Origin of the sequence: Ferruginibacter paludis (assembly GCF_030409685.1) — a bacterium.
Lineage (GTDB): Bacteria > Bacteroidota > Bacteroidia > Chitinophagales > Chitinophagaceae > Ferruginibacter > Ferruginibacter paludis.
The window spans coordinates 57,672-288,357 of the sequence record NZ_JAUFQJ010000006.1 but is presented as its reverse complement, the minus strand read 5'-3'; the positions used below and the strand labels follow the sequence as shown (position 1 = coordinate 288,357).

Genomic DNA, 230,686 nt, shown 5'->3' with positions numbered 1-230,686 from the left:
ATTTGTAAGTAAATGGACTTATGGGCCCCGCATTCCCAATACGCCGCTGGCCATGCCTTTTGTACATCATACATTGCCTTTTGGAGAAGCAAAGAGTTATGTGGAGTGGATTCATATTCCTTACACCCGCTGGTTTGCCAGCCCGGTACAGCGCAATGATGCAGTGGTATTTAATTTTCCGGTGAACGATACACTCATCAACGATCCAATGGTAGATGGTCAGCAGCAGTTTGGCTCGCAGGTCACCTATTACCAGGAGATACGGGACGAAATGAACCAGGGGCATCTGACAGAACAAAAGGCAAGAGAAAGCGTATGGAATAAATACGGTGATATGATTATCACAAGGCCGGTGGATAAGAGAGAAAATTTTATAAAACGTTGCGTTGGCATAGCCGGCGATACAATACAGGTGGTTAACGGCGCATTGATGGTAAACGGAAAACCGCAGGAATATTTTCCGCAGTCGCAGCGTTTCTATAAGGTAACAACCCCGCCTAATTCGCCATCGCTGGATAACAAAGAGACGGCCGAAGAAGTACTTTTTCCAATGGGTATACACATCCGTTTTGAACAAAGAGATGTACAACAAATCGGCGCCAATACTTTCCTAGTAAATATTACCAACGAAGAAAAAAGACATTTGAATATTCCTGCCGGTTATACCATTACTGATTTTATGTACCCGGTGGAAAATAAATTATTTCCCTACTACGATACTACCAAACAATGGAGTGCGGACAATTATGGCCCATTATATATTCCAAAAAAAGGAGCTACCATTGAACTAACGCCCGACAATTACATTCGCTACGAAAGATGTATCCGCACGTACGAAGGAAATACACTTGAAAGTAAAGACGGTAAATTTTTTATAAACGGAAAAGAAGCAACCAGCTATACTTTTAAAATGAATTATTACTGGCTGATGGGGGATAACCGTCACAACTCACTGGATAGCCGCTACTGGGGATTTGTACCGGAAGATCATGTGGTGGGCAAAGCTTCATTAATCTGGTTTAGCTGGGAGCATGGTCCAAGATGGAACCGTCTCTTCAAATGGATAAAATAATTTAACAGTTGATAATAATTAATCTGTAATTTCAAAAATGATCCTCCATGCAGCAACGCATGGAGGATTTTTTATCGGCTATCTTATTTGTAACGACACAATAAAAAGACATCAATGGTAAAAAAAATCATTCCACTGGCAGTGGAAATTTATAATTCGGCAGAAGAACTAAACAGGAGTGATGCTGCATTGCTGGCAAAAGCAAGAGCAGTTACAACACAAGCTTATGCGCCCTATTCCAATTTTAATGTAGGAGCGGCTGCATTGCTTACAGATGGCACCATCGTTACCGGTACCAACCAGGAAAATGCTTCTTATCCTGTCGGTATATGCGCTGAAAGAGTTTTGCTTTCTGCAGTGGCATCACAATTTACAGGGATGGGTATTACTACAATGGCCATCACCTATCATAATATTAATGGTGATAGCAGCACACCTATATCGCCCTGTGGTATCTGCAGGCAAAGTCTTACAGAATACGAAGAACGTACACACCAATCTATCCGGTTAATTTTAAGCGGCATGCAGGGCGAAGTGTATATCGTAGAAAAGGCGCAGCAGTTATTGCCGCTTAGTTTTTCGGCCATCAATATGCAGTAGTGTCGTTTTTATCAAAAGAGCGTTTTCACGCCATGCGCAATTTTTGCTTCATGTTCCAGCAACCAGCGCTTGCGCCACAATCCGCCACCATAGCCAGTTAAAGTGCCGTTACTGCCGATAACACGGTGACAGGGAACAACAATACTCAATTGATTTTTACCATTGGTCGTGCCTACCGCACGGATAGCTTTTGGATCCCCGGTGCGTTTCGATAACTCCATATAACTGATAGTTTGGCCGTATGGAATTTGAATTAAGGCTGACCATATTTTTTGTTGAAAAGCTGTGCCATTTTGCTGGAGCGGTAAATCAAATTGTCTCCGTGTTCCCTCAAAATATTCGTTGAGTTGCCGAATGCATTTAACGATGAGTTCATTATCAGAAGCAGCCGTACCATCAAATAATCCGGTATCTTTTTCATCTTTAAAAAGAAGTGCGGTAATGGCATCATCCACAGCCTCAATCAAAATTAATCCAACCGGAGAATCATAATACACACTGATTTTCGTCATAAAAATATATTGATAAATTTAAATGAATTAATATTGCCAAAGAAAAAAATACGATTTCTTTGACAAGGAAATGATTAAGAAAATATGAGTACCGTAAAAGCTGAAACCAGATTTATAGAAAAAGCTATGAATGCAATTGCCGATCCCTGCCGGCTATCTATCCTGCAGGAAATATCCCGCAAAGGTGAGATGTGTTGTGGTGATGTACAGCAACTGACCGGGCTTTCGCAGCCCACTTGTTCTCACCATATCAAGTTGCTGGCAGATAGTGAACTGGTGGCCTGCCGCAAAGATGGTCGCAATCATTATTTTACTTTAAATAAAAGCAACTTTAAAAAAGTAAGTATTTTTTTAGAACGTTTTTGCGAGATTTAACCAATGCGGCAGCCGTTTGTAACCGGTAATGAAGGCTGTAGCAATACTACTGCTCCCTGCTGATTGTATACGCCCAGCACAAGGCATTCGCTGAAAAAATTGCCTATTTGTTTCGGCGAAAAATTGATGACAGCTATTACCTGTTGCCCTTGCAAAACTTCCTTTGTGTACAGATTGGTAATTTGAGCCGATGACTTTTTTATCCCAAATTCTCCAAAATCAATCGTTAGCTGGTAGGCAGGTTTTCTTGCATTTGGAAAATCGGCTACAGCAATAATAGTTCCCGTACGCATATCTATTTTTTCAAAATCATCCCAGGTGATCATTGTATTTTTTTGAGGCAAATGTATTTTGTAATATTGATACCTGAAATGATTTTATATGATACCAACAATAAAAAAAGCAAGCCTGGCCGATGTTGAAATAATAGCTCCGCTGTTTGATGCCTACCGGGTTTTCTATGAACAAGCAACTGATATTACGGCTGCTGCCAATTTTCTATCGGAACGGTTATCAAAAAATGAATCCGTTATTTTTATAGCTTTCATTAATAGTGAAGCCGTGGGCTTTATACAACTCTATCCTATCTTTTCGTCTGTTTCTTTAAGAGCTACCTGGCTGTTGAATGATTTGTACGTGGCCGGAAATGCCCGTCAACAGGGCGTTGCCGCCGCTTTACTTAACCAGGCAAAATTGTTCGGTATAGAAAGCAATGCCAAATGGCTGCTGCTTGAAACGGCTGCAGATAATTTTACTGCACAATCTGTTTATGAAAAAAATGGCTGGATAAAACAAACGGATTTTTTTTACCAGCTTCCGCTCGACATCTGATTGTAAAGATTAAGGGCAAATTAATTTTCTAATAAATTCACCAGTTGCAACAACTCTTCCATTTTATACCTGTTGCGTTCGTCATCAAAACATTTGCTTAACTCTTCCAGTAAAAAACGGATGATGTTTTTATTGTCTCTTTGTTTAAAGTAAGATGTGGTAGGCGGTACACTTATGCGTTTAAAATAATTCTCCACGTCTTTATGAGAATAAATTTGTCCGTTCAGGGGATCAATATAAAAAATTATTTTTTGTGATGCATGCGAAACGGGATTCATAAATTCATACTGCTGATCAAAATAAGCCAGGATAAATTGCCGCGGAATATTGATTGCCCTCACCGGTATATCCAGCAATTCGCATAACACCAGGTAAATAATGCCATTGCTGATGGCATTGCCTTTTTTTGTTTCAAGGGTTTTATTGATGAGAAAATCTTCCGGCTGATTATAGGCAATTTCAACCCCTTTGTGTTTGTAATAATTATATAAAATACTCGTGAGTACATTCACCTGCTCAAGTGGCGTAAGGTAGTTATTCAGTTCCAGCCAAACATTGCGACGCATTTTCTCAATTTCCTGTAAGGCTTGCAGGGACTGCATTTCAGGGTAATAGTATTGTGCCGTCAGCAGGGCACCCTGCAATAATTCGCAGCTCCCATCCTTCCAGTTTATAAAGTCGTTGGTAAGGTCCCGGAAGTGCAATTTATGTATCAGCGATTCAATCCGTTCTTGTATTGGTTCACTCACTGTATTTTCCCACAGGTGTTCCAGGTTTGGTATAATTGCTTTTCCAAAAGAAATTATTTTGTCGCTCACCTGGCTGTACACTTCGGTGTCGGGATCATCTATCAAATGAAAGAGTGCTGATATTTCTTTGTTTTCTACCAAGATATTTTATTTGATATTGAAATTCGTTAAATGCCAGTGAATAAAGAAGTTAAATTTTTCCACAGCAGTTGATATGTCACACCTGGGAATGTCTGATGTCTGATTTTTTGATGACTGATTTTGGGGAGCTAAATAACTTGCAGTTGTTGTCTAATGTGTGATTTCTGATTTAACGATGTCTGATTTTGATGAATAAGCGGGTTGATATTGATCACCCTTTTAAAGAGAATAAACTAACAATTAATAAAGTTTGAGAAAATAAATTCTATGATTTTTTACCCAGCATATTGCATGGATAAAACAAAAAATCTATTGAAAAATAACCAGTTTAGAAATTAATAAACCAGTAAATCAGATATATGTTTTAACTGCAGCTTATCAGCGGCGGTTATCCGACAATTCTCCCTAAACGAAAAAAATCAGCCAATCAGAAATCAAAAAATCAGGCATAGTATTTTATTTCTTTGGCGCTGCTTTCTTTGTTGCTGCTTTCTTTGTTGCTGCTTTCTTTTTCGCTGCTGTCTTTTTATCAAATGCTTTCGGATCCTGTGCTACAATCATTTTCTTTACATCATCCAGCTCAATAGTGGCCAGCTCTTCAGGCGTATATTTTGCATTGTTTTTATTGAGGCCCAACTTCAGCATTTTTTTACCAAAACGGATAAAAGCACCCCACCGCCCATTCTCAATAGCAATTTTTTCTTCCGGCCATTGCCTGATAAAACGGTTGGCTTCCTTTTCCATTTTTTTCTCAATCAGCTCATTGCAGTCCTGTTGAGTCAGCATGTCAAAATTATATGCCCGCGGAATGTTGATGAACAAATCGTTCCATTTAATGAAAGGACCAAAACGGCCTTTGCCTTTGGTGATCGGCTTTTCATTATAGAAGCCAATAGGCGCATCTTCTTTTTGTTTGGCATTGATAATTTCAATGGCACGGTCGAGCGTAACTGACCACAAATCTTCCCCTTTTGGAATAGAAACAAATTGCTCCCCAAATTTTACATAAGGGCCAAAGCGGCCAATGTTTACACTTACTTCCGCATTTTCATATTCACCCAAACTGAGTGGCAGTTTAAACAATTCCTGTGCTTCTTCCAGCGTGATGGTTTCAATACTCTGACCTGCTTTTAATTTTGCAAAACGTGGTTTTTCTTCATCGCCCTGGCTGCCGATTTGTACCATCGGACCATAACGGCCCATGCGTGCAATAATGGGTTTGCCGTCTTCAGCAACACCAAGCATTCTCTCGCCCACAGCACGTTCTGCAGTTTCCAGCGTATGTGCTACACCTGTGTGAAAAGGAGTATAAAAATCGGATACCATCTTGCTCCATTGCATTTTACCGTCTGCAATTTCATCAAATTCTTTTTCGATATTAGCAGTAAAGGAATAGTCCATCACTTTGGTAAAATGCTGGTTTAAAAAATCAGTCACCACCAAACCCAAATCGGTTGGAAATAATTTTGATTTTTCTGCGCCTGTATTTTCCTGCTCTATTAATTTTTCGATGGTATCATTTTTCAGCCTTAGAATCCTGAAATTTCTTTTTACCCCTTCCTTATCTTTCTTCTCTACATAAGTTCTTTTAATGATGGTGGAAATAGTAGGGGCGTACGTGCTCGGGCGACCAATGCCCAGTTCTTCCATCTTCTTTACCAATGAAGCTTCCGTGTACCTTGCTGCATGTTTGGTGAATCTTTCTGTGGCAGTCATTTGATTAAACACCAGCTGCTGGCCCACCGTTAAATTTGGCAGGCGGCTTTCTCCTTCCTTTTCATTGCCGTCTTCTTCGTCGTCATCGGTGCCTTCCATGTATACCTTTAAAAATCCATCAAATTTCAACACTTCACCAGTTGCAGTTAATTCCTCGTTATTGGTGCTGATGTTTATTTTGGCGGTTGTCTTTTCAAGTTCTGCATCGCTCATCTGGCTGGCAATGGTGCGTTTCCAGATCAGTTCATACAACCTGTTTAATTCAGGATCATTCACCGTATGGTTTTCCATGTAAGTAGGGCGAATGGCTTCATGCGCTTCCTGAGCACTTTCATTTTTGTTTTTGTAACGACGTATCTGCAAATATTTATCGCCATAACTTTTGGCGATCTCTGTTTTGATTGCGTCCATGGCGGTTTCACCAAGGTTAACACTGTCAGTACGCATATAGGTAATCTTTCCGCTTTCGTACAATCTTTGCGCCAGTAACATGGTTTTGGAAACACCATAACCCAATTTTCTGCTGGCCTCCTGTTGCAGTGTACTGGTTGTAAAAGGCGCAGCAGGCGTGCGTTTTCCGGGGCGAACCTGGATATCCTTTACGGTATATTTAGCACCGATGCAGCTTTGTAAAAATTTTTCAGCAGCTTCTTCCACGGCATATTTTCCACCTTCTGCTTTAAAAGAAACCGTTTTGTTATTAAGGTCAGTAGCAGCCAGTAAAGCTTCAATTTTAAAACTTCCCACTGCAGCAAACTGATTGATCTCCCTTTCTTTTTCAGCAATTAATTTAACCGCTACGCTTTGTACACGGCCGGCACTTAGGCCGCCGCTCATCCCTATCTTTCTCCATAATACGGGGCTTAATTCAAAACCTACCAGCCTGTCTACAACCCTTCTTGCCTGTTGTGCATCCACCAAATCCATGTTAATTAAACGCGGATTTTTTACGGCTTTTTCAATGGCGGGTTTGGTGATCTCATGAAAAACGATACGCTTGGTAGTTTTTGGATCCAGGTGTAATACTTCCGCAAGGTGCCAGCTGATGCTTTCTCCCTCGCGGTCCTCATCCGATGCCAGCCATACTTCTCCGCTGCTTTTTGCAAGACTTTTTAATTCCTTCACCACTTTTTCCTTATCGGCAGGTACAATATATTTGGGTTTGAAATTGTTGTTCACCTCAATGCCCATATCATTTTTTTCAAGATCCCGGATATGTCCGAAACAGCTTTTTACCTGAAAATCTTTTCCTAAAATTGCTTCGATGGTTTTTGCTTTCGCAGGGGACTCCACTATTAACAGATTCTTCGCCATAATTATTTTTTTGCCCGCTGCTTTATAAAAAGCATGGGTAGATGGGTTTTATTTATCCAGCTGCAATACCTGGGCATGCAGCGAAATGAATGAATTATATTTTTTCCAACTTATGTCGTTAAGCCTTCCTGCAACTATAAATTCAGGTACTGAACCTCCTGGCCGGAATACCCTGCGCAACTGTTGGCTAAAGAAAAACGCACTTCTTTAAGTGAATCATTTCGACATCCACGCTATGCAATACGAAACAAATTGAACTGCAATATTAGTTCAAAATTGAAAAATCAAAATTTTTCTTGCTAAGCATGCTGTTAACAAACAGCCTTAAAGAAAGTCAGTAACTTTTTTCTGTACTGATTTGTTGCGGTAAATATTGCGGTGGCCCAAACCTTTGGTGATGATAAATTCGATGTTATTGAAACCTGCTTCTTTTACTTTTAATGCGTCTGAAAGCGGCGTGATATCATCATCTTCATCGTGAATCCATAAAATATTAGCCGTTATATTTTTCATAGCTCTTTTGATGGAATACCACTTTACAGGATAGCCGCCTTTTTCAAAAATAATCTGGTCAAACTCTGCCCTTATCACTTTGTCATCTATTTGTAATAATTTAAATGCGCTGTCAATGGCGGTTGTTGTTTCAGTAGCTGGAGCAATAAATACAATGCGGGTATTTTCATCATGCGGCATCTTTTCTAAGGCAAGGCTAAGCGCAATGCCGCCAAATGAATGGGCAATGAAACCATTCACAGGCCCGTACAATTCAATCACTTTCTCAATCATCTGGCTATACTCTTTTGCATTGATGGTGCGGCCTTCACTATTGCCATGCGCAGGTGCGTCAAATGCCAGCACCTGGTATCCCTTTTCAAGCATGGCTTCTATATATACATGAAAATTACTTGCGGTTGAACCGAATCCATGCAGTACCAAAATTTTGTGTGAAGCGTCTTTATTCCATTGGTAACCGTTTACTTTTAAACCGTTCAGGGTAAAATGAATGCGGTTGGCCCCGTTAAACACAGTTCTGTTTTTAACTGGCGATTTTATCAAAGGCGTACAAAATAATTCGAAAGCCTCCTCAGCAGTTTTTCTTTTAGAAATATGCGACAGCACTTTAAATTTTGTTCGTATGTAACTAATTGCTAATTTTTCCTTTAATTTCATCGCTACAAAGATAATAACATGAAGGTAGTAATTGTTGGAGCCGGTAATGTGGCTACCGTTTTAGGACGACTGATCAGGGACAACGGCCATACGATTGTGCAGGTTGTTAGCCGGGCCGCTGATAATGCCGCCATTCTGGCGAAAGAATTAAACTGCGCATTTACAGATAACAGTGGTATAATTGACCAATCAGCAGACCTATATCTTATAGCAGTTACCGATACGGCTATGAGCCAGCTGGACGAGCGTTATCACTTAGGCGATAAACTGGTGGTACATACCGCAGGTTCCGTATCAAAAGAAGCGCTGAAAAATATCACCAATAATTATGGTGTGTTGTACCCGCTGCAAAGCCTGCGCAAGCAAAATATGGAATTGCAACAGGATATTCCACTGCTTATAGACGGTAACACGGACGCCGCTTTGCAAACAATCCGGCAGTTTGCGGTTACCATTTCATCGAATGTAACGCCTGCCGATGACGACCAGCGGCTTAAGCTGCATGTGGCGGCGGTATTGGTAAGCAATTTTACCAATCACCTCTACGCATTGGCGGCTGATTATTGCGATAAAGAAGGAGCTGATTTTAAATTGCTGTTACCATTGATAGAAGAAACGGCTTTGCGCCTGCGCCACTACCCCCCACATGAAATGAGAACAGGGCCGGCAGTAAGAAAGGACATCAAGACTCTGCAAAAGCACCTGAACCTGCTTGCCCGGTATCCGGCCATACACAATATATACCTGAAAATTACAGACAGTATTATGAACAACTGATGCCACCGTAAATGATTATAGTTAATCAAAAGTAGCTGGCATAAGTTCCTCACCATCAATCAACGCTGCATTTTAAATAAAATAATACCCGCATCACCGCCAGGTAAAAATAATATCGGTCTGAACCTTGTAGGGATCTTTTAGCTTACCATTTTTGTCCACCGGGTCATCAACATATACTTCATAAGGAGGCAGTATGGATTTTTTCTTATGATCTTTCATCCAGTCCTGCAAAGCGGTGTAAGCCTGATCTGTCAGGTCATAGGGACCATAAAAATGAGCAACGATTACGCTGTCCTGACCTATTTGTTTAATAATCGCATTAGGAGGCAGTTTGGCTGGCTTTCTGTCCACCGGTAAACCTGCTTCGAAAAAGAAAGGCGCTTTAGAGGTTTTATACCAGGCCATTGGCGGGCCTGTAACTTTCAATTTTTCTTTTTTAATAATTGCTGGCAGTTTTACGCCATAAATCTGTCCAAGCTTAAGCGCAATCCGGCCGCTGGTAGCCGCACTATCTTTAATGCAAAGAACGGTTTGTTTTATAGAAAGGGTATCCATTATATTAATTACGGGAGCTTTTTTAACTGCAGCAGGTTCTTCTCTTTTAATAGCCGTTTTTATCACCGTATCTTTTTTTGCCTGTTGATTTTTTTTACTGTCTGCGGAGTTATTGCAGGCACTCACCAACATTAATAATGAAAGAGAAAGAAATATTGAAACCATTATTTTTTGATAATTCATACAGGCTTGTTGTTTTTAAGAAGTGAAAAATAGTGAAATGCTTTTTGATATACAAATATTTTAAGGTGTGGTAACGATACACAATTGCCTGCCTTTTACACTGCAAAATAAACGCCAGACCTGTCATATGGGCGCAGTCTGCATCCTGATCGTTTTTGTTGAAAGACAGTCCTTTCAGTTATAAGTTTTCCTAAATTGGTAATTGTACAGTAGGTTTGCATCCCGAACTTTACAATATGTATACAATAACTTATAATTTTCAACAAAAGGGTCTTGAACCAATAACCTTTTCAGGAGTGGAAGAGGGACAGTCTCTTTTAGAAGTGGCTTTAAAAAATGATATAAATCTTCATCATAATTGTGGTGGTGTTTGCGCTTGCAGTACCTGTCATGTGTACGTAGACCAGGGAGATGAATTTCTGGAAGAGTTAAGCGACAGGGAGGAGGATTTTATTGACAGAGCGGTTAGCCCGCGTATCAACTCCAGGTTAAGCTGTCAATGTGTTTTGCAGGAAGGTGATGGAAACATTGTGGTGACCCTGCCTGACCAGACACAGTTTTTGGGAGAATAAATATTAATAACTCAATTACACAATGACTTAATTTGAAATGAAGGCGATGTTTATCTATTGAATGGTGCTTTTATTTTCAAATTGTTGAATTTTCAATTTTTCAAATTACTATAATGACGTTTGAACCTCCTATACACTGGAACGATTATGAAGATATTGCAATGAAACTGCATGAACGTTTTGGTGACGAATTTAACGAAGGTAGAATATACCGCATACGTTTTACGGACTTGCACAAATGGGTACTGGAGATACCTAATTTTGCCGGCACGCCCGAACAAAGCAATGAGGGACACCTGGAGATGATACAAAGCAGCTGGGTATACGAATGGCGGGATAATCAAAAAAAATAGAGCACCCCTTATTTTTGAATGCGGCCTTCCCGCTCCCAAAGTATTTTTCACTGCAATGAATATTTTAGCACTTTTTAAGCCAATAAAAACTTTTGTATTTGATGTAGACGGTGTACTCTCATCTGGCATTTTACTGCTTTTTGAAAATGAAACTATCAGAACTACGAATATAAAAGATGGTTTTGGCTTACAGCTTGCGATCAAAAAGGGATACCGTGTACTCATCATTTCCGGGGGACAATCGAGGGCTGTAAAGCAACGTTTTGAAGGGCTTGGTATTAAAGATATTTTTCTTGGAGTACACGATAAAAAGGAAATACTGACTGAGTATGTGCAGCAACATCAGTTGAAATGGGAGGAGGTTTTATTTATGGGCGACGATATTCCTGATTACCGGGTCATGCAATTGGTTGGTTTACCCTGTTGCCCTGCAGATGCGGTTAATGAGATCAAGCAAATAGCCCGCTACATTTCTCCTCTTAATGGTGGAGATGGCTGCGGAAGGGATGTAATCGAAAAAGTACTGAAATTAAACGACCACTGGGACCTGGAAACCGGCATCGCTTCAAAATAAATTATTAAGTATTTCATCGTTTGGTTGTTGTACTTAATTTAATAACAGCAATACAACATGAAATTATTATTCGCCTTTTTTCGTTTGATCCGCTGGCCAAATCTTTTTTTTATTGCATTGACCCAATTACTTTTTTATTACTGTATTATAATCCCGATTGCTGCCCGTTTCGAGGTTAGCTTTCATCTTACTCAGCCACTCTTTTTTTTACTGATGACCGCTTCCATTTTAATCGCAGCGGCCGGCTACATTATCAATGACTATTTTGATATCAATATAGACCAGGTAAACAAACCGGAAAAAATGGTGATCGAAAAAATTATTAAACGCCGATGGGCCATTTTCTGGCACTGGACAATCACTACCGTTGGATTAATTATCAGCCTTTATGTTTCTTATCAAACAAGTTTTATAATCATCATTGCAAATGTGATTTGTACATTGCTATTGTGGTTCTATTCTACAACCTTTAAAAAGAAATTATTAACTGGCAATGTCATTATTTCGATGCTGACAGCGTGGACCGTGCTGGTATTGTATTTTGCTGTCGGCAATACGTTTCACCTTTTTTCGGCACCTGACGCTAATTTTTTCGCAGCCACAAATCGCATATTTAAATACGCGGTATTGTACGCAGGCTTTGCCTTTATTATTTCCCTCGTTAGAGAAGTTGTAAAAGATATCGAGGATATGGAAGGTGATGCAAAATATCGTTGTAATACTATGCCCATTGCATGGGGCGTACCAGCGTCAAAGGTATTTGCCGGAGTTTGGCTGGCAGTGCTGATAGGCGCTTTACTGATCTTACAATTTTATGCATTTCAGCAGCGATGGTGGGTTACTGCTGTCTACTGTTTTTTATTAGTGCTATTACCACTGATTTGGATTTTACGTAAATTGTATGTTGCTCAGAATACTGCACAATACCATCAGTTAAGCAGCTTTATAAAAATCATAATGCTTACAGGTATTTTGTCAATACTTTTTTTTAGATGGTATATTTGACCATTAAGCCCCTGGGTCTTTTAAATTCAAAAAAAATGTTAGAATGAGTCTTTCGTTGTCACAAGGATCTCAATCCGGATCTTCAGTAAAAAAAGTTATTCTGGCATCCCAATCGCCCCGCCGCAAGCAGCTGCTTGAATGGGCAGAAGTTCCCTTTGATATCATAATCCAGGCCACAGACGAATCATATCCTGCACATTTACCCCCTGATGAAATTGCCATTCACATTGCAAGAAACAAAGCGCTCGCTGTTGAACAACTGCATCACCCTGTTTTACCAATACTTGCTGCAGATACCATTGTGGTGTTAAAGGATGAAATCATTGGGAAACCCGCCTGCAGGGAAGATGCGATCCAGATTTTAGAAAAACTTTCCGGGCAAAAGCATGCCGTAATTACTGGTGTTGTTATATTAAAGGAAGGTAAGGAGATTGCTTTTGCAGACATCACTGAAGTTGAGTTTCACACCTTGAGTATTGAGCAAATTGAATTTTATGTTGATAAATATAAGCCGTATGATAAAGCCGGTGCGTATGCAATACAGGAATGGATTGGTGTTACCGGAATAAAGTCAATTAACGGCGATTTTTACAACGTTATGGGACTGCCGGTAAGCAGGGTAGTGCAGGCGCTATTGCAATGTTGACTTTGATTTTGTAGCTTGATAGAAATTCTGATCCTGCTCATTTTTAAAATCATTGTCATGACGGAAAAATTGCTGCAATATATCTGGCAGTTTCAACATTTTAATGCCGCGTTGCTAACAACCACAGAAAATGAAAACTTGCGGATCAATTCCCCTGGCGCACTAAACACCAATCAAGGTCCCGATTTTCTGGATGCCAACATAAAAGTAGGCGACACAACCTGGGCCGGCAATATTGAACTGCATCTGAAATCAACAGACTGGACAAGCCATCAGCATAGCAAAGACAAAAATTATAACAATGTTATCCTGCATGTAGTATGGCAGGATGATGGTAATGTTGAAGCCAGTTTTCCTGTTCTTGAACTTCAAAACAGGGTATCCAAAATTTTATTGAACCGCTATGACGAATGGATGAATGCAGCAACATTTATCGCCTGTGAAAAAAACATTCACCAGGTGAATGAACTGGCATGGAAAAGCTGGACTGACCGTTTACTTGCAGAACGGCTGCAAAATAAATCAACCATTATTTTTGATTACCTTAAAGAAAATAACAACCATTGGGAAGAAACATTCTGGTGGTTGCTGGCTTACAATTTTGGCATAAAAGTCAACAGCGAAGCCTTTGAAAAAATTGCCCGGTCGCTGCCGGTTGTATTGTTGGCAAAGCATAAAAACCAGATTCACCAATTGGAAGCGTTATTGTTTGGGCAGGCAGGTTTATTAGATGCTGATTTCAATGAAACATATCCATCCATGCTGCAGAAAGAATACAGGTTTTATAAAAACAAATATAAGCTGCAACGGGTACCAGCTGCTTTATATTTTTTAAGAATGCGGCCTGCAAATTTTCCATCCATCAGGCTGGCTCAACTGGCAATGCTTATTAACAAAAGCCTGCATTTATTTTCTGTAATCCGGGAAGCCACATCATTAAAAGAAATAAAAGATTTGTTAAATGTTACCGCCAACGACTACTGGCATTATCATTATATTTTTGATGAGCCTTCCACTTTTAAAGCAAAACATTTGGGGAGCCAGATGGTGAATAATGTATTAATAAACACTATTATCCCCATTGTATTTGCTTATGGTGTTTATAACCGGGAAGAGCGGTATAAAGAAAAAGCCCTGCAATGGATGGAACAAATTACAGCAGAAAAAAACAATATCACGAACGCATACATGCAGTTGGGTATACAAAATAACAACGCTTTCGATTCGCAGGCACTCATCCAGTTAAAAAATGAATACTGTAACCGGAAGCGTTGCCTGGAATGCGCTGTAGGCAATAGCTTGCTGAAAAGTTACAGCCAGTTATAGCTGGCGTTAATTACCACATCGGGGTGTAAACTTTTTATAACGGGGCAGTTATCGCCTACTCTTTGTAAAATAATCTTTTCTTTTTCTTCCAGTTGTAACGTAGCAGGAAAACTAAGTTCCACATCAATTTTAGCAATTCTCCTTGGATCGCTTGCCATATGTTTTTTTACATTTACAGTGGTATTTTTTAATTCAATACCCATGTCAGTCGCCTTCATAGCCATTGTTGTAATCATACAGGTTGCCAATGCGGTACATACTAAATCAGTAGGAGAAAACCTTTCACCCTTTCCCCTGTTATCTGTCGGAGCGTCTGTTTCTATCAAAGAATTGCTTTGCAAATGGCGGGCGTTGCATCTTAAATTACCTTCATATTGAATCGTTGCTGTCATTGTACTATTTTTGTATAAATTTACTGAAGTAAAAAGTTATCATGCGCAAAATATTTTTCGTTATTCTGTCCGTATTAGCTACCTCTGGTTTACTTGCCCAACAAACTAAAAAAGATAAAAAAGAGGAGCATCGTCAAAAAATTAATGCATTGATACGGCAGGAAGAAGAGGGTGTAATCACCTATACAAAACATACCGCCTTTGGATTTAAACTTACCAATGATGGGTACGGGGGATTTATGGAAATAGGCCGGGCACAGTCCATAACAAAATCGCTGTTATTTCAGCTGGACATTGCTGAACGCAAGCACACAAAGGAAGACAAGCAAACCAACCAGATGTATGCAGGACCTTCACTTATTTTTGGCAAAATAAACTTTTTCTACCCCGTAAAATTGGGCGTACAGCAACAGATATTACTGGGTAATAAAAGCAATAAAAACGGTGTAAGTATAACAGCCAATTTTGGCGGCGGAGCTTCACTTGGTTTATTGAGGCCTTATTATCTCGATATTTTTGATACAACCAGTTCACCTGTTCAACGTAAGTCTATTAGATACGAAAGCGCAGACAGCAATATATTCAGTTCAAGTTCTATGCTTTATTACCTGCAGGCAACAGGACCAAGTTTTACCAAAGGATGGAGCAATTTAAAATTAACGCCGGGGGCATACGCAAAAGCTGCTTTACGGTTCGACTATGGCCGCTACAATGAGGTAGTAAGTGCCATCGAAGTTGGAATAACGGCTGAGCTGTATGCAAGAAAAATTCCACAGATTGTAAATGTGGCACCCAGAAATTTATTTGTGAACCTATACGTTTCCGTATTGTTTGGTAAAAGAAAATAGGAAGTATTTAGCAGGAAAATTAATTTTTTACAATTATAAAATAATTGAATGACAGAGTTGCCCGTGTTAAATGAAGCTGCAGAACCCAAAATAAAAAAGCCTGACTGGCTAAGGGTTAAATTACCCATTGGAGAAGATTACCGGCACGTTAGAAGTTTGGTGGATACCCATAAATTGCATACTATTTGTGAAAGTGGTAATTGCCCTAACATGGGTGAGTGTTGGGGAGAAGGAACTGCTACTTTTATGATTCTCGGAAATATTTGTACAAGAAGCTGCGGCTTTTGTGCGGTGGCTACCGGCAGGCCAGAACCTGTTGACTGGGATGAACCTCAGCGGGTGGCGGAAGCCATCAACCTGATGAAGGTAAAACATGCAGTCGTTACATCGGTTGACAGGGATGAAATTGCCGATGGTGGTTCTATTATCTGGTTCAATACCATCAAAGCAATCAAGGCTCTAAATCCTTCAACGACACTGGAAACACTGATACCTGATTTTAAGGCCGAAGCAGCAAACATCCAGCGAATAATAGATGCAGCGCCCGAGGTTGTTTCCCACAATATAGAAACGGTAGAAAGGTTAACGCGGCAGGTACGTATACAGGCTAAATACTGGCGCAGTATGGAAACCCTGCGTATTTTGAAAAAGGGGGGCATGCGTACCAAAAGTGGTATCATGCTGGGGCTTGGCGAAGCAAAAGAGGAAGTGGTGCAAACCATGCAGGATTTGAGAGACAGCGAGGTAGACGTTATTACAATTGGCCAATACCTGCAGCCAAGTAAGAAACATTTGCAGGTGCAGCGTTTCATACATCCTGATGAGTTTAAAGAGTTGAGAGAAATTGGCTATGAGATGGGCTTTGATTATGTAGAGAGCGGGCCATTAGTGCGTTCGTCTTACCATAGCGATAAACACGTGATAGCTGGATGGGGCAGAAATAAATGGCTCGAAGAAAAAAATGGTAATTAAAATTGAACCTGTAGAAATAAAAAAAATAACAGACCATAAAAAAAGCCAGCGCAATTGCGTTGGCTTTTTTTCAAAAATTTATTTAACAGTAAAGTAGGTATTTTAAAAAGCGCCCTGTTCGTTACGGGTGGTGTCCCACACCAGGGCACTTGCTCCAAGTATAGCTGCATCCGCTTCTTTTAATTCGCTGAACAACAGTTTAACTTTGTTTTGAAAAATAGGCAGCAGGTTTGCTTCCATATGTTTTCTTGTCGGGTTGATCAGCAACGGTCCCGCCTTGGTGAGACCTCCGAACAATACAATTGCTTCTGGTGAAGAGAACATGATAAAATTGGCCAGCGATTCTCCCAGTATTTGCCCTGTAAATTCAAAAATCCGGTTGGCAATTGCATCGCCCTGCATAGCACAGTCGTACACCGTTTCACTGGTTAGTTCGTTAATAGTGTAGTTGCGTAAAAGACTGGCTACTTCCGGGTGTTCCGTCAGCATTTCAATAGCTGTTTCCCTAACCCCGGTTGCAGAAGCATATGCTTCCAGGCTTCCATGCGCACCGGTACTTTTATGCATTCTTCCTCCCGGGCGGATAATAGTATGTCCCAGTTCGCCTGCAAAGCCATCCCAGCCCACTACAATCTTTCCATCAATTACAATACCACTGCCTACGCCTGTGCCCAGTGTGATGGTGATAAAGTGCTTAATATTTTTGGTTACGCCATACATCATTTCGCCAACTGCAGCTGCATTGGCATCATTGGTAAGAATTGTTTTAAGACCAAATTTTTTGTTCATGAGGTCAGCAATTGGTATAATGCCTTTCCATCTTAAATTAGGCGCATACTCAATGGTACCTGTATACAGATTGCCGTTTGGAGCGCCCATACCAATACCTACAAATTGATCAATTCCTCCGGCTCTTTCAACCATCGGTAACAATTTCTCACATAAGTCGTCTATAAAATCTTCCACGATTTCATGTGCAATGCTGGAGATGCGATCCTGTTCTATTATTTCTCCATGGCGGTTAACAATGCCAAATTTTGTGGTGGTACCACCAACATCAATACCTATTGCGTACGGTTTGAGCATAATGAATTTAAAAATTAAAAATCAAAAAATAAAAGTGCATTCTGCTGTTTTTATTAATGTCCGCCTTCTGCATTCAGCGCATCGTAATCAATACCCTGCGATTTTAAAACGGCTTTCGCCCTAACAGCGTAGAATGCAAGATACGCAAAACATGCAATGCCAACAATGTAACTAAATTGAATTCCGGTTTTATCTGCCAACCAGCCCTGCAATGCGCTGATCAGGCCGCCGCCCATGATCATCATGATCAACAGGCTGCTTCCCTGCCCGGTGTTTTTGCCAAGACCGGCAACTGCCAGCGTAAATATACAAGGCCATAACGTGCTGCAAAAAAGACCTACACTAATAAACGCGTAAGCACTTACCATACCTGTGGTGATCATTCCGATTATGAGGGCAACTATACCCAGGCATGCAAACAGCAACAACATTCTTGCAGGATTGCCTTTGCTTAAAATGTCTGCGCCAATCATCACAGCTATCACAAACGCGTACACGAAGAATTGGGTTACATCATGCTGGGCGATTGTATTTACAATTAAAAAAACTCCAAAAGCAAGGTAGGGCATTAAAAAGTTGAGGATTTTTTTCATGCCCATGCTTACATCAAAAGCACCTACAGCACCCGTCCAGCGACCGATCATCAAACTTGCCCAATACAAAGAAATATAAGGTGCAATTTTGTCTGTTGCAACACCCAAATGTTGTTCCATATAAGCGGGCAGGTTACTCGCGGTTGATACTTCCACACCAACATATACAAATATGCCAATCATACCCATCCATAACTGTGGGTATTGAAAAGCAGAGGAACGGTGCACTAATTTATTTGCGCTTACAGCTTCTTCTTCCGCCACATGCTCCAAGTCTATTTTATTGGGAACAGAAGAAAATTTGATAAATAAAGCAACCAACAAAAATGCAACGCCCACGATCAAGTAAGGTGTTTTCACACTTTCAATACTTGCTGTAGTGTTTCCCGCAGCAACACTTCCAAAAATGGCAAAGCTTACCAGCAAAGGCCCGATCGTTGTTCCAAAATTATTTACACCGCCTGCCATAATGAGGCGCTGAGAACCGGTTTTAGGATCACCCATTATGATGGCTAATGGATTCGCTGCAATTTGCTGCAGGGAAAAGCCAAGACCTACGATAAATAAGCCGGTAAGCATTAATGTAAAAGAAGCTGTATTGGCAGCAGGATAAAATAATAGTGTACCAATGGCAGAAATGATTAATCCAAGCGCAATACCATTTTTGTAGCCAATCTTATTCAACAGGTCACTTCCAATTACTTTTGACACGATATAATAAATAATAGAACCAACTGTGTATGCCACGTAAAATGCTACAGATACCAGCTGGCTTTGAAACTGCGATAAATTAAAGGCCTTTCTAAATACCGGTATTAAAATGTCATTGCTTGCTGCTACAAATCCCCAGAAAAAAAACACGGTAACCAGGGTTCCGAATTGTGACCATTTGGTTTTTTGGCTCATAAAATTTTATCGTTAAGTTTTATTAAGAATCTCGAAAGTTATCATTTTTTTTGTTTACCCGAAAAAAAATAAACACATTGTGACAGGATTAAAATGGATAACTGCAAAGCATTCAACAATAAGTTGTTTTGAGACGCTATGCACAAATAACAATAAGCACCCGGTTAAGCTTTTTATTTTTTATCATTGATTGTTCAAAGAAAAAACATTCATAAATTGACTTGTTTTTAAGACAATGTTTAAACGTATGGAAATACTACATGTAAGCGCAGAATGCTATCCCGTAGCAAAAGCAGGCGGGTTGGGAGATGTGGTGGGTGCTTTGCCTAAATACCAAAACCAGCTTGGTCATATCGCTAAAGTGGTTATGCCCATGTACAGAACAAAATTTTTGTACGAAAATGATTTTGATATTGCCCACAAAGGCTCTTTTGGAATGGGGCCTTACTGGTTTAATTATACCATCATAAAAGAAAGAACCAATAAACTTGGTTTTGATCTTTATCTCGTAGACATTAACGGTTTGCTCGATCGGGAAGCGGTGTATGGCTATTATGATGATGCGGAAAGATTTACCGCTTTTCAGATTGCAGTAGTTGACTGGGTTAGCAAATGGAATCATAAACCGGATACAGTACACGTGCATGATCATCATACCGGGCTCATTCCTTTTATGATGCAGTATTGTTACGCTTACCAGCACCTGGCAGCCATTCCCACTGTTCTCACAATTCACAATGCGCAATACCAGGGTTGGATGGGCTGGGATAAGGCATTGTATCTGCCGGAATGGAATTCGTGGGAATGGGGCAAGCTTGACTGGAATAATAATATTAACCCATTGGCAAGCGCCGTTAAATGCGCTTTAAAAGTTACTACTGTAAGTCAGAGTTATCTGGAAGAAATGCGGACCAGTGCCAATGGACTGGAAAGTTTGTTTGAATACGAAAAAGGCAAATGCACCGGCATATTAAATGGCATCGATGCTGCTGTTTGGGATCCTGCTGTAGATACTTATATTGACCATAACTTTAGTGTTGAAAATGTAGATGAAGGTAAGCTGGTCAGTAAACAATTATTATGTGAGCAGTTTAACCTGGACGCAGAAAAGCCGCTCTTTGTTTTTATTGGAAGGCTTGTACATGAGAAAGCTGCCGACTTATTGCCGCAGGTTATTAACGATGCCGTATATCATATGCAGGGCACGATGAATTTTTTGATACTGGGAAGCGGCGAGCCGGGCGTAGAATGGGAACTGGAAAACATGAAAACTCCGCTGGCCGGATATTACAATTCAAAGATTGGATACAACGAAAAGTTAAGTCACCTGATGTATGCGGGGGCCGATTTTTTACTGATGCCCAGCCGTGTGGAGCCCTGCGGGTTAAACCAGATGTACGCCATGCGGTATGGAACAATACCAATTGTTAGAAATACAGGCGGACTGAGGGATACAGTGATCGATTACGGAGAACCTGGCGGATACGGTATTGTGTTCAATGATGCCAAAGTGTGGGATATCACTTACTCCATTCACCGGGCAATGGAACTGTATGGTAAAACCAAACGGCTGCATAAAATACGAACGACTATTATGAAGATTGATAACAGCTGGGAAACGAGTGCGGCAAAGTATATTAATTTATACAGTAGTTTAGGGAAGTAATTTCCCGAATTTTAATATATTTAATAAAGGATTGCAATAAATTAAGTAAACAATTAACCCGCCATATATGGATAGCAAATCAGTTATTTCAATAGTTTTAGGAGGAGGAGCAGGATCAAGATTATACCCCCTTACAGCAAGCCGCAGTAAGCCGGCAGTGCCTATTGCAGGCAAGTATCGCCTGGTAGATATCCCCATTTCAAACTGTATCAATTCCAGCCTCAACCGCATATTGGTACTTACCCAGTTTAACTCTGCCTCGCTTAACAAGCACATCAAAAATACCTACCAGTTTAGTATGTTCAGCAAGGGATTTGTAGATATTCTTGCGGCAGAACAAACGCCGGATAACTCTGGCTGGTTCCAGGGTACGGCAGATGCTGTAAGACAATCATTGCGTCATATCAACGGGTACGATTTTGAATACGTGCTTATATTAAGTGGTGACCAGTTGTACCAGATGGATTTTGAAGAGATGATCGATCACCATGCTTCCAGTGGTGCAGATATTTCGATCGCAACCATTCCGGTGGGTGACAGGGAAGCCCCTGAGTTTGGTATATTAAAAGCCAATGACGAGAATGTAATAACCAGTTTCATCGAAAAACCCAAAGCCTCCTTATTGCCGGAATGGGTGAGTGATACCGGCGATGAGATGAAAAAACAGGGAAGGAATTACCTGGCTTCCATGGGTATTTATGTTTTCAACAGAAAATTATTGTTTGAGTTGCTGGAAGTGGAGAAAAAAGATGCCACCGATTTTGGAAAAGAAATCATTCCTACTTCAATAGAAAAATATAAAGTAATCAGTTATCAGTATGATGGATACTGGACTGATATCGGAAACATTTATTCTTTCTTTGAAGCCAACCTGGCATTAACGCTTGATCTGCCGCCGTTTAATTTATTCGATAACCAGAAGGTGGTGTACAGCCGTGCAAGAATGTTGCCACCGGCAAAAATCAGTGGTACTACTTTAGAGAAAACAATCATTGCAGAAGGTTCTATTATTAACGCCAGCCGCATTGAAAACAGTGTGATAGGTGTCAGAAGCCGGATCGGTCATGGCTCTACCATTGTGAGTTGTTATATTATGGGTAACGATTATTATGAAACGATTAAAGAAATTGACGCCAACCACGAAAAGGGTGTTCCGCAGTGCGGCATAGGTGACAGGTGTTATATTAAAAATACCATTGTTGACAAAAACTGCCGCATAGGTAATGATGTACGCATCAACGGTGGCAGCCACCTGCAGGATGCTGACCATGCTTTGTACACGGTAAAAGATGGAATTGTGGTCATTAAAAAAGGCGCCATCTTACCCGATGGTTATGTTATTTAAAAAATTAAGCATTACAACATCCTGCCACGGCAGGATGTTTTTTATTGTACTTTTACTAATGTGTATTTTTTACACAACTTTTATATTTTAAACGATTGCTCATGTCTCCTGTCATCACCGTTAAAAAGCCAATTTTAAGCCTATCTCAGATTATCAATATGAGTGTAGGTTTTTTGGGAATACAGTTTGGCTTTGGGCTGCAAAACGCCAACGTTAGCCGTATTTTCCAATCGCTCGGCGCCAAGATAGATGACATTCCGATTCTTTGGATAGCTGCCCCTTTAACAGGGCTTATTATGCAGCCTGTTATTGGTCATCTGAGTGATAAAACCTGGTCGCCACGATGGGGCAGAAGACGGCCTTTCTTTTTAATTGGTGCAATTCTCGCTTCACTTGCCCTTATCTTTTTCCCGAATGTATATGCATTGTGGATGGCCGCAATCATGTTATGGCTACTGGATGCGTCGATCAATATTTCGATGGAGCCTTTTCGTGCTTTTGTAGGCGATATGCTGCCAGATGAACAACGCACTGCTGGCTTTGCCATGCAGAGTTTTTTTATTGGTATTGGAGCCGTTGTGTCGTCTGTATTACCTTATCTGCTTACACAAATGGGTGTGGCAAATGAGGCGGCACCAGGCGTGATACCCAACTCAGTAAAAATTTCATTTTATATTGGTGCCGCTGTTTTCTTTTTATCTGTAGCTTATACGGTATTTACAACCAAAGAATATTCCCCTGCCGAATTAAAAAGTTTTGAATCGGCAGAACAACAGGAGGTTGATCATTCTATTATTACCACACCAGTAAAATCATTTTATAATAAAGGATTTATATGGCTGATAACAGGCGCCATTTTAAGTTTTTTACTTTATTACTATAATGTGCAGCACGTGGAAATGCCGTTGGAAAAAGAACTCTATGTATTAACGTTTGGTATTGCAAGTTTCGGCTTAATACAACTGGCAGCTGGTTTTTCCTGGTCGAATAATAGTAAAAACGGACTGGTAGAAGTGGTAAATGATTTATATAAAATGCCCGACACCATGAAGCAGCTGGCAGTAGTACAGTTCTTTACCTGGTTTGCGTTATTCGCTATGTGGATATATGCCACACCCGGACTGGCCCAAAATATCGCCAACACTACAGACACTTCTTCAAAAGCTTATAACGAAATAGGAAACTGGGTGGGTGTTTTATTTGGTTTTTATAACGGCTTCTCCGCTTTTTTTGCTTTTTTGTTACCCGTACTGGCAAAGAAAACCAGCAGGCCAATGACACATTTAATCTGCCTGGTTGCCGGCGGCCTGGGGCTGATTTCATTTTTTATTTTTAAAGATAAATACCTGCTGATACTCAGTATGGCTGGCATCGGCCTTGCATGGTCAAGCATTCTATCCATGCCTTATTCCATGTTGACTGCAGCGTTGCCTTCCAATAAAATGGGTGTTTACATGGGCATTTTTAATTTCTTTATTGTAATACCTCAAATTCTTGCGGCAACATTGCTGGGATTTTTTACAAAGCATTTGTTTAACGGCAATGCCATTTATACGCTTGTATTGGGCGGCGCACTTATGATCGTTGCTGCTCTCTTAACCCTTAGAATAAAAATAAAATGACAACTATGAAAAAGTTTTTTGTGATGAGTGCTTTTGTGTGTTTCGCTTTTATGGCTACGGCACAGCAAAGTAGCTACAAATGTTACCCTACGAATTGGTGGACGGGTATGAAATGGAATAAAGTACAAATCATGATTCATGGCGATAGTATCGCTAATGCAAAGGGCGGTTTCAGCATTGTGTATCCCGGCATAAAGCTGGAAAAAATAAACAAGGTAGAAAATGCCAATTATGTTTTTTTAGATATCAGCATTGCTGCTATTGCAAAACCAGGAATTGTAAAAATTAAAGTAAACAAGGAGAGCACTCCAGTTACAATTGATTTTGAATTAAAGGCCAAACGACAGGGAAGGGGCGTGGACTTTGCGCAGGGAGTTACCTCGGCCGATTTTATGTACCTCATTTTGCCAGACCGTTTCAGCAATGGCGACCCATCAAATGATCGTGTTGCAGGGATGCGGGATCAGTCACTTAACAGGGATACGGTGTATAACCGCCATGGTGGTGATTTAAAGGGAATAACCAACCACCTGGAATATTTACAGCAATTAGGTGTGACCACGCTTTGGCTGAATCCGGTAATAGAAAATGATATGCCCGGCCGAACGGAACATGGCTATGCATTTACTGATCATTACAAAATTGATCCACGACTGGGTGGAGAAAAGGCCTACCAGCAACTGATAGATTCAGCGCACGGGAGGGGCATGAAAATTATACAGGATGCGGTATACAATCATGTAGGTTTATATCATTTTACAGTACAGGATTTGCCAATGAAAGAATGGCTGCATCAATGGCCGGAGTACACCAATACCAACTTTAAAGATCAAACTTTATTTGACCCCTACGCCGCATCCATAGAAAAAAAGAAGATGGCAGATGGCTGGTTTACACAACAAATGCCCGACCTGAATGAAAGCAACGCTTTTGTTGCCAACTTTTTAATTCAGCATGCCCTGTGGACCGTAGAAGAATTTGGCATAGACGGCTGGCGCATTGATACCTACGCTTACAACGATCTCGACTTTATGAACCGTTGCAATAAAGCCCTGATGGATGAATATCCGCATATCACTATGTTTGGTGAAACCTGGGTGCACGGTGTTCCGAACCAGAGCTACTTTGTACAAAACAATTACAATATTCCTTTTAAAAGTAACCTGCAGGCAGCTACAGATTTTCAGGCACTTTGGGGCATACAGGACGCTATGACCAAAGATTTCGGCTGGTCGGATGGCGTAAACAATTTGTACACCACGCTGGCGCAGGATTTTGTTTACAAAGATCCAATGCGCAATGTAATCTTTCTTGACAATCATGATATGTCGCGTTTTTATTCCGTGGTAGGAGAGAATATGGATAAATATAAAACAGCTTTGTCCTGGTTGTTTACCTGCAGGGGAATACCTGAAATATATTATGGTGATGAGCTGGCTACAACCGGTGTAACCTCGCCCAATGATGGTTACGTAAGGCTCGATTTTCCCGGAGGTTTTCCGGGGGATGTGCTCAATAAATTTGAATTGAGCGGCAGAACCGTACAAGACTACGAGATATGGAGACATGTATTTGAACTGGCCAATTTCAGAAAAAAATCTTCAGCCATCCGTTTTGGAAAAATGATGCAATACTATCCGGAAGATGGCGTGTACACTTACTTCAGGTATGATGATAAACAGACGGTGATGGTGGTAATGAATACAGCCAAAACAGATAAAACAATTTCATTTACCAAATATGCAGAAAGAACAAACGGCTTTACAATGGCAACAGATGTGCTTACAAAAGCGAAAATACCACTGAAAGATTTTACACTTGGTTCTTATAAAGCAGCAGTGTTTGAGTTAACAAAATAACAGGCAGTAGTAATACAAAATAAGAATGGCCACAAAGCCATTCTTATTTTTTGCACAGACATTAAAATCGTGATTTAAACACAGCATTAAAATATTTTTTTATCGAAAATTTTAGTCAGGGAAGCAGATAAAAAAAGAATGTTTTAATGTGTTAAATAAACCGGCTAAATTGCCTTCTCTTAATTCTGATAATTTAAAAAGCCTGCCATGTATAAAATTTTATTAAGCAGTATGTTCCTGTTTTTTTCAACTGTCATTGCTGCTCAAACCAACAATTATTTTTCTGTTCAAACTACTATCAAAAATGGTGTAGTAGAAGGCAACTACGATACAAAAACCGGCATGCAGTTTTACCTGGGTATTCCGTTTGCAAAGCCGCCGGTGGGTGAACTGAGATGGAAAGCTCCGCAACCTCTGGATAACTGGAAAGGAGTAAAACAAACAAAGAAATTTGGTCCAAGAGCCGTGCAGGGCATTGTGTTTGGAGATATGAAAAGTCGCTCGGAGGGATTGAGTGAAGATTGCCTTTATCTGAACGTTTGGACAAATGCAAAGAACAATGCCGCCAACCTGCCTGTGCTGGTATATTTTTTTGGCGGAGGATTTGTAGCAGGTGACGGAGCAGAACCACGATATGATGGCGAAAGCATGGCGAAAAAGGGAATTGTAGTTGTTACAGTTAATTACAGGCTGAATATTTTTGGTTTTTTTGCTCACCCCGAATTGAGCGCAGAAGCACCCTACAAAGCTTCCGGCAATTATGGCTTGCTTGACCAGGCAGCTGCATTGAAATGGGTACAGCAAAACATAGCCGCTTTCGGAGGTAACCCTAAAAAAGTAACTATTGCAGGAGAATCTGCAGGATCAATTGCTGTAAGTTACCAGATGGCCTCGCCGCTTGCAAAGAATTTGTTTGCCGGTGCAATTGGTGAAAGTGGTGCTGGCATTAAGCCAACACTTTCGTCCGTTCCTTTAGCTGAAGCTGAAAAAGAAGGAGTGGCGTTTGCAAAAAAAGCAGGTTATACATCCCTGGCCCAGCTGCGTAAACTTAGTACCAAAGAAGTGTTTGAAATGTACCAGGAATCAAAACGATTTGGTTTTCCGGTGGTGATTGATGGTTACTTTTTAACGGCGACAGTGCCCGAAATTTTTGCCGCGAAAAAACAGGCCTTAGTACCTTTACTTGCCGGATGGAATTCGGCTGAAGTACCTGCCGGTGCGTTTATGTACAGTGCCCCTCCTTTTACTAAAGAAGTTTATATCTCCCGGTTAAAAAAGGAATATCCCAATGATTATGAAACCGTATTAAAATTATATCCGGGTGATTCTGAAAGGCAAATTGAACTTTCTGCCACTGCATTGGCTTCTGACAGATTTATAGCTTATAGTACGTGGAAGTGGTGCGACTTACAAATTGCCAACAGCAACCAGGCGGTGTATCGCTATATGTTCAGTAAAATTCATCCTCCGTTAACTGACGAGCAATCAACGCCGGGCCTTGCCGGAGGTACGGTAAAAAAAGATGCGAATGCTCCAAAGCAGCCAGCACCGGTAGGTGCATCGCACGCCAGTGAAATTGAATACTGCATGGGCAATCTGCCACTAATGACAGATTTTATTTTTAGTGAAAGCGATTTTGCGGCATCAGCAACCATGCAAAATTATTTTGCCAACTTTATCATTTCCGGTAATCCCAATGGAGAAAAATTGCCTGTATGGCAGGCAGCAAAACCCGGCGATAATACGCCTGATATAATGATAATTGATGCGGTGTCAAAGCCGGAAAAAGCCTTAAATGATGACAGGTATCGCTTTTTGGACAAGGCCTATGGCAACATAAAATAAGCGCATGAAACATTTTATAATCTTCTCACTACTGTTACTACCATCGTTGATCCATGCTCAAAAAACAGATAAAAAATTACAGCATCAGGTAGAAAGTTTAGTAAAGGGATTTAATGGCGACATCGGCATTTATATACATAACCTGAAACACAATTCAATAATCTCCATCAATGCGGATACGGTTTTTCCAACTGCCAGTATTGTAAAGATTTCCATTCTTACAGGCATTATGGATAAAATCAGGAAGAATGAACTGGAGTACCATCAGCAATTAGTGTATAAAGATTCGTTGTTGTATGCAGGCGAGGATATTTTAGGATCGTTTAAAGATGGCGAAAAGGTTAAGCTAAGCAAAGTCATGATGCTGATGCTAACCACCAGTGATAACACCGCAAGTCTCTGGCTGCAATCACTGGCTGGAGGTGGTGCAAGGATCAATGAAATACTGGACAGTCTTGGGTTCAAAGCTACCAGGGTAAACAGCAGAACGCCCGGGAGGGAAGCAAACAGGAACCTGTATGGATGGGGACAAACCAGCCCCCGCGAGATGGAAAATTTTATGAACCGGATTGTTCAGAAAAATATTTTAGATACTGCTGCGAGCGACAAAATGCTCCGCCTGCTTTCGCGGCAATATTGGGACGAGCAGGCTATAAGCCAGGTGCCGCCGGGCATTTTTATTGCAGATAAAAATGGCGCAGTTGACGAAAGCCGCAGCGAAGTCATGTATGTAAACAATGGTAAAAATCCTTATATCCTCAGCATCTTTACAAAAAATAATAAAGATCAAAGCTGGCAGGATTCAAACGAGGCCTGGGTGCTTACACGCAAATTATCTGCCTTGCTGTGGAAATATTTTAATTGATGATCGCTTTGAATTTGTTTGTAAAAACTGGCAATCTCAGGGAAAGATCTTTATCAATGACCATCATAGTTAAACATCAGTTTTGACAGATCAGGTTCAATTTTCTTTTGGCGGTTTAGTTCAAGCTGGTATATCACTTCTCCCAGGTGTTTCATAAAGGGGAAGCCGGTATTTTCATAATCATACTTATCATCATTCAAAATACCATCGCTGTTGCAATACATGGTGGCTGATAAAAAGAATTCAATCTTTTTATCAAAATCAACAATATAAGCCACGTCGGTAAGCTGTCCGTATGCATCACCCACTTTATTAAAAATGCGGATGTTTTTTGGAATTGCTCCTGCTTCGGAACCAAATAGTAAAAATTTACAATAGGCTGGCCAATAAGTTACCGTGTCAGCGGCATATGGCGGATACTGACTTTCGGTAGGTAATTCACTCATGTACTTTAGCAAAAAAATCCTGTCATCAGCGGTAATATTAAATCTTTGAGAAGCCGGCACTTTCTCAGGGAATACAACACTTAATAAAATATTGTGGAGGTCTTGCAGGCTTATCCTGTTTTTGTCAGAAAAATCCATTGAAGAATTGATCAAAGCTCCGTCTTTCAAATACCCCGAACCTAACGAATCGGTTCTTTTTACAGAAATCGATGAATCGTATTGCGCAGGCTGACTAAAAATAATCCGGTTATCAGGCCCAAAGAAATTGACGGGATTGGTAGACCGGTTTTGCTGTGCTGTTAACTGAATATCCAGCCGGTGTAAAATCTGTATATCCGTGTATCCTTTTTGGTGTAGCTGTTCGTTGATATATTTTCTGCCCAAAAATTCATATAACCTGTTAAAGGCGTCATTATCACTTACAAGCAATATCTTTTTGATGTATTGGGCAATGCTTGGCTTGCCATCCGGCGTGGAAGGATCGTTATACACACGCGTTTGTCCATCCCCTTTTGCCTCAGTAATCATCGTGCTGTTTTTGTCAATACCCTGTTGTTTCAGTTCATTCAGGCGTTGGAGCGCCAGCAGACAGACAGGCAATTTTACAGTAGAAGCGGGGTAGAAATAATTGGCCGGATTAACATTAAAATAATAATTTTTCAGGGCTGGAATGCCATTAGCGCCTTTATCAATGCGGGTGTATATGAACTGCACATTCCATCTTTTTGTATTCTTTAAAACAGTATCAAAATATTCCGGATATTGTTTTAACAGTTGCACCAGCACACTATCTGTTTTACTGCTATCTGTAAGTGGCGCAAATACAGTTGATTTTAAAGAATCGGGATGCAGTAGACCGACAGGCTTTGGTACCTGTGCAGACAGGTGGCAGCAACACAGTAAAAACACAATAAAACCAGCTGACAACAGGTTGCGGACTTTTAAAAGCATATGGATAATTTCAGTGCAATTTGACGAAAAATCTAAAATAAACCACTAACATCCTTCAAACAGTTTTTCCCCTATCTTTGCAAACTTCTAAAAAATTAACAAAGTAGCTACTAAAAGTAACCAATTATGAAATTGAAAGGCTTAGTCTGGTTTTTTGCGATTGCATTGATTTTAATTTCCATCTGGGAATTATCTTATACCGTAGTAGTACGCAATTATGAAGCGAAGATAAAAACGCAGGCGGAAAAACTGGTAAAATCCCAATACCCGGATTTAACAGGTGAAGACAAAAATGCATTGGTAAAAACAAGGATGAGACGCATCCTTGACAGCACCAAGGAAAAAAGTATTTATCCTATAGTTGGAACGAGTTACCAGAAATGCAAGGAGAATGAATTGAACCTTGGTTTGGATTTACAGGGTGGTATGAGTGTTACGATGGAAGTAAGCCTGGAAGGGTTGCTTAAATCAATCAGCAACAACCCTAAAGACCCTGCTTTGGTAAAAGCAATACAAACAGCCACGGCGCAAAAAGTTGCTGCTAATTCTGACTATATTACCCTATTTGCAAAAGCCTTTGCACAGCAAAATCCGGGCACGCCGCTGGCCTCCAAATTTGCAGGCGCCGGCAAATCAATAAAAGTTACAGACAGCGATGACAAAGTGGCGTCAGATATCCGTACGATGGGTAAAAGCGCCATCAACGAAACCTACAAAATATTATTGAAGCGTATCGACAAATTTGGTGTTGCGCAGCCTAACATCAATTTGGATGAAAATAAAGGCATTATACAAGTAGAACTGGCTGGTGTAACAGATAAGGAAAGGGTAAGAAAATATTTACAGGCAAGTGCTAATCTTGAATTTTGGTCTGTGTACAGTTTGGAAGAAATCGGAAAGGGATATGAAAATGCAGCTGCATCTTTAGCGTCTTTTTTAAGTGGAACTTCCGACACCAGCGGCATTGCTGATTCTGCAAAAAAGGCTAAATATGCAGGTGCTTTGTACCAGGTAATGTCGCCTTTGGATTATACACAACAAAAAATTCCTGCTAACAGGCAGTTTAGTTTTGTAACCCGTCCACAGGATACAGCCATGTTAAACTATTATCTTTCGCTGGATGTTGTAAGAAATAATTTCCCGACTGATTCAAAAATTTTATTGGGCAACGAAGAAGTAGGCGACAAAGGGGCTAAATACATGTATGTGTATGTGGTAAAGACTTTGCCTGGTGGCGAAAAAGCGCCGATGGACGGAGAAAGCGTAGAAAAAGCTTTCCAGGGGTATGATGAAAAGGGGGCGCCATCTATCAAGATGAATATGACCAGTACAGGTGCAAAGAAGTGGTTCGATCTTACCAAGAACAACGTCAATCGCCCTGTAGCAATTGCATTGGATGACATTGTGTATACCGCTCCAAATGTAGTTGGCCCTATTGAAGGTGGACAAACTGAAATATCAGGTAAATTCACCACAGAAGAAGCATTGGATCTTGCCAACATACTGGAATCAGGAAGGGCGAATGCACCCGCTAAAATTGTGGCAGAGCAAATTGTGGGACCCACATTGGGAGAAGCGTCAGTTAACGGTGGTATGATGGCTTTCGGTATCAGCTTCCTGGTAATATTCAGCTTAATGATTGTGTACTACAATACAGGTGGCTGGGTGGCTAATATTTCATTGATATTAAACCTGCTGTTTACAATTGGTGTATTGAGTGCAATGGGCTTTACTTTAACAGCTGCCGGTATTGCCGGTTTGGTGTTAACGGTAGGTCTTGCTGTAGATACCAATGTAATTATTTTTGAAAGAATTAAAGAGGAGCTTACAAAAGGTAAATCCTACCCGCAGGCAGTCAACGACGGCTACAGGCGTTCACTGGCACCTGTAATTGATGCGCACGTTACTACTTTTTTAACCGCAGCTATCTTATTTATATTCGGGCTGGGACCGGTATTAGGTTTTGCAACCACGCAAATGCTGGGTATCGTACTCTCTTTGTTCTGCGGAATTTTAGTGTCAAGATTAATCACTGATTTCTGGACTAACAAGAACCGTCACTTCAATTATTTTACCGGCATTTCTAAAAGAATTTTTAAGCATGCTAGCTTTAAATTTATTGAATACAGAAAGGTAGCATACGGTATTTCAATTGTTGTTTTGTTATTGGGAGTAGGTTCTTATTTTAATGGATTTCATGAAGGCGTTGAATTTAAAGGGGGCCGTAGTTACACTGTGGCATTTCCGCAGGCTGTGAAAAATGACGCTGTTAGAGACGATCTGAAAACTGCTTTTGAAGGAGACTTTCCTGTAATTAAAACGGTGGGAGACAGCAAACATTTGAATATTACTACGTCTTATAAAAAGGGAGTAGATAACGCGGATAGTCTTGTGCAGACCAAGTTATACCAGGGGTTGCAGAAAGTGTTGCCAGGCATTTCTTATGCTGATTTTGCAAAAAACAATATCCTGAGTTCACAAACTGTTCAGCCAACAATTTCTGAAGAGTTGAAAAAAGGAGCGATTAAGGCAACCATTTTTGCCATGCTGATTATCTTCCTGTATATATTCGTTCGTTTCCGTGACTGGAGATACTCTGTAGGAACAATCGTGGCTCTTTTGCATGACGTATTTGTTACGCTGGCTGTTTTTTCTTTTCTTAAAAACATAGTGCCATTCCCGCTTGAAATTGATCAGCACTTTATTGCTGCCGTATTAACGGTAATTGGTTTTAGTATGAATGATACCGTAATTGTATTTGACCGTATCAGGGAATACAGTGGCATTGCCAAAAAGGGAGAGACAAAGGGTTCAATCATTAACCGTGCAATTAATGATACACTAAGCCGTACAATCATGACTTCACTGACGGTGTTCCTTACCATTTTGATTTTATTCATCTTTGGTGGCGAAGTAACAAGAGGTTTTGCATTCGCAATGCTGATAGGTGTTATCACAGGTACGTATTCTTCTATTTTTGTGGCCGCACCAATTTTGGTTGATTTAAAAGCAGACAAGGCATTAGCTGAACCTGTTGTTGTTACCCCTGAAAAAGCAGTGGTTACTAAGAAAGCGTAATAATTTAAATTTTTCAATAATCCCGTTCCTGTTATGTGCGAACGGGATTATTTTTAATAAAAGCTGCGTTTCCCAATAACTATCCCCGACCCCTAAAAAATGTTTCGTAGCTAAAATTATTTAAATCCTTGGGTCGATCTATTAGAAAAGCCATTCGGAACTTAATAAGTCTTACCCGTTAACAATTTTAGTTTCAAACACATCAGGGCAACGGGGTTACAAAAATACCCTGACAAATGAGAGTCATTAATAACATTCCATTTGACAGGGAAACTGACAACGGAATTGATATGGTTAACTGCATTGTAAATGACAACGAAACAACGCAAAAAATAATAGTAAACAAATAAATTAAACACGCTGATTTAAAAAGAAAGACACATCTTAACCAGATGTGCCTCTCTTTTTTCAAGCCAATATTTCTTATAATTTACAGCCCCATTCCGCCATCCTGCTTTGTACGCAAACCTGATAAAGAAGGGTCCATTTTAATAGCCGCATCACACATATTTTGTCCTTTTTCTTTTGACCCTTTTTTGATAAAACATAAACCTGCCTGGTACAAGGCCTTGCCATCCTTATCATCCAACGTGATTAGTTGCTGACAATAATCGAGTGATTTGTCATACATTTTTTGTTTGTACGATGCTTCCGCAATATCGCGGAGGATATCCTTGTTACCCGGCTTCTTTGCTAAAATATCCAGTAACATTTTTTCACCTTTTTCAAATTCACCGCTGAAGATGTAAGCGTACCCCAGATTTTCATTGAAGTCGTTATTAACCGGATAGCCACTTTCAACAGCTTTCAAAAAATACGTTTTGGCGTGCGCAAAATCGTTGAGGTTATAAAACAGTAAACCCAGTTCATTCATCCAGTGATATTTTGTTGCATCCAGTTCTACTGCCTTTGTATAAAACGGAACAGCTTTTTGATATTCTTCCATATCAAGGTAGCTGCGGCCGATTGTATAAGTCGCTTCAGCATCCGAAGGGTTTTTTGCTATCACATTTGTCAAGCCTTTAATGGCAGTAGCATAGTCTTCCTGTTTGTAGCTGGCCATTGCAATGATCTTTTCCGAATTGGGGCAGTCAGTACATTTTTTAGCCAACTCAACTGCTTTACTATATTGGTGATAACTGAAATAAAGATCTGTCAGTTCTTTGATGGCCGCTTTATTGGATGGTTCCAACTCATACAATTTTGAGAAATTGCGGATGGCTGCATCCTGTTTATTCATCGACAGGCTGGCATAACCGTTTGCCTGGTAAGCAGCAGCATAATTTGGATCGAACTTAATGGCTTTATCAAAATAGTTTGCTGCAACTAAAAAATGTTTGGCCTCATTTTCAACCAAGCCTTTCTGATAAAATAATTTTGCACTGTCAGCTGTTTGTGCAAATGAAGCTTGGGCAATAGCCACAACTGTAACTAGAAGTGTATACTGTTTCATTAGGGTGGATTTAACAAAAATTGTTCCGGTTACCGGAAAACTAATCCTGATAACGCAGGGAGATGGACATTTATTTCATACAAGTCCGTGTCTTTATCTAATAGTTTGGTTTTTACGGCCGGGTTGTATACATCCCCTGTTCCCCAGAATGCAGTTTGATCGCTGTTAAAAATTTCTTCCCATGCAGCTTTACCGCTTACTTTTATTTTCCAGTCCCTGCGAACCACAGGTGTCATATTCAATACTACCAGGACGTCCTCTTCTTGTTGCTTTCCCTTTCTCTTAAAAACAATAACCCCTTCCTGCCGGTGGTTCAAATCAATCCATTCAAATCCGTGTATATCAAACTGTAGTTCATGCAGGGCCGGTTGGTCGCAATACAGGTGGTTCAATGCTTTCACGCAATCCTGCATTTTTTTATGCGAATCGTATTGAAGCAATTCCCAGCTGAGTTCTGTTTTATAATTCCACTCCGTTGTTTGCGCAAATTCATTACCCATAAATAACAATTTGGCACCGGGGTGGGTGTACATGTAAGTGTACATCAATCGCAGGTTGGCAAATTTTTGCCATTCGTCGCCGGGCATTTTGTAAACCATCGGGCTTTTGCCATGTACAATTTCATCATGACTGAGAGGAAGCATAAAATTTTCATCATAAAAGTACATCATGCTGAATGTAAACTTGTCCTGGTGAAACTGGCGAAAGTAAGGATCCATTTTAAAATAATCCAGTGTGTCGTGCATCCAGCCCATCATCCATTTCATTCCGAAACCAAGACCATCCGTAAATGTAGGCCGGCTTACTTTTGGCCAGTCCGTTGCTTCCTCGGCAATCATCTGCACATCCGGGAAATCGCGGTAAATGGTTTCGTTCAGTTCTTTGATAAAAGCGATGGCTTCAATGTTCCCGTTGCCGCCAAATTCGTTGGGTTCCCATTCGCCCTCTTTCCTGGAATAATCCAATTGCAAAATAGAACTTACAGCGTCCACACGTATGCCGTCGATATGAAACTTGTCGAACCAAAACCGGGCGCTACTGATGAGGAATGATTTTACTTCGCCGCGTTTATAATTGAAAATATAACTGTTCCAGTCGGGGTGAAATCCTTTACGCATATCTGCGTACTCGTAGGTGTGTGTGCCATCAAACATAAAGAGGCCATGTGCATCATACGGGAAATGGGAGGGCACCCAGTCTAATATAATGCCTACGCCCGCTTTGTGAAAAGCATCCACCATGGCCATAAAATCTTCAGGTTCACCAAACCGGGACGTTGGTGCAAAGAAACCTGTACCCTGGTAACCCCAGCTTCCATCAAACGGATGTTCCATCACGGGCATAAACTCTACATGTGTAAAGCCCATCTCACTTACATAGGGAACCAGACGATCTGTAATTTGCTGATAGGTATTGTAACTTTCCTCATCAAATTTATCGGGGCGCATCCAACTGGCCAGGTGCACTTCATATACACTCCAGGCTGCGTCAAGGGCATTGTTTTTTTTTCTGTTGCTCATCCAGTCCTTGTCAGCCCAGTTATACTGCATGTTCCAGCTTACGGACGCTGTTTCGGGCCGCATTTCCCAATAGTTGGCGTAGGGATCTCCTTTGTCAATCGCGGCGCCTTTATAACCTTTAATATGATATTTATAAGCTTCTCCTTTTTTTAGATTGGGGATGAACCCTTCCCAGATACCACTACTGTCGAGCCGTACAAACAAAATATGTTTTCCTTTTTCCCAGTCATTAAAATGTCCTACCACGGAAACCTCAGTAGCGTTGGGCGCCCATACGGCAAAATAAAACCCTTTGGTATTTAATACCTCTATCTCGTGGTTACCAAATAATTCATAGCCATTGTATAAATTACCCTGCTGATAATTGTTGATGTCTGTGTCAGAAAACAAAGAATAATTCCAGACAAGTTTGGTACTGTCAACAAAATGTTCTTCTTCGTATTTTTTTTTATGGAAAGATGGTTCGTGTTGCATCATTGATTTTTTTTACCACCTGTGCATCCTCTGCACCACTGATGGAATAAGTTTTATATTATAAAAAATAACTTTAAGATTTGCTTAACGTAAATTTAAGCATACCCTTACAGAATGTGAATATATTTAAACTGTTTTAATAACCCCTTTTTTTTTACCATTACTAATACCTTCATGATGCATCCCTTCCGCCCCGTTTTATTAATTATTTTTTTGTGCCTTTCATGTTTTATTGCCAACGCCCAGAACATAACCGGATCTGTTACTGATACAACAGACAAAAAGCAGGTCAGTAATGTGGTAATAGCCATTTTAAAACCTGTCGATTCAACCCTTATCAAGTTTACCCGAACCGACAAAGAGGGAAAGTTTACGCTAAAAAATCTTCCCGAAGGAAAGTATATTTTGATGATGACGCATCCTGCCTATGCAGACTTGCTGGACGATATAACCCTTACAGATAAAGGACTTGAGCTGAATAACCTGGCAATCCTACCCAAAATTAAACTGATGCAGGATCTTATTATTAAAAGCGGTGGTTCAATGCGTATACATGGCGATACCACCATTTTTACGGCAGACAGTTTTAAGGTGAGCGCCAATGCTAATGTGGAAGAGTTGTTGAAAAAGTTACCAGGTATACAGGTAGATAAAGATGGTAAAATAAAAGCTATGGGCGAAACGGTAGAAAAGGTATTGGTAGATGGGGAAGAATTTTTTGGAGATGACCCCGGAATGGCAGTTAAAAATCTAAGGGCGGATGCGGTAAAAGAAGTGCAGGTATTTGACAAGAAAAGCGACCAGGCGGAGTTTACAGGCATTGATGATGGTAAAACAAAAAAAACAATCAACCTTAAATTAAAGGATGACCGGAAGAAGGGATATTTCGGAAAGATAGATTTGTCAGGAGGATTGAATAAAGATTTTGGTGACCGGTACAACAATAATATCTTGCTTAGTTCCTTTAAAGGCAAACGAAAAATTTCGGGGTATTTCTTAAGCGGCAATACAGGGCAGGATGGTTTGAACTGGCAGGACAATGATAAGTTTGGCGGAGACAACGATAATTTTTCAGTTAGTGCCGATGAAGACGGAGGCATAAATTTTAACTGGCAGGGAAGCTCCGACGATGAGCCTTATGTGGACACCCAAAACGGATTTTTTAAAAATAATAATGTCGGTCTCCAGTATAGCAATAAATGGCATGACGACAAGCAAGGGCTTTCCTTTTCACCAAAATACAATTACCAGGATTACATTAATACAAAAAAGACTTTTACACAAACGCAGCTGGCCGATTCTTTTTTTAATGTAAATGGTACTGAAAATATGCACGTTAAAAAGGAAACATTTAAACTAAAAGGTGTCTATGATTTTAAAATTGACTCTGCAAATTCGCTTAAACTTACAGCAAAATTAAATGCCTATAATACAGAAAGTGAATCGTACGCTACCTCAATTAATACCAACCAGTTCGGTAAAACAAACAATACCAGCCAGCGTGATTTGACCACAAATTCCGATAAACTTGCATTTAACGGAACGTTGCTTTTTAAACATAAATTTAAGAAGTTGCGCAGAACGTTTTCGTTAACCACAGACTGGAATACATTGAATACAAATGGCACCAATTTCTTAAAATCGGATAATGAAATTTACTCAGGGGGAGTTGTATCCTTCAGCCAAAAGTTTGACCAGCAGAAAGACTTTGACCGAAGCACCGATCAGTTTTTAGCAAAAGCGGTTTATACCGAACCGCTTGGTAAAAAGTATGCTTTGGAACTGGATTATGAAACAAGTATTGGTACAGGAAAAAATAACCAAACAACTCATTCCTATTCTCCATTGTCTGGTAAATACGACGATGAAGTGGATTCCTTAACCAATTTATTTGATCAGCGCATCACAGTTAATAAACCTGGATTTAAGATTAATTACAACTATAAAAAATTAAAATTTAATATTGGCTCCGGTGTAGGATTTACCAGGTTTGATTTGAAAGATAAAACATTCAACAAAGAGTATGCACGCAGCTATACTAACTTTTTCCCTAACGCAAATCTTACATACGCTTATAAATCTGGTCATAACCTGCGATTTTATTATAATGGAAATACGACGCAGCCGCGGATTGATCAGTTGCAACTATTGAGAAATAATAACGACTATTTTAACCAGGTTTTGGGAAACCCTTTACTAAAACCGTCATTCAGCAATAACTTCAATATTTCTCATCAAAGCTTTGATTTTATTAAAGATTTTTTTCTCTATCAGAATCTTAATTTTACTCAAACAAGCAATGCCATTACTGATAGCCGTGTAATTGATGCATCTACCGGTAAAACCACGAGTACGCCTGTAAATACCAACGGCAATTTTAATTTTAACTTGTATGCCGGTGCCGGTTTTAAAATGAAAAAACTCAATATACGGGTAGATGTTGGTCCAAATGCAGGGTATAACCACAGTACGGAAATTATTAACGGATTAAATAATGTTACCAAGAATTTGAATGCAGGTGTAAGGCTTTATTTAAACAAAGCAAAGGACAAGGCTTACGATGTTACTGTCAGCAACGAATTTAATTATAACAGTAATAATACTCAACAGTACAATAGCAAAATAAATTACTACACAAATGAAACCGGTCTGTACGCTACGTACTATTTAAAAAAGGTTTGGTCGTTGCAAAGTGATTTTAATTATTTTGTAAGGCAAAAAACACCGCAGTTTCAAAATAATTTAAGCAACCAACTTTGGAATGCTAAACTACAACGCACTTTTAAAAAGGATGAATATACACTCTACTTCAGTATCAGGGATATTCTGAATCAAAACACGGGCATTCAAAGAAATTTTTACAGCAATACTTTATCTGAAGTTAGACAGGACAGGCTAAAAAGATACTGGATGCTGGGCTTTACGTGGAATTTTAAAAATAAGGCGGCAGCACCCGCTCCAACAAAATAATCAACTTTAAAAATACTATATGAAATATATAATAGCTTGTCTTTTTATCTTACTGCTCAGCACCGGGAGCTTAAAGGCCCAACAGTTTATCAATAAGGGTACTATAGAATTTGAGGTGATTACCAACGTTAAAAAAACTATGGGGAATGATCCATTTTGGGAGCAGTTAAAAGACCAGATACCCACTTTTAAAACGGCATATTATACTTTTACATTTGCAGATAATAAGAGCATTTACAAGTTTGATCGTTATGACGAAAAGAAAGCAAAAGTGCCGGAATTTTTACGCAGAGGGGAAGAACAAAAAGATTGGTATAATGACTTTAATACCGGCCTGAATATTGTTCAAAAAACGCAATGGGGAAGTCTTTTTAATTTAAAAGACAGCATACAACCCATCCAATGGAAGCTTAGTAATGAAAGCCGCATTATTGCCGGATTTAATTGTCGTAAAGCCGTTGGCAAAATTCTGGATAGTGTGTATGTATTTGCTTTTTATACTGATGAAATCACTATCAGCGGAGGCCCCTGCAGCGTCAATGGGTTACCCGGAATGATTCTGGGCGTTACCATTCCCCGTATGTATGTTTCTATGCTGGCTACCAAACTTTCAGTAAACAATGTTGACGTTAACAGTATAAAGCCTACCAACGCTAAAAAATATTATTCCTCCAAAGAGTTGAAATCGATTTTAACCACAAAAATTAAAGATTTTACAGCTAATTCTGAGGACAATGAGGATAATAAAAATTGGATCAATCAGTTGATGTGGGGCATTTTATTATAGCAAGCAGCATAAGTAATTTTTATAAAGCAGGCATATAAAAGCAAAAGGAGAAATTAATTTCTCCTTTTGCTTTTAACCTACTTGTCAGACATTTCGTTAAAAAGTTAGCTTTCTCCTACAACCTGATATTCACTCCCAGCATACAGTTAAAAGGTGCCATTGGAAAATAATAATTTTCTGTTGTAAGGCCACCGCTGTAGTAGCTGAACGTATAGCCATTGGCTTCATATTTTTTGTTGAACACGTTGTTCAATTGTAAAATGAAAGTGGTTGTTTTTAAAAAATCAATGGATGATAATGTATAAGTCAGTCGCACATCCTGAACGTAGTACGGATTCAGGCTCCGGCTTTGTTGAGACGTATTGTCCATGTACTGACGGCTTACATATTTGCTCAGCAAACTGATTTCACCGTGTTTTACCGGGATAAAATTAATGCTGCCACCGGCAATAACTGCGGGCGAAAAAGAAATGTTGGTTTGATTATACTTGTTGGTTACAGTGCCACCATTGTCATAGTCATCTATCAGTTCAGTAAAGTGGCTGATTTTGTTTTTGCTTATTGTTAAGTTGGCTGCTAAGTTTAAAAAATTGCTGATTACCGCGGTTCCCTGTAACTCAATCCCTGCCCGGTAACTGCTGGCAATATTTGTCCTGGTGTATGATCCAACATCATTGATATTTCCTATCAGCACCAGCTGATTGTGGTATTGCATGTAATAAAGATTTGCGCCAACTGAAAAAAGCTTGTTCTTCTTTTCAACTCCCAGCTCAACATCATTTAACTCTTCCTGTTTTGGCTGTTGCGTTTTACCGGCTTCAAAGTCGTCGCGGTTAGGTTCCTTACCAGCCCGGGCATAAGACGCATATACCTGCCAGTTATTATTATTATAAGTGATACCCGCCTTCGGATTGAAAAAGGTATAGTTGTTCTTAACCTTGAGTGTTGGATTATCCCTGAAACCATTGATGGTATAATTTACATTTCGTACCTGCATATCAGCAAACAACTGCCAGTGTTCGTTCAACTGTTGCGCAAATTTTGCATAAAGGGAAAGGTCTTTTTTGTGGGCGGGCAAATCACCATACCACTTATAATTTTGCGGTACCGCAGCTTGCACAACCGCATGCGTAATATTGCCAAAATGCTTGCCGTCGTATTGGTTCCAGCCTCCGCCAAAAGTAAACTGTGTTTTTTCTTTTTTATACTGCAAAGAAAAAATGCTTCCGTAAAAATTATTGTCTAACCATTCCTGTCTCACCATATCGGTGCTGCTGGTTGTATCGCCATTAGCAATATAATCGGGTAACCCGTAATTGGATAAGGATTGGTCTGCACGGTACTCCTCATAATAGCCTTTCCCTTTTGTAAGAAAAACTGCTGCATTGGCCTTCCAGTATTGATTAAACTGGTGATTGTAAAATAACTGGTAGTGTGTTTGCGTATAGTTATCCGTTTCATTCGGATAGGGTTTTCCGGGTTGTTCCTGGCCCGAAATATTATATGTTCGGTCTGTCTTTAACAATGCTTCCGCAACACCGTTCCATGCCTGGTAAGTTTTTTCTTTACCAGAAAAAATATTGAGCCGCAGCGAATTTTTTGCATCCACCCATGCTGTACTGAAATAAAATGATTTAAGGTTACTTGCAGCACGGTCAATATAGCCGTTGCTGCTGATGCGGCTGAGGCGACCATCAATGGTAAAATGTTTGCCTAAAATACCACTTCCAAATTTGAGGGTGTTTTTCCAGGTATTGTAACTGCCGTAACTGTTGTTTAATTCGGTGTAAAATTTTTCATTTACTTCATTGGTAGATAAATTGATATTACCGCCAAAAGAACCTGCTCCGTTACTGCTGGTACCCACGCCCCGTTGTATCTGAATGCTGTTGGCAGATGATGCAATGTCCGGCAGGTCTACAAAATAAGTACCCTGACTTTCTGCGTCATTATAGGGTATGCCATTTAGTGTTACGTTAATGCGGCTTGCATCGGTGCCGCGGATGCGGATGCCGGTGTACCCAACCCCATTACCGGCGTCAGAATTGATAACAACTGAAGGTGTTTGATTCAGCAGAAAAGGGAGGTCTTGCCCCACGTTATTTTTTTCGATGTCTTTTCTTGCCAGGTTTGTTTTGGCAAATGGCGCTTTTTCGCCAGCCCGGATAGCGGCTACTTCAACCGGCTGCATAAACGAGGTGTCGTTGAATTTTTTTGTTTCCTGTGCAATTGTTGTTATTCCCATTGCACACAGCATACCACTTAACAGTAGTTTTTTCATTTTCAATAAAATTTAATGCTGAACATCCGGATGAGTATCCGATGTGAATGATTGCTCCCTTCGCAGGCATTATCCTGGGCAGGTTAACGGGTATAATCTCAGCCTCCAATTTGAAGCACCCCGGAAATTCAGACGATGAATAAGAACAGTTTTGAAACACGAAGGTAAAGCAGTTTTGAATTATTTTTATTTTTTTTTGTAACAAACTGTTTGGAGCAAGCGTATCAATAAAAAAAATAAAATATGAAACAACTATTTATTGTACTGGTTACACTAATCAGTTTAAACAGTTTTGCACAGGACAGGGTAGAGGTAAATGATGCCAACGCTCAAAAGCGTATATTAACATCCGGTTTTACAGCCATTACAGTATCGGATGGCATCAGTTTGTATCTTACACAAGGCAAAGAGGAGTCAATCGCCGTAAGTGCTTCAGAAGAAAAATATATGGAACGTTTTAAAACCATTGTAGAAAACGGTACTTTAAAAATTTATTATGATAACAGCGGTATGAACTGGATCAGCAGCGGAAAAAGGAAACTGAAAGCCTATGTTTCTTTTAAAGCGCTTGATAAACTTCATGCCTCATCCGGAGCTGATGTTATTTTAAAAAGTACCGTAACAGTTAATAAATTACAATGTACCCTAACCAGTGGATCCAGGTTTACGGGGCAGGTAGATATTGGGGAAATGGAAATATCGCAAAACAGCGGTTCAGAGATCGAAATATCCGGTAAAACAGACAGGCTACAGGTAGAAGTAAGCAGCGGTGCTATCTTTAAAGGATACGATATGGCAGTTGATTTTTGCGAGGCAAAAGCAAGTAGTGGTGGTGGCGTAAGAATCACAGTGAATAAGGAATTGAATGCGAGAGCAAACAGTGGTGGCGGAATTAGGTATAAAGGCAATGCTGTTATTAAGGATTTGAATGTTGACAGTGGTGGAGTTGTAAAAAAAGCATCTATTTAAACTTATAAAAACCTAACACATGAAAAAGATAATCTTATTTCTGACAGTTATAGCTTTCGTCGTCTTCGCCCAGGCACAGAATAAAGCGTTTGTAAACGATGCCAATGCAGAGCAAAGAACATTAAACGGAAGTTTTAATTCCATCAAAGTGTCGGGAGGCATCGATTTATACCTTTCCCAGTTTGACACAGAATCTATTGCTGTCAGTGCCTCGGAAGATAAATACAGGGAGCACATTAAGACAGTAGTAGAAAATAATACACTGAAAATATATTATGACGGAGATCGTTTGTGGAACAGCGGTAATAAGAAACTGAAGGCTTATGTTTCTTTTAAAAATTTGGAAAAATTACAGGCATCCGGCGCCAGCGATGTACAGGTAGCAGGCACCATTAATGTACCTGCCCTGCAACTGGATATGAGCGGGGCAAGCGATTTTAAGGGCGCTGTAAAAACTGAAAGCCTAAAACTGGAATTAAGCGGCGCATCCGATGCAACCATCAGTGGCGTTACCAACTCATTAGCTATTCATTCCAGCGGCGCCAGCGATTTCAAAGGGTATGATTTGGTGACAGATATTTGTAGTGCCAAAGCGTCCGGAGCATCTGATATCCATATCACAGTGAACAAGGAATTGTCGGCCGACGCCAGCGGCGCCAGCGATATTTCTTACAAGGGCAATGCTGTAATTAAAGGTCAGCATAGCAGCGGCGCCAGCAGTATTGGTAAAAAGGGGTGATGCGGTAATTCATTTTCTTTTGATCCAAATGCTGCAGAAAGGAAGCTGGTTAACAGAGTCTAGGCGATAACAAAGAAAGCGTTTTTATACCTGCAAGATCGTTTTACAAAGATTTAAAATAGCATTTACTTAACAAGGTTAGCATAGGAAACAGGCTGTATCAGTCAAGATGCAGCCTGTTTTTTATTTAGTTCCTTCCGCTTAGCAATTAGCGATGCAGATGCGTTCATTTCTGTAAAGAAGAATTAGCAAACATAGTGGCTGAATAGTAATGACAATTCAGCTTTTTTACTCAGGAAGCGTTGCGAATATCATTTGACGAATGGTCAGATAGTTTGTTGTTGATTCGATGACAGGTTGGGACCTGGTAAATAAAAAAGAGGCTGTATCATATTTATACGATACAGCCTCTTTTTTTATGTAGTAAATGTTGCTATTAATATTTAACGAAAGGCAAATTGGTTGTTACTTTATCCGCTGTTTCGATTCGGACAATATAACGGCCTGCGGATAATTTTTTTACATCCAGGTTAACGATGCTTTGGCTCGCCAGGGTGTAATTTGATTTGTAAACAATTTGTCCGGCTTCGGAAATAATTGAAACCGAGGCCTTACCTGTCTGACCAGCCTTTGTCTGGATATTCAGGTAATTAACTGCAGGGTTTGGAAATATGCTCATTGATGCTTTAGCATCTTTTCCATTGTTAACTACAGCGACAGTGCTGAAAGTAGTAGCACCTGATTTTTCTGTAATTTTTAAACGGTAAAAATTCAATTTTTGGAAAGGGGCAGCATCTGAGTATGCGTAGTTGGAACTGGTTGAAACATTAAGCGCTTTTACAGAACCGCCTGCTATGTTTTTAAAGCTGGCGCCATCGCTGCTATGTTGAACCTCGTAGCTTACGATATCAGTTTCTCCTGCAGTTGCCCATTTCAACAAGTTTCCGCCTGATGATTTCTCAGCAGTAAATGATACCAATCTCACTGGTAATGGCCCAGGTTCTGTAATCGTTAAAGTATAATCGCCCGCTAATGGTGGCTTATACGTAGTCACAACTATAGTGTAGTTGCCGGCAACAGTGAAATTGTACGTCAGGGCAAAATTTAAAGTGCCGGGACCAGAATCGTCGTCACCCAGCAGAACATTGCTTAAAGGACTTAATGGATTAAATCCTCCAGGGCCATATAAAAAACCAACCATGTCAAAATTGACAGTTGAAGTAAGGCTGGTAATGGTATAAAGCCCCGGTGTGGTGATTACTAAAGGAACAACATCGTAGTATACACCTATTCCCTGGGATGACAGTGTTGTTGGAGGGTTACCGGCATCTGGACGGTTAAATGTTGGATCTGTGGTGGAGATCGTTCCGCTGTAAGGGAACTGGGCCTGAGCTAATAAAGAGCATACGGCAAAAGAACAAAGAAGTAAAGCTTTTTTCATGTTAAATGTATTAAAGTTAGAGATAATAAACCAACCTCATTTATACAGGTATGTAATACATTAGTAACCGGTACAAATCAAGTAAAACGGCTTTAACAGGCAGGGACTAAGGAAAGCAATATTGAAACGCAGGATGAATACGATGATTAATTATTCAAGTGAGTTAAAATAAGCTAAGTCTTTGTGGAGGAATTGTGATTTTGCAGGTGTGACAGGCCATAAAATTAGCTTAAAAATTGGCATTACCAAATTATTTTTTTTCAGGGGTACTCCAGGAGGAAAAGTATTGGCCTGATTTATTTATATTTTGCAGAGTTGATTATGTTTGCTAGTGGAATACAAACTAATCAATTTATCAGTTCATTTTAAAAACAGGTAAAGAGCCATTTAGCTTTTTAGCCTCATTAATAATTAACCTGCCATTTCTTTATATTATATAACATGACAGTAAAATTCAAAGCATATAACCTTTTGTTTAATCACGCTTTTACAATTTCAAAAGGAACCAAAACTCACCAGCCAACGCTTATTGTAGAGCTGGAATACTTTGGCATAAAGGGATATGGCGAAGCACCTGCTATCAGCTATTATAATATCCCGGTAGAAAAGATGATTGAAGATTTGGAGCGAAAAAAGATTTTTGTTGAGAAGTTCGCCTTTTCAGATCCCGAAAGGTACTGGCATTACCTGCATCATTTATTTCCCGCCAATTCATTTTTAGTTTGTGCGCTGGATATGGCTGGCTGGGATTTATTTGGCAAACTGAAGGGAAAGCAGCTGCATGAATTATGGGGATTGGATACAGCAAAGGCACCGCTGACAGACTATACCATTGGCATTGATACCATCGATAAAATGGTGGAAAAAATGAAAGAAAAACCATGGCCAATTTATAAAATAAAGGTAGGGGTGCCAGATGATATTGCTATGGTTACGGAATTACGTAAGCATACTGATGCGATATTCAGGGTGGATGCCAACGCCGGCTGGAGCCTGGAGGATGCGCTTGAAAAAATCCCGTTGTTAAAAGACCTTGGAGTGGATATGATAGAACAACCTTTGGCAAAGGATAACCTGGATGGGATGAAAATATTATTTGAAAAATCACCCTTACCACTTTTTGCTGATGAAAGCTGTGTTGCGGAAGCGGATGTGGAAAAGTGTTATAAACACTTTCATGGCATCAATATTAAATTAACAAAATGCAGTGGGATAACGCCGGCCAGGAGAATGATTGCTAGAGCCAGGGAAATGAACCTGCAAATAATGATCGGCTGTATGAATGAAAGTTCGGTCGGCACAGCCGCAATTGCACAACTGGCGCCATTGGTAGATCATATTGATATGGATGGCCCGCTGTTATTGGCGGAAGATACTGCCAGCGGTATCAGTTATGATTTTGGCCGGGTTGTGTACAGCGATTTGCCCGGCCTGGGAATTAAAATTGACCCATTGTAGAAATTTTATTTGGTAAAATAATTTATCAGTCTTTACTTTGCGTCATCAATGAAAAAAATCAATCACATACACCATCATCATACTTTACCACAGGGTAAGCAATGCTGATTTGTATGTAATCAAAACATATTTTCAAAAAGGGCTTACTCGAAAAGTAAGCCCTTTTTCATTTGTTTTTGATTATAAAAAAGGTAGCTGGTTGAATACTTGCTACACAATGGTTTGTGGTATAAGTGAGTGACACAACGATGTTAAATAGAATTACTAAAGTCTGGACATTAAAAAAAATACAATGCTAAAAATTGCGGTTCAAAAATCAGGAAGACTGTACGAAGATTCCATTAAATTATTGAAGGAATGTGGTATAGAGTTAAACAACGGAAATAAACAGCTGAAAGCAGTAGCTTTTAATTTCCCTATAGAAGTGTTTTTTTTAAGGGATGATGATATCCCGCAGTATGTGTATGATGGAGTTGCTGATATTGGCATTGTAGGAGAAAATGTTTTGCTGGAAACAGCAAAGGATATTGACCTGGTTTACCGGCTTGGTTTTGGCAAATGCCGTTTAAGTGTAGCAGTACCAAAGGCCATGCATTATAATGGTGCCGGTGACTTGAACGGATTAAAAATCGCCACCACTTATTCAACCATCTTACAAAAATATTTAACCGGCAATAATATCAATGCCGAGATCCATGAAATCAGCGGATCGGTGGAAATAGCGCCTGGTATTGGTTTAGCGGATGCAATTTGTGATTTGGTTAGCAGCGGCAGTACGCTTTTTACCAACGGGTTAAAAGAAGTGGAGGTAATATTGAAATCGGAAGCGGTGCTGACAGCCAACAAAAAATTATCTGTGGAAAACAAAGCCATTCTCGATAAATTGTTGTTGCGCATTAACGCGGTTAAAACAGCGAAAAATAACAAGTACATTTTATTAAATGCCCCCAATGATCAGCTGAAAAATATTGCTGCTTTATTGCCGGGTATGAAAAGCCCTACGATTGTTCCTTTGGCAGAAGATGGATGGAGCAGCGTACAAAGTGTAGTGAATGAAAATGATTTTTGGGAAGTGATTGAGAAATTAAAATCGTTTGGTGCGGAAGGAATTATTGTTTTGCCAATAGAAAAGATGATTGTATAAAAAAGAATGCGTATGGAAAATGTTTTTATAAATCCGGGCAAAGGGGAATGGAAAGAGTTACTGCGCAGGCCGGCCTTTGATAATGCTTCATTGGAAAATATTGTTGCTCCCATTTTACGGGATGTGAAACAACATGGTGATGAAACCATTCGAAGATTGGCTGAAAAATTTGACGGCGTTATTTTGAACGATCTGCGAGTAAGCGCATCGGAGATAGATGAAGCTGCCCTATTGGTGAGCGACGATTTGAAAGCTGCAATTGCGTTGGCAAAAAATAACATAGCTGTTTTTCACCATGCTCAGCAAGAAAATGGTAAACCTATTGAAACTACGGACGGCGTGGTGTGCTGGAGAAAATCCATCGCTGTACAAAAAGTAGGATTGTATATCCCCGGGGGAACAGCTCCTTTATTTTCTACTTTGCTGATGTTGGGTATACCGGCCGTACTGGCGGGTTGCAGCGATATAGTCGTTTGTACGCCGGCGGATAAAAGTGGTAAAGTAAATCCTGTTATTTTGTATGTTGCCCGGTTGATAGGCATAAAAAATATTTACAAAACAGGCGGTGCCCAGGCCATTGCTGCAATGGCTTATGGCACGGAAACCATCCCGCAGGTCTATAAAATTTTTGGCCCAGGTAACCAATATGTTACCTGCGCCAAGCAACTGGTTAACAAAGAAGGTACGGCAATTGATATGCCTGCAGGCCCCAGCGAGGTGGCGGTGTATGCAGATGAAACAGCTAACCCAATTTTTGTGGCTGCAGATCTGTTGAGCCAGGCAGAACATGGTGCCGATAGCCAGGTAGTGCTGGTAGCAACATCAGCTGATATAATAGCAAAAGTTAAAGCTGAAATTTCCATCCAACTGTCCGCCTTGCCTAGGAAAGAAATTGCAACAAAGGCATTGAAAAACACGCGTTTTATAATCATGGAAGAAGTGAATGCAGCCTTTGATTTATTGAATGAATATGCTGCAGAACATTTGATCCTCGCTTCTGACAATGCGGTGGAACTTTCAGAAAAGGTCATCAATGCCGGCAGTGTTTTCCTGGGGCACTATTCGCCTGAAAGTGTTGGTGATTATGCATCCGGCACCAATCACACTTTGCCAACCAATGGCTATGCAAAAGCGTATAGCGGCGTATCGCTGGATAGTTTTGTAAAGAAGGTTACTTTTCAGCAATTGAATAAACAGGGCATAAAAAACATAGGAAACGCAGTGGAGCTAATGGCAGAAGCAGAAGGGTTGGACGCACACAAAAATGCAGTAAGTGTCCGGTTGAAACATGTTGGTGATAAAGAAAATTAAAATTTTAAATATGATTTCTTTTAGATTATTAACGGAATCAAATAAGCCAGACATTATCCCATTTCTCCGGTTATTGAATGAAAAAATTGCGGAGGATATTTTACAGAGCAGGCTTACTGAAATGTTTCTACAGGGATATCAATGCGTTGGAATTTATAAAGATGAAAAATTGATAGGTCTGTCAGGGTTATGGATCATAACAAAATATTATGTGGGAAGACACATTGAGCCGGACAACGTGATCATTCATCCGGATCACCGCGGGGAAGGAATCGGAGAAGCCTTGATGCAATGGATTTATGATTATGCGATTGCCCAAAATTGCATTGCTTCAGAATTAAATTGTTATGTAACAAATCACGGCGGGCAAAAATTTTGGATCAACCAGGGATATAAAGTAATTGGATTTCATTATCAAAAAACGCTTAGCCCATCTTCTTAACTTCTATTTTAATAAACTATGTTTGATTTAGATACACTCATTCGAAAAAATATAAAAGCATTAAAACCTTATTCATCGGCCAGGCATGAATTTACAGGCAAGGCCTCTGTTTTTTTAGATGCAAATGAAAACCCCTTTGGCTCTCCATTGCCGGAAAAATTTAACCGTTATCCTGATCCTTATCAATGGCAACTGAAGTTTCAGCTCACCCGTATCAAGGGCGTTCCGGCAGAAAATATTTTTGTAGGCAATGGCAGTGATGAAGTGATTGACCTGGCATACCGCATCTTTTGCACGCCTGGTGTAGACAATGTAATTGTTTGTCCGCCTACCTACGGAATGTACGAAGTGAGTGGCGATATCAATGATGTGGAAATTAAAAAAGTAAATCTTATTGATGGCTTTCAGTTAGACGTGGAAGGCGTTTTATCTTCAGTTGATGCCAATACCAAACTGATTTTTATTTGCTCACCCAATAACCCGACAGGCAATAATATGCGGCGGGAAGATATTGAAGTGATTCTGAATAATTTTTCCGGCATTGTAATTATTGATGAGGCATATATTAATTTTTCAAAACAAAAAACATTCATCCAGGAATTAACGGAATATCCCAACCTGGTTGTGATGCAGACCTTATCGAAGGCCTGGGGCCTGGCGGCATTGAGGCTGGGCTTGTGTTATGCCTCCATGGACATCATCGACCTTTTTAACAAAGTAAAGCCACCTTATAACATCAATGATGCTTCCCAGCAACTTGGCGTAGAAGCACTGCAAAATACCGATCTTGTAAATGAATGGACAACCACCGTGGTACAGCAAAAGGAATGGCTTATAAAAGAAATGGGTAATTTTACTTTTGTAGAAACAATTTATCCGAGTGATGCTAACTTTTTTTTAATGAAAGTAAAAGACGCTGCTGCATTATACACTTACTTATCCGACAATGAAGTAGTGGTGAGAAACAGAAGTAAAGATCCGGGTTGTAGTAATTGTTTACGGGTAACCATTGGGACGCCTGAGGAAAATCAACAACTTATTGAATTATTAAAAAATTATAACCAGTAAACGAATATGCCCACAACCGAAGCAAAAAAAGTTTTATTTATTGACCGCGACGGAACGCTTATAAAAGAAGCACCGCCTACTTACCAGTTGGATTCTTTTTCTAAGCTGGAATTTTACCCGGATATGTTTTATTATATGCGCAAAATTGCGGCAGAGCTGGATTATGAACTGGTGATGGTAACAAACCAGGATGGCCTCGGTACGGCGTCTTTTCCGGAGGATACTTTTTGGCCGGTACAAAATTTTGTGATGACAAATCTTATGAATGAAGCCATTCATTTTTCGGAGGTATTCATCGACAAAACCTATCCTTCAGAAAATGCACCCACGCGAAAACCCGGTACAGGCATGCTTACAAAGTACATCAATAATCCTGCATACGACCTCACCAATTCATTTGTTATCGGAGATAGAATTACAGATATGCAGCTGGCTAAAAACCTGCAGTGCAAAGGCATTTGGTTAAATATTGATGCCAGCCTGGGTGCCGCTGAAATTAATGATACCATTGATGATTTGAAAAAGGAAACGATCGTTTTGGAAACACCGGACTGGGCGCTGATATATGATTATTTAAAATTGCCGCCCCGCAAAGTATTGCATCAGCGCAATACCAATGAAACAAAAATTGCAATTGAAATAAACCTTGACGGAACGGGGAAAGCGGCTAACAATACAGGTCTTGCTTTTTTTGATCACATGCTGGATCAATTGGCAAGGCATGGCAATATGGATTTGTCTGTTACATGCAATGGCGATATACACATTGATGAACACCATAGCATTGAAGACACGGGTATTGCATTAGGAGAAGCCATGGCTATGGCTTTGGGAAATAAGCGGGGTATTGAAAGATACGGTTTTTTATTACCAATGGATGATTGCCTGGCACAGGTGGCCATTGATTTTGGCGGTCGCAACTGGATAGTTTGGGAGGCTGAATTTAAAAGAGAAAAGATAGGCGAGATGCCAACAGAAATGTTTTTTCATTTCTTTAAATCATTCAGTGATGCGGCAAAATGCAATTTAAATATAAAGGCAGAAGGTGAAAATGAACATCATAAAATTGAAGCCATATTTAAAGGTTTTGCAAAAGCAATCAAAATGGCGGTAAAAAGAGACATCAATAATAATGCGCTTCCAACAACAAAAGGATTGTTGTAAAAATCATTTATTCAAAAAAATATTACCTCTTTAAGGTGGCTATGATAGCAATAATAAAATACAATGCGGGCAATGTGCAGAGTGTGCAATATGCGTTGCAAAGGATCGGCGCCACGGCAGTAGTTACCGATGATTTTGATATTATCAGAAAGGCGGATAAAGTAATTTTTCCAGGTGTTGGTCATGCGCAATCAGCTATGCAGTACCTTAGAGAAAAGGGGCTCGACCAGCTGTTGCTTTCTTTACAGCAGCCCGTGCTGGGGATTTGCCTGGGTCTTCAGTTGATGTGCAAACACTCAGAAGAAGGAAATACAGATTGCCTTGGTATTTTTGATACAGATGTGAAATTGTTTTCTTCGGCAGAATTAAAAGTGCCGCAGATTGGCTGGAACAATATCTACAGTTATAAATCGGTATTGTTTAACGGTTTGTCTGAACAAGCCTTTATGTATACCGTGCACAGTTATTATGCAGCACTTTGTAACGAAACAGTTGCCATGACTGACTATATAGTGCCGTTTAGTGCGGCATTACAAAAGGACAATTTTTATGCAGTGCAGTTTCATCCGGAAAAATCAGGCACTGCCGGCGAAACAATTTTGAAAAATTTTATACAGATACCATGACCATTATTCCTGCCATTGATATCATTAACGGTAAATGTGTGCGACTAACCAAAGGCGATTACGCTCAACAAAAAATATACAATGAAAACCCGGTAGAAGTAGCCAAACAGTTTGCTGATGCCGGTTTGGAACGACTGCATATAGTTGACCTGGACGGAGCCAAGGCCGGCAAGATCATAAATTTGTCAGTATTGGAAGCTATTGCATCGGCGACAGGACTGGTGATTGATTTTGGCGGCGGCATAAAAAACATCAATGATGTTGCCAGTATTTTTAATGCGGGCGCTTCCATGGCTACGATTGGAAGCCTTGCAGTAAAACATCCTGAATTGCTGGAAGAGTGGTTGATGGAATTCGGCGCAGGCAGATTTTTAATTGGTGCAGATGTCCTGGATGGAAAGATAAAAATAAGTGGCTGGCTGGAAGATGGCGGCATTGATATTTTTAGTTTTATTGGTAAGATGATTGGCCTGGGGGTAACCAATATTTTTTGCACGGACATTTCAAAAGACGGCGCCATGGAAGGTCCATCAGTCGATCTGTATAAACAAATCATGGAACAGCATCCGGAAATAAACCTGATAGCAAGCGGCGGCGTTACCACCATGGATGATGTAAAAGAACTGAAAGCAATTGGCTGCAGTGGCGCCATCATCGGCAAAGCAATTTATGAGGGCAACATTACTTTAGAACAATTACTAGATATCAATTAATGCTTACAAAAAGAATTATACCCTGTTTGGATATCAGAGATGGCCGCACCGTAAAGGGTGTGAATTTTGAGAATATCCGTGATGCAGGAGATCCTGTGGAGTTGGCTTTATTATATTCCCAGCAGGGTGCGGATGAGTTGGTTTTTCTAGATATTACAGCAACAGTAGAAAAAAGGAAAACCCTGGTGGAACTGGTGAAAAGAATTGCTGCCAACATCAATATTCCATTTACGGTTGGAGGCGGTATCAGCACGGTGGAAGATGTAGCGATACTGCTGCAACATGGTGCGGACAAAGTTTCGGTTAATACCGCAGCCTTTAAAAATCCGGAGCTGATTGCAGATTTGAGTAATCGTTTCGGGAGCCAATGTGTAGTGCTGGCCATTGATACAAAAAAAGAAGCCGACGGCGAGTGGTATGTTTATTTAAATGGTGGTCGTACAAAAACGGATACAAAAACAATTGACTGGGCCAGGCAGGCTGTAGCCCTGGGTGCGGGAGAAATATTATTGACTTCAATGAACAATGATGGTACCAAGGCTGGCTTTGCAGTGGATATAACCTTACTGTTATCAACAGCCTTACCAGTCCCTGTCATAGCTTCAGGTGGCGCAGGTACAATGGAACATTTTAAAGAAATATTTTTGGAGGGAAGTGCAGATGCTGCATTGGCAGCCAGTATTTTTCATTATAAGGAAATAGGGATACCGGAATTAAAGCAATATTTATCAGCACAAGATATCAGCATCAGGTTATGAAAGCATTTTTCTTCATCATTGCATTGAGTTCTATCGGGGCGATCATCCTTTTTGCCTACATGCGCAACAGGCTCGCTCACCGAAACGTGCACAAAAGGCAACGAATGGAAGAAAAGATAGCAGAAATAATTGAACATTTACAACAGTATAATTCTATATAAATAATATTTACAGATGACAATTGATTTTTCCAAATATGCAGATGGCCTTGTGCCGGCAATTATCCAGGATGCAGAAACGGCCAAAGTATTGATGCTGGGCTTTATGAACGAAGAAGCAATTGCAAAGACAAACGAATTAAAAAAAGTAACTTTCTTTAGCCGAACAAAAAATAGGTTATGGACGAAAGGAGAGGAGAGCGGAAACTTTTTGCTATTGCACTCAATTGCTATTGATTGCGACAATGATACCCTGCTTATAAAAGCCAATCCTGTCGGGCCTGTATGCCATACCGGTGCAGATACCTGTTTCAATGAAAAAAATAAAGGCATTCATTTTTTGTCAGATCTGGAAGAGGTTATCAAAGACAGAAAAAACAATCCAACAGATCAATCCTATACAGCTTCTCTATTTAAAAAAGGAATTAATAAGGTTGCCCAAAAAGTGGGCGAAGAAGCCGTAGAGTTGGTGATTGAAGCCAAAGATGACAATGCCCATTTATTTAAGGAAGAAGCCGCAGACCTGTTATTTCATTACCTTATTTTATTGCAGGCAAAAGGATTTTGTTTAGAGGATGTTGTTGATGTCTTGAAAGGGAGACATGCCGCCAAGTCTTAATCCCCATCCATTGAAAGGGAGTTATTTGTAGCGTATAAACTTTTTAAGAAGAAATCAGTAAACGAATTTTGGAATAGTTTTGGATTCGAAAGAAATCAGACATCAAAAAATCAGACTTCAGACATAAGGAGTCTAATTCATCATCAGCACATTCACGCTGCGCTGTAAAATATTGAAAGCAATTTCTGCCATCAGGTTTTCTTTGTCAAGGGTAGGGTTTACTTCTGTTATTTCAAAGCAGCAGATTTTCCTGTTCTGCATAAATTTGCTGATCAGGTCTTCCGCTTCTCTTTCCCTTAAACCATTGCTCACAGGTGTTCCTGTTCCTCTGGAGATCGAAGAGTCCAGGCTGTCTACATCAAAACTTACATAAATATCGGTACAATCCGAAAGATAACGCAGCACTTTCCTGCTCACGCTTTCAGCTCCGTTTCGTCTTACTTCACTGGTGGTAATTACTTTGATAGCATGCTTTTCTATCAATGCCTTTTCTTCCTTCTCAAAGTCACGAAGCGAAATGAATACTACATCTTCCGGTAATACTTTTGGAAAAATACCGCCAAGGTTTTTTAATTGTTCCCAGAATTTTTTGGTCTTATCATCCAACGGATGTGTTTTACATTCTTCGTTGTCTTCCCCAATAGCAACTGCAAGCGGCATACCATGCATATTGCCGGTTGGCGTGGTATAGGGCGTATGAAGGTCAGCATGAGCATCTATCCAGATAACACCCAGTTTACTTTTTGGTTTGGCAATTTTAATACCGGTAATAGTACCACCGGCACTACTGTGATCGCCACTTAATACAACAGGAAAAAAATGACCTTTGATAGATTCACTTACTGCCTGGCTTAGCTTTTCATAAATGTTTAAAACCCCATGAATTCTTTTAGCGTAGGGAGATTGTATCGGTTCAAACAAAAGGTTATTTTCTTCTTCTATTTTCTCCGAAGGAAAGTGCACAAAGAAATTGCTCATAAAATCCAGGGCGGCAATTTTAATAGCAGCCACACCCAGGCTTGCGCCACGTGTACCGGCGCCTATTTCGCTTGGAACTTCAATCAGTTTAATATTCTTCATACAATTTTTTATTTAGACAATTAAACAGATCAGGTAATGATGATGCTGAAAATGATTAATGGCGCTGCAACGGGTGCATAACAAATTTATAACTTTCCTTTCAAAGGATCGCTTCCGTTGAGCGTACCAAATGTTTTAACTGGCTTAAAGCGAACAAACATGTCTTCGCTGTACCATTTTTCTTTTCGTGTTTTCTGTATGATTTTTTTGTGGTTATGCGTGTTGTAGGCGAAGGCTTTCATATCGGCCGTGTTATTCCAGATACTAAAGGTAGCCTGCTTTACATAGGGCAGTTCGCCAATACCGACCGATGTAATAAAGCCAGGTGCGGATGCCATATCATTAGCGGCAGCCGCTACATTTTGCCAGAAGGCTTTTAATTTGGATAAGCGTATTGTTGCCCGCGTGAGCACGGCAATAAGTCCATTGTATTCCGGTTGTTTTACAGGCTGACCGAAAGGTTCTTTATTGTCCCATTTGCCATGTCCTTCCAGCGGTTGGAGCAAGATGGTCCAGGTTTCACATTTAAAAAAGCGGAACCATTTATTGATGAATGCCCCATACAAAAGAGCAATTACTGTTTGCTGATGAATACTATTTGCTTCTTTATCCTGCACCGTTAATATGCCCCATTGCTGCCAGTCGGGGTGTTTGTCAAAGCTGCCGCTTTTGCCGCAGCCCAGTAATTTATAAAAAGAAATATTTTCATTTAACCACAGCGGAAACCGGTGTATGGCCATAGCTACCAACGCAAACCAGGTGTAGCGCTTCGGATATCTTATAATGGTTAAGGTTACGAGCATGCTGCAACATAACAAGAATATGTAAACAAAGTTGAAAACATACAAAGAGATTGTAACCAACATACCTCGCTTAACCATTGTATTGGAACGTTATTGGGTCATTACTTTACCGTTATTATTTTGGAATTGCTGCGCACAACAGAAGTTAATTAATTTAGCCGGATGAAAGCTGCGAGCATCAATGATATTAAACAAGAGTTGACTAATATTCCGCCGGCGAAGTTGCTTGAATTGTGCGTCAGGCTGGCCAAGTATAAAAAAGACAATAAAGAATTGCTGAACTACCTGTTGTTTGAGGCCAATGATGAACAGGCCTACATCAGCAATGTAAAAAGCGAAATTGAGACAGAGTTTAAAGCAATCAATACAGGCAATTTATATTTTGCCAAGAAAAGCCTGCGTAAAATTTTACGGAATACAGCTAAGCATATCCGTTATACAGCATCGAAACAGGCCGAGGTAGAATTGTTGCTGCACTTTTGCCACACGCTGAGGCATTCGTCAATTCCAATACAAAATAGCCAGGTACTGATAAACCTATACCAGTCACAAATAAAAAAAGTGGCCAAAATAATAGCCACTTTACATGAAGATCTTCAATATGATTATTTAAAAGAGCTTGAAAAACTATACATATAATATGGGTTAGGGCTTAAATTTTCCTTCCTTAAAAGTTGCCTTGAAATGTAAAAATTCTGGTACAGAAACATTGGCCACATAAGGATTGTCTGTATTATGGCTGATATATTCCTGGTGATAATCTTCTGCAGGATAAAACTTTGTTAGCGGTACAACCTGTGTTACAATCTTATTACTGTACACTTTAGCAGCAGTCAAATTTTTTATGGTGGCGTCAATTATTGCCTTTTCTTTTTCATTGTTATAAAAGGCAATGGACCTGTATTCAGTTCCGGCATCATTGCCCTGCCTGTTCATTGTCGTTGGATCCTGGCTGGCAAAAAATGCTTTCACCAATGTTTCGTAGCTTATTACAGCTGGATCATAATGCACCTGCACAGATTCAGCATGACCAGTTTGGCCGGAAGCTACCTTTTCGTAATCAGGGTCAGTAGTAGTGCCGCCGGCATAACCACTTACCGCATCTCTCACCCCGGCAAGGCTTTGAAACACTATTTCCGCGTGCCAGAAACAACCTTCGGCGAATGTAGCCACGGCCTCGTTTGCGCTGGCAGATTTCTTTTCTGCCAAAGGTATTTTTAGTGATTTTTGGTTGGTTTGTGCGCAGGAGCAAATAGCGGTACCTGCAATGATTAGTGTAAGAAATAATTTCATGTAAATAGTTTGTATACAATAACGTTACAAAAATGCGCCCGGTTTTGTTGACTTGTTAAAATTAGCAAAAAGAATTTTCAATACATCAGTTGCATAATTTTACAACTATATAAACCATTTAATGACTGTTTTGTAATGTAAGAAGATAAAAATTATTTTATGACCAAGAGAGAAGAATTTGACCAGGCCGTAGTAGATAGTAAAGCGTTGCCCAAAGCGCCATCCAATGATATATTGCTTCAGTTATACGCGTTATATAAACAAGCGACTGAAGGCGACATTAACGTAGAGCCTCCTGCCAACGTATTCGACTTTGTAGCAAGGGCTAAATATGAAGCCTGGAATGAAATGAAGGGCAAAACAAAGGACAGTGCTATGCAAGAATACACCGCTCTTGTTGAAAAATTAAAGGCATAACATTGTCCACGGTGCTGCATAAAAAAAATAAAATCGTATTAATCAATCAATACTCATATATTTGCAGTGTGATAATAGCTCTATGAGCACAATGTTTTAGTTAGATTCAATTTTTTACTTCTCCAACGTATTAGTTATTCTTCTTAAAAATTTTGTCTTTAGTATCAGTTACCGTCACAGGTATTTTAATTTATTTATTTTTAATTTTTAAGAAAATGAACATTTACGTTTCAAACTTAAGCTTCAACACAACAGATGTTGAATTGAACGAACTTTTTGCACAATTTGGTAATGTAACTTCTGCCAAAGTAATTATGGACAGAGAAAGCGGCCGCTCACGTGGTTTCGGTTTCGTAGAAATGTCTAACGACGACGAAGGAAAAGATGCAATGTTAGGCCTTAACAACAAAGAAGTTGAAGGTCGTGCAATGTCTGTTTCTGTAGCAAAGGAAAGAGAAGAAAGAACAGGTGGCGGTGGAAGCCGTGGTGGATATTCAAATAACCGCGGTGGCGGTGGTGGATATTCAAACAGCCGTAACAGCGGTGGTGGTGGTAGCAGATGGTAATATTATAATCAGCATATCATTAAAAAGAGCGTTCAGTAATGAGCGCTCTTTTTGTATTCTGCCAGTTTAGCCGGGTGGCGTTCAATTAAAGTAACGTATTGGTAATTTTTGTCCAGTAAGTCAGTCTTTCGTTGAATAATATCCTTGCTTCATTAATAATATCGCTGTAGTTACTGATCACATACCGGTGAGTAGTATTATTCGTTGTTCCGCTGATATTTTGCGAAAAGAGCAGATCTAATGCAGAAGTGTTGCCGAATATATCTTTCAGATCCTGTAGTCTTATTTTATCACTTTCTTCATTCGATGATTTCAATGGCTCAATATGCTTATGGAAAATTTTGATGGCGATATCGTTAATGGCCAATCCCTTTTCCATGGTCAAATCGTCTTTGATATTATTCTCAAAGTTGGAAAAAGTTCCGTCGAAAATTGTAGAAAGCGTATTACTGCTGTTGTAACAGCAATAAAAAAAATATTTATCTGGCAGTAAAAAACTGTATTTGCTTTGATCGCTGTTTCCAATGGCGGCGAACCACTCTTGCAACAACATCGGCCGGTGGTTGTTGATAGAAGGATCTAGTACCATGGTCTCAATACGGTCATCTATTTGTACCTGCACCGCAGGCGCAACATGGTAGTTCCATTCAATCCTGTTGTCAGGAGTAAGGTGATTGATGTCTTCTATATACAATGTTCTATAGTCTCCTATGTACAAAGCAACTGGCGGAAACAGCCAGACTTTACAATGATCTGTGTTGAATTTCTTAGACAAAAGCATGGACATAATTTGTGCCCGTTGCTGGCAACCACCCTGCGGATAATTAAATTCTATTTCAAAATCTTTCGTAATGCTGTCGAATGCTTGCTGAATAGCTGCAATACTGTATACGGTTAAATACGCTAAATCTGCATTCGGAAAGTAAACAGGCCCCATGGCTGCATAATACGGCTTTTTAGCGACAAACTGTGGCCCGTTTAGAATAACATAATACAAATCAACTGGAGGTTGCATATGAATCGAAAAAACGGACAACGAATTTGCTGTCCGCTTGTAATGCAGTTGCACATGATCGGTTTTTGCAAGGTCCGCAATCCCTGGCGAGGGCCAGCGCCCTTGGTACATTATAGAAATTCGATTCATTTTATATCGAATCGGAAACTGTAATCACGAAGCCTCCACATAATTCTGTGAACATTATTTGGTAAAAGGAAATAATCGCAGTATTTGCTGTAGTCAATTTCACCATCTCCCTAGATAATATTCACCAATCACGCCGTAACATGTCTTTCTTGTTGTACTCGTACCCAGGTAATTTTACCATTGAAGAGTTCCTGACAGGGTAATTTTTGCTAAAAAAGCAAAAAAAAAATCGACCAGATAGTAAATTTACCGGGTAAAATGCCGCAGATTTTCGCAACTTTTTACTTTTTTTTAAAAAAAATATTTTTTTTACAAATTCAGGATTGCTGAATCCGGATAATTATCTCAATTGAAATGACAGTGTAATCTGTTGATAATTAATAAGAAAAATAGTAGTTCTTTAGAACTATTATAATCGTTTAATTTATGAGGTAGCGAAACTACTATATCAATTTTCGTACTTCTACTAACCTTTTCGACGAAAAGTTTTGGTAGTATAAATACCCGCAGTATGTTTGTATCGCAATCGTAGCAATCATTACCCCTGATTAAAACGATTTTAACCCTAACTCAAGAAAACATGAAACAGATTATTACTCTCCTCATTGCCATCGTAATTAGCCATTCGTCTTTTGCTACACTAAAACCTGTGAAATTGGTATCAGCTTCTAAAGCGGTTATCTCTTTTAAAAGCAGCAACGCCTTGAAGGTTACCTTAAAAAATGCCGGTAAAATCAGTCTGGGCTGGAATGCAGGTTATGAAACTACAGGTACTTCTTACCTGATTGAAAAAAGCATCAATGGCGGCGAATTTAAAACAGTAGCAATTTTAATGGGTGAAAGCAGTGAAGCTTACCATTTTGCAGATAACATTAAAACAACTTCAGGCGTAGTTAACTACCGCATTGTAACAATGGACAACAGTTCTGCTATCAATGCACTTGGTCAGAATGTGGTGATTTTTTAATTGCTTACCGGACAAATCAGTACTTAGGGAGTTAAAAATCTAATTTTTTTTTGTAACTATTTTTCTACCTGCAACTGCAGCCTGGCAAACTATTGTCCTTAAAAAATTTAAAAGCAGAACAAGTTATAATAACAATTGTATCAGTTTTAATACTAACAACACAACTTTAAACAACTAAAACCTAAGAAAATGGAACAAATTTACAACGCCATCACAAAACAAGAAGTTGCAATCAGAAGATTTGGATTAGCGCTAACAGCTGCATCTTCAGTATATTTTGCTTTATACCTTATGCTGGCCAATTAAAAATATCTGCTCAGCAACGATAAAATTTTAAGATGCCAAAAAGCATTTAACACAACAAAATTTAATACCACAACAACAAAAACTCAACTCATCTTTTAAAACTCGGAAAAATGGAACAAATTTACAATGCTATCACAAAACAGGAAGTTGCAATCAGAAGATTTGGATTAGCACTTACAGCAGCAGCATCAGTATACTTTGCTTTATATATCATGTTGGCAAACTAATACTCGGGGTGACTATAAAAATAAGGTCTGGAAGTAATTGGTGACCTTAACTAAGCATTTCAACAACACACCATTAAAACTCAGTAAAATGGAACATATTTACAATGCTATTGCACTCAGGAAGCTAACATAAGAAAATTTGGATTAACTCTTACCGCTATTTCTTCTGTGTATTTGGTTTTATACATTCTATTTGCAAACTAATTAAAACTGTTTGCAGACGACAAGAATAAAAAATATTAAACAAAAAAAGTAAGGTTGAACACAGGATGACAAAATATGTCTTTCTGTGTTCAACCTTTTGCATTTACAAACGATACTGCGTTATTGCCTTGGCTCATCTGGGTTAGCAGCCTTGATTGCTTACTATATTATCAATAATTTTAACAGCGTGTTCCCTTGAATTTTCGATAAACAAGCTATGCGTATTCATACCACCGCATATTACACCTGCCAGGTAAATTCCTTTAATATTGCTTTCATGCGTATCGGCATTATAGTTGGGTTTTCTTATTGTATCATCGGATAATTCAACACCTATGCGCTCAAGAAAAGCAAGGTTCGGCTGGTAGCCGGTCATGGCAATCACCCAGTCATTGTCAATAGTTACCAATCCTTCCGGTGTATTAATGTCCACTGTTTTTCCGTGTATGGAAGCCACTGTTGAATTGAAAAAGGCTTTAATTGATCCCTCGGTGATACGGTTGACAATATCGGGCCTTACCCAGTATTTTACCCTTTCACCAATTTCTTTTTCTCTTACCACCATCGTAACGTCTGCACCTTTCCGGAAAGTCTCCAAAGCCGCATCTACGGCAGAATTGCTGGCACCAACAACAAGTACTTTCTGAAATGCATAAAAGTGCGGGTCTTTATAATAGTGAGTTACTTTGGGTAAATCTTCACCAGGAACATTCAGTAAAAAAGGCAGATCATAAAATCCGGTGGCCATTATAATGTTGCGGGTAGTATAATTTGCCTTGGTGGTTTGAATATTGAAATGGCCATTTTCTTTAACAAGCGTTTTTACTTCTTCAAAAAGATGGAGTTTTAATTCGTTTGCAACGGTGACGCGACGGTAGTATTCCAGTGATTCATTGCGGGTAGGTTTTATGTTGTTACTCACAAAAGGTACACCACCAATTTCCAGTTTTTCAGAGGTAGAAAAAAAGGTCATATTATCCGGGTAATTATAAAGGGAATTGACCAGTGTGCCTTTTTCGATAACCAGGTAATGCAGTTTGTTGCGCTTTGCTTCCAGCGCACATGCCAGTCCTATAGGTCCTCCGCCAATAATTATTACATCCATTACAGGGTTCATAGGTATCATCAATTGAGTTGAGCATCTGGTATTGCAGCAGCTGCATCCAGCGAATAATCTTTTACTACATTGTATAAAGTATCTCTTTCAACAGGTTTTCTTTTTACCTGTTTTATCAGTGTCACCAGCTGGGCCGTGCTCATCGCAGGGGTTTGTTCTTCGCTACCTGCCATGGAATATATTTTGGTAGAGTCATCAATGGTACCGTCAATATCATTTACACCAAACGACAAACTGAGCTGTGCATTTTCTCTGCCCAGCATCGGCCAGTATGCTTTCAGGTGGGGGAAGTTGTCCAGGTAAATTCTGGCAATGGCGTATAGCCGCATATCTTCTGTAATGGTTGATTCTGTAACATAACTCATGTCGTTATCCTGGTTACGGAATTTTAAAGGAATGAAGGTATTAAAGCCGCCGGTTTTATCCTGCAGTTCCCGCAGTCTGCGCATATGATCAATACGATGTTTATATTTTTCAATGTGGCCATACAACATAGTCGCGTTGGTATGCATACCTAACTGGTGTGCCGTTTCGTGTATCTTCAGCCAACCTTCACCATCCACTTTATCAGCACAAATTTGTTCCCTTATTTCCGGTGCAAAAATTTCTGCACCGCCACCGGGCAAACTATCCAGGCCTGCATCATGCAACCGTTTCATTCCTTCCTCAACGGAAAGTTTTGCCTTGCGGAACATATAATCCAGTTCTACTGCAGTGAATGCTTTAACGTGCAGATCAGGTCTATGCGCTTTGATTTTCTGCATCAGTTCAATAAAATAATCCATATTCATTTTCGGATGCACGCCGCCGACAATATGTACTTCCGTTATTGGTTTGCCATCGTAGGTTTTTACAATGTCCAGCATCTGGTCAATACTCAGTTCCCATCCTTCTTCTTTTTTAGCATATAAACGGGAATAGGAGCAAAACTTACAGCTAAACACGCAAACATTCGTAGGCTCAATATGAAAATTCCGGTTGAAGTAGGTTGTGTCACCATGCAATCTTTCCCGGATGAAATTAGCCAATGCGCCGGCAAAAGGCAGGCTGGCTCTTTCAAATAAAATGATGCCTTCTTCGTCTGTTATCCTGATTTGTTGTTTTACTTTTTCGGCTATTGTTTTCAGGGCAGTATCGCTGGTTGAGGTAATTAAGGTGTCAATAGAAGTGCTCATGTGTGCTGTTTTGTGCAAAGTTACTGGAGGCATGGCTTTAAAACAAAAGAGGATGCCTTTTGTTGGCACCCTTCATAATATAGGCTGTTATTTCCAAGAGCGGTTATTGACCCGTCATCGCTTAACAATTTTTTGCACAACTGTTTTATTGTTATACACCAGTTTAAGGATGTATACGCCTGCCGCACTGCCAGGCAGGTTAACCGTTATTTCTGTGTTGGCGTTGCCATTGTACCACTTATCATACACCAGCTGCCCGGAGGAACTCAGTACCTGTATTGCTTTTAAATTGACCGGAGCTCCAAAGTGGTGAATTAAAAAGCTATTGTCGAAAGGATTGGGATAAATAAGATAGCCCTGCGATTTTAATTTTTGCGGCAATTGTTTTGCATAAATATTTATATCATCTAACCAGATATTATTTTGTTTGTTGCCCCTCGCGATAAAATAGAGTTGAAAATTATTGCTGCCTGCAAACGGTGTCAGGTAACAATTAATATTTTTCCAATTTGTTTTTGTTGGTACAAAAGCATGGAAAGATGGGTAATTGGGATCACCTGTAGTTTGTAAATCACTGCCCCATTTTTTCCAGACAGTTTTTGAAGTAGTTCCGCAATCGGTCGATAATTTTACTTCCAGGGTATCGAGCGGCAGGAGCGTAGAGCCGGGATAATTAGCACCCTGTTCATAAGCAAGGGCAAAAGATAAAAATACAGAATCATTATTGTTACCGTTGAATATAACCGGAGATATCAGCCTGCTCTCAGTTTTGTTTGCGGAATCTTTAAAATTGTTGATTACAATGGCAGAATTGCCCGAGTTAGCCGCAGTGATAGTGTGTATCCACCTGGTAGTGTCATTGCTGTTGACTATACCCCAGTTGACCGGTGGAAAAATAGCACTTTCAAAACTCTCGGTAACAGGTAGCGTTGGTTGTGTGCCGATAATTACAAAGGTTCGTTTTAATGTATCGTCTAAGTGGTCATAATCTCCGGTGCCGGTTGAAGTAACAGGGTTCACGCAATAGGCAGTAAACAGATGTTCGCCAATAGTCGTGGTAAATGCGTCCTGCTGTACATTCATTTGTTGCCCTGCCGGCAGGGAGATTCCCGTAACAGACTTTGCAACCGGTGCTTCATTGTCAACTGCATACATCAATGTAAAACTTGTGATGGTGTCGATGCCTGTATTGGTAACAGTAATATCAGGGGCAATAGGACCTGTAACGCAGGCGGCCGCAAGAGGCGCATTGATTTTTGTAACTGCCAGGTTTCTTTTATACAATGCGGATATATGTATATTATCAATAAAAATATTATTGCCGTAATCTGAGGTGTTTTCAAAAGCAACAATAATATTTGAAGTTGCAAATGAGTTGTCCAGCACTATCCGCTGTGTTTTCCAGTCATCTTCAACAGGGTTGATATAAGCGCTGGCAGATGAGCCTGCGGTTGCCAAACCAGAGCCACTTTTATCAAATACAGTGACGAAGCTGCTGCCGCAATCTCTTGATACTTTCACTTTTAGTTGATCGTTTGCGCCGTCGTAATTTTTATGCGCCAGGTCAAAAGAAATAATGACAGAATCTGCACCAGTTACATTGATCGTCGGGCTTTGCAGAATATCTGTTGCACCAGTAAGGTTATTAGAAAAATTATCCATAAATGCAGAAAAACCGCTTTTATAACCCGGCGATTTTCTTGACCAGGTCGCGGCGCTGTCCGGATTAATCACTTGCCAGTTGAACGGCGCAAACGCTTTTTTTTCAAAATCTTCAGCCAGTGGAGAAGCTACAATTGCATTGATGGTAAATTTTTTACTGATGGTATCGTTCAGGGTATTTTCATCTCCTGAGGCACTTGCACTTATTGGGTTTGCAGTAAATACTTTAATGTTATTCAATCCAATTGCTGCCGTCAATGGATTTAGAGTAACTGTTGCAGAAGTTCCAGGCAAAATTGTTTGAGTAAAGCTTTGGTAAACAGGTGCTGCATTATTTAAACTATAGCCTACTTTAAATCCCGTTACAGCCTGAACACCATTGTTGCTTACTTCTGCCTGCGGGGATGCTACTGTGAAAGAACATTCAGGGTCTGCAGGGGAGAGGATGGCGGAGGCTGTAATATCCAGTTTCTTTTGTTTGTAAATTAATATATTGTCAATAAAAATATTATTGCCATAATCCCCTTTGTTTTGAAAAGCAATGATAATATTACCGGTGGATAAAAGTGCTCCGCCGATGGTAATCTTTTGTGCTTTCCAGTCGGATGCAATAGGTGTGCTGTAACGCAACGTAGTTGATCCCGCGGTCGACAAATTATCGCCGGATTTTGAATATACCGTTGTCCAGCTGGTTCCGCAATTATTGGAAACCAGTACGCTCAACTGATCTTTTGTACCAGGGTAATTTTTATGCGCCAGGTCAAAAGAAATAATCACAGAATCCGTCGTTGATACTAAAAATTTCGGCGTACGCAATTCGTCTTTTAAACCAATATTATTTTTGCTGAAATTATCAATGAACATGGCGCCCGCACTGTTGTTCCCGGGCGAGAACCGGGTCCAGCTGGCATCGCCATCCGGATTATACAACGACCAGGTTGCGGCCGGAAAAGGCAATACCTCAAAGTCTTCTGAAGCCGGTAATGTAACACCATTTGATACCTGCAAGGCGGTGGTAACTGTATCATTGGAAGGCACCTGGTCAGCTGCAAGTCCGTTAACATTAAAAGTGTAAAATTTCAATACATAATTTCCTGTGGTTACGGCAAGAGAAGGAAAGGTTACAATGGTAGTGGCGCCAAAAGCAAGTCCTGGTGAAGGTATTGTAACTGTGACGGATGGTTTTGCAACACCATTTACCAGCAAGCCGACTTTTAAGGATGTAATTGAATCACTGCCGTTATTGAGGATTCTTACTTTAGGGATAATAGACCCAGGGCAATTTAAAAAGGATGGATTGACAATGGTACTGCAGCCTGAAGTTTCAACGCCAGGGTTCACCGTTTCTGTTGGCATAGCATCGCGTTTGTTAATTCCGGTTGGCGCAATGCCACCTGAAGACGTCGTCAAACCCCCGCGGGCATTCAGTAATACCCACTCCATCCGTTCTACCTGTTTTTGGGTAAACATACTGTAACAGTTATCATACGTGTAGTCCATGTAATTCTGATACATTTTGCCGGTTGTGGGGCTGGTACATATATCAGCCTGGATGCCCGTTAAACAACCCGATGTACTTGTACCTTGGTTAGGCGTATCGCCAATATCATTGGTGGTATTGGCCTGTTCTGTTGTATTAAATAAATCTGCTGGCAATACCGTTACGGAACCTGCTGTTTCCAGCGATCTGAAATCATCGCCACTGCACCCGTTTTCGTCGCCCCAGATATGAAAAAGTCCAAGGTAATGTCCAATTTCATGACACAACGTTCGCCCCTTGTTGTATACATTAATATTGCAGCTACTCACGCCAAAGCTCCTGGCATTGCAAAAAACACCATCATCCAGGGCACTGCCGGATTCGGGAAACTGGGCGTATCCCAAAATATTTTTTCCACTCACATCACTGCCAATCCAGATGTTCAGGTAGCTGGCAACATCCCAGGCATCTGCTCCTCCAAGTGCGCTTCTTTTAATTGGATCGGTCAAAAGGGTCGCGTTGGACGCAGTATTACTTTTTACTCTGTCTATACCATTGCTCAGTCCCCCGTTGGGAGTTTGCCTGGCCAATACAAACCGTATGATGGAGGAATGCCCACGCACGGGGTAAAAATTGGTGGCATTGGAACTGTCGGCATTTATGCCTGCATAGTCTCTGTTTAATTCGGCTATTTGAGATTGGATAACACCATCTGTAACCTTGTAAGGATCTGGCAACACCACATGGAAAATCACGGGAATATTGATAGCGCCATTAATACCCGTGGGACGAAATGTGGAAGCGCGGGGTAGGGTTGATTTCTTTGTTTTGGATGTATATTGCTCCAGTCCTGACTTTGCAGTGGGATTTTCTTCAAAATATCGCCGCACCCTTTCCATAGTAAAACACCGGGCTGTTGCCTCACCCGCCTGTTTTTTCTGTGCTGTTGCAATAAAGCAAACACAAATTGCTACAACCAGCAGCATGTTTTTTTTCAAAATGGAAAAGTTTTGGATGGTCAAATATAAAAGATATTTGTTTTAGGCTGTGCAATCAGCTGATTAATGCTATTAAACGACAGCATGCCGGTTTTATGATGTACAATTTCTATTAATTACCCACAGTATCATTAAGGAGGCAAAATGGAATGTGAAAAGAGGACGAGCCTTATTTTTTAAGGGCAATTTTTCAACTGTTTAGGCAGTTTTTAAATTACCTGCAAAGCGGCTGATTTAGCAATAATTGTATATCTTCCACATTATAAAAATTGATTGATAAAATAGCTATTTTATCGAAACTGTTTGTATACCTGGCAGGTATTGTACGGTTATATTTTAAACCACATAATTTATGAATATCAAGCTGCGACTTATTGTGATGAATTTCTTTCAGTTTTTTATTTGGGGGTCGTGGCTGCTTACTATTGGCGCTTACTGGTTTCAAACTTTACCCACTGTTTATCCTGCCATTGACCCTGTAACGCATGCAAGCGTGTGGACCAATTCGGCTTTTGGTGCGCTTTTTTCTACAATGGGCATAGCTTCACTTTTTGCTCCGTCTTTGCTGGGGATCATTGCAGACAGGTGGATCAATGCAGAAAAATTATATGGTATTTGTCACATTTTAGGAGCAGCTGTACTTTTTGCATTGCCAATGGTGAAAGATCCAACAGTAATGTTTTGGGTTTTGTTACTGAATATGATTTTTTATATGCCAACACTATCTCTGTCTATTACGGTTGCTTATACCGCTTTAAAGAACAGGGGTGCCAATGTGGTGATTGATTATCCGCCGATAAGAGTGTTTGGTACAATAGGTTTTATTGTTGCATTGTGGACGGTAAGTTTATTGGGAATTGAGACTTCAGCCGGCCAGTTTTATGTGGCGTCGGCGGCTTCATTATTTTTAGGATTATATGCCTTTACATTACCCAAATGCCCGCCGCTGCTGAGCCTCAAACAGAATAAATCGCTGATGGATGCATTGGGCCTTACCTCTTTTTCTTTGTTTAAAGACAGAAAAATGGCGGTGTTTTTTATTTTCTGTTTGTTGTTGGGGGCAGCCCTGCAACTGACCAATGCATATGGGGACACTTTTCTGCATGACTTTGGAAAAGTTGAAAAGTACCAGCATCTCACAGCCGTAAAATATCCGGCAATCATTATGTCAATTTCTCAAATTTCTGAAACGCTTTTTATTTTGGCGATCCCATTTTTTCTAAGAAAGTTCGGTATCAAATACGTAATGTTTTTTAGTATGGTGGCCTGGGTATTGCGTTTTGGATTGTTTGCATATGGTAACCCCGGCGATGGATTATGGATGATTATCCTGTCATGCATAGTGTACGGAATGGCATTTGATTTTTTCAATATTTCAGGTTCACTATTTGTTGAAACCCAAAGTGATCCTGCAATAAGAGCCAGTGCACAGGGGCTTTTCATGATGATGACCAATGGCTTTGGAGCAGTAATCGGCAGCTCAGTGAGCGGGCTGGTAATACAAAAATATTTTACATATGCAGATGGCGAGAAAGACTGGTTTGGTATATGGATGGCTTTTGCCGGTTATGCATTGGTAATTGCCACTTTGTTCCTGTTTGTTTTTAAACACAAGCACGATCCCGATACTATTAAAAATATACACGAAGAGCCATTACTGGCGACTGAATAAACAACTCCAGTGCATATTGAAATAAAAAATCCCCGGCATAACCAGGGATTTTTTATTGAACCAGAACTTACTGGATCATGGTATTTTAAAAGCAATTATTTATGCTGATCTATCTTTTTTACAAAATTTGCTTTTGGCTGTGCGCCCACTAATTTATCAACAACCTGTCCGCCTTTTACAAAAAGAATTGCAGGGATACTTGTAATGCCATAGTTCATAGAAATCTGTGGGTTGTGATCAACATTTACTTTTCCTACGTTTACCTTACCATCATATTCCTTTGAAAGTTCTTCAATTACCGGACCTATTGCACGGCATGGACCGCACCATTCTGCCCAAAAATCTATCACGGATAATTTATCTGAATCTAAAACTTCTGTCTGAAAGTTTGCGTCTGTGAATTCATGTGCCATAATGTATATATTTTTTTGATTATTGTTGTTTAAGAAGTCAAATTTACATCCAAAAATTTAAATGTGTTGTTATGACATATTCACAATCCAATTGGCAGTGTTGATATTATTTTGTTGCCACAAAGACACTTTATTCATAAATATTAACGTCAAACTATGCAGCAGTTTTTATCCCCTTTTAGCGGATAAGGACAGCTAACCCGTTACCACAGTCACTTCCACATCTTTGTTTTCCAATAAAAATACCGCCATATCATCATTCATTGTAAAGCCCTTATCTAAAGAATACATGCCCACTTTGTAATTATTTCTAACATCTGCAATGTTAAATTTAATGGAAGCCTTACCCGGGTTTGTCTTTACGTTGTTTTCTACAAAGTCAATAAAATGTTGGTTTACAAACTGGGGTTGTATCTCTACTACCACTTGTTTGGTCAATACCGGTTTAACCGTTTCCAGTAAGTGAATTTTGTTGATTTTAAATTCATACTGCTCGCTGTTGTACCTGGTTTTAAATCCACCTTCCACCACAATGATCAATCCTTTTTCCAGGTAAGCGGTGTACTTCACATAATCTTCACTCCATAGCATAAATTCAGTTTTGCCACTGTAATCTTCTATGGTGAGGATACCAAAGTTTTTGCCCGTTTTGGTTAACCTGTGCTGGGAATCTACCACCAGGCCGGCAACCCGAAACTGCCTGCCAGGGTTGGGGTGCGTATTTACAGCCAGTTTAAACTCATTGTAGTCGATAAGGGGAGTAATATTATAATGCCGCATCTCGAATTTGAAATTATCGAGCGGGTGGCCGCTCATATACATACCCGTAACTTCTTTTTCATAGTCCAGTTGCGTAGCCAGTGGCCATGGTTCACAGGGAGACAATTTGGGCGGTACAATATCCGGCATTTGCAAATCGCCAAACAGGGTATTGCTTGCGCTTGCATTTTGAGATTGATAGATGCTGCCAAACTTGATGATCTTTTCCAGTCCCTGTACATCGCCGGGCGCCTGGTAAAAATATTGTGCCCTGGTGATATCTTTAAAACAATCAAATGCACCTGAGTAAATCAAGCTTTCCAGCGATTTTTTGTTGGCGGCTCTTGGATTTACCCTTTTTGCCAGGTCATAAATAGAGGTGTAAAAGCCATGTTTGGTGCGTTCTTCAATAATGTGCTCAATGGCATTTTCGCCAACACCTTTCAGTCCGCTGAAACCGAACCGTATTTCACCTTTTTGATTGACCGCAAAACCATTCTGTGATTCATTGATATCCGGACCAAGCACTGTTAATCCCATGCGCTTGCACTCCTCCATAAAGAAGGTAATTTTTTCAATGCTGCCCGCATGGTTCAGCACCGCAGCCATGTATTCGCTGGGGTAATGGGCTTTTAAATAGGCGGTTTGATAGGCAACAAATGCATAACAGGTAGAATGCGATTTATTAAATGCGTATTGCGCAAATGCTTCCCAATCGGTCCATATTTTTTCCAGCTTATCCTTCGGATGACCTTTTGCTATGGCGCCATCTACGAACTGTACTTTCATTTTATCCAGTACCGCTTTTTGCTTTTTACCCATTGCTTTACGCAAAACATCCGCATCCCCTTTACTAAAGCCCGCCAACTTTTGCGATAGCAACATTACCTGTTCCTGGTACACGGTGATACCGTAGGTTTCTTTCAGGTGTTCTTCCATATCAGGCAAATCATATTCCACCTGTTTTTTGCCATGTTTACGGTCAATGTAATCTGGTATATATGCCATTGGGCCTGGGCGGTACAGGGCGTTCATGGCGATGAGATCATCAAATTTATCAGGCTTTAGTTCCCGTAAATGTTTTTGCATACCCGGACTTTCAAACTGGAATGTTCCGTTGGTATCACCCTGCTGGTAAAGCTTGTAAGCCAGTTCGTCATCCAGCGGGATATCATCTATCTCTATATGAATACCGTGGTTTTGTTTAATCAGGCCAAGAGCGGTTTTTAAAATACTCAGCGTTTTCAAGCCAAGAAAATCCATTTTAATTACACCGGCTTCTTCAATGGAACCGCCTTCAATCTGCGTCAGCCAAAGCTCGGATTCTTTGGAAGTGGCAACAGGTAACAGATCTGTTAAATCTTTCGGCGCAATGATGATGGCCGAAGCGTGGATGCCGGTATTTCTTACTGAGCCTTCCAGGATTTCAGCTTCGTGTAATATTTTACTGGGCAGATCGGTTCCAGCATATAACTCTCTTAACTTTTTTACATTTTCAATGTCATCTCCCTGCAATGATTCTTTTTCTTCCAGGGATTTTTCGCCGTTTTTGGCTTCTTTGGCGGTGAAGGGCGCATGCAGTAGCCGTTTTAAATTGATACCCGGACGCTCCGGCACCAGCTTGGAAATAGCCCGGCTTTCGGCAATGGGTAAATCCATTACCCTGGCCACATCCGCAATGCTGGATTTGGCCGCCATGGTACCATAGGTAATGATTTGTGCTACCTGGTTTTTACCATATTTCTGTACCACATAATTCAACACTTTTTGCCTTCCTTCATCATCAAAATCCGTGTCAATATCCGGCATGGATTTACGTTCCGGGTTCAGAAACCTTTCAAACAGTAAATTGTATTTTATGGGATCGATATTGGTAATTCCTATGCAATAGGCCACTGCGCTACCTGCGGCGGAACCACGACCGGGACCAATAAACACACCAAGGTCGCGGCCGGCCTTAATAAAATCGCTTACAATTAAAAAGTAACCGGCAAATCCCATTTTACGGATGATGCCCAGTTCAAACTGCAGGCGTTCTTCCTGCAGGGGCGTGATAATTTTATAGCGTTCTTTTGCGCCGCTCCAGGTTAAATGTTCCAGGTACTCATCCTGGCTTTTAAAGTTGACGGGTACTTCAAAAAAGGGCAATAGAATATCCCGTTTTAAATTCAGCAAATCGACCTTGCTTACAATTTCGTTGGTGTTGTCAATGGCTTCAGGGATATCTTCAAAAACCTTTGCCATTTCTTCGCCTGTCTTTAAATAAAACTGATCGTTCGGAAAGGCAAAGCGTTTGTTCTTGGTCATTACATCATCATCACTAAACTCACGCAGGGCGGGGGTGGACTGCTTTTCGCCGGTATTGATACAAAGCAAAATATCATGTGCATTAAAATCCTGCTGATCTACATAATGCGAATCGTTGCTGGCGATTACTTTTACATTGTACTTTTTTGCAAACTTTAATAACACCAGGTTTACTTTGTCCTGGTCCGGTATGCCGTGGCGTTGTAACTCTACATAATAATCTTCCTGGAAAATATTGAGCCACCATTTAAATTCATTTTCACCTTCTGCTTCTCCTTTTCTCAGAATAGTTTGCGGTACCAGTGCACCCAGGCAACAAGTAGTTGCAATCAATCCCTCGTGGTATTTATGAATGAGTTGTTTGTCTATTCTTGGGTATTTGGAGTACATCCCTTCTATATAACCCAGTGATGTAAGCTTTACCAGATTTTTATACCCGAGTTCGTTTTTCGCCAACAGTATCTGGTGATGCCGTGGATCCTTTTCATCCTTGCTGAATGTTTTGCGGGTGCGGTCGGTAGTAATGTAAAACTCGCAGCCCACAATGGGTTTTACTTTTAAACTGCCGTCCGCATTTTTATGGTTGTATGCTTCCTTTACAAATTCAAAAGCGCCAAACATGTTGCCATGATCGCTGATGGCGAGGGCAGGCATATTATTGGCAATGGCTTTTTTATATAAATTTTTGATAGAGGCGGCTCCGTCGAGTAATGAAAACTGTGTATGTACGTGTAAGTGAGAAAATTGCATGTTGGAACTTAAGAATGATTGTACAAAATAAACTTCATAAAGCGCCGGACGGTTAAAATTATAAAGGGTTCAGCAATGGTATGACGTACAAGTGTGCGACGCAACAGTGCTGCCTGTAAATCAACAGCCCGGACAATAAAAAGTTTGATAACGTGGTCACAAATATCGGTCACAATAAAACGCGGTTCTAATTCGTTTTTCCACAGAACTAACAGTTCGCTTGCAGGATTGGGTATAAAGCTTGCATTTACAGTATTTTGGCTTTATATTTGCAATCCAGTGAAAAATTATTAATAATCAGTTTGTAGGACAGGACTCATAGAAAAGTAAAGCTAAGCAGCGTATTTAAAAGAAACAACAGAGGATTAAATAACACAAGATTAAGTCGTGCATACGCCAAACCAAAAGTTTACGTATGAAAAACTTATTTTTTGTTGCTGTTGCCATTGGCATAGTTTCAGGAACATCTACCTCAGTTACAGCCCAGACCAGTGTTAACCTGGAGAGTGTGGCTGCTAAGACAAGTCTTAAATCTTCACCCCATTTTATTGAGAGCATTGAAATTACACCGGAAAAAATTTCGGATAATTTGCCTGCTGATGAATTAATTGAACGCAGGGAAGCACCTGTTGAAGTAGTATCTGTGAACAGGAATAGTACATCCGGCAGCAATATTGAAGACTGCACGAAGATGCAGTTTAAATATGCCACGATGATGAACACAGAAGTGGAAAATATCTCCAATACTGCGTTGTATAACTTTATAGATGAATGGTGGGCTACCCGCTATCATTACGGCGGCAGCGATAAAAATGGTATCGATTGCAGTGCTTTTACCGGCAAACTGGTATCCAACATATATGGTGTTACTTTACCAAGAACGGCAGCAGATCAGTATAAAGAAACGCAACGGGTTAGTATGGCCGATTTAACGGAAGGCGATCTTGTTTTTTTTAATACAAGAGGTGGTGTTAGCCATGCTGGCTTATACCTGGGCAATGGTTATTTCGTTCACAGCAGTGTTAACTATGGAGTAACTATCAGCAGTTTGACAGATGGATATTACAACAAGAAATTTATCAGTGGTGGAAGGCTTAGCAAGTAATGGATAATTGATAGTTTTTAATTGATAATGACAATTTGAAGGGCCTCTTTTTCGGGCATACATATAAATTATTCGGGAGCATTTATGCTCCTTTTTTTATGCCCACTTTTTTGACTAATGTATTCCAGATGGGCAGCACATCGGAGGATAGTTTAAGACTTACAGTCCCTGCCGCATACAATGCAATGAACCCAATGCTGCGGGCAAACAGACCTGCAAAACCATGGATAGAATTAAATAACAAATGGCAGATGTAAAAAGAACCCAAACCTAGCAGGATAGTATACAAGGTTTGTTTTGTAAAGGGTTGGAGGTTAAACTTTTTTTGTAAAAACCAATACCGGATGGTATTGTACAGGGTGAAGGAAAAAAGATTGGCAATGGCTGGGCCAATTATACCGAAATAATACTTTGTTAAGATATAGTTGAGCGGCAGCGTTACCAATAACAAAATGATGCCGGTAAAAAATTCAAAACGCCAACGGGTCGACGTAGCGATAATCTGGCTGTTAACCCCAGTTCCCATATCCACTATGCGCATTAAGCCTATAAAAAAGAAAACCCATTGGGCGTCGATATATCCTTTCTGCATGTGAAATGTAAAAACAGCGTCAGTGAAATTTAACCAGATTAGAGAAAACATGCCGACTGCAAATATTAGCTGGTTGATGGAAGATTGTTTGTATATGCGGTTAATTCTCACCATGTCTTTATCCTTCCATGCCTCAGATAAAGCTCCGATTGAAGAAGAAATAATACCTCGTTGTGGTGCCTGGATTAAGCTGGCAATATTCTGTGCCAGCGTATACACGGCTACTTCTGCAAGACCATTTTTAACCACCGATGCAATCAGGATAGAGTCAAATACGGAGGCGATGGCAAATACAAGCGAACCGCCAAATACGAAGGAAACAAGCGTGAGAATCTTTTTAAAAAATTTTTTAGAAATGATACTTACGGTAAAGGTTAAATGAATGTATCCCTTTGCTATCAGGTAGATCAACAGGATCAGTGCGATACCCAGGTAAGTGAAGGAATATACCTTGATGAACATATCAAATTTTGCCAGCAGGCCTGCAAAAGTGAGTATAATCAGGATGGTTGTAAATAAGCGGAACTGCACTTCGCGTAGAAAATTGGTAAGCACAGATTTTTTCAATTGCCAGGCATAGCTTTCTAAAATGGAATATAATGTGAGACCTAAACCGAACGGAAAAATCCAGTAATAATATGCAACGAGTTCAGGAGAATTTTGACCAAATTTCCGGATAATGGTGCCTTTAAAATATACACCGCTGATGGCAACAAGGCAAAAACCAACTAAAGAAATTAACAGGGCCCAGGTAAGAATATCGTTTCTTTTTTTATCCAGGTTGGCATTATAATACGGATAAAATTTGGCGATATAAGACGGCATGCCCAGGTTGGCAAAGGAATACATCAGTGTGGCGATGGCAATAAAAATTCCGGTGAGGCCATATTGCTCTTTGGTGAAACCGCCATCTCTTGTAAACAAATAAGTATTTAAAAAGCCAAGTGAAAAGCCAAAGTAAACCATCAATGACGAAATAATACTTTGCCTCCTTATCTGACTCATACAACTATTTGTGTGCTAAATTAATCTACCTTTTTTGTATTGATATAAAAATTTGGATCAACATAAAACTGGTTGTCACCCTCAGGATAAAGCCTTAGAGTTTGCCAGTTGGCAGTTGGCTTTATCCATCGCTGCCCCTTGAAGTTGATTTTGAGCGGCATTTTAAATCCTGGAAGGCTGTTGGTATAACGATATTGCAGCGTATACCCGTTCTGTTTATATTCCAGTACCGGAACCTGTGTAGTTCTTAAATATTGATCGAATACTTTACTGAAATCTATCTTAGATTGAGCGCTGATATAATTTTCAACCTGTTTGCCAGTGACCGTTTGATGGTAAAAAGTTTTGTTTAAACCGCGTAAGATTTGGCTGAATAAACTGTCGTTGTTAATCACCTGGCGGATGGTATGCAGCATGTTGCCACCTTTGTAATACATGTCGCCGCTGCCTTCTTTATTTACACCGTAAGGGCCAATTATAGGAATGTCGTTGGCAATTTTTTTCCTGGTGCCGGTAACATAAGCGGTAGCAGCTTCTTTGCCATAATAATATTCTGTAAACAGGGTTTCACTGTAATTGGTGAAACTCTCGTGCACCCACATGTCCGCAATATCTTTGCTGGTGATATTGTTGGCAAACCATTCGTGGCCACTTTCATGTACAATAATAAAATCCCATTTTAAGCCCCAGCCGCTACCACTTAAATCGATGCCATGATAGCCGTTGATATAACCATTGCCGTATGCCGTGGCGCTTTGATGTTCCATTCCGAGGTGTGGTGCATCTACCAACTTATATCCATCTTCATAAAAAGGGTAAGGGCCAAACCAGTATTCAAAAGCCTTCATCATACGTGGGGCATCTTTAAATTGTTTTTTTGCTTTTTCCAGGTTGGAATCCAGCACCCAATAATCCATTGTAAGATCACCTTTTTCGCCTTTAAAAATTTCTCCAAAATGAACATACTTGCCAATGTATGGAATAAGACAATAGTTATTGATGGGGTTTACCACGGCCCAGTCATAGGTCGCTGTACCATCGTCATTTTTTACCTGTTCACGAAGATGCCCGTTGCCTACGCAGACCAAAGTATCGGGAATGGTGATGTGCATTTCTGCGCTATCTGGTTCATCGCTTTGAATATCTTTACAGGGATACCATACGCTGGCACCAAGGCCCTGGCATGCAATACTAACCCATGGACTTTTGCTTTTATCTTTTGACCAAATCAAACCACCGTCCCATGGTGGACGTCGGGCTATTGTTGGTTTGCCGTGGTAGTAAATAGTTAATTGCTGAGTGGTTGCATAGTTACTATTATAAAAAAAATAAGCATTCCCATTTTTTTTGAATTCTATAACTTTTCTATGGTACTTTCTAGTTGTTTTTGTTTGATAGCCGGATTCATTTATTTTATTTTCATTACTTGATAGTATGATGCTGTCTAGTAACAACGGTTCTTGTAAATCAAACTGCATCAAACTTCCTTTTTTCAAAGTCTTGAACGATATTTCATTCCATCCACTAATCGTACTATCCTTAATATTAAATTTTACATGCAGATCATACTTGGTTACATCCCACCAGTTCCTGCCCGGGCCATTGCTGCCACGCAGGGTATCAGCGTGGGTGAAGATTGTCTTTTTGCTTAAGGGTTGTGCCAGCAACTGGCTAAAGCTGAGCAATACTAAACATACAAATACACAACAGGTGGTTTTCAGTTTCATTGCATAAATTTATGCAGAATTAAATAATCACATGCAGCTAAAAAAATATCCGCTATCAATTATAACATTTGCTTTATTTTTTTTCGTCTCCTGTAAATCTCATCTGCATCCCGATAAAAAAATATTTCATTACAACGAACAAACGGGCATCGCTTCGCTGGATCCGGCTTTTGCAAAGAACCAGTCCATCATGTGGGCTATTCATCAACTGTATAATACGCTGATAGAAGTAGATGCAGACATGCACCTGAAACCTTCGCTGGCGAAGAGTTGGGATATCTCTGAGGATAACATAACTTTTACTTTTCATCTGCGTACCGATGTTTATTTTAATGACGATACTGCATTTGCAAACGGCAAAGGAAGGCTGATAACAGCCCGGGATGTGGTATATAGTTTTAACCGCATCATTGATAAAAACGTAGCCAGTCCTGGTGCATGGATATTTAACAGCCGAATTGATACCGCCAATGCTTTTACAGCCATCAATGATTCCACATTTCAGTTAAAACTCGCCAGGCCATTTCAGCCGATACTCGGTATTCTAAGTATGCAATATTGTTCAGTTGTTGCACCGGAAGCCGTGGAGAAATACGGCAATGAATTTCGCCGCCATCCTGTTGGCAGCGGGCCTTTTGCCATGGTGGCCTGGGAAGAAGGACAGGCAATGGTACTGAAAAAAAATAGTCGCTATTTTGAAAAGGACAGTAACGGGATCGCCTTGCCGTACCTTGATGGAATTAAGGTGTCGTTTTACGATAGCAAGGCCACGGAATTCCTGGAATTTCAACAGCACCGGCTTGATTTTATCAATGATATTGAAGCCTCTTTTAAAGATGAGATATTAACCAAAACTGGTAACCTGAAAAAAGAATGGCAAGGCAAATTATTGTTGCAAAAACATCCTTATCTCAACACAGAATACCTGGGAATTTTGGTTGATAGCAGTAATGAGCTGGTGAAAAATTCACCACTTCGTTTACAAAAAATACGGCAGGCCATCAACTATGGTTTCGACCGGCGGAAGATGATGCTGTACCTGCGTAATTCAATCGGTACGGCTGCTGAAAGTGGGTTTGTGCCTGCAGGCTTACCGTCTTTTGATTCAGTAAAAGTGAAGGGCTATCATTACGATGTAAACAAGGCCAAACAATTATTGTCTGAAGCGGGCTTCCCCGACGGCAAGGGCCTGCCCGTTATAAAATTACTGACTATACCAGTATATGCAGATCTGGCCGCTTATATTGCCAACGAATTGCAGCAGACAGGCATCAGGGTGCAGGTAGAAGCCATTCAAAAAAGTTTACTGCTGGAGCAAACATCCAAATCGCAGGCATTGTTTTTTAGGGCCAGCTGGATTGCGGATTATCCGGATGCAGAAAATTACCTTAGTGTTTTTTATGGAAAGAATCCAGCGCCGCCAAATTATACCCGGTATAAAAATCCTTTGTATGATGCGCTTTATGAGAAAGCAATGGCGGAAAAAAATGATGCCGCCCGGTATACACTGTACCAGCAAATGGACCAGTTTATTGTGAATGATGCGCCTGTGGTGCCTTTATGGTACGATATGGCCATCCATTTAGTGCACACCAACATTATTAATTTTGAGCCAACCGGTTTAAATTTACTGGAATTGCGAAGAACAGACATTAAAAAATAGGTGAACAAAATCTGAAATTTGTTGGACAAATGTCTAAATTTGTGCAAAGAAATTATATGAATAATTCACTCAGCGAAAATTCAGCATTAAAAAAAATTTATAAACAATACGCAGGTTATATTCAGCACGAAGAACAAAATACGCTTTCTGAGCCGGAAACTATTTATGCTTCGGCATTCAATGATATGATTGCTGTAGCCAACTATGATAAAGATTTTGCCGCCGAACTTTTAGATGTTTCTTACAAAACAATAACCCGTTATCAAAAGGAAGATAAAAAATTCAGTCCGTTACAAAGCGAGTATGTTTTAAAAACGATTGTATTATTTCACAAAGGAGCGAAAGTGTTTGGCACTGCGGATAGCTTCAATCGTTGGCTGGATAAACCTGCTTACGGTCTTGGTAACCTTATTCCACGCAATATTATTACAACCGTTACCGGTATTAATTTTGTAATGGATGAATTAAACCGCATTGAGCACGGAGATCTTGCATGACAGTATACCGCATTACTACAGAACAATGGAGCAGATCTTTGCGAGCCAGTGGCTATCCTGCAAGATGGAACGCGAAGGGACGATTCGTAATTTATACAGCAGGCAGCCGGTCGCTGGCATATCTTGAAAACCTGGTCCACAGAAGCGGTGAGTGGCAGGATAAAATATATAAAGTGATGTTGATTGAAATTCCTGATAAAATACAGATGGATAGCATTGAACCAGGAACACTTAAAAAAGGCTGGGAGCAGGTTAGCAACTTTTCCTATTGCCAGTCAATGGCTGCAGACTGGCTTAACGGTGCCACCACGGCTGTTTTGAAAGTTCCTTCCGCAATTATAAAAAAGGAATATAGTTATCTGATTAATCCCCAGCATCCCGAATTTAAATTAATAAGACTGTCAGGCACCGAAGATTTTAGTTTTGATATACGGTTTTAGTTTTTGCGTTTCACATAAAATTCATTGCTAATGAAAGATATTACGGCTCATGTATTCGGGCTTAAACCCCGTGAAGACCTGAAAAAACGTATTCAGCCAATAGCAAATGAAGAGCAGATACAGGCAGGATGGATTGGCACCTGTGTGGGCAGTCTAACTCAATACCATATTCGTTTCGCCAATGCATCTGCGATAACTTCGGGCAATGGCTATTTTGAAATTGTGGGCCTTACCGGAACCGTTTGCTGTAACGGATCGCACCTGCAAATGGCTGTAAGCGATGAAAACCGAACTACAATTGGTGGCCATTTAAGTGATGGCTGTATTATTTATACCAATGCAGAAACTGTTGTTTTAAGCAGCAGTGCATTTGTTTTTACAAGGGAGAAAGATCATATAACCCCGTGGGCAGAATTGCATGTTAATTATATTAAATGATGATCTAATCAAAAGCTGGGGAATTTTTTCCCTGTTTCAACATTTAATAAACGCAGGTATTTAATTACTGAAATTATTTTTTTGTGGAACCCAGTAATTTCTCTTAAAAAAATCCAGCGCCTGTTTGAATATCAGGGTAACCAAATACAAGTAATAACCTGTATTTAAATAGACAGGAAAGGCCAGGGTGTTTGCAGGCACCATTATTGATACCAGTTGAAATTTGCCAATCTCTTTAAATGAGATACTGACCACAAGCGGGTACAAATTAAAAGCACAAATTAGAAAACCCAATATGATTCTTATTGTTGATGACAGGCCGGAAAATATATTTGCGCTGAAATCCATCCTTGAACTGCATTCCTTTCCTGTAGATACGGCATTGAGCGGTGAAGAAGCGTTGAGAAAGTCGCTCAAAAATCATTATTCATTGATTATACTGGATGTGCAAATGCCGGGCATGGATGGCTTTGAAGTGGCTGATTTTTTGGCTGGTAATAAAAACACAATGGATATTCCGCTGATATTTTTATCTGCAGTAAATACAGAGAAAAAATTTATCACCAAAGGATATTCTTCTGGCGCTATTGATTATATCACCAAACCGATCGATCAGGATATACTGTTGCTGAAGGTAAAAACATTCCACCGTTTGTATGAGCAAAACAGGGAATTAACACTTGCAAAACAGCAACTGCAGTCAGAAATAGAAGTACGTAAGAAAGCGCAGCAGCAGGCACAGGAAAAAGCCAATGAACTCAATAGTATCCTTGCTTCCATCCCGCAGGTAGCGTTTACGGCGACAGCCGATGGTAACATTGATTTTGTGAATGAGCACTGGTATAACTATTCGTCATCTGTTGATACTTTTCCGGAGGTTCATTCGGATGATCCCTGCATTATCGCAGAATGGCGCAAAATTCTTCAATCAAAACAACCGAAGCAGCTTGAAATACGCATGGCTAAGCTGCAATCCAAAGAATACAAATATCACCTGCTGAGCGTTGTGCCTGTTATAGAAAATGGTATGATTGTTAAGTGGGTAGGCACATTCACAGATATAGAAGAACAAAAGCAGGCGCTTAAAACAAAGGATGATTTTTTATCAATGGCCAGCCATGAATTAAAAACACCGTTGACGAGTATCAAAGGTTATGTGCAGTTATTGGAGAGTATGCAGCACGACGAAAGCACAACCACATTTTTGAAACGTACGATCACCCAGGTACATAAACTGGAAGGGCTGATCAACGACTTGCTGGATATTTCAAAAATTGATAATGGGGAACTTAAATTTGAACTGGCGCCAGTTGATTTTGAGAAATTACTTCTTTCGACACTGGAGATGCTACGGCACATACATCCAGAGATAAAAATCATTCATAAAGGAAACGCTGCCGCAACAATCATGGCAAATGATATCCGGCTGGAGCAGGTCATTATCAATTTTATAAGTAATGCGATAAAGTACTCGCCGCAAAGCAAATATATCGAGGTAACAACAGAGCTTACCCCGGCCAATCATTTATACTTTGCTGTAAAGGATTGGGGAATTGGGATTTCACCAGAAAATCAAAAAAATATTTTCAGTAAATTTTACCGGGTTTCTGAAGCAGCGACCTGTGCGCAGGGTTTGGGTATTGGGCTTTACATTTGTGCCGAAATATTAAAAAGGCACGGGGCTGATTTTGGTGTGATAAGTGAACCTGGTGACGGAGCTCTTTTTTACTTCAATGTGCCCGCCATCAATAAAGTATAATTATTCATTTTTTTTAAACGGTATTATAGTATGCAACTTTCGTTGAAGCGAAATCTTATGATTGGTTTTGGTATTTCATTATTGATACTTATTGGTAGTTCTGTGGCCTCTTACATAAGCATCACCAACCTGCTTAAAAGCGCTGACATGGTTAATCATACCAACACCGTAGTTGCAAAACTGGAGCAGACCATATCTGTAATGAAAGATGCGGAAACGGGACAGCGGGGTTTTTTACTCACTGGCAAAGATGAATTCCTGCAGCCTTACAGCGGCTCTTATGAAAAGGTACTGGAATTGATAAAGGATATTAAAGGCCTTACTGCTGACAATGCTGCCCAGCAGGAAAAAATTAGTGTGCTGGACCAGGTAATTAAAAAGCGGTTCTACAGATTGCAGGCGCTCATTGATGAAAAAAAAGCAAACAAACCGTTAGCGTTAGACGATTTGCAAGCTGGTAGATTTTTTATGGACAGTGTAAGAGGAATGATAAAAAATATGACTACTGAAGAGAATAAGTTGCTAAAGTCTAGAACAGAGAATCTTGTTAAATTTTCTTCCAACACTCCAGTAATGATTACGGTCGCCGCAATGCTGGCGATTATCATCACTATCCTTTTTTATTTAAAAACAAACAAGGATATCACCATCCGGACTAAACTGCAGGATGAGCTGGTTAAAAAAGATGCAGCTATCAGCCACCGGATTAATATGATACAGCGTGTGTCGGAAAAAATATCGGGCGGGGATTATAGCATACGGGTAAATGATGTGGAGGTAGACGAGCTGGGAAATCTTTCGGGCGCATTAAATAAAATGGCTGCATCACTTGAAAGATCTTTTAATGAACTGGCGGATAAAGAATGGTTACAGACTGGTATCGCATCGTTAAATGAGGCTGTTATTGGAGACGACAACATGCAGAGTATTGCACAGAAAATAATGGCATGCATAGCCGAATATACCAACAGCCAGGTAGGTGCATTCTATATCCGTGAAAGCGAGCAGCAGCTTAGTCTTGAAAATAGTTATGCATTGCAGGAAAACGCTGCAAAACAAAAAATTAAAACAGGAGAAGGATTGGCAGGCCAATGTGCTTTATCTAAAAAGCAGTTGATGGTAACCAATATCGCTGACGACAATTTTCATATTTCTTTTGCCGCGGCAAAAGTGAAGCCGGTTTGCCTGGTTGTATTTCCTGCACTGTTTGAAAACAATGTCAATGCCGTAATTGAATTGGGAGCACTGCATACCTACACAAGTAGAGAACTCGATTTTTTTAAACAGATAAGCGGGAATATTGGCATTGCAATTAACACCGTGCAAAACCGCCAGCGCCTGCAGGAGTTGCTGGAAGAGACACAATCACAGTCAGAAGAACTGATGTCTCAGCAGTCGGAACTGGAACAGATTAACAGCGAACTGGAACTGCAAACGCAGCAGCTGCAGACTTCAGAAGAAGAACTGAAAGTTCAATCGGAAGAACTGATTGAAACCAATACCTTACTTGAAGAAAGATCAGCCGCACTGGAACAACGCAACCAGCTGATTATGCAAAAGAATGCAGAGATTGAAAAGAAAGCTGCTGACCTTGCCCTGTCTACAAAATACAAATCAGAATTCCTGGCCAACATGTCGCACGAGTTGCGTACACCATTGAATTCGATTTTATTATTATCCAGGCTGATGTCTGAAAACAATGAACAAAATCTTACTGCAGACCAGGTGCAATACGCTCATGTAATTGAAAGTTCCGGAAAAGGCTTGTTGCAGCTGATAGACGAAATACTGGATTTGTCCAAAATAGAATCGGGCAAAATGACCATTGAATACCTGCCTGTAAAAATAAACGAGGTAACCGATGGTTTAAATGCCTTGTTTTCACCACTTGCAAAAGAGCATCAGCTGGAGTGGGAAATTAAAGTAGGTGCCGAAGTACCGGCCATCATTGAAACTGATAAAATGCGGCTGGAGCAGGTATTAAAAAATCTGCTGTCCAATGCATTTAAATTTACTTCCAAAGGTGCTGTTCATTTGAATGTAAGTATGGATACGCACCGGCCGGGTTTTATCTGCTTTGTTGTAAAAGATACGGGCATCGGCATCAGCCCGGAAAAACAGGAACTTATTTTTGAAGCCTTTCAGCAGGAAGATGGTTCTACCCGCCGAAAGTATGGTGGAACAGGACTGGGCCTATCTATCAGCAGGGAACTTTCCAGGTTGCTGGGTGGCGAAATCACCGTCAGCAGTACACCCGGATCAGGCAGCGAATTTGTTTGCTGTATACCTGTGGAAAAGGGCAAAAATTTTACAGATATCATAAACGCAGAACAACCCGTGGCAACCCGCCCGGAGATTCAACCATTTGCGTCGGAGAAAAAAAAATCGGCAGATGACAGATACAACACCAATGTTATTCCCGAAGAAATTCCTGATGACAGAAACAATATTACATCGTCGGATAAGGTTATTCTGATTATTGAAGATGACGTAACATTTGCGGAGGCTTTGCTGGGTTATGCAAGAAAAAAAGGGTATAAAGGACTGGTGGCGGTAAGGGGAGACGTTGGAATAGCAATGGCGGAGCAATATCTGCCGTCCGGTATATTACTGGACATCCAGTTACCGGTAAAAAATGGCTGGGAAGTGATGGACACATTAAAACATAACATACACACCCGCCATATCCCGGTGCACATTATGTCTTCTTACGAAGTAAGAAAAGAAAGCCTGCTCAAAGGAGCCGTTAATTTTATCAATAAGCCGGTGGCATTTGAACAACTGAATACCATATTTGAAAAAATTGAATTTATTTTAAGTAAAAAGGAAAACAAAGTATTAATTATTGAAGAAAACAACAAGCATGCGAAAGCACTGGCATATTATCTGGGTACTTACAATGTTAACACCACAATCAACCAATCGGTAAATGAAAGTATTGTTTCGCTTCATAAAAAAGAAGTGGATTGCGTGATCCTTGACATGAGCATTACAGATAATAACACAGATGCCCTGCTGGAGAAGATCAGGGAAAATGACGGGTTGGAGGATTTGCCGATTATATTGTTTACGGGAAAAAGCCTTTCGCAGCCGGAAGAGTTTAAAATAAAAAAATACGCGGATGCCATTGTGCTGAAAACAGCCAATTCCTACCAGCGCATACTGGATGAGGTAACGCTGTTTCTTCATCAGGTGCAGGAACAGCAAAACAAACCGGCAACCGCCAATTTTGAGCGATCTGTGCTGAAAGAAAATGTACTGAAAGGAAAAAAAGTATTGCTGGCCGACGATGATGTGCGCAATATTTATTCTATGACGAAGGCGCTGGAAAAATACCAGATGAATGTGATACCAGCCATGGATGGTAAAGAAGCATTGCACTTGTCAAAAATAAACGAAGTGGATGTAATACTGATGGACATGATGATGCCGGAAATGGATGGTTATGATAGTATCAGGGCCATTCGGAAAAACCCGGTATATAAAAATACACCCATTATTGCGGTTACTGCCAAAGCCATGGGTGGCGACCGTGAAAAATGTATAGCGGCAGGCGCTTCCGATTATATATCTAAACCGGTAGATACAGATCAGCTGGTATCCCTGCTACGGATATGGTTATACGAAAAAGGGTATTGATATAATATAGATTATGGAGGAACAAAAAATATTGATTGTTGATGATGATGATCGCAACATTTTTGCATTAAAAGCTGTTTTAACGTCAAGACGGTTTCGTTGCGTTGTTGCTTCCGGTGGCTTGCAGGCATTGCAGCTGCTAAAACAGGATTTGGAAGTTACAATTGCGTTGATAGATATGATGATGCCCGATATGGATGGTTATGAACTGATAGGAATAGTAAAAAAAATTCCTTCCTTAAATCATGTACGGCTGATAGCTGTTACAGCCCAGGCGATGGCGGGAGACAAGGAAAAATGCCTGGCTGCAGGGGCGGATGATTATATAGTGAAACCTGTGGATGTTGATTTGCTGCTGGAAATTTTAAATGGTCAGGTAAAACAACAACCATGATTGCAACCGGGCAACTGGAGGAATTGCTGGAGAATATACTGAGCCGGTATGGATATGATTTTACCGGGTATTCCAGGGCATCTTTAAAGCGCAGAATTGATGGCTTTTACGTCAAAGGCCGCTTTACTTCCTTTGCAGATATGCAGCGCAGGCTAATGGATAGCACTGCTTATTTTATGTACTTTGTTGAGGAGGTAACGGTGAATGTAACCGAGATGTTCAGGGACCCGGCTTTTTATCAAACCCTGCGGGAAAAGATATTACCGGTGCTTGCTACCTATCCTTTTATCCGCATCTGGCATGCAGGGTGTTCAACCGGGGAAGAAGTATATTCGATGGCCATTCTGTTAAAAGAAGCCAACCTGTTGCATAAGTCAATTTTATATGCCACTGACCTTAACCAGGCGGTGATTGAAAAAGCAAAGACCGGAATTTATCCAATCAACACTATGCAGCAGAACTCTGTAAATTATATCAGGAGTGGCGGAAAGGAAGATTTTTCGGGATACTATCATGCAAATTATAATCTTGCAAAGTTTGACGAAGGACTGGCGGAGAAAATGATTTTCTCTACACACAATTTGGTGAGCGATTCTTCCTTCAATCTGTTTCAGTTGATTTTATGCCGAAACGTATTGATCTATTTTGAGCGGGATCTGCAGAAGAGGGTACTGGAATTGTTTGATCAAAGCCTGGATTCACTGGGCTTTTTGGCAATGGGCAGTAAGGAATCGCTGCGTTTTTCTTCTATTGCCAGTCACTATCAGCAAATTGAAAATAAAGAAAAGATATGGCGGAAAAGCAGGTAATTAAAACAAGGCGGCTTATTATCATAGGGGGCTCTTCGGGCAGCCTGGAAGCCTTGCTGAAACTATTGCCTAAACTGCATAAAAAATTTGCCATCCCCATTATTGTCGTATTGCACAGGAGCGGCCAGGCTGATAACGGCCTTACAGAATTGCTGGCGGCAAAAACGTACCTGCAGTTAAAGGAAGCCGATGAAAAAGATCTGCTCCAGCCCGGCTGGATTTACCTGGCACCGCCCGATTATCATTTATTACTGGAAGAGGATGGTTCGGTTTCACTCGATGCCTCCCAAAAAGTAAACTATTCCCGGCCAAGTATCGACGTAAGTTTTATCAGTGCCGCACCGGTTTATAAAGAGAGGCTGACTGGCGTGTTGTTATCCGGCGCCAATGCGGACGGCGCTCTCGGAATGCAGGCTATCAGTCAGTGTGGTGGCAGAAACATCGTGCAGGATCCTGAAGAGGCAGCTGTAAGCTATATGCCTGAACAGGCCATTCTGCTATGCAAAACCGCAGACGTACTAAATGTAGCTAAAATAGCCGCATTGCTGAACAGCATTGCAATGGATTAATACCCGTATTCAACGTGCGCTACGCATTTATTGCAAGGATCGCCAGCAAATAAATATTATATTTATAACGGTCATTCTTTTAAGATGGCTTCGCAAAATTTCCTTTCTTTTTTTAATTGAATTATTATGGCACCCGTTAATGTAACACCCGGCGCTTATATTCAGGAGCAAAACGATTTTCCCAAATCAGTGGTGGCTGTTGAAACTGCTGTGCCCGTATTCATCGGTTATACTGAAAAAGCGGTTCGTGATGGCAAATCATTAAAAGGAAAACCGGTGCGCATTGACTCTATTCAGGAGTACATGGAATTTTTCGGTGAAGGTTATCCGCACCAATTTAAGTTGGCGTCCGGCTCGTTAACACCTTTTAATGCATCCCTGATCATAGATCCAATTCAGCAATTTTATTTTTATAACAGTATCCGTCTTTTTTATCAAAATGGCGGCAACATATGCTATATCATGAGCATCGGAACATATGGCGGTGAAGATGAGGGACCGGCAATGAACGAAATTAAATCAGCCGATTTTTCAGATGATGTATTTGCTGTTCTTGTAAATGAACCTGAACCTTCAATTGTTGTTTTGCCTGATATTATTTCCGCATGTAAGCATGATCCTGCGGGCTGTTACGAAGTGTATGACAGGCTATTAAAACACTGTCATGATACGCAAAGCCGGTTTGCTATACTGGACGTCAATTATGATGACCCGCAAACAGATGTGAATAATTTCAGGGAACACATCGGAACTGATTATCTGGGTTACGGAGCTGCTTATTATCCCTGGCTGAATACGTTAGTAGCAGCCGCCGGTGAAATAACGCTGGCCAATTTGGATTGTCCGCTGGATCAGTTAAAAACACAATTGCCGGAGCCTGCAGCAGGGAATGTTTTTGCTCATTGGAATGCAGTTACTTATACTGATACTGCGGAGCAAAAACAAAGTAAGCTTTTACTGCTGCATAAAAATTTGCTCGCCGCCAGCCCGGTGTATGTTCAGATAATAAATGAAATAAAAATAAGGTTAAACCTCTTGCCACCCTCTGCTGTAATGGCCGGTGTGTATACAATGGTGGATCAGTCCCGTGGAGTCTGGAAAGCACCCGCCAATATCTCGCTGTCTAGTGTAACAAGCCCCTCTGTCAACCTTTCTCACGAGCAACAGGAGACCTTGAACGTTGACGCGGTTACAGGTAAATCAGTCAATGCTATCCGTCCATTTCCGGGCATTGGAACACTGGTATGGGGAGCAAGAACCCTCGATGGCAATAGCCAGGACTGGAGATACATCAACGTTCGGAGAACGATGATCATGATTGAACAATCGTTGAAGCTTGCTTTGAAAGTGTATGTTTTTGAACCGAATGAACCGGCAACCTGGCTAACCATAAAAAGCATGATGGAAAATTTCCTGATTAACTTATGGAAGCAGGGTGCACTTTCCGGGGCAAAGCCGGAGCAAGCATTTTCAGTGATGGCTGGATTAGGAACAACGATGACGCCCACCGATATTCTGGAGGGTATTTTACGCGTTACAGTATTGGTCGCCATTGTGCGTCCGGCAGAATTTATTGAAATCACATTCCAGCAGCAACAGCAGTCTGCCTCCTGACGGAACGGTTACTTTTCTTAAGGCGACTTTTATTTGCTGTTCAAAATACTTCCAAGGTTAGCCGGGGAGTAGTTAACTGACTTCAATGTTTTATGATCATTTTCCCGAAACACCAGGTATAAAGATGCTTCTTCTTTCCAGTACGCTTCACTTTGTTCTTTTGTTTTGTAATGGGCAATGGTTTGATGCGCTTCTTCCAGCGAAGTGCATGCCTTGCTCATGTTGGAACGGTGTACTTCATCAAATAGGGCTTTGAATTTGTCTCCCAATCCAAATTCCAGGATGGCGCCTGCAAGCACATATTGTATATCGCATAAAGCATCCGCAACTTCCACCAGGTCATTATCCTGAATGGCCTGCTGCAGTTCTTTCATTTCTTCCAGCAGCAGGGATACGCGTAAATCGCATCGTTGTTTGGATGGTATGGCCGGAGCGTTTACTACCGGGTGTTTGAATGTGCGGTGAAATTCGGCTACCTGGTTTAATGGAGCTGCTTCGTTCATGAGTGTTGTATTTTAATGAAAATTATCCGGCTGAAATTACTTTATTTTTTGTTTCAGCAAATGATTTTATTGGATTGCCTTTATGTTGAGGATGATAATATTGTCTTATACTTTGATAAGTTTAATGTACACAAAAAGCAGGATGAACTTATTTTTTAGCCTGAATGAATTACAGTAATGCCAGTTGTTTTCACATCAGTAGAATAAGTTACATTTAAATAAAATTACTGCATGAAAGCGGCTTACTATGAGTCTTTTAAAGGGCCTGTTGCAATCGTTCAACTTCCGGATCCTTCACCGGCTGCTAATGAAGTAATCATTCGTGTAAAAGCAAGCGGACTTTGCCGCAGCGACTGGCATGGCTGGCAGGGGCATGACTCAGACATTCATCTGCCACATGTGCCCGGTCACGAGCTCGCAGGTATCATCGTTGCCACCGGCAGCGCCATCCGCAACTGGAAAACAGGCGACCGCGTTACAGTACCTTTCTGCGTTGGCTGTGGTACCTGCGTTCAATGCAGTAACGGGCAACAACAAATATGTGATCATTACTACCAGCCCGGCTTCACAGGTTGGGGATCATTTGCTGAATTCGTGCGCATACCTTTTGCCGATGATAACCTGGTTCGTTTGCCTGACGCAATGGATTTTGTAACTGCCGCTGTATTGGGTTGCCGTTTTATAACTGCATGGCGCGGCGTAACGACACAAGGTGCTTTAAAAGCAGGCGATTTTATTGCCATTCACGGCTGTGGCGGTGTAGGACTTTCCGCCATTATGATTGCCGCTACGGTGGGAGCCGTTCCCATCGCAGTTGATATAGATGATACCAAACTTGCATTTGCAAAAAGTATAGGCGCCGCCTTTGCAATCAATGCAAGGGAAACTGTGTCAGTACCTGATGAAATTTTAGCATTCACCAAAGGCGGCGCCCATGTTTCTGCAGATGCCCTGGGCAGCAGGCAAACATGCGGCAATTCGATACGTTGCCTTCGCAAACAGGACAAACATATCCAGCTGGGATTAATGGCCGGCTCCGAAGCAAATCCTCCGATACCAATGGGTGAAGTAATAGCCAGAGAGCTGCAGCTGATCGGCAGTCATGGTATGCAGGCGCACCAGTATCCGGGCATGCTGGAATGGATCAGCTCGGGGAAAATGCAACCTGAAAAATTATTAGGTAAGATCATTACACTGGAAGAAAGTTGTCTTGAACTAACTGATTTAAACAGCTTTAGGAATACCGGTGTTACCGTGATACAATTTGATTGATTGTATTTTTATTATTGCATCTTTCTGCTACTTTACTTTTGGCATTTGTATCTGCCAGTCCTTGCCTTTTTGCCCGGGCAACATGTTGTCTTGCCCGCTGTATCAACCTCACTGAACTATATTTTATGGACTTTAAAATTCTACGTTCCTGCCGCTGCAATAATCTGGTACGCAATATGTATATCCTCGATCTGGAATAGAGTATTAAATTGATCCTTCACTTTTAAATATTTATGTATGCAATGGCTCGGAAGAAGAGGCAGTACCAATGTTGAAGATCGCCGCGGTTTATCCGGTGGTGGAATTGCTGCCGGTGGCGGTATTATTGGTGTAATAATTTATGTGCTGTACACCCTGTTGGGCGGCGAAGCAGATCCTTCGCAAATGCCCATTTCACCAGGTGTGCAGCAGGCGCCCATGTCAACCGAAGAAAAAAAGGCGGATGACCAAAGAGCGGATTTTGTGAAAGTGGTATTGGCAGATACCGAAGACGTGTGGAATAAAATATTTGCTGACAATGGTAAAAAATATACAGAACCCACCCTGGTATTATACAGGGATGCCGTGGCGTCGGCCTGTGGTAATACGAGTTCTGCATCGGGTCCATTCTATTGTCCTGAAGACAGCAAGTTATATATCGATCTCTCTTTTTACCAGGAGATGCAGGACAAGCTGCATGCTCCCGGGGATTTTGCTATGGCATATGTTGTGGCGCATGAAGTAGGGCATCATATACAGAAGTTAAATGGCGTTACACAAAAGATCGCAAGGATCCGGCAGCAGGCTTCAGAAGCAGAAGCCAATAAATATTCGGTGATGCTGGAATTACAGGCCGATTTTTATGCCGGTGTATGGGCGCATTACGATCAGAAAATGAAAAACGTACTGGATGCGGGTGATATTGATGAAGCATTAAATGCCGCCAATGCAATTGGTGATGACCGGCTGCAAAAGCAGGCAACCGGCACGGTAGTTCCGGATGCTTTTACCCATGGAACTTCGCAGCAAAGAATGTATTGGTTTAAGAAGGGGTACGACACAGGCGATATCAGCCAGGGCGATACTTTTAAGGAAAACTGATACCGTAATTTTCGATACTGCGAAAAAAAATCCCCAGCCAGTGTTATTGCCTGGTCAAAATTAAGTTACCTGAATTTTTTTATCAAATCTCTTTAAATAAACAATCTAAATTTTAATGTATGGATAAGATGGAATTAAAAGGCAAATGGAATGAGTGGAAAGGTAAACTCAAACAACAGTACGCCGAATTATCAGATGATGATTTGCAGTACGAAGAAGGAAAGGATGACGAATTTTGGGGAAGGGTTCAACAGAAAACCGGTAAGGCGAAAGATGACCTTATCAAATGGTTGAGAGATCTTGGATAACACAATTGAAAGTTTCCCGAAACAACAATTAACAAAAAGGAGAGTAGCAATGCTCTCTTTTTTTATTGCCTGCATACATGTTACCTCTTGTTGTTGCATGTTATAAAAATGGAGCATGCGCCGTCCCATTCAGTAAAGTAAATTGCTGCGTCAAAAACATAGATAAAAAGCAGATCATTTTTTTTCGAAATAATGTTGCCCTTAATTTCCCTATTTTTAAAAGCTTGTAGATACTGCTTGTGTTTAATTATTGTATGAAAAAAATCTCATTATTTATAGTTTGTTGCCTCTTCATTTCTTCCAGGATCAGGGCGCAAAACAGTCCCACGCCTGCAATTAGAAAAAATGTGCCAATGGATTCCATTGTGTTAAGCGATCCCTTTATACTGGCAGATGCCAAAGCGAAGTTGTACTACATGACAGGAACAGGTGGCCTGTTATGGAAAAGTAAGAATCTGCATTTCTGGGACGGACCTTACACGGTAGTAAAAACAGATTCCACTTCCTGGATGGGACGTCATCCGATGATATGGGCTGCTGAACTTCATCCTTATAAAAACAAGTATTATTATTTTGCCACTTTTACAAACAGAGCGGTAAAAATAGATACGGTAAAGGGAAATATAATAGAACGCCGTGCATCCCATATATTGGTAAGTGATCAGCCGGACGGACCCTATGTGCCTATGAAAGACTCCATTTATTTGCCGGCCAATAAACCAACACTGGATGGAACTTTTTGGATTGACACCGATGGAAAACCTTATATGGTGTATTGCTACGAATGGCTGCAGAACCTGAACGGTACAATTGAAAAAATAGAACTGAAGCCAGATTTAAGTGGAAGCATTGGTGAAGGAAAAGTTCTATTCCGTGCAAGTGATGCGCCCTGGAGCCGGGAAAAAGATGAGCAGGGTAATGATCGTCCCAATAAGGTAACCGATGGTCCGTATCTGTTTCGCACGGCAACCGGCCGGCTGGGAATGATATGGACCAGCTGGATTTATGATGTATATACTCAGGGCGTTGCTTATTCATCAAGCGGCACATTGGACGGTGCCTGGGCGCAGGAAAAAGATCCGGTTACGCCACCCAATTATGGTCACGGTATGTTGTTCCGTTCACTCGATGGCAAGTTGTTAATGTCTTTACACAGCCATAAAAAAATCGGCGATCGTACTGTACGGGTACCGCATTTATTTGAAGTGGATTTATCAGGTGATAAATTAATTGTAGGCAAGCCTTTCATTCCTTAATCACAAAGCAGGCTCTGCAATGTAACCGTTAATAAAGCTCAATAACCGCGAAAAGAAAAACGTATTAAATATTGCTGTCTGCCCTGCTCATCCTTCCTGCTATGATACTTACAATAAACAACTGCACTGCATGAAACAACATCAGAGGAAGCAATATCAACCCTAGATTGGCTGAACTGGCAAACAAAACTTTGGTCATAACAGAACCATGCACGAGTGATTTTTTTGAACCACAAAAAGTAGCTGTGATACGATCCTGCCGGCTAAAATGCAGACCGTTTGAAACGATCGTTATAATGCCATACACAAGAAAAAATAAAACAGTCACCATCACCAATAGCAATGCCAAAGCATACATGGAAAAATTTTTAAAGGCGCCTGTATAAAACGATTCACTGAACGAACAATATACAATCAGCAATATCACCGACTGGTCAAATAACTTCAATCGTTTTTTGTGCTGTGCCGCCCATGCGCCCAATCTTTTATGCAGCAGTAAACCTGCCACAACAGGCAGCAACACCTGTAGCAATAATTTTCCAATCACATGGCCAAGCCCCACATCACCTGTTTGATGATTGATAAAAAAGCTCATCCAGATGGGTGTAACAAATATGCCCAGTAAACTTGAAATACTGGCATTGAAAATAGCTGCGGGAATATTGCCGCCTGCAATTGATACCATCACCACCGAAGAGGAAACCGTGGAAGGCAATGCAGCAAGAAAGAAAAAAGGTACCCATACCTGTGCTAAAAATGCCGTAGCAAATAACGGCTTGCAAAGAAGAATGACTAATGGGAAAAGTATAAACGTAGCAATATGAATCACCAGGTGCAGGCGGGTATTCACCAGGCCCGCTCTTAACTTTTCAGGCCCCAGTTGAAGGCCGTAAAATAAAAAGATCACGGATACCCCGATATCGGCAATCGTATCCAGGTGAAAATGACTTTCTTTGGTACCGGGGTAAGGCAAAACATAAGCGATCGATACAACCGTAAATAATGCTATTATAAAATTGTCAACCAGTTTACCCTTCATACATACTGTTCAAATGAACGCTCTTGAAAATGCAAATAAAAGTGCAAGATAATTTAAGTGTCTTGATTTGCATGGTCAACGCAAAAATGCCCCTGTGACCGATTTGCAAGCAGGACTGAACGCACCCAAAGTGTATGCTGCACCTGCAGTTGTTTTAACTCGTTTTACTACTTCAATCAACACTCATAGTTTTAATTAAAGAACTGAATCTTAAAAAAAATATTTTCCAGGCCAACTGCAAGAATTATATTGCTTACTGATGCACGCCAAATAAATATGGATATCAATAATATACTATTATGAAAATTGCAACAACGATTTTACGCATCCTGCTGGGGTTTATTTACCTGGTTTTCGGACTGGATTATTTCCTGCACTTTATCCCTTATCAACCCATGCATACGGGCAGGGTAGAGGCTTTTAAAGAAGGGCTAAAAGGTGTAGGATATTTTTACCCGATGATTAAGTCTATACAGATAGCGGGCGGCATTTCTTTGCTCATTAACCGCTACGCCGCATTTTCAGCAGTGGCGCTTTTTCCCATCAGTTTAAATGTATTGTTGTTTCACACCATTCTTGTGCCATCCGGATGGCTGATGGGTGTTTTTTTGATAGTACCCAACGTGTTTTTAGGATTTGCCTACTGGAAATATTATAAGCCCATGTTTGTAAAAAAGCCGGTCGTTTGAAGTATCCGATATCATGTTAAAAATAAAACCGGCAATCCTGTTCCGATAGTTCTTTGCCTCTGCATCTTTAGCATGCCTGCCCTATTTGTTATTATTACCCAGTGCATCAACATATGTTATGTTAACCATACGGTGAAGATTCATTCCTGGATAGTGAACCATTGACAATTCACCATTAACAATTCACCACTCACCACTGACCACTCACCAGTTTCAGTCTGTAAGCTTTTGTGTTTCTTCCTGGCTGGCGTATTCACCTTCGGTTTTGGGCAATGTTTTTACTGTTGACCTCTGCAGACAAATAAAGGACGAAGCCGAGTACAAGCCGATCAGATTACCAGAGAATGTATAGTCCATTAACGTAAGTTTTACGACCCCATCGATCGACAATTCGATATAATTGCCATAGCGGATGAGGGCGAAATGGAAGGACTTCTTTTCATTGGTTTTAAAAACGCCCGACTGTATATCGTGAAAAATAAAATTTTCTCTTGTATTCAGCGGATTGAATCCCCACGTACGTATTTTAACCAGGCCGTTCGTCATATCAAACGAAATGAAATAACCGTTGCCATCGGCATCAATATCACTCACAAGACCAAACTTACCCATACCTTCTACGGTCAATATGCCTTCCCAGATAAAATTTTCAACCGGCTTTTCAAAGCAGAAGATTTCATACCCGCTGCGGGCACCACAAAACCATTTTTCCGCTTCAATAATGCAGGTGGCGGTGAGGTTACCCAGTATTTTTTTAACCGTTGTAAAGTCAGGCTGAGCAATTGTTTGTTGTACCATTTGTTGCCAGCGGTAATAACTTTTTAACAGCAGCCGCCCCTCTGCATCCGTGCCTAATTCCTTGGGTGGGGGCAACACCCGCAATGCATTGATCTTGCCATAGGCGTAAAAGAAATTGAATACCAGTAAATGCGTTCCATCCTGCACTGTACGGGCAGCATAGTTTCCCTGGGGCAGTATTACATCGGCGTTAAAAGAATGGTACTCTCCAAAAAAATCCGTGGCAAACCAGTAGCGCACTTTTATATCTTCACGGATAGATCCCAGTAAATAAAATCGTCCGTTCAATTCAAAAACACAGGGGCATTCTATATCATCATACATCATGGGGTATAATAATGGCGGCATCAGTTCAAAAACATCGTTCGTAATTTTTACCATCCCTACACAACCTCTTCTTGACACAGGCCCGGCAATGGTCCGCGTTGCAACCAGCAGGTAAACTTCTCCTTTATATTTAAACCGGAAAGGATCACGGAAACTTAGCCATGTGCGGGGATTGGTCTTACTGGTTTCATAAAAAATGCCTTTGGGTTCAATGGGGAAAATGCTTTTACGATTCTTTGTCCAGTTGATAAGGTCATTGGATTCTGCAAAGCCAATTCTTGAAACTACCCCACGGTCTTTTCGTTGCAGGCCTGTATAATACATCTCAAATGTATCATTCACTTCCACTACGTGCATGGTCCACAACATATCGTCATCCCATTCACCGGGATGTCCCACAAACAAGGCGTTGTTTACCCTTCTCCAGGATATACCATCTGTTGATACCGCATGGGCAATATAATCGTGGTTGGGGATAATGAGGTGAAATAAATGATATATCCCTTTATGAAGTATCACCGTAATATCCCCAATTTCCCAATCACTAAAACCTGAGCCTGAATACATAACCCTTTTTTACGTTTAAAAAAAATGTAAAAATCCTCCTTTGGACTGATTTTGGTGAGTAGGAACAATTGTTAAGCCAATGTTAACCGCCTATAATTATGAAAGAATATTATATACAGTTATACAGCCCTCACGGGCTCATCCGTTTCAACGATCCGGAGATCGGTAGAGATAAAGATACAGGTGGCCAGGTGAAATATGTGCTCGAAATGCTTGAGCATCTTTCGCTTCATCCGCAGGTACGAAAGGTAGATTTATTCACCCGCAAAATCATTGATAAGCGGGTGTCTTCCTCCTATGAAAAAGAGGTGGAGGTGGTGAATGAAAAAGCCCGTATCATCAGAATGGCCTGTGGTGGCAACATGTACAGGCCAAAGGAAACGCTGTGGGATTACCTGGATGAATTTATTGATAAAACAATCCGTTTTATTGATGAAGAAGCAGACTTTCCTGATATCGTACATGGGCACTATGCGGATGGTAATTACCTCGCCGGGCAAATAAGCGAAATATTCGGTATCCCCTTTTTGGCAACCGGTCATTCACTGGGGCGCAACAAAAAAAATATCCTGTTGCAGGAAGGTATGACGGAAGAAAAAATTGAGGAAAAGTTTAACATGGCGAAGCGAATTGCTGTGGAGGAGAACCTGCTTAAAGCAGCGGATGTTATGGTAGTAAGTACACAGCATATCATCGATACGCAATATGCTTTATACGATAATGTGAATGCCGCGAAATTTAAGGTAATTGCCCCGGGAGTGAATGATGAATTGTTCTATCCATTTTACCGGCTGGACATGCCTTCATTTAAAATGTCGATGGAACAGGAGCAGGCTCTGTACCGCATCAATTCTGATATTGAACGATTTTTATTTAATCCTGCCAAGCCTTTGATATTGTCTATCGGCCGTGCAGACAAGCGCAAAAATTTCGAAGCCATTATACAATCCTATGGCCAGGATAAGGAGTTGCAGGCAATGGCGAACCTGGCCATTTTTGCCGGTGTACGAAAAGATATTTCGCAGATGCCGGATGATGAAAGAGATATACTGACCAACCTGTTATTGTTGCTGGATAAGTACGACCTGTACGGCAAAATGGCCATTCCAAAAAAGAATGATCCCAAGCTGGAAGTACCCGAAATATACCGGGTGGCTGCCCGCAAAAAGGGCGTATTTGTGAACGCAACACCTGGCGAAAATTTCGGACTTACCATCGTGGAAGCCGCCGCTTGCGGTTTGCCCATTATCGCTTCGCCCACCGGCGGCCCGAAAGAAATACTGGAACAATGTGATAATGGTTTGCTGGTAGATGTGGAAGACCCGAAGGCCATCGCCGAGGCACTCAAAAAAATTATTTCTGATAGCCAGGTATGGGAAAAATATTCTACGAACGGCATTGCCGGTGCCAACCAATTGTATTCATGGACATCTTATGCCAACAAATACATCGAACTCATCAATGAACTTTTTCAAAGGAAAAGTTTGGAAGAAGGCAGCCTGCCCCACACAACGGCCTATGGAAAAAAGCTGGCGAATGCGGAATTGTTCATCATTTCTGACCTGGATGGAACATTGGTTGAAGGCAATGATTCACGGGGGCTGAAAGAATTTACACAATGGATTGCCGACAATAAAGGAAAGGTAGTATTCGGCATCGCCAGTGGAAGAAACAGGTATATCACAGAACAGGCCTTTGCGCAATACGATTTGCCAAAACCCGATATATTGATCTGCTCAGCCGGCTCGGAAATTTTTTATACCGATAAATTCATTCCCGACAAGGGTTGGGAAAGCCATATCAATTACCAATGGAAAAGAAAAGAACTGCAAGCGGCGCTGGAAAAATTCCCCGGTATTTATTTGCAGGAAGAAGCGGCGCAATGGCGGTTTAAATTAAGCTATTATGTAGACGCTCATTTTGACGAAGATGCCATGGCCGACTTGTATAAATTTTTAGATGATCATAAGCTGCGTGCAAGGGTATTGCTAACGGATAATAAATACCTCGACCTGCTGCCATTTCGTGCCAGTAAAGGCAGCGCCGTACGCTACCTGAGTTACAAATGGAAAATGCCGCTGGAACATTTTATAACCGCCGGTAACAGCGGTAACGATAAAGACATGCTGAAGGGCAAAGCCAAAGGCATTGTAGTATCCAATTACAGTGCAGAGATGGAAGACCTTAAAAAATACCATTCCATTTATTTTACAAAAAATCCAATGGGCACAGGCGTGCTCGAGGGCATTCATCATCACATTGCCAAAGAGCAATTGCTGGGGAGTAAAAACTAATCAGCCTTGCACCAATAAAAATTCTCGGTTAAAATATTCATTCAGTCTGGCTGTAATAAGTTGCGCTGTGTACGCAATTTTTTGTAGTTTGTATTCAGTAGCTTCCCCAATACTTCATACAACATCAACTCAACTTTATGAAATGCTTATTTACACTGGTGATTTTGCCGTTCAGTTTATTTGCACAACAATCAAGCCTTGATAAATACATGCAGGGTCAGGCTGATCTGTATGGCTTTAATGGAAATGTATTGGTTGCAAAAAATGGTGTTATTCTTTATCAAAAATCCTTTGGTTATGCGGATTATAATACGCTTAGCAATCTCAACGAAAACAGCATTTTTGACTGTGGTTCTATTGCAAAAGAATTCACATCAATGGCAATACTGCTATTGAAGGATAAGGGCAAGATCAGCTATGCAGATACGCTTCGGAAATTCTTTCCGGAACTTCCTTATACGAATGTAACTATCGGGCAATTGCTTTCGCACAGTGCAGGCATACCCGATGGGTTTGAATTGGTAGCGAAATATTTTGATCATAATAAAATAGCGACAAATGATGATCTTGTAAAACTGCTGGCGCTCAAAAAACCAGCTGCTTTATTTAAACCTGGAGAGAACGTAATGTATTCAGGAACGGGCTTTAACCTGCTGGCCTCCATTGTCGAAAAAGTATCGGGACAATCCTTTAAAACATATTTGGATAAGCAGGTGTTTAAGCCGTTGGGAATGACGCATACCTCGGTTGCCAATGGCCCGCGTCCAAAGAAAGATTTCTTGGATTATAGTAATGGCTTTGTTTATTCTGCCGGTCTGAAAAAATATGTGCCGGCCAGCAGTGAGGACTCTGCGTGGACCACTTACTTTTCCGGCATTGCAGGCGAGGGAATGATTTTAACTACAACGGGAGATCTTTTAAAGTGGGACCGTGCACTTAAAAATCACAGCTTACTTACGGCGGCAACACAGCAGGAAATGCTTTCTCCCCATGCTCAAAAAGTATTTCCAAAAGTTACCTTTGGGTACGGGATGATCATGGGGCAAAGCAACTTTGGCAATTTAATTTTTCACAATGGTTACTTCCCGGGGTTTGTCAGCATGCACATGCGCTATACAAACGATGATGTCACGGTAATAGTTCTGTCCAACAATGAATCCAATGCGCCTTTTATAGCAAATGGTTTGGCTGGTATTACGCTTAATAAAGAAGTGCTGTTACCTTACCTGCATAAAGAAGTCTCACCACCACATGCGTCAGTTAATTATACCGGTAAGTACCAGATGCAGCTTACCAGGCCGCCATTTATGGCCATGTTCCCGGTAGAAATTATTAACAGGAACGACAGCCTGTTAATAATTTCCAAATTCGGAGCAGATGTTAATCTGAAGCCGGAGTCAGATAAAAAGTTCTTTTTTGACAATGGTACCGACCAACAAATAGAATTTGAAACGAAGAACGATGGAAGCATTTTGCATGCCTGGCATGTTGCGTGGGGCGTTAAAAAAGAACTTAAGAAGGTTGAATAAATTCTGTCCAATTTATTGCAGCGCAAATTTAGCTTGCCCATGATTGCGGGCACGGCAATTCAAATTATCAATACATTTACAGCAGGCAATTTCAATCAATCATTATCTATTTCATTTATTTTATGAAACTCACCCGCCAGCTATTTTTAGCCGTTTTTATTTTAGCAGCAAGCATGATCAGTGGTCAATGTGCGCAGGCTCAGCACCAGGAATATTATCCCGATCCAGATACGGCTATACAGCACCGCCTGGACGAATGGAAAGATTTAAAGTTTGGACTGCTGATGCATTGGGGGCCTTACAGCCAATGGGGTGTGGTGGAAAGCTGGAGCATTTGCCCGGAAGATTTAAGCTGGGCAACGGGAGGCAGAAAACCAGGCGTAGCGGACAATTACAACGACTATGTTAAGGCATATGAAAATTTGCAAACTACTTTTAATCCCATAAAATTTAACCCGGAAAAATGGGCTGCTGCTGCCAAAGATGCCGGAATGAAATACATGGTATTCACCACCAAACACCATGATGGTTTTTCGATGTTTGATACGAAGTACACCGATTATAAAATCACCGATCCTAAAACACCGTTTGCTGCCAACCCGAGAAGCAATGTTACCAAAGAAATATTTTCGGCTTTCAGGAAAGAGCATTTCTGGATCGGCGCCTATTTCTCCAAGCCTGACTGGCACAGCGACTTTTACTGGTGGAAAAAATTTCCGGCAGCGGATCGTAACCCGAATTATTCAATCAAAAAATATCCTGAACAATGGAAAAAGTTTACTGACTTTACGCACAACCAAATCAATGAACTGATGAGTGATTATGGCAAGGTGGATATTCTTTGGCTGGATGGCGGACAGGTGAGGAAAACATCAGATGAAGAAATTAAACGCTACCTCTCTGATACATCTGAAGGCTCCAGGTGGGCCCGCAATCCGCAGAGCCAGGATATTGATATGCCACGCCTGGTAAAGGAGGCAAGGGCCAAACAACCAAAGTTAATTGTGGTAGACAGGGCCGTACCCGGCGAACAACAAAACTATCTTACACCGGAACAGCACATACCGGAAAACGGCCTGCCTTATCCATGGGAAACCTGCATGACGATGGGCAACAGCTGGAGTTATGTGCCCAACGACACCTATAAAACTGCCAATGAAATCATTGAAAAGCTCGTAGATATTGTAAGCAAGGGTGGCAACTATTTATTAAATATCGGCCCCGGTCCGGATGGTGAGTTAGATCCCAATGCCTACCAGCGATTAAAAGAAATTGGTGCCTGGATGAAGGTAAACGGAGAAGCCATTTATGGCAGCCGCATCTTTTCCAGTTTTAATGAAGGAGAGTCTATCCGGTATACACAATCAAAGGATGGTAAAACGCAATACATCTTCTTTTTTAATTTCCCTGAAACAAAGCAGTTGCTTACTAAAATTCAGTTTTCTAAAAAAGTCAGGCTGCAACTGCTGGGAAGTAAATCCAGGTTGTCATGGAAGCAACAACAAAATGGAGTGGAGATTAGTTTACCTGCTTCGTTAAAGTCCGTCACAGATTATGTATGGGTTGTAAAAGTGAGTAACTGATCATGTAAGATATTTTTAGAGCTTAAAAAAGTGGCGTTTCGCTTTAGTCAATCGCACCTTCACTTTTCCTTTTTTGCTGAAACCACCAGTACAATGGAACACCAGTTAACATCAGCACCATCCCGATTACGGCTTCTCTCGGGCGGGCAATAATGGTATTGATAAAAAGGGCAGCGCAAAACAATATAACAATGGCCGGCACAACCGGGTAGCCCCATACTTTATAAGGCCGGTGGGCATTTGGCATCTTTTTTCTTAAGATAAAAACGCCGAGCGTAGTGGCGCCATAATAAATAAAAACAGCAAAAATAATCATGTCTGTCAGCTGGTCAAATGTACCGGAAAAAATCAACAGGATGGCCCATACGCATTGATATAATAAGGAGTTGCCGGGTACTTGCGCTTTATTCAGTTTGGCAACTGATTTAAAAAACACTCCTTCCCGGGCCATGGCAAAATAGGGGCGGCAACTTACCAAAATGGTTGCATTAGTACAGCCCAGCGTAGTAACACAAATCAGCAGGGAAATCAGCAGTACGCCGGTATTACCACCGAATACACGTACCGCTTCAACGGCTGCAATTTTATTGCCTGCATCATGAATTTGCTCCAGGTTTTGAACGGGAAGCAAGGATAGATACGCTGCGTTTACCAGCAGGTAAATCACAATCACAATTAAAACACCAATGGCAATGCCGACCGGCAGGTTACGGTTTACATTTTTTATTTCGCCCCCTACAAATCCCGTGGAAGCCCAGCCTTGGTACGCCCAGAATGCTGCCAGCATAGCCGTAAATACGGCGCTGAAAGTTACCGTAGAACCATCGGTCGTTTTTAAATCAAACACACTGCTGATGCTGGAGTGCGGACTGGCAAAACCAAAGACGATTATCAGGAGTATACCCGCCAGTATCAGGATCATTAAGGCTGTGCTAAATCCGGCACCGGCCTTAATGCCGGCGCTGTTGATCCAGGTTAATAAAACAATCAGCACAATGGCGGTCAGCTTTACATTCAAATCTGTAAACGGATGAAACACGCCACCAATGCTAATACTAGCCCATTTCGGCAATACATCCGGCAACGCAATAATACTGTTTAATGATTCTGCGAACACATAGGCCAGCGAAGAGATCGCCGCCGTTTGAATGATGGTAAACAAAGACCAGCCAAAAAGGAAGGCGAAAAACTTGTTGTAGATTTTTTTATAGTACACATATTCGCCGCCGGTGCCGGCCAGTAAACCTGCCACTTCCGCATTGCTCAATGCACCCATTAAACTGATGATGCCACCTAGTACCCAGCAAATAAGCACCCAGCCCGGTGAATGTAATTCAGCCGCCATGGGAGCCACTTTTTTATATACACCTGAACCTATTATATTCCCCGCTACCAGTACAATAACAAAGGGTAATCCAAGCGAGCGCTTTAACTGGTCAGGTGATTGCATGCAGTATGATTTTAGTTAACGGAAGATAACAATATTGCACGTGATTTTTTTACAACAACCTCATTTCTTTTATAGCACCAGAAGCAGTGATATGATCTTTTGGCAAACCGTTTTGCAATAGGTGCTCCCCTCAACACCCGATGCAGCTACCGCAACAGCTTACACATTTATTCGCAATTTTCTAATTAGCTTCAGCATGGTGTTCAACCGATTCCGGCAAAATATTTTATTGCTCAAACCAACATTAGATGTGACAACGATTTCACCCATTGCAATTGTTCTTACCACCAATCATCCTTGCTACATTTTTTTCCTGCAGTTATACTACCGGCGACACGCAAAAAGCAACCTTCGCTGATTCAGTAGCAGCGAATATAAAAATGTACACGCACGTTTGGGACGAGATTATCAATAAAAGGAAGCTGGATCAATTCAACGACTCCAATTTTGCCAAGGGTGTGGTCATGCACGCCAGCCTGGCTGATGTTATTGGTATTCACAGTGCACGTGCTTATTACAATAACTATTTAACGGGATTCTCAGATATTACATTTACCATTAAAAACGTATTTGGAATGGGCAACAAACTGGTAAAGCACTGGGACTTCCGGGTAACACATACCGGCTTGTTCTTCGGCATTCCGGCAACACGTAAAAAAGTTGATATAGATGGCGTAACCCTTGTTTGCATGGCTGGTGGAAAGATTGCAGAAAAAAGAGACTTTCTTGATAACTTAGCATTTATGCAACAACTGGGATTGATTCCGCGGCAATAGAATTGGGTGGAATTATAATTTTACGGCAGACTTATTTCAACAGATATCCATATACATTTTGCATTCAGCAGTTAATGAATTGAACAAAATAAAAAAAGAGCAATTGCATCAACGCAATTGCTCTTTCAAATTATTATATCGGAGCTAATTTTATTTTTTCAACTCTGCTATCAATTCAACTGCTGGTTTGTCGGTTGTAACACGATCCGCAGGCTGGTCAACTGTTGCGGGAGATGGAGCTGTAGTTGTTTTAACCGCTACATCATTCAACGAAGCCAGGTACTTATTTCGTTCTTTTTTTGTTAATGTTACCTCACTTCCATTTTGTTCGTAATAAAAATGCGTAGCTATAAAATGTTTTACATGGGCGCTTGTTTCAGCTGGCAAAAAACGTTGCATTTTCCAAAACTCACGGCTGCCGGATTGCTTGATTGCCTTGTGTACCTTTCCTGCACCGCAGTTGTATGCCGCCACTACCAATAACCAGTCATCAAATTGTTTGTATAACTCATTAAAGTAGCCAGTTACCGCTACAGAACTTTTATATACGTCCCTTCGCTGGTCTGTTTTGCCATTCACCTTTAAACCAAATGTCCGTGCAGTTTCAGGCATCAGTTGCCAGATGCCCGCAGCACCGGCGTTGGAAGTAGCACTGTTTTTTAGTTCAGATTCTACGATTGCAAGGTATAATAAACCAGCAGGCAGGCCGCTTTTAAGCAAGACCTTGCGAATGGTTTTAAAATTGGCAGGGTTCTGCTTCTTAACGATGTCGAGCATCTCCGCATTTTCATCAAGATACTGATCAACAGATTTTCGTACCGCAGGTTGCAAAGGAATAGCTGCAAGCTGATTGTTTACGGTCGTTTTAATTGTTACAGAATCGTGCGGCAAATAAGCTAACAGCAATTCGGTTTGCGGTTGAGTATGGGCCTGGAATAACAAAAGCACCAGCATACTCAGCAGACCAATTTCTCTGCGTATTGTCGTTGTCTTCATTGTACTGTTTTTAGTAAAGAAATACTCATAGGAAACCGGGTTTCTCTTTAAACAGTTTTTCGGTAAAGTGTTGGAGGATATTAAATATTGGTGTTCGGGTTAATCAGTGCCATTATGAATATGGCAGTTTTGTAAGCATTTTTTGTACGGCTGATGCAAGGCAAAAATAGGGCTAGTTTGTTCGAAAACAGGCATAAATGGCTTGGTAAGGATTAAACTAATATATAAATACATTGCTTTCAGCTTATTAACTTTTCCACACCGAAAAATTGTCAGTAAAACGGCCAAATGATGTAAAATTTGGCTCTATTCTTTGTAATTTATTGTAAAACAATCAATTACTCTCAATAAGCCTCGGAAACCCGAAATGATATATAAATTTGTTTGTTTGTAAGTTTCAGGATTACCGTGACAGGACTGGAAAATTAAAGTCTTTTTTGACCTGCGGGTTCGTACTTCGTACAAAAGCTGCTGATTTAAGAATGCCGGGAAAACAGCTATCATAAACCGTTAGCTATTATATATAGATATAATTTTAAAATAGCATTATTGTGACATTTTTAATTGTTTTCAATAGATAATACTCCTGGCTCCACGCCTGCAGAATCCAATAAAAAACGCAACTATTTCACTTTACTTTTGTAATATGCGTTCACTTAAAACGAAACAAACTTTTTTATTTATGATTACAACAAAAGGATATGCAGCACAATCACCGGAAACAGAACTTGCGCCATGGAGTTTTGAGCGCCGCGATGTAGGTGAACATGATGTTCAGTTTGATATTATGTATTGCGGCGTTTGCCACAGCGACCTTCACCAGATAAAAAATGATTGGTTCCCCGGTATTTTTCCGATGGTTCCGGGGCATGAAATAGTGGGTAAGGTGGCAGCAGTGGGAGCCCATGTAAAAAAATACAAAGTGGGCGACCTGGTAGGGGTAGGTTGTCTTGTTGACAGCTGCCGTACCTGCGAAAATTGCCAGGAAGGCCTGGAGCAATACTGCTTAAATGGCAACTCACAAACCTACAATGGCCTTGAGCAGGATAAAAAAACACCTACTTATGGAGGCTATTCCAATACCATCGTGGTGCACGAAGATTTTGTACTAAGCATCAGCGATAAATTACACCTTGCCGCCGTAGCTCCTTTGTTATGTGCAGGCATTACTACGTACTCTCCCTTGAAATACTGGAAGGTAGGCAAGGGGCACAAACTAGCCGTAGCGGGGCTGGGCGGACTGGGACACATGGCCGTAAAATTTGGGGTGGCTTTTGGTGCTGAAGTAACGGTGTTGAGTACTTCACCAGAAAAAGAACAGGATGCAAAAAAATTGGGGGCGCATAAGTTTGTGGTAACAAAAGATGAGCAACAATTTAAGGCTGCAATGGGTAGTTTTGACTTTATCCTGGATACCGTTTCTGCCAAACACAATATCAATGATTATTTAGGGTTGCTAAAAACCAACGGGGTGATGATCTGCGTGGGTGCACCTTCCGAACCTTCCCCCATTTCGGCTTTCGCTATTATTGGCGGCAGAAAAAGCCTGGCAGGGTCGGGTATTGGTGGTTTGCCCGAAACACAGGAGATGCTTGATTATTGTGCCGAACACAACATCGTTTCCGACATAGAAATGATTGATATAAAAGATATCTCGTCAGCCTATGAACGTATGCTAAAAGGAGATGTGAAATATCGCTTTGTAATTGACATGGCAACCTTATAACATTCAAAAAAGCTGTTACTTATTGTGGCCGGCCCTTCGCCGGCCACAATAGTTTTGCGTTGGCCCGGTGCCATAGGAGCTTTCCTGATGCAAAGCTTTTGCAGGGCTGTTATTATCTGCTCTGCAATACTTGCTTAAATTTGTCCAAACAAAAAGAATAAAGAATGTTTGATTTGAAAGAAATTAAAGAGGCACATGCGAAAGTTAAAACTGGTGCAGATTTTCCAAAGTATATACAGGAGCTGATTAAGCTCGACGTTAAAAAATATAACACGTACGTCAGCAATGGTCGTACCGTATATTTTGGAGATGACAAGTACGAAATTAAATCTGAACGCAAATATGCTACACTAACCATCGCAAATATCAGCGATAAAGAAAGGTTCAGACATTTCTTAAAAAGCCACCAGCGAGGACAAACCGATTACCCAACCTTCTGCAATAACGCAGCAGCAACCGGCGTGGAAAAATGGACGGTTGATATGAGCCTGATGACTTGTACCTACTACGATAAATTAAACAGTAAAATGCTGGAAGAAAAAATTCCAACTCCCTGAGTTTTTATAAGCAGGTAGGGTTACGGGTTACTAACATTCCTGCCTTAAGGAGGATATATCCGGGGAATGCTGATTGATGGGAGCTTATTAAAGAATATATATTGGGTCAATCAAATCAGATGGCGTAAATATATAAATTCCCTTTATTTTTAGTATCCATATGGCCTGTTATAAACGCTACATCATTGTTATACCCCTGATTTTTTGCTCATTTATAAGCGACCATTATCCTGGTGATCTTCAATCTGCAGTACTTGACTATTACAACAAATATCCCGGCGAAAAAATTTACCTGCAAACAGATGGTACTGTTTATGCAACAGGCGAAGCCATTTGGTATAAAGTGTTTTGTACGGCATATGATATGCCTTCGGGCATTAGCAAGATTGCCTATGTACAACTTGTAAATGACAAAGGCCATATTGTGTTATTGAATAAATTGCCACTGCAGTTTAGCAATGGTAACGGCGATATCCAATTGCCGGATTCACTTGAAACCGGCAATTATACCTTACGGGCATTTACAGCATGGATGCTGAACTTTGAAGCGCCCCTTTTTGAAAAAACCATCTTCATAAAAAATAGCAACGATGCGGAGGAAGAAGTAAAATACAAGAATCAATCGCCGGAATATACCATCCACTTTTTTCCGGAAGGAGGTGACATTGTTGACAGTAATTTATGTCACATCGCTTTTAAAACAATAGACCAGTTTGGTATGCCTGCCGCTGTGTACGGAGAAATAAAAGACGATAATCAAAAAGTAGTTGCGTTGCTTAAAACATTTCATGATGGAATGGGAGAGTTTGATATAACAGCATTCCCTGGTTTGCATTACAGCGCTTACGTACATTTCCCCGACAGCAGCATGAAGCGTCTGGAATTGCCCGCATCCAGCAAAGAAGGCATTTCAATACATGTAAGTAACCAGGCAGATTCTTTTGATTTGTCTGTAAACTATAAAGGAAATGAGTTTGCCAATTATAAAAAACTTATGCTTGCTGTCTGCCAAAATAATGGCAGGGTGGCAACTTTTCCGTTAGAGATCCATCGCAGAAAGAACGTATTTACTATTTCGAAGACAGGTTTTGGTACCGGTATTCTTCGCCTTACAATTTTTGACAGCAGCGAAAAAAAGCCTTTGGTGGAAAGACTTTTTTTCAACAATAATAAAGATGCGCTAAGCGCAATATTACAAAAGGATAGTGTTGCTGCAAATGCAAAAAACAAATTATGCTATACTGTAAAACTTTTAGCCGCAGATGGAGGGCAGGTAAAAAAAGGCAGCTATGCTGTTGCCGTTACCGATGCAGACAAAGATGCGCAGGATGATTTGCAGGGAAATAGTTATTCCAACTTTTTTCTTAGTTCAGAACTTAAAGGGTATATCCACAATCCTGCTTACTATTTTAATAATACCAGCGACAGCACGTTAAAAGCACTTGACCTCATTATGCAAACAAATGGATGGAGGCGTTTTAAATGGCAACAGGTACTGAATCATGAGCCTGTTGCATTGCGTTATAAAGCAGAGCAGGATTTGTATGCAGCAGGAGAAATAACAAACTATTCAAAAATAAAAGATAAGGACCTTTTTGCTTTAAACATACTTGTTGAAACACCAGATTCATCAAGCTATGCAGGCTATGTAAGGCCGGACAGCAGCGGCAAATTTGTATTAGAGAATTACAATTTTTCCGGAAAGTCTTCTGTATATTTTAATTGGGCATCGTCAGATAAAAGTATTGACACTACAGGGATCAGGGTGAAATTTTACACGTCTTCAGTTGACAGTATTATACAGATTGCAACTTTAAACCGACCACTGCACAACCAGGAATTGCTTACTTCAAACGAATGGAAGAGCCGGACCAAAAAAGAACAAAATGAGCAGAGGCAACCTGTAAAACAAACAGCACGCAACTATAACCCGGTTGATACGATCTCAACAACCGATCTTATAAAAAAATATACCAGCGGATATTTTAAAACAAAAGATACTTACACTGTTGATATGATCAACGATTCTTTTCCAACCATTCCCGGGTTTTATAGTTTTTTAAAAAAATATATGCCGGCATTGGGTGTTGGTGGAAATGAAAAAAATCCCCGGTTCTTTTCCCGTTCGGTAAACACTGAAAAAACTCCTTCTGTCACCCCGGATGAACAGCAGGCGGGACCCTTTTTTTATATAAATGAAGTGCTTGTTTCTTACGAAGCTTTAAGAAAAATTCCGTTGGAAAGCATTGCCCTGGTTAGATACATCCCCCCGCCTTTTGCAATGGCCCCAAACAACGGGGGAAGTTTGGGTACAATTGCTGTGTATTTAAAAAAAGGTAAGGTTATTCCCTATAGAAGCTTCTCTATAAAGGGAAAAACAGCTGTTATGTATAATGGCTATTCCATCACCCGCGAATTTTATGAACCCAGCTACGGCAACACATCAACCAATATCAAAAACACCGCAAGAACGTTGTACTGGAACCCGGATATAGCTACTGATACCAATGGCAACTTACATTTTTCTTTCTCCAACTTTACCAATGCAAAAAATTTCAGGATAACAATAGAAGGAATAGATGACAAAGGAAAACTATTGCATTACGCTGCTGTCGTACAATAATCTAATGGTATCGTACATCAATTGTCCGGTTGCTGCTTCCGTGGTTGGTGTAAACGCTTCCATCCGGGGTTCGGTTGACCGCCCTGTAACAAAATGGACTGCCTTACAAATAAATAAAAACAGCTGTATTAATTAGGCGCAACATCAATGTCGCCTTTTAAGGGCCCGGTGCCATAAGCAACACGGTTACCATTCCTGTCGTGTATACAAAACCCCACTATATCAGGCGTGCCTTTATTTTCTCTTGAATTATTGGCTACCATTACCCAATACCTGCAACCACGTAAGGGTGCGGCGGCGGCTGCGTCCGATTTACATTGGCCGGTAAGGTAAATGGTAGGATTAAGTTTGCCGTACGAGTTGATTAACTCAATTGAAGAAGCAATAAAAACACCCTTTGCACCATCATTCATGTCCGTTTTAATTAACAGCGAACCGGCGGGATAATTATCTGCACCCGCAGGATCAAAATGAACATCTATCTCAATATGAAAAATGCCGGATGATGCCGCATCTTTCCGGCTGTCAATAAATACATCGCCTTTGCCTTTCGCCCTGGAAAATCCGGAAGCATGAAAGGCCGGAATTGTTGTGCTCATAAAAAAAGTTTTTTTGTGAATGATTTTTTTGAATTGCAGGCCTGGCCGGTTATCAAAAAATATGACCTAACGAAATTACCCTGCCTCCCAACCATTGTCAATACCCCAAAGTGATACTTTTATTGATGGTCAAAAGCAAACAAATCACTTCTGCTGACAAACAACAGCCCAATGCAGACAAACAAATGGCTGAACGAATGGCTTTTGCTGCAACGACCCATTATTGCCGAACCGGAGGTTTTAAATACAATATTGGCCGAACTTCTTTGCAATGTGCAGCTTCATTGGCGTCGCACACTTGTACTGAATACCGTTGAGGGGCTTTTATAATAGCGGTGGTACGTTTACCAAAATAAAAGGCACGTTTACGTAAAGTTTTATTTTGGTGTTTATTTTTAGTGTACATTGTTTGCCACTTACTTCTTATATCCCGGCAATCAATTTTTAACCCTAAACAACCTTTCCATGATAATAAATACTACTGTTCGTTTGTGGCCTGCACGCACTTTTTATGTGCATCAGCCACATAAAATCTGAATGGGCAAACCCGGACAATTTATAAAAACGTATTGTACTAACAACAATACAAAATGTATAACATTCATCCATCGATTTATAATTCGGATTTTTTGAATTGGTAAAATGTTATATCATCTATTTACGTGTTAGCGGCAAGTGTAAAAAACACGACCCATCAAACGACAATTTTTAAATGATAACAATCGACAAAGATACCTTTCTAAGAAGTTTCAAAGTTCTTTCAAATCAATCTTTTGATTTGTTCCTGGGGGCAGGTGCATCTATTTCTTCGGGCATTCATTCGGGAAGCGATTTGATTTGGCTTTTCAAACGGGAGTTGCTTAGTGTAAGTGGAAAAATAAACGGTAAAAAGTTTCAGGACTTAAAAGTTGAAGCAAATAAAAAGGTTATTCAAAGCTACTTTGAAGAGGAAGATGCAAAAGCCACAAATGCTTATTCTTACTATTTTGAAAAGTGCTATCCCGACCCTTTGGTAAGGCAAGAGTTCTTAACCAATTTAGTGAGAGACAAGAAACCATCCATTGGCTTTATGTGTCTTTCCGCATTGGTTGGTCAACAAAAACTAAACACCGTTTGGACAACCAATTTTGACGACCTGATTGAAAGAGCTATCAACAAATTGGATATAAGTTGTCAAGTGGTTTCACCTGAAAATGCCAAATCGGTTCAAAATTTCGGAAATGACATTCCCACCGTTGTTAAACTTCACGGAGATTTTCGATATGATGCTTTGCAAAACACAGACGAGGAATTGCAGAAATTGGAAGAAAACCTGCACCACTATTTTTTAGATGCAGCTACACAAAGAGGGTTATTGGTAGTGGGTTATTCGGGCAGTGATGAATCTGTTTTGCAAACACTTGAAACAGCATTGGAGAAACCGAATGCGTTTCCAAAAGGATTGATTTGGTGTATTCCAAAAGAAATAACTCCAAGCGAAAGACTATCAAAACTAATTTTCAGAGCCAATGAACAAAATCAGCGTTCGGGCTTTATGGTCATAGATAGCTTCGATTATTTTCTTCACGAACTCTATACCATATGTGAGTTGAAAAACGAGCAAATAGATTCTATCGCCAACGAACGATTTGAGCAAAGACGATTTTTTAGGCTTACACAAAATCAATCGAATACTACACCAATCCTGTTAAACGCTATAAAGGCAACTCATTTTCCGAAAACCATTTTTTCAACCAAAACTCAAATTAACGGAGAAGGTAAATGGAAAAAGTTAAGAGATGTATTACAAGGCTCAAATATAGTGGCGGCATTCAGCAAGGGCGAAACCCTTTCACTTTTTGGAAATGAAAACGAAATAAAAGGACTATTCAAAGATTATTTTACCGATGAAATGAAGCCGATTGATATTCCTGAGCATCTTTTTCACCAACCTGATTCATTCTACATTGGAATGTTGTATGAGCTAATTAAAAAATCTTTAGTGAATGATTTTGATTTAGCAATACACAGCAAAGGCAGACAATTCAGAAAGGTATTTTCAATCAATCATCCCTTAAGTCAAGAGGAAATCGAGAGCATCCCGAAATGGTTAAATCTTCACATTCCAAAAGGTATTCAGGTCTTTGAAGCATTTGAATATAAAGTAGAATTTGTAAACAAGGATTTATTTCTGCTGATTTGTCCGACAATCCATATTCAGACAACTACAGGAGAAGAACCAGACAAATTAACCGTTCAGAATGTTGCCAACATCATTACTTCAAACCGGTGGAATAAAAAATATGGCGAGAAAGTGAACTTTTGGTTTAACGAATTGAAACGAAGAAAACCAGATTTATCTTTCCGCTTGGGCGACTTTGAAATTAAACTATCAGCATACTATTCAACAGCAGCTAAAAAAATGGGCAATTTCTTTTGCTTCGACAGCTATGCAAAAGCGCAAGAGCCTCTTATTTACTTCCATCATCAGGATGACACCAAGCAATCTATTCACCCAATTAACGGCTTAAAAATATTAGGCCCTTTGGAAGAAAGTTTTGGAACCAATGGCGTTACTTCAAAAATTCAATTGGCTATTATTACTCCTGATACAGGATTTGAAAAAGTAAAAAAACATTTAGAATCATTACTAAATCCAGTAAGCCCGACAACCGAAAAAGAATATTTGAAAGAATATCCTGGTTTTGATGCAGTGTTTAAAAAGCATTTGGTAATTCCAACTTCCAGTCAAAACGAATTTGTAGTTGCAATAAACAGTCAGGAAATAAGGCAATATTCAGCCATTCAGTTTTATGAATTGATTAAGAGTAAGATTGACAAACTTGCTCTAAAGAATTCTGAAATTGATTGCGTGGTAATCTACATACCAAATGCTTGGAAAAATTTCAGAGAATTAAAAAATGAACAAACTTACTTTGACCTGCACGATTCACTTAAACTTTATGCCGTTAAGAAAGGATTGAGACTTCAGTTTATTGAAGATAAATCAATCACTTATGGAGACCAAGCAAAAGTAAAATGGTGGCTTTCATTGGGCATCTATGTAAAATCAAACGGTACACCTTGGAAAGTAAAAACTGATAACACAGAAACCGCCTTTGTTGGTTTGGGGTATGCAGTTCGGCAAAATGCAAAAAATAAAGTTGTTTTAGGAAGCAGTCAGATTTTTGATGGGAATGGAAACGGTCTACGGTTTTTACTTCAACCCATTGAAAAGCCAGTATTGATTGGCAAAAATCCATTTATGAGCAAGGACGATGCTTTTCGTTTGGTGACAAACATCCGAAACACATATCACAAAATAGACCCAGTAATTGGACTTAAAAAGTTGGTGCTTCACAAAACGACTCACTATACCAGAGATGAGATTAGCGGAATATGTAATGCACTTGAAGGAATTGATAATATCGAACTTCTACAAATCCAACAGTTCAGCAATTGGAGAGCAATAAAACTGAAAAAGAATCAAGCAACAGGCAAACATGAATTTGACGGCTTCCCAATTGACAGAGGAACAATCATACAATTAGACGAATTTAGTTTTTTACTATGGACACACGGTTTAGTTCAAAGCAACGAATTGTTAAAACCATATTATCAAGGAAAAAGAGGAATACCGACGCCATTACTGATAAAACGATTTAGAGGAACTGACCCTATTGAAACAGTAGCTAATGACATTTTAAAACTGACAAAAATGAATTGGAACGGAGCAGAACTATACAAAACAATGCCTGTAACTATAGACTTCTCAAAAAGACTTTCGGTAATGGGGAAACAATTAGAAGAACTTGGAAACAAAGCCTATGATTTTAGATACTTTATTTAGACAGGAAAGAACACCAGCTGCTAACATTGCATTGGCGCAAGTGGGGGCAGGACGTTGTAACTTCGGCTACAACTCAATATCAGATTTGGTTTGGGGCATGACTCTTTCTAAGAAACTTTTCGATAATTTTATAATCTCGTTCCAAATCATCATTACCACCGGGCAGACGTTTTTCAAAACCCCCCACTTGCGGCAATTCGGAACGTTGTAGGTAACCTTTTTTGACACACACTAACTATGCAAGTTTTTAAGACAGACAAGAAACTCTTTTGGACTAACGAGCTGAAGAGTTGGTTATGGACATTTGCTTTTGCGGCTTTGCTATATTTTATTTTAAAGTATTTTTCCTCAATGACCAATGAAAATATTATCGTTCAAGTCGTTGTTGTTTTACTTCTTAAACTTGCAGACACACTTTTTGTCCCGGCGGGGTTTTTGCCTCAAACTCGATAGTGTATAATACTTTACCGCAAAACCCCGACGCCGAAAAGACGTTAATTTTTCTTAATCCCAATCTAACTACAATACTAACTTCTTTATTGCTGCAAGCTCCAGCGTTGCGGTACAACTGACGATAGATTATATAAATCGAAATTAGAGAGCGGAAACCAGGCAGTAAAGCTGATATTAGGAGTTACTGATTATAGCATTTATATTTGAGCTGCCTGTAAGACTTAGCAACACTCTAATTATTGAACTAATGCTTAAAAAACTCTTTGCAAATTTATTCAGTAAAAATCGTGGCCTCATTGGTTCAATTGGAAATTTAATCGTTGCTCAGATAAATGATAAAGTTGGTCCAATAGATAGATCGATAACATATGAAGAGCCTCTTGATGAGTTTCTTAAGTTGAGGTACTATGGAGAAATAACGGGGGTGGTACCGCACAAGAAAAGACAGGAGAAATCGCATTTTGTGATCTGGAGATAGAACTTAATTCAAAAGAATTAAACGATGCTACCTTTACTGACATAATCCAAAAACTTGAAAATTTACAAGCTCCAAAAGGTTCAAAACTTATTATCAAAAGCATAGGTAAAAAAATTTCTTTTGGCAAAAAAGAAGGCCTGGGGCTATATATGCCTAACTGCAACTTTCCTAAAAAACCTTCTGATGGTTACGATATTAATTTTGTTTATTCAGAAATGTTGCGATTAATGAATATTGAACCAAATGTTGACAGGAGTTGGGGAGGAAAAGAAGAAACCGCTTTATACTTTTATGGGGAATCATTTGAAACAATGAACAATGCGATAGCTGAATTTATAAAGTCTTATCCATTATGTAAAAATGTAAGAATTGTTCAAATTGCATAACATGTTTTGTTGTGCTTTGACAACCTTCAACGTTGGCTCTTTACAGGCAAACAATTTTAAAATTAATTGCAGAAAAGATAAATCCCCGGCATTAATAAAACCCTTCCACAAATAAAAAGAGAGCCACCCATTACAGGCGACTCCTTCCATCTTCATGCCGGAAGAACGACTATTGTATAACCCTGCTGATGATATCGCTTACCGCTTCCTGCTGGTAGCTGCCCACAGCAGTAACCCTGAACCAGTATTTTTGAGCCGGCTGCAGGTTTTTAAACGTAACAGGGTGCGCTACCTGCCCAGCGAGAGTTGTTAATAAGCCACCCTTTTTTGAAAAATTTATTAACTTTAATATCGTCTTCCTGCCCCAATTAAAACAGTGCCGTGCTGCATTGAATGCTACCAAAACCTTTATCATGAAACAGCAATTTAACTGGACATTGGTTGTAGCGGCGTTCATATTTTTACCGGCTGTTGTTAACGTATATGCGCAAACCGGTACAAAAAATCAAGTGAGCATTGCTGTTGCGGGTATTGAATACGATGATGCCGGTTTCGCAAAACTGAAAGAGGGCATCCGGAACAATAAAAAAGTACAGGAGCTTAAGCAAAGTTTTTCGCAAAACACTGCCCGGCTTTCTCTTACCTACCCGGGGGATGCTACTGCGCTATGGGATGAACTGCCTGCAGATGTAAAAAAGCCATTTAAAATAACCACCATCGAAAGCAACCGCATTGAGTTGCAGTTAAAAAATGCAACGGGTACAAATGCGGCGGCAGGTACGGCTGCCACTGCTGCTTCCAACCCAATGGCCAATAAGGATGATTGTGCAAATTGTTACTGGAACATGTGTAAGTACGATGTTTTAAAAAGTTTTGGCGGAGCCGTTTATAAAGGCATTAATCTTGACAACGGCACTTTTTATTACAACTGTGATAACGGAATAGTTACCCAGAAAGTAATTATGGTAAACGGTTATGGCGTTACAACCGGTATTACTACGGACACTGTTTTGATAAGCAGCGGACCTGTAGGGACTAAATGGGGTGTAGTGAACGCGGATAATAAAAATGAATTACTGGGCTTGATGGCAGGCGCTGACCTGTCTATGAAAACTGTTGGGGGCTATACTTTAGTAGCAAAAAATATCAGTACAGATGCCGGGGGCAAAAGTTATAAAGATGTGATTGTAGTCAATTACAAGGGATACTCCAAAGACCCTTTTTTTGGATCCAATTTTTACTCTACCAATTTCTATTACGCAAAAGGAGTGGGGCTTGTAAGAACGGATACCTTAAATTTTGACAGCGACCCCGTTGCTGCCATCAATAAGGTAAATGACACTAAAACCGTTTACAGGGGAGGCTCAGTTGTAAAAGATGGGATGGATGAAACGCTGGTTGGGCTTTGGAAATACCATGATGCCAAAGCAAATACCGATGCGTACTATCATTTTCTTGCAGACGGAACTTTTGAATATTATGCAGGTACTGTTACAGAGGCAACTAAAAGCAAGGGCACCAACCATTGGAAAATAGAAGCAGGCGGTTATGATAAAAACGGTGTTGCTATCATTGACCTGACCTGGGCGGGTGGGGGATTTACCCAGCGTGAGGAACTTGAAAAAAAGAATGATGCTGCAACCGGTAAGCCGGCTTTTACTTTAAATACAACAATCCTGTTTATATCGGCAGATAATAAAGCACCCTGGAAATAACATTCGTTAACAGAGAATCTGCTTGTTTAAATACAAAAACGGATACTTGCTGTCTGACGTTCCGGACCTACCGCGGGGTAAGGCGTGCATAAACGGTCTGACTTTTGGTGCCGACCGTTTGTGCCTGAGGCCAATAAAATAGCCAACGTTACAAATTCAAGGTTTCGAAGTTGTTGATAAATTAGCCGTTAATTTTTTATTCATTCAGATACAGTTGGTACGCCTTTAAAATAGCCAACTGCCACGGAGGCAGTTGTTGATCTTATTAACCAAGCCGAAGCGAACACCAGCAAGCTGCATAAAGTTCATCCGCAACGTTGGGTGTTGCTGATGATTGATTTTGTGAATTAAAAGAGGAGCGTCTAAAACTGGCAGTATTTATGAAATTGGAAGGTTGCTGATTATAACGGAAATATTTGAGCAGAGCGCAATCATAAAGGGGCATTTTAACTAATTTTAGACATTAACAGTAAATCTATGATTGATAATGGAGCTTCAGTAGTTATTACACATCATATAAAAAAAGGTAAAGAGAACGAGTACGAGCAATGGCTCATTGAAATCAGTGAAATTTGTAAAAGTTCAACAGGGTTTGTTGACTGGCAAATCATCCGGCCGATTCATGATTTAACGTATGTATATACGGTTATTATTCGCTTCAATACAATTGCAAACCTCAAAAGCTGGATGGAATCTCCGGCACGAAAAGAACTGATTCAAAAGGCCAGCCTTCTTTTTGCAAAAGATGACAATTATATTATCAGGAGCGGTTTAGACTTTCTTTTTAATGCTTGCAATGAACAGCCCAAAGTACCTGTTCGCTGGAAACAATATCTCGTAACCTGGTCTGCCATTTACCCGTTATCCCTGCTTATTCCATTGGTTATTTTGCCCATTTTAAGGAGTTTTAATTTGCCCCAGCACCGTTATCTGGATGCCTTCTTTATTTCAGGCGCTATAGTTTTATTGATGGTGTATGTGATAATGCCTTATTACACAAAACTTATAAAAGCCTGGCTTTATAAATAGTTGGTGTTTTGCCTGGCTAGTTGCACCCAATTGCAGGATAGTCGCAAGTGCCCTGAAAAGGCCCTGCAGTAAAAGCTGTTGGCAGATGCGTTCGGTTATTGTTGCCGGATAGATGCTTACAGTTGAGTAAAGCATATTGACATAAAAAGCCTGTAAATATCAACGATCTTAGAACCACAAAGTAAAATAAATAATGGTCAATTTTTCAGTAATCAGCTCAATAATTTCTCCGGCAGATATTACAGATTTTGTTAAGCAAAACTATGCACGGGCACCAGCAGTTACTTGCAAACTTTTAAAGACAGGTATTAATCATACATACCGCGTTGACAGCGAAAAGGAAAGTTTTATTTTTAGAATTTATAGCTACAACTGGAGAACAGAGGAAGAAATAATTGAAGAATTGAAATTGCTGCAGCTGCTGCAGCAAAATAACATTCGGATTTCATATCCCATTGCAGACGATTCGGGAGCTTTCATTCAAACCATACAAGCACCTGAAGGAGCCCGTTTTGCTGTTTTGTTTTCGTTTGCCAAAGGACATAAAATATTAAATTTCAATAAAGAAACTCATTTTGAAGCAGGTAAGTTAATGGCTCAAATGCACCGTGTTACAAATGGGCTGGAACAGAGGCGCACCAACTACAATACGGAGACTTTACTACATAAGCCACTTAAAAAGATTGCAGCATTTCTTGCTGAAGAAACAACCGAGATGCAATTTCTGAGAATAACCCAATCACTGCTGAAACAGGAGTTATTCAATGCCAGCACCCGGTATATGAGAAAAGGCATTGTGCATTTAGATATTTGGTTTGATAACCTGAACATTTCAAACCATAACGAAATAACCCTGTTTGATTTTGACTTTTGCGGAAACGGCTGGCTTTGCCTGGATATAGCATACTACATTTTACAATTGCATAGCACCGAAAAAGATGAAAAACAACTCACCGAAAAGCTGGCGGCCTTTTACAAGGGGTATGAAGCGGTAGAAATGATCAGTGATGAAGAAAGAAGACTGATTCCGTATTTGGGGGTTTGCCTGTATTATTTCTACCTGGGTGTTCAGTGCAGCCGGTTTGATAACTGGTCCAACACATTTTTGAATGAAGTTTATTTAAAACGATTTGTTACTATATTGATAAAAGGGTATTGGGAAAAGATTAAATAATAAGGTTGTGAATGGTGAGGTGAAAGGGACGTTAACGAAGCTGATACCAGGAGTAGTCGTCATTAAGTGTGAACTCTGCATCGGTTAGTGTATTGACAAAGGAAATGTTATTTTCCTTGCCGATTGTTTCATTCATATACTGTTCCGCAATGCTTGTTTTGTTTTTGCTGAACCAGGCATCCATGGAATAAGAATCGTCGTTGCTGGTGTAACTGAAGCTTATGTTTTCTCCACCCTAATCTACGGTTCGGTAAAAGTTCAACAATGGTAAGCGGTACAAGAGAGTGACACAACGATGATCACCAAAGCTTCCCCTGTACACCCAATCATTTATATAAATTACCGATGGCTTTACTTATACGATAATCCCTTTTGATCTTCTGCATTGCTGATATAAAGCGGTTTAAATGCAGGGTCGTTGCACTCGCATTTGACAGTGATGGATTTGCAGAATACATTGCCGAAGATGCTGGCTACTGCTGCATCTGCGGCGTCCCTGCCGTTGGCGATTTTCACCAGCCCGTTAACGGGCACCAGTCTGGTTGGATCAAAGAAGATCCATTCACCACCGATATAAGCTTCGAAGCAGGCATGGAAATCGGGCGGGTTTAAATTGTAGGCATAGCCGGTAAAATAACGGGCGGGGATAGAAAGTGCCCTGCACAGGGCAATGCCCAGGTGCGCAAAGTCGCGGCAAACCCCCACACGTTGTGTAAGCGTATCGTAGGCGGAAGTACTGGAATTGGTTGCGCCACTGGTGTATTCTACGTTATTAAAGATCCACTCAGTAATAGCGGCCACCTTGCCATAGGCCGTATCAATATTGCCAAACTCTTTACCGGCCAGCTTCTGCAGCTTATCGCTCTGGCAATACCTGCTTGGAAAAAGGTAGGGCATAACCTCTGCATCCAGCTTGTTTACCGGTACGGTGTTTTGCAGCTTACGCTGGTGAATCATATCGTAGTCAATGTCTGCCGTTGCCTGGTAGCGGATGGTGAAATCCGTATTGGCTGCAGCCTTCAGCCGGATAAACCTTGACTCGCCTTCGGCAACTGTAATTTCTTCATGTTCGATAAACGGTTCAGTTACCAGGCTTTCTTCAACAATTACCTGGCTGCTGGAACGGGATGCCTGTATGCTAAAAATAAATGTGGTGGGTGAGTACACCTGGTAATGCAGTTCACTAAATACCTGGAATTTCATGCTGGTTGTTGTTTTATAATGATTGTTATTGATGGTATATTTTTTCTATCCAGTCTTCCGGCATTTCATCCAGGTAGTGTTTTAATTTTTCGTTCCATTCGCTGGATACCTGTTGCAGCTCCTGTTGCTGGAACCTTGTTTCGGTAATGTGAAAGCTGTTTTTTAAATAAGTGACAATATCTATGGGAAACTCCACATCGTTGGAACTTACCCTTACCGAATCGAAGGACAGATAGCCGGCTTTCAAAGCCTGCCGCATGGTGGTGCCGGGATGAATGATCCTGTTGAGTATGCCCTTGCCCTGGCCTGAATTGCCAATGATGGCAAAGGGACTTCCTTCATCCAGCTCAACCCAGTTGCCTTCAGTATACAGCAGGAACAATTTGTGTTCGGTATCATTTTGCAGCTGTCCGCCAACAATGGCATTTAAGTTAAACTTGTAGCCGGAAGCCAGCAGCGCCTCTTTATCTTCATACCCCACTCTTTTTATCTGCTCGCCAAAGGCATTCACAGCCTTGTACATTTTGTCGTACACAATTCCGTTGCTGATCAGTTCCTGGAAATAATGCACCGCTTTGTCTCTTACAGAACGCAGTCCGCTGGTCATGATGAAAAGGCTTGCTTTGCCATCCTGCAGTACCAACACTTTTTTCTTGACAGTGGTACTGGTGCCTGCGGATATCCGCGTATCAGCAATGCCCACCAGTCCGTCTTTTAATTTGATGCCTAAACAATATGTCATGCTATAAATTGTTATTCCCCGGCTGAATTGTCGAAGATTGTGCCAACTATTTTGAATTAAATACAATTAAAAGAGGAGTTGCTTTTACCGTTGTAAAACAAGGGGAGTGGTTTTAAAAGCAGTATTATGGCGGCTTTAATGGTACGATGGTACTTTGTTGATGCCTTCAATATTGCAGGGCGACTGGTTTATCATTCCCACTATTGGGGAAACAGTTCCACTGAAAATATTTTACTTTCAAATACAACAAGGGCCACCCCCCTGGAGCGATATAAAAAGACACACTGTTTAAACCCTGGCAGCTGCAGCAAGTGTAAAAAGCTTTGTTGATGTAAAAAAATAGACCTATCATTACGCCAGCCAATCTTAATTAAACCTGATGAAAAAATACACCCTGTGCTATGCTGCAATTGTATGCTGCATTTGCCTACTCCTTGCTGGTTGCCGTAAAGAAGATTCAACAACTACGGCCGACCCAAAAGCGATATTACAATTGTGCCGTTAGCCGGTTGTACTGACATCATCACACATCGCTTTTTTACAGGCGAAGCAATAACCGGCGCTGATAGTATCCGGGTAAAAGTGAATGTTACAGCAACGGGTGCATGGAATTATCAAACTGACACGATCAACGGTATTTCGTTTTCGGGTGGCGGTGCAGTCAGTGAAACAGGTCTGCAATATATTGCTGTTGCGCCAAAGGGTACACCCGCTTTACCCGGCAACTTTGTGCATCATTTTACATCAGATACGTCACAGGCGAATGTGTTTGTTTCAGTAACAGACAAGAATGTTACAACAGAAGCTGTGCCGGCCGATACGCCTTATTTTAATCTAACGATTGACAGCACCATTTATACTATAACCAATGACAACAACGATCCTTCCCACCAGGTTGGCGGGTGGTCTCCTTCGGCAGACTCGGGGTCGGTGATGTGTGGGATCGGCCCGGGTATCTATCCCAATCCACCGGGCACAGGTACCCTCTCCATCCAAAAAAATTATATCGGTACAACCAATCCAGCGCTCACAGACAATGATTTCAAGACTTTTTTTAAGCCCGGCGCTTACCGGTTTGCAATCAATACCTGTGATAGAATGACTGACGGATTCCTCGTCTTCTGGAGCGATACGAATGGCCAGCTTTGGGACACCTTTCATGGAAACGGGCAGGAGGGAAGCTATTTTAAAATAACCGGCCTTACGGACGGATATAATTCTGACGGCAGGTATTATGTAAAGGTAAAAATGAGGTTCAGCTGTAAATTATATTCACAGCCTTCAGGGCAAATGAAACAACTGACAACTGGTGAAATGGTGGCTTATTTTGTGAGGTACAAGGAGTAGTGGGCAGGCAGTTTTAGTAAAGGGTTTTACCGGCGTGTTTTGCTGCTGCTGATTTGTATAATTTAAGATTGGGAATTAAAAATGTATGCGGTATATAAATAGTGGTTGCTTAAATGTGGTGGGCGAAGTGAAAACGCCGCTTGCAAATTGGCATTATGCGTTGCTGATTATAGCCTAGATATTTGTGTTAGCGGCAATTTTTGATAACACACTTTAATTTTTGAAATGCCAGACAAAGTAGTTCTATCAAAGTCGGAATGGTTCCAAATGTATTTGTTCCCGGCCTTTTGGTTATCTCTTCTTGATATTCTTTATAAAAAGGCTTCTAAAGCATATTTAACAGATAAAGAAACATTTATCCAAATATGCGTGTGTGCTATGTTTGCGGGAATACTACTATTTTATAATTTATTCAACATAAGTAAAATCAGAAAGTTTGTATCTGTTTTATCTACCCTCCCAAAGAATAAAAAAATTGAAATTATCAGTAACCTTAACCCAACTTATACCTGGTTTAAATTCGATAGTAAGACCGAAGATGAATATAGATTTTATTGTTATGGCAAATTCATAACAATAATATTAGATGTTGCTATAATAATAGATGAAAATGGATTTTATCTAAATGTAATGGATGCAGGTAGATGCTTCCCCATGGATTTTGGATATTATCAATTTATGACTAAAAAGATTAAGAAAATTATAGAAGAGAATATAAATGAAGCAAGGTTCGACATTAAGTAAACATTTTGCTACTTCAAAACAACATCCTTCATTCCCTTGCACATTTCCTGTATTTTGTGATAATGTTCATACGAATTATCAAGTTTATTCATTTTTATCAGGATGTGGCCGGGTGATTTTTGCATGTAAAATTTAGAACCATCATTAAGCGTGAACTCTGCATCCGTTAGTGTGTTGACAAAGGAAATGTTATTTTCCTTGCCTATCTTCTCATTCATATACTGTTCCGCAATGCTTGTTTTGTTTCTGCTGAACCAGGCATCCATGGAATAAGAATCGTCGTTGCTGGTGTAACTAAAGCTTATGTTTTTGTGGTTGTGCCAGCAGGAAGTCAGCACTATGCACTGAAATGCAAAAAATACCATAATCAACTTTTTCATACAATTTTTTAAAAGGTAAATGAATCAATAACCGCTATACGGATAATGGTTTCGAATAAAGTTGAGTGGATGGTAATACCTGTTGAAGTGGTACAAATCTAAGAACAGAAAAACCGGTACCTGCCTTTATTATATGAGTGGCCTTACTGTTACAGGAGTGGAAGGAGACAACTTGTTTTACCAAACATAACGTAGTCATTCATTAATGCAAAAACCATATTCATCCTTTTGCTTTTTTCTCAGCCAGCATTCCGCTCACTTTGTACATTATTCCGGGGCGCCAGTTTTTTCACTCTAAGCAAAGCCCTCCCTGGCATAAAGCATTATTTAACCACCCATGACTTGCTGTTTACAGCGTTTATAATTAAATTAGCTGCCGGCTTTGCGGCACTACAAAACTGAAATGAAAGTGCAGGATACCAACCTGACCGTTGACCGGAGCCACCAATTTAAAACTTTGATGGCTGGTAATTTCAGGCTGTACCAATTCAATAAAACAACCATGACAGTTCAAACGAATCACCATATTGAAACGAAGCCGGAGGCAACAAGCGGCTATGCCGCTGTGAACGGCCTGAAAATGTATTTTGAAATACACGGTGCAGGCACACCGCTGGTGTTGATTCATGGCGGCGGCTCAACCATTCATACAACTTTCGGGCGGGTATTACAGGCGTTGGCAAAAAGCCACCAGGTAATTGCGGTGGAGATGCAGGCACACGGCCACACTGCAGACATTGACAGGCCTTTAAGTTTTCAGCAGGATGCAGACGACATCGCTGCCTTGTTAAAGCAACTCCGCATCGGCAAAGCCGACATATTCGGTTTCAGCAATGGCGCAAGCACTACACTTGAGTTCGCTATCCGGCATCCTGAAATGACGAACAAAATAATTGTGGCTTCCATTTTCTACAACAAGGCAGGCGCTCCGGACTGGTTCTGGCCTATGATGTCGAAGCCGACATTTGAAGACATGCCCCAGCCTTACAAGGATGCTTTTTTAAAAATTAATCCTGATACCAATGCGCTTCACCGGATGTATGAAAGGGATGTTGCAAGAATGCTGGCCTTCCCCGATATATCAGATGATGACATCAAATCCATTAAGGCCCCTGCACTGATTATTGCCGGGGACAGGGATGTTGTAACGCCGGAACATGCTGTACAAATGCACAGCTATATTTCCAATTCACGGCTTGCCATTTTTCCCGGCGGCCACGGAGATTATATCGGAGAATTAACGACACCACAAAACAACACTTTAATTGCAGCCACCATTTCGATGATCAATCAATTCCTGGACGGGCCGGAGGTGAAAGATGCGGGGTACATGGAAGTCTAAATAACTTCCGGATGAATTTGTATCAAACAGAAAAAATGAACGGGATAAAAGGTACTTATTATTCAAATGCAAAACAGATCGGGACATTTATGAGGATTAGAAGTTTTATTGAAGATAACTTTACAAAGGAACTGAATATTAAGTTGTTATATCATATAAATCATACTTCAAAATTCCGTTAATCAAGTTCCCGGAGAGGGCGTGGTGCGGGAGGAGGTGCATGTGGAAGTAATAAAATAAACCATCAGATGAATTTTTATCAAAAAGAAATGAACAGGATTAAACGCAGCTGTTATTCAAACAAGGAACAGATCGGGATAGTTATCGGAATTAGAATTTTTATTGAAGACAACTTTGCAAATGATCTGAACCTGAGTTTGTTATCCCGTTTAAATTATACGTCAAAATTTCATTTGCTGCGACTTTTTAAAAGGTATTACGGGCTTACACCGAAACAATATTTGATAAACAAACGAATAGCAGCGTCAAAACACCATCTTGCAACAGGAATGGCGGTAACCGAAACTTGTTATACAGTTGGGTTTGAAAGTCCCTGCTCTTTTAGTACTTTATTCAAAAACAAAACCGGGCTTACTCCGGCTGAGTTTAAAAAAAAGAGCAACTTTTGCAAAGTGAATGTTAAGCTGGTGCAGGAACTTTGAGCACTCATCCTAAAATTGACAACATGAAAGTAAGTGTTACAGGCATCCCGGTTAAAGACCAGGACAAGGCATTGGAATTTTACACCAGTAAGCTGGGTTTTGTAAAAAAGTTAGATGTGCCACTAGGCGGGGGCAACCGCTGGCTGACTGTAGTAGCCAAAGAAGAACAGGACGGAACTGAAGTTTTATTAGAGCCATCGCCCAATAATTTTGAGCCGGCTAAAATTTACCAGCAGGCACTTTTTGATGCGGGCATTCCCTACACCCAATTCAGTGTGGATGATCTTCAGCAGGAATATGAACGACTGTTAAATTTGGGCGTAGCGTTTAGCCTGACGCCGACAGCCATGGGCACAGTAAAACTGGCTGTTTTCAACGATACTTGTGGAAATAATATCCAGCTGGTACAAATGCTTTAAATTGAAAATACACAATGCACGCACCAGTTAAAATAATGCAACCAATCTGTGAGCATCGTTGCGGCTCGTAATTAACAACGGAAAACAACCATGGAAAGAAATACCTTATTCGAAATTCCCCATATCAGGCTCATTGAATCTGACTCCGGGCTGTACTGCCTGGTGGTTGAAGACACTGAACTGAATGATTATGTAGAGGATTTTTTGTGGGATGAATTTGAATACCAATCGACTTCAGTTTCCCGGCACGATAGAAAGACGCCGGCGATTTATTGCAATTATTTCGATGCCAACTTTTCTAAAGAGCGGCTACTTGAATTACTGAACCAATTAGATCCGGGTGAAGTGGCAAGAATATATAAGCTAAACAATTAGCGGTAAACAGCTACAGATGCATCCAAACATTTTTCGCTACCGCATAAAAGGCCGTCATTGCCAATTTTATTTGCCTGCAATTCATTAACTTCCTTCAACAAAAATTTACGCTATGGAGGAGAAAGAAAAATTGGACCGCATTGTGGATGCCCGGATGAAATTGAAAGCAAGGTTTGAGGAAAAGATAAAGCTAACGCCATCCATTGCTGACGATAAACCCATGGGAAAAGGAAAGCTGAACCGGCACGGCATGCCCGAATTGCCTGTAGGGCAGACTATCACCAAAAAATGGCCGGTGCTCGACCTGGGCATTCAGCCAGAAATTCCCCTGAGTAAATGGAAACTGGTTATAGATGGCGAAGTGGAACACCCGGTGGAATTGACATGGGAACAGTTTATAGCTTTGCCACAAACAGAAGATACTTCCGATTTTCATTGTGTTACTACCTGGTCAAAGCTGGGCATTAACTGGAAGGGTGTACGTTTACTTGACCTGGCCGCACTGGTACAACCAAAAGAAATGGCTACCCATATTTTATGTTACGGCTATGATGATTACACCACCAATATGGCTATGGAAGAAGCGTTAAAGCCTGACGTACTGTTGGTACATACGGTGGAAGGCAAACCCTTGCCAAAAGAGCATGGCGGCCCCGTACGCATGATCACGCCCCAGCTGTACGCATGGAAGGGGTCCAAATGGATCAGCAGAATTGAATTTTTAACTGAAAACAAACCGGGCTTCTGGGAAGAAAGAGGTTACTCTAATACAGCCTACCCATGGAGAAATGACCGGTATAACCGTTGAGAAAAGTATGATGCAGCAGGGAGGAACTCCCTTGTATGTCACTGCATTTTTTGAAGCCTGGTATTAAAACTGTTTTTTGTTTTAATACGCAGGTCCTTTTTTCTGCACCTTATTTTTAGAAGCTTTCTCCAAATTAATTCTGTACTGTTTGATTTTTTGTAAACTGTTGTAATGGGCACTGCTATATTTTTTGTTTTGTTTAAAAGCAGCATAGATAAGAATGCATAGTAATAAAATGCTTCCGGAAAGTAACAGCATTTTCCGCTGATGCGTGGACATAGACAAACCGGATGCAACGCTGGTTAAAATAAAAGAATGGCTCATAGCAAGGTATTTATTTCAGGAGTTAAAATACTGTGCCAAAGAACAGGTTAGTATGCACTTTAACTAAATCATTTTAATATGGCTTAAGGCGACGTATGTCCTGCTGCAGGAAACGTGTAACGGTTGGTCAAAGTAATGTGCAGATACATTCATTAATTGCGCTTTCAGAATTGCTACAACATACTGAATGAAATGAAGATTCGGATCTGTATTTCGCTATTTGCTGTTTCCAGCTAAGTGGTTGTACAATAAGCACGTGGCAGCTATTTATTGTTATTTTAATACAGGTAAAATAATTTTTGACGCATGTTGTGCGTCATGATAAATTTTAATGTTGCTTTTTATAAAATCCTTTTCAGCACAACGGTAAATATCAACAAACTGTTGCGGGTTTCTGTCAACTAAAGGAAACCAGCTGCTTTGTACCTGTACCATAACGCGATGCCCTTTTTTAAAAGTATGTGCAATAGAAGGCAATTCAAATTTTACTTCCTCTATTTTGCCGGGAACAAATGGTGCAGGGTTTTCATAACTCTTCCTGTACCGGCCCCTGAAAATTTCTGCCCTTACCAGCATCTGGTAACCGCCCATCGGGTAGGGATTAACAGGATCTGTTTCTGCATAAATGTCTACATCGTTGTAACCGGAATATTCAGGAAACACATCAATTACTTTTACCACAAAATCTGCATCTGTTGTAGAAATGCTTGTCATAATATCCGCTATTACATTGCCTGTAACAGTAACCTCATTCAGTAAAGTATCCGTTTTAAATACAAGCACGTCAGGCCTCCTGGCAGCAAAGCGTTGGTCCGCTGACATATAAGTTCTCGTTCTGTTGAAATGCACGGCTTCTTCATAGGGAACCGGTTTTGCAGGATCACTTATATATTCGCTGAAGCCATTGGTGGCAGCGGGTTGGGTGGTACCTAATTTTCCGTTTGGCTGCAGGTACATCACTTCGTCTGCTTTACCTGCAGGTGGCCATTGTTCAAATGCTTTCCATTGGTTGGCACCGGTAATATAAATATTGGCTTCGGCAATTTGTGCTGCATCCCCTTTACCTTTTAAAAAATAATTAAAGAAGGGTACTTCAAAATGCTGCTGATAGTATTCACTTGTGTTGGAACCAAACTGAATATTGCCATGGTGTGTTCCGTCGTTGTTTGCCCATTGCCCATGGTACCAGGGACCTTCCACAATTTTATTAAATGCCTTGCCGGGATTGTTTTCTTCTGCCGCTTTATAAGCGTTCCATGCTCCCCAGCAATCTTCTGCATCAAACAAACCGCCTACCCATAACATGGCAGGTTGCAGGTTTTTAGTTGCCACCCGTGCGTCTCTTGCTTTCCACCAGGCGTCATAATTGGGATGGTTCATCAGGTCTTTCCAGAAAGCGATGCTGTCTCCTGTATATTTTGTAAGATTTTTTAAGCTGCCTGCATCCAGGAAAAATTGATAGTTATCATGATCCGGATACCCCACTGAAGTAGCGGCGACTGATACTGGTTTGGGATGCGGAACGCCAAAAGCAGATCCCTGTGCGGAGTAAAAACCAAATGCATCCATCTGAAAAAAAGCGCCATTGTGATGAAAGTCATCACCAATAAACCAGTTGGTAACTGGTGCCTGCGGACTCACTGCCTTCAACGCAGGATGGTTGCTTGCTGCAGCCATGGTGCTGTAGAAACCCGGATAAGAAATGCCGAATACACCTACATTGCCATTGCTGCCGGCAAGGTTTTTTATAAGCCAGTCAATGGTGTCATACGTATCACTGGACTCATCAATTTCCTTCCCTTTTTTGTTGGCGTTAAATGGCCTGATATTGACCATTTCTCCTTCGCTCATCCACCTGCCCCGTACATCCTGCTTCACCATAATGTACCCTTCTTTTAAATATTCCTTTTGATAACTGTCCCAGAAAGGTAAAAAAGATCCTTCGCCATATGGCTGACAGGAATAAGGTGTTCTTGATAATAAGATGGGATGCTTCTCGGTATTGCTTTTCGGCAGGTATATAGAAGTAAATAACCGCACGCCGTCCCGCATGGTAATATATACTTCCTTTTTTGTGTAGTTATTTACAATCCGGGCTGAATCTGTATCCTGCGCATTTGACACAACAGCAACCAATGTAAATAAACAAACCAGTATTTTTTTCATAAACAGTTATTTTATTGAGCTAGAATTTAAGGTACTAACTTTTTTAATAGCAGCTGCTCAACACAGTTAACCATTTAGGCATTAGCAAAAGATAATTTACCCGGCTGACGAATTGAGATGACTATAAAAGACTGTTTCTGATACGATGCGGGATGAGAAAAGCCAGCTTACTCATGCTGCCAAAAATACTACGGCAGTGTAATTTCCATTCCTTCCCTTGCCAGTTCGTTTTTGAAAGTGTAGTTGTTGTTTTGAAAAGCAGCATACAAATCATTTAGCGCTTCATCAGACCGGGCCGGATCATGATGTGCAAACAAAAGGTGTTTTACCCCTGCAACAGATGCAAAAAGCGCTGCATCATCAATGGAAGAATGTCCCCAGCCTTTTTTGTTCAGATATTCTGCGGCGGTGTACTGGGCATCGTGCAATAGTAAATCGGCACCTCTCGCAAGATCTATTCCTGACATCCATTGCTCATCTTCAATCATCCCGTTGCGGCCCAGCGCTGGCTCATGATCAGGGATATAGGTAAACACCGAATGGTTCCCGGTAACACGGAAGCCAACCGTTGGTCCGGGATGGATGATGTAATTGGACTGAAGGCTAAAGGGACCTATTTGAAAAGTACTGTTACCAATTTCATGCAGGGTAAGACTGCAGGGCAAATCACGGATAAGTACAGGAAATAATGGGGGTGACAGGTAACGGCTTAGCCTGGAATGCAGCGTTCTTGTGCTGCTTGCCGGTCCCCAGATATGTATCTCCATTGATGCGTCAAAGAGCGGTTTAAAAAAGCCCAGCCCCTGTATGTGATCAAGGTGAAGATGGGTTAGTAAAACGTCAATCCTTTTATTTGCCAGTTGATTGTCCACTACCAGTTTTTGTATGCCCGATCCGCCATCCAGTACCAGCAGCCAGCCATCTTCCCATACATCAGCGCAGGAAGTATTGCCGCCGTAATAAGCTGTTTCAGGACCCGTTGTGGTTATTGAACCACGAACGCCCCACAATTTAATTTTCATACATCAGTTGATTTCCAGAAAATAGCAACGGCCCCCGACATCTTTCCTGTTCTGCCAATGATGGGGTAGGCTGTAACTGAAATTTTTTGATTTTTACCCTGCAGGCTTTCGATCCAAAAAGTTTTGTGATGGGGCAGCGCATCCTGCAGCGTATTTACAAGTGGCAGTTCCTCCGGAGATAGCTGCTTGCCATTTTCATCAAAAGGTTTAAAATCTGTTGCCCATTGTTCTACCGGCATTTCTCCCGTGTCTTCAAAGCGTTTGCCTAAAATTGTTTCTGCAGGCTCGTTGTAAAAAATCAGATTTCCTTTTGTATCTGTAATAAAGGCTGGTATAGAAAGGCAATCTGCCAGTTGGCGGTTTAAAATAATTTCTATTTCGTATGCAGGCATTCAAAAAAATTTAAGTATTCTGTAGGGTTGTTACCTGGCCGGTAAAAGAACCAACACCATATGGATGAACAAAATGCGAATTCTTTATTAAACATCCAAGTAAAGTGGCAAGAATATCCCAAAAGAAAAGCCTTACCCGCAATAAATAATCAAAACAAGAGCGCAATTGCTTCTACAAAGCTTGACGGGGATAAACGAAACGATTAAATTTGAATGATCAAATCTGATTCAATCATGAAAAATATTGTAAAAATACTGGATGTTAAACAAGTAACACATGATGTAAAATATTTTAGAATAGAAAAACCTGCAGGCTATCATTTTACGCCAGGTCAGGCAACGGATGTTGCTATCAATAAAGCAGGGATGGAGGGAGAGAAGAGACCATTTACTTTTACTGGCCTTACCGATGACGCCTGTTTGGAATTTACAATTAAGCGCTACCCGGATCATCATGGTGTTACAGACCAGCTCCATCAACTTGTGCCAGGCGATGAACTTATTATTGAAGATGCATGGGGTGCCATCGAATACAAGGGGCCTGGCTATTTTATTGCCGGCGGCGCAGGCATTACACCTTTTATTGCAATACTAAGGATGTTGTATAAAGACAATGAAATAACAAACAATAAGCTGTTTTTTTCTAACAAAACTTCAGCTGATATTATTTATGAAAAGGAGCTGTCAGCTATACTGAATAAAGAAGCAGTTTATATTTTGTCGCGGGAAAACAATACCGGATATCTATCCGGGAAAATTGACCGGGAATTTATTAAACAGCATGTGAGCGATTTTAGTAAACATTTTTATGTATGCGGACCAGATTCAATGGTAAAGGAAATTGTGGAAATCCTCCAAACCCTGGGAGCGAATGCAGATACCGTATTATTTGAAAAGTAGGTACAGTGAGATGTCATTTTTCGAATCCTTCAAGCAGATACCCGTCAACATTTTTTTGTTCTTCTTCATCAACCGGTGTTGTAATTAAAATTCTGTCAATTGCATAAAATAGAGAAGTTGACACGCTCAGGTTTAACAAAGCTTCAACGAGTGGTTTCATGAAAAAATGACCCGCAGCAATGCTGTGCCATAAACCAGCAGGTATGCAAAATAAAAATCCCCGCAAAACGGGCGGGGATTCGTATCAATCTTAATCTAAAAAAAATGATTTCAGCGAAGAGTCATGGAAATCAGGTAAGCTTATAGATTGAATGCCGGAGAGTTTAACTTTTAGTTTTCAACTCTGTTTTCGACCATTTGGAACGTACAGTTAAAATGTCAGGAAATTATAGAACATAACATATTCGTAATGTTTGGGTAACACAAAATTAACACGCGGTTGGTTTCTTTGTTGTCATATGCACTTCTCAGCAAACTATGGGTTCGATCCGGCCGGTGGTGGCATCTACAAACTTACTTATGAATATGGCATTTTGTTTCCGGCGGTGCTCTGTCAGCGGATTGATTTTTTTTGCGTGCATGATGGTGAATTATGCCTGTAAAAAAGAAATACATCCGGCCATCAACTTCAACAACAGTTTTGATAAAGGAATTGCATTCCAGGAAGATTTTGAACCAATTGCAGCAGATTGGTTGTATTATAACACAGATACGGTTTCTTCTGCGATCGTAAAATTTATTGCGCTTGATTCATCAGCACTTTCCTACACCTGGACCATTGAAGCAACCACATATAATGCACAGGAAATCAGGCTGAATTTCCCCCGGAAGTATTTGCTTACCAACAAACAAATACCGGTAAAATTAGCTGTCCGGTACACGACCGTTTCCAAAGCCGATACCATAAAAATCTTTTCAAAATTGTTAACCTTTGCCAACCCTTGCGCAAGTAAGTGCAATGGTGTTTTTAAGGGATCAACTGACAACAGGAGCAATCCGGACAGTTTTCAAATCGGGACATGTGCAAATGATTTGCTGCATCCGGCTACTGGTTTGTATCTCGAAAATTTTCAGCTGGGTTGCGGCCGTTTTTTTGATGAGCTTCCCGACAGTTATAATATCGGGTACAAACAAATTTTGTTTTCTGCAACAGGCGAATTTTTATGTAATTCCCCTTCAGGTATCATTGCAATCTACGGAGACAGCATTTGTATCAATTACCGCTCCTTCGATAATGGTAAGCTCGAAGCGCCGGTGGATCATGTATTCAAAGGAGTCAAAAAGTAACTTTTTATTTTAAGCGTCTGGAAATCATTCCTACTTCCTGCTACTGCGCAGTTGTGATTTTGGTACGCTCAAAACAATTTGAAAATTTGGGATTATTTTTAGTTGCACTTCCAATCATCCCTCGCATCGAGATAATTTATTTTCAATTTCATCCTATCCTTGCTCACTTTTAAAACCAAAATCGTCGCATAATGTTGCGTTGTTCTTAAATTGGTGTTGCCTGACATTTTTGACACTGTTTCAATAGGAACGTCGTTATTCATGGATATGGTTTGTTGCAAAAGTGTGACGGGCAATTGGAACGTTAAGTTTTTATCAATACCACAAGTATCCGCTATTATGTGGGATAAAAAAAATGCCCACGGCATATTTTAAGGCTCATTTTTAAGTAGTAATATTTGACAATTATTTACAGGATATGCATCACCAGGTATTTGTTTAAAAGCGCCAATACTTCATTCTATGTATGAAGTAAATACTGCCATCTCCTTATTCATCTGGTTTAAAGAGTTGTTTTACCTCTTAGGTAAAATATGATATAATCTCTTGGCTAAACGGTTCGTTGTTGTTGATAATCTTCGACTTTCGCAAGCTAACGGGGGGGGGGTGATTTAAATATTATTAAATGTCATAGTTTTTAATTCACTGCGTAATTTTCCAGTATAAAAAAACCGCTATAAGGATAACTTAATTACACTACAGGCTGGTTCCGGTATGCGGAAAATTCATCCGTATTTTGGAAAAGCGGCCAAACGAAAATTACGGAACCGTTGACACAACTGAATTGTACAGACTGGTACAGTTCTGGCGGCGAAGAATTACTATCAAACCTTACTCAATGAAAACTGTATTTCAATTCGGCCATACTATCTTTCCCTTTGTATTTTTTGCAACAGGAAATTTAACCACACCGAACAGCATACAGCCGCTCAGCCTGACATCCATAACCACTCAGTTCCGTTTATGAAAATCAATGATAAAGCAAAAGTGCATCGGTATAACAACGCAGTAAAAAGAAAACTTAGAAACAACCACATTACCCTCTGCGCTGGTGACGACGGGAGTTATCACCTGGAAATCATTCATTATGATAACAAATACGCAGGAGAACCAGTGATTCTGCATACAGTACAAAGAAATGTTTTGCGCATAAGCCTGTTAAGAATGAGCCGGGACACCCTTGAAGCCTTTGTTCTGAATGCAGTTGAATTACTGAATATACAGGAGATCACAAAACCCGCCGTCCTCAGAAAAATACGCCAGGAGGCCGACAATACTTTTACAATCTAAATCTTACCATATGCAATTCTTACTTTACAAATTTCAGTGGACAGAATGGGACAGAATTTCTATCACTGATCAGGGAACCGGTTTTTATTTCGCCAAGCATCCCTGCGATATCAGTGAAATCGAACAAATGGTTACCCATTTAATCAACAAACCGGCAACCGCAGACATCAGCCTGGATGAAATCGAAGTTATTACTTCAACCGAATATGAAAGGACGACAGACGAGCCATTTCACCTGTGAGAAGCGCAATGCTCCGGCTTTCGGCCGCCAAGAGATATTGTTTCATAACTTTAATTAGCGTATTCCAGCCGGTAAACGGCTCCACCGGCTACAGTAGCTGTTTTTACTAAACGATCTTGCGAATGGCGGAAAATATTAGGAAAGGTAATTTTGGAAATTAGCCATGCGCACGATTTAGACTTACTGAATATAATTAGCAGTAAAGTTTACTGTTTTATAAATTTGTTGCATCCTTACTTGCATATGGTCCAAATACTTTTTTAACATGCAGCTCTTGCTGGTTATCATCGAGGATAATGATGTAATACTCTTTTCCGCCGGGTATAACACGTACAACAATATGCCCATGCATACTTTGGTACGACTGATCTACCAACGGGCCGATCACGTCTTTATTCGCCTGCATCATATTGGTAGCGAATAAGTCTCTTTTGGCAGGGTAGAGGAGTGGAGAAGTGGCCCGGATCAATGTTTCATGCCCGGGATGGTCCGCCGTCCATACCTGTTCGATCCACACGTTGGATTTAAAGGTCTGTACCTGAAAGGCATTCACTGCATCGCGGTTGCCATGGTGATCCATGGTGGCTACATCCACTTCCCCAACGGCTTTTGCAACTGGTGTTTCTACATCCCGCCATTGGGCATCCCCCAAAAATACATTGCCGGGGCAATCGCCGCCGGTATAATAACTAAAGGGGCCGTAATGTATCACCAGCACATTACTCAATGCATTTTCATCCGGCCAGGTTTTATTGTTGGCAGTATCAATTGGCGGAAAGTGCTGAACTGTCTGACTGTCTTTACCTGTCCAGATATCGCCGTTCGATTTTACGTTCTGTACATAAAAGGAAGGATAATTTTCTGCATGGTGGCGAAGAGTAAACTGCGACCGGCTGCCTGCTTTTAAAAACTGCGTCAGCATTCCTTTGGCTTTGCGGCTTTGTATAAATGCCTGGTAATTATCCCATGATTTGGCATAGGATGAACCAGCCATTTTTTGCAGTACTGTTGTTAACGGAACAGGATAATTATAATCTCTTGTTACCAACAAACTGATGGGAAAAAGCGTGCCAATACCCGTGATGCCGCTCAATACATACCTTCCATCAGCTGATGCAGGAGCACCCGCATACCATCCGCCAAAATGATCGTCGTGAAAATGAGAAATTACAGCGTAATCAATGATCGCTTTTTCTTTTAACGGATCGGCTTGCTGTATGTATTGCCCAATCCATTCATACGGACGTTTTGAATTGTCTGGCCTGATCGGTGTATTGCGGCGGGACAGCGTTCTCGGGTTGGTCGGGTCTAATTCTCCGGCATCAAAGAGCATCGTAGTGCCATCAGGGAAAATATAAAACGCCGCATTGCCTCTGCCGGTATTGATATGGTGCAGGTCAAGATAACCTTCTTTCCAGGGTGGTAATGGCTGGCCCGGCACAGCTGTTTGTGCCGGGCAGTTCAATGCCATCAATAAAATGAAAACAATCAATAAGCCATTTCTCATTTATATGTTTTTATCAGAAAGAATAACGGGCACCCAGTTGAACTGAATAATAGGTAGCCGTTTTTATCTTGGTGCCTGCATTGGTGTTCACACTGTATTTGTACGAACTGGTTTCAGCATCAAAGCCGGTAACATTATACAAGTTCGTATTGATGATCTGGCTGTAACCGCCCCATTTGTAATTGATCAGGTTGAGCACATTGAAAAAGTCTGCTCTTAAAGTAATTTTATGAGTCTTTACCAGTTTGATATCATAAGCCACACTTAAATTCCATTGGGTGCGCCAGGGCATTAAACCGCCATTGTAAGGAGCAAACTTACCCATATTTTTCAGCAGGAATTTTTTATATTCAGGGCTTGTTTTAGCCAGCAGGTTATTCATGCCGGAAGCGATATCCGAAGGTGTAGAAGCACTGTTGGGATCATATATAAATGCCAGGTTGGTACCATCATTGCCTTCTCCAATCACATCTTTATTTACATACGCAGAATACCTTGCATTCTGATAAGCCTGGAAAGATGAACTGATGCTGAATCCATGAATGGTAGGGCTTAAGAATAACGCAACGATCTTATTGGCCTGGTCTCCATCGCTGTACCAGTTTTTACCATAGTCCGCATAACCGGAATAAGAAGAGGCTACACTGAAATTGGAATTGCGTGGATCGCCGTTATCATAAGGTGGCGTGCCGGTAGCTTTACCCCTGGCATATGATACACTAACGTATCCGTCTTTACGTAACTGCGCAGCTACTTCGACTACGGCACCTAAATATTGTGAAGCCCATTTGGTGTTGGTGAAATAGCGAACCTGGTTAAAGTTGGATGATATCCTGGAGTTAGCCAGTACCGGCAGGTAACTGGTGGAACTTGATCCGGTAAGAGAAGCAGCAGGTACATACACTTCCCTGCCTTCATTGGTTACAAACTGTGGCGTTTTGCGCAGGTTCAGGTCGTACAAATAAAAGTTATCCCAGGTGCGGTCGTAATACACGTTGGCACCAGCCCTTAACCAGTTATTGAAAAAGTGATAATAACTAAGACTGGTTTTGAACGTGAGCGGGTTCTTTAAATTTTTATCCAGCACCAGCACTGTTGCAGGTTGTTTGGTTGGTAAAGAATTATAATAATCTACGCCTGGCACTTTGCTAAAATCCTGCTGGTAAGCTGCCCAGTCAGGTACCGGTACATTTTGTCGGATATCCACCTGGCGAAAATCAACGCCGTTGTCAATGTGCGAAAAAGTAATTGGTTGCGTGGTTAACTCAGAAGCAAAAAGACCACTACCAAATTTCACTAAATCTTTTCCATTGCCATGCACATCCCAGATCAGGTTCACACGGGGCTGCACATTCTTGGCGTCAAATGGAACTACATCGCTTCTTACGCCCAGGTCTTTATACAATTGTTCGTTGTAGGTTGGCTTGCTGCCAATGATGTTGGCGTCCCATCTTAAGCCTACTGTTAGATTCAGGTTGGGCTTTAAGTTGGTTTCCATTTGTGCAAACAAACCCAGCTCAATAATGGGGACACTTATTTTTGGGTTGATGCCATCCAGTGGTATCTTCCGGTTAAAGCGATAGGGCTTATTATTAGCCATGTCTGCAATGCTGGCATAATAAAACTGTCCCTGCTGGTCATGCGACAAACGGTCTGTTACGTGATTGATATTGTTATCTGTACCAAAGACAAAATTGAGGTTACCGGTTTTGTAACGCAGGTTATCCACCAGCTGTATTACATCCGATGCATCTCTTTCAGGTACCCAGTTTTGTACGCCAAAAGCTACAGTAGTATTGCCGGTGCTGCCATCGGCGAAAGTAGAATTCACATTCACAAACCCTTCCGGCACGTGGTTGTTGACGAACTTCAAAAACTTGCGGTAAGTGCTGAAATTTACTTTCAGGTCATTCACCAAATTGCTGCTTAACTCTGTACGCAAGCCCAGCATCACGGCATTGTCTATTTCCACGCCGGTGTATTGTGTGGTTAATAATCCTGACCCTTTTAATTTGTTGGGATCTACAAAATGCAGGTAATTGTATTTTAAAGTAAGCAGGTTTTTCTTATTGATGTTCCAGTCAAATTTGGCGAAGGCATTTTTTGTTTCCTGTACAATGTTGATGGTACCGTATTGCTGGTTTGCAGGGAAACCGAACTGGTTTTGCATAATGCCAACAATCTGGTCAAGGTTGGCTTTGGTGATATTCAGGTTCTTTTCTGCCTGTGCCTGTGTGGCGCCGGCGAAAGTAAAATCGTATGCCCTGAATGGAATGGTGTTTTGGTACTGGTCATACGAAATAAGGAAGTGTATTTTGTCTTTGATGATTGGTCCGCTCAGTAAAGCACCTCCTTGTTTAATTTGGTATTTGCTGGTAAGGTGATTGCCGTTTACATCCTTGGTAGCCGCCAGTGAGTTGGCGCCATAATAGCCCCAGGCCGCACCTGACAATGTGTTGGTACCCGACTTGGTGATGGCTTTTACCACGCCACCTGATCCACGTCCGTTGGTAACATCGTACGAGTTGGTAGAGACTTCAAACTCCCGGATGGTTTCTGAAGAGATAGAAAATGCCGCATCTGTGGTACCGCCAAATGTTGCCCGGCGATTGCTTACACCATCCAGCATATACCCAGTGCCGCCTGCTTTGGCACCTGCAAGGGAAGCGCCGCTTGCCAGTGGTGATAGCACCATCAGGTCGGTGTAGTTACGGGAAGCCAGTGGTATTTTTTGAATGGCCCGGCCGCTCACAGCTGTACCCGTACCCAACCTGTCCACACTGTTTGTAAAACTGTTAGAGCGTACCGTTACCTGCGAAAGGGTTGCGGCATTTTTGCTCAATACTATTTTATTCAGCACGAGGCGGTCACCCAGGTTCAGGGCGTTGTCTTTTAAAAAGGTGGGTTGTGCACCTGCTGCAGATACCTGTATATTATAATTACCCACCGGTAGATCCCGCAGTGTAAAATATCCTTTTTTGTTGGTGGAAGTGGCCGTAGTAAAACCAGTAGCGGGGTTGCTTACGGTAACCGTGGCGCTTTCAAAAGGCTGGTTGTCGTCGGTATACACAAAGCCGCTGATTCCGGAGCCGCTGGACTGGGCGAATGCACTGCATACCAGCAGTAAAAAGCAAAGCCCGAGGATTATTTTTTTGTTCAGAAAAACTTGCATCATAGCATCTAATTTTAGAGGGGCAAAACTATTTTAAAAGAAAGAGAGTGTTCCGCCGTTTGTACATTAATAACGTTTACATGAAGTTTTCTTAACGCAAATTTCACACAAAAAAACGTGGCTGGCATGCCTTATAAGTCATGGCCTATTTCGCAACATACCGGACAGTTAGGAGGATACGGTGAAGAAAAAGGGGCCTGCCTTTTGGCTATTCTTTTTGAACGAATGCTGTTCAACCCGAATTACGAATATCATCCTGCTTTTACATTAAACGGGTAAAAGAGACTACTTGCTTTCCGGTACGCTATAGTCGTTTGCGACTTTGCAAATACAGCTTACCTGAAATAATTTTAAATTTAAAGTAGATATTTTGGTTTTTCTCTTCTATACCAAGCAACAGGTTTTTAATGTTGGCTGCAGTGACTGGTTTGCTCAGTTCAATCAGCTGCTTTTTTGCTTCATATACTTTGTGTGGTAAAACGTCCAGGTAAGCGTTATAGGCCTTAACGCCATCCGTCTTGCTTACTGAGATTGAACAAATATTGTTAACGGTCATCTTGCTAAATCATACTTTGATGTTACAAGAAATATGCCTTCTATGACTTATTGAATGCGGCTTGCAGGACACACTAAGAAATTGTGAAGGTCCGTTAAGAGCCCCTGCAATGACCTCTTTGCATTTTCCGGCTTTTCGGTAAATAGAATTTGGCTGAAACAGTTGGTGGTATTGTTTTTTAATGTCAGCCGATTCTGAAACAATCGCCATTTTGTGCCATTTTGTAAAGTGCTTTAATCCCACTGCCAGGTCATCTATGATGGCGCCAATTGTGAAATCGGCCAGGGTAGTATCCAATACCAGCATGAAATTGATTTTGCCTTCTTTTTTAACTGTTTCATTAATCCTCGGAATTACTGTGTGATCATAGTCTGCTTTGGTTACTTTTCCAAGTGCACGAAATCCTGCAACATTTCCAGGTACATCATTCAATAATTGTATCATAACTGCCCTTTTAAAGTGTTAATAATTTGTATCTACACAACTAGTATAGCGTGACAGCAACAGCAAACGGGGGAAATACCTTGGTTTATAGTCCCAGCCATGGCCCGGGAGCCCAATTAAAAAGCTGTAACTTTATTCCATGAAACGATCTGGCACAGCTGATCTTCCTCTTCATTACGGTTACGTTCCTCAATGGCTTGCAGAACGAATGGCTAAACTGGGCCTTGGCATTACAGAATCTGTCATACTAGAATATGGCAAACAGGAAATGCTCCGGAGACTATCCGACCCATTTTGGTTTCAAAGCCTTGGCGCGGTGATGGGCATGGACTGGCATTCCTCAGGGATTACCACTTCTGTGATGGGCGCATTAAAAAAAGCGATCAATCCGCTTTCAAGGGAACTGGGCATTTTTATTTGCGGAGGTAAAGGAAAATATTCTAAACGAACACCGGATGAATTGTTTAGGCTGGCCGATGCTACAGGAATGAATGGGGATGAACTGATACAGGCCAGTAAACTTACTGCAAAGGTTGATAGTTCGGCCATCCAGGACGGCTTTCAATTGTATACGCACAATTTTATAGTCAGCAATACCGGCCAGTGGACTGTTGTACAGCAGGGAATGAACACGGAAGATAAAACTGCACGACGTTACCACTGGCATTCAGCAGGCCTTGATTCGTTTGTTGATGCACCGCATACAGGCATCTGTGGCAAAAACCAGGGCGAAATTTTAAATCTGGTATCTTCAGATGCCGGGCCAGCCAGGGAAGCCATCGTTCAACTGACGATGGAAAAGCCGGACCTCGTGTTGAAGGAATTCAGCAAATTAATTATGCCAAACCATCATGAAGTGACATCCAAAAATGTAAATTTAAAAAGACTCGGTGCCGCACTTTGGATAGCTCATGAACAGCAGGTTGCAAATTTTGAATCCTTGCTATCCCTGAAAGGAGTTGGCGGCCGTACATTGCAATCACTGGCGTTGGTAAGTGAAGTGATACATGGCACACCGTCACGGTTTAAAGACCCGGCACGTTTTTCATTTGCACATGGCGGTAAAGACGGTCATCCCTTTCCGGTTCCAACTAAAGTGTATGATGAAACCCTTCATATTTTGCGAACCGGCATTGAAAAATCTAAACTGGGTTTTAACGACAAAACAGAAGCGGTGAAAAAGCTGCATGAAATAGCAATAAAAGCTGAAAAAGATTTTATTGCCGAAGAAGCAAATTTTGATAAGCTGCTGCAAAAAGAAAATAATGAATCCTGGCAATACGGAGGTAAAACGGTTTTCGGTGATGCAAAGCCAGGGAAAGAAAAGCCCGGCAATATTCAATTAAAGCTATTTTGAAATCATCAGTAATTACTTCACCAACCCTCGTTGGTCGATATTTGCTGCGGTTATTAAAACGTAACAGAATGGAATATAAATTTACAATTTCTCCCCGCCACTACACCTAATTTGAATTTAATTTTTTGGCTAAAATAAGTTTGCTTTAATGTCTCAATATCAGATAGTAAATCCTGCGCCAATTCTATTTCTTTTCAGCAGGGTGTACCCAACCATTGATCCGGCACCACGCCGCTTTTCAATTTAGATAACGAAACAAAAAATTTGCACACGCTTTGTATCATCATAATTGAAAGATGATGTAATTACTTTTTAAAATATAGATCTATGAATAAATTACAATTAGCATGCGACTGGGAAAAAATGAAACAAATGCTATTGGAAGCGGAGCCACAACTTTCGAATGAGGATGTAGATTTTGCAGAAGGGCAGGATGAAGACTTAATAGACAGTCTCATGCGAAAACTTAGCCGCAGCCGTGAGCAAGTAGTGGGATGGGTTGAAAGTGTGTCGTCGACTACTACAAAAGCATCGTAGGTTATCCGCGGTTTAATCAAATAACAAATGGTAAATAGCTGCTCAGAAGCGAGTCTTAAGAATATCAGCAAGTTAAGACGAGCCTTAAGGTGTATCAATTCTATTTTTACTAATCAGCCTATTGTGGGACACTTTATTTCAAACCAATCCTTAAAAGTGGCCGGAAAATAAAGACAATCTTAATAACAGGGAAACTGAAGAACAAGGTAACCGCGGACAAACTCCAACGCATAATAACGACTTTTTTATTGAATTGGTGCTGCGGTTCCACAAAAGGAACTGGGCGTGTATTTTACTACCCGGCCGTGGGTATCTGCACGGTGGGGATGCAATCCAAATAGTCCCTGCAAATGGAATTGGCAAGTGGTAGCCAGCCCAATTGAATAGATTTATAGTCCAGGGAAATTAACTCAAAAATGTTCAGGGCCCTTATTGCCAATTTTATCACAATGTAAAAGATCAACTTTAATCTGGCCAGTAGGTAATTCAATCAATGCAACGGTCGACCTTTACTATACCTGGAAGAAACCTCTGTCGGCAATAGTTCATTACACCTTGCAACTAATTCAAACCAAAACTGGATTGAGAGATGCATACACTTGCTTGAATACACAGCTATCAATAAGGTAAAAGTACTGAAAGCGATTCGTGGATAAGGACAAACACTGCTGTGGAAATTATTAACCGATAAAAAAAATACGCAAAGTTAGAACCTGACGCCCCAGCAAACAGGATATTGTTCCACCCTTATTCGACAATATATTATTGGCACATTATATGACTCTCTTAAACAAAAACGGATATGAATAAGCACCTTGTAGTTATTGCTTCAGTTACTGGAATTATAGCAGCCCTTTTCTATTTTATAAAAACAAAGCAGAAAAAAGATAGAGTTCAAATTCAACTTCCCACACATCGTTCCCAACATCGAACCGAAGTTTTTGCGAATGCGAAGACCGGCTTGTAAAGTGCAAGCCTTTTAATGGGGCTGCTGTATTCGAGGCAATGCATGCCACAATGTTTGACAGAAGGTTGTATGAATCTGATGCTGTCAAACTTACTTATAGAATAGGGCTTCAACCCGACTATAAAGAACTTACAGTTACCGCTGTAATGCTTATGATTTGCTTGTTTGGACGCTGTAGCTAAAGTAATCATGTGTTCAAAAGCAGTGGACAAAAAAATTGCAGAATCAGTTGTCAGAGCCAAATAGCCGAACTAATGCCAGCCTTACAAAACAGAGCGTTACCCAGCATTAACCATCTTATTGCTAAAGCATTTTCTTCAATCATAGCTGAAATTCCTTCCTCAAATCAGGCACGGTTTTTTTATGTAATTATTGAACCTCAAAAATAAAAAAACATGGATAATAAGAAAATGCAGAATGGCCGGGACAAGAGCCGCATCGATGTAAACGATCCAGCTGAGGCTGAATATGTACATCAGCAGTTCCCCAATTTATCACATGAACAGATTATTCAGGCCATCAAAGAAAAAGGCCCTTCGCGCCAAGCCGTGATGAACTATTTAAGTACAAAAGGAAATAGAAGTCACGCTAACTAGAATTAATCAGCCGTCATATAAAGGCGGCTGTTTAATTTACTGGAGCGACATTTTTCACAGTCAGTTGCAGATATAGCCTCTTCTGGTCAAAAACATTTCTAATTAAATTTTATTCTTGCATGGCATGCAAGAGGTCACCGGTTCGAATCCGGTATTCTCCTCCTGAAAGATGAAGGTGGCTATTGATTAGTCACCTTTTTTATTTCGTATAAGTGCAGTAACTAGTGGATGATATTGAGTGCAATCCCTTCTAATTTCATTGATAAATTTCCTTCAGTTTCCTGCATAGAACAGTGTGATTTAGATCAATCATCAATTGAAATGATTTAAGTTGAGTACTTCACCTAAGAATAGGTGGTAAAACAATTACCTAAAACATAATAGTTTAAAGTATTCCTTTTGTTGACAGTTAATTTTGATTTTATAAAAAATTAGCTATGGGATTTAAAACAACAACAGTGTTAGTAGAAGGCATTATCGGAGTAAACCTTCTGCCAAAAATCAATCTTTCACTATTGAAAAGTATATTAGTTTGCTTAGGATATGCTGTGCAGTTAGTTGAAAACAAAGAAACGCTTTTACGCTTTAGTCATCCTGAGGTTCCTTGCCCTGGAGAATATTCATTATATCAATACGGGTGGAATGATAAACTGGAACGTCACATAATTTCATCTACAACAAAAGGGGCTTACTGTAAAAACAGCTGCCCCGTCTTTTGTCCAATATCCTTTGAAAACCAAGATAAAATTATTACCCTTTTAAAATAAAAACAAGTTGATAAACCTTCTTAGCGAATTGATAACAATAATAAAAAAGGACTACCAGTAAAACCAGTGCCCTTATATTATAACCGAACCCCTATGAAAACTAATGCTTTGATTTTATTTAATACCAATATTTGAAGGATAAAGAAGGGCTGATGTTGAAACACCGCACTGAATTAGTCCGATTGTTTTTCTATGAAAACATATAACTAAAATACTACTAGCATTTTTAATATGCAATAGTTGTTATAAATACTTCCAGCCATACTTTACTGGTTAGAAAAATAGTTCTGCTATCATCATACCTTAACTAACTCCTTTCTATGATTGTTGAAGAAGGCATGCTTCAAAGTTCATTCTGCCGGGTCGAAGTAGTGGAAAATTTCTTACGATTTTACCTGTGTCCATTTAGATATTTTATCCATTAGATTATTTACATCAAATGGTTTAGCAACATAATCATCAGCACCACAGGCAATATACTTATCCTTAAGATTTAAACTTGCAGATACCATAATTATTGGAATAGAGCTGTGTGTTTGTTTTAATTCTTTACATATGTCCCTACCATCTTCACGGGTTAAATAAATGTCAAGCAGGATAAGATCAGGCTTAAACTCTTCTATAACTGCTTCTAAATTTTTCCCTGTACGTACTACGGTTACATAATGGCGATACGCAGCAAACAACTGTACGTACATATGTGTCAGATCAATTGAATCTTCAACAATTAGGATATTAGACATGGACAAATTTTGAACGAAATAAAAGATTTTTAATCTATCTAAAACGACTTAAAAACTCATTAGCGTATGATTTGCATCTTTTTTATTTTTGCCCGGACCATAATCATTCAAACATACAGGAAGGATTTAATTGATGGGGAAGTATAGATGGTTACCAAGTTGTGTAAGGCAGTCCAGGAATTTGAAAAGAAGATTACTGATAAGAATATTTAGATAACATAAACCATGCGCTGTTGAGACGTGAAGATGTATCCATCCTGTGTACTGTAAATTATTTTAGAAGAACATGGGAACTTGTGCCCATACAATTCCATCCCTGGTTAGATTTATCTTCCACCTTTAGCGCCAAGTCTTTTTCACTATAAGCCTTTATCAAAATAAACAGCCTTTCTACTTGCATAAAATAAATTATTATTATAAAAAAACTTCCACAAACTATAAAGTCATAGGCTGTGGAAGCAACAAATTTTTGCGGTCAATGAGTTATTGACCGTTCAGGATTTAATTTTTGCTGGGTAAGCGCACCAGGAAAATTTGAAAAACGGTTTTACTGGTTCATCTTGTTGTTTAGTGTCATCATCGCCGGTTAGAGCATAGACAAGGATACTGGGTAAAGGTTTTGGATCATCGTCGCTTTTTACAGCATAGTTCCGGGATATTGCATTATGGGGTTTTCAGTAGGAATTCGATTGTTGTTCTTCATTGATTGCTGGATGTAGATCGTATTCATTTTAATCAGTCACTTTCTGATACAAAGATGCAACAGTCACGGCTCATTTGCAAGAGCAGCAATACTCAATTTCGTGTCGGAAGTAAATACTGCTGGCCGCGTATTTATCCCGGGTTATAACAGGTAGTTTTACCAAGAGGGTACATACAAGGCGTATCCATTAATTGGCTGCCGCTTGCTGATAATTAGATTATCATACATTAGCGTGGTAGTTTACCTTACTTGCCTGTTTGGTGAAACATATTGATTATCTTTTGTCGGCATGCAAAGCAGTAGTTCTTCAAGTGATGCTCTTTTCTTCAATAATATAATTTTAATTTGGTTAGATAGCCGGAGCCAGTGAAGTCCTCTGATTGTCTAACGAACACGTTATCCTGTTTTGGCTATCATTCTGTTTCTGCTACTTGACCGCAGTTCGCATCAAAAATGACGATACAGTTATGTACCAATGGTGTAAACATTTTTTGTGCAGGCGTTTCGGCCAAATTTAAAACTGGCTCCTTAAAATCAACCTAAGAAATAGGAAAGGAATGATATCACCACAGTAACTAAACTTTTATCCGGTGACAAAAAAAGCATAGCATAGTCTTGTATGTAAAGCTGGTGACGTAAAATCAGAAAACTAAAAAAAATAAATTAAGAGTGCCCGGATATCTAACTGCTTTATAACTTTAGTAAAATAACAAACCAGCCTGCAAGTGCAAATCCTACAATTAAAACTAAGTACCCCCATGGATAATTTTGCCTGATTTTATACCACATAATCCAACTGCTGACAGATAAAAAAATAAGTCCTACTGCAATTGCATCCATTGAAAACCGCCAGACACGGGTAAGCAGCCAGTTTGGCTCAACATCCGCATTGCCCCTGTTGGCACCGTTGAAAGTATGAAGTGTTCTTAGCTTCCCCCAGACATTGTAGGAGAGTTCTTTCTGAATGCCAGTTCCCGTCTTAAAATCTGCATGAATGTTACTGACATGCCCCGGATAAGCAACACTGAAATCAACGCTGTCCGTTGTCATCTTTACATTATTTACTTCGCCAGCAATTTTCAACTGTGAGAAGATAGTTTTCATTATCTGTATACTATCCAGGCCAGCAGGAATGCTAACGACTATTTCTGTTGTCTTCTCCTTTCTCTCGTCCCAAAAGCTGGCAAACTTCCAGTTCCCATGATTTAATAGCAGACCGGAAAATGAAAATAACCATATAAACAGCACCAGAAATAATCCAATATGGATGTGCAGGCGGCGGTTTGAATAAGTAAGTTTTTTAATCAGCGTTTGATAAGTCATCCGAGAATAAATAATAAAAGTCCTGTAAAAATAATTGCTCCGGATATAATGGCCAGCCATCCTAACTTTCTTTCTGCTTTTAGAAAATACCATAAAAAAATTCCACTGGCAGAAAGAAACAGCAGTAAGTAAACTACCGTATCAGCCAGCACCCGCCAGATCTTCATGAATGTGGCATTGCCACGAATTGTTGTATTGTGTGGCCCGGGCATTTTATGCAGGTAGTTGGTGGCCCTGAAAACCCCGTCCTCATCTCTTGTAATTAGCACGTCATTGGTGTGTTTATTTACTTCAATCTTTGTTATTTCTCCGGGTAAGGTTACGGGAAAAGAAATGTGATCGTCATTTTGTGAAATAAAATCTATTTCACCTTTAATCTCCAGTTTTTGTATAATCGCTTTAGCTGTTTGCAGGTCAGACGTATCATAGGGGATTTTATCCAGGTGAGTTTTAATAACCGGTAAAACTTTTACAGGCATAACACTGTTTAGGTAACCCGCGTGATTTAACACGAGCACACTGACACTGAAGATAAGCACAAACGGACTGACGAATAAACCAATGTATAAATGAAGGGTACGAACAGGAGGATAGTATTTTTTCATTGTTCTTAAACGGCAGGTGAAATATTTTCTTATGGTGCTGTAAACAAAAGTAGGTAAATCATGGCAAGGGATTGCTTAGAGTATATCCATTATGTCAAAAAAACAATTCAGGATAGTTATATAAAAGCAAGGAAACCTACAAATTTTTAGTTAAGGAACGGTTCATCATAGAGGTATTACATGAAATCAGGAAACGCAGATCGAATTTTCTGCCATATTGATTTCGGTAAGTTATCAGAAAGGAATTATATCAATGATGCTTTGCTGCACTTAAGTTCCGCGCATCCGGGAGCAATTAATGCAAAAAAGAAAAGCGGATTACGTTTCGGGTGTCTTTGCGCATTAACCTATTTATAATTTGCTGTTTAGACCTGCCAAACTTATCGCTGGATCCGGAATAGGAAAAGAATTTCGGAAAGGTATTGACGAATGGTCTTCAGAAATATTTCCGTTCTGTGTTGAGTTATTTTTCATGGATGTTCGTTTTAATTGCACATCCTGATACAATAGTTGGTCAGTTTGCCGGTGACCTGTTGTATTAAACCCTTATTTCATTCCTTTGAGTGCCGTGTCTCTTCGTTTTTTTAATTTGGCTACTTCCGGGAGGATGAGCAAACTGTTTCCCTTTCTGTCGGTATGGCCCAACATTAAATTGAGTTTTTTACTTAATCCTGTAACGTTCGCATTGTGTTGGTGCCCCGCTGTATACTTAGCCTCATAAATTTGGATTGCCTTATCAATACAAAGCAGCTCTTTTTTAAAGTTCTTCAATTTCCGGTAAAGAATCATCAGCCTTTCGATAATATACATATCGGAAGGGGCAGATTTTAACAACAACTCATACATTTTCACCGCCTGTTGCAAATGGTTTTCCTTTTCCAGCATACGGGCATTGTCCGTGTTGATTTCAAGATGATGAACATTTACTTCTTCCATACGATTTTTGTAGGCTACAAAAAAACATGTTATTTTAAGCTAGAATGCTGTGAAGCAGGCAATATGTATACGATACTTCCTTGGACGTTACACTTTATACAGCGAAAGCCTCTTTCCACTGATTCGGTGTCCTTAACGTCTCCCTTTAGAATATTTCCCGGTGATGTATTGGTATACCAAACTCATCTACTTAGCCCTTGTAAATAGGCCGATGAAAAATGGTAATCTGCAAGAATACTACACAATAACCAATGTAGTTGAATTGAATTCAAATGCATACAGACTCACTTTTGTACGGCCATTTTGGTCTCTCTCCGTACCTGCGAAGCACAGACCGGGACCTTGTGCCGGTTTGTGTATTGTTCATTACTTCGTTGTACGCAACGTTCGTGGCTAATGCACCAGTGCACTGACCCTGCTGTGAATCGTACAAAGCCTGCTGCAAAGCCTGGGCGGGCTGATGCAAGTTTATTTTGGTTTCCTTAAATAATAATATGTCTAAGGATGTGCAACAATTAATGTCTGCGGTGCGGCTGATTTCATACGGGTCATCAGCCAGGATGATTGCCTGGTTGTCTGCCGCTCAATTTCTTCGCATACAGTAACGAGTTCTTCATCGGCCAGGGCAGTACCTCCCTGTTTTAAAATTGTACAACATACCAGCACTTCATTCACTATTAAATATAAATCATGCAAATCACGCAGCATGGCCATACTGCCCTTGCGTGCTTTCTTTAATAATGTTTTTGTAAGTCTGTCTGGTTCCCTGTCTGTTTCTTTTTTATACCGGTTTGCCACCGGCTTCATTGTATCTGCAAGCTGCAGTGACCATGAGGAGAGCAGTAAACAAGTTTGCTCAATATCAACTTCATCCCTGTGCGCTTTCGCTACCATTTTAAAAGCATCCGCCAGGTCCTTCTCCGTCCGGTGAACCAAATCTATGTATTTTCCTATATGCATATTATACCTCCTGTGGTTTAAGTTTTTCAGTAAGCGTCTCAATTGATTTGCCTATTTTTTTAAACGTTCCATCTTCTTCTTTTTTAATGATACTAACAGCGGCATATTTGAAATGTGGTTGCTTACTCACAGGATCCCATTCTGTGAGGGTAAGCTCGTTGGCAGCACGGGACCTTTTATTGTTATCCCAGTAACCATAATGGAAGGGAATAAAAACAAGGCCTGGTTCTATGCCGCCTATTTTTGCCGGTTCTGTTACTTTGCCGCGGCGGGAAGCGACGGTTATCATATCACCCTCCCGGATGCCATACTTTGCAGCGTCCTCCTCTGAGATCTGCACATAGCCGTCCGGGGCGGCATCCTGCAACTGCTGAGACCTGCCCGTTTTTGTACGCGTATGAAAGTGATACACAATTCTTCCGGTAGTAAGCCACAACGGGTATTCCAGATCGGGCACTTCATGGGGAGGAAGATAATCACTGCCTTTCAGAAAAGCCTTACCGGCAGGATTTTTTGCCTTGTATTCCTGTTCTGTTACAGCTGCGCCGGTGTCAAGATCATGGCCATAGGTCTCACACTGGTTGATGTCAGTATTAAAGACTCCGTTGGTATAAAGGTGCCGGGCCCCATCCGGGTAGGTTTCATTGCACGGCCATTGAATTCCGCTACCACCTGTGAGCTTTGCATAACTCATACCTGTGTAATCGCAGGGTCTTCCTTTTGTGCATTTTTTCCAGGCTTCAAAAGCTTCTTCTGCTGTAGTCCATTGTATAAGAGGGTTGCCATCTTTGTCGCGGAAGTCCATCCTGCGGCTATAATCGAGAAAGATATCCAAATCTGATTTTGCTTCGCCCGGAGGATCCACTGCTTTATGCGAGAGATGAACAGTACGGTCAACATTTGTAAAACAACCTGTCTTTTCTCCCCATATAGCGGCCGGCAACACTACATCTGCGTATTGGGTTGTCTCCGTCATGAACGCATCCTGCACCACTACAAATAAATTTTTCTTCTTTAAGATCTGTCTTATCCGCGAGAGTTCGGGCATGGATACCGCCGGGTTGGTACCGCTGATCCATAACATTTTGATGGTACCACTTTCTGCAAATCTCCAAATTTGCATCGCATGCGTGGGCGGCGACCAATGGGGTATTTTATCCAGCTGCACATTCCATAATGCTGCGAGTTCTTTTACGTGCTCTTTATTACTCCAGTTCCTAAAGCCTGGCAAATCTCCATCTGCACCACATTCCCTTGTGTTTTGCGCAGTAGGCTGCCCGTTCATTTGGTAAATGCCGCATCCGTCTCGGCCTATCAATCCACGTATCAGATGGAGGTTGTTCACCTGCACCGCAGCTGCGGTGCCCTGCATGGATTGGTATACCCCTTGCAATACGGTTGATACCACTGATTTGGCGGTACCCAGTATCTCCGCGGCTTGTCTTAACCTGGATGCGGGTACGTTACTCACTTCTTCCACACGCTCCGGCGCCCATGCGGAAACAATTTTTTTCAGTTCTTCAAAGCCGGTAGTGTGTGCATCAATATACGCCTTATCAATATTCCCAGCTTGTATAATTAAGTTCAAAATCCCGTTCATAACGGGCACGTTTGTCCCGGGCTTTAGTGCAAGATGAACGGTGGCCTTTTGTGCCGTATCAGTGTACCTCGGGTCAATAACAACCAGCTTAGGTGGATTCGGTCCTGCAAGCCTGTCTAATATTCTCATCCAGAGCACAGTCTGCTGCGAAGCAATGTTATGCCCAAAATGCAGAATGGCATCTGTTGTATGAAGATCGGTATAGGAACCCGGCTGACCATCGGAACCGAAAGAAACCTTTAACGCGGCTGCTGCCGTAGCGGTGCAGAGACGTGTGTTCCCATCCATATGGGGTGTGCCCAGCCCCGCTTTCCCAAGAACACCCAGTGTATAATATTCTTCCAGGAAAAGTTGCCCTGAAGTATAAAAACCGATTCCAAGGCTCGTGTTTTTTTCAATGATATCTTTGGATTGTTGTACAATCAGATCCATGGCTTCATCCCAGGTTGCTTCCCTTAATTTCCCATTCGTTCTTATAAGAGGTTTGGTTATCCGGTCTTTGCTGTTATTGGCCACCCATGCATGCAACCCTTTTGGTCCAAGCCTGCCGTGGTTTACCCTGTCACCCTCTCTTCCCCGTACCCCAACAATACGTCCATTTTTCACCCCAATATCCATCCCACATCCATTAGAACAGAGCACGCAAGCCGATTGTACCCAATGGTCTGGCTCCTCAATTGTACGTTGGTCCACTCTTGCTGGCCAGTCCCCTTTATAAGGGGTTCGCATACCCCAGATATCTTTTATGCTATCCCTTGATTCGTTCATACTGTTGACATTTAGATCGTTTAAAAAAAATCCTGTAGCTCATTGTGATAACCATCCGGCAGAAAATAGCGTCATGGTGACCCGTATAAATATTTTTTTTGATTTCCAGTAAGCCGCATCACCAATAACTACAAATAATGTGCTTATCTAAATGTTGGCATCGCTTTTTCTTCATTGCTGGTATTATCAAAAGCAATTAAGTATGAAGATCAGGATTTCAGGAAACAGCATTCGCTTCCGTTTAAAACAAACGGAAGTAAAACAATTCGGGGAAGAGGGTGAGATAAAGGAGGAACTATCATTTGGTATGCTCCCTGCAGATAAGCTTTCATTTATGCTGAAGGCCGGCAATACCAGCAGCTTTGCAATTAGCTGGGAATCGAATCAGATAATGTTACAAGTGCCAGCCGCTTTACAGGCTGAATGGACCAATACGGATTTAGTGGGCTTTGAAAAAGACATAGCTACCGGTCAGGGACAATTGATAAGGATATTGGTTGAAAAAGATTTTAAATGCCTTGATGGGTCCGGTGTTGAAAATGAGGATACTTATTCCAATCCCAATCAAGTTTGCTGATGAATACCTTTATTAAATATACCATGGCTATTATAACAGGGTTTATATCTCCTGCCTGACCGCCCGAAATTTTATGGATCGATTTTTATCGTATTTATATGATATGTCGATGTAATAAATCGGCCGACCATGTTCAAAATTTTTTTCCAACTAAATTATATATTTTGAATTTTTAATGGCGATAATCCCAAATCTTGAAACGATACCTTAAATCATTCTAAATGCTCCCTTTAACCTGGCGGAAGGCTGGCGTAATATCCTCCGGATCTAATCTGGTATCGATGTTCCATCGCAGAGAATTCGGAGTAGTAGAATTTGCTGTTTTTCAAACAAAGGTCACTTACCGTGCAGACAGCGTAACAGGAGTTTACAAAGCATCTGACGGAGTAATTACTGGTACAATAGCTGAACGAAGCTGATACAGCCTGTCGCTATCAAAGGTTGGCTGATGGTGTAGGAAACAACTCTTCAAGCAGTGACCTAAAACCAACCCTGGCAGACCAGCAAATAACTGCCAAGATTTAAGATTTTAGATATACCAATGTCACTGCTAATACCTATTATTTATTATTCCCTGGCAGGTGAGGGCCTTTGTAGCTCCCTTTTTTATTGAGAAAATGATAGTTAAATCAAATTAAAAACGGTGTAGTACAAGGCCGTCAAAATTTCTTTAAAATCTCGCCTTAGCTTAGCACAAAATTAGCAATATGAAGCTACTGATAATAGAAGATGAAGATAGCCTGTTACGGAGCATAATAAACGATAGAAATGTTTTTTCATTAATTCACACAAACAGAACTAAACAAAACAGAGGAAACAATTTGATAATTATGTGCTGACATGCAGATTTGTAACTAGCTTAAAATAATTTTCTTATGCAACCGAAATTTGATATTGGACTTTTTGTCAAAGGTATTACTGAGGAACAGGAAATGATGATTATTACGTTAAAATGAAAGTGGCAATTTGGGTAATCCAATTCTACGGCCCTCCAATTTTACTGGTAAATATAAATGTGCCTGGATAAAGGAACACAAAGTTATTTTAAAGGTATTTGATGAATCGGAATTAACACTGGCTTAATATTTACCAATGCAATGTCTTTTAACACAATCGTAGTAGGAAGTACTGCACGATTTGGTACACCAAAACTAGTTGTTTTACAATATCAATGTTTTTGATGATGGATCTTATCCTTTTGAAATAATGATTGGGTTTTTATATAATAGGGATAATAGTATCTTAACCCTGTTACTTTAGTGTCATGTTTAGACCACTTTTACCCCTTCCGGATAAAGCCTCTGCAATGGAAGGTGAAATAATAAACTAATAACAGGCAACCGATATTTTTAGACAAATTATTATCCTTCTCTATCATATCAACCAGACGTTATTTCAATGCAGTATTACGAATATCAAAGAATCGGATGAGCAAAATTTTAGCCGTTGATGCAGGCTCTTTGTCATTCCCTTTTTAATATTTATCTGCACACCTCAAGCAAATGACTTACATAAGATTTTATACAAAATGTATTGTGAAGACTTGCTTTGTAAGTTTAGAAAGTCGACCCCGATAAAACTGCTACATTGTTATTGTCGTTTTGTATCTGGTAAACATTGGCAGCACCACAAAAAGGCATTCCTATACTCTTGAAGCAAAGGTCGTAGTTCTTATCTTAAACATAGTGCAGACTAACATGGTGCAACATGCCGGGCCATGCTGACAAAGTCTAGTGGCCGATGTTGTCCAAAAAAGGATTGCCATAAAAGCATTTATAGCAATCCCTTGCCCGCTTTATTTTTCGACCTTAGCTTGAAAGCCGAGACTGCTCAAAATGGTTGCTGCCACCTTGCGGCCCTGCACCAAACCTGTGTCAACAGATGGTTGGTAGTGGATGCCTGCAAAAACCCTTGAATTACCCGCGTCTTCTCCAATTGCCCGGAACGATGAAAATGTTCTTGGCGTAAAACCCAGGTAATCATAGGTATGATCAGTAATGCTTCCGATGTCCCCGAACAGTGCTGTGAACGCATCTGCTGCGGCCGCGGAAATTACTGCATGTGCTGATGAATATTCGGGGTGTGCAGGTGTAGTGAGCAAAGGACTCCAGGAACCCAGTCCCATCACATTTCTGATGTAGGTTACCGGCCTGATAAGGTTGTAGTGATATTTTGATTGCCAGCAACCAATGCTGGGATCACTGCTGCAAATACCAGTAATGGCATAGGCCACGGCTGCCTTATCCAGCCGTGTATTGGTTTGTTTCAGCACCTGCTGTAAAATACTTTCCCAATGGCCCGCCGTTGTAACCCCCGGTACATCCCTCCAAAATAAACCCTGTGCCGTTTGTGCCGGAGTTAAGTTTTGTGACACGGTATATACATTTAGCACCATTTTATAAAAGGCCGAATTAGGATCTTCGGAATAAGCTATCGGGGCACCGGGTTGTGAGTTATTGGTACTGCCTGTTACAATAGTACGCAGGTTTCCCAAATAAGGCGTGCTTGCAGCGCCGAAGGCGGGAGGTGTGGGCACCCATAAGCCAGGACCAACAGGCGGAGTATACGCTGCCCCTACATTGGCAATGCCATCGGTGGAAGACCAGTTAAATACAGCAACAGCAATGCTTTTGCCAAACTCATTTGACCGTACGAGCACATCGCCATGTGCCTGGGAACTGTAACCCGTGTTCAATGCATTTTCAAGAGAATCAATGGCGGCTTTATCTGCGGTGCTTGCATTCACAAAAATACTTCTGTTCACAGCTGCCAACGCTGCATTCACGCTGGCGGGCCAGTAATACAATTTAAAACGGTTGGCTACAGGCAGATCCGTAAGACCGTTTAATTTACTATTTATTCCTTCACCGAGCCATGTGCCCGGAGCAATTGCTTCGTAGGCTGTTAACCCTGTATAAGCGTAATACCTGCAAAAAAGTACATTGGGAATGCCGGTAGCATTTTTCATTAACCGAATCTGCATCGTAAGCCATTTGTCGATCACTTCGGATGAATATTTTCCGGCATCATTTGGTCCGGCAGCCGGCAAATGGTCTGACTTATTACAACTTGCCAGGAGGCTGAAAAAAGTAACCGCAAAAACAGGTAATTGCTTAACGTAGCCTGTTGATAAATTAAATAAACGTTTCATGATCTATTGATTTTTATTGATTACTGTGTACCGAAAATTTATTCGAAAAGTTTTTATGAAAAAGAGGGCTATCCTTTTTTGGGGTGTTGTTGCCAGTGTTTAATACAATAGTGAATGCAATTTTCCACGATCGATTATTGTTTAGGTTCGGTTCCATATTAGCCGGCCAGCGACGGGCATTATGAAAGCATAAAACCTTTGTGCCAATCTACCCTTTGCAATTTTTAATAGTTTCTTTTATTTGCTCCAGGTTTAATTTAAACCAGGCTTGAAACCGTACTTGTAAAGTAATCCTAGCGGTGACTAACTGCAGATGTTTGTGAGTGAAACTTTCATATTGTTAACTTCAATTTACTTCCATGAAATTATGGTTACAGCCAGTATATAAAAAGTCCCGGTGATTACTTAACAGCCCTGAAAGGCAATCTGCTGAAACTGGTTAGCAATTCACAAAACGCGAGACAGAAAACTGATGAAATTTAAATGTGTTGTTAAGAGCGTAATTTATGCGCTTGTGAACTACTCATTGAAACCCGCAGCCCGTCATGAATTATGTGCAGGTATTCATTTGTCGGTTTTATGTAGCTAATAAAATACTACATTTGAGCAGCAGGGAATCCAGATACAACTTTACCATCAGCAATAACCCAGAGTTTATTTATCTGAACAATTTTTGATCACTAATACCATGTTAGTGTTAAAAAAAACAGGCATTTTCATACTGCAGATATGCTGCATTTTATACCTGGCTGCCCAGCATCCGGCCCGGCAAAAGATTGATAGCTTAAAAAAGCTTTTGCCCTTAAAACAGGGTACACAATACATCGACTGCCTTAATGATTTGAGTGAAGAATACTGGTGGCCACCAAGGGTATATCCTGACTCGATTTCTATGTGGGCTGACATAGCTTACAAAGAAGCCGAAAATAATAATTATCCATCCGGTTTAGCTAAGGCAGGTATGCACCTGGGTGTATCAGCCATCTACCGGAAAAATTTTGTAACGGCCGAAAATTATTTAAGAACAGCCCTGCCGGTTTTTGACAGCGTTCACGATGAAAACGGAGAAGGATGGTGCAACTTATGGCTTGGTCAGACGCTGTATTCTGAAAACAGGTTTACCGAGGCTGCTTCCTGCATCAGGAAATCATTAAGCTACCTTACCAGACACAATAATAATGAAGGGATAGGCAAAGCCTGGGCATGGCTAAGCTTTCTCTACGCGGCTACCGGTAACTATGACAGCAGCTTTGAATATTGCACAAAAAGTTTATTGCTTCGTGAAACAATGAGCGACCATGTATGTGTGGCGGCTTCACTTGCAAATATGGGCTACCTGTACAGGTCTGCCGGCGATTACGAGGATGCCCTGAGTTATTACAGGCAAGGTCAGCAATATGGAACGTTGCACGGAATAAACTACTATACAGCAAACTGGAATTATTTTGAGGAGCCGATAGGCGCTACTTATCAACTGATGCATAACATTGACTCTTCCCTATACTATTTGCAACGTGCCATGCAGATTGACCCTGCCAATCAAATGACAAAAATAAGTTTTGGCGAAGCTTTGTTACTGAAACATCAGTATGATTCTGCGTTAGCTATTTTTTTAAAACCGCTCGGCAATTACAGGAAAGAAAATGATGCCTGGGATTTGATGCGTATTTTACTGGATGCAGGAAAAGCTTTCGAGCAAACTAACCAGCCCGCCAAAGCGTTGCCATATGCACAGGAAGGATTTTTAATTGCACAGAAAGCAAATGTAAAGCCTTACATGGTACAGTTAAGCCTGTTGCTGGCTAGAATTTATAAAGACCTTAATAAAGCTGACAGCGCCTATGATTTTATGCGGCAATATGTAGCTGTAAACGATTCAGTAAAAAACCAGCAGTTTTTCTGGCGCCTGACCAATTATAAAAAACAAGATGATTTTAAGAAACAACTTGCTGCAGTGTCACTGTTGGAAAAAGATAATAAAATAAAAGATGACGCCATTCAGAGAAATATTTTGCTGCGTAATATTCTTACAGCTGGTGTTGTATTTTTTATCCTGTTAGCATTTATCGTTTATCGGGTAATAGACCTGAGACGTGAAAATGAGCGCCTGGAAAAAACGAAACTGCAATATGCTTTAGACAAAGAGCTTGCTAAAAATGAACAAAAACAATCAGCTTTACAAAAGAAGGCGGCCGAACTGGAAATGCAGGCGCTCCGTTCACAGATGAATCCGCATTTTATTTTTAATTGTCTCAGTTCCATTAACAGTTTTATATTGAAAAATAAAACAGAAGACGCTTCCCACTATCTTACAAAATTTTCCAGACTGATAAGAATGGTGCTGAATAATTCACAGCAGTCATATATCTCACTGGACGATGAACTGGAAACCTTACAGCTGTACCTTGATATGGAAAAACTGCGCTTCAAAAACTCCTTTGAGTATGCGCTTAATTTATCCGGCAATATAGAGGTTCAGGCTATTTTTATTCCGCCATTGTTGATACAACCTTTTGCCGAAAACGCCATCTGGCATGGCTTAATGCACAAGCAGGAAAAAGGCTTGCTGATGCTGGATTTTAGTATAGAAGATAGAGTATTAAACTGCGTTATTACAGATAATGGAATCGGCAGAGAGGAGGCTGCATTGGTAAAAAGCAAATCTTCAGAAAAGCAAAAATCGATGGGATTAAAAATTACTACCGAACGATTAAATTTATTAAACAATGATGGCGGATGTGAAGCTTCTTTTACGATAGAAGATTTAAAGGATGAAAGCGGAAATGCCTCAGGTACACGGGTGCGTTTAAGGATCGGTTACAAAACACTGAATCAAATTTTATAATTAAATGGATAGAAATTGATCACTGCAATTATTATAGATGATGAGCCCTACAGTTGCGAAAGTTTGGTTTCGTTGCTCGAAAGATATTGTCCCGAAGTGAAGATTTTGGATATCTGTTACTCAGGCGCCGATGCGTTAAAAGCCATCGCTGAACAAACACCTACACTCATCTTTCTTGACATAGAAATGCCGCACATGAATGGCTTTGAAATGTTGCAGCAGTTAACGGCGATCAACTTCTCCATTATCTTTACAACAAGCTATGACCAGTATGCCATAAAGGCCTTTAAGTTTAGCGCATTGGATTATTTATTGAAACCGGTTGACAGTGATGAATTACAGGCTGCCGTAAAAAAAGTATTGCACAACGCTAATGATGCGGTTCCCCAGCAGATAGAAATGCTGCTGCATAAGCTGACGCACCCAACCATTACGGTTAATAAAATAGCCATTCCTACAATAGAAGGATTAAATATGGTATTAATTGAGTCCATCATTAGTTGCTCTTCGGAAAGTAATTATACAGAGTTCCATTTTAAAAATAAAAAGAAAATAATTGCTTCCCGTACTTTAAAGGAGATAGAAGAAATGCTGGATGATTATTCTTTTTTAAGAGTGCATCATTCACACCTCGTAAACCTGAATGAGGTGGAAAAATATGTAAGAGGAGATGGTGGCTATCTTATTATGAGCGATGGTTCGCATATTGATGTATCAAGAAGCCGGAAAGAATTGTTGCTGAAAAAGTTGCATCATTAGTTGTTAAACATCCGGTGGAAAAATTACTACTACTACAGCCAATAAAAGTTCATTCTTGTTGAAATGGTTATCTAAGTTGTATTTACAATCAATCTCCGAACCTGGCTAAGCATCGGCAACAAGCAGGGGCAATATGTCAATCAAAAGATCAAGCAATTGGATCGGCGGGTAGGGTCATTTAATTGGTGAAAAGGCCACAAGCCTTTTTGTAAAAGCGGAATGAGCTGTCAAAAAGGGTCCTAAGAAAATGGCAAAGAAAGTTACGTAAAGTGTTTAAGCAGGCAGACGAAAAGTGGCCAACTCTGTTGGGACACAAAACCACCACGACAACCTCTCAAATCTCCCGGCGATCTAAACGTACCCAGGTATCGCCATTTCCCTATTTAAAATTTAATAGACACCCTCTATTACGGGGACGCTGCCTGCTCTGCCCATGCAGGAGAGTGGAGAGTCATAGGGGGTAGATGAAAGCCTTGTAATCAATTCCGCACAGTTTGAAAAGTGAAGCACAGGCAAGTGGTTGGAGCAGTACGCAGGATTTGTAACCCGCACTCGAGTCCTTGCCGAAGCCTAGCCGCCAGATCCGGGATCGGCCGCTTCCTGATTGCACCCTTCAGGAACTAAATAAACAACGCCTCCATAGTCACTTCCTGTTCTACCAATTGTTCTTTATAAATGTTGTCTGCCAAACCATAAGTTGTAATAAAAGTGAGGACAAGCTGCCTGGTAGTTTTTGTTTCCTGCCGGAAGCTCATTATTTTATTGCGCAATTCTGCAGCATACTTTTTAGTGATCGTGTAGGGGTGGGCGCTAAATTTAATTTCACAAATATTGATCATATGATCAGCCCGGTCGATCAGCAGATCTATTTGGGCACCTGAAACACTTCCTGTGCCAGTTTTCAGCCACGAGACCCCCTTAGTCTGCAAGCCGCCAATTTGCATCGCCATTTTTATCTGCTGCACATGTTTCAGGCAGATGCTCTCAAAGGCATACCCACACCAGCTGACATAGGATGGAGTCGACTGTCTTGCCAGCCACTGGCCCTTTTCAACAGCTGGCTGTTTATACATAAACTTAAAATAGAACAGGGAGAATTCGTCGCTTAGCCGGTAAAGGCTTTCTTTTTCTTTTTTAGCGAAGGGATAAGTTTTTTCTATAAAGCCACTTTCAGTCAGTTCGGTGAGTACAGTTGTAATTCTGCCGCCGGTTACAAGTCTGGCTGCCAGCAGCAGTTCACTTCTCGTTAAACCTTTATGCTTTTTTGCCAGTGCCTGGATCACCTGGACATGTTTTTCCGCACTATTGAATAAAGCCGCATACAAATTGTCGAATTCATTTGTTAGCACACCATCTTTCGAAAAACAAATCGTTTCAATATTTTGTGCCGCGCTTTTTCCTCGTTGTATACCATTTAAATACGCAGGGATACCGCCCATTACCATATACAATTGCAGTAACTGGTAATGCTCCAGGTGTATATTGCGGTGTTGCAGGTAGGCCTGCGTTTCTTTGAGCGTGAAAGGCAGCAACCGAATGCGTTGTGTGATCCTGTTATGCAACCCTCCCTTGTTATTTACTACCTTATCAATTATCCAGGAGGCTGCTGAACCGCAGATAACTACAATTATATCGGGGCGGCTGACTGCGAAGTTATTCCAGAAATAACCAAAAAAAGAAAGGAAATTAGATTTGTGACTTTCCAGCCAGGGAAGCTCATCAAAAAAAATAACTTTTTTATTGTTGTGTTTTACAGATACAATACAGTCTTTCAATTGCAGAAATGCCTCCTGCCAGGTAGCAGGTGCAAAAGCTATTTTTTTGTCCGGAAACCAGCTTTCCAGTTGGCGGGAAAAGTTGAATAATTGCGCTTTGGTAGTGCCATTTAAGAGCCCGGTGCAACTGAAGATCATTTGAGGGCCGTAAAAGTTTTTGATCAGAAAGGTTTTGCCTACCCGCCGCCGGCCATAAATAGCCAGCAGTTCCGCTTCCTTTGCATGAAGTAAATTTTCCAGGATCTGAAGTTCGTTTTCACGGCCAGTGATTTTTTGAGCAGCCATTGAAGTAAATATTAGTGGCCAAAAGTACATAAAATATGGTACATTTGGCCATTAATAAAATTATTGCTGGCCAAATATGCCTTACAAATCATACTTATGGCTACCAATACTTCACCTGCCAGGAGCCAAAAAGCAAGAGTTATTATAAATAGAAGAGAATTCGACTTTATCTTTTTTTTCCGGCAAAAATTCTTTTAACAGCAAACCTTTCAATGCCTGCCATTTGACCCGTTTTTAATCATAACATAATATTGCCGGCATATTTTTATATAACAATGCCTATACATTTGCTCTGGATTTTCTCAAAACAATAGTTAGGTTAAAGAGGGCTGGATTTCTATCTGGCCTTATTTATTTTCCATAGACAAATATGGTACTACCTCTTTTCCATTTAAGTAAACAGGTCATAACAATCAAGAAGACTTAAAACGCACCGTAAAAAATATTTAATTTTTTGTAAAAAAAATATCTAACTTTAAAGTCTCCCGCTAAATCTTTGCTTAATTACGTTCCCCAAAAATCTTTTGTTACCCTACGAATTTTCTTATCATTTTTAAAAAGAAATGTATGAACAAAAATCAGTTCACAACTACTGTTGTGCTCAGCCTTCTATTTTTGTCATGTAACCTGTTTGGCCAAACACCCGGTGGTATTGGACGACACACGTTATGGTTACAAGGAAATTTTTTCGCAGATACTGCAGGACTACGAACGCTGAATTTTAACCCGGTAACTGCTATAGATGATAGTAAAACCAGGGTCAAAATGTTAGGCAATATAAAAGATGTCCGGAGGGCAACCATTTTTACGGTGTACCAGAATGCAGAGCCGGATCGGGAAACGCCGATATGGCAAGTAATCAGTAATGCGGAGAATTTTTCGCTTTCTACCCGGCAGGTCTCCAGTAAAGTTGGTGAAACGGATATGGTTTTCGCAAAAAATAACGCTGGGACTTATAAAGCAGGAAAACCCGAAACCATTATTCATACCTATACTTATATAAGGAGTAAAGGAACATTATCAACTCAGGAAAAAACTCAAAACAAGGGAGCTGCGATGCAGTTTGGTCCACCAAAATCCTCCAAATTGGGTAATACCGCACCCGGACTAATTGCTGAATTTATTCTTTATGAAAAGATTTTAAAGGAAGACGAAACCACCAAAATAGAAACGTATCTGGCGTTGAAATATGGGATAACGCTGAAAAAAAATTATGTCAATAGCCTTGGTCAAACGCTGTGGAATTGGGAAAATGAAAAGCTTTATTCAAACAATATTGCAGGTATTGGAAGAGACAATCAATCCGCTCTTTACCAAAAGCAAAGTACAAGTTGTAGCACACCGGATGATTTGGTAATCGGCATTAATAAAATTGAAAATTACAACAGTCAAAATACCGGTCTGTTAAACGACAAAGACTATTTGATTTGGGGCGACAATGGCCAGGCTTTCACGCTTAACACGAATGTAGAACCTGGCATCTCTAATATACTTTTATCAGAAAAAAAATGGGTGATGAAAGCTGCCGGAAGAACTGTCAAAACGATTTCGACCGAATTAAAAATCGATACCAAAACATTGCTTTCTGAAGAGGGTGAGAAGGAAAGGTTTTGTTTAGCGATTGACCGCTCAGGAACTGGTGATTTTGCTGCGAAAAACTGTGTGTACATTATGCCGGATAGTATTTCCAAAGACGGAATTGCCAGTTTTAGCCGGATATTCTGGGATACGGATGGCTCGGGAAAAGACCTTTTTGCTTTTGGTATAAAACCGGCACTGTCTCCGGATGCCCAGATGCTGAAAAATAAGGATGCAGCCAGTCTGATATCATTTAAGGTTTATCCCAATCCGGTTACCGATGGTCATTATAAAGTGGCCCTTACACTGGATAAACCTGCGGACATAAAAATAGAGGTATATGATATTCAGCAAAATCTGATAGATAGTAAGTGGGGAAAAGGCCATGCGGTTTACCTGCTTTCCGGATATATTAATTCGGTACCAGGGATCTATACCGTAAGAGTAACCACTAGCGAAAAAGAATTTTCCCAAATCATCATACTGCAATAAAATAATTCACTAACTGGCTTCGGTAAGGCCGGTCAAATCATAAACTGTTATGAAAAGTTTTCCGCTTCGCCTGCTCGCATTGGTGACTGTCTCTTTGTTGTCACTGGGCTTTCTAAATCCTTCGTTCACTAACATTTTTTTTAATGGTCCCGGCAAACAGGCTACAAAAAATGCTGACCGGGCAAAACCAAATGATGGTGTCTACGGTGTTGCTAAAGTAATGCCGGCTAGATACCAGGAAGATGTTAGTTCGGGTTTAAATTTTAAAGGATTAAAGATTGAAAAATGGGCTGGCACCAGTATCACCAATATCAGTCTGCCCGGGGCAAAGCTCCATATTCCCGCAGGAGCTATGACATCTCCACGGTTAGTTTCTGTTACGGCTCTTCAACAGGCAGATATCCCCGCGCTCGACAAGGGAATGGTGAATGTAACAGGAGGAAGTGGCGGATATCGTTTTTTGCCGCATGGCAGCCACTTCGCCAAACCCGTGGCGCTCAGTATGGCGTATGACGAAACAAAGATACCAGTTGGACATACTGCTAAAGATATATCCACTTTTTTCTTTGATGACAAAGCAAAACATTGGGTACCACTTCAAAGGGATTCTGTAGATAGCGACAACAAAATAATTCTCTCCACAACAACGCATTTTACTGACATGATTAACGGGATAATTGAAGTTCCCGGGTCACCGGCAACGCTGGCCAATACGCCAAACTCCATGTCTGGTATTCAGTATCCGGATGCCACTTCTCAAATTGTGACGATAGCCCCGCCCGTTGCCAACTCATCCGGAAATGCGGTTTTGGACTACCCGATTACGTTGCCAGCGGGCAGAAAAGGTATGCAGCCTGATTTGAGCGTAGAATATAATAACAGTGGTTCTGATGGATGGCTTGGGCTTGGCTGGGACCTAAGCACACCGGCGTTTTCGATCGAGACCCGGTGGGGAGTACCAAGGTATGATGCGAACCTGGAAACAGAAACCTACACTATGGAAGGCGCACAGCTCAGCCCTGTTGCGCACCGTTCAGCAGCGGTTGCCCGTGATAAAAATGCCAGCGAAAAACAGTTTTATCCGAGGGTGAATAATGACTTCCAGAAGATCATCCGGCATGGTAACAGTCCTTCCGGCTATTGGTGGGAAGTAACGGATAAAAATGGTACGCGGCGATTTTTTGGAGGTGATCCCGTGAGAAATAGTGTTGACCCCGCAGCCATATTAACTGATTCCAGGGGAAACGTTGCGTATTGGGCTTTATCTGAAACACGTGATGCAAATGATAATTTTGTAAAATATCGCTACGTTAAGGTGACGGATTCAGCAACAGCGGGAGGAAATCCGGGTTATAATTTGTACCTCGACTCCATCAGCTACACAGGTAATGGAAATACGGAAGGAAAATATTCCGTAGTGTTTAAACGTGACCGCGATTTGAAAGAATCGAAAAGAACGGATATATCCATCAGTGCGAAGCTGGGATTTAAGGAGGTAACTGCAGATTTGCTAAGAAAAATAAATGTCAGGTATAAAGGTCAGGACATACGGTCTTACGAATTAAATTATGTACAGGGCGCCTTTTATAAAACGCTTTTGCAGAACATTAAACAATTTGATGCCGCCGGTAAACTTTTTACTACACATAACTTCGATTATTACAATGATGTGCAAACAAATGGTGTGTTCCAGCCATTGACAGGGACCGAAGAATGGAATCCGCAGGCTGATACTGTGAAAGGAACTTTTTTAAATCCTATTCCTGGCTTCCAGGATCATGCATCTGCGCTGAGCGGTAACAAATCCATCGGCGGAGGTTTTGGTTTGGCGGTTACGATCGGTCCGGATGATGAAGATCTTGCTACTAAATCCAATACTGCAGGCATTGCTTTTGGATTCAACATTTCCACTAACGAAGGCATGCTGGCCCTCGTTGACATCAATGGAGACGGGCTGGTGGATAAAGTCTTTAAGAATAAGAAAGACCAAAAATTATATTACCGTGCGAATCAATCTGCGGTAGACAGCAATGTGGCCTTTGGCCCCCGGTTGCCTATAAACGGCATCAACGACTTCAGTCAGGGCCTCAACTGGGGCGTAAATGTGGGACTGGAATCCAATTTTTTCATTTATGCAGGGTTGGGCTATGCGCATTCCGAAGATATTTCCAATGTGTACCTCACTGACGTGAATGCCGACGGATTGGTGGATATAGTCAACAATGGAACAGTGTATTTTAACCACCTCGATCCAGACCGGAATCCGATGTTTACTCTTTCAAGCGGGGATACTCCCAGCCCTATCCGTTCATCCTCCGGAATCGACACCACCCTGGTAGTAAATGATCCGGCGGTATTGCAAAAAGCGATTGATGACAACCCTTTGCACGATGTGATCAGGGTGTGGGTGGCTCCCTTCACTGGTACAGTAAATATCAATGCGCCTGTAGTACTGATACAGGATACCACCTCTAAGTCGTATCCGGCTGCAGATGGTGTGCGGGTGGCTATTCAACAAAAAGGAACAGAACTTTGGTCTGTTAAAATTGACGCAAACGACTTTACGCCTAAAACACCTACTGGAGTAAGTGCAGTTCCTGTTCAAAAAGGAGACCACATTTATTTCAGGGTACAATCTATATTTAACGGTGCGTATGACCAGGTGCACTGGACACCGCAAATAACTTATAGCAGCCATGTTGCCGGGTTGAACGACGCCAATGGCCAGCCAATTTACCAGTTTCAGTCAGACAAAGACTTTCTGATGTCTGCCCCCCTTTCGGTGGGTATGCCAATTGACGGAACAATTCATATCGGGGGTAATTTTACTAAACCGGTAACTTCCGACAGCATCGTTGTTACCATAGTCAAGAAAAATAAGGAAGTGTATACCACGCTCCTGGAACAACATATCAACTGGAACCAGGCAGTAACAGTTCCTGTGTCCATTGACCAGAAAGTGGTTAAAGGTGAAAACCTGTTTTTTCGTGTTTCTTCACAATCGAATATTGACTGGACATCGCTAAACTGGAATCCCAATGTCTCTTATACTGCAGCAGATGATCCTAAGCTCCACGTTGTTGATGGTAGTGGCAATCCGTTGATCCAAATTTCTCCTACGGTCGATTTCCAGGCTTATACGAAAGACGTAATCCCAAGTCTGCCATGGACCGCTCCCTCCACCGATACTTTTTCTATAGAGGCCAAACCGACACTGAATCCGAATTTTCAAAACGGCCAGATCTATTTTTCTGTAAAAAAAGAAAATGAGCTGATTGCCAAAGAAACCATACCGGTAACGAATGGTAAGATCGGCGCCCATCCGGCGCTAACAGCCATCCTCAACAGTGGCGACAAGGTGTTTTTCGAATATCATACGGCTGACACGCTTGTTGCCAATGCACTTGACGCTGACACAGTGATCGTGCACCCGAAGCACAGCAAGCCGGATACGTTGCAGGGCGGGTTTCATACTTTCGATAACTCTTTTATTTTCGGACCGCTCTACCATCATTGGGGGCAATTTGCCTACAACGGTAACCGGGATCGTGCCGGTCAGCCCATCCTTGAAAGCGACCTGCATCTTAATGCAGCGCTGATGACAAAACCTGATACTATCAACCTGAGTCCATTGGTGGATACAAGTAACATCATGGGATCGATGAACAATATGCAACAAACTTACGATGGTAAAGGAGGTTATCAACCCAAGGATGATAAATTCATTTACCTGGTTCCCAATAATCAGAGAAAGGCCTGGATAGGTTATGATAACCTGACTTTTGTTACCCGGGATACGATCAGCTCATCCCGCATGGGCAGAGACGACTTACTGCCGGTGAACCCGGTTGTTGCATCTGCCGCAGGTTCAGCCTCTGGCGCCGTAGGTATTAAAAAGGTGGCACAAACAGATGATTTTAGCGTGGGTGTCGCCACGCCCGGTGGGGAGGCCGGAGTAGGCGCAAGTACTGGTACGACCAAGTTCGTTTATGATTTTACAGACATGAACGGTGACGGTTACCCGGATATCCTTTCCAATAGCAAGATTCAATACACAAACCCGAACGGTAGCCTCGAACCAACTGCCAGGCCTTTAGGCTTTGGAGATGTAACTTTTTCGAATCATACCTCTGTGGGGGGAACTGCGGGTGGTTCCCTGGCATTTTCCACTTCGCCCAATGCTTCTAAAACATCGGGCGGGGCCAAAGCGGATGCTGCAGAGGCAAAATCAAAAGGTTCGGCTGGTATTTCCGGCAGTTTTGGCGCTAATTTCGATAATGAGACTGTTGCCTTTATGGATGTAAACGGCGACGGCCTGCCGGACCGGGTGCATTCTGATGGCACCGTAGAACTCAACATCGGGTATTCGTTCCTGAAAGCTGAACAATGGGGCTATAGCGGCTTAAGCGGCGGAAGAGCTATAAGCGAGGGCGGTGGTATCAGTATAAATATCGAAAATCATAGCATCACAGCGGGAATTTCTCTTACACGAAGTGACAACGTCACCAACAACACGCTCCTGGATGTAAATGGTGACGGACTGCTGGATTATATCCAGGAAGTCAATCCACTTAAAGTACGCCTGAATACGGGCAATGGCTTCGGCCCGCCTATCCAATGGACCGGTGCCAGCTTTGTCAACAATGGCGCTTCCAGCGGCGAATCTGTTAATATTGGCTTTACGATAAGTATTTCCATTTTACCGATTCTGCCTGTCGTAAAGCTGAGTATTAATCCCCAGATAACTATTTCACAGGGTGCCGACAGGACCCAGAAACAGTTTGACGATATTGATGGCGATGGTTTTCCCGATTATCTCGAATCTGATGAAGACAGTAAACTTACCGTTTCCCGATCGACGATACGAAGAACCAACCTGCTTAAAAAAGTAACCCGTCCGCTGGGCGGAAGCTTTGTAATGGACTATACAAGGGTGGGGAACACTTATGATTTGCCAAACAGCGTATGGGCACTATCCCGGGTTGATTTATATGATGGCCGCTCGGGCGATGGGCCTGACTCCACAAGCACTGCCTATGAATACGAAGCCGGAAAGTATAACCGGGACGAAAGAGAATTTTATGGATTTGGAAAGGTAATTACCAAAGAACTCGATACCGACCATGGGAATGCCGTTTACCGTACAACCCAGGATGATTACTTCACCGATAATTATTATAATAAGGGTATTTTAAAATCTACGGTATTAAAAGACGCTCACGGTAACAAGTTCACGGAGGTTGTTAACACCATTGAACTGAAAAATATTTCTTCCGGGGTTGCTCTTCAGGATAGCCTGGTTCAAAGGAACGATGGCACCGCTTTTCCGGCATTGGTAAAAACGTTCAAACTATTTTACCAGGGACAGGCTGAGGCAGGCAAAACAGACAGCATCACCTATTCATACGACCTGTTGGGAAATCTCTCCCGGTCTACCGACTTTGGTGATCCCGGCACTGATGATGACTTGTCAACAGCCATCAGTTATCATTCGGTTACCGGCAAATATATTATGAACGTACCCAGCTCTGTGACGATATCGGGTAGCGGCAAGACCTACAGGCAGCGTGCAACCGATATAGATAACAATACGGGCAACATCACACAAACGCGGCTTTATCTTACATCTGTTGATGCAGCTAAGTACGACATGACCTATGACACGTACGGCAACCTGGCAACCATTACCCATCCGCAAAATGCCAATGGCCAAAGCCTGATGTACACTTACGAGTATGACGGAGATGTTAAAACGTACGTCACCAAAACATCTGATTCATACAAATATTCTTCCAGTGCCACCTACGATGTGAGGTTTGGACAACAACTTACCAGCACCGATCTGAACGGACAACAGACACAATATACGCTTGATGCGGCCGGGAGGATACTGACGATTCGCGAGCCTTTGGAAATTGCTTCCGGCCAGCCATTCACAATTGCCTTTGAATACCACCCTGATGATCCAACTGCATGGGCGATGGCGAAACATTATGATCCGGCCCATCCCGGAAACTACCTGGAAACTGCCTCGTTCCGTGACGGTATAGGAAGGGAAGTGCAGACCAAAAAAGATATTGGCCTGTTCACCGGGGCAAAAACTGCCGACCAGGAAGTAATGGTAGTTTCAGGCTCTACAGTATTCGATGCATTTTTCAGGCCGGTAAAACAGTGGTACCCGCTCACCGAAGCAAAAGGAACCATTGGCATATATAATACCGGCAGTGACGAAGTAACACCACAAGGCATGAGTTATGATGTAATGGATAGAATGCTTACCGATACTTTACCCGACCTCGTTGTCAGAAAAATGACATACGGATTTGGCAACGATCAAAACGGCATCATGCAATTTAAAACTACGTCATCTGATGCCAACGGAATCAGCACAGAAAGCTTCCTCAACGTAAGGGAACTGTTGAAAGCCACAAAACAACAGTACAGCCAGGGTAATGGTGTTTGGACTAGTTATAGCTATAATCCGGTGAATGAATTAACAAACGTGACTGACGATCTCGGCAACGTTATTACCATGACATATGACCAGTTGGGCAGAAAAATTTCAGATAAGCATCCTGACGCAGGCACAACCAATTACAAATATGATCTCGCAGGAAACCTATCTGGAAAAATAACTGCGAATCTGCAAGGTGCCGGTGCAGGGATCAAGTACACCTACGACTTTGAACGGCTTACCAATATCACGTATCCCCAAAATCCGCAAAGCAATGTTGCCATTACTTACGGGGCACCAGGCGCTTCTTTTTTCAGAGCTGGCAGAATAGTTACCCAGCAGGATGGATCGGGAACACAGCAATTTTTTTATAACCCGCATGGAGCAACCGTAAAAAATATAAGGGTGATCAATGTGCCTGATACAACTGCTTTAACCTTTACCACGCAATGGACCTACGATACATGGAACCGCGTTACCGGTATGATTTATCCTGATGGCGAGACGCTGACTTATAATTATAATGTTGGAGGATCGCTGCAAAGTATGACAGGTGTGAATGGTGGAACATCCTACAACTATCTGACGCAATCGGGGTATGACAAATTCGAAACGCGGGTGTTCATGCAGTACGGCAATGGTACGCAAATGACCTACACCTTCGGCGCTCAACGTCGTGAGCTTGCAAAGATGACGGCGAAAACAAAAGCCAGCCGTTTCATGATGGACAACACCTATACCTGGGATAATGAAAATGAAATTCTGAATATCGTGAACGCAGCACCCGTTCCGCCCAATAATTTGATGGGAGGAGGCGCCGCGTATAATTATACTTATGATGATCTATATAGATTGACCAGTGCAAACGGCAGTTTCAGCGGAAGCAGCCATGTAGACAGCTTTAACCTGGCTATGACTTATAATACTGTTTCAAGTATCACCGGTAAAACACAAACACATCAAAGCCGGGCAAATGATAACAATAACTGGGTTTTGCAAAACCAATCTTCTTATAATTATAACTACGCTTATAATGCAGGGAGTCAGCCGCATTCGCCCATTCACATCGGTACTGATGCCTACACCTATGACCAAAATGGCAACCAGTTGGGTTCGCAGGATGATGTAAGCGCCCAAAACAGGCAAATTATATGGGATGAAGAAAACAGGGTTAAAACCCTTTCGGACAATGGACAGCAATTCAATTATACCTATGATGCCGGTGGAACGAGGGTATTAAAAAGTGTTGGAAACGGTCAAACAGTTTCGGTGAATGGAAAACTAGCTGCCAAAACCACGGGCATAGGAAATTACACCATCTACGTAAATCCTTATGAAGATGTAACCAGTGGAGGCTATACGAAACATTTCTATATAGAAGGGCAACGCATCGTGAGTAAACTTGGTGCCAGCGGTAATGGTGGCAGTATAAAAGATGGACAGCAGTTTTATTATCATCCTGATCACCTCGGCAATTCAGCCTACATTACTGATGCAGGCGGAGAAGTATACCAACATGTGGAATACTACCCTTTTGGAGAAACATTTATTGATGAACATGGCAACCAGCAAAACACTCCGTATTTATACAACGCCAAAGAACTGGATGACGAAACCGGGTTATATTATTACGGGGGCCGGTACTATGATCCTGTAACCAGTGTATGGCCAAGTGTAGATCCTTCATGGGATCTGCCGACCGAAATCAGTACTTCACCTTATGCTTACGTGCAAAACAACCCGATAACTTTCATTGATCCGGACGGTAATGCCAGATGGTTTAGTGACCTGACAGCAAAACAAAAGACTGACTTAATACACACGCTAGTCGAAAACAAGAAAAACCAAATGGCCACACGTGCCGCTTCACAACAAAATAGTAACTCCAATGCCATACAGCCGTCAACGGCTGCCGGCAATAGTGCTTCCACGACTTCTTCCAATACGCACACCGGTGTGAATGACGGAAAGGGTGCGGGAAAACAATATCATCTTACGTTAAGTGTTTTGGGTGTGAATGTGTTAACATCCGATCCGCACAAAAAAACCTGGTTGGCAGGTCAGAAGGAGAAGATTGCGATTATGAAGAAGAACTGGCAAAATGGTAAGAACTTAGGTGCCCGCAATTTCGCCAAGGCGGTATTTGACCGGCAGATGTGGAAAAAGAAGAGCTCAAAGTAAGCAAACGGTCCGCCGTAATGAACCAATGGCAAGGAAGGTATTGGTACTCCGGTAAAATAAACGTGAATTAACACTAAACGACTATTCCCCAAGGTTGTCAATCGTCGCCGATTGACAACCTTTTTTATGCTTCGTATAACCTTTGACGTTAGATTAACTCAAGGCAATTTCCTGCTCAGCTTTTTTATTGAACACTGCAATTGAATATGTTCTGTAGGTATTTGTTTTAAAAAATAGTATGGATGCTCTTTTCACTTCTTTAGTGCTGGCATCAATAGTGCCTGTGCAAACAAAATGCGTTTTCCTCAGTCGATGTTTTATCACAGCCCTTAAACCTTTTAACGATTATAAATTTGCTTACGACCACTTTACCGTCCGATAAATTAGCTTCAAACAAATGTGGCACACGAATAATGCAGTCGTTAACTTTTTTATGACTGTGGATACACATAAGCAACTTTCCATCCATACTACGAAATAATATTCCATGTCCATAGTTGGGTGGTGTAACAGGCTTATTACGGCGCCAGGTGTTATGACCCGGTAGGTTTTTCTGGTCCCTGAATGAAAAAATACATGTATGGACCGCCGATAATCCGGATCAACATATTTTCGATGGGTATCAATCTATAGCCGCTCTTGCTCATTAAGCACCTGCTTAATCCTGATGATTATTTTTTAATTTGGAATATCCTTCACGGGGTTTATTACAATTGCATCTTGCTGCCCCTTCCGACTTTAACTGTAAATGTTCTAATGGACATATGAAGATCACTGCTACGCTTGATTTTTTCCACTTGAAGCCTTCCTCACCGCCGAATACTGCTTGCCTGGTTCGTTCACAATTCCCTCCATCAAAGACTCAACGATGTCTTTCTCATCCTGCTCGATCATTTTGTAGTTCGCATAAATTCCTTTTGAATCAACCGGCGAATCAGAGGCAAGGAAAAGTATTTTTTTTGTCAAGTTTCAAAGCATTATGGTCGTTCACCAGCATAAAATGAAAAGTTTTCCGCTCAATAATTACATCTGCATTATCAGCAATACTTGCTGCAGTTTGTAGCGCTACGTTTACCGTTGATATTATGGGTTCATAAGTGACTGGCAAATAATATTTACAAACCTTTTGGCTTCGTCTTGCCATGTAAAAAATGCCCGACTTCATCAGCATAAAATATACAGGATAAAAAACTAATGTTGAAATTGACCGGGCCTTACAATTTAAAACGTACAATATTGCTGTAGAATAGGGCCATCTTTCATCTTAATTTCCCAATAACTCTTTCCGTATAATCCATACTGATTTGTCAGACATAAATATTCCCTTATTGCCCTGGGTGACTGGATTAGTTTTTAAGTCGCTTTGATGGATTTGTCTTATGCCCGAATGATATAATAGTAGAGCCGGAGGTATTCATCACACCAAGCATTGATATTGGTCAGTTCTTTTACACTTGCACTGCTTGTAAACCAAAGCTTAATAAAGATGGAGTAAAAATTGAACGTTGAATGTTTATGTCGGTTTGATTTTACAAATTTAAACCGATCTATTTAGCAGCTGCCAAAAGAATCACAGGTGTTAAATATTATCAACAATTGAATGGTTAGGATTTCATTTATTTGAAGTTGCCCACTCACGATTAAAACCTAGCCTTTCTTGGGCTGGATCTTGTTCGATAGAACAAAAAGTTATTTCCATATGCAGATATAAAAGCCGAACCGTTTGATAATATGATTTAATTAAGTGCGCTTCGACACTGGATAAATTAATAAAATTTAATTTCCATATTTACATTAATCGGGCGTTGCTTCGCATTGATTCTAAGTCACAAGTTGGCAAATCGGGCGACATGGCAGCCCTTCCACCTCTTAAATCTTTGGGTTCGTCTTCTTGTACCCAAGCTTAATCTTGTGCATTGTGAGTATCAAAAATATTTTTCAATTCTTAACTACTAGGTTTGTTAATTGCAGTTCCTACTGCAATTATTTACCTCACCTGATATCAACTGCAAGGGAAACTAATTTCTTATGCACCTTGCTTCCGTCATGACCTTGCTCATCATCTGGACATCAATTAACAAATAACTGCCTTAAAACTAATTAAAGCAGTTCTACAAAAAGTGAAGCTGCGTGCTGTTAACGATCCGCGGGTTTTTCTGATAATTTTTTTTCAAGGTCATCATATCCTTGCTAACTTTTAAATCCAAAATCTTTGCATAGTGTTGCGTCGTTCTTAAATTGGTGTGACCTAACATTTTTGACACGGTTTCAATAGGAATATCATTATTTAGTGTAACGGTTGTGGCAAAAGTGTGACGGGCAATATGAAATGTGAGGTTTTTGTCGATACCGCAGGTATCCGCGATTTCTTTCAGGTAGGCGTTCATTTTTTGGTTACTCAGAACCGGCAGTAAACGGTCCTTCATACCACATTGGGGATGATTCTTGTACTTGTCTAACAATTTTGCGGCAACCGGGAGAACAGGTATTTTTGCGGGCGTACCTGTTTTCTGCCTGTCTATAGAAATCCAACGTTCCGCCTGGTTAGCATCTTTTGATGCACAGCTTACAGATCAAGGCGCAAGGTATGCATCCGGTCAAATTATGACTCGTCAGGCGGAGCTGTAAGCCATAAAAGCAGAGACATTAGTTTATGATTAATATTGCTGTAATTAACAGGCTATCTTTTTTATATTCTTCCTGTTAAACTTTATCAGGTAGGCAACTTCTTTTTTGTCGTAAGGTTCGCCATTGGTTCTTAGTACATCGTGAAACCAGATGGGCGGCTCAGTAGTGTACGGTTGTTGCCACGAATCCCATGGGCAAAAAGTTTGGGATTTTCCGGCAACGAACCCCCAATTATAAGCACCGATATTGTGCTTTTTTAACAGTGGTAGTATTTGCTGAAATGTACTGTTGAATGGCCTCGCCATATATTCGGTACACATCATTGGCCGGTTATATCTTTTTAAACTGTTGATTCGTTTTTCCATTCCTTTTTTATCCTCATAACAATGAAATGAAATAACATCGGAGTGCGTAAACATATAATTATCCAGTGCAGTTAATTTGGCCGGGTCGCTCCAGTCAAATTGCCACGGTGCCATTGTGATGGGTTGAATTGGATTGATTGCCCTCACCCACAAAATGCATTTTGTCAACAGGCTCATGGAAAGTTCTGCTTTGTGCAGCGCATAGTTATCATCTTTATAACTGGCTGTATTCATATTGTCCGGCTCATTGAATAAATCCCAGATTAAAATCCTTTCATCGTTTTTAAAATGGTTTACAACTCCAGCCACATAATCTTGCAGCCGGTCATATTTACTAACGTCATTTAATACATCGTACCCCGGGCATTGTACCCAGCCCGAATTATGTACATAGTGTCTGGGATCGGGTTGTATGCCAAGCTTCGGAAACGGATTCCATACTGCATCAAAAAATACAAACATGGTTTTTATATTATACCGGGAGGCTATGGATAAAAATGAATCGATTCTTTTTAAAAAGCCATTACTATCCTGTTCCCATAAAAGATGATGCAGAAACACACGGATGGTGTTAAATCCCAGTCCAGATGCCCAACTTAATTCCTTATCTATCACGTTTGCATCGAAACTTTCTTCCTGCCACATTTCAAGCTGGTTAATGGCATATTGAGGAATGTAATTGCATCCAATGGGCCATGGATTTTTATTGTACCAGGCGTTTATTTTCTCTTCGGGCCAGCGAAGCATTGCCGCAGTATCTGCAGATGATTCAATCGGAGCGCTACAGGTTTTCATAAAGTTTGTTTATTAATAGTTGTTAGACTAAAAACAAACGCGGAAGATTAAAAACTATTTTATGGTATTTGTTAATGGGGATAAAAAGGGATTGCCTTTCTCAAAACGGGTAAAAATTGGACGGCTTATTAGTAAAAATATTGTATACACATCGTAAAAATTGCTGGCATATTTTTTTAGTTAAAGTAATCGCCTGCATCTAACCACTTGTAAGTATTTAATAATTAAAATCCGAAAAAATGCCAACAAATCAACTTTTAGAAATCAATAAAAATACCTGCACAGATCTTGTTTGTTTTTCTCACCTCCGGTGGGATTTTGTCTATCAGCGTCCCCAGCATTTGATGAGTCGTTTTGCAAAACAGTATAGAACATTTTTTGTAGAGGAACCACTATTTCATGATTCGGGAGACCGTCTCCAGATAAGACTCACAGAGGAAAATGTCTGGATTGTTACGCCTTATCTTAGCTCGGCAGCTACAGATAAGCAATCTATTGTTACAAGACAAAAACAACTGATCAATACCTTGTTCGCCGATAAGAAAATAGAAAAATTTATCGCCTGGTATTATACACCCATGGCCTTAAAAATCAGCAGTCATTTGAATGCCCAGGTGGTCGTATATGATTGCATGGATGAATTAGCCGCTTTCAAATTTGCCCCGGCGGAACTAAAGATCATGGAGGCTGAACTTTTTAGTAAAGCCCATGTGGTTTTCACCGGAGGGTACAGTTTATTTGAGGCAAAAAAGCATGCACATCGGAATATTTTTCCCTTTCCCAGCAGTATAGACAAAACTCATTTTTCTAAAGGCCGTAACAAACTTAACGAGCCATACGATCAGCAGCAAATAACCCGTCTGCGTTTCGGTTTTTATGGTGTGATAGATGAGCGGTTTAACATACAAATGATAAAAGAGGTGGCAGAAAAAAGACCTGAATGGCAATTGGTATTGTTGGGACCGGTGGTAAAGATCAATCCGGAAGATCTGCCGAAATTGCCTAATATTCACTATCTCGGCTCCAAGTCTTACAGTGAGTTACCAGTTTATCTTTCCGGCTGGGATTTTGCAATAATTCCGTTCGAAAAAAACGAATCTACAAAATATATAAGTCCCACCAAGACGCCCGAATACCTCGCAGCCGGGAAGCCGGTAATTTCCACTTCTATTACCGACGTAGTTAACCCTTATGGAGATAAGAAACTGGTATACATCGCAGACAATGCGGACGAATTTATTAAATCTGCTGAGACAGAACTGGCGAAAAGTAATAAACAAATCAAACAATGGCTATCCAAAGTAGATGCCTTTCTGAAAGACATTTCCTGGGATTGCACAACAGCCGAAATGATGGATAAAATAAATGATTGCCTGGCGGAACAAAATACAACCGGACAAGCTAGTAAGCTTAAATCTGTAGCCTAATCTTTTCAAAACTGAATAATGGATAAACCGGTAGTACCCGAAATATGGGGTGGCATTGAATGTACGATAAACAGGGTGCAGAATAGCTATTTAGACCAGCTTGAAGTTGCCGGGTATTATAGTAATACTAATTATACAGACGCTGTAATTTCACTGGGAATACAAAACATCCGGTTCCCGGTTTTGTGGGAAAAACATCAACCTTTACAGGATACAAAAATAGATTGGTCTTACACCGAAAACCTTTTACAACAATTCAGGGAGCATAATATAGAACCCATTGCAGGCTTACTTCATCATGGAAGCGGTCCGGCTTTTACAAATTTGTTGGAGGACAATTTTCCTGAGCTATTTGCGCAATACGCAGCAGAGGTAGCTGCCCGTTTTCCCTGGATAGGATATTACACGCCAGTGAATGAGCCCCTTACCACAGCCCGGTTTTCCGGCTTGTATGGCCTCTGGTATCCCCATAAAAAAAATGATGCAAGTTTTTTAAGAATCCTGCTCAATGAATTAATGGGTACTGTGCTCGCAATGCAGGAAATAAGGAAGGTAAATCCGGACGCGAAGCTTGTTCAAACGGAAGATTTAGGAAAAACATATAGTACCCCATTATTATCCTACCAGGCAAATTTTGAAAACGAAAGGCGTTGGCTAACATGGGATATTTTATGCGGTAGAGTTACACCAAGTCATCCGTTATGGAACTATATAATCCGTTTGGGAATCCCTGAACAGAAGTTGCAGTTTTTTATTGATAATCCTTGCCCGCCGGATGTCATCGGTGTCAATCATTACCTTACTTCAGAAAGATTTTTAGATGAAGAGATTGAACATTATCCGATTGAAACCTGGGGCGGAAACAGCCGGCACCGTTACGCTGATACAGAGGCTGTGAGGGTAGATTTTGACGAACCTCATGGATTAGAATATTTGTTAAAAGAATTGTGGAAGCGCTACGAAATACCTGTTGCAATAACGGAAGTGCACTTGAATTGCACAAGAGAAGAGCAACTGAAGTGGTTTCACCAGGTGCATACTATAGCGGTTAAATTGGGGGAAGACGGGGTAAACATTAGAGCCGTAACTGCCTGGGCTTTGCTTGGATCTTATGGCTGGAATAAATTACTCACCAGCCCGCCTGGCGACTATGAAACCGGTGTATTTGATATCAGCGCCGGCTATCCGCGACCCACTGCACTGGCTGCGTATATCACTGCGGTTGCCAGCCAGCAAAAAGTAGATAACCCGGTGATAAATCAAATTGCATGGTGGCAGCGAGACTGTCGCTACTATAAAAGGAACAGGGCCCGGGAAGAAAGCACGCACCATACAGTACAACCGGTCGTTATTATCGGCAGAACAGGTCAGCTGGGAACAGCCTTCGCCAAAATATGCGGCGAAAGAAATCTGCATTGTGTTTTATTGGGAAGAGAAGAAGCAGATATCTGCAATGAAGATAAATTAATAGAAGTTATAAAAAAGTATCGGCCGTGGGCGATAATAAACGCAGCGGGAAAGGTAAATATTGATGAGGCCGAAAGCGATAACGGCGGCTGCTACAAAGTCAATTACCTGGGTGTTGAACTGTTGTCGGCAATATGCAGCAAACTTGGAATTAAGTTACTGTCGTTTTCATCGGACTTTGTTTTCGATGGTGACAAAGAACATCCTTATATAGAAACCGATACGCCTAACCCATTAAACAGGTATGGTAAGAGTAAGCAACTGGGAGAGAGGTCCATTTGTAAAGAAAACAAAGACGCATTGGTTATCAGGACAGCGGCTTTTTTCGGGTCTCCACGCAGACAAAATTTTGTCCATCATTTACTGACCGAATTAAAATCCGGAAAAAGTTTTGTTGCTGCAAATGATGTATTTGTTTCGCCCACATACATACCTCACCTGGTACATGCCAGCCTTGATTTACTGATTGACAATGCTGCAGGCATTTGGCATCTCACAAACAAAGGAAGCATCACCTGGTATGAATTCGCAAAAAAAATTGCAGCGTATACTCCATTTAATACTGAATTAATTACACCGGGGTATGATATTAAAACGGCAGCAAAACTACCTGCCATGTCCGCATTGCAAAGTATTAAGTACAGCTTGATGCCCTCGCTTGATGAGGCGTTGGAAGAATATTTTTTAACAGACAGGGAAGTAAACCAAATTATAAAAACTAAAATTACTGCAGATGAAATCATATGATTTTTTAATAGTAGGGGCGGGTTTGTTTGGTGCAACTTTCGCGTATAAGGCAAAACAAAGGGGACTGCGTTGCCTTGTTATTGATAAAAGAAATCATGCAGGCGGAAACGTCTATTGTAAAAATGAACATGGTATAAATATTCATTATTATGGCGCTCATATTTTTCATACCAACGACAAACCCGTTTGGGATTTTGTGAATAGATTTGCCAGTTTCAACAGGTATACCAATTCGCCAGTTGCCAATTATAAAGGAGAATTATATAACCTGCCATTTAACATGAATACTTTTTACAAGTTGTGGAAAGTTACCACTCCGCAGCAGGCGCAGGATAAAATAAATGAACAGATTGAATCACTGAAGATTAGTCATCCCCGCAACCTGGAAGAACAGGCCTTAAAGCTGGTGGGCACAGATATTTATGAGAAATTAATTAAAGGGTATACGGAAAAGCAATGGGGACGAAAGGCCTGTGATCTTCCGTCGTTTATCATAAAGCGGTTACCCGTAAGGTTTACTTTTGATAATAATTACTTTAATGATTTATACCAGGGCATTCCTATAGGGGGATATAATAAAATTATTGATGGCTTACTTGATGGTGTTGAAGTAAAACTCAACACCAACTATCTGGCCGACAGGGATTACTTTAATTCGCTAGCGGATAAAATTGTGTACACCGGACCGATAGACGAATATTTTGAGTACCGTTTTGGAACGCTGGAATATCGCAGTCTCCGGTTTGAACATGAGCATCTGGACGTGCCTAATTTTCAGGGTAATGCCGTAGTAAATTATACCGACGCTGCAGTGCCTTATACCCGGATTATTGAACACAAGCATTTTGAATTTGGTACACAGCCTACTACTATCATTTCAAGGGAATACTCTGCAGAATGGAAGCCCGGAATGGAACAATATTACCCGGTAAACAATGAAGAAAATAATAATCGTTTTATCAGGTACCAGCAGCTTTCTTCCTTGACAAACAACGTTATTTTCGGCGGACGATTGGCAGAGTATAAATATTATGATATGCACCAGGTTATAGCATCCGCCTTGATGAAAACAAAAAAATTATTTGGGGCAATGGCGCAAGCGTAACAGCACCGGCACATCTTTAATTATCAACAATACAGCTAACAATTAAAATTTAGATTATGCAAACACAATCAAATAATTCAGGCAGCACTTATCAAACAGATGCTGCAGTTGAAAACGACAGCAATGAGCTTTCCCGGGAAGAGAACATCACTAATTCCGATGATCAGGATCAGACGACAAATGAAGGGGACAAAACAGAAGACCCTTCAAACGATGATGACTTGGATGAAAATTCAGTTGATGAAGAAGATGAACTGGAGGACGAAGATTTTGATGTAGATGACGACGATGTTGACACTACCGAAGAGGAAGATACAGAAGGTGACGATTCAGGAGAAGACAAATCAACCAGGAGTGGCTTGTAACTTTTAAAAAACCGGTTTTTATAACTCGGTTTTTTAATGAATCAGAGGCGTCCCGAATATTCCAGTTCAAAAAATATCCAGGTATTTAATGAATGTTTGTAAATAAGAAATCATAAAAATTTTACGAAGGATGTCAACTTTTACATTGTAAATAACTGACTCATCGTTGTGGCTATCTATCTTCATACAAAGAATTTTACTGCTATGGTGGAGTGTTTCTGGTAAGTCTTTCAAATAAGGGGATGATATCTGGATGGATATAGAAAATATCCAGTCAGTGAAAAAGCAATTAGTTTTATCGTCGGCCTCTCTCAGAATATCGCTGGCCTCACCATTTATTGTGGCGAGGTGTCAACACTGCAATCTTTATACAAAAGCGGTAAGCTTGCCTTGCACTAGGCGCTTATCTCAAAGGAGCATCCCGCATTTAATTATTATCCTGGTTTAAAAGACAGCAGAGACTGGATATATCCCGAGGTAACTGGTTACTTTCCTTCTTTTTTTAGTTTTTGGAAACAATGTCAGCGACGCCATTAAGGTCAGCAGTCAATAGTGTGTAGTGATTAGTGATAGCCAGTAGTTGATAATAAATCAAGGATTGAATAGTAAACAGGCAATAATTTAAAACTGCTACTCACTATAACCAATTGACCTGCCGGTAATTTTTTACATGACATTTGTACTATAAGTCCTGTCATTTTTATTCAACAGCTTGTTAGGACACCAAGCTGTTTTAGAAAAATAAATTCATAACATTGTATATCCGCAGCAATAAAAATGTAGGGGATGTGTTGGGTTTTATTGACAGGCAAAAAACATTACATTATTCAATTTAGCTTAATCCTTTTTATATGAAACGACGTTCATTTGTTAAAGCGACTTTATTAACCGGCACGCTCAGCCAACTTGCATCTTCAACTACTATGGCTGTTCAAACGGAACTTCCGGCGGATGCGTCGCACCAGGAATTTTATGAATTGAGGGTTTATATCCTGAAGAATGAAGCGCAGCAAAAACTGGTGGAAGACTATTTTAAAAATGCAGCTATCCCGGCCTATAAAAGGTTGGGCATAAGCAACATTGGGGTGTTTACGGAATTAAAGCCAACCGGCCAAACCAAAATATATGCACTCATTCCATTTAAATCACTGCAACAGTTTTTATCTGCGGGCGATAAGTTAGCAAATGATACAACCTACAATGAAGCTGCACAACCTTACTTAACCGCATCAGCCACAGAGCCGGCCTACGAAAGAATTGAAAGCTCTTTATTGCAGGCATTTGAACACATGCCGGTACTTGAAGTGCCTGCAAAAACAGCCAGGATATTTGAGTTGAGGCGCTACGAAAGTGCAGGTGAAAATGCAGGCAAAAAGAAAATAGACATGTTTAATACGCAGGGCGAGATTGATATTTTTAAAAGAACGGGTTTAACCCCTGTTTTTTTTGGCGAAACTATCATAGGTGGCTTAAGACCCAATTTAACCTATATGCTTACGTTTGATGACATGGCTGAACATGACCGTAACTGGAAATTATTTAGCAGCGATCCGGAATGGAAAAAAATCAGCAGTATGCCTGATTATGCTGACGCAAAAATCGTTTCAAGAATCACCTCCACCTTTCTTTCGCCAACGCCATTTTCACAAATTTAAACGTATGGCGTTTTGGCTATACTAATAGTTCTGCCCATTCAATACTGCGACGACCCCTGCAAGACAATGTTGCATCCAAACGATTGGCTTTGTGATGCGCGGGTTTATAAACCTCGTTGCTCATCAACTGATGAAAACTTCCCGTTTAGCTGATTTTTTTGTACAACTTCTGCCTGTCATTTATACAATTACTTACGGCATCATCCTTGTATGAAATTTATGGATAGTGAAAGGTCAACGGTGAAGTAGCGCCTGTTGCTCAATGAGAGGAATAGTATGGGGAATCACCAGGCAACAATGAGTGGTCAATTGTGAATTAATACATATTGACCATCCTTGTTCCATGTATTTAACGTTTGTGCCTGTTAACTATTTCGTATTCACTATTGTTTATTGCTCTTTAACTTAAAACAACTATAATGAGAGATGTTACAATTGATGCCGAACTTACTTCCGATTTAAGAGACTTTTTACAACGCCGGGGCTTCTCGCACATAATTACTTTGGGCATAGACCCTAAAGAAATAAATGATGCAAGTGAGCCTGAAACGGCGGGAGAAAATTATTGGCTGGAACCCATTAAGAAAGGTGATGAAAGATTGCAGCACATGAACGAGCACAACATCCTCGAGATTACGGATACAGAAATAGAAGGCATGGTGGCCGGCCGTGATGATATTCAGTACATGATGAAAGTACCAATGGTAGACTATAATGACTATTTATCAAAAAGGTAAGATGCATTATTAAAGTACAAAATCAGAACATGAAGAATGGCGTCCAATCTTGTACATATTAGCTAACGAAGGCTGAATATTATTGCCTGTTGCTTATTGCCTCCTCACTAAAACTTAGCTGTGATAAATTCTACCAGTTTTTCGTCGCTCATTTTGTTTGAGGTTGATTCTTCAGTCTTGCAATTTTAAATTTAGGTGTGTCTGCTAAATAGAGTGAATCAACTGTTCCTGTGCCTGCCCGGTTCGCGTAATATGCATATGAGTTGCATTCACCAAATATGATGGGATTTCTTTGAGAAATTTTGCCTGCACTTTTTTTCGTGATTGTTTGATTTTTTTCACTGGGATTTGGAAGCGTCTTCCCCTTTATTTTTGCAAGTACAGTAACGGCCCATCTTCCACCGTTTCTTTACCTACTACTACTGCCTGGTGACTGTCGATCTAAACTCCGAATTGTTTTTGATTGTTCATGATTTATATTTATCTGTTTTTATCTGTGCCGATAAAATTAAAAGGGGCGGGATAAATATCCAGCCCCGAGTGTAGTTTTTGTTCTATTCTTTAAGATGAAAGATAGTTGTAAGCTTAGGGAGAGGGTTGTAGAATTATATCTGAAAGTTGTATAATTCACAGTTGACTTTATGTTTAACCTTTTTTAATTTATTGACTAATGGGCTGTTGCGAAAGGAGCAGCTTTTCAAGTGTCAGCATCAGCTGAAACCACTGTCAGCAGAGGTTTACAGCTGGGAGACGTCTTTTATATTATGATTATTGTCATTAAACCAAATGATTATTATTGTATTATTGATATCTAAATAGCATTCCCTTTAAGACACTTCGTAAGATGCTAGTTGGTTATATCTTTCTTGGCAGTTCTTTCCACGTTATTTTTTTTATTCATCGTTTAAATTTTATTTATGTCCACTGTTCAACCACACCATATTATTGCGATTGGTGCTTCTGCAGGCGGTTTAGATGAGATAAACGCCCTTTTTGATCATACGCCGATGGATGGCGTTTCCTATGTAATCGTGCAGCATTTGTCACCCGATTTTAAAAGCAGGATGAGTGAATTACTTGCCCGTCATAGTAAGCTGGTAGTAAAAGAAGCAGGCAATGATATGCCTGTTGAGAGCAACCAGGTGTACCTGATTCCCAACGATAAATTCATGACGATTCATGATAATAAATTGTATTTGACTAATAAGGAAAATGTAAAGGGGCCACATCTTACAGTCAATGCGTTTTTTAATTCACTGGCGGCAGATTATGGGAAAAAAGCCATTGCGGTTGTACTTTCCGGCCTGGGTTCTGATGGAACAGAAGCAATAAAAGCGATTAAGAAAGCAGGGGGAATGGTGATTGCCCGCAATCCGGAAACAGCGGAATTTGGCAGCATGCCCTCCAATGCCATTGCTACCGGTTTGGTCGATTTTATTTTGGAACCTGCATTGATGCCTGCCACTATTGAAGATTATGTAAAACAGGAAGGGGAGCTATTGGCTTATGATAAAGATGATGAAAAATATCTGGTAGCCATTATCAGTTTGATAAATGAAAAATTACCGCTCGATTTTTCTGAATACAAGCAACCCACCATCCTGCGGCGCATAAAAAGAAGGGCAGCCTATAATAATTTTGGCAGTCTTGAAAAGTACCATGAATTTTTAAAAGTGACACCTGAAGAGATAAAAACATTGGCGCATGATTTCCTGATAAGCGTCACCACATTTTTCCGCGATCCCAAGGCTTTTGAATTTATACAAACGGATATTTTGCCGGTTATGCTAAAGAGTCTTGCGAAGGGGGAGGAATTAAAATTATGGGTAGCAGGCTGCGCCACCGGCGAGGAAGCTTATTCGCTGGCCATATTGGTGCACGAGCAATTAAAAGATGATTTAAAAGATGTGGTGGTGAAAATATTTGCCACTGATATTGATACCGTAGCATTGGTACATGCCGGGAAAGGAATTTATAACGCCACCATTGCAAAAGACATTTCGCCGGAACGGCTTGAAAAATATTTTAGTAAGGAAGGAGATAGTTATAAAGTAAAACCTGAAATACGCAATATGCTGATTTTCGCCCAGCATAACATCGTAAAAAATCCACCTTACTGCAATATGCATTTCATCAGCTGCCGCAACCTGCTGATTTATATGATGCCGGTTTTACAAAAGAAAATTAGAAATGCAGAGGCAGAAACAAAGCATGGGTATGGAATGGAGGCAGAAGCAATTAGGGTTATTACAAAAGGACCTCATTGGGTTCCTGCACTTCAAAATGGAAGAAAGGTAACTGCGTATCGTAGACAGCCAATAACTTTTGTTGTTCAGTAACCTTGGTTCGCTTTTAAAAGGAAAATTTAAAATCTGCATTGAAATCTTTGAAATCCAGTGCTTTAAATATACCAAATGCGCATTAGCTGCAATAAATATCAGGTCTATGGAAAATTAGCAGTAATAATAATACTTGTTCCAATAACTAATCAAGGCAGTTCTTGAAAAAGTGAATCTATGTGCTATAAATAATCCGCTGGGTTTCCTGATAATTTCCTTTTCAAGGTCATCATATCCTTGCTCACTTTTAAATCCAAAATCTTCGCATAATGTTGCGTCGTTCTTAAATTGGTATGGCCTAACATTTTTGAAACGGTTTCAATAGGAACATCATTATTTAAGGTTACGGTTGTGGCAAAAGTGTGACGGGCAATATGAAATGTGAAGTTTTTGTCGATACCGCAGGTATCCGCGATTTCTTTCAGGTAGGCGTTCATTTTTAAACGGTCCTTCATACCACATTGGGGATGATTCTTGTACTTGTCTAACAATTTTGCGGCAATCGGGAGAACAGGTATTTTTGAGGGCGTACCTGTTTTCTGCCTGTCTATAGAAATCCAACGTTCCCCATCAATGCCAATAATAATTTCCGACCGCTTTAATTCCTTAACATCTGCATAGGGAAGCCCTGTATAGCAGCTAAAAAATAAATATATCCTTTGCCAGAGTAAGGCGATCTGCAGCAAATTTTCTGGATATTATTTCCTGCAATTCAATTTCTGTCAAAATGGGCCTTTTAACTTCCTGCTGGTAATTTTAAACCCAAAGAAAGGATCTTTACTGATCCAACCATTTTTAAGGCAGAGCAAAACAATTTTCTTGAAATTGGCCAGGTATTCATTGTGCTGTTATGATTACACTGCCGCACAGTTTTTAGCCATAAAGCATAGCCACTGATAAAACCATAATCCAGTTTGGTAATATCGAGGTCAGGCATCTTGTATTTCCATTTTATGAAGTTGAGTGTATGATCAAGGGAAGTTTTGTAGCGTTGCTAAGTGCCTGCAGCAAAATCCTTTCCCACCAGTTTACTCACCTGTTCATTGTGTTCGCGGAATATTTCTATGATCATATGCTTTTTCTCCGCAACACCTAACCATTTCTCTTTAAATGTTTAAAAATTGATTTCACTTCCGTCCAGTATCATTTCTCTTTCGAAAGTGTATACCTTATTTCTGAGTGCATTTAAATAATTATTCAGCATTTTGGCGTCAGCTGAATTTCCTTTCATTTGTCCGGGACTTGCATACCGTTTTGATCGATCAATATATTTGTTGGTGGATTGTTCCAGGCGTTTGCCATTGATGTAAATTCTAAGGTAAACCGGAACGGTCCCATCCTTTTGAGTGCGCGTAATTCGCGTATAAATAAAGCATGGATAGTGTGTGTCATTTTATGCCTCCTTTTTTTAGTTAATTATCAATTAATTTCTATCAGTTTTTTGCATATTTTAAAAACGGAATCCTTTGCTGGTAAAGGGATAGCTCCGATTCTGGTGACCAAGATAAAAAATGTTATGGCCCCCTGAATGGTCACCAGCAGATTGATATTATATGATATAAATTGAGGTGGAAAGCATAAAAAAAGCCAGTAAAATGTACATTTTACTGGCTTTTTTGCTATTTGAAGTGAGTTTCAGCGGAGAGTTAGGGATTCGAACCTGCCAACTTTCCTATTGATATTCAGTAAATTATTAAAATTAAAATCCAAGAACTCACCTTTTTACACACCGATATTCAATTTGATTTTAAGAACTATCAATTTCGGTAAAGGTAAATAAATCTTAAGAAAATCTAAATGATTCCACTTGATATTATCTTATGTTAATTCGGTTACTTTAAAAATCAAATTTTAATCGTCCACGGATTCCCCATATACTAACAATAGGATTATTAAGGTAAGTCAACCGCTTGATAATATCGACTCTCAGTAATTTAAATATATTAGCTAATCCAACGCTTACTTCCATGTATGGTTCGCTATTTAAGGCGAATGTAGTTGACTCGCCGGTGGTATTATTCTTTGGAAAATCGAGGTAAGATTGCATGGTCGAAGGATTGTTCTCATCCCTTACACCACCGTATAGAATTTTTGCACTTGCCACTTCCCGCAGCTTTAATTTTTTTACCAGCGGAATTTTATTTAAGATAAAACCGTTGAAATAATAATCCATGTTTGCGGAGGCATAATGATCGCTGATAAACTCCAGCGCATTCATCAGGTTAAACGAATTAAGTTGGTAGGCATAGGTTTGGTTGGCCCTGTGAATGGTAAGCAGCGGGTAAGGCAGCTTGCCAAAAATATACCCGCCTTCTGCAGAAAAATCAGCATAACCTAATTGTGAAAAATACACCCTTTTAAAAATATTCAGGTTCAGGTTATGGTAATTGTACTCGCTGTTGAACAAGCCTTTTACACCGGCGATATAACGCAATTTAAAAATGGGGTACTTATTAAAAATCGGGATGCGGTAAACCTTACCCTGGTAAAATTGTTCATGCGGCGCCCAGCGTATTTCTGCAGATAATTCGGTGGTGGTGATGTCTTTTACAGTCACCAGTTCATTGTTCACCGTTTTATCAAAAGTAATGGCGCCGGCGGGTGATTGTTTCCAGTTTTTAAATCCAAACGTGTAGGAAATATTTTTACCAAACTCCCGCACATACTCTGCTTTAAAAATATTGTTGTATAAAAATTTATCATTGTCGCCTCTTTTAAAAGAGAGCAAAAAATTATCTTCCTGTACAAACTGTAATTCCTGTCCCGGTATTTTTGTATCGTACTGGTAACTCAGTTTTACATAGTTCATCGGGAAAGTATAAATCGATTTTTTGTTCAGCGAATATGCTGTTGACAAAAAATATTTTATTTGCTGGTCTTTAAATCCGTAAGCGAGGTAATTTTCCAGATAGATGCGTTTGCTGAACTTCGGTGTTGTTCTGCCACCTGCTCGTATCCGGAAACCTTCTACCGGGTTAAAACTGTAAAAAGCATTTACCGGACCTACTTCATAGCCACCAAAGGATTTATAGCCGGCAAGCACCAACGTTGCGATATCCATAAAACGGCGATACGATTTCATGTTTTGCAGGCTATCGATATTGCTGTACACTTTTGCTTCGATTGCCGTAAGCGGCTGGTGCCGGTTGGTTATCCAGAAACTATCGCTTGCTGCTGGTGGTTCATCACCCAAAGCCAGTTCTTTTCTTTTATAAATGCTGTCTGGGGCAGGTTGATTAACCACGAAGTTTTTGAATGAAACGGTACGTTCGCCCATAATACCACCATCTGAATTTTTGCTGAAGGCAAATTCTGCCAGCATATTGCTTATGGCAAGATGATACCTGCCATCAATACCTTTTTCAAAGTCCTGTTTAATACGCAGGCCTCTTGTCCAGTTGAGGTTAGCGTTCTTACTTACGCTCATGTTGAGCTTTTGCACGGCAAAATTTCCATCCAGCGTAACGTATAACGTACCCTTAAATAAAAGGTCGCTGGTATTGCGGGGCATAAAGTTTAAGCGCACCAGTTGAATGCCATCTTCCTGTACCGTATCACGGATATAAAACCGGTAAAAGGTAGGTGCAGAACCTGCGACCGGGCTTAAAAACTGGTTGGTTAAAATGGTAATATTATTTTCATACACATCAATATCTGCGTACAATTTATTTACATAACTGCTGATGCCATTGTTATCTACAAACTCACCAAAATTTACCTTTTTCTGGCCGGTGATAAAGGTCTTTTGCATGTCAGGATTTTTACGGAAATATTTATCTGACAAAGTTTCTTCCAGGTAAACAGGTACCAGTGCTTTGCCCGCAACCTTGTCTGTATCCTGGTTATCTAAAATAAAAACATAGTTTTTCAGCAGCTTATTTTTCATCAGTTTTTCCGGCTTGTTGGTGAGCGACAATTCCATTTTTTCATACTGCCGGTACTGCACAAAATCATATGCGCTGATCCTGTTCCTGTCTTTATTATCGATCACTTTTCTGATGAGTTCCACAGCCGGGTTATCTTTATTGCTGTACTTGCCTCGTTTGGTTTTAATCACCACAGCGTTCATCACCGGTTGTTCCATTTCAATATCCAGCACCGTTTCTTTGCCTGCTTCTACCTGCCGTACTATTTTTTTATAGCCGCCGTAAGAAAACTCCACCTGTGTTAATTTGCTGTTGATGGTACTCAATTTGTAACTACCATCTTCCGCGCTGGAGATACCCTTACCACCTTTAAAATACACGCTCACAAACGGCATAGGTTGATGTGTGGCACTGTTAGAGATAGTACCTTTTATGACGGTTTGTGCAGTCGATAAATTACTGCATATAACTGATCCTGTAATCAAAAAGTATTGAAATATTTTGCTTATCCTGCTCATTCAATTTTAAATAAAGCTGCTGAAAAGTCTGAGGTTTTACGATAGTATTTCTTACACCTTAACTACCATTTGTTGGATACAAATTGGCATATGTAAAATTGAATGTTTCAGGCCTTATAAAAATTGTCCCGTTACGGGTAGTGTATGTATAAATGGCGGTAAAAAAAATCCCATTCATTCACACAGAAGAGTAAATCATACACAGTTTGCCGTGAATTGTCCAACATTTAATGATTCGTATCATCATTTCAACCAATAGCATATTTTGATGAAATCCCATTATTTTATTCATTAAATGACGAAATAGCGTTAGCGAATCGAAGCCTTTTTATTGGTAGAGAAATTGTTTTCAACGTGTTGTATTCCGGTATTTAAGTTGGCTGAATAGTGGATAAAGATTCAGCACCAAAACTTACTATTATGAGTTACATCACCAAAAATTCAACTGAGCCCAAGTCGATTTTTGAATCTAACTAGAGAAAGGAAACTGAAAAATCAATGGCGATGCCTTTTGAAATATATAACCTTGCTATGATGCAGGCAGACTGCGCATTTGAATTTGAGCGCACGATGCAGTTGTTACAATACGTTATTCTTTGGATAACAAAGGGCGTTTGCTAACTTAAAGTTGACCTGGATCATTTTTAAAGGCAACAGCATCTTGTGTCTATCGCCCGGTCAATTAATTTTATTTAATATTGATGAACCCCCTTGAAGGTTATCTTTATCTTTCTCTGCGGAATTGGTCTTGTTTCCATTGGCAGTTCATTCCCCTATACTTTGGTACAAATTGAAAGATGCAGGAGCAATTGTCAACGAACTGTGGTCTCTTAAAATATTTTTTTTAATAATTACAGACTGTCCCAACAAACCGTCATAATAAATCGTACCAGTAAGTGTACAAACATCCCGGGACATTATTTCATTTTTATAACAACAAAAAACATGATAAAAAACAGCATATTCAAATCTGCCATAATTATTTTAATTGCCACTGTAGTCTTCGCTGCGTGTAAAAAAGATGATTCACCGGCAGTTCCCGACAAAGTAAGCAAACTAATGATTCCCTGGAAAATTAAGGCCATTACGACTCCCAAAGCAGGGCAACCTTCAGCTGACAGTTCCATTTACAAAGACTGTATGAGCGATGATATTATTCAGTTTTCCAATAATGGTTATGATTTCCAGGACGGTGCAGTTAAGTGCGATTCTACTGCATTCCGTTACTCAAAAGGAAGCTGGGCTTACCAACTTGCAGCTGATTCTATCCAGCTTTCATCCACTGCACCAGTTAAGTATGCTTCATGGAAAGTAGTTACTTTAAATGATAGCTCTCTTGTAGTGCGCTACACAGATAGTACAAATCCTGCCACCAAAATAGTTAAGACGATTTCTTTTAAACATTAATTAACACACACTGCAGCTTTTCATCAACGGAAAGTTGCAGTGTTTTCATACCATTGAAACCGGTCAAAAATATTGGTGAGTCAGGACGAATTATACATACATATTGAAGGATGCAGGTTGAATGACCGCTATTCGCAGGAAACTATTTACAAATGTTTTTATAGGGATATGTTTGTAACATGTAAGCGGTATACCGAAGATCCCCACGATGCCCTCACTATTTTAAATGACGGATTTCTAAAAGCATTTACCAATATTATAAGGTACAGCTGCGAACTGGGCGACTTTAAGCCCTGGCTTAAAACCATCATTATCAATACTGCAATTGATCACACCCGCAACCGTAAAAAAGGCACACAGCTAGTTCACATCGATAATATTCAGGAACAGGGTAATGAAGACTTCCAGCTCAACTTTAATTATAGTATGGAAGAAGTGGCGGTACATCTGAATGGACTGCCTTCTATGACAAGGATTGTCATCAATCTTTTTGCTTTTGACGGCTATGATTATAAAGAGATCGCGGAGAAGCTGGGTATTTCGGAGTCAACCAGCAGATGGCATGTATCAGAAGCCAGGAAAAGATTAAAGCAGTCCATGCAATTTAAACTTTCTAAAGATCGCAGCATATGAGTAGACGTTTACATAATAGTGATGAATTATTTGACTCCCCGGAGTACGGCTGGGGCGAATTGAAATTTTTGCTGGATAAGAACCTGCCTGTAAAAAAAACAAACAGATTTTCAATTGTCTGGATAGGAATTGTTGCTTCCCTGACAGGATTATTATTAATGAGTTCATTGGTCATTCATGACAATATTTTTCAGCTTGCATCGCGAAATAACTACATGGCAAATTCAACCCAAACCATAGCCCTCAATGCTTTTCAAAAGGAACAACAAGTAGTACAACCTGGTCGCAAATCAAAATTTGAAGAACACTTACATCAAACTGGTGCAGGCAAAGAACTAGATGTGCGGGTAAATGTAAACACTACAGAACAGCCATTGCTACCGGGAGAAACGGCAGATGAGTTGATAAGAATTGAGCATGCTGATTTAATGCATGAGGAAGGTGTCATTGTTCAAAATTCACCCTTCAGATCAATACCTCATATCATTCGCCCCTTTATTGCGGAGGCGGGAGCCATGCGGCCTTCAGGCGAAGAAAGCAATAAGGTACAGAGCAAAAATAGACTGCAATTTTCTGTTGGTGCTGCTGTAAATGCAACACCCGGCCAGCGGCAAAGCCTGCAGCCATTTCCTGCTACAGAAGTTCTCTATAAAGCTTCTTCTAATTTTTACATAAGCATTGGTTTAACGGCAGGCTCTGTGGTAACAACTAGTGGTCAAGGCGTAAGCAAAACGGTTTACCTGAATGATACTGCCAACAATATTCAGTTTTACAACAAGGTCACCAGGTACACCGGTTTATATTATGCAGACATACCTTTGCTGGCCGGCCTTAAAATGGGAAAACGATGGTCGGTTGAGGGCGGCCTCCAGGCATCGGTATTATTAAATTCAAACAGTAAAGAATCCATTGATAAATATGATTTTCAGATGAGGCAGGCCAATGTGCCGCAAAATACTTTTATGGGAGCTGTGGCTGCTGCATCTGAAAATATCTACCATGTGACCCCGTTGAAGATGGATTACAGGTTTGTCGGGGGATTTAGATATTCGACGCATAAAACGACTTTTGACCTAACCTATCAATATGCCTTCAAGCCTGCATTTGAAGGCAAGCAGGTAACTGCTGACAGAAATCAATTGCTGACTTTAAGGGTGCTTTATAAATTAAAATGACATTTGTATTATACATATTGGCTTTGAGCGAATTCATTGGACTGCACTGTACAAGTCAGTTATTCCTGTGAATTCCATTTATAAAAAACTCGTTTTTTTGGCCGCCTTTGGGTGGCTTTTTTATCATATTACAATTACAAAATATAGTGTTACGGATTGGCGAAAAAGATGTGTTGTTAAAAATTGGGTGAGCTATTTTGTCTGTGCAATGTGATATTGCGGCAATATTTTTTTTACGATACGGACAATTATCGCAATTAAGCCAAGACAGTTATTTACGAATATCTTTATATCAATATCCTATCTATTATTTATGATTAACCATAACGGAAAAATATTTTCGCCCCATAATAATAACGCAAGTGGCGACTTCAGTGAAGAAACTTTTTTTGTATTCAGGCAAACAGGCAACATACTTTCTTCAAATTATTCTGGGGACAGAATTGTAAGGGGGCAGATCCTAGCGCTTGTTGAGCAGGAAGGGAGTGTGCAAATGGGTTTTCACCACGGCACTACCAAGCCGGTTTTGATTACAGGGACTGGGAAGTTTGTGCCGGAAATATTACCAGGTGGGAACATCCAACTTCGTATCAAATGGAAATCACTTAATGACGATATAAAGGAAGGGAATTTGTCTCTTGTCGAGCATTGAATACGGTGATTAACCTGATCTAATATTATTTACAGAATGCAACGCCTGTTGGCAAAAGTGAAAATACTCTGACGAATTAACTCCAAATGTTAATTGAAGACTTGTATTTCAGTTATGAAACTGATAAAGATAATCGTATTCCTCGTTTAAATATTTGACATCCATTTCCAATAACTTTCGGTTAATCACCGGCGGTATTTTATCTTTATTTCTTTTGTAATGATTGATCAAAATACCTTTGACTGAATTTCCTCTTGCCTTTATCGCGAATACTACCAATTCACTTTTATATGACAGCAGGAAGCGATGGGCCTCGACAATGTAAAATTCCCATGGCCGTAAAAAAATGTTCCTTTGTTTCCAAAGCAAATCGGTCCCGAATAATTCAAAATCTTCTTTAAACCCTCTTTTTTGCAGGTGATTAGTTGCTTCTCCTTTGCTTAAATATGGTTTCATAAGTGATTTTTTTACTTTTTTTGAACGGTAGTTATAAAACAGTTGTCTTGTAACCGCGGAATACGAACACCAAAAATTTGAAAAAGAAATTAGGCAAATCTATTTCCAAACGGCATCTGTAAGAATAGATAAATAAGGGATTTTGATGTATAAATAGAACTGTAGTGAGCTAATAATTTGCCCCGGGAAAACATTCTGTAATCTATTTCATTCACAGTGTATCATTAATCAAAAATATAACGTCAGCCCTTCACTCCTGTAAAATCACAATCGTACACTATGCAATCCGTAAGTCTGAAGCTTATTCTCAGAAACAATGAAGTGTTTTGGATTGGAGAAAAAAACTGACAGTAATTTTAATCTGGGTTATTGCAGCATAGAATATTTAATGAATTTCTTTTAGCAAGTGGATTATTGCCAGAATTGAATCCTGATTGCGGTTGTTAGGGTGAAAGTGAATAATTGGTTTGACGCTGGATTGTTAAAAATTTGGAAGGCACTGACTCACTTAAATAGCATAGTTGTTTGAGTAATTATGGGATCCAAACAATTAGCCAAAAATTGGAAATATAAAATCAATGAAAGTGACATCACTTAAAGTAAAGTGAGGGCTGGTGATTTGGGGTTAGCATAAGCGGGCCCCATCTAAAACTGAATTTTAAAAACATGCGGGTTACGTAGACTAAAAAAGATATCGGGAATCAGGCAGGAAAAACTGTAATTGTTACCGGAGCAAATTCATGAATTGGTTTTGACCACCGGGCTACATTTATTGCGCCAATTGTTTAAGGAGAGTTTATGAATATGGTGTACTTTGCAAAAAGACGTGACGGAAAGGTTCTTTGCCTGCTGGTGATCCAACAACACCGGATTTGTTTTTCTGAACGGCGCAGGTGCTTTACAGATTGATTTATCATAATGACGTTTTAAAATTGAAAAGCCAAATGTAATGGTACAGATTTTTAAAAACAATCCGTAGCCATCTCGGGTGTTTACAATGGGTGGTAAAATTGAAAGTGATAACGGAGTAGCGATACAAGTCGAATTTAGTGAATCCAAAAAGATCAAGCTGGTGAGAAATATACCATCTAGAATCCTTGACGAAACTGTATAAACACATTGTTCTTCACAACATAGTTTCCACCTTAACTCTAAACTCAATTGGCCGAAGAATGGAGAAGCTTAAACGTTCTATATGAGTTATATAAATTTTCTGCTGATATTACCAATTGGGTAGTTTAAGTAAATCTATTTTATTTGATGGCTTGAAGCGCTAACTGCAGGTTCACTTAACGCCTGTAGTATTTCGGTAGTCAATAATCCGCTGCCGCCTCCATAATGCTGTACAATGTTAACTGTTGGCCTTTTATCTGTGAAATACAAACGCAGGCTATTTTCACAATGTTCTGAAATACCATTGGTTAGCAATATCAGGTCGAAGCTGAACCTGTCAAATATCCTTATGGCTTCCGCGTCCTCTAAAGTACCTTTGGCTTCCCATTGCTCATTGGCATTGATAAGTCTTAAAACAGTCTGTAAAATTTCTCCATGCCTGCCGATTACCAATATTTGTTTTTTCATTTAACTCTGTTTATGGTAGTTGTGGCTCAAGTAAAATTTCATTGATATCTTTTCGTGATCTGGGGGAAAGTTCTCTGGTTTTAAATGGTTCATCCAATTTTTCCGCTACATCCGGGTAACCTAATGCAATCATTACAACGGGTTTTATTTCATCTCCCTGATTTAGTAATTTTTGGGCATGTTCTTTTGAAAAGCCTTCCATTAAATGTGTATAAATTCCCATGCTGTTTGCCTGTAGGGTAAGCAACATGTTTGCGGCTCCCGTATCGTGCATAGCATACGTATTTACGGTGCCGTCATTGGAATAAATGTTCGACAGGACGCTAAGCACTAATACTGAAGTGTTGTTGTTCCAGTTCTTATTTCCTGCGTTCAACAAGTCAAAGAAGGAATCAAAAAGAGATGTCCCTCTGAACGCAGCGACATACCGCCAGGGTTGCTCGTTCAGGGCACTGAAACTCCAGGAGGCTGCTTCAATGATTGTCTTTACATCAGTTTCACTTATAGCTTTATCCGAAAAACTTCTTGGGCTCCACCTCTTTTTTATTATATCCAAAACCGGATATTTGGTTATGGCTTTTTTAATAGTATGCATAAAATATCTTATTGTTTAATTAATTGTACTTCTGACATGATCCTATTTCATCGCTTACCAAACTCTCCACTTAATAAGCGTTACCTGTTGGTGCTTTTGATTTTCACCTGAGCAAAAATTGACAGAATAACATCAGCCCAGTGTCATAGGAACTTCCATTAATAATACTTCAGCATCGGCGGAATTTGCTTTTAGTGATATTTTTTTTGTATTCGATATGCCCAATCCATCCCGTTGGTTAAGTTCGATACCGGCAATGCTGAAGTTGCCTTTTATTACAAAAGCATATACTCCGTTAGTAGATTTTTTTAAGTTATAATCAATTTTAAAATCGTTATCAAATTGTCCGATATGAAACCATGCATCCTGGTTGATCCACACACCTGCATCATTGCTATCCGGGGAAAGTATCTGCTGCAGGTTATTGCGACGGTCATTGATATTTAAGGATGCCTGATCATATCGGGGTGCTACGTTTTTTGTTCTTGGGAACAACCATATCTGTAAAAATTTGGCCTGCTGGTCCTCGTTTTTGTTGTATTCACTGTGGAAAATTCCGGTGCCAGCACTCATCACTTGTATATCGCCATGTTTTATAATGGCTATGTTTCCCATATTATCTTCATGCTTAAGGTCTCCTTCCAGTGGAATTGAAATAATTTCCATATTATCGTGCGGATGTCTTCCAAATCCCTTACCAGGATCCACACGGTCATCGTTCAACACACGTAACACACCAAAGTGCATTCTTTCAGGATTGTAATAATTGGCAAAACTGAAAGTATGGTAGCTTTCTAACCAGCCATGGTCAACATGTCCTCTCGAATTTGCTTTGTGTAATAAAAAATTTACCTCAGGAGTAGTAACCCCTTCCATGTTAGGAATATGCCTCATTGCTTCTATCTTCTTTAATTCATCATTATTATTAAGTAAGTTATTGGATTCTGAAGTGGCGGATAAGATTCCTGTTCCTGTCGTGTCTTTTTTTAGACTATGCTTTATTTTCATCTGCGATCATTATTTTTTATAAAGAAGTGTAAAAAATATTATTTTCCTGGGCTATATTTTATCTAATCTGACTCCGCATAAAATTGTTAAACTGTTTGTAAGACAATAGTTTTTGAGGAACAATAACATACCCACCATATATCCTTTTTCTTGCAGCATAGGTTATATAATAATGCTCATACAAAAAAAATAACAGGCTCTTCACCCATAACCCTGGATGTTCCGGTAATTGATGGTATTTTATTATCCATTTAATTCCAGTTTTTTTATTCTTTGCAAAAATATAATGGTAAGCATGTTTGTGTTTTGTCCATAAGCTCCAAAATTATTTATTTATTAAGTCAAGGCAGGTAACGGGAATGATATGAAATCTTTTTTTCGAAAATTTTTAAATTAACTCAATGCATTTAAATATGGGAAGGCTACAAAAACGGGGAAGCTTACAATAAGACCGATGGTTTATTTAGTCAAAATAAATGAACGGATTAGCGTAATGAATTTCGTCTTTAATCTTCAATTTTAGAAAATATTTAAAATGAAAACATGTAAGGTATAAATAATGATTCAGTACTTGATATCCGGGCAGCGATTGCTCTGACAACAAAAAAATCTGGCAGAATAATAATTCTGACAGCAGATAGCGTTGAGGGTATAGAATTTTTCTATCCATGAGAGGCACTTGAAATTATTGATGCAGGCGGAACGTACATTGATGAACCTAGGGTTGAGGATGGACAGTTTCTAACATAAATGAAACCAGGAGATTTACCAGTTCATTTATCCAGTTTGTTTAAAAGATTGAGAGCGGTTGGCGAATTAGAATATGAAAAGGTGAGCAGGTTTGGCTTGCTGTAGTTTATGTCAAAAAATAAAGTTTTATGTGGACAAAAAAAGATATCGGGAATCAGGCAGGAAAGACGGTAATCGTTACCGGTGCAAATTCAGGAATTGGATTTGATACTGCATTGGCACTTTATCAGGTAGGAGCTTCAGTTACAGTTGTTGCCAGGGATCAGATTAAAGCAAATTATGCAATTATTGAAATGTTAAAATCCAGGGGTAATGGAATATTGGAAGCTGGTGTGGCGGATTTATCTAAACCGGAGTCTATAAAAGAATTCGTTGAAAGTTTTTCTAAGAATCATCATTCTCTTGACTTGCTGATTAATAATGCAGGTATAATGGTACCACCGGCAACAAAAACAGAAATGGGGTATGAATTACAGTTTGCCGTAAATTTTTTGGGACATTTCTCTCTTACAGCATACCTCTATCCTTTGTTAAAAGCTACCGCAGGGTCGAGGGTAATTACCGTAACTAGTCTTGCTTATCTAAGTGGCCAGATTGATTTCGAAAATCTCAAAATGGAAAAAGGTTATAGAGCAAATCGTGAATATGCTCAAAGTAAATTGGCTGACTTATTATTTAGTATTGAGTTACAACGCCGGATTGATAAATGGGGTGATAAAGTTTTGTCTGTCGCATCACATCCAGGTTTAACAAACACTAACTTATCGAGGTACATGAGTGAGGAAATTTACATTGCTACAATCGAACGGCTCGGAGTCATAATGCCAAGTGATCAGGGTGCATTATCTACCTTGTATGCTGCAGTGTTTGAAGATGTTAAAAAAGGCGGTCTGTACGGACCTGATGGGGAAAATGGACTTAGCGGTTATCCGGCCTATACAGCTACCAGCGCTCTGGCAAATGATCGCATTTTAGCAAACAAATTATGGAAAAAGGCTGAAGAAATTACCGGGCAAAATTTTTCATAAAACTTATTTTGCTTTTCTGTATTTTTTTATAAGCTAAAATGTCTTCTGCGGCAATATTTCTTTTAATACCTGTAACGTTCTTCAGATATTGGATTTGGATAATTAAAATTTATATAGAACTTCAAGAATACCTACTTAGATATTTTCGCAAAAACACTCTGCGATATTCAGTATAGGCTGAGTTTTTCTTTCCCACTCTGCATTAAAAGCTGAATTTATTTCTTCTAAATCAGTTGAGCCTTTTCCCTGTTCTAAGATTACTTAATAAATGAACTAAACAATCAAAGAAAATGAGTTCAATAGACAATTGCATAGCAGATGTCTGTGTGATCTTTGTATAAAAAGAACCGAAAATTTATAACGCACTTTTCTTACTCATAATAATTTTGAAAATAAAAAATAAATCAATGAAAACAAAAATCTATTCCTTAAAATTAAAAGTTGGTGTAGCCTTATTGAGTTTAATTGTTTTTTGCACGTCGTGGTTGCTGCAACCTGCACAGGCACAGACAAAGGAAAAAATAAACAACATTGTAATTGTTCACGGAGCCTTTGCAGATGGTTCTGGTTGGGAGGAAGTTTACAATATACTTACAAGAAAAGGATACCATGTAACGATTGTGCAAAACCCTTTGAGTTCTTTGGAAGATGATGTGGCCGCTACAAATTATGCATTGGAAAGGCAACAGGGGCCGGCCATTCTTGTAGGGCATTCCTGGGGGGGAACTGTTATTACACAAGCAGGTGTTTCTCCAAAAGTTATACGATTAGTTTACATAGCAGCCTTTCAACCTGAAGTAGGTGAAACTACCGGACAGTTGGCTTCATCAGAACCGGCTGCACCAGAGAATGGAATTATGCTACCCGATGAAAATGGTTTGATTTATTATTCCAAAGAAAAATTTCATAAAGGTTTTGCTGGTGATTTAAGTAAAGAAAAAGCAGACTTTATGTACGATTCACAAGGTGCAATTGCAGTAAAATGTTTTACGACTCCTGTAACAGTGGCCGCATGGAAAACCAAACCCACTTACGCTGTAGTGGCAACTGAAGATAAAAGTATCAATCCAACTATAGAAAGAAAAATGTACAAGCGTGCAGGGTCAATTGTTACAGAAATTAATGGCAGCCATGCAGTTTTTATGTCTCAATCAAAAAAGGTAGCAGCAGTAATTGAAGCTGCAGTTTTGGGGACTGGACTGTAGAAAATCATTGAGACTGATAATAACAAATTTGTTTTCAAGAGTATTATTGTTTTATAATGAAGACTGAAAATTTAAAGTAAAGTATGACTATATCGGGATTTTAATCTCGGTTGATTTTGTATGTAAGCGGAAAGTGTTTAGTTGCTGATTATATTAAATCTGGCATAGTTTAATAAAATAATAGAGTAAAGATGAGGGATGGTAATACGTCGGCTTTTTTATTATAAATGATTGGATATAAATGACAAATTTATTCACTTTTCCACTTTGGTTTATGGCTGCTTTTTGGGGTATGGTAGCTGGTACTGCGCTGTTGATTGGTGCATTAATAGGTTATTATATTCCAATCCAACAAAAGATAATAGGTTCTATTATGGCATTTGGAGCCGGTGTATTAATTTCTACTATTGCCTTTGAATTAATGGACAAGGCTCGCAAACAAGGTGGATTTTATGCAGTTGCTATAGGTTTCCTTATGGGGTCTTTGATATATACCGTTGCAAATAATTTATTGACTGGTAACGGGGCAAAAAACAGGAAACGATCAGGTGATCAGCAGGTAACAGAATTACCACAAGACCAACGGGGTGTGTTATTGGCAATGGGTGCATTATTGGATGGAGTGCCGGAATCTATTGCTATTGGTATTGGTATGATAAAAGGGGGAGCTGTTGAGATAGTGACTGTATTAGCAATATTCCTGTCCAATATTCCGGAAGGTTTGTCAAGTTCAGCTGGTATGAAAAAGGCAGGCCGTAGTAAATTTTTCATTTTTTCAATCTGGACAATCATAGCAGTCTTATCTAGCATTTCTTCCTGGGCGGGATATACTTTTTTCTTTAATTTTCCAGATGCTGTTAATGCAACAATTACTGCTTTTGCTGCTGGCGCTATATTGTCTATGCTTTCTATTACCATGATGCCAGAAGCGTATGAAGATACACAAACTTATACTGGTTTAATAACAGTATCGGGATTTTTAACTGCTTTTATTTTATCTAAATCTATATAAAATGGCAAACAAAACATTACTAAATCCACTCAATATTTTTGCTCTTGTTAAAGGTCCGGGAGCCGTGGAAGCCGATTTAGTCATTGCTGGGTTTTTTGAATATGAACCTGGTGAGCCGGAACTTATTGGTGGTGCTAAGCAATTGAATGATGGCTTGAAGGGTCTTGTAATGAGGTTTAGAACGGATGGCAGTTTCGATGGTAAAACGGGTAACGTGTTTTTATTTAAAACCCCAGAAAACACCATTCCGGCAAAAAATGTAATGCTGATTGGCCTGGGTGAAAAACAGTCTTTTAATTTAGATAAAGTGAAGATTGTTGGAGGTATAGCCCTGCATAAGGCGATGATTTCTTCCTTTTATGATATTGCTTTTGCACCAGAAGTAAGAGATGCTGGTGTATTAATTTTTAGTGCAGCAGAAGTTGCAACAGCTTTTACAGAAGGAGTAATGGATGAGTACAAAGCCCTGTTGTCAAGTAATGTTAAAGCCATAAAAATGAATTCGTTTAAAATATTGGCAGGCGCAACACACGAGCCGGATGCAATAGCAGGGATAGATATTGCACTGTCAAAATATCAAGCTTAAAATTAATTATATGCAGCCCACAGAGACTACTACCACCTTTGCCGACATGATCCTGGTAAATGGTAAATTTTATACAATGGATGATAGTCAACCAATTGCTACCAGTGTAGCAATTGGTAAAGGAAAGTTCATTGCAGTTGGTTCGGCAAAAGAAACTGAAGCCTACAAGGGCGTAAATACAAAAATTATTGATCTTAATAATCAAGTTACCATACCGGGTTTATATGATAGTCATATTCATTTAATAAGGGGGGGATTAAATTATAACATGGAATTGCGTTGGGATGGTGTTACATCTTTATCAGATGCACTGAATATGGTAAAGCTTCAGGCAGAAAAAACCCCACCACCGCAGTGGGTTCGTGTAATAGGCGGATGGAGTGAGTACCAGTTTAAAGAAAAACGGATGCCCACATTAAAAGAGTTGAATGATGTAGCAGCGGATACGCCTGTTTTTATCATGCATTTATACGACCGTGCTTTATTAAATGCTGCTGCTTTAAGGGCCATTGGTTACGATAAAAATACACCTGATAATTTTAAAGGTGGATGTATTGAAAGGGATAAGGCAGGTAATCCTACAGGATTGTTTTTGGCTAAACCCAATGCATTTATTTTATATAATGCCTTGAACAAAGGCCCTAAATTATCTTATCAGGATCAGTTAAATTCTACCCGTCAGTTCATGTCAGAATTAAACAGGCTTGGTCTTACCAGTGTAAGCGATGCAGGTGGTGGTTTTCAAAATTACCCCGAAGATTATGAAGTAATAAAGCAACTTGCAGATAATGATTTGATGACGGTCAGAATCGCATATAATTTATTTACTCAAAAAAATGGTGAAGAATACAATGATTATAAAACATGGGTTGATGAGAATGATGTAAATAAAGAGCATGATTTTTTAAGACTGGATGGTGCAGGAGAAACATTGGTTTATTCTGCTTCGGATTTTGAAGATTTTTTGCAGGAGCGGCCCGGGTTTGAACCAATTATGGAATCTGAGTTAGAAACAGTTGTTGAACTTTTAGTGGCACATAGTTGGCCATTCAGGCTTCACGCCACTTACAATGAAAGTATCTCCCGGTTTTTAAATGTGTTTGAAAAAGTAAACAGCTACCAGTCTTTTAAAGGATTGCGCTGGAATTTTGATCATGCTGAAACTATTTCAGAGGCTAACCTGGAAAGGGTTAAAAAATTAAATGGTGGTATTGCGATTCAGAACAGAATGGCTTTTCAGGGTGAGTATTTTATAAACAGGTATGGAAGTGATGCTGTTAAACAAACGCCACCTGTAAGAAAAATAATTGACTTAGGAATTCCAATGGGAAATGGCACCGATGCAACCCGTGTATCAAGTTATAATCCCTGGGTTTCTCTTTATTGGACGATAACAGGCAAAACAGTGGGTGGCACTGCAATGTATGATGAAAATAATTTGCTAAACCGAACAGAAGCATTAAAGCTTTACACTGTCGGAAGTGCAACACTAACAGGTGAGGAAACAAAAAAAGGAATGATTAAACTAGGCATGTTGGCAGACTTGACGGTTCTTTCGCATGATTATTTTAATATCCCTGAAACAGAAATAAAGACAATCACAGCTACGCTTACAATAGTGGGAGGTAAAATAGTTTATGCAGATGGTGAATTTAGTAAGGAGTCGCCACCTGCTTTGCCAGTAAGTCCGGGGTGGTCGCCTGTAAAACTCTTTGGTGGTTATTATAATATTCCGGGAACTACGCAGGAAGCAAAACCATTGGAAACAAAGCAAGCTTACACTTCTCATACTCATAGTCACAGCGGTCACTTACCCGGGCACATGCATTGGGTGCAGGGTTGGGATAAACTATGGGGTTTTGGTTGTGATTGTTTTGCTATTTAAAATGGTAAGATAGTTTACGAGCCATAACAAAATATTTTACAATCCAGTTAGAAAGAGTATAGGTCGGCATCGTTTAGTCTTCACTTGCCTCAAATGTGTAAGAGGATATTTGATTAGCAGATGTATCTCAATGTCATATTTTAATAAGTATGCTAACAATATGAAACGATAAATACGTATAATAAAATCTGAATTTTAAATTAGAGGCAAGTGTAAAAAATCCCCAAAATGTCAACAGCTACCACCGCTAATGTAACCTCGCCAACGGCTAATTCATTCTGGAGTCCTTTTAAATCTAAAATATTCCTGGTTATATGGCTGGCAGCTTTTTTTTCAGATCTTGGAATGTGGATGCAAGGGGTTGGTGCAAGTTGGATAATCACCCGGCAAACTGCTTCCCCTCTTTACATTTCATTAATGGTAACAGCAACTAGTCTACCTATGTTTTTGCTGGGGATTCCTGCGGGTGCTTTAGCAGATATTTTTAATAAAAGAAAAATCCTGCTGCTTACCCAATCCTGGATGTTTATTATGGCGTTGATACTGGCTGTATTTGGTTTTCTTAATTATACACCTCCTCTTTTAATGCTTGTATTATCATTTTTACTGGCATTGGGGCCTGCAATAAACGAAACCGTGTGGCAAGCCATTGTGCCGGGTTTAGTGCCACCAGCACGCCTTTCGTCCGCTATTACTTTAAATGGTGTCAGTATTAATCTTTCACGGGCAATAGGACCGGCATTAGGCGGTTTGATCATCAGTTTTTATGCTCCCGAATATATTTTTATCGTAAATGCAGTATGCTTTTTGGGTACACTTTTAGCGGTTTATTTTTGGAGTGGAATGCCTGCAAATGAAACGCTGCAAACAGAGCGTTTTGTAAGTGCGATGCGTATTGGATTAAATTATGTTCGTTATGCTACTCAATTGCATCCCGTGCTTATCAGGTCGGTAACTTTTGCAATTGGTGCAAGTGCTTTATGGGGTTTATTGCCGTTGATAATAATTCAAAAATTACATCAGACTGCCGGCATATATGGCGCAATGCTATTTAGCCTTGGCGGGGGAGCTATAATTTCGGCAATAATACTTCCGTCAATCAATAGTGTTTTAAATATTGATCAAAAATTATTAATTGCCGTTTTATTGGTTGGGGCAAACCTGTTAATACTTCATTTTTTTTCTAATAACTATTTACTTTTTGCAGGACTTTTTTTTGCTGGTATCGGTTGGTTAATGGCGATGTCCAGTTTTAATGTAGCCATACAGACCAATGTTCCTGCATGGGTATTATCCCGGGCAATAAGTGTTTACCTGTTATTATTTCAGGGTGGTATGGCATTGGGAGGTATTATTTGGGGTACAATTGCTTCTAGAATGGGCATACAGTATGCTATTTTTTTAGCATTTGGATGGATGGCAGCAAGTTTATTATTAGCAATTCCTTATGCACTTAAAAATATATCCATTGGTAGTTTTACACCTGCAGCAAAAATAAATACACTGGTTCCGGCTTTGGAAATTACGGAGAGCGATGGCCCTGTGCTGGTTTGGATTGACTACGAAGTGTCTCAAGAAAATATTCAGCAATTTACTACTGCAGCATTATTATTAAAAAATCTGCGAATGAGAAATGGCGCAATGCAGGTTGGCGTTTTTCAAAACATTACGTCGCCAACAATTATTACTGAATTCTTTATTGTGGAATCCTGGTCGCAATACCTGTTACAGATACAGCGCTACACTACGGATGATATCGCTATTGAAGAGGCGGTATTAAAATATCATTCGGGTAATACACAACCGGCAAAAAGAGTTATGATCTCACAAATATAAATATGGGAAGTGATTTTTTAAAGTCTTTTTTCACAATTTTTTACATCCAGGTTGCTGCTTCATTCACTACTGAATTAAAATATCCGCAAACAAATTCAATGAAAAATTGAACTGAACAATCAAACAATATGAATTAATTAAGCAATCCTTTTTATAGTCTGTAAATGAACTTTGAGAAAAGAAAACCATAATAATTTACCACAACTCATGATACTGTTTTCAATTGTTCTTAAAAGTTTTTTTGATGAATTTGTTGAAAGTATAAACAGGAGTTTTTTAATTGATAACGTAATAAAAGATCCACAATGGTATGTGGTACACGGGAGTAACACAACGATGTTGAGCATTGATAAAATGCTTGTTACATAACTGTATTTGCGAAATGCCTATTTTTTCGGGAATGACCAATGCTTCTTAGTCCGGGCAATAAATAAAACATTCATTTTAAAACAAATTTTATGTCATCCACAAACAATGTTAACACCAATCCAAAGGCGGGGCTTGATGCTTTGCTAACACCTGATAATTGCGCCTTGCTGATAATTGACCATCAACCATTTCAGTTTGCCGGAGTAAAGAGCCACGATACCCAAACCATTATAAATAATGTAGCGGCATTAACAAAAACCGCAAAGGGGTTTGGTATCCCTACGCTCTTTTCAACCGTTCGGCAGGAACGTGGCGGGTATTTGATTAAACAACTCCAGGAAATATATCCTGATCAAAAACCGATTGACCGCACCTGGATAAATGCCTGGCAGGATGAACGTGTGGTAGACTGGGTGAAACAGACTGGCAGAAAAAAGTTAGTGATTGCAGCACTGTGGACAGAAGCGTGCCTGTCTATGTGTTCTATACATGCGGCAGGTGAAGGCTATGAGGTTTACATTGTTACTGATGCTTCTGGCGGCGTTAGCCTTGAAGCACATGAAATGGCTATACAAAGAATGATACTTGCAGGCTGTATGCCTATAACATGGGGAGTGTTTATAATGGAACTGCAACGGGATTGGGCACGTACAGAAACAGGCCCTGTTGTTGGAGAAAATCTGGTTGATTACTGGGGCGTAGTTGGTAGCGTGCTTACGTGGGAACATCAATTTCTTGCAACACCGGCAATGGGATTTGAGGGTGTTAGCGCTTAGTATTTACAGAATATAGGGGGGTAAATAAAGTTTCTATTAAATGTACATCCACTCAATTTACAAACACCCATTTTTTTATAAAAAGTAATTTTTTAAAATGAAGCGATCATTAACTATAAACCGCTTGCTATCGGGTATTCAGCAAAATTTTAAAAATATTTTTTTTATTCTGTTTACGGTTTTTATTCAAAACATTGCTGTCGCCCAAAAGGATTATGCCACTGATCCAAATCTTTCGGTTGAGGTAAAAGCTTTTTTAAAAGTAATTAATAGCGGTGGACAACCAGTAGAGAGTTTACCTGTATTAGCAGCACGAAAGGTGTTGGTGGATGCCCAGGCATCGGTGAATGTAGATTTATCAGGGATTGATGTTTCTGAGAAAACAATCACGAGTGATGGTTTTAAAATTAAACTCAATATAGTGAGGCCTGCAGGAGTGAAGGGAGTGCTTCCTGTATTCATTTTCATTCATGGCGGAGGATGGGTCTTAGGAGATTTCCCAACCCATAAACGCATGGTACATGACCTGGTAGTACTCTCCGGTGCAGTAGGAGTGTTCGTAAATTATACGCCAACGCCGGATGCCGTGTATCCAAGAGCTATCAATGAAATTTATGCGGCAACTAAATGGGGAGCTGATCATGGATCAGAATTAAATGTAGATGGCAAACGACTTGCTGTGGTGGGAAATAGTGTGGGTGGTAATATGACTGCTGTAACGGCTTTAATGGCAGAGGCTAAACACGGACCGGAGATTAAATTACAGATAATGATGTGGCCGATTGTGGATGCTGATTTTAATACAGAATCTTATCGTCTTTTTGGCAGAGATCGTTTTTTATCGACATCATTAATGAAGTGGATGTATGATATGTACATCAAGACCCAGGAAAACGATCTGATATTTATGCATCTCCCTTACGGGCAACCGTTGATCAATTAAGGGGACTGCCGCCGACTTTGATACAGGTGGCAGAAAATGATATTCTTAGAGACGAGGGAGAAGCGTATGGCAGGAAGTTAGATGAAGCTGGTGTTAAAGTAACAACAATCCGTTACAATGGTGTAATCCACGATTTCGGTTTACTGAATGGGCTTGCTGAAATTCCACAAACCCGTTCATTATTTGTACAGGCTGCTGCCGAATTGAAAAAATATCTTAAATAAAACTACTCCTTTAGCAATCATCCCATGTTATAAACCTTAAAGAATAAATCCAGTTAGATAAAGAAATTATAAATCATTTAAACATACAATTATCATGAGTACAGCAACAATGGAAAAGCCTTCAAAAGTTGTCGACTTTGCAACTGATCCCCATCTTGACAGTCGTGTAAAAGCCTTTTTAAAAATTTTAAATGGAGGAGGTGGCCCACCTCTTGAAACCCTTACACCGCTGGAAGCCCGGCAGGTGTTGGTAGATGCTCAGGCATCTGTAAAGGTTGATTTGTCCGGTATAGAGGTTGATGAAAAAATTATTTCAAGTGATGGTTACAAAGTAAAATTAAACATCGTAAGGCCGGCGGCTGTAAAGGAAATATTGCCTGTATTTATTTTTATACATGGCGGTGGCTGGGTGCTGGGCGACTTTCCAACGCATCAGCGAATGGTAAGGGACCTTGTAGTGCTTTCCGGTGCTGTAGCAGTGTTTGTAAATTATACACCAACACCAGATGCAGTATATCCCCAGGCAATTAATGAAATTTATGCGGCTACAAAATGGGTGGCTGAACATGGGAATGAAATAAACGTGGATGGAAAAAGGTTGGCAGTGGTGGGTAATAGTGTGGGAGGTAATATGACAGCTGTTACTACCCTTAAGGCCAAAGAGAATGCTGGCCCCGAAATAAAATTTCAGATTCTGTTGTGGCCTATTGTTGACGCCAATTTTGAAACAGAATCTTACCAACTTTTTGGTCAGGATCGGTTTCTTACTACCTCGATGATGAAGTGGATGTACGATATGTATATCAAAGATCCGGCATCAAGAAAAACAATTTATGCCTCTCCATTACATGCCGGTATTGAACAATTGAATGGATTACCTCCGGCGCTAATTCAGGTAGCTGAAAATGATGTATTACGTGATGAAGGAGAAGCTTATGGCCGCAAACTGGATGAAGCCGGAGTTAAAGTGACAACCATACGTTACAACGGAATGATCCACGACTTTGGATTGTTAAATGGATTGGCTGAGGTACCTGCTGTAAAATCTTTATTTGTACATGCGGCAGCAGAACTTAAAAAGTACCTGGCATAAATGCCGTAAATACTACAATACATTTTGGCTAATTAAAAGAAAGCAAAAATATCAGCAATTATCTAACAGATAGGTTGGCACATATAAATAGATGAGTGTAAGAACAAAAGCAGATAAAAAAATGATAGTGAGGTATAATGGTGAAAAGCCCCAATTTGATTGCAGCGCTTTGTTGCAACAAGGGGCTTTTTTACTATTTGATTATTTGGAAAAAAATTTAAATTAAAACACAATGAAAAAATATTTCTTTAATGTAATTTATATTGGAGGGCCTACAGCTATATTGGAAATAGGGGGGCTTCGTTTTATGACAGATCCATCACTTGATCCTGCAGGTGGAATATATCATTCAGGTGTGTTGGTACATGAAAAAATAATGGGGCCGGCTAATGTGGATATTGGAAAGATTGACATAGTGCTTTTAAGCCATGATCAGCATTTTGATAATTTAGATAATGCAGGGAGGGAGCTATTACAAAGTGTGCCGAAAACCTACACCACTAAGGTTGGAGCACAACGCCTTAAAGGGACGGCTATTGGTTTGCATCCGTGGCAAACTGATACCGTTACTACACCAGATGGTACTGAAATCGTAATAACAGCAACGCCTGCACGGCACGGTCCTGCGGGGATAGAGGGTTTACAGGGTGACGTAACGGGATTTGTATTGACTGTAAAAAGTGATCCGCAACTGGAAATTTATATTACCGGCGATACTACTTATTATGAAGGTGTTGCAGAAGTAGCCAAACGTTTTCATCCTCAGTATGTTTTTATATTTGCAGGAGCCGCCCAGGTAAGGGGACCATTTAATGTAACCATGAGTACCAATGATGCGATGGATACGGCGCTTGCCTTTCCGGATGCTACTATCATTCCTTTGCATTATGAAGGATGGAAACATTATACACAAAATGAAAAAGACATAAAAATTTCTTACCAGGTTTTAGGTATTGACAAACGGTTGAAAATATTGGAAGGCGGTATAACTACAAACCTGGAAATGACGAATTAAATTAGCTGAACAAAGAATAAAAAACGTCGACAATTTTTTTGTTTGTACAGAGAACAACCCATCGCTACCATCGTTGTTGTCGTTATCTTGTATTGCATAGGGACGTAGATATTTAATTACATTGTACATTAAATGTGTTTTCTTTTTATTAAAATAAATATTGGTAATTTTTTCTAGTGCAATGTGTTTTCATCCGTTTCTATTATTTTTTTTAAAATTAAAATTAAGCCAATGGAACAAAAACTTCCACTTCCACCATTCACTGCAGATACGGCAAAGCAAAAAATTCAAATGGCAGAAGATTCCTGGAACAGTAAAGATCCTGTAAGGGTTTCAAAAAGTTATACTGTTAACAGCGAATGGAGAAACCGAAATATTTTTTTAAAAGGACGGGAAGCAATTGTTACCTTTCTAACAGAAAAATGGAAAAAGGAATTAGACTATAAACTGGTTAAGGAATATTGGGCACATACTGATAACAGAATTGCTGTGCGATTTGAATATGAATATCATAATGCTGACGGCGAATGGTTCAGGGCTTATGGTAATGAGAACTGGGAGTTTGATGAAAACGGATTAATGCAGAAACGTTTTGCAAGTATCAATGATTTAGCCATTAAAGAATCGGAAAGGAAATTGTAATCTTAAAAATTAATTTATGAAAAGCACTTTAGACAATGTCCCTTTTTTAAAATCTGAGTCGCACACAATAAATGAAAAATTAAATGATACCAACGGTTCTGAAAAGGAGAAAGTTGTGTTACCTGATGAGTCTGGAGATACCTTGTGGGATGAGGTTTTAAATCAGGATAAAAAAAATCTACCTGCAAAAGAAACTGAAAAAAATGAACGCAGGCCTGATGATATAGACGATCCAATAAAATAGGAAAATATTACATTGTTGAATTGTAGCTATTACATTTTTAAATTGTTTATGGTGTTGCTTTTTTTAAAGCCATATAATTAGTTTTATCAAATAATAAATAAGTAATCAATATGACTAAGGTAATTTTTATTACAGGTGCTTCAACAGGTTTGGGCAGAGCAACGGCAAAACTATTTGCCGATAAAGGTTGGAAAGTTATCGCTACCATGCGAAACCCGGAAAAAGAAACCGAGCTTACACTTATAGATAATATTGTGTTGCTGCCTTTGGATGTAACCAATGTCGATCAAATAAAAACAACAACGCAAAAAGCAATTTCATTAGCAAATATTGACGTTGTTTTTAACAATGCAGGTTACGGACTTGCAGGGCCATTTGAAGGCGCAACAGAAGAACAAATTGTAAAGGAAATAGACACCAATTTATTGGGTGTTATGAGGGTAACCCAGGCATTTATCCCGTATTTTAGAGAAAAGAAAGGAGGTTTATTTATCACCACAACTTCTGTAGGAGGATTACTAGCTTTACCTTTTAATTCTGTTTATCACGCCACAAAATGGGCATTAGAAGGTTGGAGCGAAAGTTTAGCTTTTGAACTAAAACAATTTGGCATTGGAATTAAAACGGTTTCGCCGGGAGGTATAAGAACAGATTTTGTAAGTCGTTCACTGGTATTAACGCAACACCCGGCTTATGATCAACAAATGACGCAGGTAATGGCAAAGTTTATGGAACCGGAAAGAGCCCAAAGCTACTCCAGTGCAGAACAAATTGCTGATGTTGTTTATGAAGCGGCGACCGATGGAAAAACTAAGCTACGATATCTGGCAGGAGCTGATGCACAAGCAATGTATGCAAGGCGTTTGGAAATTGGTGCAGAAGAATCAAGCAAAGAGATTGAACAATTGTTTTATGGAAGCTAAAACCAACAGTCTTAAGAAAAATATTTTTTATTAAAAGTAACGATGAAATAGATGCATAAATTAAAGGAGGATTATGTATCGGAGTAACAATAATACGAATGCGACTTTTTTTAATCTTAACTATCCTTAAAACTTCAATAAAATAATAAGTCAATTATTTAGCTTTAAAGGTTTGCAATTTGAAATTATTTGTATGGCTAAAAATTATCCTGAAATAGCATTCACTTCACCTGTAAAAGAATTTCAGGAAAAGTTGGGCAGCAGAACCAATTATGCAAGGATGGAAATAGATACTTATGTTGATGGACTAACAGAAAATGAAATTGAATTTATTGCCAGGCGGGATAGTTTTTATATGGCGAGTTTTGGCGAAAACGAATTCCCTTATATACAGCACAGGGGAGGACCAAAAGGATTTTTAAAAGTATTGGATTCAAAGCGAATAGGGTGTATGGATTTTCGTGGTAATATGCAATATATTTCTGTTGGCAATATCGCTACCAACAATAATGTTTCGCTGATAATGGTTGATTATCCAGCGGGGGCCAGGTTGAAAATATATGCCAAAGCCACTATTATAGAACTCAAAGATGATCCTGAATTATACCAGTTGCTTGATTTGTATGAATATAAATTCAGACCTGAAAGGATGATGCTATTTGATATTCAGGCTTACGACTGGAACTGTCCACAGCATATAATACAACGCTATACTTTAGAAGATATTGAAGAAGCTTTTGCTGCACAGCGGGATCAGATAACAAAATTAGAAACAGAAATAAAAAGGTTGAAGGCAAAAATTAATGACCAGGTAAAATAGCCATTGGATTTTCAGCCAAATGAAATTTTAAAAAAAATTTCATTACAACTAAAAACTTTTTTATTACACTTTGTACAATATCAAAATACTTATATCCCCAATGCCATTTTAATAATATTATCTAATACTAAAGGTGAATTAGGTATATCGGGTAGCGAATATCTGTCCTTTATATAACCTGATTTATTATATGCCAGCCAAACATCTTTTTTATCATCTTCCCATGCAATCACTTTTAATGGAAGATCGAGGGCCACTAAAGGATTGTCAATCATTAGCAACCCACCGGCTGCAGGATTTCCAAACAGAATAAATTCAAGTGGTAATAAATGCAGACCGCTTTTATTTGCTTCGGCTTGTTGATTAATTCTTACATAGATGGTAGCCCCATGTTGCTGTAGAAATGACTGTAATTTGTCGATAGTTTCTTTTACACCAAATTTACTCTTATGAATAGTAACCCCTTTAGCTTCCATTGTATTTAAATGTGTTAATGGTGAAAATTTGAAAAAACAGCAAGCTATTATCTGGTATGAAAAGTGACGCCTGCTATACTTATGATCAAATAACATACTCCAAGTTTTGAATTTTAATTGAATGAAAATATATAATCAGTCAATGAACTCTTCTCCCATAATGTTAGCGGTAATTATTTTACATTAATAACTATTTTCCCTTTGGCCCTGCCTGTATGCTGGAAAATTAAAGCTTCGATTGCTTCACCAAATTTGAAGACTTTGTTCACCACCGGTTTTATCTTACCTTGTTCTATTAGTTGTTTAATAAGTGTTAGATGTTTTCCATTAGGTTGCATCATTGTAAATTTGTAAACTGCTTTTTTATTTGTGATCGCCATAACTAAATCTTCTGGCATGTTGTAGTTTGAGTTTCCAAATGCTGTGGCAGTTTCTTCATCAAATGGCCCTACTATACTTGTAACTTTTCCAACTTCTTTTATAACATCAAATGACTCAACTGTATAATTCTTACCTAAAGTGTCAAAAACAATATCAATATTTTCAACGATGTCCTTGTAATTTTCCGTTTTATAATCAATTACCCTGTCTGCACCAAGAGCCTTTACCCAATTTACATTGTCGGTGCTTGTTGTGGTATAAACATACGCTCCTTTTGACTTTGCTATTGAATAGCAAAAGTGCCAACACCTCCCGAACCTGCATGAATTAAAACCCTGTCTCCTTCTTTTATGCTAACTTTTTCTAAAGACTGCAAAGTAGTAAGCCCTACTAAAGGAATTCCAGCTGCTTTTTCGTAAGTAACGTTATTGGGCATGTGAGCAACCACAGCACTATCAACGGCAATAAACTCAGCAAAACTTCCAGGACGGTTGCCAGGTACTCTTGAAAATACTTTATCTCCAATTTCAAAATCCATTACATTATTTCCCTTTTTTACAACGATACCGCTAACATCAAAACCAATTGGAGCAGGAAATTGTAGCGGATTAATATTTTTTAGAAATCCTGCAATAATTAAATGATCTATTGGATTAGTTGCCGCAGCAAATATTTCAATCAAAATATCATTTGCTAACAATTCAGGCATTTCAACGTCCTGAAAATCCAGGGAATTTATTATTTCTCCATATTGTATAATTTTTAGTGCTTTCATTGATTTTCATTTTAGATTAATACTAAAGACAGCATCAAACCCACTTCAATTGGTTGTGAAGATATTCGCCACGCTATTTCGTTATCCATTGATATGCCAGGTTATGGTTTTACTCTCTGTTTCTTGCCCAAAGGCGAAGTTCGCGGGCCGCTCAATAATGACAGTTAACGAATAACTTTTCCTAATTCAATTCGGTTTATTATATTCCATAAGCTTTTAGCGAAAAATGCAAAATATGACGGAGGCATTAACCTAGTAATCATTAGTGGTTGCTGATAACTGAATATTAACATTGCCTCTTGTGGCATTAGAGTAAGCACAAACCTGGTGTGCTTTTTCCATTAGCGATGTAGCTACTTCCTTTGTAACACCCGGAATATTAGCTGTTAAAATTACTGTAAGTCCATAACGTTTGGCATCAGTTTTACCGATACTGACGGCTGCAGTAACTGAGGTATTTCTTGCTTTGATTTTTTCTTCATGTATAACCTTGTTTAATGCATTATCGAAACATGCTGAAAAACCTGCAGCAAATAATTGCTCAGGGTTGGTGAAGTCATCGTTAGCACCCCCTAATGCTTTTGGATAGCGCACTTCTAATTCAAGTACACCATTTGTACTTTTTATTTGCCCGTTTCTGCCACCGGCTGCTGTTACAGTAGCCGTATATAATGGTTCCATAATTTATTTATGTTTATGCATGAAAAAATTTAAACAAAATTATCTTATTGAAAAAAATATCCAATGTATATGTACTGGCAACCGGTGTATATAATCAGTTCTTAAAAAGATATTAATGCTGAGCATTTTGAAATGTATACAAAGACTAAATCGCTGCTTTAAAGCATTTTAATAATTACTATTTTAAATGGATTTAGTAATCAAAAAAAATGATTGGTTCTGCCAAACCCGGATTAAATAAAATTGTCACTTTTGATGTTTGTTAAAATGCAGTATGAATAAAACGATTTTAATTACCGGATCATCATCAGGAATAGGAAAGGCAACTGCTAAAATGTTTTCGGTTAAAGGCTGGAATGTAATTGCAACGATGCGTCAACCAAAAAAGGAAACAGAGTTAACAAAATTTGACAATGTTTTTGTTACTGAACTGGATGTACAAGACCCGGAAACCATCGCAGCGGCCGTCGTGAGCGGCATTGATAGATTTGGGAAAATTGATGTTGTAGTAAATAATGCCGGGTATGGAGAATTTGGATTGTTTGAGGCAGCAAGTTTTGAAGAAGTTATTATACAGTTTGATGTAAATGTTTTTGGAGTGATGAATACCATACGTACCATCCTTCCTCATTTCCGGGAAAATAAAAATGGTATGATCATAAATATCAGTTCCGGTGCCGGACGTTTTACCCTACCATTAATTTCGTTGTATGCGGCTTCTAAATTTGCGTTAGAAGGGTTTTCAGAAGCGCTGTCATTTGAATTGGCTGCTTTAAACATTGGAGTAAAAATTATTGAACCAGGTGGAACCGCTACCAATTTCAGCAAGGTGAGCAACGAAAAAGCCGCCAATAAAATATTGCTTGATGATTATGGCAATTTTGTTACGGCTGCAGGCAGACTATTTGAAAGTATGAGCGCTATGCAATTGGCTACTGCCGAAGAAGTAGCTGCTGTAATTTACGAAGCTGCTACTGACGGAACAAATACATTGCGCTATGTAGTAGGAAATGAAGATTTTAAAACACGCCTAACATCAAGAATAACCATGCCTGATCAGGATTACATTGAGTCGGTTAAAGATGGGTACTTAAAATTTATGGGAGTAGGTTAATTCCATTTAATTGAATACTCCAATACAACTTTGTAAGACCTTTTTCGAAAAAAATTAAGCCTGGTCTTCTTCCAGATTTTCATGGTTATCTCCCCCAAGACTATAATAATTATTTTCTTCGTCCTCTTCGCCAATATTTTCCATTTCATTGTCAAGTTCTGTTCCCGGAATATCAAGATCTTGTGCCAGGCTGCCTTCGTCCATTGCAATGTTGTCATTGCCCGGATCGTCTTCATCAATAAATTTTTCTTCCTTAGCCTTATTATAAATGTCTTTATTTGAAGCGTAAATATTTTCTGTATAGGGCGTATTATTTTTGTCGCCGTTTTTGGTTTTATTTTTTAATTTTTTTGCCATCATAATTTTTTTAGCGGTTGCAAATAAATTTTATTTTTAAAGTTAATACCGAAAGTCCAGCACTTCTAATAAGTCTTCATAATTATAACTCCCTTTATACCTTTTGCCATTTATAAAGAATGCAGGAGTTCCGTTAACACCGCTCTTCTCGCCGCTATCTATATCAGCTTCCACTTTATCAATCACTTTGTAGGAGTGAACATCCTTAATAAGCTTGTTGATATCTGCTCCGGCCTTTCTTGTATATTCCAATATCTTCATGGGGCATACGCTATGCTGGTTCTCAAAAATAAAATCGTGTAGCATCCAGAATTTTCCCTGCAAACCTGCTGCTTCTGCTATGTGGGCAGTGGATATTGCAGTTGGGTGTATTTCGGTTAACGGAAAATTTCTGAATACAAAGAGCATCCGGTTTCCAAAATATTGCTGTAATTTTTTTATATTCTGATGAGCCAAACTACAATGAGAACATTCGTAATCTCCATATTCTACTAAGATTAATTGTGCGAATGTATTTCCACAAGTCCTGTCATTTTCATTTATTTTCCTCGTTAAGATCGTTTGTGCAAGAAAGTTTAAAGGTGAAATAGCTGAATAAATTTTGGGGGCGTAAATAATTTAATTACATCACATTTAAATGTAGTTTGCTTAAATAAAAAATATTCTTTATAAACCATGATATAGTTGAAGGTTTTGTAAAAATGTACAACTATTAATTGTGTTGTAGCTTTTATAATGAATTAACTCTTCATACCTCTGTATAATAATATTTACGGACGATGCTTTCATTGAAATCAGTTGAACTGATAAAAAACGAACAGATACTGTGCATTAGTCCCATATTCAGCTGTTACCGGCAAATTATAAAATGGTATGATTTTAAAATATGGCTGACTCACGGAATTTGTTGTATAAATCGACTCGGCTTTTCTTTCAAATAAAATTTTATAAGATTGATTAAGGCCTCAATATGAATTATACATTTACATTGAAAGTAAAAGAGAAATGACGTATTTAATCAAAAAAAATGGATTAATACGATTGCAGAAAATTATTTATAATAACGAATTTTGTTAGTTGTTTTGCTGAATATTAGTAATGGCTGCAATTAAGCGTAAAGTAGTTGGCAATGGGGTTGTTATAGTAAAAATAAATTGCTCAAAGGCTGGGCGTATTAAATGGTGATAATCAGTTTGGGTTCTTACTGGCCCAATGAAAGCTGGTGAGTTATCTACAACTTTTGCAGTTTTGATTCAGGTATAAAAGAATGAAGAAAATTTACTTTCAATAAGGGGCTATTTATACAATTTAAAATTGAGTTGTGGTGAAAAAAATATCCCATGCCCGGTCATACAATTTCAAAATTTTAAAAGTTAATTCTGAAGAGCATAAAAATATTGCTTATAACCGGAGGGATTATTATAAGATTTCTTTTATAATAACCGGCAGTTGTAAATTGAGTTTTGATGATAATGCAATTTCAGTAAAGGGACCGTGCCTTATGTTTTTTGGTCCTTTACTGTCTTATACATGGCAACCAGCATCTTCGGAATATGCCGGTTATGATTGTCTTTTTACAAAAGATTTTTTGTCTGGTCAGATGCAGCAGTATAATTTATTAAAGTCACCCCTTTTCAGGGTTGGAGGAATGCCGGCTTTTAAAGTACCTGCTTCTGAATTTAAAGATTTGAAATATCTTTTTAAAAAAATGCTGGAAGAGTATCATGATACCTACCGGAATAAGAACGATTTGATGTGCAGTTATGTAAATATTATACTGCATATGGGGACAAAGATGCTTGATGAAAAGAAGCTGGAGTTAAATTATAACGCAGCAGAAAGGATTACAGAGGATTTTTTTAATTTATTACACAGGCAATTTCCGCTTGCAGACAGTACCGATAAAATATTATTGAAAACGCCTTCGGATTTTGCAAAAAGTATGCACTTACACGTAAATCATCTTAACCAGGTATTGAAATCAGCAACCGGAAGAAATACCAACTGGCATTTGCAACAGCAAATTATGAATGAAGCTAAATTACTTTTAAAACATACTGATTGGCCAGTGGCATCCGTAGGTTATTCTCTTGGGTTTGAACATCCTTCTTACTTTAATAATTATTTTAAAAGACACACCGGCAACACGCCTTTATCTTACCGGCGGAGATATATTTGAAATACTAAATTTTTTCTTTGATTATCTAAATTTAATTTTTTTAATAAAGGTGACTTTTGCAAAAAAATTATTAATCAAAATTCTATTTATGTGGACCAAAAAAGATATTGGTAGCCAGGCGGGGAAAATAGTTATTGTAACGGGAGCAAACTCCGGAATTGGTTTTGAAACAGCGCTTGCATTGTACAAAGCAGGAGCAATAGTTATTATAGCCGCCAGAGATTTGGAAAAAGCAAATACTGCAATCGCTAAAATGAAAAAAAGAAGCAGCTATGGGCAGTTAAAGGCCGCTATGCTTGATTTGTCAAAAAAGGAATCAGTTAATAATTTTGTAAATGAGTTTAATGAAAACTATAGCACGCTAAATATCCTGATTAATAATGCCGGAGTAATGGTTCCTCCGCCATCAAAAACTGAAGCAGGGTATGAATTGCAATTTGGAGTCAATTTCGCTGGACATTTTCTTCTTACTGCTTATTTGTACCCGTTACTAAAAGCTACGCCAAATTCAAGAGTTGTTACAGTTACCAGCCTGGCCTATCTCAGTGGGCAGATTGATTTTGAAAATCTTAAGATGGAGAAAGGGTATGACCCGGCAAGGGAGTATGCCCAAAGTAAACTTGCCAATTTATTATTCACTATAGAATTGCAACGCCGAATAGATGAATCCGGCGATAGTGTTCTGTCACTGGCTTCTCATCCCGGCGTTACAAATACTAATCTATCCCGCCACATGAGTAAGGAACAATACAATGCGGCAATTGATATGCTGGGTGTTTTGATGCCTACCGCACAGGGGGCTTTATCAACATTATTCGCAGCAGTTTCATCCTGTGTGCAAAAGGGCTCTCTTTATGGGCCTGATGGGGAGAGGGGCCTTAGTGGTTATCCTGCTTATACAATTATCAATGAACTTGCCAATAATGCTGTATTGGCAAAAAAGCTTTGGGATAAGGCAGAAGAAATTATCGGCAAAAAATTTCTTTAAATTTTTACCTGATAATTTAAATAATTTATTTTTAGACCAAACAAATCTGAACCTTAGAATCAAATAATCATTGGGCATTAGAGATAACTTTATTTGAAAAGTAAAAATGGTTGTTTTATGGAAGAAGATATTAATGTTACAAATAATAAGGAACAAAAGCGTTTTGAAGTAGACTTAGAAGGTGAGGTTGCGTTTATTGAATACAAGTTTTATAAAGGAGATATTGCATTTATGCACTCTCTTGTTCCAGAAAGTTTCAGGGGAAAAGGAGTGGGAACAACGTTAGCCCGTGCGGCCCTTGAATACGCAAATTCAGAAAAATTAAAAGTTATGCTTTACTGTCCATTCGTTTCAAAATTTGTAAAAGAGCATGAAGAATACCAACATTTAGTTGATGTGAATTTTAATCCTTCATTTAAAAAATAAAATTTCCTAGCCATAGAAAACGAACCATCAAAACAGAAAGAAATTCATCCCTGGAAGTGGTATGTTCCGGCAAAAAGCAACACATTAATTATTGGTACATTTCCCCCTGTGAAAAGAAATTGGTCATATCATTTCTTTTATCCCAATAAACAAAATCTATTTTGGCCGGTGATGTCAACACTGGTAAATAAAGAATTGAAATATCTATCAGGTGAAGCTGCAGTTGATGAGAGAAAACAAATCCTGGAATTATTAAAAGTAGGTATTACTGATATGGGATTCGAAATTGAAAGGAAAGGTAATAATTCGTTGGATGAAAGTCTTACTGCAGTTAAGTACATGGATATTTTTAAAATTTTAAAGTAAAACCGCTCAATAAACAAAATAATTTTTACAAGCAGTAGCGGCGCTGTAAGCGCATCCCGATGGTTTGTGGACTACCTTATTGGTAAGAATATATATCTTAAATTTCCAAAGGGGCTAAAGCCATTGAAAAGTCAATTTCAATTTGAAGAACGGATAATTCAACTGTTGATTCTTTATTCTCCATCAAGGAGAGCCGCTAATAGGGTATCATTTGAAAAGCTGGTAGAGATGTATGCCAATGAAATAAAGCCACTTTGAAAAATAACTTTTAATTAATGATAAATAAAGAAAATAGCGGTCACGAATTTTATATGGCCAAATGTATTGAACTTGCAAAAGTTGCAAAGATCCGTGGAGATAGTCCAGTAGGATCATTGATAGTTCGAAATGAAAAAATTATTGGCGAAGGGATAGAGGGAGGGAAATTCCACAAAGACATTACTTTTCATGCAGAAATTGAAGCAATCAGACAAGCAGGTAAAAATACTGGTATATCCGATTTTTCTGATTGTATTTTATATACTACCCACGAGCCTTGCATTATGTGTTCTTACATTATAAGGCATCATAAAGTTGGCAAAATAATAGTAGGGATTACAACCGGTGAATTTGGTGGATACAGTTCAAAATATCCGTTGTTATTAGACACAAGCATAGACAAATGGGGGAGTGCGCCAGTAATTGTTCAGGGCGTTTTAGGGAAAGAATGCAGAGAGCTTCATAAATAAAAACGGAAGTTTATCAGTTTAAAGGAAATTGTTAAATCGTAGTTTATTGTCGGAGAAAGTTTATTAAAAGCCAACAATTTTAATTTGCATATTTCCAAAGGATTATTATAGAGTAGATAATTCCTTAAATAATATTTTTTGCTTTTCTGTAAGGTTAACTGGTATTTTAATTTCGTAAGTAACATACAGGTCTCCCGCTTCTCCCTCTTTTTTATAAACAGGGAAGCCTTTTCCTTTTAATCGTATCTTGGTACCATATTGTGTTTCGGGGTTCACTTTTAATTTTACTTTTCCTTTCAGCGTTTCAATAGTCGTTTCTCCGCCCAGCAAAGCGGTATATAAATCTATCGTGGCTTTTGTATATAAGTCGTTGCCAATCCGCTTAAAATCCGCGTTTATTGAAATCATAAAAGTGATGTATAAATCACCGGCCGGGCCACCATTTGCGCCTGCTGCACCATAACCTTTTAATTTTATTATCTGTCCGTTTTCAATACCGGCAGGAATAGTGATTCGGATATTTTTGCCATTGACTGTAAGCGTTTGCTGATGTGTTTCCGTAGCATCAATCAAACTGAGTGTAAGCGTTGCATTATAATCCTGTCCCCTGTATTTTGTTTGCCTGCTGTGTTGGCCGCCACCAAACATAGATTCAAAAAAACTGGAAAAATCCTGTTCGTTATTACCTGAATAATGTTGGGTGTTCTGATTGGATTGACGCTGTTGGCGTTGTTCCTCGAACTGGTCTGCATGTTGCCAGTCTTTCCCATATAAGTCATATTTCTTTCTTTTTTCAGTGTCACTCAATACTTCATTAGCTTCATTTATTGCCTGGAATTTTTTATGTGCTTCTTTATCATTGGGGTTAAGGTCGGGATGCAGCTTTCTTGCTAATCTGCGATATGCCTTTTTAATATCTGCTTCTGTTGCTGTTTTATTAACCTCCAAAATTTTGTAGTAATCAATAAATTCCATGCAAATTATTTTCTTAATATTATTAAGAGCTATTTATCCGCTTTCATAAGATTTTTAAATCCAAAATAATAACTGAAGCTAAATTTTGCAGCGAATTTTGTACCCGGTGTAAAGCTAATACCATCGACCGCGGCCTGCTCGTTCTTTAGCCTTGTAACCGTTGCAAATTGTGTCTCTTTCCATTTAATATTAAAGAGGTTATCTATTACCATTCCATATTCATATCTCTGTGCCTTGTATTTGATCACGAGGTCATTTACAAAATAGCCTTCGCAGGTGAAGCTGTAGTATTCATTGGCAGGTCTGTTAGAAAGGTATCTGTAACGCAGGCTTGCATTCCATCCCGTTTTATTTATGTAACTGATTCCTGCCGTACTGCTCCAAACAGGTGCCAGTGGTATGTAATTATTTCCTTTTACTTCATTTAATGAACGCCCATTTGCATAATTCAAATCAAGGTCGAAAAACATACTTTTAACAGGCTGAAAACGAATGGATAAATCAGCACCCAACCGGCGAGTACTTCCACTAAAATCTACTGTGCCACCGTCACCTGCGTAAACATATTCTTTTTGCAGGTAACTATACCATACCGCAGTTTGTATCAATAAGTTTTTTAAAGGTTTATACAGTACTCCTACATCACTTCCATAAGCTGCAGGTAATGTTTGTTTGCCATTTCCTGAAACTACCACCCGTGCATCATTGGTATGAAAACCCTTGCCAAATGAAAGATATAATTGTGTGTTAGTGCTTGCCTGATAATTGATATTTATTTTAGGGCTGATAATGTAATTGGATGCTCTATAAATACCGCTTCCTTTTAAGGTAGGATCATTGTTAAACTTATTATTGTACCGGTAATGAAAATGATCAAAACGCATTCCTCCTTTTATAGTCCATCTTCCGCTTAGCTTAATCGTTTCATTCATGTACATACTGCTTCCAAGTTCAGTTATAGCACCCAGTTTTTGCAGGTTTAAAAATACGTAACGATCATGGGTGTGAGACAATTCGGTATTGTTCGTGATGTCTAATCGTATATTAACACCATAAAGGATTGTAGATTTCAAATTTCCAATCCGGCCATCGTGTAGATAACTTCCATTATATCCAACAAGGTTTCTTTTTTCTCTTTGTCTTATCTCATCTCCATTAACGGGATCATCTAAATAAAATGTAAAGTTTGAATGCAAATCGAATTTATAGAAGGAATAATACAATTGATTTTTTACCAGGCCTCCATTTTTTAAAGAGCTTTTTAATTGAATATTAAAATTTGTTCTTGAAGTCACTCCTCCTTCGTTAGGATCCAAGGCGCCATAATAGTTTACAAGTCCTGAATCAATAGCCCTTTCAGGTATCTGGCCACTGGCAAACCAACCGCTCCAGAAGCTAGATGCCGATATTGAAATTAATTGCCTTTCGGAAATTTTGTAATTGAATTTTGTAAAGAAATTGAACCTTTTAAAATGCTGGTGGTTTTCAAAATAGCTGTTGCTGTAACTATACTCTGTGGCAGCATACCAGGAAGCTTTGCATGGCCTTATGCCGCTATTTAACAAATCTATCATGGCCAGTGCCCTGAAGGTGCTAAACTGTCCGGCTTCTAATTTAATTGTGTTGTTGCTAAGCTTATTTACCGTATTGAAATCCAGCCAACCTGCGGTGGCCTGATCCCCTTTTTCAACATCGTAAGGTCCTTTATTAAAAGTAGCCCGCTCAATTGTTTCAGGAATAATAAAGTGACTATCTGCATAACCTTTGGAGTGAGCATGCGACACCAGGTTTACAGGAATTCCGTCCATGTGAATACTGATATCTGAACCATGATCTGCATCAAACCCACGTAAAAAAATTTGTTCTGCTTTTCCACCTCCTTGGTGCTGGCCAATAAAAAGACCTGGCACCATACGAAGCACTTCCTGTGAATTGGCAACACCTCTCATTCCAATATCTGTTTCTGCCAATACTTTATATGGATTGCCCGAATACGATGTTACTAAGACATCTGACAATTTTGTTTGCTGCCGTTTCATTTTTATTATTTGTTCCGGAGAGTTAGCAACTATTGTAAAATATCTTTGCTCATAACCAATTGCAGAAATAGTGAGATGAATTATTGTAGCTGAGATATTGTTCAATATAAACTTTCCCATCTCATCAGCAGAAACTGATTTGCCTCCCGGATTCAGTAATATCGTTGCACCGAACACCGGTTGTTTTGTTGTACTGTCAATAATAACTCCAGATAGCTTATTATGTTGAGCTGGTAAAAAATAACTGATGAATAAAGCATTTATTAAAAATATACTTTTCTTCATCTTATTTTATTTTTTATGTTACATCAACTTTAAAGAATAAATTCATGCAGATGATTTTTCTGTCTTGGTAAATCGCCACTGAATTATAGTCAACCAATATGGATTGAATCCGCACCGTATTTATACAATACTATATCCTTTGGTAGTTGCTCATCGACAAGAAACTCTTTTACAAAAGCATCTGCTTTTTCTTTCCCCATCATTTTAAACCAAATTCCATCAGGTTGAGCGATTACAATGGGGCCATCTTTGCAACGCCCGTTGCATAATGTTTTAGTAGTGTGTATTTCGTCAGATAATCCATATTCAGCAATGGCGAAACGTATTGCTGCAGTGCTTTCTTCTGCTCCCAACATTTTGCAACTTCCCCCATTGCACAGGAATAAATGTTTTTTAACCAGGGTAAGATCTTTAATTGCCATGGGTGTTTTTATTTAATCGTTGGGAACCAGCATACAAAACAAAAATGTAAAAGCCAATCATCAAAACAAAAAAGAGAATACCTATCATCGTGAGTATTGACTCTTCTAATTCTATTGAAGGAACTAAACGGCTCAAAATTTTGTAGCCACCAATGATGAAAGAAATATAAACGATTATCCAGCCAAGCTTTCTGCGATAATTTAAGACCGTATTATTATTGACGGACCTGATCATCAGTGTGTGTAATATTGTGCTATCCAATGTATCTGTTGTAATCATACCAATTGAAAAAAAGCCTCCCAGCAACAGCGCATTTGTTGTACTTAACTGACTGGTTGCAGTATAAGCCCAGGCAGCAGCCTGTGTATTTGTATCAAACACCATTGCAAACAAAACACCTGTTAGTACTATTGCCATTGGATTAGAACTTTTTTTTAATTTGTCTGGTAAAAAAAATGTCTTCCATCCTTTAGGACTGTACTTTTCTTTTGTCCTCAACATGCGAAGGTTTAAAAAGCCTACAAAAATCAGCAATATACCCGGCATCCAATCCAGCACATTCCATACCGCTGGTGGAAAATTCCAGGAATGACTAAACCGGCTGATCATAACAGCAATAATTGTAACTACGGTGCCATGTCCAACAGCAAAAAAAGTACCTGTCCATTTTGCAAGCCATGGTTTGGTGGTGGCATATCTAACACTCACCCCGTCAATGATTGCAATATGATCCGGATCAAAGCCATGCCGAAGGCCAAGCATCAGCATTATTAATATACCTGAGAATTCCATTGGCTACATTTTTATATTGAATCGTTCGCTTACTTCTTTTGTTTTATCGGCAATCTGGTCGGGAGTTAAAATACCTTTTTGCAACAGGCAATTCGAAGCAGACACAATCCACTTTTCGTAATAGGTTAATTTACCCGCCATTTCTGTTCCCAGGTTTTCTGTACCACGGCGTTTTTCTTCCGTGTTGACGATCTTGTGATAATCTAGCACATCTAATAACGCATGACAACGTTTTTCCCATGGATACAAGGGGCGCTCAGTAATAGATATTTTTTCATGGCAACCGGCTCCGCCAATATCATTGGGCAGATGTTTTACCAGGTGTTCTGTATCAGACATAATAATTATATTTTACACGGTTAATAAAAAGTTTAAGAATATCCATCAGTTATGTAAAACCTTTACGCCAATCATTACATCCCTCGTTACCAGGGCTTCCAATTGTTCTTCTGTAAAATGTTCTGTTCCTTTTGGTCGCAATGGCAACACCATGTAACGTTGATTGGCTGTTGAATCATTTACTACTATTTTAATTTCATCCGGTAGTATGGTTCCAAACTCGGCGAGCACTGCACGTGGTTCCCGTACTGCTCTTGATCGGTACTCTTTACTTTTATACCAATCAGGAGGAAGACCCAGTATCGGCCGGGGATAGCAGGAACATAATGTACAAACAATCATGTGATGTACCTTATCCGTATTTTCCAAAACGGTAAAATCAGTATCATCATAACTGGTTATTCCCATCTCCAATGCTGCATCAACTCCGTTATCCAAAAGTCTTTTTCTAAATTCGGGATCTACCCATGCTCTCGCTACAAGCTTAGCACCCAGGGCAGGTGACCGGGAATCCAATACTTCAATTTGCTCCCTTATTTCTTCAGGGCCTATCAAACCTTTTTCAACCAATAACTCCCTGATGCTTATTTCAAGTATTTCATAATAACAGGGTACTTCATCATGTAGAATTGGCGCATGATCGCTATGCGTATGTGTGTGATCGTTACTCATTATTTGATATTTTAAGATGTTCAAGCCATGGTTCAAAAATTTCAATTTCAAGCCGGTCATTTTCATCGCCCATGTAATTTGGCCATAATTTCATCTGAGGGATAGTTATTAGGTAACTCCATATTTTGCTGCCGGCATTTCTCCCAAAAGCTTCTTCTTCCGGGTTAATATAACGGCCTAATATCCGTATGATCTCCACCTGTTTGCCTCGCAAATACATGGGTACCCTGTAATGACCTATCGGATAACGAACCGCTACGCTAGCCATATTTCCCACCTGGAACCTTGCAGGATTATGATGTACAATTTGCATACTTATTAATTTTTAATTTGAATACTTATTTACAAATTAAAATTAAAAAAGAGAATAGAGGGATACAATGCAGATCTAACGACAAAACATGTAAATATCTCGGGTTATTTAAGTGAGTGAAAAAACTATTTACTGCATTATGGAGTCTCCCTTAATCAAAAAAATATTTGGTAAATCATAAATGTAACTAAGCAAAATTAAACATCACCACCAGGATATTTACTACCTAAATCCGCACCAGGGCAATGAATGAAAATTACCTGCTATTAAACTAACCAGAATTAAAATACTGAGTTACGTGTACCTGGATTTTTCTTGTAAATCCTGAACTACTACGACGTTGTTTGATAACATTTATTCACGCCAAATCTTAATGGTTGCATCATTCCGGCAGTAAGAAACAAGTGGTCAATATTTTTTGTATTCAATATGAAAATTATTTTTCACCTGCAAGCGTTTTTAAAAGCAGCTTTGCTCCATCCGGGGATGAGGCTGGATTTTGACCCGTGATCAATAACCCATCGTCTATTACAAAAGAACCCCAGTCTTGCCC

General features: G+C 40.0%; 199 protein-coding genes and 1 riboswitch (2 of these 200 only partly in view). Of the genes, 122 read left to right on the top strand and 77 right to left on the bottom strand.

The window, feature by feature from the left end; genetic code table 11:
- On the top strand, window positions 1-1,072 hold the 3' portion of the coding sequence (locus QWZ08_RS11740) for a S26 family signal peptidase (RefSeq protein ID WP_290337605.1). Its footprint begins 491 nt before the window's first position; the window shows 1,072 of its 1,563 coding nt (coding positions 492-1,563); the start codon falls outside the window, past its left edge; the stop codon is at window positions 1,070-1,072.
- A 114-nt stretch (window positions 1,073-1,186) separates the two neighbouring features.
- Entirely contained in the window at window positions 1,187-1,672 is a 486-nt protein-coding gene (locus tag QWZ08_RS11735; RefSeq protein ID WP_290337604.1) for a cytidine deaminase, read from the top strand.
- Window positions 1,673-1,683: 11 nt separating this feature from the next.
- On the opposite strand, the gene QWZ08_RS11730 is transcribed toward QWZ08_RS11735, so the two are convergent.
- Window positions 1,684-2,184, bottom strand: coding sequence for a methylated-DNA--[protein]-cysteine S-methyltransferase (locus tag QWZ08_RS11730; RefSeq protein ID WP_290337603.1), 501 nt, complete (start codon window positions 2,182-2,184; stop codon window positions 1,684-1,686).
- An 84-nt stretch (window positions 2,185-2,268) separates the two neighbouring features.
- Here QWZ08_RS11730 and QWZ08_RS11725 point away from each other — a divergent pair, with 84 nt between their 5' ends.
- Window positions 2,269-2,559 (top strand): ArsR/SmtB family transcription factor, encoded by a 291-nt coding sequence (locus QWZ08_RS11725; RefSeq protein WP_290337602.1) that lies wholly within the window; start codon window positions 2,269-2,271, stop codon window positions 2,557-2,559.
- Here QWZ08_RS11725 and QWZ08_RS11720 read toward each other — a convergent pair.
- Window positions 2,556-2,885: a tRNA-binding protein gene (locus tag QWZ08_RS11720; protein ID WP_290337601.1), complete on the bottom strand. Its 330-nt coding sequence runs from the start codon at window positions 2,883-2,885 to the stop codon at window positions 2,556-2,558. The two genes, QWZ08_RS11725 and QWZ08_RS11720, sit on opposite strands and share 4 nt — an antisense overlap.
- Before the next feature lie 55 nt (window positions 2,886-2,940).
- On the opposite strand from QWZ08_RS11720, the gene QWZ08_RS11715 reads away from it, so the two are divergent.
- Complete coding sequence (locus tag QWZ08_RS11715) at window positions 2,941-3,390, top strand: GNAT family N-acetyltransferase (RefSeq protein ID WP_290337600.1); 450 nt, start codon at window positions 2,941-2,943, stop codon at window positions 3,388-3,390.
- 20 nt (window positions 3,391-3,410) lie between these two features.
- Here the strand turns inward: QWZ08_RS11715 and QWZ08_RS11710 are convergent, their stop codons facing one another.
- The 3 genes from QWZ08_RS11710 to QWZ08_RS11700 all read right to left on the bottom strand — a co-directional run bounded on the left by QWZ08_RS11710 (window position 3,411) and on the right by QWZ08_RS11700 (window position 8,480).
- Complete coding sequence (locus QWZ08_RS11710) at window positions 3,411-4,280, bottom strand: transglutaminase-like domain-containing protein (protein ID WP_290337599.1); 870 nt, start codon at window positions 4,278-4,280, stop codon at window positions 3,411-3,413.
- 456 nt (window positions 4,281-4,736) lie between these two features.
- On the bottom strand, window positions 4,737-7,310 hold the full coding sequence (gene topA / locus QWZ08_RS11705; protein WP_290337598.1) for a type I DNA topoisomerase: 2,574 nt from the start codon (window positions 7,308-7,310) through the stop codon (window positions 4,737-4,739).
- Between the two features lie 324 nt (window positions 7,311-7,634).
- Window positions 7,635-8,480: an alpha/beta hydrolase gene (locus QWZ08_RS11700; RefSeq protein WP_290337597.1), complete on the bottom strand. Its 846-nt coding sequence runs from the start codon at window positions 8,478-8,480 to the stop codon at window positions 7,635-7,637.
- An 18-nt stretch (window positions 8,481-8,498) separates the two neighbouring features.
- Between QWZ08_RS11700 and QWZ08_RS11695 the strand changes: the two genes are divergently transcribed.
- Window positions 8,499-9,257 carry a Rossmann-like and DUF2520 domain-containing protein gene (locus QWZ08_RS11695; protein WP_290337596.1) on the top strand — a complete coding sequence of 253 codons (759 nt, stop codon included), beginning with the start codon at window positions 8,499-8,501 and terminating at the stop codon, window positions 9,255-9,257.
- A gap of 93 nt (window positions 9,258-9,350) precedes the next feature.
- On the opposite strand, the gene QWZ08_RS11690 is transcribed toward QWZ08_RS11695, so the two are convergent.
- Window positions 9,351-9,998: a GyrI-like domain-containing protein gene (locus tag QWZ08_RS11690; RefSeq protein ID WP_290337595.1), complete on the bottom strand. Its 648-nt coding sequence runs from the start codon at window positions 9,996-9,998 to the stop codon at window positions 9,351-9,353.
- Window positions 9,999-10,234: 236 nt separating this feature from the next.
- On the opposite strand from QWZ08_RS11690, the gene QWZ08_RS11685 reads away from it, so the two are divergent.
- The 6 genes from QWZ08_RS11685 (at window position 10,235) to QWZ08_RS11660 (ending at window position 14,474) form a co-directional block, all read left to right on the top strand.
- Window positions 10,235-10,570 carry a 2Fe-2S iron-sulfur cluster-binding protein gene (locus QWZ08_RS11685; protein WP_290337594.1) on the top strand — a complete coding sequence of 112 codons (336 nt, stop codon included), beginning with the start codon at window positions 10,235-10,237 and terminating at the stop codon, window positions 10,568-10,570.
- 113 nt (window positions 10,571-10,683) lie between these two features.
- Window positions 10,684-10,923 (top strand): Fe-S cluster assembly protein IscX, encoded by a 240-nt coding sequence (iscX, locus tag QWZ08_RS11680; protein WP_290337593.1) that lies wholly within the window; start codon window positions 10,684-10,686, stop codon window positions 10,921-10,923.
- Between the two features lie 55 nt (window positions 10,924-10,978).
- Window positions 10,979-11,497, top strand: a complete 519-nt coding sequence (locus QWZ08_RS11675) for a KdsC family phosphatase (RefSeq protein ID WP_290337592.1) — start codon at window positions 10,979-10,981, stop codon at window positions 11,495-11,497.
- Window positions 11,498-11,554: 57 nt separating this feature from the next.
- Window positions 11,555-12,502, top strand: a complete 948-nt coding sequence (locus QWZ08_RS11670) for a geranylgeranylglycerol-phosphate geranylgeranyltransferase (RefSeq protein WP_290337591.1) — start codon at window positions 11,555-11,557, stop codon at window positions 12,500-12,502.
- A 43-nt stretch (window positions 12,503-12,545) separates the two neighbouring features.
- Window positions 12,546-13,148 carry a Maf family nucleotide pyrophosphatase gene (locus tag QWZ08_RS11665; RefSeq protein WP_290337590.1) on the top strand — a complete coding sequence of 201 codons (603 nt, stop codon included), beginning with the start codon at window positions 12,546-12,548 and terminating at the stop codon, window positions 13,146-13,148.
- Between the two features lie 57 nt (window positions 13,149-13,205).
- Window positions 13,206-14,474, top strand: coding sequence for a DUF2851 family protein (locus tag QWZ08_RS11660; RefSeq protein ID WP_290337589.1), 1,269 nt, complete (start codon window positions 13,206-13,208; stop codon window positions 14,472-14,474).
- On the opposite strand, the gene QWZ08_RS11655 is transcribed toward QWZ08_RS11660, so the two are convergent.
- A complete protein-coding gene (locus QWZ08_RS11655; protein ID WP_290337588.1) occupies window positions 14,459-14,866 on the bottom strand; it encodes an OsmC family protein in 408 nt (135 codons plus the stop codon). The genes QWZ08_RS11660 and QWZ08_RS11655 overlap by 16 nt on opposite strands.
- A 41-nt stretch (window positions 14,867-14,907) precedes the next feature.
- On the opposite strand from QWZ08_RS11655, the gene QWZ08_RS11650 reads away from it, so the two are divergent.
- On the top strand, window positions 14,908-15,714 hold the full coding sequence (locus QWZ08_RS11650; RefSeq protein ID WP_290337587.1) for a hypothetical protein: 807 nt from the start codon (window positions 14,908-14,910) through the stop codon (window positions 15,712-15,714).
- A 48-nt stretch (window positions 15,715-15,762) separates the two neighbouring features.
- Complete coding sequence (lipA, locus tag QWZ08_RS11645) at window positions 15,763-16,686, top strand: lipoyl synthase (RefSeq protein ID WP_290337586.1); 924 nt, start codon at window positions 15,763-15,765, stop codon at window positions 16,684-16,686.
- Between the two features lie 102 nt (window positions 16,687-16,788).
- Here the strand turns inward: lipA and QWZ08_RS11640 are convergent, their stop codons facing one another.
- A complete protein-coding gene (locus QWZ08_RS11640) occupies window positions 16,789-17,772 on the bottom strand; it encodes an ROK family protein (protein ID WP_290337585.1) in 984 nt (327 codons plus the stop codon).
- Between the two features lie 53 nt (window positions 17,773-17,825).
- On the bottom strand, window positions 17,826-19,271 hold the full coding sequence (locus tag QWZ08_RS11635; protein ID WP_290337584.1) for an MFS transporter: 1,446 nt from the start codon (window positions 19,269-19,271) through the stop codon (window positions 17,826-17,828).
- Between the two features lie 247 nt (window positions 19,272-19,518).
- On the opposite strand from QWZ08_RS11635, the gene QWZ08_RS11630 reads away from it, so the two are divergent.
- The 6 genes from QWZ08_RS11630 to QWZ08_RS11605 all read left to right on the top strand — a co-directional run bounded on the left by QWZ08_RS11630 (window position 19,519) and on the right by QWZ08_RS11605 (window position 28,473).
- Window positions 19,519-20,937 (top strand): glycogen synthase, encoded by a 1,419-nt coding sequence (locus QWZ08_RS11630; protein WP_290337583.1) that lies wholly within the window; start codon window positions 19,519-19,521, stop codon window positions 20,935-20,937.
- A gap of 67 nt (window positions 20,938-21,004) precedes the next feature.
- On the top strand, window positions 21,005-22,282 hold the full coding sequence (locus QWZ08_RS11625) for a glucose-1-phosphate adenylyltransferase (protein ID WP_290337582.1): 1,278 nt from the start codon (window positions 21,005-21,007) through the stop codon (window positions 22,280-22,282).
- A gap of 101 nt (window positions 22,283-22,383) precedes the next feature.
- A complete protein-coding gene (locus QWZ08_RS11620) occupies window positions 22,384-23,904 on the top strand; it encodes an MFS transporter (RefSeq protein WP_290337581.1) in 1,521 nt (506 codons plus the stop codon).
- Window positions 23,905-23,909: 5 nt separating this feature from the next.
- A complete protein-coding gene (locus QWZ08_RS11615; protein ID WP_290337580.1) occupies window positions 23,910-25,763 on the top strand; it encodes an alpha-amylase family glycosyl hydrolase in 1,854 nt (617 codons plus the stop codon).
- 207 nt (window positions 25,764-25,970) lie between these two features.
- Window positions 25,971-27,608, top strand: coding sequence for a carboxylesterase/lipase family protein (locus QWZ08_RS11610; RefSeq protein ID WP_290337579.1), 1,638 nt, complete (start codon window positions 25,971-25,973; stop codon window positions 27,606-27,608).
- Window positions 27,609-27,612: 4 nt separating this feature from the next.
- Window positions 27,613-28,473: a serine hydrolase gene (locus QWZ08_RS11605; protein WP_290337578.1), complete on the top strand. Its 861-nt coding sequence runs from the start codon at window positions 27,613-27,615 to the stop codon at window positions 28,471-28,473.
- Between the two features lie 53 nt (window positions 28,474-28,526).
- On the opposite strand, the gene QWZ08_RS11600 is transcribed toward QWZ08_RS11605, so the two are convergent.
- Window positions 28,527-29,870: a serine hydrolase gene (locus QWZ08_RS11600; protein ID WP_290337577.1), complete on the bottom strand. Its 1,344-nt coding sequence runs from the start codon at window positions 29,868-29,870 to the stop codon at window positions 28,527-28,529.
- Window positions 29,871-29,996: 126 nt separating this feature from the next.
- On the opposite strand from QWZ08_RS11600, the gene secDF reads away from it, so the two are divergent.
- Window positions 29,997-32,948, top strand: a complete 2,952-nt coding sequence (gene secDF, locus QWZ08_RS11595; RefSeq protein ID WP_290337576.1) for a protein translocase subunit SecDF — start codon at window positions 29,997-29,999, stop codon at window positions 32,946-32,948.
- Between the two features lie 430 nt (window positions 32,949-33,378).
- On the opposite strand, the gene QWZ08_RS11590 is transcribed toward secDF, so the two are convergent.
- Together QWZ08_RS11590 and glgB are read right to left on the bottom strand one after the other, a co-directional pair.
- Window positions 33,379-34,401: a tetratricopeptide repeat protein gene (locus tag QWZ08_RS11590; protein WP_290337575.1), complete on the bottom strand. Its 1,023-nt coding sequence runs from the start codon at window positions 34,399-34,401 to the stop codon at window positions 33,379-33,381.
- A 29-nt stretch (window positions 34,402-34,430) separates the two neighbouring features.
- Complete coding sequence (gene glgB, locus QWZ08_RS11585) at window positions 34,431-36,398, bottom strand: 1,4-alpha-glucan branching protein GlgB (RefSeq protein WP_290337574.1); 1,968 nt, start codon at window positions 36,396-36,398, stop codon at window positions 34,431-34,433.
- Between the two features lie 171 nt (window positions 36,399-36,569).
- Between glgB and QWZ08_RS11580 the strand changes: the two genes are divergently transcribed.
- Both QWZ08_RS11580 and QWZ08_RS11575 read left to right on the top strand, forming a co-directional pair.
- Window positions 36,570-39,365, top strand: a complete 2,796-nt coding sequence (locus QWZ08_RS11580; RefSeq protein WP_290337573.1) for an outer membrane beta-barrel protein — start codon at window positions 36,570-36,572, stop codon at window positions 39,363-39,365.
- Between the two features lie 19 nt (window positions 39,366-39,384).
- Window positions 39,385-40,152 carry a GLPGLI family protein gene (locus QWZ08_RS11575; RefSeq protein WP_290337572.1) on the top strand — a complete coding sequence of 256 codons (768 nt, stop codon included), beginning with the start codon at window positions 39,385-39,387 and terminating at the stop codon, window positions 40,150-40,152.
- A 115-nt stretch (window positions 40,153-40,267) separates the two neighbouring features.
- Here QWZ08_RS11575 and QWZ08_RS11570 read toward each other — a convergent pair whose 3' ends face one another.
- The gene (locus QWZ08_RS11570) at window positions 40,268-42,433 is read right to left on the bottom strand and encodes a TonB-dependent receptor (protein ID WP_290337571.1); all 2,166 of its coding nucleotides are present in this window, start codon (window positions 42,431-42,433) and stop codon (window positions 40,268-40,270) included.
- 38 nt (window positions 42,434-42,471) lie between these two features.
- Window positions 42,472-42,566: riboswitch (TPP riboswitch) on the bottom strand.
- Window positions 42,567-42,676: 110 nt separating this feature from the next.
- On the opposite strand from QWZ08_RS11570, the gene QWZ08_RS11565 reads away from it, so the two are divergent.
- Both QWZ08_RS11565 and QWZ08_RS11560 read left to right on the top strand, forming a co-directional pair.
- Entirely contained in the window at window positions 42,677-43,402 is a 726-nt protein-coding gene (locus tag QWZ08_RS11565; RefSeq protein WP_290337570.1) for a head GIN domain-containing protein, read from the top strand.
- Window positions 43,403-43,421: 19 nt separating this feature from the next.
- Window positions 43,422-44,141, top strand: a complete 720-nt coding sequence (locus QWZ08_RS11560) for a head GIN domain-containing protein (protein WP_290337569.1) — start codon at window positions 43,422-43,424, stop codon at window positions 44,139-44,141.
- A 436-nt stretch (window positions 44,142-44,577) separates the two neighbouring features.
- On the opposite strand, the gene QWZ08_RS11555 is transcribed toward QWZ08_RS11560, so the two are convergent.
- Complete coding sequence (locus QWZ08_RS11555; RefSeq protein WP_290337568.1) at window positions 44,578-45,582, bottom strand: T9SS type A sorting domain-containing protein; 1,005 nt, start codon at window positions 45,580-45,582, stop codon at window positions 44,578-44,580.
- Window positions 45,583-46,023: 441 nt separating this feature from the next.
- On the opposite strand from QWZ08_RS11555, the gene QWZ08_RS11550 reads away from it, so the two are divergent.
- The 11 genes from QWZ08_RS11550 to hisIE all read left to right on the top strand — a co-directional run bounded on the left by QWZ08_RS11550 (window position 46,024) and on the right by hisIE (window position 55,043).
- Window positions 46,024-47,040 carry a mandelate racemase/muconate lactonizing enzyme family protein gene (locus tag QWZ08_RS11550; RefSeq protein ID WP_290337567.1) on the top strand — a complete coding sequence of 339 codons (1,017 nt, stop codon included), beginning with the start codon at window positions 46,024-46,026 and terminating at the stop codon, window positions 47,038-47,040.
- A gap of 292 nt (window positions 47,041-47,332) precedes the next feature.
- The gene (hisG, locus tag QWZ08_RS11545) at window positions 47,333-48,184 is read left to right on the top strand and encodes an ATP phosphoribosyltransferase (protein WP_290337566.1); all 852 of its coding nucleotides are present in this window, start codon (window positions 47,333-47,335) and stop codon (window positions 48,182-48,184) included.
- Between the two features lie 12 nt (window positions 48,185-48,196).
- Window positions 48,197-49,495 (top strand): histidinol dehydrogenase, encoded by a 1,299-nt coding sequence (gene hisD / locus QWZ08_RS11540; protein ID WP_290337565.1) that lies wholly within the window; start codon window positions 48,197-48,199, stop codon window positions 49,493-49,495.
- 10 nt (window positions 49,496-49,505) lie between these two features.
- Entirely contained in the window at window positions 49,506-49,937 is a 432-nt protein-coding gene (locus QWZ08_RS11535; RefSeq protein WP_290337564.1) for a GNAT family N-acetyltransferase, read from the top strand.
- 18 nt (window positions 49,938-49,955) lie between these two features.
- Window positions 49,956-51,005, top strand: coding sequence for a histidinol-phosphate transaminase (hisC, locus tag QWZ08_RS11530; protein ID WP_290337563.1), 1,050 nt, complete (start codon window positions 49,956-49,958; stop codon window positions 51,003-51,005).
- A gap of 6 nt (window positions 51,006-51,011) precedes the next feature.
- Window positions 51,012-52,169, top strand: coding sequence for a bifunctional histidinol-phosphatase/imidazoleglycerol-phosphate dehydratase HisB (hisB, locus tag QWZ08_RS11525; RefSeq protein ID WP_290337562.1), 1,158 nt, complete (start codon window positions 51,012-51,014; stop codon window positions 52,167-52,169).
- A gap of 41 nt (window positions 52,170-52,210) precedes the next feature.
- Complete coding sequence (gene hisH, locus QWZ08_RS11520) at window positions 52,211-52,795, top strand: imidazole glycerol phosphate synthase subunit HisH (RefSeq protein ID WP_290337561.1); 585 nt, start codon at window positions 52,211-52,213, stop codon at window positions 52,793-52,795.
- A complete protein-coding gene (hisA, locus tag QWZ08_RS11515; protein ID WP_290337560.1) occupies window positions 52,792-53,508 on the top strand; it encodes a 1-(5-phosphoribosyl)-5-[(5-phosphoribosylamino)methylideneamino]imidazole-4-carboxamide isomerase in 717 nt (238 codons plus the stop codon). Before hisH ends, hisA begins: the two co-directional genes overlap by 4 nt.
- The gene (gene hisF / locus QWZ08_RS11510) at window positions 53,508-54,266 is read left to right on the top strand and encodes an imidazole glycerol phosphate synthase subunit HisF (protein ID WP_290337559.1); all 759 of its coding nucleotides are present in this window, start codon (window positions 53,508-53,510) and stop codon (window positions 54,264-54,266) included. Before hisA ends, hisF begins: the two co-directional genes overlap by 1 nt.
- A complete protein-coding gene (locus QWZ08_RS11505; protein WP_290337558.1) occupies window positions 54,263-54,427 on the top strand; it encodes a hypothetical protein in 165 nt (54 codons plus the stop codon). The genes hisF and QWZ08_RS11505 overlap by 4 nt, the downstream gene beginning before the upstream one ends.
- Window positions 54,428-54,440: 13 nt before the next feature.
- Complete coding sequence (gene hisIE, locus QWZ08_RS11500) at window positions 54,441-55,043, top strand: bifunctional phosphoribosyl-AMP cyclohydrolase/phosphoribosyl-ATP diphosphatase HisIE (RefSeq protein ID WP_290337557.1); 603 nt, start codon at window positions 54,441-54,443, stop codon at window positions 55,041-55,043.
- 132 nt (window positions 55,044-55,175) lie between these two features.
- Here hisIE and QWZ08_RS11495 read toward each other — a convergent pair whose 3' ends face one another.
- Window positions 55,176-56,123, bottom strand: coding sequence for an arginase (locus QWZ08_RS11495; protein ID WP_290337556.1), 948 nt, complete (start codon window positions 56,121-56,123; stop codon window positions 55,176-55,178).
- An 86-nt stretch (window positions 56,124-56,209) separates the two neighbouring features.
- Window positions 56,210-56,926, bottom strand: coding sequence for a spheroidene monooxygenase (locus tag QWZ08_RS11490; RefSeq protein ID WP_290337555.1), 717 nt, complete (start codon window positions 56,924-56,926; stop codon window positions 56,210-56,212).
- Window positions 56,927-57,088: 162 nt separating this feature from the next.
- On the opposite strand from QWZ08_RS11490, the gene QWZ08_RS11485 reads away from it, so the two are divergent.
- Complete coding sequence (locus QWZ08_RS11485) at window positions 57,089-57,565, top strand: hypothetical protein (protein WP_290337554.1); 477 nt, start codon at window positions 57,089-57,091, stop codon at window positions 57,563-57,565.
- A gap of 6 nt (window positions 57,566-57,571) precedes the next feature.
- Here QWZ08_RS11485 and msrA read toward each other — a convergent pair whose 3' ends face one another.
- On the bottom strand, window positions 57,572-58,219 hold the full coding sequence (gene msrA, locus QWZ08_RS11480; RefSeq protein WP_290337553.1) for a peptide-methionine (S)-S-oxide reductase MsrA: 648 nt from the start codon (window positions 58,217-58,219) through the stop codon (window positions 57,572-57,574).
- Window positions 58,220-58,378: 159 nt separating this feature from the next.
- Between msrA and QWZ08_RS11475 the strand changes: the two genes are divergently transcribed.
- Together QWZ08_RS11475 and rbp are read left to right on the top strand one after the other, a co-directional pair.
- Window positions 58,379-58,636 (top strand): acyl-CoA-binding protein, encoded by a 258-nt coding sequence (locus QWZ08_RS11475; RefSeq protein ID WP_290337552.1) that lies wholly within the window; start codon window positions 58,379-58,381, stop codon window positions 58,634-58,636.
- 215 nt (window positions 58,637-58,851) lie between these two features.
- On the top strand, window positions 58,852-59,202 hold the full coding sequence (rbp, locus tag QWZ08_RS11470; RefSeq protein WP_290337551.1) for an RNA-binding regulator: 351 nt from the start codon (window positions 58,852-58,854) through the stop codon (window positions 59,200-59,202).
- Window positions 59,203-59,287: 85 nt separating this feature from the next.
- Here the strand turns inward: rbp and QWZ08_RS11465 are convergent, their stop codons facing one another.
- Window positions 59,288-60,217: a protein-glutamine glutaminase family protein gene (locus tag QWZ08_RS11465; protein ID WP_290337550.1), complete on the bottom strand. Its 930-nt coding sequence runs from the start codon at window positions 60,215-60,217 to the stop codon at window positions 59,288-59,290.
- Between the two features lie 709 nt (window positions 60,218-60,926).
- Between QWZ08_RS11465 and QWZ08_RS11460 the strand changes: the two genes are divergently transcribed.
- Entirely contained in the window at window positions 60,927-61,313 is a 387-nt protein-coding gene (locus tag QWZ08_RS11460; RefSeq protein WP_290337549.1) for a hypothetical protein, read from the top strand.
- 879 nt (window positions 61,314-62,192) lie between these two features.
- Here the strand turns inward: QWZ08_RS11460 and QWZ08_RS11455 are convergent.
- The 3 genes from QWZ08_RS11455 to QWZ08_RS11445 form a co-directional block, all read right to left on the bottom strand.
- Window positions 62,193-63,167, bottom strand: coding sequence for a YpdA family putative bacillithiol disulfide reductase (locus QWZ08_RS11455; protein ID WP_290337548.1), 975 nt, complete (start codon window positions 63,165-63,167; stop codon window positions 62,193-62,195).
- Between the two features lie 8 nt (window positions 63,168-63,175).
- Entirely contained in the window at window positions 63,176-64,342 is a 1,167-nt protein-coding gene (mqnE, locus tag QWZ08_RS11450) for an aminofutalosine synthase MqnE (protein WP_290337547.1), read from the bottom strand.
- 114 nt (window positions 64,343-64,456) lie between these two features.
- Window positions 64,457-68,482, bottom strand: a complete 4,026-nt coding sequence (locus QWZ08_RS11445) for a T9SS-dependent choice-of-anchor J family protein (protein WP_290337546.1) — start codon at window positions 68,480-68,482, stop codon at window positions 64,457-64,459.
- 352 nt (window positions 68,483-68,834) lie between these two features.
- Here QWZ08_RS11445 and QWZ08_RS11440 point away from each other — a divergent pair, with 352 nt between their 5' ends.
- The gene (locus QWZ08_RS11440) at window positions 68,835-70,154 is read left to right on the top strand and encodes a nucleoside permease (RefSeq protein WP_290337545.1); all 1,320 of its coding nucleotides are present in this window, start codon (window positions 68,835-68,837) and stop codon (window positions 70,152-70,154) included.
- Window positions 70,155-70,249: 95 nt separating this feature from the next.
- Here QWZ08_RS11440 and trxA read toward each other — a convergent pair whose 3' ends face one another.
- Together trxA and dnaE are read right to left on the bottom strand one after the other, a co-directional pair.
- Window positions 70,250-70,567, bottom strand: coding sequence for a thioredoxin (gene trxA, locus QWZ08_RS11435; RefSeq protein ID WP_290337544.1), 318 nt, complete (start codon window positions 70,565-70,567; stop codon window positions 70,250-70,252).
- A gap of 195 nt (window positions 70,568-70,762) precedes the next feature.
- The gene (gene dnaE / locus QWZ08_RS11430; protein ID WP_290337543.1) at window positions 70,763-74,383 is read right to left on the bottom strand and encodes a DNA polymerase III subunit alpha; all 3,621 of its coding nucleotides are present in this window, start codon (window positions 74,381-74,383) and stop codon (window positions 70,763-70,765) included.
- Window positions 74,384-74,798: 415 nt separating this feature from the next.
- On the opposite strand from dnaE, the gene QWZ08_RS11425 reads away from it, so the two are divergent.
- Window positions 74,799-75,488, top strand: a complete 690-nt coding sequence (locus tag QWZ08_RS11425) for a C40 family peptidase (protein ID WP_290337542.1) — start codon at window positions 74,799-74,801, stop codon at window positions 75,486-75,488.
- Between the two features lie 82 nt (window positions 75,489-75,570).
- On the opposite strand, the gene QWZ08_RS11420 is transcribed toward QWZ08_RS11425, so the two are convergent.
- Both QWZ08_RS11420 and QWZ08_RS11415 read right to left on the bottom strand, forming a co-directional pair.
- On the bottom strand, window positions 75,571-77,085 hold the full coding sequence (locus QWZ08_RS11420) for a lipopolysaccharide biosynthesis protein (protein WP_290337541.1): 1,515 nt from the start codon (window positions 77,083-77,085) through the stop codon (window positions 75,571-75,573).
- A 20-nt stretch (window positions 77,086-77,105) separates the two neighbouring features.
- Window positions 77,106-78,812, bottom strand: a complete 1,707-nt coding sequence (locus tag QWZ08_RS11415; RefSeq protein ID WP_290337540.1) for a M1 family metallopeptidase — start codon at window positions 78,810-78,812, stop codon at window positions 77,106-77,108.
- A 31-nt stretch (window positions 78,813-78,843) separates the two neighbouring features.
- On the opposite strand from QWZ08_RS11415, the gene QWZ08_RS11410 reads away from it, so the two are divergent.
- The 10 genes from QWZ08_RS11410 (at window position 78,844) to QWZ08_RS11365 (ending at window position 90,634) form a co-directional block, all read left to right on the top strand.
- Window positions 78,844-80,475, top strand: coding sequence for an ABC transporter substrate-binding protein (locus tag QWZ08_RS11410; RefSeq protein ID WP_290337539.1), 1,632 nt, complete (start codon window positions 78,844-78,846; stop codon window positions 80,473-80,475).
- A 56-nt stretch (window positions 80,476-80,531) separates the two neighbouring features.
- The gene (locus tag QWZ08_RS11405) at window positions 80,532-80,972 is read left to right on the top strand and encodes an Xre family toxin-antitoxin system antitoxin (protein ID WP_290337538.1); all 441 of its coding nucleotides are present in this window, start codon (window positions 80,532-80,534) and stop codon (window positions 80,970-80,972) included.
- Complete coding sequence (locus QWZ08_RS11400) at window positions 80,969-81,412, top strand: RES family NAD+ phosphorylase (RefSeq protein ID WP_290337537.1); 444 nt, start codon at window positions 80,969-80,971, stop codon at window positions 81,410-81,412. Before QWZ08_RS11405 ends, QWZ08_RS11400 begins: the two co-directional genes overlap by 4 nt.
- A gap of 30 nt (window positions 81,413-81,442) precedes the next feature.
- The gene (locus QWZ08_RS11395; protein ID WP_290337536.1) at window positions 81,443-81,850 is read left to right on the top strand and encodes a PPC domain-containing DNA-binding protein; all 408 of its coding nucleotides are present in this window, start codon (window positions 81,443-81,445) and stop codon (window positions 81,848-81,850) included.
- Window positions 81,851-82,145: 295 nt separating this feature from the next.
- Window positions 82,146-83,609 carry an ATP-binding response regulator gene (locus QWZ08_RS11390; RefSeq protein WP_290337535.1) on the top strand — a complete coding sequence of 488 codons (1,464 nt, stop codon included), beginning with the start codon at window positions 82,146-82,148 and terminating at the stop codon, window positions 83,607-83,609.
- 30 nt (window positions 83,610-83,639) lie between these two features.
- Window positions 83,640-87,248, top strand: a complete 3,609-nt coding sequence (locus QWZ08_RS11385) for a response regulator (protein ID WP_290337534.1) — start codon at window positions 83,640-83,642, stop codon at window positions 87,246-87,248.
- 13 nt (window positions 87,249-87,261) lie between these two features.
- Window positions 87,262-87,642 carry a response regulator gene (locus QWZ08_RS11380; RefSeq protein ID WP_290337533.1) on the top strand — a complete coding sequence of 127 codons (381 nt, stop codon included), beginning with the start codon at window positions 87,262-87,264 and terminating at the stop codon, window positions 87,640-87,642.
- Window positions 87,639-88,451: a CheR family methyltransferase gene (locus QWZ08_RS11375; RefSeq protein WP_290337532.1), complete on the top strand. Its 813-nt coding sequence runs from the start codon at window positions 87,639-87,641 to the stop codon at window positions 88,449-88,451. Before QWZ08_RS11380 ends, QWZ08_RS11375 begins: the two co-directional genes overlap by 4 nt.
- The gene (locus QWZ08_RS11370) at window positions 88,433-89,020 is read left to right on the top strand and encodes a chemotaxis protein CheB (RefSeq protein WP_290337531.1); all 588 of its coding nucleotides are present in this window, start codon (window positions 88,433-88,435) and stop codon (window positions 89,018-89,020) included. Before QWZ08_RS11375 ends, QWZ08_RS11370 begins: the two co-directional genes overlap by 19 nt.
- Before the next feature lie 126 nt (window positions 89,021-89,146).
- The gene (locus tag QWZ08_RS11365; protein ID WP_290337530.1) at window positions 89,147-90,634 is read left to right on the top strand and encodes a phage tail sheath family protein; all 1,488 of its coding nucleotides are present in this window, start codon (window positions 89,147-89,149) and stop codon (window positions 90,632-90,634) included.
- A gap of 29 nt (window positions 90,635-90,663) precedes the next feature.
- Here QWZ08_RS11365 and QWZ08_RS11360 read toward each other — a convergent pair whose 3' ends face one another.
- Window positions 90,664-91,137, bottom strand: a complete 474-nt coding sequence (locus tag QWZ08_RS11360) for a pyrophosphohydrolase domain-containing protein (protein WP_290337529.1) — start codon at window positions 91,135-91,137, stop codon at window positions 90,664-90,666.
- 231 nt (window positions 91,138-91,368) lie between these two features.
- Here QWZ08_RS11360 and QWZ08_RS11355 point away from each other — a divergent pair, with 231 nt between their 5' ends.
- The 4 genes from QWZ08_RS11355 (at window position 91,369) to QWZ08_RS11340 (ending at window position 95,053) form a co-directional block, all read left to right on the top strand.
- Entirely contained in the window at window positions 91,369-92,409 is a 1,041-nt protein-coding gene (locus QWZ08_RS11355) for a zinc-dependent alcohol dehydrogenase family protein (RefSeq protein WP_290337528.1), read from the top strand.
- 237 nt (window positions 92,410-92,646) lie between these two features.
- Window positions 92,647-93,489: a KPN_02809 family neutral zinc metallopeptidase gene (ypfJ, locus tag QWZ08_RS11350; protein WP_290337527.1), complete on the top strand. Its 843-nt coding sequence runs from the start codon at window positions 92,647-92,649 to the stop codon at window positions 93,487-93,489.
- A 119-nt stretch (window positions 93,490-93,608) separates the two neighbouring features.
- Window positions 93,609-93,797, top strand: a complete 189-nt coding sequence (locus QWZ08_RS11345; RefSeq protein ID WP_290337526.1) for a CsbD family protein — start codon at window positions 93,609-93,611, stop codon at window positions 93,795-93,797.
- 254 nt (window positions 93,798-94,051) lie between these two features.
- Window positions 94,052-95,053: a glycoside hydrolase family 43 protein gene (locus tag QWZ08_RS11340; protein WP_290337525.1), complete on the top strand. Its 1,002-nt coding sequence runs from the start codon at window positions 94,052-94,054 to the stop codon at window positions 95,051-95,053.
- Between the two features lie 64 nt (window positions 95,054-95,117).
- On the opposite strand, the gene QWZ08_RS11335 is transcribed toward QWZ08_RS11340, so the two are convergent.
- Window positions 95,118-96,092 (bottom strand): bile acid:sodium symporter family protein, encoded by a 975-nt coding sequence (locus tag QWZ08_RS11335; protein WP_290337524.1) that lies wholly within the window; start codon window positions 96,090-96,092, stop codon window positions 95,118-95,120.
- A 299-nt stretch (window positions 96,093-96,391) separates the two neighbouring features.
- Here QWZ08_RS11335 and QWZ08_RS11330 point away from each other — a divergent pair, with 299 nt between their 5' ends.
- Window positions 96,392-96,781 (top strand): DoxX family membrane protein, encoded by a 390-nt coding sequence (locus QWZ08_RS11330; protein WP_290337523.1) that lies wholly within the window; start codon window positions 96,392-96,394, stop codon window positions 96,779-96,781.
- Between the two features lie 213 nt (window positions 96,782-96,994).
- On the opposite strand, the gene QWZ08_RS11325 is transcribed toward QWZ08_RS11330, so the two are convergent.
- On the bottom strand, window positions 96,995-98,473 hold the full coding sequence (locus QWZ08_RS11325) for a glycoside hydrolase family protein (protein WP_290337522.1): 1,479 nt from the start codon (window positions 98,471-98,473) through the stop codon (window positions 96,995-96,997).
- A gap of 98 nt (window positions 98,474-98,571) precedes the next feature.
- Here QWZ08_RS11325 and QWZ08_RS11320 point away from each other — a divergent pair, with 98 nt between their 5' ends.
- From QWZ08_RS11320 to QWZ08_RS11310, 3 genes are all read left to right on the top strand, one after another.
- Entirely contained in the window at window positions 98,572-100,767 is a 2,196-nt protein-coding gene (locus QWZ08_RS11320; RefSeq protein ID WP_290337521.1) for an HAD-IIB family hydrolase, read from the top strand.
- Window positions 100,768-100,904: 137 nt separating this feature from the next.
- Window positions 100,905-102,296: a serine hydrolase domain-containing protein gene (locus QWZ08_RS11315; protein WP_290337520.1), complete on the top strand. Its 1,392-nt coding sequence runs from the start codon at window positions 100,905-100,907 to the stop codon at window positions 102,294-102,296.
- 122 nt (window positions 102,297-102,418) lie between these two features.
- The gene (locus QWZ08_RS11310; RefSeq protein WP_290337519.1) at window positions 102,419-103,879 is read left to right on the top strand and encodes an alpha-L-fucosidase; all 1,461 of its coding nucleotides are present in this window, start codon (window positions 102,419-102,421) and stop codon (window positions 103,877-103,879) included.
- 43 nt (window positions 103,880-103,922) lie between these two features.
- Here QWZ08_RS11310 and QWZ08_RS11305 read toward each other — a convergent pair whose 3' ends face one another.
- A complete protein-coding gene (locus QWZ08_RS11305) occupies window positions 103,923-105,329 on the bottom strand; it encodes an APC family permease (RefSeq protein WP_290337518.1) in 1,407 nt (468 codons plus the stop codon).
- 269 nt (window positions 105,330-105,598) lie between these two features.
- Here QWZ08_RS11305 and QWZ08_RS11300 point away from each other — a divergent pair, with 269 nt between their 5' ends.
- Window positions 105,599-106,105 carry an ester cyclase gene (locus tag QWZ08_RS11300; RefSeq protein WP_290337517.1) on the top strand — a complete coding sequence of 169 codons (507 nt, stop codon included), beginning with the start codon at window positions 105,599-105,601 and terminating at the stop codon, window positions 106,103-106,105.
- A 150-nt stretch (window positions 106,106-106,255) separates the two neighbouring features.
- Here the strand turns inward: QWZ08_RS11300 and QWZ08_RS11295 are convergent, their stop codons facing one another.
- Window positions 106,256-107,101 carry a lytic transglycosylase domain-containing protein gene (locus QWZ08_RS11295; protein WP_290337516.1) on the bottom strand — a complete coding sequence of 282 codons (846 nt, stop codon included), beginning with the start codon at window positions 107,099-107,101 and terminating at the stop codon, window positions 106,256-106,258.
- Window positions 107,102-107,783: 682 nt separating this feature from the next.
- On the opposite strand from QWZ08_RS11295, the gene QWZ08_RS11290 reads away from it, so the two are divergent.
- The 3 genes from QWZ08_RS11290 to QWZ08_RS11280 all read left to right on the top strand — a co-directional run bounded on the left by QWZ08_RS11290 (window position 107,784) and on the right by QWZ08_RS11280 (window position 112,007).
- The gene (locus QWZ08_RS11290; RefSeq protein ID WP_290337515.1) at window positions 107,784-108,827 is read left to right on the top strand and encodes an NAD(P)-dependent alcohol dehydrogenase; all 1,044 of its coding nucleotides are present in this window, start codon (window positions 107,784-107,786) and stop codon (window positions 108,825-108,827) included.
- A gap of 164 nt (window positions 108,828-108,991) precedes the next feature.
- On the top strand, window positions 108,992-109,384 hold the full coding sequence (locus QWZ08_RS11285) for a DUF1398 domain-containing protein (protein ID WP_290337514.1): 393 nt from the start codon (window positions 108,992-108,994) through the stop codon (window positions 109,382-109,384).
- 160 nt (window positions 109,385-109,544) lie between these two features.
- Complete coding sequence (locus QWZ08_RS11280) at window positions 109,545-112,007, top strand: hypothetical protein (RefSeq protein ID WP_290337513.1); 2,463 nt, start codon at window positions 109,545-109,547, stop codon at window positions 112,005-112,007.
- A gap of 128 nt (window positions 112,008-112,135) precedes the next feature.
- Here QWZ08_RS11280 and QWZ08_RS11275 read toward each other — a convergent pair whose 3' ends face one another.
- The gene (locus tag QWZ08_RS11275; RefSeq protein ID WP_290337512.1) at window positions 112,136-112,606 is read right to left on the bottom strand and encodes a hypothetical protein; all 471 of its coding nucleotides are present in this window, start codon (window positions 112,604-112,606) and stop codon (window positions 112,136-112,138) included.
- Window positions 112,607-112,777: 171 nt separating this feature from the next.
- On the opposite strand from QWZ08_RS11275, the gene QWZ08_RS11270 reads away from it, so the two are divergent.
- Both QWZ08_RS11270 and QWZ08_RS11265 read left to right on the top strand, forming a co-directional pair.
- Window positions 112,778-112,936: a hypothetical protein gene (locus QWZ08_RS11270; RefSeq protein ID WP_290337511.1), complete on the top strand. Its 159-nt coding sequence runs from the start codon at window positions 112,778-112,780 to the stop codon at window positions 112,934-112,936.
- Between the two features lie 382 nt (window positions 112,937-113,318).
- The gene (locus QWZ08_RS11265; RefSeq protein ID WP_290337510.1) at window positions 113,319-116,435 is read left to right on the top strand and encodes an SIR2 family protein; all 3,117 of its coding nucleotides are present in this window, start codon (window positions 113,319-113,321) and stop codon (window positions 116,433-116,435) included.
- A 1,486-nt stretch (window positions 116,436-117,921) separates the two neighbouring features.
- Here the strand turns inward: QWZ08_RS11265 and QWZ08_RS11260 are convergent.
- A complete protein-coding gene (locus QWZ08_RS11260) occupies window positions 117,922-118,167 on the bottom strand; it encodes a hypothetical protein (RefSeq protein ID WP_290337509.1) in 246 nt (81 codons plus the stop codon).
- Between QWZ08_RS11260 and QWZ08_RS11255 the strand changes: the two genes are divergently transcribed.
- The 3 genes from QWZ08_RS11255 to QWZ08_RS11245 all read left to right on the top strand — a co-directional run bounded on the left by QWZ08_RS11255 (window position 118,166) and on the right by QWZ08_RS11245 (window position 121,670).
- Window positions 118,166-119,467, top strand: a complete 1,302-nt coding sequence (locus tag QWZ08_RS11255; protein WP_290337508.1) for a hypothetical protein — start codon at window positions 118,166-118,168, stop codon at window positions 119,465-119,467. The genes QWZ08_RS11260 and QWZ08_RS11255 overlap by 2 nt on opposite strands.
- A 477-nt stretch (window positions 119,468-119,944) precedes the next feature.
- Window positions 119,945-120,496, top strand: a complete 552-nt coding sequence (locus QWZ08_RS11250; protein ID WP_290337507.1) for a putative antibiotic biosynthesis monooxygenase — start codon at window positions 119,945-119,947, stop codon at window positions 120,494-120,496.
- A gap of 193 nt (window positions 120,497-120,689) precedes the next feature.
- Window positions 120,690-121,670, top strand: a complete 981-nt coding sequence (locus QWZ08_RS11245; RefSeq protein ID WP_290337506.1) for a phosphotransferase — start codon at window positions 120,690-120,692, stop codon at window positions 121,668-121,670.
- A gap of 351 nt (window positions 121,671-122,021) precedes the next feature.
- Here the strand turns inward: QWZ08_RS11245 and QWZ08_RS11240 are convergent, their stop codons facing one another.
- Window positions 122,022-122,873: a transglutaminase-like domain-containing protein gene (locus QWZ08_RS11240; protein WP_290337505.1), complete on the bottom strand. Its 852-nt coding sequence runs from the start codon at window positions 122,871-122,873 to the stop codon at window positions 122,022-122,024.
- Between the two features lie 25 nt (window positions 122,874-122,898).
- The gene (locus QWZ08_RS11235) at window positions 122,899-123,615 is read right to left on the bottom strand and encodes a proteasome-type protease (protein WP_290337504.1); all 717 of its coding nucleotides are present in this window, start codon (window positions 123,613-123,615) and stop codon (window positions 122,899-122,901) included.
- Window positions 123,616-124,110: 495 nt separating this feature from the next.
- On the opposite strand from QWZ08_RS11235, the gene QWZ08_RS11230 reads away from it, so the two are divergent.
- Window positions 124,111-124,962 carry a hypothetical protein gene (locus tag QWZ08_RS11230; protein WP_290337503.1) on the top strand — a complete coding sequence of 284 codons (852 nt, stop codon included), beginning with the start codon at window positions 124,111-124,113 and terminating at the stop codon, window positions 124,960-124,962.
- Between the two features lie 225 nt (window positions 124,963-125,187).
- Window positions 125,188-125,706 (top strand): hypothetical protein, encoded by a 519-nt coding sequence (locus tag QWZ08_RS11225; protein ID WP_290337502.1) that lies wholly within the window; start codon window positions 125,188-125,190, stop codon window positions 125,704-125,706.
- 8 nt (window positions 125,707-125,714) lie between these two features.
- On the opposite strand, the gene QWZ08_RS11220 is transcribed toward QWZ08_RS11225, so the two are convergent.
- Window positions 125,715-126,086, bottom strand: a complete 372-nt coding sequence (locus QWZ08_RS11220) for a hypothetical protein (RefSeq protein ID WP_290337501.1) — start codon at window positions 126,084-126,086, stop codon at window positions 125,715-125,717.
- A gap of 403 nt (window positions 126,087-126,489) precedes the next feature.
- On the opposite strand from QWZ08_RS11220, the gene QWZ08_RS11215 reads away from it, so the two are divergent.
- The 5 genes from QWZ08_RS11215 to QWZ08_RS11195 all read left to right on the top strand — a co-directional run bounded on the left by QWZ08_RS11215 (window position 126,490) and on the right by QWZ08_RS11195 (window position 129,692).
- Window positions 126,490-127,428 carry an alpha/beta fold hydrolase gene (locus QWZ08_RS11215; RefSeq protein WP_290337500.1) on the top strand — a complete coding sequence of 313 codons (939 nt, stop codon included), beginning with the start codon at window positions 126,490-126,492 and terminating at the stop codon, window positions 127,426-127,428.
- Window positions 127,429-127,676: 248 nt separating this feature from the next.
- Window positions 127,677-128,090, top strand: coding sequence for a helix-turn-helix domain-containing protein (locus QWZ08_RS11210; RefSeq protein WP_290337499.1), 414 nt, complete (start codon window positions 127,677-127,679; stop codon window positions 128,088-128,090).
- Between the two features lie 23 nt (window positions 128,091-128,113).
- Window positions 128,114-128,509 carry a VOC family protein gene (locus tag QWZ08_RS11205; RefSeq protein ID WP_290337498.1) on the top strand — a complete coding sequence of 132 codons (396 nt, stop codon included), beginning with the start codon at window positions 128,114-128,116 and terminating at the stop codon, window positions 128,507-128,509.
- Between the two features lie 90 nt (window positions 128,510-128,599).
- Window positions 128,600-128,884, top strand: coding sequence for a hypothetical protein (locus tag QWZ08_RS11200; RefSeq protein ID WP_290337497.1), 285 nt, complete (start codon window positions 128,600-128,602; stop codon window positions 128,882-128,884).
- A 112-nt stretch (window positions 128,885-128,996) separates the two neighbouring features.
- The gene (locus QWZ08_RS11195; protein ID WP_290337496.1) at window positions 128,997-129,692 is read left to right on the top strand and encodes a sulfite oxidase-like oxidoreductase; all 696 of its coding nucleotides are present in this window, start codon (window positions 128,997-128,999) and stop codon (window positions 129,690-129,692) included.
- 597 nt (window positions 129,693-130,289) lie between these two features.
- Here QWZ08_RS11195 and QWZ08_RS11190 read toward each other — a convergent pair.
- The 3 genes from QWZ08_RS11190 to QWZ08_RS11180 all read right to left on the bottom strand — a co-directional run bounded on the left by QWZ08_RS11190 (window position 130,290) and on the right by QWZ08_RS11180 (window position 133,596).
- Complete coding sequence (locus tag QWZ08_RS11190) at window positions 130,290-132,182, bottom strand: CocE/NonD family hydrolase (RefSeq protein WP_290337495.1); 1,893 nt, start codon at window positions 132,180-132,182, stop codon at window positions 130,290-130,292.
- 188 nt (window positions 132,183-132,370) lie between these two features.
- Window positions 132,371-133,204 carry an MBL fold metallo-hydrolase gene (locus QWZ08_RS11185; RefSeq protein ID WP_290337494.1) on the bottom strand — a complete coding sequence of 278 codons (834 nt, stop codon included), beginning with the start codon at window positions 133,202-133,204 and terminating at the stop codon, window positions 132,371-132,373.
- A complete protein-coding gene (locus tag QWZ08_RS11180) occupies window positions 133,201-133,596 on the bottom strand; it encodes a transcriptional regulator (protein WP_290337493.1) in 396 nt (131 codons plus the stop codon). The genes QWZ08_RS11185 and QWZ08_RS11180 overlap by 4 nt, the downstream gene beginning before the upstream one ends.
- A 234-nt stretch (window positions 133,597-133,830) precedes the next feature.
- Here QWZ08_RS11180 and QWZ08_RS11175 point away from each other — a divergent pair, with 234 nt between their 5' ends.
- A complete protein-coding gene (locus tag QWZ08_RS11175) occupies window positions 133,831-134,496 on the top strand; it encodes an FAD-binding oxidoreductase (RefSeq protein WP_290337492.1) in 666 nt (221 codons plus the stop codon).
- Between the two features lie 13 nt (window positions 134,497-134,509).
- Here the strand turns inward: QWZ08_RS11175 and QWZ08_RS11170 are convergent, their stop codons facing one another.
- Complete coding sequence (locus QWZ08_RS11170) at window positions 134,510-134,656, bottom strand: hypothetical protein (RefSeq protein WP_290337491.1); 147 nt, start codon at window positions 134,654-134,656, stop codon at window positions 134,510-134,512.
- 365 nt (window positions 134,657-135,021) lie between these two features.
- Here QWZ08_RS11170 and QWZ08_RS11165 point away from each other — a divergent pair, with 365 nt between their 5' ends.
- The gene (locus tag QWZ08_RS11165; protein ID WP_290337490.1) at window positions 135,022-135,783 is read left to right on the top strand and encodes a hypothetical protein; all 762 of its coding nucleotides are present in this window, start codon (window positions 135,022-135,024) and stop codon (window positions 135,781-135,783) included.
- Window positions 135,784-135,881: 98 nt separating this feature from the next.
- Here the strand turns inward: QWZ08_RS11165 and QWZ08_RS11160 are convergent, their stop codons facing one another.
- On the bottom strand, window positions 135,882-136,046 hold the full coding sequence (locus QWZ08_RS11160) for a site-specific integrase (protein WP_290337489.1): 165 nt from the start codon (window positions 136,044-136,046) through the stop codon (window positions 135,882-135,884).
- Window positions 136,047-136,746: 700 nt separating this feature from the next.
- Between QWZ08_RS11160 and QWZ08_RS11155 the strand changes: the two genes are divergently transcribed.
- The gene (locus QWZ08_RS11155; RefSeq protein WP_290337488.1) at window positions 136,747-137,073 is read left to right on the top strand and encodes a hypothetical protein; all 327 of its coding nucleotides are present in this window, start codon (window positions 136,747-136,749) and stop codon (window positions 137,071-137,073) included.
- Between the two features lie 10 nt (window positions 137,074-137,083).
- A complete protein-coding gene (locus tag QWZ08_RS11150) occupies window positions 137,084-137,314 on the top strand; it encodes a hypothetical protein (RefSeq protein ID WP_290337487.1) in 231 nt (76 codons plus the stop codon).
- Window positions 137,315-137,528: 214 nt separating this feature from the next.
- Here QWZ08_RS11150 and QWZ08_RS11145 read toward each other — a convergent pair whose 3' ends face one another.
- Both QWZ08_RS11145 and QWZ08_RS11140 read right to left on the bottom strand, forming a co-directional pair.
- Complete coding sequence (locus QWZ08_RS11145) at window positions 137,529-138,821, bottom strand: ComEC/Rec2 family competence protein (RefSeq protein ID WP_290337486.1); 1,293 nt, start codon at window positions 138,819-138,821, stop codon at window positions 137,529-137,531.
- A 13-nt stretch (window positions 138,822-138,834) separates the two neighbouring features.
- Entirely contained in the window at window positions 138,835-141,996 is a 3,162-nt protein-coding gene (locus QWZ08_RS11140; protein WP_290337485.1) for a TonB-dependent receptor, read from the bottom strand.
- A 123-nt stretch (window positions 141,997-142,119) separates the two neighbouring features.
- Between QWZ08_RS11140 and QWZ08_RS11135 the strand changes: the two genes are divergently transcribed.
- Window positions 142,120-142,272 carry a hypothetical protein gene (locus QWZ08_RS11135; protein ID WP_290337484.1) on the top strand — a complete coding sequence of 51 codons (153 nt, stop codon included), beginning with the start codon at window positions 142,120-142,122 and terminating at the stop codon, window positions 142,270-142,272.
- 25 nt (window positions 142,273-142,297) lie between these two features.
- Here the strand turns inward: QWZ08_RS11135 and QWZ08_RS11130 are convergent, their stop codons facing one another.
- Together QWZ08_RS11130 and QWZ08_RS11125 are read right to left on the bottom strand one after the other, a co-directional pair.
- Entirely contained in the window at window positions 142,298-142,549 is a 252-nt protein-coding gene (locus QWZ08_RS11130) for a hypothetical protein (protein WP_290337483.1), read from the bottom strand.
- 9 nt (window positions 142,550-142,558) lie between these two features.
- Complete coding sequence (locus QWZ08_RS11125; protein ID WP_290337482.1) at window positions 142,559-142,993, bottom strand: SpoIIAA family protein; 435 nt, start codon at window positions 142,991-142,993, stop codon at window positions 142,559-142,561.
- 139 nt (window positions 142,994-143,132) lie between these two features.
- Between QWZ08_RS11125 and QWZ08_RS11120 the strand changes: the two genes are divergently transcribed.
- The 4 genes from QWZ08_RS11120 (at window position 143,133) to QWZ08_RS11105 (ending at window position 147,217) form a co-directional block, all read left to right on the top strand.
- On the top strand, window positions 143,133-144,350 hold the full coding sequence (locus QWZ08_RS11120) for a DUF763 domain-containing protein (protein WP_290337481.1): 1,218 nt from the start codon (window positions 143,133-143,135) through the stop codon (window positions 144,348-144,350).
- A gap of 372 nt (window positions 144,351-144,722) precedes the next feature.
- Window positions 144,723-144,887, top strand: a complete 165-nt coding sequence (locus QWZ08_RS11115) for a hypothetical protein (protein ID WP_290337480.1) — start codon at window positions 144,723-144,725, stop codon at window positions 144,885-144,887.
- Window positions 144,888-146,249: 1,362 nt separating this feature from the next.
- Window positions 146,250-146,450, top strand: coding sequence for a DUF3606 domain-containing protein (locus tag QWZ08_RS11110; RefSeq protein WP_290337479.1), 201 nt, complete (start codon window positions 146,250-146,252; stop codon window positions 146,448-146,450).
- 437 nt (window positions 146,451-146,887) lie between these two features.
- Window positions 146,888-147,217, top strand: a complete 330-nt coding sequence (locus QWZ08_RS11105) for a hypothetical protein (RefSeq protein ID WP_290337478.1) — start codon at window positions 146,888-146,890, stop codon at window positions 147,215-147,217.
- A gap of 383 nt (window positions 147,218-147,600) precedes the next feature.
- Here the strand turns inward: QWZ08_RS11105 and QWZ08_RS11100 are convergent, their stop codons facing one another.
- The 6 genes from QWZ08_RS11100 to QWZ08_RS11075 form a co-directional block, all read right to left on the bottom strand.
- On the bottom strand, window positions 147,601-147,960 hold the full coding sequence (locus tag QWZ08_RS11100; RefSeq protein WP_290337477.1) for a response regulator transcription factor: 360 nt from the start codon (window positions 147,958-147,960) through the stop codon (window positions 147,601-147,603).
- 1,393 nt (window positions 147,961-149,353) lie between these two features.
- Window positions 149,354-149,986: a hypothetical protein gene (locus QWZ08_RS11095; RefSeq protein ID WP_290337476.1), complete on the bottom strand. Its 633-nt coding sequence runs from the start codon at window positions 149,984-149,986 to the stop codon at window positions 149,354-149,356.
- Window positions 149,983-150,591 (bottom strand): PepSY-associated TM helix domain-containing protein, encoded by a 609-nt coding sequence (locus QWZ08_RS11090; RefSeq protein WP_290337475.1) that lies wholly within the window; start codon window positions 150,589-150,591, stop codon window positions 149,983-149,985. The genes QWZ08_RS11095 and QWZ08_RS11090 overlap by 4 nt, the downstream gene beginning before the upstream one ends.
- Before the next feature lie 546 nt (window positions 150,592-151,137).
- Complete coding sequence (locus tag QWZ08_RS11085) at window positions 151,138-151,527, bottom strand: tetratricopeptide repeat protein (RefSeq protein WP_290337474.1); 390 nt, start codon at window positions 151,525-151,527, stop codon at window positions 151,138-151,140.
- 498 nt (window positions 151,528-152,025) lie between these two features.
- Complete coding sequence (locus QWZ08_RS11080) at window positions 152,026-152,487, bottom strand: molybdopterin oxidoreductase (protein WP_290337473.1); 462 nt, start codon at window positions 152,485-152,487, stop codon at window positions 152,026-152,028.
- 1 nt (window position 152,488) lies between these two features.
- Window positions 152,489-154,855: a molybdopterin oxidoreductase family protein gene (locus tag QWZ08_RS11075; protein WP_290337472.1), complete on the bottom strand. Its 2,367-nt coding sequence runs from the start codon at window positions 154,853-154,855 to the stop codon at window positions 152,489-152,491.
- A 202-nt stretch (window positions 154,856-155,057) separates the two neighbouring features.
- Here QWZ08_RS11075 and QWZ08_RS11070 point away from each other — a divergent pair, with 202 nt between their 5' ends.
- Window positions 155,058-155,432, top strand: a complete 375-nt coding sequence (locus tag QWZ08_RS11070; protein WP_290337471.1) for a DUF7009 family protein — start codon at window positions 155,058-155,060, stop codon at window positions 155,430-155,432.
- Between the two features lie 221 nt (window positions 155,433-155,653).
- The gene (locus QWZ08_RS11065; RefSeq protein WP_290337470.1) at window positions 155,654-155,851 is read left to right on the top strand and encodes a hypothetical protein; all 198 of its coding nucleotides are present in this window, start codon (window positions 155,654-155,656) and stop codon (window positions 155,849-155,851) included.
- Window positions 155,852-157,227: 1,376 nt separating this feature from the next.
- On the opposite strand, the gene QWZ08_RS11060 is transcribed toward QWZ08_RS11065, so the two are convergent.
- The gene (locus QWZ08_RS11060) at window positions 157,228-158,583 is read right to left on the bottom strand and encodes a vanadium-dependent haloperoxidase (RefSeq protein ID WP_290337469.1); all 1,356 of its coding nucleotides are present in this window, start codon (window positions 158,581-158,583) and stop codon (window positions 157,228-157,230) included.
- Window positions 158,584-159,271: 688 nt separating this feature from the next.
- On the opposite strand from QWZ08_RS11060, the gene QWZ08_RS11055 reads away from it, so the two are divergent.
- Both QWZ08_RS11055 and QWZ08_RS11050 read left to right on the top strand, forming a co-directional pair.
- A complete protein-coding gene (locus QWZ08_RS11055) occupies window positions 159,272-161,428 on the top strand; it encodes a tetratricopeptide repeat-containing sensor histidine kinase (RefSeq protein WP_290337468.1) in 2,157 nt (718 codons plus the stop codon).
- A 15-nt stretch (window positions 161,429-161,443) separates the two neighbouring features.
- A complete protein-coding gene (locus QWZ08_RS11050) occupies window positions 161,444-162,187 on the top strand; it encodes a LytR/AlgR family response regulator transcription factor (RefSeq protein WP_290337467.1) in 744 nt (247 codons plus the stop codon).
- 620 nt (window positions 162,188-162,807) lie between these two features.
- Here QWZ08_RS11050 and QWZ08_RS11045 read toward each other — a convergent pair.
- Window positions 162,808-164,247, bottom strand: a complete 1,440-nt coding sequence (locus QWZ08_RS11045; RefSeq protein WP_290337466.1) for an AAA family ATPase — start codon at window positions 164,245-164,247, stop codon at window positions 162,808-162,810.
- 567 nt (window positions 164,248-164,814) lie between these two features.
- Here QWZ08_RS11045 and QWZ08_RS11040 point away from each other — a divergent pair.
- Window positions 164,815-166,317 carry a T9SS type A sorting domain-containing protein gene (locus QWZ08_RS11040; RefSeq protein ID WP_290337465.1) on the top strand — a complete coding sequence of 501 codons (1,503 nt, stop codon included), beginning with the start codon at window positions 164,815-164,817 and terminating at the stop codon, window positions 166,315-166,317.
- A 49-nt stretch (window positions 166,318-166,366) separates the two neighbouring features.
- Window positions 166,367-174,952: a SpvB/TcaC N-terminal domain-containing protein gene (locus QWZ08_RS11035; RefSeq protein ID WP_290337464.1), complete on the top strand. Its 8,586-nt coding sequence runs from the start codon at window positions 166,367-166,369 to the stop codon at window positions 174,950-174,952.
- A 777-nt stretch (window positions 174,953-175,729) separates the two neighbouring features.
- On the opposite strand, the gene QWZ08_RS11030 is transcribed toward QWZ08_RS11035, so the two are convergent.
- The 3 genes from QWZ08_RS11030 to QWZ08_RS11020 all read right to left on the bottom strand — a co-directional run bounded on the left by QWZ08_RS11030 (window position 175,730) and on the right by QWZ08_RS11020 (window position 178,740).
- Window positions 175,730-175,918: a hypothetical protein gene (locus tag QWZ08_RS11030; protein ID WP_290337463.1), complete on the bottom strand. Its 189-nt coding sequence runs from the start codon at window positions 175,916-175,918 to the stop codon at window positions 175,730-175,732.
- Window positions 175,919-177,063: 1,145 nt separating this feature from the next.
- Window positions 177,064-177,474 (bottom strand): site-specific integrase, encoded by a 411-nt coding sequence (locus tag QWZ08_RS11025; protein ID WP_435387608.1) that lies wholly within the window; start codon window positions 177,472-177,474, stop codon window positions 177,064-177,066.
- 150 nt (window positions 177,475-177,624) lie between these two features.
- Window positions 177,625-178,740, bottom strand: coding sequence for a cellulase family glycosylhydrolase (locus tag QWZ08_RS11020; RefSeq protein ID WP_290337461.1), 1,116 nt, complete (start codon window positions 178,738-178,740; stop codon window positions 177,625-177,627).
- Between the two features lie 239 nt (window positions 178,741-178,979).
- Here QWZ08_RS11020 and QWZ08_RS11015 point away from each other — a divergent pair, with 239 nt between their 5' ends.
- The 7 genes from QWZ08_RS11015 to QWZ08_RS10985 all read left to right on the top strand — a co-directional run bounded on the left by QWZ08_RS11015 (window position 178,980) and on the right by QWZ08_RS10985 (window position 188,582).
- Complete coding sequence (locus tag QWZ08_RS11015; protein ID WP_290337460.1) at window positions 178,980-180,167, top strand: glycosyltransferase family 1 protein; 1,188 nt, start codon at window positions 178,980-178,982, stop codon at window positions 180,165-180,167.
- 18 nt (window positions 180,168-180,185) lie between these two features.
- A complete protein-coding gene (locus tag QWZ08_RS11010; protein WP_290337459.1) occupies window positions 180,186-182,381 on the top strand; it encodes a family 1 glycosylhydrolase in 2,196 nt (731 codons plus the stop codon).
- Window positions 182,368-183,486: a UDP-galactopyranose mutase gene (gene glf, locus QWZ08_RS11005; protein WP_290337458.1), complete on the top strand. Its 1,119-nt coding sequence runs from the start codon at window positions 182,368-182,370 to the stop codon at window positions 183,484-183,486. The genes QWZ08_RS11010 and glf overlap by 14 nt, the downstream gene beginning before the upstream one ends.
- A 56-nt stretch (window positions 183,487-183,542) precedes the next feature.
- Entirely contained in the window at window positions 183,543-183,851 is a 309-nt protein-coding gene (locus QWZ08_RS11000; RefSeq protein ID WP_290337457.1) for a hypothetical protein, read from the top strand.
- A gap of 851 nt (window positions 183,852-184,702) precedes the next feature.
- Window positions 184,703-185,506 carry an NIPSNAP family protein gene (locus QWZ08_RS10995; RefSeq protein WP_290337456.1) on the top strand — a complete coding sequence of 268 codons (804 nt, stop codon included), beginning with the start codon at window positions 184,703-184,705 and terminating at the stop codon, window positions 185,504-185,506.
- Window positions 185,507-185,925: 419 nt separating this feature from the next.
- Entirely contained in the window at window positions 185,926-186,243 is a 318-nt protein-coding gene (locus tag QWZ08_RS10990; protein WP_290337455.1) for a hypothetical protein, read from the top strand.
- A gap of 917 nt (window positions 186,244-187,160) precedes the next feature.
- The gene (locus QWZ08_RS10985) at window positions 187,161-188,582 is read left to right on the top strand and encodes a chemotaxis protein CheB (RefSeq protein WP_290337454.1); all 1,422 of its coding nucleotides are present in this window, start codon (window positions 187,161-187,163) and stop codon (window positions 188,580-188,582) included.
- A 182-nt stretch (window positions 188,583-188,764) separates the two neighbouring features.
- On the opposite strand, the gene QWZ08_RS10980 is transcribed toward QWZ08_RS10985, so the two are convergent.
- The 4 genes from QWZ08_RS10980 to QWZ08_RS10965 all read right to left on the bottom strand — a co-directional run bounded on the left by QWZ08_RS10980 (window position 188,765) and on the right by QWZ08_RS10965 (window position 192,966).
- On the bottom strand, window positions 188,765-189,268 hold the full coding sequence (locus QWZ08_RS10980; protein ID WP_290337453.1) for a site-specific integrase: 504 nt from the start codon (window positions 189,266-189,268) through the stop codon (window positions 188,765-188,767).
- Between the two features lie 50 nt (window positions 189,269-189,318).
- Window positions 189,319-189,519 carry a phage integrase SAM-like domain-containing protein gene (locus tag QWZ08_RS10975; protein ID WP_290337452.1) on the bottom strand — a complete coding sequence of 67 codons (201 nt, stop codon included), beginning with the start codon at window positions 189,517-189,519 and terminating at the stop codon, window positions 189,319-189,321.
- A gap of 177 nt (window positions 189,520-189,696) precedes the next feature.
- Window positions 189,697-189,894, bottom strand: a complete 198-nt coding sequence (locus tag QWZ08_RS10970; RefSeq protein WP_353960484.1) for a hypothetical protein — start codon at window positions 189,892-189,894, stop codon at window positions 189,697-189,699.
- A 525-nt stretch (window positions 189,895-190,419) separates the two neighbouring features.
- Entirely contained in the window at window positions 190,420-192,966 is a 2,547-nt protein-coding gene (locus tag QWZ08_RS10965) for a DUF5686 family protein (RefSeq protein WP_290337451.1), read from the bottom strand.
- A 945-nt stretch (window positions 192,967-193,911) separates the two neighbouring features.
- On the opposite strand from QWZ08_RS10965, the gene QWZ08_RS10960 reads away from it, so the two are divergent.
- From QWZ08_RS10960 to QWZ08_RS10945, 4 genes are all read left to right on the top strand, one after another.
- Window positions 193,912-194,373, top strand: a complete 462-nt coding sequence (locus tag QWZ08_RS10960) for a lipocalin-like domain-containing protein (protein ID WP_290337450.1) — start codon at window positions 193,912-193,914, stop codon at window positions 194,371-194,373.
- 75 nt (window positions 194,374-194,448) lie between these two features.
- Window positions 194,449-195,006, top strand: coding sequence for an RNA polymerase sigma factor (locus QWZ08_RS10955; RefSeq protein ID WP_290337449.1), 558 nt, complete (start codon window positions 194,449-194,451; stop codon window positions 195,004-195,006).
- Complete coding sequence (locus QWZ08_RS10950) at window positions 195,003-196,181, top strand: outer membrane beta-barrel protein (RefSeq protein ID WP_290337448.1); 1,179 nt, start codon at window positions 195,003-195,005, stop codon at window positions 196,179-196,181. Before QWZ08_RS10955 ends, QWZ08_RS10950 begins: the two co-directional genes overlap by 4 nt.
- 313 nt (window positions 196,182-196,494) lie before the next feature.
- Window positions 196,495-196,833 (top strand): avidin-fold protein, encoded by a 339-nt coding sequence (locus tag QWZ08_RS10945; protein WP_290337447.1) that lies wholly within the window; start codon window positions 196,495-196,497, stop codon window positions 196,831-196,833.
- 108 nt (window positions 196,834-196,941) lie between these two features.
- Here QWZ08_RS10945 and QWZ08_RS10940 read toward each other — a convergent pair whose 3' ends face one another.
- From QWZ08_RS10940 to QWZ08_RS10925, 4 genes are all read right to left on the bottom strand, one after another.
- A complete protein-coding gene (locus tag QWZ08_RS10940) occupies window positions 196,942-197,289 on the bottom strand; it encodes a hypothetical protein (RefSeq protein ID WP_290337446.1) in 348 nt (115 codons plus the stop codon).
- Between the two features lie 1,248 nt (window positions 197,290-198,537).
- Window positions 198,538-198,870 (bottom strand): hypothetical protein, encoded by a 333-nt coding sequence (locus QWZ08_RS10935; protein WP_290337445.1) that lies wholly within the window; start codon window positions 198,868-198,870, stop codon window positions 198,538-198,540.
- A 10-nt stretch (window positions 198,871-198,880) separates the two neighbouring features.
- Complete coding sequence (locus tag QWZ08_RS10930; protein ID WP_290337444.1) at window positions 198,881-199,465, bottom strand: nitroreductase family protein; 585 nt, start codon at window positions 199,463-199,465, stop codon at window positions 198,881-198,883.
- 132 nt (window positions 199,466-199,597) lie between these two features.
- Window positions 199,598-200,473 carry a pirin family protein gene (locus QWZ08_RS10925; RefSeq protein ID WP_290337443.1) on the bottom strand — a complete coding sequence of 292 codons (876 nt, stop codon included), beginning with the start codon at window positions 200,471-200,473 and terminating at the stop codon, window positions 199,598-199,600.
- Between the two features lie 878 nt (window positions 200,474-201,351).
- On the opposite strand from QWZ08_RS10925, the gene QWZ08_RS10920 reads away from it, so the two are divergent.
- The 15 genes from QWZ08_RS10920 (at window position 201,352) to QWZ08_RS10850 (ending at window position 215,824) form a co-directional block, all read left to right on the top strand.
- Window positions 201,352-202,251 (top strand): oxidoreductase, encoded by a 900-nt coding sequence (locus tag QWZ08_RS10920; RefSeq protein ID WP_290337442.1) that lies wholly within the window; start codon window positions 201,352-201,354, stop codon window positions 202,249-202,251.
- Between the two features lie 407 nt (window positions 202,252-202,658).
- Window positions 202,659-203,456: an alpha/beta hydrolase gene (locus tag QWZ08_RS10915; RefSeq protein WP_290337441.1), complete on the top strand. Its 798-nt coding sequence runs from the start codon at window positions 202,659-202,661 to the stop codon at window positions 203,454-203,456.
- A 241-nt stretch (window positions 203,457-203,697) separates the two neighbouring features.
- Entirely contained in the window at window positions 203,698-204,468 is a 771-nt protein-coding gene (locus QWZ08_RS10910; protein WP_290337440.1) for a ZIP family metal transporter, read from the top strand.
- A 1-nt stretch (window position 204,469) separates the two neighbouring features.
- Complete coding sequence (locus QWZ08_RS10905) at window positions 204,470-205,054, top strand: M17 family peptidase N-terminal domain-containing protein (RefSeq protein ID WP_290337439.1); 585 nt, start codon at window positions 204,470-204,472, stop codon at window positions 205,052-205,054.
- Window positions 205,055-205,064: 10 nt separating this feature from the next.
- Window positions 205,065-206,939 (top strand): amidohydrolase, encoded by a 1,875-nt coding sequence (locus QWZ08_RS10900; RefSeq protein ID WP_290337438.1) that lies wholly within the window; start codon window positions 205,065-205,067, stop codon window positions 206,937-206,939.
- A gap of 228 nt (window positions 206,940-207,167) precedes the next feature.
- Window positions 207,168-208,775: an MFS transporter gene (locus QWZ08_RS10895; RefSeq protein WP_290337437.1), complete on the top strand. Its 1,608-nt coding sequence runs from the start codon at window positions 207,168-207,170 to the stop codon at window positions 208,773-208,775.
- A 458-nt stretch (window positions 208,776-209,233) separates the two neighbouring features.
- Entirely contained in the window at window positions 209,234-209,920 is a 687-nt protein-coding gene (locus QWZ08_RS10890; protein ID WP_290337436.1) for a hydrolase, read from the top strand.
- 97 nt (window positions 209,921-210,017) lie between these two features.
- On the top strand, window positions 210,018-210,863 hold the full coding sequence (locus QWZ08_RS10885; RefSeq protein WP_290337435.1) for an alpha/beta hydrolase fold domain-containing protein: 846 nt from the start codon (window positions 210,018-210,020) through the stop codon (window positions 210,861-210,863).
- The gene (locus QWZ08_RS10880; protein ID WP_290337968.1) at window positions 210,824-211,087 is read left to right on the top strand and encodes an alpha/beta hydrolase fold domain-containing protein; all 264 of its coding nucleotides are present in this window, start codon (window positions 210,824-210,826) and stop codon (window positions 211,085-211,087) included. The genes QWZ08_RS10885 and QWZ08_RS10880 overlap by 40 nt, the downstream gene beginning before the upstream one ends.
- Before the next feature lie 94 nt (window positions 211,088-211,181).
- Window positions 211,182-212,180, top strand: coding sequence for an alpha/beta hydrolase (locus QWZ08_RS10875; RefSeq protein WP_290337434.1), 999 nt, complete (start codon window positions 211,182-211,184; stop codon window positions 212,178-212,180).
- A gap of 232 nt (window positions 212,181-212,412) precedes the next feature.
- On the top strand, window positions 212,413-213,195 hold the full coding sequence (locus QWZ08_RS10870) for an MBL fold metallo-hydrolase (RefSeq protein ID WP_290337433.1): 783 nt from the start codon (window positions 212,413-212,415) through the stop codon (window positions 213,193-213,195).
- 231 nt (window positions 213,196-213,426) lie between these two features.
- Window positions 213,427-213,837, top strand: a complete 411-nt coding sequence (locus QWZ08_RS10865) for a nuclear transport factor 2 family protein (RefSeq protein ID WP_290337432.1) — start codon at window positions 213,427-213,429, stop codon at window positions 213,835-213,837.
- Between the two features lie 16 nt (window positions 213,838-213,853).
- Window positions 213,854-214,081 carry a hypothetical protein gene (locus QWZ08_RS10860; RefSeq protein ID WP_290337431.1) on the top strand — a complete coding sequence of 76 codons (228 nt, stop codon included), beginning with the start codon at window positions 213,854-213,856 and terminating at the stop codon, window positions 214,079-214,081.
- Between the two features lie 110 nt (window positions 214,082-214,191).
- Window positions 214,192-215,004: an SDR family oxidoreductase gene (locus tag QWZ08_RS10855; protein WP_290337430.1), complete on the top strand. Its 813-nt coding sequence runs from the start codon at window positions 214,192-214,194 to the stop codon at window positions 215,002-215,004.
- 193 nt (window positions 215,005-215,197) lie between these two features.
- Complete coding sequence (locus QWZ08_RS10850; RefSeq protein ID WP_290337429.1) at window positions 215,198-215,824, top strand: pyridoxamine 5'-phosphate oxidase family protein; 627 nt, start codon at window positions 215,198-215,200, stop codon at window positions 215,822-215,824.
- An 89-nt stretch (window positions 215,825-215,913) separates the two neighbouring features.
- Here the strand turns inward: QWZ08_RS10850 and QWZ08_RS10845 are convergent, their stop codons facing one another.
- The 4 genes from QWZ08_RS10845 to QWZ08_RS10830 all read right to left on the bottom strand — a co-directional run bounded on the left by QWZ08_RS10845 (window position 215,914) and on the right by QWZ08_RS10830 (window position 218,137).
- Window positions 215,914-216,300, bottom strand: coding sequence for a DUF302 domain-containing protein (locus tag QWZ08_RS10845; RefSeq protein WP_290337428.1), 387 nt, complete (start codon window positions 216,298-216,300; stop codon window positions 215,914-215,916).
- Between the two features lie 173 nt (window positions 216,301-216,473).
- Complete coding sequence (locus QWZ08_RS10840; RefSeq protein WP_290337967.1) at window positions 216,474-216,968, bottom strand: zinc-binding dehydrogenase; 495 nt, start codon at window positions 216,966-216,968, stop codon at window positions 216,474-216,476.
- Complete coding sequence (locus tag QWZ08_RS10835; RefSeq protein ID WP_290337427.1) at window positions 216,965-217,456, bottom strand: NADP-dependent oxidoreductase; 492 nt, start codon at window positions 217,454-217,456, stop codon at window positions 216,965-216,967. Before QWZ08_RS10835 ends, QWZ08_RS10840 begins: the two co-directional genes overlap by 4 nt.
- Before the next feature lie 252 nt (window positions 217,457-217,708).
- A complete protein-coding gene (locus QWZ08_RS10830; protein WP_290337426.1) occupies window positions 217,709-218,137 on the bottom strand; it encodes an organic hydroperoxide resistance protein in 429 nt (142 codons plus the stop codon).
- Between the two features lie 274 nt (window positions 218,138-218,411).
- Between QWZ08_RS10830 and QWZ08_RS10825 the strand changes: the two genes are divergently transcribed.
- The gene (locus QWZ08_RS10825; RefSeq protein ID WP_290337425.1) at window positions 218,412-219,251 is read left to right on the top strand and encodes an SDR family oxidoreductase; all 840 of its coding nucleotides are present in this window, start codon (window positions 218,412-218,414) and stop codon (window positions 219,249-219,251) included.
- 54 nt (window positions 219,252-219,305) lie between these two features.
- On the opposite strand, the gene QWZ08_RS10820 is transcribed toward QWZ08_RS10825, so the two are convergent.
- Window positions 219,306-219,611, bottom strand: a complete 306-nt coding sequence (locus tag QWZ08_RS10820; RefSeq protein ID WP_290337424.1) for a hypothetical protein — start codon at window positions 219,609-219,611, stop codon at window positions 219,306-219,308.
- A 39-nt stretch (window positions 219,612-219,650) separates the two neighbouring features.
- Entirely contained in the window at window positions 219,651-220,151 is a 501-nt protein-coding gene (locus tag QWZ08_RS10815) for a DsbA family protein (protein WP_290337966.1), read from the bottom strand.
- A gap of 781 nt (window positions 220,152-220,932) precedes the next feature.
- Between QWZ08_RS10815 and QWZ08_RS10810 the strand changes: the two genes are divergently transcribed.
- The 5 genes from QWZ08_RS10810 to QWZ08_RS10790 all read left to right on the top strand — a co-directional run bounded on the left by QWZ08_RS10810 (window position 220,933) and on the right by QWZ08_RS10790 (window position 224,295).
- Window positions 220,933-221,787, top strand: coding sequence for a helix-turn-helix domain-containing protein (locus tag QWZ08_RS10810; RefSeq protein ID WP_290337423.1), 855 nt, complete (start codon window positions 220,933-220,935; stop codon window positions 221,785-221,787).
- 88 nt (window positions 221,788-221,875) lie between these two features.
- On the top strand, window positions 221,876-222,775 hold the full coding sequence (locus QWZ08_RS10805) for an oxidoreductase (RefSeq protein ID WP_290337422.1): 900 nt from the start codon (window positions 221,876-221,878) through the stop codon (window positions 222,773-222,775).
- Window positions 222,776-222,892: 117 nt separating this feature from the next.
- On the top strand, window positions 222,893-223,201 hold the full coding sequence (locus QWZ08_RS10800) for a GNAT family N-acetyltransferase (RefSeq protein WP_290337421.1): 309 nt from the start codon (window positions 222,893-222,895) through the stop codon (window positions 223,199-223,201).
- A gap of 171 nt (window positions 223,202-223,372) precedes the next feature.
- Entirely contained in the window at window positions 223,373-223,567 is a 195-nt protein-coding gene (locus QWZ08_RS10795; RefSeq protein WP_290337420.1) for a hypothetical protein, read from the top strand.
- Between the two features lie 275 nt (window positions 223,568-223,842).
- Complete coding sequence (locus QWZ08_RS10790) at window positions 223,843-224,295, top strand: nucleoside deaminase (protein WP_290337419.1); 453 nt, start codon at window positions 223,843-223,845, stop codon at window positions 224,293-224,295.
- A gap of 105 nt (window positions 224,296-224,400) precedes the next feature.
- Here the strand turns inward: QWZ08_RS10790 and QWZ08_RS10785 are convergent, their stop codons facing one another.
- The 8 genes from QWZ08_RS10785 to QWZ08_RS28305 all read right to left on the bottom strand — a co-directional run.
- Entirely contained in the window at window positions 224,401-225,270 is an 870-nt protein-coding gene (locus QWZ08_RS10785; protein ID WP_290337418.1) for a DnaJ C-terminal domain-containing protein, read from the bottom strand.
- A 29-nt stretch (window positions 225,271-225,299) separates the two neighbouring features.
- Window positions 225,300-227,594, bottom strand: a complete 2,295-nt coding sequence (locus QWZ08_RS10780; RefSeq protein ID WP_290337417.1) for a TonB-dependent receptor — start codon at window positions 227,592-227,594, stop codon at window positions 225,300-225,302.
- Between the two features lie 89 nt (window positions 227,595-227,683).
- A complete protein-coding gene (locus tag QWZ08_RS10775) occupies window positions 227,684-228,016 on the bottom strand; it encodes a (2Fe-2S) ferredoxin domain-containing protein (protein ID WP_290337416.1) in 333 nt (110 codons plus the stop codon).
- A complete protein-coding gene (locus QWZ08_RS10770; RefSeq protein WP_290337415.1) occupies window positions 228,006-228,809 on the bottom strand; it encodes a HoxN/HupN/NixA family nickel/cobalt transporter in 804 nt (267 codons plus the stop codon). The genes QWZ08_RS10775 and QWZ08_RS10770 overlap by 11 nt, the downstream gene beginning before the upstream one ends.
- A gap of 3 nt (window positions 228,810-228,812) precedes the next feature.
- Window positions 228,813-229,148, bottom strand: coding sequence for an SH3-like domain-containing protein (locus tag QWZ08_RS10765; RefSeq protein WP_290337414.1), 336 nt, complete (start codon window positions 229,146-229,148; stop codon window positions 228,813-228,815).
- 45 nt (window positions 229,149-229,193) lie between these two features.
- The gene (locus tag QWZ08_RS10760) at window positions 229,194-229,820 is read right to left on the bottom strand and encodes a nitrile hydratase subunit alpha (RefSeq protein ID WP_290337413.1); all 627 of its coding nucleotides are present in this window, start codon (window positions 229,818-229,820) and stop codon (window positions 229,194-229,196) included.
- Window positions 229,813-230,133, bottom strand: a complete 321-nt coding sequence (locus QWZ08_RS10755; RefSeq protein ID WP_290337412.1) for an SH3-like domain-containing protein — start codon at window positions 230,131-230,133, stop codon at window positions 229,813-229,815. The genes QWZ08_RS10760 and QWZ08_RS10755 overlap by 8 nt, the downstream gene beginning before the upstream one ends.
- A gap of 436 nt (window positions 230,134-230,569) precedes the next feature.
- Window positions 230,570-230,686 carry the 3' portion of a type 1 glutamine amidotransferase domain-containing protein gene (locus QWZ08_RS28305; protein ID WP_290337411.1) on the bottom strand. The gene runs 252 nt beyond the window's last position, so the window shows 117 of its 369 coding nt (coding positions 253-369); its start codon lies off the right edge, out of view — the gene reads right to left on this strand; the stop codon is at window positions 230,570-230,572.

Bases quoted from the DNA above. Each gene is read 5' to 3' on its own strand.
- hisG (WP_290337566.1), top strand. From the start codon at position 47,333: ATGCTAAAAATTGCGGTTCAAAAATCAGGAAGACTGTACGAAGATTCC.
- QWZ08_RS11115 (WP_290337480.1), top strand. From the start codon at position 144,723: ATGCTATTGGAAGCGGAGCCACAACTTTCGAATGAGGATGTAGATTTT.
- QWZ08_RS11155 (WP_290337488.1), top strand. From the start codon at position 136,747: ATGAAAATCAATGATAAAGCAAAAGTGCATCGGTATAACAACGCAGTA.
- QWZ08_RS11695 (WP_290337596.1), top strand. From the start codon at position 8,499: ATGAAGGTAGTAATTGTTGGAGCCGGTAATGTGGCTACCGTTTTAGGA.
- QWZ08_RS10855 (WP_290337430.1), top strand. From the start codon at position 214,192: ATGACTAAGGTAATTTTTATTACAGGTGCTTCAACAGGTTTGGGCAGA.
- QWZ08_RS10805 (WP_290337422.1), top strand. From the start codon at position 221,876: ATGTGGACCAAAAAAGATATTGGTAGCCAGGCGGGGAAAATAGTTATT.
- QWZ08_RS10950 (WP_290337448.1), top strand. From the start codon at position 195,003: ATGAGTAGACGTTTACATAATAGTGATGAATTATTTGACTCCCCGGAG.
- QWZ08_RS11610 (WP_290337579.1), top strand. From the start codon at position 25,971: ATGTATAAAATTTTATTAAGCAGTATGTTCCTGTTTTTTTCAACTGTC.
- QWZ08_RS11095 (WP_290337476.1), bottom strand. From the start codon at position 149,986: ATGACTTATCAAACGCTGATTAAAAAACTTACTTATTCAAACCGCCGC.
- QWZ08_RS11720 (WP_290337601.1), bottom strand. From the start codon at position 2,885: ATGATCACCTGGGATGATTTTGAAAAAATAGATATGCGTACGGGAACT.
- QWZ08_RS11460 (WP_290337549.1), top strand. From the start codon at position 60,927: ATGAAACAGATTATTACTCTCCTCATTGCCATCGTAATTAGCCATTCG.
- QWZ08_RS11650 (WP_290337587.1), top strand. From the start codon at position 14,908: ATGCGCAAAATATTTTTCGTTATTCTGTCCGTATTAGCTACCTCTGGT.
- QWZ08_RS10965 (WP_290337451.1), bottom strand. From the start codon at position 192,966: ATGAGCAGGATAAGCAAAATATTTCAATACTTTTTGATTACAGGATCA.
- QWZ08_RS11105 (WP_290337478.1), top strand. From the start codon at position 146,888: ATGGGATTTAAAACAACAACAGTGTTAGTAGAAGGCATTATCGGAGTA.
- QWZ08_RS11625 (WP_290337582.1), top strand. From the start codon at position 21,005: ATGGATAGCAAATCAGTTATTTCAATAGTTTTAGGAGGAGGAGCAGGA.
- QWZ08_RS11385 (WP_290337534.1), top strand. From the start codon at position 83,640: ATGCAACTTTCGTTGAAGCGAAATCTTATGATTGGTTTTGGTATTTCA.
- hisIE (WP_290337557.1), top strand. From the start codon at position 54,441: ATGACAATTGATTTTTCCAAATATGCAGATGGCCTTGTGCCGGCAATT.
- QWZ08_RS10975 (WP_290337452.1), bottom strand. From the start codon at position 189,519: ATGCCTGACCTCGATATTACCAAACTGGATTATGGTTTTATCAGTGGC.
- QWZ08_RS10825 (WP_290337425.1), top strand. From the start codon at position 218,412: ATGAATAAAACGATTTTAATTACCGGATCATCATCAGGAATAGGAAAG.
- iscX (WP_290337593.1), top strand. From the start codon at position 10,684: ATGACGTTTGAACCTCCTATACACTGGAACGATTATGAAGATATTGCA.
- QWZ08_RS11725 (WP_290337602.1), top strand. From the start codon at position 2,269: ATGAGTACCGTAAAAGCTGAAACCAGATTTATAGAAAAAGCTATGAAT.
- QWZ08_RS11180 (WP_290337493.1), bottom strand. From the start codon at position 133,596: ATGCCTGCATACGAAATAGAAATTATTTTAAACCGCCAACTGGCAGAT.
- QWZ08_RS11550 (WP_290337567.1), top strand. From the start codon at position 46,024: ATGACAGTAAAATTCAAAGCATATAACCTTTTGTTTAATCACGCTTTT.
- QWZ08_RS10960 (WP_290337450.1), top strand. From the start codon at position 193,912: ATGATAAAAAACAGCATATTCAAATCTGCCATAATTATTTTAATTGCC.
- QWZ08_RS11280 (WP_290337513.1), top strand. From the start codon at position 109,545: ATGGCCTGTTATAAACGCTACATCATTGTTATACCCCTGATTTTTTGC.
- QWZ08_RS10905 (WP_290337439.1), top strand. From the start codon at position 204,470: ATGGCAAACAAAACATTACTAAATCCACTCAATATTTTTGCTCTTGTT.
- QWZ08_RS10755 (WP_290337412.1), bottom strand. From the start codon at position 230,133: ATGCAAATTGTACATCATAATCCTGCAAGGTTCCAGGTGGGAAATATG.
- QWZ08_RS11195 (WP_290337496.1), top strand. From the start codon at position 128,997: ATGGAGGAGAAAGAAAAATTGGACCGCATTGTGGATGCCCGGATGAAA.
- QWZ08_RS10875 (WP_290337434.1), top strand. From the start codon at position 211,182: ATGAGTACAGCAACAATGGAAAAGCCTTCAAAAGTTGTCGACTTTGCA.
- QWZ08_RS10915 (WP_290337441.1), top strand. From the start codon at position 202,659: ATGAAAACAAAAATCTATTCCTTAAAATTAAAAGTTGGTGTAGCCTTA.
- QWZ08_RS11215 (WP_290337500.1), top strand. From the start codon at position 126,490: ATGAAAGTGCAGGATACCAACCTGACCGTTGACCGGAGCCACCAATTT.
- QWZ08_RS10995 (WP_290337456.1), top strand. From the start codon at position 184,703: ATGAAACGACGTTCATTTGTTAAAGCGACTTTATTAACCGGCACGCTC.
- QWZ08_RS10835 (WP_290337427.1), bottom strand. From the start codon at position 217,456: ATGAAAGCACTAAAAATTATACAATATGGAGAAATAATAAATTCCCTG.
- QWZ08_RS11335 (WP_290337524.1), bottom strand. From the start codon at position 96,092: ATGAAGGGTAAACTGGTTGACAATTTTATAATAGCATTATTTACGGTT.
- QWZ08_RS10775 (WP_290337416.1), bottom strand. From the start codon at position 228,016: ATGGCAATTAAAGATCTTACCCTGGTTAAAAAACATTTATTCCTGTGC.
- QWZ08_RS11535 (WP_290337564.1), top strand. From the start codon at position 49,506: ATGATTTCTTTTAGATTATTAACGGAATCAAATAAGCCAGACATTATC.
- QWZ08_RS11340 (WP_290337525.1), top strand. From the start codon at position 94,052: ATGAAAAAAATCTCATTATTTATAGTTTGTTGCCTCTTCATTTCTTCC.
- QWZ08_RS11315 (WP_290337520.1), top strand. From the start codon at position 100,905: ATGAAATGCTTATTTACACTGGTGATTTTGCCGTTCAGTTTATTTGCA.
- QWZ08_RS10765 (WP_290337414.1), bottom strand. From the start codon at position 229,148: ATGTCTGATACAGAACACCTGGTAAAACATCTGCCCAATGATATTGGC.
- QWZ08_RS11000 (WP_290337457.1), top strand. From the start codon at position 183,543: ATGCAAACACAATCAAATAATTCAGGCAGCACTTATCAAACAGATGCT.
- QWZ08_RS10910 (WP_290337440.1), top strand. From the start codon at position 203,698: ATGACAAATTTATTCACTTTTCCACTTTGGTTTATGGCTGCTTTTTGG.
- QWZ08_RS11715 (WP_290337600.1), top strand. From the start codon at position 2,941: ATGATACCAACAATAAAAAAAGCAAGCCTGGCCGATGTTGAAATAATA.
- QWZ08_RS10830 (WP_290337426.1), bottom strand. From the start codon at position 218,137: ATGGAACCATTATATACGGCTACTGTAACAGCAGCCGGTGGCAGAAAC.
- QWZ08_RS11175 (WP_290337492.1), top strand. From the start codon at position 133,831: ATGAAAAATATTGTAAAAATACTGGATGTTAAACAAGTAACACATGAT.
- QWZ08_RS11100 (WP_290337477.1), bottom strand. From the start codon at position 147,960: ATGTCTAATATCCTAATTGTTGAAGATTCAATTGATCTGACACATATG.
- QWZ08_RS11605 (WP_290337578.1), top strand. From the start codon at position 27,613: ATGAAACATTTTATAATCTTCTCACTACTGTTACTACCATCGTTGATC.
- QWZ08_RS11145 (WP_290337486.1), bottom strand. From the start codon at position 138,821: ATGAGAAATGGCTTATTGATTGTTTTCATTTTATTGATGGCATTGAAC.
- trxA (WP_290337544.1), bottom strand. From the start codon at position 70,567: ATGGCACATGAATTCACAGACGCAAACTTTCAGACAGAAGTTTTAGAT.
- QWZ08_RS11420 (WP_290337541.1), bottom strand. From the start codon at position 77,085: ATGAGTCAGATAAGGAGGCAAAGTATTATTTCGTCATTGATGGTTTAC.
- msrA (WP_290337553.1), bottom strand. From the start codon at position 58,219: ATGAAATTATTTCTTACACTAATCATTGCAGGTACCGCTATTTGCTCC.
- QWZ08_RS11150 (WP_290337487.1), top strand. From the start codon at position 137,084: ATGCAATTCTTACTTTACAAATTTCAGTGGACAGAATGGGACAGAATT.
- QWZ08_RS10895 (WP_290337437.1), top strand. From the start codon at position 207,168: ATGTCAACAGCTACCACCGCTAATGTAACCTCGCCAACGGCTAATTCA.
- QWZ08_RS10885 (WP_290337435.1), top strand. From the start codon at position 210,018: ATGAAGCGATCATTAACTATAAACCGCTTGCTATCGGGTATTCAGCAA.
- QWZ08_RS11465 (WP_290337550.1), bottom strand. From the start codon at position 60,217: ATGCAACCTCCAGTTGATTTGTATTATGTTATTCTAAACGGGCCACAG.
- QWZ08_RS11070 (WP_290337471.1), top strand. From the start codon at position 155,058: ATGAAGATCAGGATTTCAGGAAACAGCATTCGCTTCCGTTTAAAACAA.
- QWZ08_RS10945 (WP_290337447.1), top strand. From the start codon at position 196,495: ATGATTAACCATAACGGAAAAATATTTTCGCCCCATAATAATAACGCA.
- QWZ08_RS11125 (WP_290337482.1), bottom strand. From the start codon at position 142,993: ATGATACAATTATTGAATGATGTACCTGGAAATGTTGCAGGATTTCGT.
- QWZ08_RS11220 (WP_290337501.1), bottom strand. From the start codon at position 126,086: ATGAAAAAGTTGATTATGGTATTTTTTGCATTTCAGTGCATAGTGCTG.
- QWZ08_RS11565 (WP_290337570.1), top strand. From the start codon at position 42,677: ATGAAACAACTATTTATTGTACTGGTTACACTAATCAGTTTAAACAGT.
- QWZ08_RS11210 (WP_290337499.1), top strand. From the start codon at position 127,677: ATGAATTTTTATCAAAAAGAAATGAACAGGATTAAACGCAGCTGTTAT.
- QWZ08_RS11325 (WP_290337522.1), bottom strand. From the start codon at position 98,473: ATGTATTCAGGCTCAGGTTTTAGTGATTGGGAAATTGGGGATATTACG.
- hisB (WP_290337562.1), top strand. From the start codon at position 51,012: ATGCCCACAACCGAAGCAAAAAAAGTTTTATTTATTGACCGCGACGGA.
- QWZ08_RS11010 (WP_290337459.1), top strand. From the start codon at position 180,186: ATGGATAAACCGGTAGTACCCGAAATATGGGGTGGCATTGAATGTACG.
- QWZ08_RS11015 (WP_290337460.1), top strand. From the start codon at position 178,980: ATGCCAACAAATCAACTTTTAGAAATCAATAAAAATACCTGCACAGAT.
- QWZ08_RS11415 (WP_290337540.1), bottom strand. From the start codon at position 78,812: ATGAAACTGAAAACCACCTGTTGTGTATTTGTATGTTTAGTATTGCTC.
- QWZ08_RS11250 (WP_290337507.1), top strand. From the start codon at position 119,945: ATGATTGATAATGGAGCTTCAGTAGTTATTACACATCATATAAAAAAA.
- QWZ08_RS11640 (WP_290337585.1), bottom strand. From the start codon at position 17,772: ATGCTCAAACCGTACGCAATAGGTATTGATGTTGGTGGTACCACCACA.
- QWZ08_RS11390 (WP_290337535.1), top strand. From the start codon at position 82,146: ATGATTCTTATTGTTGATGACAGGCCGGAAAATATATTTGCGCTGAAA.
- QWZ08_RS11065 (WP_290337470.1), top strand. From the start codon at position 155,654: ATGCTCCCTTTAACCTGGCGGAAGGCTGGCGTAATATCCTCCGGATCT.
- QWZ08_RS11260 (WP_290337509.1), bottom strand. From the start codon at position 118,167: ATGATAAAGGTTTTGGTAGCATTCAATGCAGCACGGCACTGTTTTAAT.
- QWZ08_RS10865 (WP_290337432.1), top strand. From the start codon at position 213,427: ATGGAACAAAAACTTCCACTTCCACCATTCACTGCAGATACGGCAAAG.
- QWZ08_RS10870 (WP_290337433.1), top strand. From the start codon at position 212,413: ATGAAAAAATATTTCTTTAATGTAATTTATATTGGAGGGCCTACAGCT.
- QWZ08_RS11670 (WP_290337591.1), top strand. From the start codon at position 11,555: ATGAAATTATTATTCGCCTTTTTTCGTTTGATCCGCTGGCCAAATCTT.
- QWZ08_RS10785 (WP_290337418.1), bottom strand. From the start codon at position 225,270: ATGGAATTTATTGATTACTACAAAATTTTGGAGGTTAATAAAACAGCA.
- QWZ08_RS11110 (WP_290337479.1), top strand. From the start codon at position 146,250: ATGGATAATAAGAAAATGCAGAATGGCCGGGACAAGAGCCGCATCGAT.
- rbp (WP_290337551.1), top strand. From the start codon at position 58,852: ATGAACATTTACGTTTCAAACTTAAGCTTCAACACAACAGATGTTGAA.
- QWZ08_RS10795 (WP_290337420.1), top strand. From the start codon at position 223,373: ATGTCAACACTGGTAAATAAAGAATTGAAATATCTATCAGGTGAAGCT.
- QWZ08_RS11285 (WP_290337514.1), top strand. From the start codon at position 108,992: ATGTTTGATTTGAAAGAAATTAAAGAGGCACATGCGAAAGTTAAAACT.
- QWZ08_RS11635 (WP_290337584.1), bottom strand. From the start codon at position 19,271: ATGAGCCAAAAAACCAAATGGTCACAATTCGGAACCCTGGTTACCGTG.
- QWZ08_RS11265 (WP_290337510.1), top strand. From the start codon at position 113,319: ATGATAACAATCGACAAAGATACCTTTCTAAGAAGTTTCAAAGTTCTT.
- QWZ08_RS11185 (WP_290337494.1), bottom strand. From the start codon at position 133,204: ATGAAAATTAAATTGTGGGGCGTTCGTGGTTCAATAACCACAACGGGT.
- QWZ08_RS11345 (WP_290337526.1), top strand. From the start codon at position 93,609: ATGGATAAGATGGAATTAAAAGGCAAATGGAATGAGTGGAAAGGTAAA.
- QWZ08_RS11690 (WP_290337595.1), bottom strand. From the start codon at position 9,998: ATGAATTATCAAAAAATAATGGTTTCAATATTTCTTTCTCTTTCATTA.
- dnaE (WP_290337543.1), bottom strand. From the start codon at position 74,383: ATGCAATTTTCTCACTTACACGTACATACACAGTTTTCATTACTCGAC.
- QWZ08_RS11570 (WP_290337571.1), bottom strand. From the start codon at position 42,433: ATGAAAAAACTACTGTTAAGTGGTATGCTGTGTGCAATGGGAATAACA.
- QWZ08_RS11060 (WP_290337469.1), bottom strand. From the start codon at position 158,583: ATGAAACGTTTATTTAATTTATCAACAGGCTACGTTAAGCAATTACCT.
- QWZ08_RS11615 (WP_290337580.1), top strand. From the start codon at position 23,910: ATGAAAAAGTTTTTTGTGATGAGTGCTTTTGTGTGTTTCGCTTTTATG.
- QWZ08_RS10780 (WP_290337417.1), bottom strand. From the start codon at position 227,594: ATGAAGAAAAGTATATTTTTAATAAATGCTTTATTCATCAGTTATTTT.
- QWZ08_RS11425 (WP_290337542.1), top strand. From the start codon at position 74,799: ATGAAAAACTTATTTTTTGTTGCTGTTGCCATTGGCATAGTTTCAGGA.
- QWZ08_RS11560 (WP_290337569.1), top strand. From the start codon at position 43,422: ATGAAAAAGATAATCTTATTTCTGACAGTTATAGCTTTCGTCGTCTTC.
- hisF (WP_290337559.1), top strand. From the start codon at position 53,508: ATGCTTACAAAAAGAATTATACCCTGTTTGGATATCAGAGATGGCCGC.
- QWZ08_RS11665 (WP_290337590.1), top strand. From the start codon at position 12,546: ATGAGTCTTTCGTTGTCACAAGGATCTCAATCCGGATCTTCAGTAAAA.
- QWZ08_RS11090 (WP_290337475.1), bottom strand. From the start codon at position 150,591: ATGAAAAAATACTATCCTCCTGTTCGTACCCTTCATTTATACATTGGT.
- hisH (WP_290337561.1), top strand. From the start codon at position 52,211: ATGATAGCAATAATAAAATACAATGCGGGCAATGTGCAGAGTGTGCAA.
- QWZ08_RS11685 (WP_290337594.1), top strand. From the start codon at position 10,235: ATGTATACAATAACTTATAATTTTCAACAAAAGGGTCTTGAACCAATA.
- QWZ08_RS10985 (WP_290337454.1), top strand. From the start codon at position 187,161: ATGTCCACTGTTCAACCACACCATATTATTGCGATTGGTGCTTCTGCA.
- QWZ08_RS11485 (WP_290337554.1), top strand. From the start codon at position 57,089: ATGAAAGCTGCGAGCATCAATGATATTAAACAAGAGTTGACTAATATT.
- QWZ08_RS11365 (WP_290337530.1), top strand. From the start codon at position 89,147: ATGGCACCCGTTAATGTAACACCCGGCGCTTATATTCAGGAGCAAAAC.
- lipA (WP_290337586.1), top strand. From the start codon at position 15,763: ATGACAGAGTTGCCCGTGTTAAATGAAGCTGCAGAACCCAAAATAAAA.
- QWZ08_RS11255 (WP_290337508.1), top strand. From the start codon at position 118,166: ATGAAACAGCAATTTAACTGGACATTGGTTGTAGCGGCGTTCATATTT.
- QWZ08_RS11455 (WP_290337548.1), bottom strand. From the start codon at position 63,167: ATGAACCCTGTAATGGATGTAATAATTATTGGCGGAGGACCTATAGGA.
- QWZ08_RS10920 (WP_290337442.1), top strand. From the start codon at position 201,352: ATGTGGACAAAAAAAGATATCGGGAATCAGGCAGGAAAGACGGTAATC.
- glgB (WP_290337574.1), bottom strand. From the start codon at position 36,398: ATGATGCAACACGAACCATCTTTCCATAAAAAAAAATACGAAGAAGAA.
- QWZ08_RS11590 (WP_290337575.1), bottom strand. From the start codon at position 34,401: ATGAAACAGTATACACTTCTAGTTACAGTTGTGGCTATTGCCCAAGCT.
- QWZ08_RS11400 (WP_290337537.1), top strand. From the start codon at position 80,969: ATGACAGTATACCGCATTACTACAGAACAATGGAGCAGATCTTTGCGA.
- QWZ08_RS11320 (WP_290337521.1), top strand. From the start codon at position 98,572: ATGAAAGAATATTATATACAGTTATACAGCCCTCACGGGCTCATCCGT.
- ypfJ (WP_290337527.1), top strand. From the start codon at position 92,647: ATGCAATGGCTCGGAAGAAGAGGCAGTACCAATGTTGAAGATCGCCGC.
- QWZ08_RS11380 (WP_290337533.1), top strand. From the start codon at position 87,262: ATGGAGGAACAAAAAATATTGATTGTTGATGATGATGATCGCAACATT.
- QWZ08_RS11360 (WP_290337529.1), bottom strand. From the start codon at position 91,137: ATGAACGAAGCAGCTCCATTAAACCAGGTAGCCGAATTTCACCGCACA.
- QWZ08_RS11575 (WP_290337572.1), top strand. From the start codon at position 39,385: ATGAAATATATAATAGCTTGTCTTTTTATCTTACTGCTCAGCACCGGG.
- QWZ08_RS11290 (WP_290337515.1), top strand. From the start codon at position 107,784: ATGATTACAACAAAAGGATATGCAGCACAATCACCGGAAACAGAACTT.
- QWZ08_RS10900 (WP_290337438.1), top strand. From the start codon at position 205,065: ATGCAGCCCACAGAGACTACTACCACCTTTGCCGACATGATCCTGGTA.
- QWZ08_RS11490 (WP_290337555.1), bottom strand. From the start codon at position 56,926: ATGCTCGTAACCTTAACCATTATAAGATATCCGAAGCGCTACACCTGG.
- QWZ08_RS11410 (WP_290337539.1), top strand. From the start codon at position 78,844: ATGCAGCTAAAAAAATATCCGCTATCAATTATAACATTTGCTTTATTT.
- QWZ08_RS11245 (WP_290337506.1), top strand. From the start codon at position 120,690: ATGGTCAATTTTTCAGTAATCAGCTCAATAATTTCTCCGGCAGATATT.
- QWZ08_RS11375 (WP_290337532.1), top strand. From the start codon at position 87,639: ATGATTGCAACCGGGCAACTGGAGGAATTGCTGGAGAATATACTGAGC.
- QWZ08_RS11140 (WP_290337485.1), bottom strand. From the start codon at position 141,996: ATGATGCAAGTTTTTCTGAACAAAAAAATAATCCTCGGGCTTTGCTTT.
- QWZ08_RS11085 (WP_290337474.1), bottom strand. From the start codon at position 151,527: ATGGAAGAAGTAAATGTTCATCATCTTGAAATCAACACGGACAATGCC.
- QWZ08_RS11040 (WP_290337465.1), top strand. From the start codon at position 164,815: ATGAACAAAAATCAGTTCACAACTACTGTTGTGCTCAGCCTTCTATTT.
- QWZ08_RS11630 (WP_290337583.1), top strand. From the start codon at position 19,519: ATGGAAATACTACATGTAAGCGCAGAATGCTATCCCGTAGCAAAAGCA.
- QWZ08_RS11035 (WP_290337464.1), top strand. From the start codon at position 166,367: ATGAAAAGTTTTCCGCTTCGCCTGCTCGCATTGGTGACTGTCTCTTTG.
- QWZ08_RS11240 (WP_290337505.1), bottom strand. From the start codon at position 122,873: ATGAAATTCCAGGTATTTAGTGAACTGCATTACCAGGTGTACTCACCC.
- QWZ08_RS11170 (WP_290337491.1), bottom strand. From the start codon at position 134,656: ATGAAACCACTCGTTGAAGCTTTGTTAAACCTGAGCGTGTCAACTTCT.
- QWZ08_RS11505 (WP_290337558.1), top strand. From the start codon at position 54,263: ATGAAAGCATTTTTCTTCATCATTGCATTGAGTTCTATCGGGGCGATC.
- QWZ08_RS11045 (WP_290337466.1), bottom strand. From the start codon at position 164,247: ATGGCTGCTCAAAAAATCACTGGCCGTGAAAACGAACTTCAGATCCTG.
- QWZ08_RS11370 (WP_290337531.1), top strand. From the start codon at position 88,433: ATGGCGGAAAAGCAGGTAATTAAAACAAGGCGGCTTATTATCATAGGG.
- QWZ08_RS10925 (WP_290337443.1), bottom strand. From the start codon at position 200,473: ATGAAAATAAAGCATAGTCTAAAAAAAGACACGACAGGAACAGGAATC.
- QWZ08_RS10860 (WP_290337431.1), top strand. From the start codon at position 213,854: ATGAAAAGCACTTTAGACAATGTCCCTTTTTTAAAATCTGAGTCGCAC.
- QWZ08_RS11080 (WP_290337473.1), bottom strand. From the start codon at position 152,487: ATGCATATAGGAAAATACATAGATTTGGTTCACCGGACGGAGAAGGAC.
- QWZ08_RS10935 (WP_290337445.1), bottom strand. From the start codon at position 198,870: ATGAAAAAACAAATATTGGTAATCGGCAGGCATGGAGAAATTTTACAG.
- glf (WP_290337458.1), top strand. From the start codon at position 182,368: ATGAAATCATATGATTTTTTAATAGTAGGGGCGGGTTTGTTTGGTGCA.
- QWZ08_RS11295 (WP_290337516.1), bottom strand. From the start codon at position 107,101: ATGAAGACAACGACAATACGCAGAGAAATTGGTCTGCTGAGTATGCTG.
- QWZ08_RS11440 (WP_290337545.1), top strand. From the start codon at position 68,835: ATGAATATCAAGCTGCGACTTATTGTGATGAATTTCTTTCAGTTTTTT.
- hisA (WP_290337560.1), top strand. From the start codon at position 52,792: ATGACCATTATTCCTGCCATTGATATCATTAACGGTAAATGTGTGCGA.
- QWZ08_RS11165 (WP_290337490.1), top strand. From the start codon at position 135,022: ATGGCATTTTGTTTCCGGCGGTGCTCTGTCAGCGGATTGATTTTTTTT.
- hisC (WP_290337563.1), top strand. From the start codon at position 49,956: ATGTTTGATTTAGATACACTCATTCGAAAAAATATAAAAGCATTAAAA.
- QWZ08_RS11225 (WP_290337502.1), top strand. From the start codon at position 125,188: ATGCCAGACAAAGTAGTTCTATCAAAGTCGGAATGGTTCCAAATGTAT.
- QWZ08_RS11055 (WP_290337468.1), top strand. From the start codon at position 159,272: ATGTTAGTGTTAAAAAAAACAGGCATTTTCATACTGCAGATATGCTGC.
- QWZ08_RS11555 (WP_290337568.1), bottom strand. From the start codon at position 45,582: ATGAAAAAAGCTTTACTTCTTTGTTCTTTTGCCGTATGCTCTTTATTA.
- QWZ08_RS11660 (WP_290337589.1), top strand. From the start codon at position 13,206: ATGACGGAAAAATTGCTGCAATATATCTGGCAGTTTCAACATTTTAAT.
- QWZ08_RS11310 (WP_290337519.1), top strand. From the start codon at position 102,419: ATGAAACTCACCCGCCAGCTATTTTTAGCCGTTTTTATTTTAGCAGCA.
- QWZ08_RS10770 (WP_290337415.1), bottom strand. From the start codon at position 228,809: ATGGAATTCTCAGGTATATTAATAATGCTGATGCTTGGCCTTCGGCAT.
- QWZ08_RS11130 (WP_290337483.1), bottom strand. From the start codon at position 142,549: ATGACCGTTAACAATATTTGTTCAATCTCAGTAAGCAAGACGGATGGC.
- QWZ08_RS11600 (WP_290337577.1), bottom strand. From the start codon at position 29,870: ATGCTTTTAAAAGTCCGCAACCTGTTGTCAGCTGGTTTTATTGTGTTT.
- hisD (WP_290337565.1), top strand. From the start codon at position 48,197: ATGGAAAATGTTTTTATAAATCCGGGCAAAGGGGAATGGAAAGAGTTA.
- QWZ08_RS11730 (WP_290337603.1), bottom strand. From the start codon at position 2,184: ATGACGAAAATCAGTGTGTATTATGATTCTCCGGTTGGATTAATTTTG.
- QWZ08_RS10845 (WP_290337428.1), bottom strand. From the start codon at position 216,300: ATGGAAGCTAAAGGGGTTACTATTCATAAGAGTAAATTTGGTGTAAAA.
- QWZ08_RS10790 (WP_290337419.1), top strand. From the start codon at position 223,843: ATGATAAATAAAGAAAATAGCGGTCACGAATTTTATATGGCCAAATGT.
- QWZ08_RS11275 (WP_290337512.1), bottom strand. From the start codon at position 112,606: ATGAGCACAACAATTCCGGCCTTTCATGCTTCCGGATTTTCCAGGGCG.
- mqnE (WP_290337547.1), bottom strand. From the start codon at position 64,342: ATGAGCACTTCTATTGACACCTTAATTACCTCAACCAGCGATACTGCC.
- QWZ08_RS10760 (WP_290337413.1), bottom strand. From the start codon at position 229,820: ATGAGTAACGATCACACACATACGCATAGCGATCATGCGCCAATTCTA.
- QWZ08_RS11020 (WP_290337461.1), bottom strand. From the start codon at position 178,740: ATGAAAACCTGTAGCGCTCCGATTGAATCATCTGCAGATACTGCGGCA.
- QWZ08_RS11205 (WP_290337498.1), top strand. From the start codon at position 128,114: ATGAAAGTAAGTGTTACAGGCATCCCGGTTAAAGACCAGGACAAGGCA.
- QWZ08_RS11405 (WP_290337538.1), top strand. From the start codon at position 80,532: ATGAATAATTCACTCAGCGAAAATTCAGCATTAAAAAAAATTTATAAA.
- QWZ08_RS10820 (WP_290337424.1), bottom strand. From the start codon at position 219,611: ATGATGGCAAAAAAATTAAAAAATAAAACCAAAAACGGCGACAAAAAT.
- QWZ08_RS11235 (WP_290337504.1), bottom strand. From the start codon at position 123,615: ATGACATATTGTTTAGGCATCAAATTAAAAGACGGACTGGTGGGCATT.
- QWZ08_RS11700 (WP_290337597.1), bottom strand. From the start codon at position 8,480: ATGAAATTAAAGGAAAAATTAGCAATTAGTTACATACGAACAAAATTT.
- QWZ08_RS11270 (WP_290337511.1), top strand. From the start codon at position 112,778: ATGCAGACAAACAAATGGCTGAACGAATGGCTTTTGCTGCAACGACCC.
- QWZ08_RS11135 (WP_290337484.1), top strand. From the start codon at position 142,120: ATGCCTTATAAGTCATGGCCTATTTCGCAACATACCGGACAGTTAGGA.
- QWZ08_RS11330 (WP_290337523.1), top strand. From the start codon at position 96,392: ATGAAAATTGCAACAACGATTTTACGCATCCTGCTGGGGTTTATTTAC.
- QWZ08_RS10930 (WP_290337444.1), bottom strand. From the start codon at position 199,465: ATGCATACTATTAAAAAAGCCATAACCAAATATCCGGTTTTGGATATA.
- QWZ08_RS11735 (WP_290337604.1), top strand. From the start codon at position 1,187: ATGGTAAAAAAAATCATTCCACTGGCAGTGGAAATTTATAATTCGGCA.
- QWZ08_RS11355 (WP_290337528.1), top strand. From the start codon at position 91,369: ATGAAAGCGGCTTACTATGAGTCTTTTAAAGGGCCTGTTGCAATCGTT.
- QWZ08_RS11200 (WP_290337497.1), top strand. From the start codon at position 128,600: ATGGAAAGAAATACCTTATTCGAAATTCCCCATATCAGGCTCATTGAA.
- QWZ08_RS11620 (WP_290337581.1), top strand. From the start codon at position 22,384: ATGTCTCCTGTCATCACCGTTAAAAAGCCAATTTTAAGCCTATCTCAG.
- QWZ08_RS11675 (WP_290337592.1), top strand. From the start codon at position 10,979: ATGAATATTTTAGCACTTTTTAAGCCAATAAAAACTTTTGTATTTGAT.
- QWZ08_RS11395 (WP_290337536.1), top strand. From the start codon at position 81,443: ATGAAAGATATTACGGCTCATGTATTCGGGCTTAAACCCCGTGAAGAC.
- QWZ08_RS11655 (WP_290337588.1), bottom strand. From the start codon at position 14,866: ATGACAGCAACGATTCAATATGAAGGTAATTTAAGATGCAACGCCCGC.
- QWZ08_RS10990 (WP_290337455.1), top strand. From the start codon at position 185,926: ATGAGAGATGTTACAATTGATGCCGAACTTACTTCCGATTTAAGAGAC.
- topA (WP_290337598.1), bottom strand. From the start codon at position 7,310: ATGGCGAAGAATCTGTTAATAGTGGAGTCCCCTGCGAAAGCAAAAACC.
- QWZ08_RS10800 (WP_290337421.1), top strand. From the start codon at position 222,893: ATGGAAGAAGATATTAATGTTACAAATAATAAGGAACAAAAGCGTTTT.
- QWZ08_RS11305 (WP_290337518.1), bottom strand. From the start codon at position 105,329: ATGCAATCACCTGACCAGTTAAAGCGCTCGCTTGGATTACCCTTTGTT.
- QWZ08_RS10850 (WP_290337429.1), top strand. From the start codon at position 215,198: ATGGCTAAAAATTATCCTGAAATAGCATTCACTTCACCTGTAAAAGAA.
- QWZ08_RS11495 (WP_290337556.1), bottom strand. From the start codon at position 56,123: ATGAAGAATATTAAACTGATTGAAGTTCCAAGCGAAATAGGCGCCGGT.
- QWZ08_RS10890 (WP_290337436.1), top strand. From the start codon at position 209,234: ATGTCATCCACAAACAATGTTAACACCAATCCAAAGGCGGGGCTTGAT.
- QWZ08_RS11075 (WP_290337472.1), bottom strand. From the start codon at position 154,855: ATGAACGAATCAAGGGATAGCATAAAAGATATCTGGGGTATGCGAACC.
- secDF (WP_290337576.1), top strand. From the start codon at position 29,997: ATGAAATTGAAAGGCTTAGTCTGGTTTTTTGCGATTGCATTGATTTTA.
- QWZ08_RS11190 (WP_290337495.1), bottom strand. From the start codon at position 132,182: ATGAAAAAAATACTGGTTTGTTTATTTACATTGGTTGCTGTTGTGTCA.
- QWZ08_RS11580 (WP_290337573.1), top strand. From the start codon at position 36,570: ATGATGCATCCCTTCCGCCCCGTTTTATTAATTATTTTTTTGTGCCTT.
- QWZ08_RS11160 (WP_290337489.1), bottom strand. From the start codon at position 136,046: ATGAATAACGACGTTCCTATTGAAACAGTGTCAAAAATGTCAGGCAAC.
- QWZ08_RS10940 (WP_290337446.1), bottom strand. From the start codon at position 197,289: ATGAAACCATATTTAAGCAAAGGAGAAGCAACTAATCACCTGCAAAAA.
- QWZ08_RS11120 (WP_290337481.1), top strand. From the start codon at position 143,133: ATGAAACGATCTGGCACAGCTGATCTTCCTCTTCATTACGGTTACGTT.
- QWZ08_RS11475 (WP_290337552.1), top strand. From the start codon at position 58,379: ATGACCAAGAGAGAAGAATTTGACCAGGCCGTAGTAGATAGTAAAGCG.